Origin of the sequence: Burkholderia sp. BKH01 (genome assembly GCF_025685725.1) — a bacterium.
GTDB lineage: Bacteria > Pseudomonadota > Gammaproteobacteria > Burkholderiales > Burkholderiaceae > Burkholderia > Burkholderia pyrrocinia_C.
Window position 1 is genome coordinate 1 of record NZ_JAOTQT010000004.1, and the last position, 229,005, is coordinate 229,005.

Genomic DNA, 229,005 nt, shown 5'->3' on the forward strand with positions numbered 1-229,005 from the left:
TATGCACCCCGCCCCCTTCGCGCAAGCCCCTTTGTGAAATTATTTTGAAAAAGCCTCCGTGCGCTCGCGCGCCCGGTGGCTTCGGGCTCGACGGGCCGGGCATCGCAACGCGAACCGCCCGCCATAGCTACCGGGCAAGCCTCTCTTTCCTCATATATATACGAGGGCGACGGCATGCCCTTCCCAAGCGCGCTCCGGGTTCGCATCCCCGCTAATCACCGGGCCGCCGAACGCAACACCACATCGCCCGGCTGCAACATTGCGCGTTCGCGCCTTCATGGGTTTCGCAACCCCGTCCCGGGGATCGGACAAGGGGGCTCGCGCTGTCGAGTATCATGCCGCGACCGAACCACGCACTCACACCGACGATGGACAGCACCACTGAACCCGGCGACGCCGATCTTCGCGACGAATATGCAGCGCTGCGCGAGCGCGCCATCCTGCTCGAAGAACAGGCCCCGCCACTTCTGCAACGCATTTCGGATGTATTGCCGCGGATCAGCGGCGAATCGGAACTCGCGGACGAGCATCGCGAACGGCTCATCGGCGCACGCAATGCGGCGCTGGTTTCGATCGAAAACTATCAGCAGGCGATTCCTTTCCTGCAGACGGCCGACTCGATCATCGAGCAGATGGACAAGACGCCCGAGCGCGACGAAGACATTGAGTGGCGTGAATCGCTGCTGCAGCGGCTCGACGAGCTGATCGACGTCGCGGTCGTAATGATCGACGATGCGGAAGACTACTTCGAACAGGCGCTAGCCTGCGATCTATCCAGCGTGCCGAAATCCATCCTCGAGGATTGAGCAGTACCGCTCGGGATCGCGCGGCGCACCGGCTTCATGTCGCGTGCGCCCGCAATCCTCATGTTTGTCGGTCGACAATCACTGCGTGACTCCGTCGGCGTCAGGCAGACCGCACCTCTCCCGCAAAAGCTCACCTCGTCGTAACAGCGTCCTGGAGTCGCCGCGCGCCGCCACTACAGTGAGTCGAGCACGATCGTCTCGCTCACGATCGGCACTCGGATATATCCACCCTCTGTATCGCCATACGCATGCGCGTTCCCGTCGATGACGTATTGCGCCGTCAGTGCGCACAAGGTCGCGTCTCGCGCATCGACGGAACGCAGCGTCGACACATCGATCCCCAGTCGCTCCAGCAATTGCCGGCGCTGGTTGCGCTTGTGCTTCGCCGATGCAACCGCCTTGCCCAGCATCGCGCAGGTAATCGCGTAAGGATAGGTTTCGAAGCTCGCGCGCCCGCCCGCATAGCGCGCGCCGGTCAGCAGCGGATAGGCGTCCGCGAGCGAGCGGTAGACGCGCTCCCCGATGAACATCCAGTCGAAGAAGCCCGACGTGCTCGCGACGGCCTGCTCTCGCGACGGCGTCGGGAAACACGAGATCCGCTCGCGCGCGAGCGCCTGCTCGGCCGCCCGGCGCCCGCTTCCCGCCCACCACAGGCTCGGTGCGTCGACGCCAACGGCCACGACGTCATGGGCGAGACACAGCGCAGGCACCGCCTCGGGCGCGATCCGCTGTTCGCGGCAGACAACCGTCGACCCGCGCAGGATCACGAGATCGCATAGCTTCTTGTCGCCCCCGACGTCGACACCCGCCACGGCGGCCGATTGCCGCGCGGCGGATCCGATGGATCGGGTCGATCGCATGCGGGCGCCTCAGTCCGCCGGTCGTGCTTCGTAGGCGGCATCGAAGATCGCCTCGAGGCCGGGATGCACGCCGCGCATCGGATCGACGACCGACTTCGCCCAGTCGAAGTACGCCTGCTTGCGCTCGAGCGGCCAGTCCGCGGGCGGATGGCGCGCGATGTCGCGCAGGTTGCAGATCTTGTCGGCCAGCTTCACGAGCTTCGCGCGCCGGCTGATGGTCGCCGCATGCTCGACCTGCAGGCGCTTGCGCTCGTCCTTCGGCAACGACTTGTCGTCGGTCACCTCCATCACGATGTCCGCCACGTCCTTGCCGAACAGTCGCAACAGCTCTTGTTCGGTCGTCTCCGTATCCTCGACCGTGTCGTGCAGCACGGCCGCGACGATCACGCGCTCGTCCTCGACGCCGGCTTCGTTGGCCAGCACGTCGGCGAGCGCGATCGGATGATTGATGTACGGCGACGCTTCTTCGTCCTTGCGCCGCTGATTGCGATGCTTGTCCGCCGCGAACGCGATGGCGGCTACCAGCCTTTTCATGTTCCCCCCTCGTGTAGCCAGTCGCGCGACCGGCAGAACCGGCCGCGTGCATTTCGGAACCGCACATACTACCTGTACGCGATGACCCTTCCCGTGCGCCGGCATCAATGCGCGCCCCGCATCACGCACCGGCCGGCGCGCGCTGCAACTCGACCACGTTGACCCGCGCGCCGAATACGTCCTTCACGAGCGGCAACAGGTGGTCGTGGTGCGTCAGGAACAGCACCTGGGTTCGCGTCGACAGATCGCGCAGCGCGTCGAGCCCGGCCTTCGCGCGCGCGTCGTCGAAGTTGATGAACAGGTCGTCGGCAACGAACGGCAGCGCGGTCCTGCTGCCGAGCTGCAGCTCCAGCGCCGCGATCCGCAGCGCGAGGAACAACTGGTCGCGCGTCCCTTCGCTCAACCCGGCGACCTCGACCGACGTTCCCTTCGTCCGCCGTGCATACAGCGCCGGCGGCGTCCGCTCGGTATCGACGGTGAGCTTCGCGAACTCGCCCAGCGTGAGCCCGGCGAAGATCTCGCCCGCCCGCCTGAGCATCGGCCCCTGCTTCTGGTCGCGATAGCGATCCGTCGCCCACTTCAGCAACCGGCTCGCGGTGGCCGCCTCGAGATACTGTTCGGCCGCGTCGCCCATCGCCGCCAGCGCTTCCTGCCGCTTCGATTCGGCGACGGCCGCGTTCGCCTGGCCGTCGATCGCGCCGAACGCCTGGTCGGCCACGACCTGCTGTTGTGCGAGCTCGTTCAACCGCTTGCCGACATCGCCCAGCGACTGTTTCACCGCCTCCAGGCGCGCCGGCACGTCGGCGATGTCCTGTTCCGCAACCTCAGCCTCGACGGCCGGACGTGACAGCCCGTCGCCGTCGCGCACCAGCGCCTCGTGCGCGGCATCGACCGCCTGCCGAAGCTGGCGCTGCCGATCCGAGCGTTCGGCCAGCGGCAGCGCCGCGTCGATCGACGCCACGCCAGCCAGATGAAGCAGCGGCTGGATGCGCGCATCGGCACCGGCCACCGCGGCGGCCGCATCCGCGACCTTGCCGTCGGCCTGCCGCACGGCCTCGTCGGCACGCGCGATCGCGCGCGCGATTTCCTTCGCGGCCGCGAGACGCATCGCCAGCCTGCGTGCAACGTCCAGCCAGTCGCCGCTCGCCAGCCATTCCGGCGCGAGCGCTTCGGCAAGCCGCCGCGCGCCGGCCTCGAGCGCAGCCAGTTCAGCGCGGATCGCGGCGATCCGGTTGCGCGGCGCATCGGCATCGGCCAGTTCAGCCGTCACCGCATTCGCGAGCCCCAGCGCGCCTTCCGCCGCGGCCAGCGTCACCGCACTCGCGGAAAGCTTCGCATCGGCCAGCGCATCGCGCCATTGCGCATGCCACGCATCGTAAGCTGCTTGCGCATGGCTGGCCCGCGACTGCGCCGTCGCGCATCCGCGTTCGGCTTCCCGCGCGCGATCGTCGAGGCTGTCCTTCTGCGCGATCGCTTTCTCGGCCGACTGCACGAACGTCTCGGCGATGGCGACGAGTGCCGTCAGTCCGTCCGTATCGCTGCCTCGCGACACCGTATGCAATGCCGAACGCAACGTGGCCTCGGCACCGGCCCGTGCCGCGCGAATCGTGTCGAATTCGCGGCGCTGACGGTCGAGATCGGCCTGAGCGGCGAACACCGTATCGCGCTTCGCGAGCCAGTCGCCCATCGCCGCGAGCGGCATGCCGGGCACAGCGGCCGTCGTCGCGAGTTCGGCCCATGCGTCGCGGTGCGCGGCCAGCTCGCGTTCGCTCTCGTCCAACGCAGCCTGCCTGCGCGCCACGCCGGCACGCGCGGATTCGACCTGCTGACGCAGCGATTGAAGCGTCGCCGCCGCCTGCGTCGCGCCGAGCTGCGCATCGACGAGTTCGTCGGCCAGGCGAATCGCATCGTCGACCGCCGGTGCGCCCGTTGCCAGATCGACGGTGCCATTGCGGATGTCGCCCCATGCGCCGTCGCGTCGCGCGCGCGCCGCCAGCACGTCGGCGGTCGTGACGACCTTGTGGTTCTCCGCGAAATGCTTCTCCTGCAATTCGAGCCGCTCGAACTCTTCGAGCGCGCCGTCCCGCGCGTCGCGCGCGGCAGCGGCCGCGCTTGCGCGTTCGCTGTCCTCCTTGAGCAGCACGCCGAGCCGCGCCGCCGACGGCACGTCGAGCGCACGCAGCGTATCGACCGGCATGCGCCACCGGCCGAGTGCATCGAGCGCGCCGGACAGCGTGCACTCGGCGGCAGCGATTTCATGTTCGAGCGCCTGTTCGCGCTGGCCGCTGTTGCGAAAGCCTTGCGCATCGGCGAGCGCCGCGCGCAGCGCCTCCGGCACGTCGACGGTCGACAGGCGCGCCCGTTGCTCCTGCACCTGCGCAAGCTCGCGCGTGCGTTCGTCGAGCGATTCGCGCGCGCCGGCGAGCGCCTGGTGCAGTGCGCCGTGTTCGCGCAGCAGGTTCGCGACGGTCTTCAGCGACAGCGCCGTCGGCAGCGACGCGCGTAGCGTCGCTTCGTCCGTCGGCCAGTCGAGCTGCGCGGCGGCCGAAAACGCGGCGGACAGGTGCCGCTCGACGTCCGCGCCGAGCAGCAGCAGATCCTGCGCGTGATTCATGCAGGCGCCGCGCAGCCGATCGAGCGCTTCGATGTCGGCTTCGAGCGCCAGCGTATCGGCATCGGCGTCGATCGCATCGCACGCCTGCCGTTTCGCGAGCAGGTCGGCACGCCGTTCCTCGAGCACCTTCTGTTCGGCCGCGAGATCGCCCTGCGCCTTCAGCAGGTCCGCATACGCGGTCGGCGGCAATTCAACGACCACGCCCAGTTCTGCCAGCGCCGCATCCTTGACCGTCAGCTCCTTCAGGTACGGCGCCAACCGCCGAACGCGTTCGAGCTTCGAACGCAGCGCTTCGAGCCGGCGCTGCTCCGCGCGCGCGTGCTCGATCTGCTGTTCGACCGCTTCGCGCGCATCCTTGCGATCGACCCAGTCGCGCGTGCGCACCTGGACCGTCTTCAGTTCGGTCACGGCTTCGTTGAACGACGTTTCGGCCAGCGCAAACGCGCTGCCGCTACGGCGCGGCGCCCAGAGCTCGACCGACCGCGCGTCGAGTTCCTCGCGCACCGGCCCGAGACTGCCGACACCGGCGGCCGATTCGAACAGCACCTGGCCGAGCTTGTCGGATGCATCGAGAATGCTGCGGCCGCCATCGACCAGCCGCCCGTGATCGAGCCCGAACATCTGCTCGAAGAATTCGCGCGTCGCGCCGTCGAGGATCTCGGCCAGATAATCGTCGGGAAGCTTGTCGTCGGCAGGCGTGCGCAACGGACTGCGCCCGCGCGCACGATGGAACGCGAGCTCGCCCGTGCCGTTCTCGAGCACACCGCCGATCCGCAGTTCGGGCGTGCTGTGCAGGAAATCGAGCGGCGTCTGCAGCTTCATCCCGAACAGCAGCTCGGACACGGCCGTGCGAATCGTCGACTTGCCGGCCTCGTTCGGCCCGACGATCACATGAAAATCCTCGCCGGCCGACGGGAACCGCAGTGTTTCGTCGGTGAACTTGCCGTACTTGATCAGATCGAGCTGACTGATGCGCATCGCTTACTCCCCCCTTGCCAGCCGCGCGAGCAGCGCGGGCCCGACCTGCTCGACCAGCGCCGTGAGCTCGCCCGCGCGCGCCATCGTCAGCAACGGCACTTCCTCCTTCACGTCGCTGCGCACCTTGCCGACGAACGGCTTCAGGTCGCGTTCGAGCAGTGCGAGGAAATCCGGATCGTGCGCGGCTTCGGCCAGGATCTGCTTCAAATCCTCCAGCGCTTCAAGCTGCTCGCTCTCGCCCTGCTGATGATCGGCGGCGGACGTCGCGAGCCGGACCTTCTCCAGCCACAGCCGCTCGTTGCCAATGATGCCGATCTGGTTCAGCACCTCCGCGCGCAACTGCGGCGCGCGGCCGAAAAAGAGCCCGTGCGCGGGTGTGCGCCCCGTCACCGTCACGCGCACCGCGCGCGGCACGTGGCCGTCGACGGTCAGCAGCGCCTCCAGCGACTGGCCGATCTTTCTCGACAAATCGGCGATCGTGAAGCATTCGGATGCATCGACCGACACGGCTTCCCAGCGCAGCACGTCGAGATACAGGCGCTCGACCTGCGTACGGCCTTGCTCGACGGTCACGAGCACAGCGCCGCGGCGGCCCGTCTCGCGGATATGGCGCCCCTGCAGGTTGCCGGGAAACACGACAGTGGACGCCCCCGTCCATTGCTGGAATTCGTGCACGTGGCCGAGCGCCCAGTAGTCGTAGCCCTTTGCGTTCAGTTCGGCCAGCGTGCACGGCGCATAGTTCGCGTGCGCCGCATAGCCTTCGAGCGCCGTGTGCAGCACGCCGATGTTGTAGTACCCGGGCACCGGGTCCGGATAGCCGATCGCGAGATTGTCGACGACGGCCTTGTCCTTGAAGCTCTGCCCGTGCAGCGCGACGTCGAATTCCGGCAGCTTGTGGGTTTCCGGCTTGCGATGGCCGAACACGGTGACGTTGTCGGGCAGCGTCAGCTTCTTCGTCATCTCGCTTTCGGCATCGTGGTTGCCGCCGAGGACGAATGCGCGAATGCCGGCCTTGCGCAGGCGCCCCATCTGCTGGCCGAAGAAGATGCCCGTGTTGTGATCCTTCCAGTCGCCGTCGTACAGGTCGCCGGCGATCACGAGGAACGCGACTTCCTCTTCGATCGCGCGATCCACGAGTTGCCGCAGCGCCTCGCGCGACGCGTTGCGCAACTGTGCGGCCGGCGCGTCGGGATACGCACTCAGGCCGTGCAACGGGCTGTCAAGGTGAATGTCTGCCGCGTGGATGAACTTCACGAAGATTCCTCTGTTTCATGACGAAGGGCGACACCGCTCGCGCAGGCCCGGCCGTCAATGGCAATCCTGGTAGCCGCGCGCATCGCCGCAGCACATGCAGCGCGCGTCCGACCGTATCACGCTGCCGGTTGCCAGCGGGTCGGGATGGTACCTGAAAGCGGGTAACGACATGGGGTTCTCCGTCGGTCCGGATGGTGGAGAAAGCACGCGATACGATTTCGAACGGCCATGGTGCCGTGGCGCGACCGTGTTACTGCGGAACATCGACCTCGGCAAACGTGCCGTTCACGAAACGATAGACGCGATGCGATGCGTTGCGCTGCCGTGCGCGAGATATTCCCACCGGACGTCGCTGCCGGCCGGTGCGTCGCGCCATGCGACCGCCAGATATGGCGATTGCGCTCCGGCGTCGGTTTCGAGCGAAACGAAGTCGAGACAGTTTCGAACCGGCAGCGAGAAGCGGCACCGCTCGGGCGCCGCGCAGTTCCAGCACATACAGCGTACCTTCTTCGCCCGCACCACAATGACAGCGCCGTCACCGCGGCCCTCAACGCAACCGGTATCGTCCGGCGGTTTCGTATTCGCATGGATCGCGCGTGACGCCGTGGAGTTCGTCGTATGCGCAGGCGTGCCACCCGGGTAATACCGTTTCCGGATCGCGCCGCGTGCGTCGTTCGTCGCGACGAACGCGGCCGATCCGATGCATGCCGTCACTCGCCGCGCGGCACGGGCGGCGGCGCAAAGCCGTTGTCGTTGCCGGGGAACGGATTCGCGTTGCGGCGCAGCGCGTCCTCGTCGTTCTCCTTCCGTGCGAACAGCGCGACGCCGATCACGCCGACGTTCGCGGCATCGCCGTACTTCGAGTTCGCGACATAACTGTCCGGCACCGCCGCAAAGCGGAACGCGGCAACTTCGTCGCGGCTCTTGCGGAAGCCCTCGATCGTCAGCGTGCGGCCCGGATACAGCACGTAACCGCCGTTCGTATAGCTGCCCGGCCGCCCCGACAGCACGTCGAGCCCGTCGACGGTCGACACGACTTCGAACGTGCGGCGCCCCTGGTTGCGCAGCACGATCATGTAGCGCGAACCCTCGACGCCCGCCATGTGCCAGCGGCCGTTGCTGCGCGCGAGGCGCAGCGGCACCCCCTTCTCGTCCGTAAACGACAGTGCGATGTCGCCGTTCGCGAGCGCGACGCGGGTCGGCAGCCGGCGCACCTGGGATGCGGGAAGATGTCCGGGCAGCGCGTCGTTGTAGTAGACCGACGCGAGATCCGTCGGCTTCGCCGGATCCGCACGTTCGAATTCGACATTGCGGGTTTCGGATCGCACCGACTCGCCCCAGGCGGTGCCGAGCCCGCGGCGTTCGCTGGCGTCCGGAGCCTGCGGTGCAGCCGCAGACGCGCCGATACTGCCTGACGGCGGGGGCGGCGCTGCGCAGGCGGCCAGCCAGAGCGCGCAGGCGAGCGCGAGAAGACGGAACAGGATGGTCATGACGTGATGCCTCGGAATGTTATCGGACCGCGCCGGGCCGGCCGGAACGGCGTTTTGGTGTCGTCTGTCGTCACGCTGTCGATCGGACATGCTTGCCCGCGTCGGCCGGCGCTGCCATCGCGGCGGCCCGGCAACCGGGAGCCCCGCTATTTAAGCATGGCGGGCGGGCAATGGGCAGGGGCCACGCGCGTCGCCTGCCGCGGGCTCGTGCCCGTGGCGTCCGGTAGCGCGAACGTGCCCATCGCGCCGTCGGATTCGCGGCGAACGCCGATGCATCACTGTATTTCGACGAACGTCGAACGGCGCACTGTGTGCGCCGATAAAAAAAGCCCGGCCCGCTTCGAAGCGGGCCGGGCCGTGATTGGATGCGTGTTGCTTACAGCGCGCCGCCTTGTGCCGAAGCCGAACCCTTCACGCCGACCGATGCGCCGCCCTGCACCGAGTTCGTCGCGCCTTCGAGCGCTTCGCCGGCCTTCGCCTTCGCACTGCCCGCGACGTCACCTGCCGTCGACATCGCACCTTGTGCGTGGCTCTTTGCCGTGCCTGCGACGTGCTTCACGTGCGACTTCGTCGAATGTACGGCCGACGTCGCGGCATCCTTCGCCGAGCCCGCAGCCGAACCCACCGCATTCGTCGCGCCGCCCACCGCATTGCCGGCTGCCGCGCCGACGCCGCCGACCGTCTTGCCGACGCCGTTCAGCGCGCCGCCGACGAGGTTGCCCGCGCCCGAACCCGAGCCTGCAGCATTCGCGCCGGCGCCAGCCTGCACGCCCACGCCGCCGCCGAGCAGCGGCGTCTGGACCTGTGCGCCGACGCCTGCGGAACCCTCAGCGCCGGTCTGGGCCGTCTGTGCGAAAGCAGCCGACGTCGCCATCGCCGTCAGTGCGGCACCCAGCAGAATCGTACGAATCTTGTTCATGGTCATTCTCCCCAAAGACGTTGTTGCTGCGGGCCGCGTCCGTGCGGCTTGTCGCATGCCTCGCCGCGACGTGCGGCAGGTGGAGCTAATGTAGCGGCGCCGACGCGCAAAACGATTGATTTGCGGGGACTGTTACTTCAGTTGCAAATGCTGACGATTGACTCACATAGTTTGACAATCGGGGGCTTGCGACGAAACGGCGGAGGTATTTGCAGTCGAGCGGATGCGGACGCGGTGATGTGCGGCGCGGGCCGCGTCGCGATGGCGATCTACCCGACCATCACGCATCGGGCAACCAGGCAGGTGAAACGGCTAGCAGGGAAACCGGCCGTTTTTATAAGCATCCCAAAGTATATGTATCGGCCAGCCGTCGGTACGGCCCGACAACCGGCTCCTCGCGATCAGTTCGATGTCGTCGGACACGCACGCCGCCACATCGGCGTTGCCCGATGCGCCGAAGGCGAGCTTGTACGCCTTTTCGCGCAACGCATTCACGGCCGGCGTATCGATCGCAGCACCCGGATCGCCGTCGATCGCATCGAATGCCGCCATCCACTGCGCATCGAACGGGTCGGCATCGCGACTGTCCAGCGCGCGGTCGCAATCGACGTCGCCGAGGAAATCGAAAAAGCCCGGCGCCGACAGGACTGCGTCCATTTCAAGCAGATGCGCGTTCGTCATTGCGACTCCTTCTCGACGCGCGGCCCCGACCGCCTGTCGGCAGAAACAGGCAGATCGGAGCCGCGCGTGCTCCGCCGGATTACGGCCGGAACGTATCGCCGAGCACGACGCCTTCGCGACGCGGATCGGTGCCGCCCTGCAACGCGGGCGACTGGCCGACCGTCACGCGCATCACGGTGTTGACGCCGCTCGCCTGCGCGGACGTCGACACCTTGTGCCCGAGCGCGAGTAGCCCCGTGATCAGCGGATCGTTCGCACCGTTGTTCGCCGCGTTGACGTTCGGATGCTCGCCGCCGATCGTGGTCGTCGGGCTATTGCTCGCGCCGAAATCGACGAGCCCCGCTGACTGCTGCGCATCGAGCCCCCAGTCGAGCGCGCCGACCAGCGTCTTGACCACGTATTGCGGAATCGTGCCGCCGCCCGGCGAACCGGTCGCCATCACGAAATCGCCGCGCGAACCGTCAGCGGCCTGCCCGAACACGATCGTCGGCGCCATCGAACTGCGCGGCCGCTTGCCCGGCTGCAGGCGGTTGGCCACCGGATTGCCGGCGCTGTCGACCGGGTTCGCGGAAAAGTCGGTCAACTGGTTGTTCAGCAGGAAGCCGTTGGTCATGTGGAACGAGCCCATGCTCGACTCGACCGTGGTCGTCGCGCTCAGCACGGTGCCGTCGCCGTCGACGATCGTGAACTGGTTCGTGCCGTGCTCGATCAGCGTCGTGTCGACACCGAGCGGCACCGCGCCGAGATTGCCGGGCTGCGCGGTGCCCATGCTCTTGGTCGTGTCGATCAGCGCCGCGCGCGATTTCAGGTACGGCTTGTTCAGCAGCGTGTCCCACGTGCCGCCCGGCAGCGGCACGAAATCCGTATCGGCCACGTACTTGTCGCGGTCGGCATACGCGAGCCGTTCGGCCTCGGTGACGAGATGCACGCCCGCGACGGTCGGCTTGCCGCCTTCGAGATCGATCGCCGTCGGCTTCAGCGACTTCAAGTCGAAGTTCTCGAGAATGCCGAGCGCCGATGCAACCGCGATACCGCCCGACGACGGCGGCGGCATCCCGCATACCCAGTAGCTGCGATAGGTCGTGCACACGGGTTCGCGGCGCTTCGCCTGATACGCGGCCAGATCCGCGACGGTCGTCTTGCCCGGCGTGAGCGTCGAGCCGTCCGCGCCCTTCGTCGTCGCGATCTTTGCGACGATGTCCTGCGCGATCTGCCCCGTGTACAGCGCATTCGCACCCGACTGCGCAATCAGCGCCAGCGTGTGCGCATATGCGGGGTTCTTCAGCACGGTGCCGAGCGTCTTCGGCGAGCCGTCGGCATTCAGGAAATACGCGGCAGCCTCGGGATCGCGCTTCAGGTTCGCGGCGTTCGCCACGATCGCGTCGGCGAGCCGGCCGCCGATCGGGAAGCCGTTGGTCGCAAGCGTGATCGCGTCGCCGAACAGGTTCTGCCACGGCAACCGGCCGTGATCCTGCTGCAGTGCCTCGATGAGCCGCGGCACGCCGATGGTGCCGATCGAGCGGCCGCTGGCGCGCGCGTTCGGCAGCGGCGCCGAATGGTCGGTCGTGTCGTCGACGTAGCGCAGATAGTTCTCCGTCGCGGCGGCCGGCGCGGTTTCCCGGCCGTCGTACGCCTGCAGCGTCTTGCCGCGCGCATCGTAGTAGAGCAGCACGCCGCCCGACCCGAGGCCCGTCGCCTCGGGCACCGTCAGGCCAAGCACGGCCTGCACGGCGACCGCCGCGTCGGCGGCCGTGCCGCCTTTCTTCAGCACCGCGCAGCCGGCCGCGCTCGCGTAAGCGTTCGACGTCGCCACCAGGTAGGTCTTCGCATAGACGGGTTTCATCCCGGTGCGATAACCCGACGACGCTTCCGGCAGCGAAGGATCGCCCGGCTGGTTCGAGCCAACCACGACCGTCGCGCCGCTGTTGTCGACCGCGAGGCAGCTCGTATCGGTTGAAGGTGCCTGCGTGCGCCCCGCTTCGTTCTCGACGTCGCCGCCGCATGCCGTCAGCAGGGCAGCCGCGAGCAACGCGGACACATACGGGAAAATCGCTGTTCTGTTCATTGTCTTTCGATGTTCTTTTAGGTCGTTGCGATGGGCATCGCGCTGCCTGCAACCCCCTCGGTGCACAGGCAACGCGTTCGATAGTCCCACGAACGAATTTTTTTCCGCAACAAGGAAATGACGCGTGCCGCGCACTGATGCGCCGGTTGCGTTGCAAGTGCCGGCCGAATGCGGATGGACATCGGGACGATTGCCGGCGTCACCGCGTCCGGCTATAACTCGTGGATGGATACGAATCGCTGGATTCACGATCCCGTCGGCGCCTTTCGCGCATGGCAGGAAACCACCGCGACCGGCGCTGGCCGCCGGCCGTTCGCGCCGCGCTCGGTCGTGCAGCACGTCGCGATGTTCGAACGGTTCCTGCGCCACCTGATCGCGCACCGCGTGTCGCTGGCCACGTTCGGGCCCGACCACGTCGCAACCTTCCTGACGGAGCTCGAACGCACGTGCGCGCCCGGCACATCGACGCGCGTGCGCTACGCGAAGCTGATCGACCGGCTGGGCCGGCATCTGGTCGACACCGGTGTGCGGACGATCCATCCGGCCGGCCGGCTGACGCGCCATCTCGCGTGGCCGGACGGCGAGCCCGAGCCGTGCTACCTGCCGCCCGACTTCGACGCGGCACTGCAGCGCCATGTGCAGCCGCGACCGGACGACACGCCGGCCGACTGCCGGAATCGCGCGATCGTCGCGCTGCTGCTCGCGAGCGGCATCACGTCCGCCGAGATTCGCGCGACGACGCATGACGCGCCCGATCTCGACGCGCTGCCGCCCGCGCTAGCCGTGCCGCGCGATCGCGCGCGGCCGGCGCGCCGGATCGAACTCGCCGCGTTCGCGCTGGCACCGCTCGCCGCATGGCGCGCACGCTCGGCAGACGCACCGGCATCGGCGCTGCTGTTTCCCGCGCCGCGCGGCGGTGGCGCGATGAACGACATGTTTCTGCTGCTCGTCGTGCGCGCCGCGCTGACCTCGATCGGTTTCCACGCAGCAGACATGAGCCCGCGCGTGCTGCGCAACACGTATGCGCGCCGCCAGTTGCTCGCCGGCCACGCGCACGCCGACGTCAGCGCCATGCTCGGTCTCGTCAGTACGCGAACGATCACGCGCATCCGGCAGACGCTGCCACCCGATGCGGCCGCGGATCGCGCCGCGCATGAGCGTTGAACCGGCTCACGGCACGGGCCCCGTTCCTTTTTGTTCCCTATTCGCCCGGCTTCGACTCGATCAGCCGCAGAATCCGGGTGTCGTACGGCGATTGCATGACTTCCGCGACGCGGATCTCGGACGCGGCCGGATGCAGCGGATTCAGCAGGAAGTTGTACGCGTGCGGCACGACGACACTCGGGACGCGCAGCAGCGCGCTCGGCTGCGTGTGCAGCCACTCGGTGCCGGCGCTGCGGGTCCAGTCGACGTTCGTTCGCCAGTCATCCGGCGCGTCGCCGTCCGCGATTTCGGCGACGTCCACCGATTCCGGCACCTCGATACGAAGCAACTGGTATCCGCTCGGCAATTGCGCAACGGTGGCGATTTCGAAATGCACGAGCGTCTCGAGCAGCGCGAGTGCCGGATGCTCGGCGAGATACACGACGGGCTGCCCGGCAAAATGCCAGCGTCCGCCGGCGCGCAACCCGCCGATGCCTTTCAGATCGGCGTAATTGCTGATCCGCCACAGCGTCGTCAAGCGAAGTACCCCTCGTCGATCTGCGTGAGGGCCTCTTCGACGAGCCGCGCGCCATGCTCGGTGCTCGCCATGTCGAGCGACGTGCGGCCGCCGAAGCGCTGCAGCCCGTTGCGCAGCCACGCCATCGCCTTGTCCTGGTCGCCGAACGTGGCCGTCGCCTGCGCGACGATGCGCGCGAGGCGGATCGCCTTGTCGGATTCCTCCGGCGACAGGCGTTCGTGCGCCTGGCGACGGTGGCTCAACGTGCGGCGCGGGATGATGAAGGCCAGCTCGTCCGATTTCAGCCCGCGCTCCGACAGCCGGTCGATCACCGAGACGTCGACACGTGCGCTCGCCAGCTCGGCAAGATCGGCGCCCGATCGGACGCGGATCGCCAGCAGCTGCTCGAGAATCGTGAATTCGGCCTGACGCGGATGTGCCACGCCCGAAGGATGAAAAGCGATGGTGCTCATGACCTCTCTCCGGCAATTTGCCCATTCATTATAGGCGTTTTGCCGAAGACTTGCGGATTGCGGGGTGCGGGTATCCCAACGGGCTGGAAAGCCGGTTTGAGAACGCGTCCGCGAATCGAAGATTCGCCTGGTGGGGTTGAGACTGAAATTCAGTATATAAAATTACCCGCTGTAACTTGCAGTTGTCACGTAACAACGTTTTGACAGTGGAACGTTGAAGCAACTGCACTGTTCGAGCGCCGGGTCCACGTCACGCGATGGATCGCCGTTGCTTCACGGCCCATTTCGCAACCCTCCCCACCAGAACGAAAGCAACAAGTAAGAATTCGCTGAATGCCTGAAAGGAAGCCGTAACACGCGAAACCAGGCGAATCGCGGCTCCCGCCCCATCGCCGCGCTGTCACCGCATCGTGTCGCGTTCCGGCATGGCCGCTTTCCGTAGCGTTGCCCGGACGAGCCGGCTTCCTGCCGTCATTCGCTACGAATCCTGTCCGTGCCCGCTCCACCCGCTTCCGTACACTCGAACTCGCGCCATGCGGCGCAGGCGGCGTACATCCCGCGTACGGCCGCGCCTGACGGGAGCCTTGCATGCTGTCCATCGACGGAATGGGTCTGGGTTTGAACTGGCAGCGTTTCCTGTCGCAAACGCTGAATCCGGACCTCGCGCCGAAGCCGCCGCAAAATGTGGGCGGCACGTCCAACGACGGCCCGAACAACGGTCCCGCCAACCCGGTCAACCCGACCGCCGCGCCGCCGATCCCCGTGCAGGCGGACCTCGGCACCGATCCGACCAAACCGACCAACGCCGAAATCGGCTCGGCCACCGCGCTGCTGCAGAGCATGGCCGATCAATATCGCGTGGCGCCGCCCGAGATCACCGTCGACAACGACACGACGCGTGCGGTCCAGGGCGTGATCCAGGACGCGCAGACGAAATACGACAACGCGCAGCAGGCACTGCAAGGCGCGCAAGGCGTGCTGCGGATGACGAGCCGCGATCCCGACTCGACGCCCGACGAGCACAAGGCCGCAGTCGACAACTACACGAAAGCGCGCAATGCGGCCGACACCGCGCAACGCGAGCTCGACGTGACGACCGACGCCGGCTACCGCATCCTGTACGGCGAACAGGCGAAGGCCGACCAGTACAGCTCCGACCCGACGAACCAGAACATCGCAGGCCCCGCACAGCAGCAGGCCGACGCGAAACTCGCCGCGCTGCAGAAGCTGTTCCCCGACCAGACGAAGGCGAATCCGAACTTCGTTCCGCAACAGGGCGACTGCAAGACGCCCGACCAGGTCCAGGCGTACGACGACTGGCAGTCGGCGGCGTCGAGCGCGACGGTCGGCCAGGCCAAGTACTGGGCGGACGTCAGCAACGCGAATCTCGCCTATACGCAGTTCCAGTCGTACATGGGCGACCCCGCGTACCAGGACGCGATCGATACCGGCGTCGGCAAGCTGAATGACGCGCTCGCGCCGCTGCAACTGCAGGTCGATCTACCCGACCCGCCCGCGACCGACCAGAACGGCAACGTCGACATGAACGCCGTGCAAGCGAACGTCGCGCAGGCAGCGAAGATCGCGAATTACTCGAACGCGGCCTATGCTGCGTCGCTCGACGCGCAGCAGGTCACGACACTGCAGCAGAAGTACGACGTCGACAGCGCCTGCCTGATCGGTTCGACGCCCGGCGCAGCGAAGGACGACAAGGCCGCGCTCGACCGCGCGACCACGCAGGCGAACACGAGCGGCGGCTACATGCAGATGCTCGGCGCGCAGCTCACGGTCGACGACTTGCAGGCCAAATACGACACGGCGAAAAGCGCGTCCGACGACTGGCATACCGCGAATCCGAAATCGCTGGATCCGCACCCGAAGGTCGACGTCGATCTCGGCAATGCATCCGATGCGCTGGCACAGGCGAAACAGACGGCGAGCCTCGCGCACGACGGATTCGTGGTCGCCTACGGCCAGACGCTCGCGCAGCAGTACGACGACGCCGGCTCGCAGATCGACGCGCAGCTCAAGCCGAAGGTGCCGTTTGTGCTGCAGAACCCGACGCCGACGCTGTCGACGAATCCGCCGCCCTCGACGACGACACCGGCCCCATCGCCGGGACCGTCGCCGTCGTTGAGCACGTCGCTGCCGAGCGCATCGGGTACGCCGAGTACATCGGGTACGCCGGCTCCGTCGACGACGCAGACACCGACGTCGTCATTGAGCACGTCGGCACCGGCCGGCAGCCTGTCGACATCGTTCCCTCCCACGACGCTGTTCACGAATCCGTCGTTCGTGCTGCAACCGCCCGGCTCGAACACGTCCGTGCCGACCACCGCGACCGGCCAGACCGCGCTCGACGCGAAAAAGCTCCACGTCGTCGCGGGCGCGCTGCGCGCAGCCGACGGCCGGCTGTCCAACACGTACAACGACGCAGCCGCGAAATTCCAGCTCGCGAACGCGCAGACGCAGGAAGGCGTGCTGAAGGGCAAGCTCGCGGACATGCAGAAAACCTACGACGACTGGTACGCGCACAACCCGACGCCCGTGCGGCTGCGCATGGTGGACGGCGACGAGATCCCGATGCCGACGCCGCTACGCGCGAATCCGTACCAGGGCGACCTCGACAAGGCGCGCAGCGATCTGCAGCAGGCCGACGCGAACATCAACAAGCTGCAACTGCTGACGGAGATGTCGCATCAGCAGGTGCTGCTCGACCAGTTCGACGCGAGCCTCGCCGAGAACCTGCGCAACCCGCAGAGCCAGGACGACAAGGACGCGTACTCGAAGGCGCTGGACGGCTTCTTCCGCGCGCACCAGGGCGAACTGTCTCAATCGCTGCTCGACCAGGCGGGCGCGAGCACGAACAAGGCCGCGACGATCGATTTCGGCAAGCTGACCGACAACGAGCAGCGCAACCTGATCGGCACCGCGATCGGGCTCGCGCCGGACGTCCAGCCGTCGTCGGACACGGGCTCGCCCACCGCGCCCGTCAACGACGACACGGTGCGCTACACCGACAAGGACAAGCTGGACACGATCAACAAGGTGCGCGGCGAAATCCTGAAGCTCGGCGGCGGCGCCAGCACGCAGGTCAACATCCTGCCGCTGATCTACTCGGACAAGACGGCCGGCATGGTGACGAGCGCGCTCTTCAAGGTCACCGACGGCAAGGGCAACGTCCAGTATGTCGACGACACGTCGGCGAAATACGACAACATCGGCGACTACCTCGACAACAACCAGCTTGCGTCGAGCGGCACGCTCGACCTCGTGACCGGCTACGACGGCAACGGTCACGCGCAGTACCAGCAGAAGGCCGCGCATCACGACGACTGGTTCGACAGCACGCTGAACACGCTGACGGGCGGCAAGGTGAACCTCGGGATGATGGGTCTCGGGCTGCTGATGGAAGGCGCCGGCGTGCTGCTCGACGCAACGGGCGTGGGCGCGTTTGCCGGCGCCGCGCTGAACTTCACGGGCGCGGTCATGATGGACACGGCGATCGGCTCGAGCATGGCGAAATCCGCGATCGATATCGGCTCGCGATGGGACCACAACCAGAGCGTCAATCCGTTCACCGACGCCGGCGCGCGAGGCGACTGGCTCAACCTCGTGCCGATGGGCGCGGCCGGCGCCGCGAAGTTCGCGGGATCGGAAGTGTTCGGCAAGACGATCACGGCACTCACCGGCTCGGCGAAGGCCGCGCGCGTGACCACGGCGATCGTGCGCGGCACGTCGCTCGCCACCGGCGTCGGCGCCGCGAGCGAGAGCTTCGTCGAGGCCGGTTTCGCTTTCGCCGACGGGAACAGCAAGCAGGGCTGGGAAGATCTCAAGTCCGGCTTCACGAACGTCGCGCTGATGGGTGCGGGCGGCGTGAGGGATCGCGTGGTCAATGCGGCGGTGCGCGTCACCGGCAAGCCGGTGATCGCCCGCTCGGCGGGTGGCGACAGGATCTCGATCGACGGCCAGCAACTGCAGAAAATCCTGAGCGCGAAGGAGCCGCCGCAACTCGCGCTTGGCGCGACGCGCGCGTCGCTCGACGGCGTCGACATCAAGGTCGCGAAGGACGGCACGTTGATGGCGGGCGACAAGGTGCTCACCTACGACAACATGCCCGTACGCGTGCTCGACGGGCTCAACAACAAGGACCTGAACAATCTGCCGCGGGGTGCATCGGTGATGCTCGGCGAGAACGGCGAACTGAGCATCGTCAAGCTGACCGGCAAGACCTGGACAGAAGGCACGAAGATCGATTCGATCACGGAGACGGGCGACCGGCTGTCGTTCGGCAGCGACGGCGAAATCGACGCGCCGTCGAAGCTCGTCGCGAAAACACCCACGCAGTGGCAGGACGACCTGCAGCAACAGGCGAACGACAACGCTCCGCCCGCCGACCACGCGCAGAACGCGTCCCCCGCCGACGAAGCCGCGACGCGCGCGTCCGAAGCGAGCAACACAGCCACCGCAACCACTGCGGCAAGCGCACGCAGTGCGCAGCACACGAGCGAAGCACAGGCCACGCGCGACGAGAACCAGCAGGAAACGCGCGCGGCGGATTCGCATGTCGCCGCGCAGAATCGCCGCAGCAGCAACCTGCGCGCGGCGGAAGATCCGGCCGTCGCGCGCTCGCCCGGCGCACCCGGTGCGGGCGCCCTTGAAGAACCGGCCAGCGTTGCACCGCGCATGCCGGTCCGCGTGATCGACCTGACCGACGCCGAACCCGCATCCCGGCCCGCGACGCGCGATCCGGCCGGCGTCTCCGTGCCGCACGGCCCGTCGGCCGAGGCGCTCGACTACGGCGAGCACACGCTCATCATCGTGCGCAACGGCGACGACCACGCGGCGGCACCGCCCGACGCTGCGCAACCTCGCGCGGCGGGCTCGCTGCCCGCCGACGTCGCGGAACCGATCGTCGTCATCGCCGACGCCGCGGACGCGCACGTTGCGCCCGAACTCGCGAACCGCTGGCAGCGCCCGGTGTTCGCGGCCACGCCGGAAGCGCTGCACACGGACGGCACGCTGCGTGCGGATGCGTCGTTGACTCGCTACATGCCTGCGCCCGATGCGCCGGTCACGGGCAGCCGCGTCGTCGGCACGAACGCGCAGGCGCAGCACGCCGACGCGACGGCAGGCGTCGCCGAAGCCGACACGCCCGCGCCGACGCCCGCGAACGACGACACCGTCATCGTGCTCGCGACGACCAAGCGCAGCGCCACCGACCCGGAAAACAATGCCGCCCTGCCGCCGCAACCGCCCGCTCGCGCGGCACGCGCGCTGGACGGCGCATTCAGCGCACCGAACCGCATCCTCGTGCTCGTCAAGCCGGCCGAGCGGCCTGCCTCGCAGGCGGCAAACGAAGAGAGCGACGCGTCCCGCCCAACCCCGACCGGCGACGCGCATGCCGAGGACCACGTGCTCCCGGCCGCCGCGCACCCGGAAATCACCGAAGCGCCGCCGGACCCGTCGCTGGCCGGCCCGGGCCTCTTCACGCGGCTGCAGATGCGCTTCGGCGGCGCACCGCTGCCGGACGCGGTCCATGCGCTCGCGCAGCAATCAGACACGCTCACGCAGCAGTTGCGGATGCTGAGCGACGCCGGCTGGCGCGTGAGTCTCGGCAAGCGCGGCGGCGGCAGCCGGATCGATCCGAAGCGGCGCCGCGTGACGATCGACGGCGGCCTGCGCGATTCGGGCAGCATCACGTACACGCTCGCGCACGAGGCGAAGCACGCCGTCGAGGCGATCGACGGCACGCTGGACTCGCTCGACTACAGCGGCCGCAGCCGCTTCACGCGCAAGGCGCTCGAAGCCGAAGCGCGCGCACAGATCAACGCGTTCGAAGCGCGCTACGAGATCGACCTCGCCGGCGGCGGCGACATCGCGGCGAACACGACGCTGCCCGACGCGCTCCAGCACGAGGCCGACCGCTGGGCGCCGTCGAGCGACTATGCGGGCACGGTCGACCGGCTCGCCGACGCATTCGCCGACGTGCCGGTGTCGGGCCGCCGCGGCGAGACCTACCAGGCCTTCTACGACGGCATCTGGGACAAGCAGAAGCGTCACGGTGGCGCCCCGCGGCGCATGCCCGCGCCGCACACGACGGAATCGGTCAGCGACGGCGGCACGCACCTGCCGCGCACGCTCGAGGAACAGGTGCAGTGGAGCTTCGCGCATGCGGAGCAGATCTCGCCGTTCGCGCAACGCGGGCGCAACGAGCCGCGGCAGATGACGCTCAAGAGCCTGGACGGACGCACGTCGATCGGGCCCGACGAGCCGCTGACGGTCATCCACGGACGAACCGACGCCGCAGGCCATCTGCTCGACGCACACGGCCGCCCCGCGCAGCACGTCGACTATTCGATCGCGAACTTCCTGGCCGGCTCGTCGACCAGCGCCGGCTCCGGACGCGCGCTGGTCTTCGCCGCGGACAACGGGCACGCTGGCGCCGCGTGGCTCGCGAACACCTGGCAGCGTCCGGTCTACGTGCCGGACGGCGGCACGATCCGCAGCCTCAATGCGGTTGCGGGAAATCCGGCCGGCACGAGGGAACAGGTGCAGTTCGGCCATGCGCCAACGTGGACCCGCTATGCGCCATCACCACGCGAGCGGATCGACTATGGCGAACTCGCCGTCGACGAAAACGGCCTCCATGTGGCAGGTGATCCGTCGCGGCGCCTGGACGCGCAAGCGCTGATCGGCCCGTTCCTCGGGGCCGGCATCGAAAAAACCGTGTTCGAGCTCGGCAAGCGCAACGCGATCGGCCTGTACGACATCGATCCCCTGCGGCCGCGCGACAGCCAGATTGACGATCATCACGATGCGCTCAACACGGAACGCAGCGGGCTCGACATGCTGCGCCGCTACGGCATGCGCACGCTGACCATCGACGGCCCGTTCTCGGTCGGCAACCGGATCGCGATCCTGTACCACCCGCTCGCCGAACTCAGCAGCCGGGCCGTCTCGCTCGGCGCGTTGCCGAAGCGCATCACGCACGAATCGATGCGACAACTCGCAGCGATGCACGAGATCGTCGAGCGCGATGGGTTGGTGTTCGATTTCCAGGGTCTGTTCGACGCGCACGGCGAGTTCTATTTCAGCGATCCGTCTACCGTGTTCCGCTCGGACGAGCATGACGATATCGCGTCCACCCTCGAGGAAATCGACAGCGTCATCGATCCGCTCAAACGGGGCATCGCCGAAGGCAGCATCGTCCTCGCCCATCCGGAGACCCGCGAAGTGCTGCCGGACGGCGCGTTCGTCCAGAAGCCTTCCCTCATCACGCGCATCCGGATGTGGTTCGGCGGTGCGCCGCTGCCCGACGCCGCTTATGCGCTCGCCGGTCAGTCGAGCCTGCTCGCCGATCAGATGCGTTTGCTGAAATCGGACGGCTGGCAGATCGTGCTGGGCCGCGCAGGACGCGGCAGCCGCACCGACGTCGACCAGCGCCGGATCGTGATCGACGGCGGGCTGCGCAGCGCAGGCACGCTCGTCTATACGCTCGCGCACGAAGCCGGCCACGCGGCCGACGTGTCGAACGGCCGGCTCGGCCTCGACACCCGCAGCCCCGAAGCGTACGTGCAAAGCACGCTGCTCGCCGAAGCACGCGCGCAGGCGAACGCATTCGCGGTGCGCAAGCAGATTCTCGAAACGACCGGCGTCGACATCGCCGAGCACGCGGTGCTCCCCGACGCGATCGCACGCGAGGCCGACCACGTGATGCCGGGCGACGCAGCAGGACTCGCGCGCCTCGCCGACGCATTCGGCAACGCAGCGGTGTCGGGCCGCAACGGCGAGCGCTACGACACGTTCTACGGCCGCGCCTGGGACCAGCAGCAGTCGGGCAACGCATCGCTGCGCATGCCCGCGCCGCATACGACCGAATCGTCCGGCGGCACGGGCGCGCGGCTGCCGCGCACGCTCGACGAACAGGTGCAGTGGAGCAACGAGCATGCGGATCGCGTGTCGCCGTTTCCCCGGCGCTGGTTCGGCGGCAGCTCGCCGAAGCTGACCTTCTCCCGCAACGGTCCGGTGTCCTATGCGAGCGGCGAACCGCTGACGCTCGTCCACGCGCGAACCGATGCCGGCGGCGGCCTGCTCGACGCACACGGCCGTCCCGCCACGCCGATCGACTACTCGATCGACCATCGCCACGCGTTCGGGCCCGCACAATCGGGCAACCGCCTCGTGCTCGATGGCAGCGACGCACGCGCGGCGCATGGCGCGTGGCTCGCGAACATCTGGCAGCGCACGATCTACGTGCCCGACAGCGGTACGGTTCGCACGATCGGCGAGTCGCACACCGACCGCACGCACCGCATGCAGTTCGGCGGCCCGGGCACATGGACCCGCTACACCCCCTCGCCGCGCGAACGGATCGACCCCGGCGCGCTCGCCGCCGACGCGAACGGCCTGCATGTCGCCGGCGATCCGTCGCGGCGCGTGGATCCCGCCGAACTGCTCGGCCCGTTCCTCGGCGCGGGCACCGCGAAGGCGGTGTTCGAACTCGGCAAGCGCAATGCGATCGGCCTGTTCGAAGCGGGCGGCGACAAGGCACGCACGATGCTCGAGCATGAAACACGCGGGCTCGAACAGTTGAAAGCGCTCGGCATGCGCACGGTCACGGTCGACGGTCCGTTCACGTACCGCGGCCGCATCGCGGTGCTGTACAGCCCGCTCGCCGAGCTCGGCAGCATCGACGTGATGAACGGCGTCCTGCCGAAACGCGTGACGCGCGAATCGATGCGGCAGCTCGCCGCCATGCGCGCGCTGGCCGAACGTCATGGCCTGTCGTTCGACTTCGAAGGCCTGTTCGATGCGCAGGGCAACTTCTATTTCAGCGATCCTTCCGTCCTGATCCGGCACCCGGACCCGGCCGCCAACCGGACGCCCGGGATGATCGATGCCGTCATCGACCCGCTGAAGCGCGGCATCGCCAGCGGCCACGTCGAGCTCGCGCATCCGGCGATCAGCGAAGCGCTGCCGGACGGCGCGTTCGTCCAGAAGCCTTCCCTCATCACGCGCATCCGGATGTGGTTCGGCGGTGCGCCGCTGCCCGACGCCGCTTATGCGCTCGCCGGTCAGTCGAGCCTGCTCGCCGATCAGATGCGGCTGCTGAATCCGGGCCACTGGGAGATCGTGCAAGGCCGCGCGGGCGCCGGCAGCAAGGTCGACGCCGACCAGCGCCGGATCGTGATCGACGGCGGCCTGCGCCATGCCGGCACGATCGTCTACGTGCTCGCGCACGAGATCGGTCACGCGGTCGACGTGGCGACGAACCGGCTCGGCCTCGACACCCGCAACCCCGACGCGTACGTGCAAAGCACGTTGCTTGCCGAAGCCCGCGCGCAGGCCAACGCATTCGCGGTGCGCAAGCAGATCCTCGAAGCGACCGGCATCGACATCGCCGAGCATGCGGTGCTCCCCGACGCGATCGCGCGCGAAGCCGACCATGTGATGCCCGGCGACGAAGCCGGCCTCGCCCGGCTCGCCGACGCATTCGGCAATGTGCCCACGTCGCTGCCCGGCAACCCCGTCTACCGCGCGCTGTACCGTGCGCAGGCCGAGCAGGCCATGCGTGATGGCGAAGCCGGCCGCGCAGGTGCGGCGCCGCGGACGATGCCGTCGATGATGATGGGGCCGGTGCCGGATCCATCTGCCTTCATGCCGGCCGCGCCCGCGCTCACGCCCGAGGCACGCGCGGCCGACTGGCTCGATGCGCACGGCAAGCGCGACCTGAAGCGGATCGACGGGACGCAGTTGGCCGACATCCGCGACCTCGCGCAATACGCGGGGCCCAACGCGCACGTGCTGATCGCGAAGCACCTCGACCGGCCGGCGGACGACGGCACGCATCCGCAACCCGAATTCGTCGCGAGCCTGAAGACCGACGCGTACAGCCAGCCCGGCCAGCCCGAGGCGGCCGATCCCGGCGTCCCCCCCTCGCATGAAGTGCGCGACGCGGTGTATCCGGGCACGCGTCCGCGCAAGCGCAACGACAGCAAGCCGCCGCATGAGGCGCGCGCGGATTTCGACTTCTACCTGTCGCCGGTGTCGCTCGACGAATTGCGGCAATTCGGCGGCGCGGCGAAGGTCGAAGCCATCGACACGAAGCGCGTGTGGGAAGCCGAGCCGTCCGGCGACATGCCCGCGGACGAGGTCGCCAAGCAGATCGACGCCCTCGCCCGCGCGCCCCAGTACAAACGGCCCAAAGCGGCCGCCAAGGCCGCGGAGGCCTTGTCCAACGGCGCGACGATCTTCGCGGTCGACAAGAAGACGGGCAAGGTGCTCGGCTACGCGGAACCCGGACAGGACGGCGGCTGGACTTATCACGAGAAGACCTCGGTCGGCGACGCGTCGATCGGGGCGCAGGATCTCGGCACCGCGTTCCGCCGCCGCGCGCGCGGCCTGCCCGACGGACGGCGCGGCGTCGTGTTCGTCCCGTCCTCGCTGCCGGAATCGGTGGTGTCCCGCTACGGCGGCTTCGAGCCTGCCGAGCGGGCATTGCCGGTCGCCGAGCAGAAACCGCCGCCGCTGAAACTGAGCGACCGCGTGCAACGCCGGCTCGGCAGGATTCAGTCGGCGGGCAAGCCGCCTGCAGGGGCGACGCCACTCGCCCATCGATGGGTCGCGCCGAACCTGCTGCCGAAATCGGCCGACGACGTGCACGACTTCAGCGGCGCGAACACGCTGCATCTGCGGCGCGTGATCGATCTCGGCCAGGTCGGCCCGGAGTACTTCATCTACGTCTACGGCACGGAAGGCGCGCTGATCGACACGCTGCACAAGCCCGACGGCATCCTCGCGACACGCGACCGCACGCTGCAATGGTTCGACGACGCAACGCATTTCAACGATGCGGGCACGCCCGGCATCGATCTCGACAAGACGACGATCGGCGGCGGCCCGGATGGCGCGAACCGGCATTTCCTGGTGACGAAGCTCGACCCGGCCGCGTTCGACGCACGCGCAAAACCAACGCAGCTCGAAGCCTATGTGTTGAAACAGGCGGAACTCGACAAGCAACTGCAGCAAGCCGCCGCGGAATCGTCCGCGCCGTTCGGCGAGCTGGAGAAGCGCATCGCGGCCGAACTGACGGCAGCGACGACCCGGCAGGCCAGAATCGCCAGCGACCCCGCGTCCGGCGCGCCCGCTGCCAGCCCGCCGGCGAAGCCGAAGAAACGCACGCGCAGCAAGACCAAGAACGGCAACCCGAGCGTGCCGGCCGCACCGGCGCCTGCCGGTTCGCCGGCACTCCCCGCCGGCGAACCGTTCAGCATCAAGACCTATCAGCCCGGCCTGTCGAGCGCCACGATCGCCGAATGGATCCTTCGCTTCGGCAAGGCGAAAGTCGACAGCTGGTTCCCCGAGCACGAACGCGTCAAGGCGTTTGCGGGCCGGAGCGGCAAACCGCTCGATCTCGGCACGAAACGGCAGGTCATGATGGCCGACAGCGTGATGATGAAGGCACTCGGCATCCCGTTGCGGCTCGCGCGCGATGTGTCGAGCATGCCATGGCATGGCCCGCTGTCGCGGCCCGATCACGCGGCAAACGTGCTGTCCCGCCATGCGAAGGGCGCGATCACCTATCTGTCGATCGCACGCGCCGCGGACCGGCATGCGCTGCAGGCCTATGCGCGCGCGAAGGCCGAGATCCAGGATCGCATCGCGCTGATGGCGCGCGGCTTCACGCTGCGCGACAACCCCGACGAGATGCTCGCGCTCGTGAAACGCTACGGCGGTGCGATGCCGGTCGTGTCGGTCGCGGTCGATCCGCATTCGCTGGCCGCGGCGCTCGGCAAGAAGCACGACCCGGCGTTCATCCGCCGCGTGCGCGAGCTCGGCAACCTCGACAACGCGCAGTTCGACGAAGCAGGTGCGCGGATCGACATCGACGGCACGGGGCGCCGGCTCGAACTCGACGACCTCGACCACCTGTTCAAATGGCTCGACGCGGCATCCGATGGCGGCTTCGTGCTGCGCCTCGAAACCGCGCCGTCGCGCGCGCTCGTGTCGGCCGAAGACCAGCGCACGCTCGCCGGCACCAACGATGCATACCACGACTACGTGCGCACGTTCGACGCGCTCGAAACGTGGGCTCGCCAGAACACCGGCAAGGACGCGCCGCACGTGATGGTGACGTTCCACGGCTGGGATGCCGTGCTCGAACCGGTGCCGGGCGACGGCCATCTGAAACTCGTCGAGGCCGTGCTGGACCGCGAGGAACTCGACTGGGTTCACCTCGGGCTGTCGTATGCAACGCACGGCTCGGACTTCATCGCGAACCAGGACCTGACCGCCGCACTCGCCCGCAAACTCGTCGAGTACGAACTGCGCGCGCCCGACAAGCTCGCTCGCCTGCACGGCGCCGACGCGCTCACGCGCGTGTTCGAACGTGTCGGCACGCAAACGCTCGCGAATCAGCACCAGGTGCTGTTCGCCGAAGTCGAACGCGTCGGCCTCGCAAACGGGATGACACCCGAGCGGCTCGCGCAGCTGCGCACCAAACTGTACGAAGGCAATACCACTGCGCTCATGGACCGCGCGCGGCAGGCGACGATTACCTATGCGAAGGAGAACTACTGGAATACCAACGCTGCCGCCAACCGGGCCGAATTTCGCGCACGCGACGCCGGCAACCGCTGGTTGAGTGAATACGGCAAGCCGGACACCGAACCCATGCAGCTCGAAATCGCCGCGCACGCGAATGCGTCGAGCACCGCTTTCTGGCGCGCCGTGGCGGCCGACCCGAAGCTCGCCATCGACGACACCAAACCCGTCATCGTGAACCGCGACATCGCCGCGCAACCGAGCCATCAGCGCGGCGACCCGCAGAAAGCCGCGCTCGCGCAGCTCAACGCGCTGCGCGTCCACCGGCCGTCGTTCGGCAAACGCGACTGGATGTGGTCGCTGGGTTTCGGCGGCACGGTGGCCGGTGCAAGCTCGCTGGTTGCGCTGAACGTGTTCAACGGCATGAACATGATGAGCTCGGACGCGCTGAGCCACGCGAACACCGCGCTCTTCGTCGGCGCGCGTGCCGGCCGCGTGTTCGGCGCGATGCACCAGGGCGCGGTGCAGAGCCTGCAGAGCGGCGATCCGCGCGCGGTGCACGACGTGCTCGACCGCCTGCAGCGTTCGCTCGCGCAGCAGCTGAGCGCATCGGTGCACGGCTACAATCCGGCGCGGCTCGAACAGCTCGACCTGCTGACGAACGAGACCCGCGTAAAGGCGAGCCACTTCGTCGAAATGCACCGGCAAGGGCTCATCGGTTTCGACGATGCGGCCGCGCAGATCAAGGAACTGTCGGCCGACCTGCTGGCGAACATGCAGGGGATGGTCGGCGGCACGTCGCTCACGCAGCTGCACCACGGCAATTCCCGCCGACTGCTAGGCCTCGTCGGGCGCGGCAGCGCGATCGTCGGCTATTCGGGGACGATCGCCGTCGGCGTGCACGGGCTGATGACCTCGCCGACGGTCGCGGGCGCGCTGACGACCGCGAGCGCGGCGCTCGCCGCGACATATTCGGGCCTCGTCTATGCAGTGAGCGCGCATCGCGTGAACGCGGACAAGCGCAGCCGCGTCGTGCGCCTGATCGATTCGACGTCGGATTTCGTCGGCGTGGCGAGCGGCATCGCCGGCACGATCGCGCAATACGACAAGGGCCATTACGGACTCGCGGCGACAGCCGCAACGTCGACGGCGATCCTGCTTGGCGCGCGCGTGAACACCCATTTCCCGAACGCGACGCGCTGGGTCAAGAAATACCCGACCGCGCTGATCCTCGTGCCGATCGGAATCTGGGGCTTCACACAGTTGCAGAGCCTGTTCTTCGGATCGCCTTCGAGCGGATCGGGGTCGTCGACGCACAAGCCGAAGCCGACGCCATCGTCGCCGTCGCATCAGCCGCAGACCGGCGGCACGCCGACGACCGGGCTCGCGCCGGGCGCCACTGCGACGCAGCCGCCCGGCACCGGCACGACGGGCAGCACCGCGCCTGCGCAGCCCTCCGCGCCGCCGTCGCCGGCCGCGCAACCATACATCGTCGTCGCGGGGGATTCGCTCTGGGTGATCGCCGACGCGCATCGCCAGTCGCTGCTCGACGCGGCGCATGTGTCGCCGGACGATCAGAAGACGATGACACGCGACCAGCAGGATGCACGCGCACTGAACGAGATCCTGCAACTCAATCCGGGCATGGCGTCGGCGCCGAACGTGCTGCACGTCGGGCAGTCGATCAATATCGGCTGATGCGTCGCCGGTCGCCCGGGCCCGGCGACGGGCATCGACGAACGCTCCGGCGAACGACAGCGGTCAGCCGGCCCATGCGGACGAGCGGATCACGCTGCAGAAGTTGCCCGTGTGGAAATGCGGGTCCTTGTCCGCGATTACGTCGGCCTTCACGTTGCCGAACGTGGTATCCGGCTTGTGCTTGATCCCGTCGTAGAACGCCTGGATGATGTCCTCCTTGAAATGCGGCGTGCGCGGATGCGCACGGACGACGGCCTCGCGATCGACGTCGCTGTATTCCGGATACGTCAGGCCCAGTACGTCCATCTCGACACCCGCGGTGACGAGCGCGATCACCGGATGCATGTGCTGCGGGATGCCCGGCGTGGTATGCAGCGCGATCGAGGTCCACACGACGTCGATATCCTGCTGCGAGATGCCCTTGCTTTTCAGGAAATCGCGGGCGGCGTTGGCACCGTCCACTTCGAAGCGCTCGCACGCGCTGCTGTGCTGGTGCGTGAGCCCCATGTCGTGGAACATGCAGCCGCAGTAGAGCAGCTCGGGATCGTATTCGAGCCCGCGGCGCCGGCCCGCCAGCGCCGCGAAATAGAAGACGCGGCTGGAGTGGTGGAACAGCAACTCCGATTCGGTATCGCGCACCAGCTCGGTGATCTCGCGAGCCAGTTGGCTATCGGGAAGGGTGATGCCGGCAACGTTCACAGTCATGATCGACCTCCATTGAAGACACCCCCGATTCTCCGGGGCCCGATAGCTGTCTTCAATAGACGTACTACGTCAAATCCGGCCATTTCGCGCGACGAACGGACACGGTGCCTGCGCGGCCAAAGGGGCACCCCTATACTGCTACGCATCACGTTCGACACAACACGCAACCGATCATGCCGATGGTCATGGGAATTTTCGCCGTACCGGGCGTTCAGCTACTCGATGTCTCCGCGCCGCTCGACGTCTTCGCGCAAGCGAACGCCGAATACGGGAAGCCGTTCTACACGTTGCGGATCATCGCAAGCGAGTCCGGTCCGATCCGCTGTTCATCCGGCGCGCGGTTGCTGCCCGACTGGATCGTTCCCGACATCCCGGAGCGCATCGACACGCTGCTGGTCGCCGGCGCGCCGAGCGCCGGCCAGATCACGCTGCGCACCGACGTCCTCGCGTGGCTTCGATCGGCGGCCGTGCAAAGCAAGCGTTACGGCTCGATCTGCACCGGTGCGTTCATCCTCGCGGCCACCGGCCTGCTGAAAGGGCGTCACCTGACGACGCACTGGGCCGCCGCCGACGCACTCGCCGAAGCCTATCCGTCGCTCGCCGTCGATGCGGACGCGCTGTACGTGCGCGACGGCAAGCTGCGCACCGGCGCCGGCGTCACGGCCGGGCTCGATCTCGCGCTGGCGCTGGTCGAGGAGGATCTCGGCCGCGAGATCGCGCGGCGCGTCGCCGCGCAACTGGTCATGTTCTTCAAGCGCCCGGGCGGGCAACTCCAGTTCAGCCGCAAGGGCGAGGCGCGCCCCGCCGGACGTTCGGTGCTGCAGGAAGTCCAGCGCTGGATCGCGGCAAATCCGGAACTCGAGCATTCGGTGGCCGACATGGCACAACATGCGGGGATGAGCCCGCGCCACTTCGCGCGGCTGTTCCGCACGGAAGTCGGCATGACGCCGGCTGCGTGGGTCGAAGCGACCCGCATCTCGGCGGCCCGCCACTTGCTCGAGAACGGTCACGACACGCCGAAACAGGTCGCCGCGAAATGCGGCTTCGCGAATGTCGATACGCTCAGGCGGTCGTTCGCGCGGCACGTCGGGATCACGCCGGCCGAATACCGGAAGCGGCAGGCGGTTCTGGCAGAGTGATGCGGAAGTCCATACGCGATGCGGCATGATCGATGCCGGCCATCTCGTTCAAATACTTCGGAATGCGATTCAATTGGTCGTTGCGCGACCACCAGCCGATCGACCACATCGAGACCCGAATGGCTGCGCCTGACGCTTCCATGCAGCGCGAGCCGACTGACCGTCCGGCGCCCCTCAATCATCAGACGAAAAACACCGATCCACGCGGATCGTTTACCCAGTTGCAATAATGATTCACTGGAACGCGTATTTCCGACCGGTAACGCGATCGCTACGATGCAATCAACCGCTGAACGCAACAAGCGAAGCGCGAAATCAACGAAACCGGAGGTCATCATGAAGTCGTTCATCTACGCTGTCGTCGCCGCAACCGCCCTGTCCGCCTCGTACGGCGCATTCGCACAGTCAAACCCGTCGGGCCAGCTGACGCGTGCCCAGGTGCGCGCGGAACTCGTCCAGCTCGAACAGGCCGGCTACAAGCCCGAAGTCTCCGATCAGTACTACCCGCGCGCGCTGCAGACGGCACAGGCCCGCGTAATGAGCACCGATGAAACCGGCTACGGCGCACAATCCGCCGCCGGCGTGCGTGCCGGCCGCGCGATCGCGGTCAAGCAGGACGGCCGCGACTCCGTGTATTTCGGCCAGTAAGCCAAACGCATACGCGCGAATTCCGATCCGCGCGCCACAAACGAGACACCCCACTCCCGTTCATCGGGGGCGGGGTGTTCGCTTTTCGGTGATCCGCTCCATGCCCCGATCGCAACCGTCGATCAATGCACCGCCGCCGATCGCGCATCGCGCGGTGCCGTTCACGCAGGCAGCCGGCGTTTGCGCATAGAATGGCCGCGTGGTCGGTGTCGGCCGAAACGAACGCGAGCGGAACCACGACGTCCGGCATGCCCGATCGTCACCGCGCCCGCCGGTCGGCCGATGCGGCACTCATCGCATTTTTCGAAAAGGAGCGGTTTCATGTCACAAGCATCCGGTTCCATGATCACGTTTCGCCGCCCGGACGGCCAGGAACTGCAGGGCTATCTCGCCAGGCCGGAAAAGACCGAAGGCGCGCCCGCGGTCGTCGTCATCCAGGAATGGTGGGGGCTGAACGACCAGATTCGCGGCGTCGCGGATCGCCTCGCGCGCTGCGGCTATTTCGCGCTCGTGCCCGACCTGTATCGCGGCAAGTCGACCGTCGAGGAAGAAGAGGCACACCACCTGATGACCGGCCTCGATTTCGGCGATGCCGCATCGCAAGACATTCCCGGCGCCGTCACGTACCTGAAGACGCTGGCTCCGCGCGTCGCGGTGACGGGCTTCTGCATGGGCGGTGCGCTGACGCTGCTGTCGCTGCAGTTCGCCGACGCGGACGCGGGCGTCACGTGGTACGGCTTCCCCCCGCTCGACTACCTCGATCCGGCGAAGCTCAAGGTGCCGCTGATGGGCCACTGGGCCACGCAGGATGCATTCTTCGCGATCGACCAGGTCGACGCGCTGGAAAAGAAGCTGACCGATGCGAAAGTCGGTGTCGAATTCCATCGTTATCTCGCGCATCACGGATTCGCGAACGAAACGGCCGTCGGACCCGGCCGCATCTCCGGCACACAGTTCGATCCGGTGTGGTCGCAAATCGCATGGGATCGCACGCTTACGTTCTTCGGCCGCACGCTCTGGGCAAAGCCGCAGTAATACGCGATCGACGCGCTCGCGCCAAGCCGGCGCAAAGAGAAACGCCACGGACTTTCATCCGTGGCGTATTTGTTTGCCGGGTACCGTCGAGCAGCGCGGTGGCCGGTCGTACGTGTGCCCGCTTCCGGACGACGTCGCGCTGCCGTTCCGCCGTTGAACGAATACCGGGCCGGCTGCGCCGTCACGCGAACGCGATGAAGCGGGTCGAACCGAAGCTAGGAGGTTGGCGCCGCGCATCGAATCAACGAGGTTCGATATCGAAAGCAAGCGTTTTCATAAGGACGTGCCGGTTGCCGGGGCGTCGTTTTCCGGGTCGATCGCGAATACGTCGTCAACACCTGCCATAAAGCCAGTAATACTGATTATTTTATTGTCCAGTGCAAACCGTCGTACACATACAGTGGCGGTGCAGACTCAGGATTTGCAGGACGCGTTCAGCGCGGCCTCGTCGGCGGACAGCATTTCGGGCACGCATTCGCGCAGGAAATCGATGAACGTGCGGATCTTCGCATCGAGATACTGACGCGACGCGTACAGCGTGTAGACCGTCAGCTTCTGCAACCGGTATTCAGGCAGCACACGCACCAGCGCACCGCTCGCGAGCGCGGGCAGTGCGGACGACATCGGCAGCGAGCCGATCCCGAGGCCGGCGCGCAGTGCGGCACCCAGCGCATCGGCGATGTTCACCTGGAAATCGGGTAACGGCAGATCGAACGTCTCGTGGCCGTCCGGGCCGTCGAGATGCCAGCGATCGCGCGGAAACACCGGCGTGACGATCTGCAGGCACGCATGCCCTTCGAGTTCGCGCACCGTGCGCGGCGTGCCGCGCTCGTTCAGATACGCGGGCGACGCGCACAACACGCTGTGCACCTCGCCGAGCCGCTGCGACACGAGCCCCGAATCGGGCAGCTCCGTCGTGCTCAACTGCAGCGACACGTCGTAACCTTCGTCGATGATGTCGGGCACGTGCTGCGACAGCGTCAGCTCGACCGCTACCGACGGATAGCGCTGCCGGTAGCGCACGACCGCGGGCACCACATAGGCCTGGCCGAAACTCGTCGTTGCGTGAACGTGCAGCCGTCCGGACGGCTTAGCCTGTGCGTCCGCCGCCTCTGCTTCCGCTTCGTCGATATAACCAAGGATGCGCTGGCAACGATCGAGATAGCGCTGCCCGGCGTCGGTCAACGCGATGCGGCGCGTGCTGCGGTTGAGCAAACGCGTGCGCAGATGCGTTTCGAGCTGCGCGACCGAACGCGATGCGTACGCCGTCGTGATGTCCAGGCGTTGGGCCGCGCTCGTGAAGCTGCCCTCCTCCGCGACCCGGACGAAAATGCGCATCATCTGTAACGTGTCCATCGACCTGTCCCCGGGATTGAGATCACGGCGCACCGCCGCGCGGCCGTGATGCCGGCGGCTCCGGCGCGGGCCGGTCTGGCGCGAAGTGTGCGGAACAGTACAGCAGCGCTGCGGGCGTGTCCAGTTCGCTGTGTGCGGCGTGATCCGGACGCCGAATCGTGTCGCCGAGCCGACCTTCGCGCCGCGTCCGGGCCGCGCGTGTACGCGATTGAACGGGCCGGCACGCGACAGGCATCGGGGCGGCAAAAACTACCCGGCGACCACGATGCCGATCCACGATTTACGCCGTGGGCAGCACGTTACGCGGCGGCGGCCGCATCGAACGGATTACGCAACACGATCGTGTCGTCGCGCTCCGCACCGGTCGTGATCATCGATACCGGCGCCCCCGCGACCGCTTCGATGCGCGCAATGAAATCCTGCGCGGCGCGCGGCAGCGCCGCACGCTCGCGTACGCCCTTCACGGTGCCATGCCAGCCGTCGAACCGTTCGTAGACCGGCTTCGCGCGCGACTGCACATCGAGGCTTGCGGGCAGATGGTCGACCCGCGCGCCGTCGAGTTCGTAGCCGACGCACAGCTCGATCGACTCGAAGCCGTCGAGCACGTCGAGCTTGGTGAGCGCCAGCGAATCGATGCCAGAGATTCTGACCGCCTGGCGCAACTGTGCTGCATCGAGCCATCCGCAGCGTCGCGGCCGGCCGGTGTTGACGCCGAATTCCTGCCCGCGCGCACGCAGCGTTTCGCCGGTTGCGTCGGTCAGCTCGGTGAGGAACGGGCCGCCGCCGACACGCGTCGCATACGCCTTGGTCACGCCCAGCACGTGGCCGAGCTTCGACGCGCCGAGGCCCGTGCCGGCCGCCGCCGCCGATGCGACGGTGCCCGACGACGTCACGAACGGATACGTGCCCCAGTCGATGTCCAGCATCACGGCCTGCGAACCCTCGAACAGGATGCGCTCGCCGCGATCGGTCGCGTCGTTGAGATCGGCCCAGACGGGACGCACGAACGGCAGGATCTTCGGCGCGAGGTCGACGAGCTTCGCCAGCATCGCGTCGCGCGAACATTCGTCGAGCCCCAGGCCACGGAACCACGCGTTGTGATGGTCGACGAGCACGTCGAGCTTGTCGGCAAGCCGGCCGGGTTCCGCGAGATCGCCGACGCGCAGCCCGCGGCGCCCGACCTTGTCCTCGTACGCCGGCCCGATCCCGCGCAGCGTGGTACCGATCGGTTCGCGGCGCAGGCGCTCCTGCGCTTGGTCGATCGCGCGGTGAATCGGCAGCACCAGCGTCGCGTTCTCGGCGATCGACAGGTTGTCCGGCGTCACCGACAACCCGAGCTCGGCCATCCGCGCGATCTCCGCGAGCAGCGCTTCCGGATCGAGCGCCACGCCGTTGCCGATCACGCCGCGCTTGCCGCGCACGATGCCGCTCGGCAGCAGCGCAAGCTTGTACGTCTTGCCGCCGACGACCAGCGTATGACCCGCGTTGTGGCCGCCGTTGTAGCGTGCGACCAGGTCGGCCAGAGCCGCCAACCAGTCCACGACGCGCCCCTTGCCTTCGTCGCCCCATTGGGCACCCACGACCACCACGTTCGGCATGCTCCGCACTCCATGTGAGAAATTCAGACATTCGTTCGGCCGAGCCGGCCGTTTGTGTGCCATATTGGCGGAGCTGGACCGCCCGATCAAACGATTAAACCTGAACCGTCGCGTGAGTAAATGTCACGCGAAACGACACAATGGCTCGACGTCTCCCACCGTTGAATTCGCTGCGCGCGTTCGAAGCAGCCGCTCGACTCGGCAGCTTCACGCTTGCCGCCGACGAGCTGTGCGTGACGCACGGCGCGATCAGCCGGCACGTGCAGCAACTGGAGGGGTGGCTCGGACGGCCGCTATTCGAACGCCACAACCGGCGCGTCGAATTGACCGACGCCGGCCGCGCGTATCTCGCGGAGGTCGGCGCATCGTTCGACCGGATCGCGCTCGCCACCGCGCAACACTTCGGCCACGCGCAGCAGCGCGTGTTGCGCGTCAGCGCGCCCGCGACGTTTTCGTTGCGCTGGCTGGTGCCGAAGCTGTCGTCGTTCCAGGTCGCCCATCCGACGATCGAGGTGCGGCTGTCGACGTCGAACGAGCCGATCGAGAAACTGCGCGACAAGGTCGACCTGATCGTTCGAGGAGGCCCGCAGGCCATCGACGGTTACGTCGCGGAGGAATTCCTGTCCGAAGTCCGATTGCCGGTGTGTGCGCCGAAGCTGCTGGAGGGCCGGCCGTTGCATACGCCCGCCGATCTCGCCGGCTTCACGCTGCTGCATGCGGCGACCTATCCCGGCATGTGGCCAGAATGGCTCGCGGCGGCCGGGCATCCGAATCTCGTGCCGCGACACTCGCTCACGCTCGAGCATTTCTACCTGACGCTGCAAGGCGCACTCGACGGGCTCGGCGTCGCGATGGGGCCGATCGCGCTCGTCGCGGACGACATCGCCGAAGGCCGGCTCGTGCAGCCGTTCAGCGAACCGGCGCTGCCGCCGTGGCGCTACTTCACGTACGTGGCATCCGCGCGCGCGGCCGACGATGCGGTGCGTGCATTCAAGGACTGGCTGAAGGTGACGGGGAGCGCAGCCGCATCGGGCGCGCGGCACTGACCGTATCGACCTGCCGGTCATGTCCGCCATTAAATGCAGGATTCCGAATCAAATGGCACAAATGCGCGGATCGGGTTTGCGCTCGTTCATGAGCGGCATTCTGCTTTTGACGTGCATCGCGTGACCGCGATGCACGCGGCAAGCCGCGGATCGAACCGCGGCTTGCCGCCGAACGACGCTTACTGGCTTGCGCCGGCGGCCTTCTTCTCCGCATTCTGCAGGTTCTGCGGATAGTTCGGGTCGTTGGCCGCAGGCTTGTAACCGGCGTCTTCGAGCTTCTTCAGCTCGGCGGTGTTTTTCGCGCGCGCAGCCTTGCGCTCCGCTTTGTGTTGAGCCCTGGCCGCCTTGCGTGCCTGGCTCTTCGCCGCCTTGGCGTCCTGTGCAGCAGGCGCGCTGGCGGCTTCGGTCTGGGCAAATGCAGGAACTGCAGAGCCGAACAGGAACGCGGCTGCGGTAGCAGCCAGCGTGAGTTTTCTGATCTGGATTCGCATCGCTGAACTCTCTTTTCTGATGATTATCACGGTTTGAAAGACCATCGAGATACCGCCCCTGTCCTGATCGGTCGTCATGTCGCGATCGGGACCTGTGCATCATAACCGCGTCGTGAAAAATGTGGCGCCAACGTGCAAACGGCGTTGGGGATACACGTATGGGAGAACACGCCGGCGTCGCTCTACCGTCGCGCGGAGCAAGCAGGGACGCTACATCGCGTTTCGGTGCGCATGAAGATCGCGTGGTCGACGCAGTGGAAACCTCGGACGTACAGCACGCTTCGGTGAACAGGATCGATCATGCGGGGTGACATTCGTGCCGTCGTGTCTTGCCCGCCTGCCGACGGCTGTTTCATGGGTGGTGTCAGCGACACGCGGATGCTAGACGTGATCTTCATCACACGAAGTGCGATCACCGCAGCCATTGTCGATCTGTGCGCAACGTTGTCGCCCGATCCGGCTCGAGCGACGGTTTCTCCCATAAACGACCACGATTCGGTTCGTCCGATGATCGATGCAATCGTCTTGCATCGCCACACCAGGCGGTGAACCGTTGCGGAACCGGTCGCGGCACCGTGACGTGCATGGTTACCTTGGCCGGTGAAGCGCATCGTCTTCTGGTGTGAAGTGAATGACGAATTGGGCAGACGCTCCGCGTAGGGTGAAGACGTCGGCTGGGACCACCTCACGAATGCACGGAGGGAGCCGCACACACGTTGCGCGTAGCGTTGATGCCGCGGCAACGCTTGTCAGTCCGCCCGACTCTGCTCGGAAGCACTTCAGGCAACACGCGCGCGCCACAGATTTTTCATTCGATGATTTTGGCCGTCGAGTATCTCGTGCCGATGCCACGGCTGCACAGCCTCCATACACCTGTGGCGCGCCTCATCGGTGAGCTTTTACGGGATCCGGGGATTTTGACGGTGAGGATGTTCGGGATCGTTGTCCGAATTCGATTGCGGTGAGCTTCTTTAACGACCGCATCTTCACGTTGGCTTGCAACTTTCACGAGATCGGCCCGGGAACCGGCGACTTGTGCAGATCACAGGAGCGAGGCGACTCTTGCTTCCGCGAGGCTGTACTGGCCTCTCGTTGCCCTCCAGGGGCACAGCATTGCTCTTCGGTCGACCCAAAGGTAGAAAGTCGCGGGGCCTCGGGGTGGCAAAGCAAGCGCCGTTCATTTCCCCTGAGCACAGGCCACGGGTTAAATATGACGAGAAGCGTCGATAGCCGATCGGCAAAAAACTTGTCCACAGACCGGGAAGCATGAGTACAAAAAACCATTCGCGTGCCGTCCAGGATGATTTCGAACTGCCGCGGGTAAAAATGATGACGCCCCTGCGTTCGGTTGCTGATCCGATTTGCCTGTCGATCACAGGAACGGGGGGCGTCACGACCCGGGCTTTTCGGTCCCATAGACGGGAACCTGAACACGGAAATCGGTGATATCTGCCCGATTTCCTCCCATAGGTTTCTACTTTTAGTGTTTGTGAGTAGGCGCTCACCTCTCCGGGAAGCCTTGTCGGGCCTGGATCCTTGACCGTGCGAGGCGCCAAACCGCTGCACAGGAGGTCTGGATCGAAGGATCGCGGTACCCGGTGGACCACGGACGGATCCCATGGGTAGCGGTTTATGGGGCTTGTCTTTCTGTGGCAGCACACGTGTGTTTACATCTTTGGTAAACCACGTTTACTTCTTTAACTACTTTTAGACGGCTCACAGCCTTATTCCACAAGGGTTTGACCGGTGTTCGGTACCCATTTATGGGAGCACAGGTGGAAGGGTCTGGGGTTTCAGGTCTGTGGATTTGGGGTTTTGGGTACCGCGCTGTGGGGAAACGGGGCTGTGGATATGGGGCGTGCGTACCCGGTTATGGGAAATCAGCCCGGAAACAAGTTGGGTAGTCGTCTATGGGAACGCTGACAGGTAGCCGGTTATGGGGCGTTTTTTTTGATCCGTAAATACTTGCGTGCACAGGGTTTTTCTTCGGGTAGTCGTTTATGGTGTCTCTCGATGGTACCCGTTTATGGGTGATCTATCGGGTCGCTCGATCGTGTTTCACCGGGGCCCCGTTGCTGGCTGCTCCCATAGGCAGGATCGATGCCGCGGACAGGTAACCTTTTATGGGGAAACCAAATGGTTGCCGCTTATGGGAGCGATTTCTTCCTTCGGGGCCGTGAGTAAAGCAATCGTCCATGTCGAAGGCTGTCGACAGGTAGCCTTCCATGGGAGTCGATGAAGGTAGCAAGTTATGGGAGCAAAACGGCCGCGTGCTGCGAGGCACCACGAATCCGGGCGTCGATCGAGATTCCGCTTGTTTGCCCCCATGGATGGGTACCTTCCCTGGGGCAAATCTCGTGCCGGGTTTCTGTATCCGAACACGTAAGGTAGCTTCTTCTGGGAGGTTTTTTGGCCAAAAGGTAGATGGATATGGGGCTCCACGCAGATTGCTTCATCATGAATTTCCCTTTTTTATCTGAAGCTTAGCCGTGATATTGCAAGTAATGCAGGAGCAAGGACGTTGCCCCGCGGCGTGAAAAGGTATAAAGTCCGCTCTCAACAAGGTCACCTTATCCGGACATCACGATGCCGCGCAAGCCCGCAAGCAAAGGCTCAGACAAACAGGTTTCACTGTTTCAGACACCGGAGCCTCCCGACTTGCTGCGCAAGGCGGTCCAGGCGATTCATATCGCGCCCAAGTCGGGAAAGATCGGTCTGCAGCAGCGCAAGATGTTCAGTTCGCTGATCAAGAACGCGCTTCGGCAGGAGGCGTTCGAGCCGGGCCGGACGAGCTTCTCGATCTCGATCGCCTCGCTTTCGCACGAGAGCGGGTTGAACAGCAACAACACGAAGTACGTGAAGGACACGGTCAACTCGCTGATCAGTACCGTCGTCAACTGGGACTACCTGGCCGCGGACCGTTCGACGGTCTGGAAAGCGTCGGGCCTGCTCGCGGGCGCGGAGCTCGAGCAATCGGTGCTGAAGTACAGCTTCTCCGACCAGATTCGCAGCGAGTTGCTCAATCCGGAAATCTACGCGCTGATCGACATGCGGATCGCCCGCGAATTCCGGCGCTCGCACTCGCTCGCGCTGTGGGAAAACACCGTGCGCTACGAAGGGATCGGCATCACCGCGAAGATTCCGTTGCCGAAATTCCGTGACCTCATTCTTGGCCAGGACAAGGCGTCGCAGTCGTACAAGGAATACAAGCTGTTCAAGAGCAAGGTCCTGGTGCCGTGTATTCAGGAGGTGAACGAAGTATCGGATCACACGCTCGAGCTGATCGAACACAAGTCCGGCCGCAGCGTGGAAGCCGTTCAGTTCAAGGTGACGCGCAAGCAGAGTGCCGATACGGTCGAAGACGGCGACGTCAAGAACGAAGCGCTGGTCGAGGAGGTCGCGAAGTTCGGCATTCCGCGTTCGGAAGCCCGCCGGCTGATCACGCAATACGGCGTGCAGCGCATCAAGGCGGCGATTGCCTATACGCTCAATCGGACTACGAAGAAGAACGCGGCGCCGGTCGACAACGTGGCCGCGTACTTCCGCAAGGCGCTGACGCACGGCTACACGCTGGCCGACGGGCAGGGAACCGAAGCGGCCGCACCGGCGAAGGAATCCGCGCAGAGCAAGCAGGAGCAGATTCGCGACAAATATCTGGCGGCGAAGGTCGAGGAAGCCGGCGCGTATTTCCGCGAGCTGGAGATCGACGACCAGACCAAGCTGATCGATCGCTACAACGAGACGGTGGCGGGCTCGAAAGATCTCACGCTGTCGCCGAAGAAGAAGGCGAGCAAGCTTGCGCAGACCAGCTTCTTCCGATGGCTGGCGCTGGATACCTGGGGCGAACCGACTTCGGACGACCTGCTGGAATTCCTGCTCAAAAGCAGTCTCGCAAGCAACTGAACAAGGCCTCACAACCGGGGGAGCGTCGTGTACCGGACTTCGTCGTCTGGTTTCGCGGCGCAACGCGGATGCGAGGCCTTTTGCTTGGGCGCGTTATTTTTGCGTGACGGCCGCCAGCTCGGCGACGTAGGCATCGATGACGGTCTTGAGCTTGTCGGCGAGCGCTTCCTGGTGGGACGTGTCGACTCCCTTGAGCTGCAGGTCCAGACGCCCGTCCGGGTAGGTCTTCAACTGGCCGATCGCTCGCGTTTCGAGCGCGAAGTCGTGACGAACGCTGTAGCGCGTGCGCCCCGCTTTCTTGTTGTCGTCGCTCTGCGCACGCAGGAAATTCTCGAGATCGCGGACCGATTTCTTCCGGTCGATCACGGCCGTGAGCAGCCGGTCGGCCGTCGGTTCGCCCAGGCGCTCGAAGATCAGCTTCAGGAAGTACGCTGCCTGCAGGCCGACCACGTCGTTCGCGCTGGCCATCCGCTCCAGCAGCGTGTTGGGCAGTGCGTTGAGCGACAGCGTCTTGCTGATCGATGCCTTGTCCTTGCCGATCTTCTCCGCCAGCGTGTTCTGGTCCGGAAAGACCTTCTCGTCGAGGAGACGCTTCCATGCGACCGCATCGTCGAAGATCGTCTGGCGTTCGTGATCGTGGTTGGCCCGATACGCGATCGTATAGAGCTGCTCGGGCGTGTGGTCCGTGCGGAACGTGGCGTTGATGGTTTCGTCGCCGTTGATGCTCGTCGCGCGCAGCCGGCGTTGCCCGTCGATCACGACGAGCTTGCCGGGAAACTCCGGGAGCCGCGTGACCTTGATCGGCTCGATCTGCCCTTCCCGTTTCAACGTCAGTGCGAGCTCGTGCAGGCTCGACTCCGAATAGAACACGCGCGGGTTGAACGGGTTCGGGATGCAGTCCTTGACCAGCACCTTCTGCGGCGCGCCAAGATCCGAGATGCCTGCGGGTGCGGCCGCGGCCGGGGGCACGGCAGGCGCCGCGTCGACGACGTTCGGCGCAGCCGGCGGCTCGGGCAAGCGGGTTTCCAGTGCGGCGTTTTCCTGCGCGAGCCCGCGCAACAGGCCGGCCGCGAGATGCAGGTTGCCGGTCGGCTTCTTGTCTTTCGATGTGTCCTTAGCCATGGGCGGCTCCGGTAGCGCGCGTCGACGCGATGTATTGGGCCATTTCCGTGACCAGCCTTTCGATTTCCGCACGGGCTTCCTTCAGCCCCTTCAGGTATCGATTGTGATGATGGATCGTGGTGCCGAGTGCGAATGTCTGACGGTAGACCTCGCGTTGCGCGATCTGGCTGTCGAGCAAATGCTCCCCAATTTCTTCAGCCCTTAGAATTTTTAAAATCTCTTCACGCATTTTAGTTTTTCCATTAACACTATTCAGCATTAATGCGGAAGAAAGATTCGGGTTACGAACGGCTCGCATCGACTCGATCATGCGAATCATCGCGACGGTGCTGTACAGGTCCGCCGGCGATGGTGACAGCGGCACGAGGCAGAAGTCTGCGACTTCGAGCACGGACGCGATGCGCGGATCTTCGAGGTTGCCCGGACAGTCGACGACGATCACGTCGAAGTTCGCGTCCTGCTTCTTGATTTCGCCGCCGATGCCGCGACCGGCGGGGGCCAGTGACAGGACCGTCATCGGCAATGTGTTTTCGCCGCTCGTCACCCATCGGACGGAAGTGCCTTGAGGGTCGGCATCGATCAGCGCGACCTTGTTGCCGCCGGCCTCGAACGCAGCCGCGATATTGACGGAGATGGTTGTCTTTCCAGTACCACCTTTTTGATTACTGACGGCGATCTTGAAAGCCATTAAATTCCTCCAAGGAGTTTTGCGTAATATATTCAGTTGTTACCAAAATGTCCAGAAAAGTGTTCGACGTGACGCATGTCTTGGAGATTCTTGTGGTTGTCACGTGACAAGTAGGTCGAACGGCTAGTGAGTCGTTTTTGTTTAGTGATCGAGTAAAAATAAAATTGCCGACAACAAGCATGAGGAATGTACAAATATCTGAAGGAAATTCGACTGGCTTTGGTATCGATGATGAGGCTCAATCGTAGAGATTGGTGGGACGGCAATGCCCCTGGTTCCAACAGAATCCGCTGCGAATCTGATTGGCCTAGTTCGTGGATGTCACCGAAATGCGTAGTTGTCACGTGACAAGTCGCCAGAAAATGGTCATGGTCGGTGTTATTCGCTGACAGGAAGATCTCGATTCGATCGAGATGTGCGTTTCGGTTGTCGCTATCAGCGCGTGACAGGCAAGCTTGTGGCTGGGCCGATTGCTTGCCTGTGGGTGAGTTGTCACGTGACAAGCGACTTAGGATGTAACGCAACGGCGTTGCTAACTTCTCGAAACGGTTTTGATCGGTCAAATCAGGATGCACTAAGCGGATCAAAGCGGAGCGAATTTATAAGTGGTGTCTGTCGATACACCCAGTTGGGATATGTGCTGTCCGAGAAGTTGTCACGTGACAACAAAGGCAGTCCGAACATCACGGAAAACGGCAGGACGGCCGTCGCAGTCGTCAGAGACAAGTGTCTTCGCCGATGATTGAGGCGGCATTCGTCTTGGCTGTCGGGGCCGATGGCGGTGATGCTCCGGCATTCTCGTGGTGGCTGCATGCCTTGATCGTCTGGTGAGCCACGCTCAAGCGCAGACGATTATTGGTGTGTTCGATGTGTCCCTATTTAATGAGGTGATCCTCGCCGTCTTGGTGCGTGCATAGTCCGGCAGGGAAGGGGAGCGAGGTTCGCTGTATCTTCCAGAGCTACAGCCGGCGCGATGCGGTATCCATTAGCAGCCATGACGACGGACGGAACAGGAATGAAGGCAAATCCGTACGCCAAAGGCCGCCTGCCGGTTCAAACAAGTCGAATCGTGAAACATTCGCAAAAAAATGGGGTGTTGCCGGAAATCCTTGTCCAGCAATGGCTTGCGCAATATTCTTCATGTTGTTTCACGCAAAACGCACGCGATCCTCTCTGGAATTGGGGGCGCATGAATTTTCCATGCGCTACTGACACAGCGAGGAGTCAGTAAATGAATTCCGTCTCATTTGATACGTAATTGGTGGTTTTCAATACATATCGTACCGAGTGCTACCGTAGACAACATCCAATGAGTGTCGGTCCGTTGCGTGACGATCACCCGTCAAGTCACTGATCTGATGTCCCGCGCTAACATTCAACGCGAGTTGTCACGTGACAACGCTTTTCACCGATCGCGCGATACAACGGGCTGTGGAATTTGGGGAGCCGACCGACAGCTCATCTGCCGTTGCAAATCGGTTGAACAGCAAGGTCGGATCTATTCTTCTGCGGGCTCATGTCGCTGAGCTGGTGGAAGTAATGATGGAAGACCGAGCCGCTTATCTAAACTTGCGTGCTAACCGATCGACTCGTAACGACCTGTCGAGCAGAACGCGGTTGAAGTGGTCGATATAAGGTCAGCGCCTTCGAATTACCCGATTCTTGCCCTGAACGAGGAGGCCAAAGCCGTGGGCGATCATGCTGCCTATCGGCTGGGTAGGCGCTTTCCTTCGATGGAAACGCAGATTCGAAAGGGCATCAGCTAGGCATTCAACGGTTTCGGACGAATTGGCAGATGCGACCCGCCGGCATTTGCCGAAGCCCGCTGTCGCGGTTGGTCGAGCGGAGCCCCGTATTGTTGAATGAAGATATCAGGCTGGCGTCGCGTGCATCATTTCCGATTCAGGTGATCGGATCTGCAGACAAGCCGCCAACGTACAGATGCCCCGAAACGCCATGGCCGGAAACGCGGTGCCGCCGCGCTTCCAAACGAAAGACGTAACGAGAGGCGAACCTATTTCGTCGCTTGCGACGCGCAAAACTGCCGCCGACGCGGTTTTGTTGTTGCAGGCGCCTTCGCGTGCTCGTCTACCGTGCGCCACCACCGCTCGCCGCGATGCGGCTCGTCGAGATCGAGGCGCTCGCCCATCCTGGGAGTCGACAGCTCGATGCCGCGCACGATCGACAGCGCCGTTACGCGTTCGAACGGCTCGTGCCAGCGATGCATCGCGAGATCGAACGTACCGTTGTGGATCGGGATCAGCCAACGTCCGCGCAAGTCGATGTGCGCCTGAACGGTTTCTTCCGGCTGCATATGCACGTACGGCCATTGCGCATCGTAAGCACCCGTTTCGATCAGCGTCACGTCAAACGGCCCGAGGCGCTCGCCGATCGTCCGGAAACCGTCGAAGTAGCCCGTGTCGCCGCTGAAGAATACACGCAGATCGTCGTCGACGATGACCCACGACGCCCACAGCGTGCTGTTGCCGTCGAACAGGCTGCGTCCTGAGAAGTGCTGTGCGGGTGTTGCGGTCAGCGTCAGGCCGGCCACGTCCACGCTCTGCCACCAGTCGAGCTGACGGATCTTCGTCGCGTCGATGCCCCAATCGATCAGGCGGTCGCCGACGCCCAGCGTTGTCACGAACACGTCGGTGGTGGCAGCGAGCGCGAGCACCGTGTCACGGTCGAGGTGATCGTAGTGATCGTGCGACAGGATCACGCCGCGCAGCGGCGGAAGATCTTCAAGCGCTATCGGCGGCGCATGGAAGCGCTTGGGGCCAACACTCCGAAACGGCGATGCGCGGTCGGCAAACACGGGATCTGTCAGCCAGAATTCGCCGCGCAGCTTGAGCAGCAGCGTCGAATGGCCGAGCCGGTACAGGCTACGATCGGGCGCCGCGTCAAGCTGTGCGCGGGTCAGCCAATCGACGGGCAGCGCGCCAGCCGGCACGGTATTGCGCGGCTTGTTGAACAGCATCGTCCAGGCGATCCCGAACGTCTTGCCGATACCTTCGACGGGACGCGGCGCGACATTGCTGAAGCGCTCGCCATTGTGCTGCGGCGAACCGCCGGACAGCGCGCGGCCGCGCCTGGCGGCTGCAAAACCCAGAATGCGGTGAATCAAAACGAGAGGCGATGCCATGTCGGTTCGTCCGAAGAAAAAGTGCACTGAGTAGTGTAGTTTATTTCTGGGATAAGTAAACTGACCGGTGTAAAATTTCCATATGGACACCAGCACTCTCCCTCAACGCCTGACCGATCGAAAGCGTGCGGCCATCATCGACGCGGCTATCGAGGAGTTTCTCGCAGCAGGCTACGATGCAACCAGCATGGATCGCATCGCTGCGCGCGCGGGCGTGTCGAAGCGCACGGTCTACAACCACTTTCCCGGCAAGGAAACGTTGTTCGCTGCGATCTTGCACAAGCTGTGGGATGCGACCCAAACCGGTAACTCACCGACTTATCGCGCCGACTTGCCGCTGCGCGAGCAGCTGCTCGCCTTGCTGGACCGCAAATTGCGCCTGCTGAACGACGATGCATTTCTCGCACTCGCGCGTGTCGCGATCGGCGCGGCCATCCATTCTCCGGAGCGTGCGCGCGACATGGTCGAACGCCTCGGCGAGCGCGAGGAAGACCTGACGGTCTGGGTGCGTGCGGCAGCGGCGGCCGGCCGCCTGTCGATCACCGATCCGGTGTTCGCCGCGCATCAGTTGCACGGTGTCGTGAAGGCATTCGCATTCTGGCCGCAGGTGACGATGGGCCAGCCGCCGCTCCCGGCGCCAGAGCAACAGAAAGTCGCGGAATCCGCTGCCGACATGTTTCTCGCGTACTACGCGCGCCCGGACGACGGTGACGCATCACGCGTCGCGCCGGACTGACCGCGCGTCAGGAAGATCGTGTGAGAATCGAATTCGATGCCACGAGCATGATCGATGCGCACACAGCGTCGCCGAACCGCCGAACCGCGAAAGCGAACGCAAAACCGCTCCCTCAAACGTGATGACTGTCCATCCAGCGGAAACCGGCCATACCCCGACCCACCTGAAGCCTGACGCGAGCGACTACGAATGAAGACGCTGTTGATCGTCTATCACACGATGACCGGAGGCACGCAACAGATGGCCGAAGCGGCGGCCGACGCGGCGCGCGAGCAACCCGGCGTCGACGTCAGGCTGCAGCGCGCGGACGCGACGAGCGCAGACGATGTGCTGGCTGCCGACGCATACCTGTTTGCGACGCCCGAGAATCTCGCGTCGATGTCCGGGCTGATGAAGGACTTCTTCGATCGCTGCTATTACGCGGCGCTCGATCGCGTGAACGGCCGTCCGTACGCGGCAATGATCTGCGCGGGAAGCGACGGACAGAACGCGCTGCGCCAGATCGACCGGATCGCGACCGGATGGCGATTGAAGAACGTGGCGCCCGGCCTGATCGTCTGTACTCACGCGCAGACGCCTGAGCGCATCCTCGCGCCAAAGACGATCGACGACGACGATCGTGCGCGCTGCGCCGAACTTGGCGCAGGCCTTGCCGCCGGACTCGCACTGGGCGTCTTCTGATTTCGGACCGGCAGCGTTGGCGCTGGTCCGCGCAGACAACGCACGCATCCATGTGCGTTACCGACCTGCAGACGCCGAACCGGCCGAATGCCGGGACCCTAGCTGTCTTTTGCCGTCGGCTCAGGCCGGTGGTATTCGGGCCAAAGACGTTTCACGAGATCACGCGATGCGCCATACGCATGGCAACTGTCGATCTTGAGCGGCTTGCCTTCGCTGTCGCGGGCGTCGAGCGACGACCGCCGCACACCGACCATCGTCTGATAGGCCGTGGTTGCGACCGGGCCGAGCAATTCCTTCAGATGCGTACACGTATCGCAGGACGGCAGACGCTTGCGAATCTCGCTGTTCCAGCCGGCACCGATGCTCAGTCCGACGAGCGCCTGCAGCGAGTCGCCGCCGCCCGGACACTGTGCATACGGATGCGACCGGATGAACGTGGATACGGCGCGGACGACCATGTCGGCGTCGAAGACCAGCGTCACGCCGAGGTCGTGGATCGGCGACAGCGCAGCGACCGTCCGCGTGCCGCCCGGTGGCGTGAAATCGCTGGTCTTGCGGTCCGCAAGGCAGGCCGTCACTTCGAACAAGCCGTCGCTGCGCCGATAGCCGCGCATGTCGATCTGCCGATGGTGAATCTCCTCGCGCGTGATGCCGTCGTGCGTGATGTCGTGTGGGGGAACCATGTATCCGCTCCGCTTCGTACAACCGGTTCTTTCAGCAGGCAAGAGGGTTGTCGCCGGCCGACCGGGGGGCGCCGCGAGACGGGCCGAGGTACGCTGCCGACGACGTTTACCAGGGCATACTACGCATTTTCCGGCATCTTCGTACGCCACGCGATCGATGCGGACGCAACGAGTCGTGTACCGGGCCGGTGCAATCGATGAGCGTACCGGGATGTCACGACAGGCTGTGCCGATCCATCGCCATGTGCGTCGCATCGCTGCGATCGCGGATTCGCATGCAACCGACGGCGCCGTCCGCGATCCGGAGTCGTCGCCGTGTCAGCGGCGCGCTCGCGCGGCACGAGCGTTTTCGGCTCCGCAATGCGCAACACTACGCGTCGGGTGTCGATCAGCCGCCGCCGCCGGGCCGATCGTGTCGCACGAGGCTGGCCCGATTTCCGATGGAGGCCGTGAACGACGTGACTTCCGGAAACGTATCCATATAATGCGCAACACGGCCGCGCGGACGCATTTTCCGCTCCCTGGATCGGGCAAATGCAGACCGGCGAGTCAGCCGGCCGTCGCGCGTACCGGTATACTTCCCTCCTGCCTTGTCCGGCATCGTGGCCGGGTGCCTGAAAACAGAGTGGCGTGCGCGATGCGGCCCCGTAGTGTTCCGCATCGGCGGCAGAGGGGTCGCACGCGTGGCGGCGAAGCTTGTTGCGCCGCGCGGAATGGCCGCACGAACCACACCTTATATTCCTGGTGGATTGAATTTATGGGTTTTGAACAACTTGCCGAACTGCGGGCGCAGCTCGCAGCGAAGGCCAAGCAGGAGCGCAACGCGAAGCGGCCGGCAGCGCCGACGGACGCCGGCGCAAAGTCGAAGTCCGGCGACCAGCCGGCCCGCGGGACCAAACCGGGTGCCGGCGCCAAAGCGCAGCACCGTGCGAAGCCTGCTTCGGCGAAGCCGTCGGCGCCGGTCGATCCGGTCATCGTTGCGATCGGCAAACTGCAGCGGAAGTTTCCGAGCGCGTTCCCGAAGAATCCGGCCCCCAAAGTACCGCTCAAGGTCGGCATCTGGGACGACCTCGCACGCGAGGCTCAGGCCGTCGGCCTCAACGAAGCCGAACTGCGCGAAGCGATGTCGACGTGGTGCCGCGGCAACCGTTACTGGTCGTGCCTTGTCGAAGATGCGGTGCGGGTCGATCTGCAGGGCAACGAAGCAGGGCGCGTGACGCATGATGACGCCGCGCGAGCACGTCGGCTGAAGGCGCGCCGCCCCGGCAAGGGTGCGGCGCAATCGGCCAAGGGCGCGCAGCAGCCGCCGAAGGCCGAGCAGCAGGCCGAGGCCGCCGCAGCAGCCCCGGAAACGGCGAACGCGGAAGCGCAGACCGACGCCGCGCCGCAGGTCGAGCAGCAGGTCGAGCAGCAGGTCGAGCAGCAAACGACCGGGAACGAGTAACACGCACTGCGCCGCCGTCGACTGCACGGTGCACCCGCATGCACGCCGCATGCGGCGAATCACACGACAGACTGACCTGCCTCGAGAGGGGCAGGTCAGGACTGCCTCCACCGGCGGTTGACCCGCCGGCACTCCCCTTCGAGGTCAGACCGATAACGCAACCGGACGAAGAAGTCCCGTCAATCGGCGCTGCATGCACGATGCTTCGGCTCTGAAGTTTGCGCATGGATAGTACGCATGCGTGATTGCAACGACACTTCAATAAAATAATTCGGTTTCCTAATATAGTGATATCGGAATCGTCGATCGGCATGCGAACGACGCCGCTCGGCCACCGTGACATGATGACGCGCGATAATCCCGGCTGGATCGTGAAACCACGCGCGGGTTGTTCAGCGCGCTGCGGCTTGCATTTCGAAAGGTGCGGGAGGCTTGCTCCGAGACGACACGACCCGAAGCCGCGACCACCGTTTTTCAACGTCAATTCAACCCGGATCATGAACCCGAGACATTCCGCGATTCTCGTCGCACTCACCGCAGCCGCGCTGTTCGGCGCCGCGACTCCGCTCGCCAAGGCGCTGATCGGCGCAATGTCGCCGTTCATGGTCGCCGGCCTGTTCTATCTCGGCAGCGGCGTCGGGCTCGGCATCGGGATCCTGCTGCGCGGGCTGCACAATCGTCGCGCACCGGCCGCGGCCGCCGCCGCGCCGCTGCAGCGCGCCGACCTGCCGTGGCTGGCCGGCGCGATCGCGGCGGGCGGCGTGGCCGGTCCGGCGTTGCTGATGCTCGGGTTGTCGAGCACGCCGGCGGCGACGAGCGCGCTGCTGCTCAATCTCGAAGGTGTGTTGACGGCCGTAATCGCGTGGGTCGTGTTTCGCGAAAACGTGGATACGCAGGTGTTTCTCGGGATGGTCGCGATCGTCGCGGGCGGCACGCTGCTGTCGTGGGCGCCGGGCCGGTCCGGCGTCCCGGTCGGCGCGCTGCTGATCGTCGGCGCATGCCTGTGCTGGGCGATCGACAACAACCTGACCCGCAAGGTCGCCGCGAACGACGCGATGGTCATCGCGTGTATGAAAGGATTGATCGCCGGACCCGTGAACATCGGCATCGCGCTGGCGACCGGAGCGACGCTGCCCGCCGTGCCGGTCACGGCTGCCGCGATGCTGACGGGGCTCGGCGGCTACGGGATCAGCCTCGTGCTCTTCGTCGTCGCGCTGCGTCATCTCGGCAGCGCGCGTACGGGCGCGTATTTTTCAATCGCGCCGCTGTTCGGCGTCGTGCTGTCGCTGCTGATCTGGCCCGCGCTGCCGCCCATGACGTTCTGGATCGCCGGCGCGCTGATGGCACTCGGCATCTGGCTGCACGTGCGCGAACGGCACGAACACACGCATGCGCACGAGCGGCTCGAGCACACGCACCGGCATCGACACGACGAACATCACCAGCATACGCACGACTTTCCGTACGACGGCAATGAACCGCACACGCATCCGCATGTGCATCTGCCGATCACGCATAGTCACGCACATTTCCCGGACATTCATCACCGGCATCGGCATTGACTGCGTCGTGAACGTTGGACGGCCAGGCCACACGCGATGCGGATCGCAAGGTGACCGTTTATGGGGTGTGCGTCGCATCGCGCGCCCGTGCATTTCCATTGCCGCTCGATCGCGGCAGCAACAGGAGGCGTGCCTAGCCTTCCGTCTGGATCAACCGGATCAGCGAACCGTCCGGATCGATCAGCGCGCCGACCGTCCCGCCCCACGCTTCGCGTGTCGGCCGGTGCGCACGCGGCCAGCCGGTCGCTTGCTCCGGGATGCCGGCGGCGAGCATGTCGTCAAAGAATGCGCCGACATCCGCGAGTCGGAAGCAGCAACTGAACCAACTCGTGGCCGGATCGAGTTCGGGATGCGGAAAGAATTCCAGCAACAGGTCGCCGCGTTTGAGGATCATCCAGCCGTCGTCGCGCCAGGCTTCGATGAACCCCAGTTTTTCGTAGAAGCGGGACGTGGTTTCGAAATCGCGCGACGGCAGGTTGGGGCTCGCAATGTCGGTCAAGGCGGTTTCTCCGGTTGGCGATGCGACGAAACGCGTGGGCAGCGCCGCCGCCGCGACGGCTATCGCGCGTGAGGGAAGCAGAAGCCGAAATCTTTGCAGCCCGGGCATCCGGGTGCGGGCCCAGGTGGCATGCTGAGCGATGCCGCCACTTCCTGTGCGAGGAATTTTTTCCAGCGCAGGTGAGCGACGTTGCGCGCGGCGAGCGCGGGGAAATAGCGATCGAGCATCGCGGATACCGCGTCGCGTCCGTCGAGCCCGAGGTCGCGCCACAGATGGTCGGGGCGCAGGCACGCATGCGCGATGATCGACGCGAGGCAGTCGGCGTCGTCGCGGGCGACGGCGGGATTCGCGTCGTCCATCAGCCGCGCGTGCAGCGTCGCGACGAATGCCGCGTGGGTGGATGGCAGCAGCGCGATCGCAACCGTCGACATGAGTGCGGCGGCATCGACGGAAGGCAGGTGCGGAAACTGCCGGGCAAGCAGCCGGGCCAGTTGACCATGAGACAGGCCGAGCAGCGCGAGTTCGTTGCGGCACGCGCGTGCCGCAACGAGGGCGCCGAACAGGCGTGCGTCGGGAGTGTTGGCGTTGGCCGCCGCGAGCAGCAGCGACTGCAGCGCCTGTTCATGCGAGGACGGGTCGGCGCGATCGAGTGCGGCGGTCATCGTGCGCACCCGCATGACGGCAGGGCGACACGATCCGCGCGAACGCGTGGCGCAAACCGGATCACGATCGCGGCGCCCGTCACGCGATTACTCGACGCCGACGATCACGCTCGATGCCTTGAAGATCGCGGACGCGGCGTTGCCGCTCGCGAGGCCCAGACGCTCGACGCTGTCGTTGGTGACGATCGCGACGATCTCGGCGCCGCTCGCGGCCTTGATCACGACTTCCGAATTGACCGCGCCCTTCGCGACCGACGATACGGTGCCCGCGACGCAGTTGCGAGCCGACACCTTGCTGCTGTCGACGTCGACCATCACGATGACCGACGATGCCTTGACGAGTGCGAACGCCTTCGAGCCGGCCGCGAGGCCCAGCGACGCCGCGCTGCCGTGGGTGATCACGGCGACGATGTCGAGGCCGTCCTGCGTGCGGAGCGTGATTTCGTCGTTGACGGCACCGGGTTTGACGGCGCTGACCTGGCCGGCGAAATGGTTGCGGGCGCTGGTTCGCATGATGACTCTCCGAATGGATGCCGCTGCCGGATCGGCAGCGGAAGATGAATGGAAGTGCGTCGGCCAGTTTACCGTCAACGCGGGCGTCCGTCGTCCTCCGGATGCTATGGCGCGAATCAGTAAAACCCGCTGGCACAGCGTGTTTCGCCAGGTTCGCGTTACGTATCGAAGGTGATCACGCTGCGGCGCTTATTCGCTGGCTGCGGGCGCCGCGGCTGCACGCGTGGTGGCGGGGCGGGCATCCTGTGCAGTTGCTGCGCTGTCGGGTTCCCACCCGCCACCAAGCGCGAGAAAGAGCCGCACCTGATCGGCCGCGACTTGTCCTTCAGCGGCCGCGACCTGCGCTTGCACGCTCGTCAGCGTGCGCGTCGCGTCGAGGTCGGAGAGGAACGACTCGCGGCCGGCCGCGTAGAGACGATGGGTTTCGTCGGCGGAATTGCGCGCCGATTCGTAAGCCGTGCGCAGTGCATCGGTGCGCTGCACGTCGGCAGCATAGGTCGCGAGGCTCGACTGCGTTTCGCGCAGCGCGTTCAGCACGACACCGTCGAAGTGCGCGAGCGCGCCGCCCGTCGCAGCCTCGGCTTCGCGTACACGCGCACGCTGGCCGTTGACGGGGAATGACCAGCTGATCAGCGGTCCGAACGACCAGCGATTGGTCGTGGACGAAAACAGGTCGGCGGCGAGGCCGACCGAGCCGGCCGACGCGCCGATGCTGATCGACGGGTACAGCGCGGCGGTCGCCACGCCGATTCGCGCGGTTGCGGCGGCGAGCTGCCGCTCGGCTTCGCGAACGTCGGGGCGGCGGCGCAGCAGCGCGGCGCCGTCGCCGATCGGAATCGGCTGGCGCAGCTTAGGCAGGCGTTCGCATTCGGCGACGGCCTTCGGCAGGTCGGCCGGCGAGCGCGCGAGCAGCGCGGCGAGCTGGTATTGCGCGACCTTGCGGCGGCCTTCGAAGCGCGGGATGTCTGCGGCGAGCGTGCGCACCTGCGTCACGCCGCGCGTCACGTCGGTCTGGTTGCCGCGCCCGGCATCGCGCAACCGCTGCGACAGTGCCACGCGCTGTTTCTGCAGTGCGAGCGACTGCTTCGCGATCGCCAGCTCGTCGCCGGCCGAGCACGATTCGACGTACGCGCGCACGACGTCGGCGACGACCGTGATGCGCGCCAGGTCACCGGCCGCCCTGACGGCCTCGCTGTCCGCGCGCGCGGCTTCGACGCCGCGCCGCAGCTTGCCGAACAGGTCGATCTCGTACGACACGTTGATGCCGACCGCACCTTCGTTGACGACCGGCAGCTTGTTTTCGAGCAGGTACTGTTCAGCCGATTCCTGCGCGCGTTGCACGCCCGCCTCCGCGCCGCCGGAGAACCCACCCTGTTCGTTCGCGACTTCCAGGGCCGCACGCGAGCGCGCGAGGTTGGCCGCGGCGACGCGCAGGTCGGTGTTCGATTTCAGCGCGCTGCGCACGAGCTCGTCGAGCACGGGATCGTCGTATAGCTGCCACCAGTTGCCGGGCACGGCGTCACGCGACACGAGCGTGCCGTTCGCGTCGTCGAGCGCATGGTTCGCGAGCGGTGCATTCACATAGGCCTGCTGCGGCAGCTTGTAATCGGGGCCGACGGACTTGCACGCGCCGAGTGCGAGCGCGAGCGGCGCGAGCGCCGCCGCGAGGCGCAGACCGTGCCGTTTCATTGCGATGCCCCCGCCGAGTTTGCTGCCGCACCGGAAGCCGTCGATACCGGCGCGACTGCCGACGTCGCGCCGGCGGTTGCCGCCGACGCGCCGGCAGCCGGCTTCGCGTTGTCGCGTCGACGTGTGTCGGATTCGCGCATCGAAACCGTCGCGGTGCGGCCCGCGATCATCCGGAAGTCGTCGGGCACCTCGTCGAGCACGACGCGCACCGGCACGCGCTGCGCCAGCCGCACCCAGCTGAATGCCGGGTTCACGTTCGGCAGCAGGTTCGCACCCTGCGTGCGGTCGCGATCCTCGATCGCGGCGACGATGCTCTGCACGTGCCCGCGCAGCGCATGCGGCTCGCCCATCACGACGATGTCGACCGGCTGGCCGATATGAATGCCGCGCAGCTTGGTTTCCTCGAAGTAGCCGTCGACGCGGAACGAATTGCGGTCGACGACCGACAGCACCGCGCGGCCGGCCGGTACGTATTCGCCGACGCGCGGCGCGCGGTCGTTCAGGTAGCCGTCGACCGGGCTCGCGATCGTCGTGCGCTGCAGGTTCAGCTTCGCGGTGTCGAGCGACACCTGCGCATCGGCGACGGCGGCCTCGCCCTGTTCGACGCGCGTGCGGCTTTCCTCGACCTGTTCGCTTGCGACGAGGTTGCCGAGCTGCAGGTTGCGCGCGTATTCGCGCTTCGCCTGTGCGAGCGTCGCGCGGCGCTGCGCGAGCGTCGCTTCGGCGAGCCGCTCCGCGAGCGTGTAGCGGGCCTGGTCGATCACGAACAGCACCTGGCCGCGTTTGACCTCCTGGTTGTCGGCGACCTGCACCGACGTGATGAGGCCCGACACGTCCGGCGCGACCTGGATCACGTCGGCGCGCACGTGCCCGTCGCGCGTCCACGGCGAGAACATGTAGTAGTTGATGATTCGCCACAGCACGAGGCCGGCCACGACGACGACGATCAGGGTGAGCAGGATTTGCCCTGCCGAGAGCCAGGATTTTTTCACGTTAGGTAGCCACGAGATGGTGGGAAACGATCACGACGGCGGCAAACACGAACACGTAGATGCCGAGGTCGAAGATCGAACGGTGCCAGACGAGGCGGTAGAAGCCGACGCGCTCGAGCACCGCGCGCACGACGATGTTGATCAGGTAGGCGATCAGCATCAGCACGAGCGGGGCCGGTACGAATACGCCGAAGATGTCGATTTCGCCGATCATGGTCGCGCTCGGAAAGACAGGTTGGAAAGCCGGATCATGCGCGTGCTCCGTCCGGCGCCTGCGGCGCCTGCGCGGCCGCGGCCGGATACAGCGACAGGCGCAGGCCGACGAGCGCGTGCAGCGTGTCGTGCAGCCGGCGGTGAGTGGCGGGCGTGGCCGGCGCCGCGGGCGCCGTGCCGCCGTCGGCCGGCGCGGTGCCCCGCAGGTTGCGGCCGGCCACGCGGTGCAGCGCATCGTCGATCGACGCGAGCAGCGCCGGCGGCGCGGGCTGGCGCGCGTTCGCGGCCGCGCAGCGCGCATAGTGGTCGGTGACGCCGGCGAGCACGCGGTCGATCGCGTCGGGCACGTCGCCCGACAGCCGGCGGCGCGAACGGCGCAGGTCGAGCGCGTTCAGCGCGATGCGCAGGTCGCGGAAGCTTTCGATCGACGGGTGACGGTGGTCGTCGGATGCGCCGAGACGCGGCAGCAGTTGCGTGACGCGATCGAGCATCCGAGATGCGTGGTTGCGCTGGTCGTCGAGCGGCTGTGTCGATGCGGAGCGCACGACGTCTTCCCAGCCCGAGCGCAGCAGGCGCCGCACCGCGAGTTCCGCGCCGAACGGCCGCGTCGCGCGTGTCCACAGGTACGCGAACAACAGCCCGGCAACGCCGGCGAGATTGCTGTTCAGGAACACGAAGAAGTCGGCTTCGTAGGCGCTCTGGATGCTGATGAAGGTTGCCGTATTCACCGCGACGAGCATCGTCACCATGTTGAACTGCGGGCGCGGCAGCAGCGTGCCGATCAGGATGAACGGGCCCGCGAACATCAGCACGAGCATCGCGAAGTCGTGCACGTGCGGCAGCACGACGAACAGGTACAGGCCCGCGAACACGACGCTCGCGGCCGTCGACAGGAAAAACTTGAACACCAGCGGCGCGGGTTCGTCGAGCGCGGCGAAGAAGCTGCACGACACGGCCACGAGCGTGACGGCGGCCGCGCCGTCGTGCCAGCCGGACGAGATCCACAGCCAGCACGCGAACACGATCGCGAGCACGACGGTCAGCGTGGAGAACAGCATCATCCCGCGATCGAAGAAGCGCTCGGTGCCGCCGAGCCGCCAGTGCCGGTAGCGTGGCTGCCAGACGCCCGACTCGTTCGCGATCAGCGCGCGCAGCGAGCGGCAGTCCTGCCAGATGTCGATGACCTGGCGCAGCCGCCACAGCGCATTCGACAGCAGCGCGCCGTCCCAGCTCGTCAGCGCGCCGTCGGCGGGCTGCAGCGCGGCGATGCGCTCGCGCAGATCATCCGCGACCGGATCGTGGGCCATGTCGCCGTCGGTGCCGGATTTCACGGCCGGCAGCGGCGCGTCGAACCACTTCGCGGCGTCGGCCAGCAGCGCGTCGAGCGCGGGCGGGCGTACGTGCAGGTCGCGCATCAGCGCGATCAGCGGATCGGCGAGCGCCGACATCAGCGGCAGGAACAGCTGCATCCGGCCCGCGAGCGCCTGCGCCCGCGCGAGGATGCTCGGATGCGCATGGTCGTAACCCAACTGGCTCAGCAGGAATTCGAGGCCGGTGATCGTCATCGCGAGGCGCTGCCGGCACGCGGACAGCGCCTTGCCGGCGATATGCCCGGACAGCGTCTCGCGACCGTAGAACGCGGCGTCCTTGAACCATGCGTCGGTGCGCTCGATCAGTGTCGGCGCGAGCCGGTTCGGGAACACGGCGCCGCCGACCACGCTCGCGCACACGATGCCGAGCACGATTTCCTCGGTGCGCGCGATCGCGACGTCGAATACCGTGGACGGGTCGGTCACGGTCGGCAGCGCGATCAGCGGCATCGTATAACCGGCGAGCATGAACACATAGCTGCGCGCGGTGCGGTCGGAGATCGCGAGGTAGAGCAGCGTGCCGCACCACGTCGCGACGATGATGCTGAACAGGATCGGCGTTTCGACGAACGGCGGCACGAAGAAGATCGCGGCGGCCGCGCCGAGCGCGGTGCCGAGCGCGCGATACAGCGCCTTCGAGCGGGTTGCGCCGACGAACGGGTTCGACACGATGTAGACGCTCGCCATCGCCCAGTACGGCCGCGGCAGCTGGAAATACAGGCCGAGGTACAGCGCCAGCATCGACGCGGCGAACGTCTTGCCCGAGAACAGCCAGTCGCGAAGGCTCGGATAGGTCATGACGCGGAGTCGGCAGGGAGCGGCGCGGGCTGCGCCGCGTCGGACGCGTTGAATGCGTTCAGCACGCGCAGCGTCGTTTCGAGGTCGGCGCGCGTGATGCCCTTGAGCACCTGTGCGCGCAGCACGCGTAGGTCTTCCTCCATCTTCGCGGTGACCGCGCGGCCGGCGGCCGTCAGCGAGATCGTTTTCGCGCGGCGGTCGTGCGGATCCTCGTCGCGGCGCGCGAGGCCGGCCGCGCACAGCTGATCGAGCAGGCGCACGAGCGACGGCCCCTCGATGCCGACAATCTCGGCGAGCGTGCCCTGCCGTACGCCTTCGCCGAGGCGGCCGGCGATCAACAGCGGCGTCGCGCAGGCTTCGGACACGTTGTACGCGGTCAGCACGCCGTCGCTGGTGCGGCGCCATTTGCGCGCGGACAGCACGAGCAGGCTGCTGACGGCGAGTCGGAGGTCGTGCAGATTGGTCATGGGCGAGATGATAGGGGCAAAAACATTCGATAGCAAACTATCGTATTTTTGTCACCCGCGTGTCATGTCGCGCGTGGTTCGGCCGGCCCGTTTGAAGCAATTTAGGCGGCGTGTCGGCGATGGTCAAGCTGTAAGGTTGGTGTCCGGGAGGCGTGCGCGGTAGGTGCGGCGACTATATTGAATAGTCGGACGAGATTCGTCAGGCAGGGCCGCAGGGCCGCGCGTCAGGAAAATGCGGAGCGAGGGTTCGGGAAAGCCGACTTCGCGAAACGGCGCGCGGCGTGCATATTGGTAGGGTCATTGCAATCACATCGGAGACTTCGCACGTGTCGACCTCATCCTCCCAGCCTGCCGCCGCGCCGTCGATCGACGCGTGGCTCGGCAAGACCGAAACGCTCGGCGACGACATCACCGCGTTCCCGCTGAACGCACTGGCCGCCACGCTCAACCGCGCGTCGCCCGGCGACGTCGTGCCGCCGCTGTGGCACTGGCTCTACTTCCTGCCCGTCGTGCCGATGTCGGAAGTCGGCCCCGACGGCCACCCAAAGCGCGGCGGCTTCCTGCCGCCGGTGCCGTTGCCGAACCGCATGTGGGCCGGCGGCCGCCTGACGTTCCATGCGCCGCTGCGCGCGGGGCGCCGCGCGACGCGCGAATCGACGATCGCGAACCTCGAGGACAAGACGGGCCGCAGCGGCCGGCTCGTATTCGTGACGGTGCAGCATCGGATCGAGTGCGACGGCGAGCTGTGCGTCGAGGAGGAGCACGACATCGTCTATCGCGACGCGTCGCAGCCGGGCGCGAGCGCACCGAAGCCGGTCGCGGCGCCCGCAGGCGAAACGTGGTCGCGCATCGTCACCGCCGACGCCGTGATGCTGTTCCGCTATTCGGCTTTGACCTTCAACGGTCACCGCATCCACTACGACCGCAGCTATGTGACGCAGGAGGAAGGTTATCCGGGGCTCGTCGTGCACGGCCCACTGATCGCGACGCTGCTCGTCGATCTCGTGCACCGCGAACGGCCCGATGCGACGCTCGCGAGCTTCGCGTTCCGCGCGGTGTGCCCGACCTTCGACGGGCAGCCGTTCACGCTGTGCGGCAAGCCGTCGGACGACGGCCGGACGATCGAGCTGTGGGCGAAGGATCGCGACGGCTGGTTGACGATGCAGGCCACCGCGGCGCTTGCCTAGCGCACGCGTCGCGTTTCCTTTCATTCATCGGCGACCGCTACGCGATCAACGGGCAGAAGGTGCGGGGTGCGGCATTCGGACCTGATGATCCTGCTGCTCGCGATGATTGCGGCGCGCGAAGCGGTCGTCGCGCACCTCGATGCCGCGCGGCGCATCCTGCGCGGGTAGGCGGCCCGCGCCATTCGCCGGCGGGCATCTATAATCCGCACAACCGGCCGCACGGCCGGGGCGGCGCATGCAGCCGGCGGAACGGCGACCTGCGTCCGATCTCCCAACCATCGCACAAAGGGGTATGCATCTTGGCAACCTACATCGTGTTTACTCGGGAAAGCACGCAGGACCAGCACGAACTCGACGTCTACGGGAGCAAGGTCGGCGCGACGCTTGCCGGTCATCCGGTCAAGGTGCTCGCCGCCTACGGCCCGCAGGAAACGCTGGAAGGTGAAGGGCCGGAGGGTGTCGTGATCGTCGAGTTTCCGTCGAAGGAAGCCGCGCACGCGTGGTACCACGGCCCCGAATACCAGGCCGTCGTCCAGCACCGCTTCAAGGGCGCGCGCTATCGCGCGGTGCTGGTCGAGGGCGTTTGAACGCAACGCTTCGGGCGCTTCCTTCAACGCGATGCAATGCCTGACGCATCATGAACACGACGACTTCGTCCCCTGACTCCGTCCGCCCGCCGATGGGTCGCGCCGCCACGTCGCTCTTGGCGATCAGCGTGCTGTTCTATCTCGTCGCGATGGTCACCGCACCGTTCCGTACGGGTGCGCCGGATCCGCATCCGTGGGCCGACGGCTGGCAGGTGCTGCTGACGGGCTGGATGGGCGTGTTCTTCGGCATCTACGCGTGGCTCGCGAACCCGCTCGTGTTCGCGGCCTGGTTGCTGACGACGAAGCGCCTGCGCGCGCAGGCGGTCGTGCTGGCCGTGCTTGCGCTGCTGCTCGGATCGAGCTTCCTGTCGCAGCATCGGATCGTCGTCAACGAAGGCGGCGGGGTCGAGCCGGTTCATCTCGATGCGATCGGCTATTGGTGCTGGCTCGCGAGTTTCGGCGCGGCGCTGGTCGGCGCCGCGTTGTTGCCCGGGCGGACGAAGGCGCGCGGGACAGGTTGATGCGCGCGGCGCGGCTGGCCCGCGTCGCGCGAACCACCGCTTATCGCACGTGCGGTTGCAGAGCGCGCACCCAGTACGACACCGCAACCGCGCCCCCATCCGGCGTGCCGATCGCACGCTCGCCGAGATAGCTCGCACGCCCCGCGCGCGGCGTCATGCGTGCCGTTTGCTGCGCGCCGTGTTCGGCGGCCTCGACGGCTGCCGCCCATGCGCTCGCGGGATCGCGATCGCCGTCGAGCGCACGGTCGAACGCATCGGCAGCCGGCACCAGCGCGTCGAGCATCGTCCGGTCGCCGGCGTGCGCGCCGCCGAGTTCGCTGATCGAATCCACTGCGTTTCGGAACGCCGCGGCCCAGTCGCGCGCCGACGGCTCCGCGATATCGGCCAGCCGGCGCGACGCGCGCAGCAGCGCGGTTGCATAGAACGGCCCCGAACTGCCTGCAATTGCACGGCGCAAGGCAGCGCCGAGCGCCGCGAGCGTACCGGCCGGCGTACCGTACGCGGTTTCCGGCAAATCGAGAATCGCGCGCGCGGCGCGCAGCATGCTCGCGCCGAGATCGCCGTCGCCGGCCGCCGCATCGAGGTCGGTCAGCGTCTGCTCGTGATCGATCAGCGTCTGCGCGACCGCGTGCAGCGCCGGCTGCAGGCGCGCGGCCCACGCGCGGCCGGCCGCATCGAGCGGCGGCAGCGGCGCGTCGTGCGAGTCGGCCGCGGCCACGCGGATGTGCGTATTCACGGTGCCGCCGCCCGGCCATGCACGCGCCTGCGTCGGCGCGTCGAGCAGCGCCGCGCGTTCTTCGTTCAGCCGCAGCACCGAGATCGAGCAGCCGGGCATGTTCAGCGCCGACAGGAACGTGCCGGCCCACGCGCGCGCGACGACGATGCCGCGCCGGCTCAGGTTGTCGTACGCGGCGCGCAGCACGATCGCGAGTTCCATGTCCGGCGTCGCGCCGAGACCGTTGACGAACAGCGCGACGCGTTCGCCGCTGTCGAGCACGAGATCGGCGACGATGCTCGACAGCAGCGTGTCGACCAGCGCGTCCGCGGGCAGCGGCGCGCGGCGTTCGACGCCTTTCTCGCCGTGGATGCCGAGGCCGAGCTCGATTTCGTGGTCGGCGAGGCTGAAGCCCGACTTGTCGGCGCCCGGGATCGTGCAGCCGTCGAGCGCGACGCCCATCGTGCCGAGTTCGGCCGCCGCGTCGCGCGCGATCGCCGCGACGCGGGCCAGCGGCAGCCCGCGCGCGGCGGCCGCGCCGGCGAGCTTGTGGATCAGCACGGTGCCGGCAATCCCGCGCCGCTGGCCGCGCTCGACACGGCCGCGCAGCGACACGTCGTCGGCGACGATGACGGTCTCGACCGGAATGCCTTCCGCGCGCGCGAGCTCGGCGGCGAGCCCGAAATTGAGCCGGTCGCCCGTGTAGTTCTTTACGATCAGCAGCGCGCCGTTCGGGCCGGCGCTCGCGCGGATCGCGGCGAGCACGGCGTCGGTGGACGGCGACGTGAACACTTCGCCGCACACGGCCGCGCTCAGCATCCCTTCGCCGACGTAGCCGCCGTGCGCGGGCTCGTGGCCGCTGCCGCCGCCGGAGAGGATCGCGACGGGCCGCTGCGACGGCTCGGGCAGTGGCTGGCGGACGAGCACGAGCTCGTCGCCGAGGATCGCGAGATGCGGCGACTGCCGTGCGATGCCTTCCAGCATTTCTCGCACGACATCGGACGGGCGGTTCACAAGCTTTTTCATGGCGACGGTTCCTGACGGGTGAACGGGGCTCGGTCGGGCCCGCGTGGGCGCCGGACGGCTTTCGTGTTGCGGATGATCGTGCGGGCGCCCTGTCGCGGGCATGGCCGGCATCGCCGGCCGCAGGCGGCGACGGGCGCGCGCTTCGCGCCACGATACATCAGGTCGGGACGTCGCTGCACGGATCGCGGGCGCGATCGTGCCGTGCCGGGGTGAGCGATGGTCCGCCCAGCGGATGTTGCTACTTCGCCGCCGCGATTTCCTTCGCGCGAATCAGCCGCGCGCGCAGCACGTTGCGGCTGATGCCGAGCGGATCGTCGCGCTGAAGGCGATCGGCGTCGATCTCGTGCTTGCCGGGTTCCTGCATTTCATCGAGGAAGTCGAGTACTTCGGCCAGCGCGTGCTGCCGCTCGTGCGCGAACTCGAGGCGTAGCGGCAGGCGGTGGCCGCGTGATGGATGCTGGCCGGCGCGCGGCTCGCGATTGCGTGAGCCCGCGCCGCGCCGGCGAGACGGTCACGCCACGCCAGCCATCTTCGATGCATCGACAACCATCTGCACGCCGAGGCCGCCGAGGATGAGGCCCATCGCCCAGCGCTGCGCGAGCAGCAGCGCCGGGCGCCCGTTCAGGAACTTCGCGATGCCGCTCGAGCAGATCGCCACCAGCCCGTTTGCCGCCGCGAACGCGGCGATCAGCAGCGAACCGAGAAACAGCGACTGGCCGAACACGCTGCCTTGCCGGTAGTCGATGAACTGCGGCAGCAGCGACACGAACAGCATCGCAAGCTTCGGATTCAGCACGCTGGTCGTCGCGCCCATCGCCAGCAGCCGCAGCGGCTGCTCGTTCGGCAAGGCCCGCACCTCGAACGGCGAACGCCCGCCGGGCCTGACCGCCTGCCATGCGAGGTACAGCAGGTAGGCCGCACCGACCGCGCCCAGCACGCTACCCGCATAGGGCACGCTCATGAACAGCGTCGTGATGCCGAACGCCGCGCCGAACATGTAGAACAGGTAACCGATCATCACGCCGGCCAGCGAAATGAGCCCGGCCGCGCGCCCTTGCGCGATCGAGCGCGACATCACGTAGACCATGTTCGGCCCCGGCGTGACCGCGAGCATGCCGCCGATGACGAGAAATCCGTAGAGCGATCCGGACGTATGCATGTTTTCCGCTTCCTGCAACGAGTGCTGACGGGATTCATTGTCCGACCGTGGAAGTGAACAGTAAAACGGGATAAACTGAATCGATTGATCAGATTTTCTGAATGAAATGAAAAAGCTCGACCTCGATGTGCTGGCGATGGTGGTGGCTGTCGCGGAATCCGGATCGTTCGCGCAGGGCGCGCAGGCCGTGCATCGGTCGCCGTCGGCGGTGAGCATGCAGATCAAGGCGCTGGAAGACGCGCTGGGCAAGCCGCTTTTCATCCGCGACACGCGCAACGTGACGGCCACCGACGACGGCAGGACGCTCGCCGAATACGGCCGCCGGATGCTGGCGATGCGCGACGAGGCGTGGGCGTCGGTCGTGCGCCCGGAGATCCGCGGCCGCGTGACGATCGGCGTGCCCGACGACTACATTTCGTCGCTGCTGCCGCAAGTGCTCGGCAAATTCGCGGCGATGCATCCGCGCGTGGAAGTGCGCGTGATCGGCCAGCCGAGCAGCGCGCTCGTGCCGATGCTGAAGGACAACACGGTCGACCTCGCGTGTCTCACGCGGATCAAGGGCGTGACCGGCGAGCTGGTTCGGATGGAGCCGATCGTCTGGACCGGGTCGCCGAAGCGGAACGTATGGGAAGAGCGGCCGCTGCCGGTGGCGTTTTTCACGCACGGCGGCAGCATGGCGCGCGATCACGCGATCAAGGCGCTGAACCGGCAGCGCATCCCGTTCCGCATGTCATATGAAAGCCCGAGCTACCTCGGACTGCTGAGCATGGTCGAGGCCGGGCTCGCTGTCGCGCCGCTGGCGCGCTGCTGCATTCCGGAACACCTCGTCCAGCTTACGGAGAGCCACGGGCTGCCGCCGCTGGGCGAACTCGAGGTCGTACTTGCGCGCAGCGCGCAGTCCGCGCGTGCGCCGTGCGACTACCTCGCCGAGCAGATTCTCGACGAATGGCGCGCGTGACCGGCACGTTGCCGGCGGCGCTTCAGCACGACTTCAGCAACCATTCGCGGAACGCGACGAGCGACGGCAGCGTCTCGTTCCCCGGCGGGTAGACGAGGTAATAGCTGCGCTGGCTGGTAATCGCGTCGCCGATCGATACGAGCTCGTTGCGGCTCAACTCGTCTTCCACCAGCACCTTCGGCACCAGCCCGATTCCCATCCCGGCCCGGACGGCCTGGATCAGGTGCGACGTCAGCTCGAAGCTCGGGCCGATTCGCATCTGACGATGGTCGAGCCGATAGTGCGAGAACCACTCGGCCCACGCCTGCTGGTTGCTCGTCACGCCCACCAGCGTCTGCTGCGCGGCCCAGGCCGGCGTGCGTGCTGCGGCCTTGCGGCGGCTGCCCGCGTCGGGGCTCGCGATCGCGATCAGGAACTCGTTGTACAGCCGATGCGCGTGCAGGCCGGGCCAGTCGTCCGCGCCGACGGTGATGGCCGCGTCGAGGTCGTCGTTGAGGAAATCGATCGCGCCGATCCGCGAATGAAGATGCACGGTCACGCCCGGATGCGCGGCGTAGAAGTCGTGCAGATGCGGCAGCAGCCATTTCGAGCCGAACGTCGGCAACGTCGCGAGCCGCAGCGTGCCGGCGCCTGCCTGGTGGGACATGGCCTGCAGCGTCGCGCCGCGGATGCGCCCCAGTGCGCCGCTCAGCTCGACGAAGTAGCGGCGCCCGACTTCGGTCAGCTTCACGGAGCGGCCCTCGCGACGGAACAGCGGCACGCCGAGCTGATCCTCGAGCGTCTGGACCTGCCGGCTGATCGCGCTCTGGCTCAGCGACAGCTCGTCGGCCGCGCGCGTGTAGCTTTCGTGTCGCGCGGCTGCCTCGAACACGAGCAGCAGCGACATCGACGGAGTGAGGCGACGGTAATTCATGAGTTTTATGCAATATTCACCGGGCGAGAATTCGTTTGTTTCTCGCGGAGATTCCAAAGATACTGGAATTCCCGGTTGCGTGGAAACTTGCTCAAAACTCATGTTTCGGAGCACGCGAGCACACCGGCTCACCCACCTTGCGCCTTTGCCCCATGTCGATCGCCCCGTTGCCCCGCCCCGCCAGCCCGCCCGCGAACGCGTACCGTGACTTTCTCGCCGCGCTGCAGGCCGCCGGGTTCGCCGGGGAAATCCGCGCGGATCATGCGAACCGGACGGTCCAGGCCACCGACAACTCGATCTACCAGCGCCTGCCGCAAGCGGTGATCTGTCCCGCGCATGCGGACGACGTCCGGCTGCTGGCCCGGCTGCTCGCGGAACCCGCGCATCGCGATGTCGCGGTCGCCGCGCGCGGCGGCGGCACGGGCACCAACGGGCAGTCGCTGACCGACGGCGTGGTCGTCGATTTGTCGCGGAACATGAACCGGATCCTGGAAATCGACGTCGAGCAGCGCTGGGTGCGCGTGCAGGCCGGCGTCGTCAAGGATCAGCTCAATGCGGCGCTGAAGCCGCACGGGCTGTTTTTCGCGCCGGAGCTGTCGACGTCGAACCGCGCGACCGTCGGCGGGATGATCAACACCGACGCGAGCGGGCAGGGCAGCTGCACGTATGGCAAGACGCGCGATCACGTGCTCGAACTGGACTTCGTGCTGATGGGCGGCGAGCAACTGCACAGCGGCGCGCTCGCGGACGACGAACTGGAACGGCGCTGTGCGCGGCAGGACCGCGTCGGCAAGGTCTACCGCACCGCGCGGCGCATCAGCGACGACAAGGCGGCGCTGATCGAAGCGAAGTTTCCGAAGCTCAACCGCTGCCTGACCGGCTATGACCTCGCGCACCTGCGCGAACCCGACGGCCGCTTCAACCTGAACAGCGTGCTGTGCGGCGCTGAAGGCTCGCTCGGTTTCGTCGTCGAGGCGAAGCTCAACGTGTTGCCGATTCCGAAGTATTCGGTGCTGGTCAACGTGCGCTACGCGGGCTTCATGGACGCGCTGCGCGATGCGCGCGCGCTGATCGGGCACAAGCCGCTTTCGATCGAGACGGTCGACTCGAAGGTGCTGATGCTCGCGATGAAGGACTTCGTGTGGAGCAGCGTGGCCGAATATTTCCCGCAGGACGACCTGCGCCCGACGCTCGGCATCAACCTGATCGAATTCAGCGGCGACGATGCGGACGAAGTCGATGCGCGCGTGCGCGCGTTCGTCGATCACCTGCGCACCGATACGAGCGTGGAGCGGCTCGGCCACACGCTCGCGGCCGGCGACGATGCGGTGAAGCGCGTATACGCGATGCGCAAGCGCGCGGTCGGCCTGCTCGGCAACGTGCAGGGCGAGGCGCGTCCGCAGCCGTTCGTCGAGGACACCGCGGTGCCGCCCGAGAACCTCGCCGCGTACATCGCCGAATTCCGCGCGCTGCTCGACGGCCACGGGCTGCAGTACGGGATGTTCGGCCATGTCGACGCGGGCGTGCTGCACGTGCGCCCGGCGCTCGACATGAAGGATCCGCGGCAGGCCGCGCTGGTGCGGCCCGTGTCGGATGCGGTGGCCGAGCTCACGCAGCGTCATGGCGGCCTTTTGTGGGGCGAGCACGGCAAGGGCGTGCGCTCCGAATATGCGCCGGCCTTCTTCGGCGAGCTGTATCCGTCTCTGCAGCAACTGAAGGCCGCGTTCGATCCGCACAACCAGTTCAATCCGGGCAAGATCGCGACGCCGCCGGAGAACACGATGCGGCTGCTGAAGATCGATGAAGTGCCGACGCGCGGCGACCACGACCGGCAGATCGACGAGCGCGTGTGGCAGAGCTACGGCACTGCGATGCACTGCAACGGCAACGGCGCGTGCTACAACTTCGATCCGGACGATGCGATGTGCCCGTCATGGAAGGCGACGCGCGAACGCGTGCATTCGCCGAAGGGGCGCGCGTCGCTGATGCGCGAATGGTTGCGCCTGCAAGGACAGGCCGGTGTCGACGTCGTCGCGACGGCGCGCGCGCGGCAGCCGTTCCTGCGCGGCGTTGCCGCCCGCTGGCGCAACAGCCGCGCCGCGCGCAGCGGTGCGGCCGATTTCTCGCACGAGGTGTACGACGCGATGGCCGGATGCCTTGCCTGCAAGTCGTGCGCGGGGCAGTGCCCGGTCAAGGTCAACGTGCCCGAGTTCCGTTCGCGCTTTCTCGAGCTGTATCACCGCCGTTATCAGCGGCCGCTGCGCGACTACCTGATCGGCTCGCTCGAATTCACGATGCCGTGGATGGCGCGGGTGCCCGCGCTGTACAACGGGCTGATGCGTGCGGGGTGGGTACGCACGCTGCTGGAGCGGCAGGTCGGCATGGTCGACAGCCCGCTGCTGAGCCGCTTCGATCTCGCGGCCGTGATCCGGCAATGGCGCGTGAAGCCGGCCGATCCGCACGCGCTCGCGGCGCTGGGCGATGCGCAGCGCGCGCGCAGCGTCGTCATCGTGCAGGACACGTTCACGCGCTATTTCGATACCGAGCAACTGGCGACGCTGATCGAGCTGGCGGCGCGCGCGGGCTTTCAGGTGTGGCTCGCGCCGCTCGCGCCGAACGGCAAGGCGCTGCACGTGCAGGGCTTTCTGCGGGCGTTCGAGAAGGCGGCGATCCGCAATGCCGCGCAGCTTGCGGCGCTGGCGCGGTCCGGCGTCGCGCTGGTCGGCCTCGATCCGGCGATGACGCTCACGTATCGGCAGGAATACCTGAAGGTGACGGGGCTCACCGATGTGCCGAAGGTTGCGCTGCCGCAGGAATGGCTGTTGCAGGCGCTGCCGGAAGCCGGCGCGGGCGGCGCGTCTCGTGCATACCGGCTGCTGCCGCACTGTACCGAGAAGACCAACGCGCCCGACAGCGGCAAGCAATGGGAGCAGGTGTTCGCGCGGCGCGGGCTGCGGTTGCAGGTTCAGGCGACCGGGTGCTGCGGGATGTCCGGCACGTATGGGCACGAGGCGCGCAACCTGCAGACGTCGAAGACGATCTATTCGCAGTCGTGGGCGGCGCACGTCGATGCGCCGGAGGACGAAGGAGAGGCGCTGGCGACCGGGTATTCATGCCGCAGCCAGGTGAAGCGCATGTCGTCGACGCAGTTGCGTCATCCGTTGCAGGTGCTGCTCGATCACGTTCGTGCGGCGGGGTGACGTTCGGGCGGCGCGCGCTGCGCTGCCCGTGTGACGACATCGCGCGCCGAGCGGCAATCTCCGTGCCGCCATCGACGCATGCCAAAGGGTCAATCAGGAATCGGTGTTCGCGGCCTTCCGCGCCCGCGGCTTGTCGGCCGCGGGAAACGCGCCGACGCCGCGCGGCCGTTTCGGTTCGATCCGCATCTGCCGGATCACGCGCCGGAAGTCGATCTCGTGCGCGGCCAGCGCGCCGATCAGCTTCGCGATGACCGCGAGGTGGGAGGGCACCGTGCCCTTGCTCGAATAGTTCGTGATCGAGCTTTCGTTCATCCGGATCAGATGCGCGAACTCGCGCGACGTCAGTTGCGCTTTTCTCAACTCCTGCTGAAATTCCGTATACGCCATTGCACACATGTTGCTTCGTCTCCGTGATTCAGAAATCGGCCCGCGCGGCGCCGGCGCGGACGGGTGGCGTTCCCGTCGTGCCGGCGCGCCGGCGGGTTACATCTTGACCTGGTCGAGGAAGGACTTCTTGCCGCCCTTGTAGCCGTAGATCGAGATGATCCCGTGCGTCAGGTCGCCCTTCGAATCGAACGTCGTCGTGCCGATCACGCCGTCGTACTTCGTCGCCGGCATCGCCGCGAGGATCTTCGCCGGGTCCGTCGAGTTTGCGCGCTTCATCGCGTCGACCGCGATATAGACCGCGTCGTACGCGAACGGCGCATCGAACTTGATGCCCTGGTTGAAGCGCTTTTCGTACTTCGCGACGAACGCCGCGCCGCCCGGCATCTTCTCGAGCGCCGCACCGGCCTGCGAGCACAACACGTTGTCGGCCGCCGGGCCGGCCAGTTCGGCCAGCGAGTCGGTGCACACGCCATCGCCGGACAGGATCTTCGCGCGCAGGCCGAGCTGCTTCGCCTGCTTCGCGAGCGGGCCGCCGGTGGCGTCCATGCCGCCGTACATGATCGCGTCCGGGTTCTCGCCCTTGATCTTCGTGAGAATCGCGCGGAAGTCGACCGCCTTGTCGTTGGTCGCGTCGTGCGACAGCACCTTCAGGCCGAGCGCCTTCGCCTTCTTCTCGAACTCGTTCGCGAGACCCTGGCCGTATGCGGTCGAATCGTCGACCACCGCCACGCTCTTCACGCCCTTCGACTGCGCGTAGCTCGCGAGCGCCGGGCCTTGCTGCGCGTCGGTCGCGACGACGCGGTAGGTCGTCTTGAAGCCTTGCTGCGTGTAGGTCGGGTTCGTGGCCGACGGCGAGATCTGCACGATGCCGGCGTCGCTGTAGATCTTCGACGCCGGGATCGACGTGCCCGAGTTCAGGTGGCCGATGACGGCGACGACCTTGTCGTCGACGAGCTTCTGCGCGACCTGCGTGGCTTGGCGCGGGTCGGCCGCGTCATCCTGCGCGTCGAGCTGCAGCGTGACCTTCTTGCCGCCGATCGTCAGCCCTTTCGCGTTGATTTCCTCGACCGCGAGGCGCGCGCCGTTCTCGTTGTCCTTGCCGAGGTGCGAGATGCCGCCCGTCGTCGGTTCGACGCTGCCGATCTTCACGACCTGGTCGGCCATCGCGGTCGACGCTGCCGCGAACGCGGCGGCGGCCAGTGCCACGGTGATCAGGGGTTTGCAGCGCATGCCGACAATGCTTCGTTCCATCTGCCATCTCCGAATTGAATGTCTTTCTTTGACGTCTCGACCGGCCGGCAGCGGGCCGGGGCGATCGGACGAGTCTCCATACCCATCATGGGCTTCAGTTGCATCGCACCCGGCCGTGCGACGGGCCGCCCGAGCGAGCGGGCGGACTATCGGCCGGCGCGATGCAATTCGTATGAATATATCTGAAGCCGATTTTGCGCGCTGCAGCGAATCCCGTGACGGGGCGGGCACGGCGCGGTTCGGCGCCCGGATTTCGCGGATTGCGAATGCCGGAAATCGTGCGCCGTGGCGGGCCAGGCTGCGATTCGCTGTCGATGGCCTTACGGCCGCATCCATTATTCGGCCGGTCGTGGTGGCGAAGCCATGGACACTGATGGGCGGTCAGTCGGGAACTGTTCGGTCGATTTGTCTGCACAGTTTGGGCACTCGCAAGCGCGCAGCCGGGTTCTTGGAAATGCTTCATCGAGCGCGATATCTCTCACATGCAACTAACGGTCAAGTCCGGCGGCATCGACGAATTGGCGCAAGTCGACAACCCGTACAATGCATTCGGCTTTGCACATGCCGGGGCTTGCCTGGACCGGCCGCTGCCGGATCGTCCGGCAGGTAATGCCATGCATGCGACCGCGATCCTACGAGCGCCCGCGCAAAGCGACGAAGATCACGCCTGCAATCGCCAGCAGGCCGCCGCATAGCGTCTCGATGCCGGGCCGCTCGCCCGTCAGCATCATCGACAGGGCTGTCGCCGCCGCTGGCGTAAGATAGAGAAAGTTGGCGGCGCGCGCCGCACCGAAGTAGCCGAGTGCGAAGGTCCAGGTCGCGTAACCGAGTGCCGCGGGAAATATGCCGAGGTTCAATACCGCCAGCGTCGTGTCGTGCGACGCACCGCCGAGCGAGTCGAGCGCGCCGGGCAACCAGGGCGTGAGCAGCAGCGCGCCGGCCAGCAGTGTGTACGCGGCGCAGGGCAGCGCGCCGTACACGGGAATCAGCCGCTGCTGCAATACGAAATAGCTGGCCGAACACAGCGCTGCAGCGAGAATCAGCGTGCTCCCCGAGCCGAGGACGAGCCCACCCGGCTGACCATGCGCAATCACGCCGATGCCGGCCAGGCTGACCAGCGAACCGAGCCATCCCCGGAGATTGAATCGTTCGCCGAGAAACACGGCGGCAAGCAGTGCCGTGAAGATCGGCAGCGTGTTCACGATGAAACTTGCAGCGCCGGCCGACACGGTTTGCTCGCCGGTATTGAGCAGCGCGTTATAGAGCGCGATGCCGAGAAAGCCGCAGGCCAGGAAGCGCAACGCGTCGCGCTTCGAGGGCCTCGGAGGCCGCCGCCACGCAAGCCACGCGATCACGAGCAACGCGGCGGTGGCAAAGCGCGCCGCCGCGAGTTGCAGGGGCGCCAGGCCGTGCAGGCCGATCCGGATGAACGGGAATGCGGAGGCCCACGACACGATCGTGAACGCCACCGCGCCTGCCGCGACAAGCGGCTGTCGCGCGCCGCGCGACGACGGTGAGGAAAGGGTATTCATGCGGCAATGATGCGTTGACGCGAGATGCTAAGCTAGCGCACAGATCAACATCCGGATGTGACTATGGCTCACAGCTCGGTTCGGCGGCGAGCCGACGGTCCGGCTGCGGCTGCGCTGCCGGGCGCAGCGTCGGCGCCTGGTCCGCGGCCGCCGCTTGCCAGCCTGGAGACCGTCTGCACGGTGGCGCGTCAGGGTTCGTTCCTGGCGGCCGCGGATGTCTCCGGCGTGACGCACGGCGCGATCAGCCGGCGGGTGGCCGCCGTGGAAAACTGGCTGGGCATGGCGCTGTTCGAACGCCATGCACGCGGCGTGCGCCTGACGCCGGACGGGCAGCGCTTCGTCGGCCGGATCGAACAGGCGTTCGCGATCATTGACGGCGCGGCCGATCAGTGGCGCTCGCCGCGTACGCCGCGACTGGTCAGGATGAGCGTGGTGCCTGCATTCGCGCAGCTGTGGCTGCTCGAGCGGCAGCAGGCGCTCGAGAGCGAGGCACCCGCGTTGCGCATCGAGCTCGGCATCGCGCTTCGCAACGTGGATATCGCCGGCGGCGAAGCGGATCTGTCGATCCGGTATGGGCGCGGCAACTGGCGTCAGCTCGAAACCCGCGCGTTCATGCCGGAACGGCTTTATCCGGTCGCGCATCCGCGGCTCGCCGCGCAACTGGCAAAGGCGCGCCGCCGGCGCGGCGACGCCGCGCTGCTCGAGATGCCGCTGCTGCACGATTCCGACGTGACCGGATGGCGCACCTGGTTCGACGCGCTGGGCATTCCGTTCAATCCGCGTGCGCAGGATCGCCGCTTCGAGGATTACAACCTGGTGCTGGCGGCGGCCGAAGCAGGGCTCGGCGTGGCGCTGGCGCGGACGCCGCTCGCGGACGGGTATCTGAAGCGCAGCGCCCTCGTCCGGGTGAGCCGCCACGAGGTCGATTCGCTGCTCCGGTATCACTTCGTGCATGCGAAGGGGGAGAGTCGGCCGGAGGTGCTCGCGTTGATGGAGCGGATGCGGGCGGCGTTGGGGGAACAGGGTTAGGTGGTGGGGGCGTGAGGGCCCGCTTCGGCGGCGCGCTCGGGGCCCGTGCCTGGATACATGGAGATGGGCCGCGGGATCGTCGACAATGCGACCGCGGAAAACGATGAGGTTGGAGAGATGAACGTAAATCGAGAAATTTTGCAGCCGTTCGGATGCACGGGAGGTACACGATGAACAGACCAGACAAGTCGTCGAAAGCGCGTGCTGCGCTCGATCAGTTGTTCTCGGGTATTGCGCCGGCGGACGCGAAGAGCGCGTCACGTCCGGGCAATCCGTTCGAAGCGGCGGGAGACGATGTGTCCACCGACGCCAACGGTCGGGTTGAAGTGACGCTGTCGACCAGAATCCAGTTGCGCGGCTATCCGGGCGCGGACGCGTTCATGAAGCGCATGGCCGAAGCGTGGGGCCTCGAGTGGGGGACGTACGACAGCGTTCAGGCCATCGCGAAGCTGCCTGCCGGATGGCGCTCGCGCCGGCTTCCGGAAGTCACGCAGATCGTCGACGGACACGATGTGCTGCGCGCGGAAAGCAGCCTGCAGGGCGGCGAGATGTCGTATCTGAAAGTGAACCCGCGGTACTACATCGACGCGCGCAAGGGGTTTGGCTGGGGAAAGTCGTCGAAGGCGTCCGACGATCCGGATCTCGATGGCCCCGACTGGAACTGCTTCGTGATCGATCGGGAAAAGTCCATCGAAGTGCACGAATTGACGACCTCGTCGTTGAAAGCCGATATGGACAACGCGCGCGCGACGTTGCTGAAATGGCTTGACGAACACTATCCCAAACATCGCGATCCGTTTGCGTACTGGACGGACTGCGAAGGGGCATCCTGACTTTGCGTGGCCGCCCGGTTCGGTATCGCGGGCACAGGTTGCCCGATCGGAATCGGAGCGGATGGGTCGCACGCCGCTTCGACGCATCGGCCGGTCGCGATGGGGGCGCCAATTGAAACAAACCAGTCCGGTCGCGATTCTCTTGGCAGCGTTTGGCGCGGCCGTCGGGTCGACCGTCATCGAGCTGCCGCTCTGGTCGATCGCCGGCGATGACGCCATCCGGAACCTGCTCCGCGACGCGCGCCTGACGGCAGCCATCGTGATGGGGCGCGGCGTGCTCGGCTCGTCCGCCGGCTTCGATCCGCTGGTCATGGGTGTCGCGACACTCGTGCATGCCGCTCTGTCGCTTGCCTATGCGGCCGTGCTGGCGAAGGTGGTCCGGAACATGTCGCTCGGGGCCGCGCTGCTCGCAGGCGGCGCGTTCGGGCTCATCCTGTACGGCGTCAACCTGTACGCCTTCACGGCAATCTTCCCGTGGTTCATCCCGGTTCGCGGTGCGATCACGCTGGTGGCCCATCTGGTATTCGGGGTCACGGCAGCAGTTGTCTACCGCCTCGCCAGACGCTAGGCCGGACGACAACCGAGGCAACGATTGCCGAGGGTTCCCGCTTCGTTCATTCGCATCCAGACCCTTGGAATAACGTGGCGTGCTGCATCGTTTAGCCGTCAGGAGACCCGATACGAAGCGGCAGGCCGTTACCGCCGCGCGATGAATCTTGCGCAAGCAAATCGATGTGCCGGGCGCCGGCAATGGCGCCGGCGGTCGAATGGTCGGGGGCAACAATGCAGGAGCCGATCATGTGCAACTTGATTCGATCCGGGATTGGTATCGTCTGTCTCGGTTTTTCCGCGTCTGTCTTTGCGCAAATGTATGACGATCTACCGGACTACGGCACGAACTGCCGCGCGGTCGTCGCGCAAGCGAACATCGACGGTACGGAGCAGCAAATCGTGGGGCGGGCGTGTCTGCAAAGCGATGGCACTTGGCGGATCGTGCAAAGTGACGACGGCAGCGTGCTGTGGTACCCGGCGGCGGCCTATCCGTATGCGGACCCGTGGTACTGGGGGCCGCCGCTTTTCATCGGCGCGGGCGTGAGCTTCATCTTCGTCGATCGTTTCCATCGTTTCCACCACTTCAATCACTTCGATCACTTCAACCGGATGGATCATCGCCGCTTCGGCATGCCGGTGGGGTCGGGCTTCCACCGTGGCCCGTTCATCGGCGGCGGGGGCCACGGGTTCGGCGGCATGCATCAATTCGGTGGCATGAGCGGGGGCGGCGGAATGCGGCGGCATTAGGCCGGCGCTTCGGCGAACGGCAACCGCGTTGCCCGGTTCGCACGCCAAGTCGATCTGAACGCCTCGAGCGGGAACGCGACAGCGTAAACGGCGCAGGCGCGCACCACGGTGCGCGCCTGCCTGGCTGTCGCGATGCGACGTCGCGATCAGAACTTGTGGCGAATCCCGACGATCGCGAGTTCCTGCGTATCGGTGCCGGAGTTCACGCCGTACGAGCCGACCGACGCGGCGGCCTTCACGGTTGCGCCGCTCGCGTTGAGCGTGTTGCCGCTTGCCTTCTGATAGCCGAACAGCGCGTACAGGTCGGTGCGTTTCGACAGCGCGTAATCCGCGCCGAGGTTCACCTGGTTGTAGTGCGCGGAAGCCGGGCCCGTCAGCGACGTGTAGTTGTAGCCGACGCCTGCGCGCAGCGCCGGCGAGAACTGCCAGTTGAAGAACGCCGAGCCGTTGTTGAACTTCGCGTTCTGGCTGAACGCCGACAGCGTGTCCGCGCCGTACTGCGTGTTCGAATACGCGAGGCCGAAGGTCGCCGGCCCGGCTACGTACTGGCCGGCCACGCGCACGATCTGGATCGACTTCGCGCTCGAGAAGCCCTGATTGATCACGGTATTGAACAGCGTGTCCGAGCTGCTCGCCCACGTGCGCACGCCATTGGCGACCGTCGAGCCGCCGTTCGCATAGAAGAAGCCGGCGCCGAGCGACAGCGGGCCGTTCGCGTAACTCGCGCCGAAGCTGTACGTGCGGCCGTTGCCGGTGGCGCCCGCGACGCCGCCGAAACCGTACAGCGCCGCGAACTGGAAGCCCGAGATCAGCGGGCTCGTGTATTTCACCGAGTTGCTGACGCGCAGGCTGTTGTCGTAGTTGTCGAGGTCGCCCGGCGTCGAGAATACGCCGCCGAAGTAGTTGTCCTGCGTGAGGCCCTGCACGAGATCGACGACCGGATCGTACTGGCGGCCGAGCGTCACGGTGCCGTACGTGCTGCTCGCGAGGCCGACGACGGCCTTGCGGCCGAATTCGCGCTGGCCCTGGCCGAGCGCGCCGGTGCCGATGTTGAAGCCGTTCTCGAGCTGGAACAGCGCGGACAGCCCGCCGCCGAGATCCTCGATGCCGCGCAGCCCCCAGCGGCTGCCGGACAGGTTGCCGCTGCTGAACTTGACGAGGCTCGACGCGTTGCCGCCGCTCGCGTTCTGCGCGTTGTGCACGTAGGCGATGCCCGCGTCGGCGATGCCGTACAGCGTGACGCTGCTTTGCGCGTGCGCGCCGGCGGCGCAGAGCGCGGCCGGCAGCGCGAGCAGGGCGAATGAGCGGATTCGTTTCATGGTTGGATTCCCCCGTTGGTCGATGTGTCTGACGAGTCGGTGAACGATACGGACAGCGCATCGTCAAGGGAACCAACAAATTTTCGAATCGTTATGAGGCGGCACGGAGATGGATGCGCACGCAACGGGCCGGCGGTCGGTGCCCGGCGCGCGGCGCCCGGGATAATCTACGCGTCGTGCCGCCGTGACGCGTTTCTCAGCACGAGCGTCATCAGCTGCCTGCGCGACTCGACGCCGAGCTTCGCGAAAGCGCGTTTCGCGTACGTGTCGACGGTGGACGTCTTGAGCCCCATCGCCTGCGCGATCGCGGCCGACGTCATGCCCTGGATGAACGACGCGCACACATGCATTTCGCGCGCGGTCAGCCGTTCCTGCCATTCCGGCAGCCATTGCGCGACGAGGTCGGGATCGAGCTCGTCGCGTTGCCCTTCGTCGGCCGGGATCGCGCCGAGCAGGCGCTTGTGCGCGGACGCCATCGGCAGCACGGCCTGCGACAGATGTTTCAGCAGGCTCAGTTCCTTCAGCAAGAACGGCGGCAGCCGCCGCGAACGCGCGATCGAGATCGAGTAGCGCGTGCCGCCCGTCACGCCCGCGATCACGCATTCGTCGTGAATGTCGCCGGCATCGAAGAACAGATGCCGGAGCTCGCTCGCGACGCGCTGCGCGGACACCTGCAGCAACTGCACGTCGCTTTCGGTTTCGATCGCCGCGTACGTTGCGTCGTCGCTCGCGTAGCTGCGGTAGTAGTGGCGCATCACCTGCGCGACCAGCTCGGGCTCGCGGCCGAAGCTGCCGATCCAGCCGACGCTGCGGCGACCCGACGACGCGCTGCGCTCGTAGTCGAGATGCACGGCGTCGAAGTCGACGTAGCGCACGAGGGTGTCGTAGACGGCGCGCATGAACTGCGGCGTCCCGACGGCTTGCGCGATGTCGCCGAGCGTTTCCGTCACGAACGCGACGTGGCTCAGCGGGAGATCGGGGGCGGGAAGCGCAGCGCTCATGGCCTCGTGTTTCGAAGAATTCAGGTGGCGCTACAGGTATCACGAATATTTTCGACTGCCTACGCGGGAATCTACCCAAACGGCCCCGACCGGCGTCGCCGTTTGTCCCGGTTTTCACGACTGACGCTGCGGGCCGCGATCTCTACATTGTCCCTTGTGCTGAACACCGCTCGACGGCGTTGACGCGAGTCCGGACCGGACCGGGCGCAACGGCCGATCCCCATCACAAGGAGAATCTCCATGCGTATCCGTATCCGCCGTCGTCCGGCTTTCCGCGCGGCGCTCGCCACCTCGGCGGGGTTCGCCCTCGTGGCCAGCCTGTCCGCCTACGCGGGCGATGCCAACCTGAACGTGTACAACTGGTCGGAGTACGTCGCGAAGGACACGGTGCCCAGCTTCGAGAAGCAGACGGGCATCAAGGTCCGCTACGACAGCTACGACAGCGACGACACGCTGCAGACCAAGCTGCTCGCGGGCAGCTCGGGCTACGACATCGTCGTGCCCACGTCGAACTATCTCGCGCAGCAGATCCAGGCGGGCGTATACCAGAAGCTCGACAAGTCGAAGCTGCCGAATCTCGCGAATCTCGACCCGGCGCTGATGAAGATGATCGCGAAGGCCGACCCGGGCAACCAGTACGGCGTGCCGTGGGCGTGGGGCACGACGGGCATCGGCTACAACGTCGAGGCGGTCCGCAAGCGGCTCGGCGACAACGCGCCGACCGACAGTTGGGCGTTGCTGTTCGACCCGGCGAACGCGGCGAAGCTGAAAGGCTGCGGCATCTCGCTGCTCGATGCGCCGGACGCCGCGTTCGCGGCGGCGCTGCAATACATGGGCAAGGATCCGGAGAGCAAGAACCCGGCCGACTACCAGGCGGCCTACGACGTGCTGAAGAAGATCCGCCCGTACGTGACGCAGTTCAGTTCGGCCGGCTACGCGGACGATCTCGCGAACAACGACGTGTGCGTCGTGCTCGGCTGGTCGGGCGACGTGAGCATCGCGCGGCGGCGCACGCAGGACGCGAAGCGTTCGTACGAAATCCGCTACGTGAATCCGAAGGAAGGCGGCCTGCTGTGGTTCGACGTGATGGCGATTCCGAAGGATGCGCCGCACCCGGAAGCCGCGCTGAAGTGGATCAACTACATCGAGGATCCGAAAACCAACGCGGCGATCACGAACGAGATCTTCTATCCGAGCGCGAACAAGGCCGCGCGCGCGTTCGTGACGCCGGCGATCGCACAGGATTCGAGCATCTACCTGCCTGACGGCACGCTCGCGAAGACGTCGCTCGCGATGCCGCGAAGCGCCGACGTCGCACGGATGCAGAACCGTCTGTGGCTGCAGCTGAAGTCGGGCGGTTGAGGGCGACGACGATGATCCCATTCCTCCCGGATGTGCCGGCCGCGGCCTGCGCGCGCCACGACGCCTTCGTGCGCATCGAAAACGTCGTGAAGAAATTCGGCGACAGCACGGCCGTCGACAACGTGAACCTGACGATCGCGAAGAACGAATTGTTCGCGCTGCTCGGCAGCTCCGGCTGCGGCAAGTCGACGCTGCTGCGCATGCTCGCCGGACTGGAAACCGCGACCTCCGGCAAGATCTTCGTCGACGGCGAGGATCTCGCGTCGCTGCCGCCGTACCGCCGCCCGGTGAACATGATGTTCCAGTCGTACGCGCTGTTTCCGCACATGACGGTCGAATCGAACGTCGCGTTCGGCCTGAAGCAGGAAGGCACGCCGAAGAACGAGATCAAGGAGCGCGTGGCCGATGCGCTCGCACTCGTGCAGATGAGCAAGTATGCGAAGCGCAAGCCGCACCAGCTTTCCGGCGGCCAGCAGCAACGCGTCGCGCTCGCACGCTCGCTGGTCAAGCGCCCGAAGCTGCTGCTGCTCGACGAGCCGATGTCCGCGCTCGACAAGAAGATCCGCCAGAAAACCCAGCTCGAACTCGTGAACATCATCGAGAAGGTCGACGTGACCTGCGTGATGGTCACGCACGACCAGGAAGAGGCGATGACGATGGCGAGCCGCCTCGCGGTGATGAGCGAAGGCAAGATCGTGCAGATCGGCTCGCCCGGCGAAGTCTACGAATTCCCGAACAGCCGCTTCTCGGCCGAATTCATCGGCTCGACGAACCTGTTCGAAGGGCGCGTCGTCGAGGACGAACCCGATCACATCTTCGTCGAAAGCGACGATCTCGAGGCACGCATGTACGTGAGCCACGGCGTGACGGGCCCGCTCGGGATGCCGGTCGGCATCTCGGTGCGGCCGGAGCGCGTGCACGTGTCGCGCGACAAGCCGGGTTCGAAGCACAACTGGGCGCGCGGCGTCGTGACCGACATCGCGTACATGGGCGCGTACTCGCTGTATCACGTGCGTTTGCCGAGCGGCAAGACGGTCGTATCGAACCTGTCGAGCTCGCACCTGATGACCGACAGTGCGCCCGCATGGAACGACGACGTGTTCGTGTCGTGGTCGCCGGCCAGCGGCGTCGTGCTGACGCAATGAGGACGACACGATGAGAACCTCCGCTTCCACTCCGTCCGCGCCGATGTCGACCGGCGCCGCGAGCAGCGGCGCCGGCCGGTCGCGTCCGGGCCGCTTCGCCGCGCTGTCGCGGTTCCTGCCGTCGGGCCGCAGCGTCGCGATCGGCGTGCCGTTCCTGTGGCTCGCGATCTTCTTCGCGCTGCCGTTCGTGCTGGTGCTGAAGATCAGCTTCGCCGACCAGATGCTCGGCATTCCGCCGTACACCGCGCTCGCACGGCTGGAGGCCGGCACGGTGCAGTTCGTGCTGTCGCTGAAGCATTACACGCTGCTGCTGCAGGACGACCTGTACCTGAAAACCTACGTCAGCTCGCTGAAGATGGCTGCCGCGTCGACGCTGATGTGCCTGCTGGCCGGCTATCCGATCGCGTATTGCATCGCGCGCTCGGCGCCGGCCCGCCGCAACCTGCTGATGATGGCCGTGATGCTGCCGTTCTGGACGTCGTTCCTGATCCGCGTGTATGCGTGGGTCGGGATCATGAAGGACGACGGGCTGCTGAATCACGTGCTGGCGGCGCTCGGCGTGATCGCGACGCCGCTGCGCCTGTATCACACCGATGCGGGCGTCTATATCGGCATGGTCTATTCGTACCTGCCGTTCATGGTGATGCCGCTGTACGCGCACCTCGTGAAGATGGACCTCACGCTGCTCGAGGCCGCGCACGATCTCGGCGCGACGCCGTGGTCGGCGTTCTGGCGCATCACGTTGCCGCTGTCGCGCAACGGCATCGTCGCGGGCAGCCTGCTGGTGTTCATCCCGGCGGTCGGCGAGTACGTGATTCCCGAGCTGCTCGGCGGCGCGAACACGCTGATGCTCGGCCGCGTGATGTGGGATGAGTTCTTCAACAACATGGACTGGCCGATGGCGTCCGCGGTGACGGTGACGATGGTGCTGCTGCTGCTCGTGCCGATGGCGCTGCTCCATTACAGCCAGACCGAAGCGGAGGGGCGAAATTGACCCGCGCGAATCGCATCCTGTCCGCGTGCGTGCTGGGCGCGGGCTTCCTGTTCCTGTATGTGCCGATCGTCAGTCTCGTCGTCTATTCGTTCAACGAGTCGAAACTGGTGACGGTGTGGTCGGGATTCTCGCTGAAATGGTACGGCGCGCTGCTGCACGACGGCGAACTGCTCGCGGCCGCATGGCTGTCGCTGAAGATCGCGCTGCTGACGGCCACCGCATCGGTCGCGATCGGCACGTGGGCCGGCTTCGTGCTGGCCCGCATGGGGCGCTTTCGCGGCTTCACGCTCTATGCGGCGATGATCAACGCGCCACTGGTGATTCCGGAAGTGATCCAGGGCATCTCGCTGCTGCTGCTGTTCGTCGCGATGCAGCAGACCTTCGGCTGGCCGGCCGGGCGCGGCTGGCTGACGATCTGGATCGGCCACGTGATGCTGTGCCTGTCGTTCGTCGCGGTGATCGTGCAGTCGCGCGTGAAGGAGCTCGACCGCTCGATCGAGGAAGCCGCGCTCGACCTCGGCGCGAGGCCGTGGAAAGTGTTCTTCGTGATCACGCTGCCGCTGATCGCGCAGGCGCTGGTGTCAGGATGGCTGCTCGCATTCACCGTGTCGATCGACGACGTGATTCTGTCCGCGTTCCTGTCGGGCCCCGGCTCGACGACGCTGCCGCTCGTCGTGTTCTCGCGCGTGCGGCTCGGGCTGAATCCGGAAATGAATGCGCTCGCAACGGTGTTCATCACGGTCGTGACGATCGGCGTCGTCGTCGTGAACCGCGCGATGCTGGCCCGCGAGCGGCGACTGCAGCGCGATGCGCGTGCGTGGCATGCGGCGTCCGTGCCGAATGAACCAGCTTCGTCGTCCGCTTCGCCGCCAGCGCGCCCGTCGGCCGCGCGCCCGTCGGCCGCGCGCGCTCGGCACACCCCCGCACCGCATCCCGTGAAGTGAAGAACGACAAGGAGACTTTCCATGAAAAAGAAGTATCTCTGCGCGCTGATCGCCGGTGCGCTGCCGGGGCTCGCCGCCGCGAATTCAAGCGCCGACCAGATCAGGGCGCTGCAGCAGCAGCTCGCCGTGCTGCAGCGGCAGATGAGCGCGATGCAATCGCAACTCGCTGCGAAGCCGGCGGCCGCACCGGCTGCGTCTAACGCGGCGTCCGCGGCGACCGGCACGGTCGCGCCCGGTTACGGACAGGCGCGGGCCGCGCTGACCAACGACGACGTGACGGAAATCCGCCAGCAGGTCGCGAACCAGCAACTGAAGGTCGATTCGCTGACCGATGCCGCGCGCACGGGCCCGATCGCGGGGCTGTCGGTGACCGGCTACCTCGACCCGACCTACCTGTACAACCGCGGTGCCGGCACGTCGTCGTTCCAGTTCGCGAACCATGAGAACGCGTACACCTATTACAACAGCACGTTCGGCGACGTATTCCTCGACATCAAGAAGACGTTCGGCGTCGGCCCGACCGCACCGTCCGCGGAAATCACGCTGATGCCGAACCGCGGCGCGGGCCTGTCGATGATGACGGGCAGCGGCGCGAGCGGGCTCGACATCGTGAACACGGCGGTCGTCACGGTGCCGCTGTCGGGCACGACGGCATTCGTCGGCGGGCTCGTGCTCGGCTTCGGCGGCTACGAGTACCAGCAGTCGAGCCAGATGCTCACGCTCACGCACAACCTGCTGTACGACTTCTCCGATCCGGGCTCGTCGATCGGCGCGGGCATCAACTACCAGAGCGCGGACGGCCACTGGGCGTGGAAGTTCTTCGTCGGCAACGAGCAGTTCCGCAGCGCGGGCGCGGTCACGCAGACCGGCGTCAACGCGCTCGGCGATCCGATCACGACGAGCAACAAGGTGCCGACCTTCACCGCGCGCGTCGACTACCTGCGCGGCAGCGCGCTCGATATCGGCGGTTCGATCAACATCGGCCGCCAGACGCTGCCGAGCGCGATCGATCCGGCGACCGGCAACGTGCGCTACGGCGTCGGCGGCAATGCGCCGAGCGCGTACGGCGCATTCTTCTTCGGCGAAGTCGACGCAACCTACACGCTTGCCGACGCGCAGTACAACGCCGAGATCGACTACGGCCAGCAGCAGCACGGCGCGTTCAACGGCGGGCTCGCGCAATGGTTCGGGCTGTCGCTGCTCGCGCACCGCAAGTTCAACGTGCCGGTGGTCGGCCGGATGGGTGCGACGCTGCGCTACGACCTGCTGGTGAACCGGAAGAACGGCGGCGGCGGTTCGTCGATCGGCCTGAACGGCAACGGGATGGATCCGAACAACGGCTTCGGCATCGACGCGGACTGCCTCGCGATGTCGAAGGCGAACGGCGGCGTCGGCTTCGAGTGCAAGGGCGCGACGCGGCAGGCCGCCGCCTTCGACCTGCTGTTCTACCCGACCCAGCAGGTGACGGTGAAGGTCGAATACCGGCACGACTGGGCGAGCAACAAGGTCTTCCTGCGTCACGACGGGTCGTATGCGAAATCGAACGACCTGCTCGCGACCCAACTCATCTACGCATTCTGACGCGACACAGTTCGCGAGTCTCACTCATGATCAAGTTCAAAAACCAGCAATATGTTCAGTCCTACTATGCAGCGACGGTCAACAACCGGGTGCGCCATCCGTCGCTCGACGGGGCCGTCACCGCCGACGTCTGCGTGATCGGCGGGGGGCTCACCGGCCTGTCCGCGGCGCTCGATCTCGCCGAGCGCGGCCATTCGGTCGTGCTCGTCGAGGCGTCGAAGATCGGCTGGGGCGCGAGCGGCCGCAACGGCGGCCAGTTGATCGCGGGGTACGCGTGCGACATCGATACGTTCTCGGCCCACCTGCCGGACGACGACGTGCGGCGCGTGTGGGCGATGGGGCTGGAGTCGGTCGATATCGTCAGGCAGCGGGTCGAGCGGTACGACATCGATTGCGACCTGACGTTCGGCTTCCTGATCGCCGCGAACAAGCCGCGCCATCTCGATGCGCTGCGCAAGTGGCGCGATACCGCGGCGAGCCGCTTCGGCTATCGCGGCTACGAGATCGTCGAACGTGCCGACCTGCATCACTTCGTCGCGTCCGATCGCTACGTCGGCGGCCTGCGTCATGACGGCAGCGGCCATCTGCATCCGCTGAACTACACGCTCGGCCTCGCGCGGGCGGCGCGCGAGGCCGGCGTGACGATCCACGAGGACACGCCCGCGCTCGCGCTCGATCGCGCCGCGCCGCACCACCGCGTCAGGTGCGCGCGCGGGCATGTCGATGCCCGCTACGTCGTGCTGGCGGGCAATGCGTACCTCGGGCAGCTTGCGCCGGCGCTCGCGCGCAAGATCATCCCGGTGGCGACCTACGTGATCGCGACGGAGCCGCTCGGTAACGTGCGCGCGGCCGAGACGATGCCGGCTGACGCGGCGATCTGCGACAGCAATGCGGCGCTCGACTATTTCCGGCTGACGCGCGACCGCCGGCTGCTGTGGGGCGGCAAGGCCAGCAGCTCGACAAACACGCCGCGCGACCTCGCGGCCGCGATGCGGCGCGACATGCTGAAGACGTTTCCGCAGCTTGCCGACCTGCGGATCGACTACGCGTGGGGCGGCCTGATCGACGCGACGATGAATCGCGCGCCGCATTTCGGCCGGCTCGAGCCGACCGTGTATTTCGCGCAGGGCTTTTCCGGGCACGGCGTCAACGTGACCGGCCTCGCGGGGCGGCTGATCGCGGAAGCGATCGACGCGCAGGCCGCGCGCTTCGACCTGTTCGGCCGGATTCGCCATCGCGACTTCCCGGGCGGGCGCCTGCTGCGCACGCCGATGCTGGCGCTCGCGATGGCGTGGCACCGGACGATGGACCTGCTCTGACCCGCGTGGGCCGGCTCGCCCGGCCGCGCGGCACCGAAACGTTTCGAACCATTCATGCCCTGGAGGCAAACATGACCGACATCACGAATCTCGTCGACCTGATGCGGGCGCCGGCGAAGCTCACGCAGAGCCGCGTGCCGAGCGGGCTGCTGCTCGACGGCAACCCGATGCAGACGCTGTCGCATCACTACATCAGCCCGTGCGGGCAGTTCAGTTGCGGGATCTGGGAATGCACGCCCGGCCGCTGGACGATCGAGTACGACGAGTCGGAGTATTGCGAGATGCTGAGCGGCGTCGCGATCGTGCGAGATGCGGACGACCGCGAACGCGTGCTGCGCGCCGGCGACCGGTTCGTGATCCCGCCGGGTTTTCGCGGCACGTGGGAAGTCGTCGAAACGTGCCGCAAGATCTATGCGTCGCATGCACCGCAGGCCGGACAGTCGCGCGCGTAGTGCGCGGCCGATTCAACCCAACCATCGAGATCAACGAGGAGCAACCCATGACCCGGGAATTGTGGCGTCTCAGCGCGGCCGAGATGGCCGCGCATGTCGCGCGGCGCGACGTGTCGGCGACGGAACTCACGCGCAGCTGCCTGCAGCGGCTGGAACAGGTGAACCCCGTTATCAATGCGATCGTCGACGTGCTGGCCGACAGCGCATTGCAGGCGGCGTCGGAAGCCGATGCAGCGATCGCACGCGGCGCGCCGCTCGGGCCGCTGCACGGCGTGCCGGTGACCGTGAAGATCAACGTCGACACGGCCGGACGTGCGACGACCAACGGCGTGCGCGCGTTTTCGGACCTGATCGCGCACGAGGACAGCCCGGTGACCGCGAACCTGCGCAAGGCCGGCGCGATCGTGATCGGGCGCAGCAACGCGCCGGCGTTTTCGTATCGCTGGTTCACCGACAACGAACTGCACGGCCGCACGTCGAATCCGTGGGATCCGGCGCTGACGCCGGGCGGTTCCAGCGGCGGCGCGGCCGCGGCGGTGGCGGCCGGCATCGGCGCGATCGCGCACGGCAACGACCTGGGCGGCTCGATTCGCTACCCGGCTTATGCGTGCGGTGTAGCCGGGCTGCGGCCAAGCACCGGGCGCGTCCCCGCGTACAACCCGACGCAGGCGAAGGATCGCACGCTCGCGGTGCAGCTCGCATCCGTGCAGGGGCCGCTCGCGCGCACGGTCGGCGACCTGCGCCTTGCACTCGACGCGATGGCGGCCGTCGACGCGCGCGACGCATGGTGGATGCCGGTCGCGCCGGCCGCGCGCGAGGCCGCGTTCCCCGCGCGCGTGGCCGTTTGCCCGGCGCTGCCGGGCGTGCCGTCCGATCCGGTGGTCGTCGATGCGATCCGGCAGGCCGCGCGCTGGCTCGAAGATGCCGGCTGCATCGTCGAGGAAGCGGAACCGCCGCGGATCGCCGAAGCGTGCGAACTGTGGCTCGACCTCGTGACCAACGAAGCGCGCAGCGGGCTCGGCGACGTGATCATGCAGCACGGCGACGCGGCGATCCGCACCGCGTTCGCGAGCCAGCGCAATCTCGCGGCGCCGCTGGACCTCGCCGGCTACATGAACGGCCTCGCGCGGCGCACCGCGCTGCTGCGCGACTGGCAGCAGTTCTTTACGCGCTATCCGCTGCTGCTGATGCCCGTGTCATGCGCACGGCCGTTCTCGATCGACGCCGACCAGCACGGCGACGACGCGATGCGCGAGATCGTCGGCCAGCAGGGGCCGCTGCTCGCGACCGCGCTGCTCGGGCTGCCGGGGCTGTCGGTGCCGACCGGCATTCGCAACGGCGTGCCGACCGGCGTGCAGCTCGTCGCCGGACGTTTCCAGGAGGCGCTGTGTCTCGCCGCGGGCGACGCGATCGAGGCGCGCGCGGGCATCTTCACGCCGATCGATCCGGTGACCGGATCATGATGCGCAATTTTTTACAGGAATCCAAATGAATCGACGGACATTCGAAGACTGGCAGGCCGGCGCGGCCGGGCTGCGGATCGACGGGCGCGCGTTCATCGACGGCGCAGCGCTCCACGCGCACACCGGCGCGACCTTCGCGTGCGTGAGCCCGATCGACGGTTGCGTGCTCGCGCACGTGGCCGATTGCGGCAGCGACGATGTCGACGTGGCGGTCGCGGCCGCGCGCCGTGCGTTCGACGCGCGGGTCTGGGCCGGCATGAACCCGCGCGCCCGCAAGGCCGTTTTGCAGCGCTGGGCCGCGCTGATGCGCGAGCATCTCGACGAGCTCGCGCTGCTCGAGACGCTCGACACCGGCAAGCCGATCGCCGACACCACGGCGATCGACGTGCCGGCCGCCGCGCATTGCGTCGAATGGTATGCGGAAGCGATCGACAAGGTCGGCGGCGAGGTCGTGCCAGCGGACCATCATCTCGTCGGGCTCGTCACGCGCGAGCCGATCGGCGTGGTCGCGGCGGTCGTGCCGTGGAATTTCCCGCTGCTGATGGCCGCGTGGAAGTTTGCGCCGGCGCTCGCGGCTGGCAACAGCGTCGTGCTGAAGCCGTCGGAGAAATCGCCGCTGACCGCGATCCGCGTCGCGCAGCTCGCGTGCGACGCCGGCGTGCCACCCGGTGTGTTCAGCGTCGTGCCGGGCGGCGCGGAGCCGGGCAGGGCGCTGGCGCTGCATCGCGATGTCGACTGCATCGCATTTACCGGATCGACGCGCACCGGGCAGCAGATCATGGCGTTCGCCGCCCAGTCGAACGTGAAGCGCGTGTGGCTCGAACTGGGCGGCAAGTCGCCGAACATCGTGCTGCCCGATTGCCCCGATCTCGACCGCGCCGCGCAAGCGGCGGCCGATGCGATCTTCTTCAACATGGGCGAAGTGTGCACGGCCGGCTCGCGCCTGCTCGTGCATCGCGACATCAAGGATGTATTCGTCGCGAAGCTGGTCGACGCGTCGCGGCGCTTCGCGCCCGGCCATCCGCTCGATCCTTCGGTGACGATGGGCGCGATCGTCGATCGCGTGCAGCTCGATCGCGTGATGGGTTACATCGGCATCGGGCGTGACGAGGGGCGCCTCGTGACGGGCGGCGCGCGCGTGAAGGAGGAGACGGGCGGCTTCTATGTCGAGCCGACGGTGTTCGAGGTGGAGCCCGATGCGAAGATCGCGCGCGAGGAAATCTTCGGGCCCGTGCTGTCGGTGATCGTGTTCGACGACGTCGACGAGGCCGTTCGCATTGCCAACGACACCGAGTACGGGCTGGCCGCGGCCGTCTGGTCGGCCGATCTCGCGACGGCGCACCAGGTCGCGCGGCGGCTGCGTGCGGGCACCGTGTGGGTCAACTGCTACGGCGACGGCAGCGACGACATGAACTTCCCGTTCGGCGGCTACAAGCAGTCGGGCAACGGGCGCGACAAGTCGCTGCATGCGCTCGACAAATACACCGAGCTGAAATCGACGATCGTCAGGTTGTAACGTCCGGATCGGCGCAAGCGGCCTCCGCCGGGAGGCCGCGCGCCGCATGCATCCTGCACGGCTTATTGCTCCGCGCCTTCCGCCTCCGCCGTTTCGCCGAGAAACCCGCCGCTCTGGTGCGCCCACAGCGCCGCGTAGATGCCGCCCGCCTGCAGCAGTTGCTGGTGCGTACCTTCCTCGACGATGCGTCCTTCGTCGAGCACGATCAGCCGGTCCATCGCCGCGATCGTCGACAGCCGGTGCGCGATCGCGATCACCGTCTTGCCGCTCATCAGACTGTCGAGGCTGCGCTGGATCGCGACTTCGACTTCGGAATCGAGCGCGCTGGTCGCTTCGTCAAGCACGAGGATCGGCGCGTCCTTGAGCATCACGCGCGCGATCGCGACGCGCTGCCGCTGGCCGCCCGACAGCTTCACGCCGCGCTCGCCGACCTCGACGTCGTAGCCGCTGCGCCCGTGGCGATCGCGCAGCCGGTCGATGAACTCGGACGCCTCCGCGCGCACGGCCGCGTCCTGCATCTCGCACTCGGTTGCATCGGGGCGACCGTACAGCAGGTTCTCGCGCATCGTCCGGTGCAGCAGCGACGTATCCTGCGTGACCATCCCGATCGCGCTGCGCAGGCTGTCCTGCGTCACGTGCGCGATATCTTGCCCGTCGATCCGGATCGTGCCGCCGCCCACGTCGTAGAAACGCAGCAGCAGGTTCACGAGCGTCGACTTGCCGGCACCCGAGCGGCCGATCAGGCCGATCCGCTCGCCCGGCCGGATCGTCAGGTTCAGCCCGTCGAACACCGCGCGATCGTTGTCCTCGTGCGCGAACTGCACGTTGTCGAACACGATCCCGCCGCGCTGCACCGCGAGCGGTTTCGCATCGTGCGCGTCGACCACGCTGCGCACCTTCGTCAGCGTGTTGATGCCGTCCTGGATCGTGCCGACGTTCTCGAACAACTCGGTCATCTCCCACATGATCCAGTGCGAATAGCTCGACAGGCGCAGCGCCATCGCGATCACGGCCGCGACGACGCCCGCGCTCGCTTCGCCGTGCATCCACAGATACAGCGCGAGGCCGGTCGAGCCGACCAGCAGCAGCGTCGACAGCAGGTGGTTGACGATCTCGAACGCGCTGACGAGCCGCATCTGCGCGTCGCCGGTCGCCTTGAACGCCTCCATCGCGCGGCGTGCGTGGTCGGCTTCCCGGCGCGTGTGCGAGAACAGCTTCACGGTCGTGATGTTCGAATACGCGTCGGTGATGCGGCCCGTCATCAGCGCGCGCGCGTCGGCCTGCCTGCTGCCGACGGCGCCCAGGCGCGGCACGAAAAACGCGCACGCTACGCCGTAGCCGAGCGCCCACAGCGCGAGCGGGATCATCAGCCGCCAGTCGAAGCTCGCCGCAAGCGCGAGGATGCCGATCAGGTACGCGGCGACGCCGATCACGACGTCGACCGACATGAACAGCGCGTCGCGCACAGCGAGCGCGGTCTGCATGATCTTGGTCGTCACGCGGCCGGCGAATTCGTTCGCATAGAACGACAGGCTCTGGTCGAGCATCAGCCGGTGAAACAGCCAGCGCAGCCGCATCGGGAAGTTGATCGCGAGCACCTGGTGCTTGACCATCGTATGCAGCGCGATCAGCAGCGCGCTGCCGACGAGGATCGCCGCGAAACCGGCGAGCGTGCCGAAGTGGCGGCCACCGAATTCCGCCGGCGTCGCGGACGATAGCCAGTCGACCACGCGCCCCATCATCGCGAACAACGCGGCTTCGTACGCGGCCAGCGCGGCGGACGTCAGCGCGATCAGCAGGATCCAGCTGCGCGCGCCTTTCGTGCACGCCCAGACGAACGAGAAGAATCCCTTCGGCGGCGTGACGGGATCTTCGAGCGGGAAAGTCGGCAGGCGCCGTTCAAACCACGAGTACATTGGAACCTCTCCTTGATGCGGCCACGCGACGCGGCGTGGCCGGTATTGCCTGTTTCATGCGCGGCGCGATCGGTGGCGCCGCCGTGCGCTCGGCGGCCAGTGTCGCATCGATTCGATCCGGCTGCAGGCCGGTTGCCTGGCGTTCCCGACGAAGGCGGCGATCGCGCAGGACGACCCGCGTGAGATGGCCGAACTGTTCGCGCGGCAGCGCGCTGCGCCGCGCGAGGCCGTTCGAGCAGCCGGCGCGGGCGTGCGGCGCGGGCGTGCGGCGAAATGGCCGTGCGTCGTGCATCAGGCGGTGTCTCCCCGCCGCATCCGAACGCCGCGATGTCCGGTTGCACGCGAAGTTGATACGATCGCGCATATCGTCCACGCCGGCGCCGCAAGCCGCCGGCATATCGGTCGCGCGGCTGCACGGTATCGCGGCCACCTTCTGGAGAAGCGGTTCATGCTGCAGGCGTTCGCGATCTTGCTGACCTTCCAGTGTCTGGGGGAAGGCGTGTCCTATCTGTTCGCGCTGCCGGTGCCGGGCCCCGTGATCGGCATGCTGCTGCTGTTCGGCTTCGTGATGCTGCGCCCGCAGGTGGCCGACGCGATCGAGCCGACCGCACTCGAGCTGCTGCGCCACCTGTCGCTGCTGTTCGTGCCGGCCGGCGTCGGCATCATGGTGTCGGCCGACCGGGTGCGCGGCGACGCGGTGGCGGTCGTCGTCGCGCTGGCCGCGAGCACCACGCTCGCGATCGCGGTGACGGCACTCGTCACGCGTGCGCTGCTGCGGCGGCAGCGCCGCGCGGACGGTACCGCGGAGCACACGCAATGACGGCCTTCCCGAAACTCGGCGCGATCTGGGTGTATCTCGCCGCGACCCCGCTGCTGGGCCTGACCATCACGCTGATCGCATATCTGTTCGCGCAGGCCGTTTATGCGCGGGCGCGCTTCAACCCGCTCGCGAACCCGGTGCTGATCGCGGTCGCGCTGATCGTCGTGCTGCTGACGATCACGCATACGCCGTATCCGACCTATTTCGAAGGCGCGCAGTTCGTCCATTTCCTGCTCGGCCCCGCGACCGTCGCGCTTGCGCTGCCGTTGTATCGCCAATGGTCGAAGCTGCGGCGCAGCGCGCTGCCGCTGCTCGTCGGCCTGCTCGCGGGCTCGCTGACCGCGATCGTGTCGGCGGTCGGCATCGCCGCGCTGTTCGGCGCATCGCACCAGACGATCGCGTCGCTCGCGCCGAAATCGGCGACGACGCCGATCGCGATGGCCGTCGCCGCGGAGATCGGCGGCATTCCGTCGCTGACCGCCGTGCTCGTGATCTCGACCGGGATCTTCGGCGCCGTGTGCGCGCGCGGGATCCTCAACGCGCTGCGGATCGACGAGCCGGCCGTGCGCGGCTTCGCGCTCGGCGTCGCGTCGCACGGGATCGGCACCGCGCGCGCGTTCCAGGTCAGCGAGGAGGCCGGCGCGTTCACCGGGCTCGGGATGGGACTCAACGGCGTATTGACGGCGTTCGTCGTGCCGATCCTGCTGCCGGTGCTGTCGCGCTGGGTCTGAGCGCAGGCTGCCCCGGGGTTATCGGTTTCCCTGATGGGCGCGGACGGCATGCCGACACGACGGCGTGTCCGGCGCCCATGTATCGCTGTCGTTATCGGGAGAATTCAGGAACGCACAGGGACATTTGCGCAGCGATCGGCTAACGTTGCATCGGCGCCGTCGTCGCAAGCCGTCGCGTGCGCGCTGGTATTCGACCCACAACCAACAATCGACAAGGAGATCCGGCCATGAAGACGTCTCGCGTGGTATCGGTGGCAGTAGCAGTAACGGCGTCGTTCGGTCTGCTGTTGACCGCCGTGCCGGCGGCATACGCGCAGGATCCGGCGTCCGCGCCGACGCAGAAGCAGCTCGACAAGGCGCAGAAGAAGGCGGCGCGCAAGGCGGCCCGGGCGCGCCACGCGTCGGACCTGAAGGCGATCGGCACCGGCAGCGGCTACCGGCTGACCAACGACCAGAGCAACTATCCGCAGAACGCCGTGCAGAAGGCGCCCGCGACGAAGGCGGCGCCCGCCGCGCCGGCTTCGGGGCAGTAACGGCCGGCAAACACGCACGAACGGACGGCGCCGGGTTGCTCCGGCGCCGTCCGTTCGCGTGCGGTTTTCCGGGAATGCCGGACCGTGTGCGGCCGGCGGATCCCCGGAGGGTGCGACGCGTTACGACGCGAGCTTGCTCGCGAGTTCCGCGACGTGCCTGCCCTGGTAACGCGCGATTTCGAGTTCGTTCGCGCTCGGCTGACGGCTGCCGTCCGCGCCTGCGAGCGTCGTCGCGCCGTACGGCGTGCCGCCGGTGATTTCGTTCATGTTGACGAGCCCGCTGCATGCATACGGTACGCCCACGATCACCATCCCCTGGTGCAGCAGCGTCGTGTGGAACGACGTGATCGTCGTTTCCTGGCCGCCATGCTGCGTGCCGGTCGACGCGAACACGCTGCCGATCTTGCCGACGAGCGCGCCCTTCATCCACAGGCCGCCGGTCTGGTCGAGGAACGTGCGCATCTGGCCGGCCATGTTGCCGAAGCGGGTCGGCGTGCCGAAGATGATCGCGTCGTAATCGGGGAGTTCGTCCACCGTGGCGACCGGTGCGGCCTGGTCGACCTTCACGCCGATCGCCCTGGCCTGGTCGACGGGGATCGTTTCCGGCACGCGCTTGAGCGCGACCTCGACGCCGGGCACCGATTTCGCGCCTTCCGCGACGTGTTGCGCCATCGTTTCGACGTGCCCGTAGGACGAGTAGTAAAGAACGAGTACCTTGGCCATGTTGCGAATCTCCGATTAAGAGGGCCTCGCTTTCAGCGAGGCCCGGTTTCCCGAACGGGCGTCATGCCCACTCGGCCGTCACTTCGACCGGACGCAGGTCGAACACCAGCACTTCGGCATCGTTGCCGTCGGCGAGCGTCAGCGCCTGTTCGCCGCGGATGCGTGCGCCGTCGCCTTCGCCGAGCGTCTTGCCGTTGACCGTCACGCTGCCGCGTGCAACGTGCACGTAAGCGAAGCGGTCCGGTGCCAGTTCCAGCGTAGCGCGTTCATCGCCGTCGAACAGGCCCGCGTAGATCCGCGTGTCCTGCCGGATCTTCAGCGAACCGGCGTCGCCGTTCGGCGACACGACCAGCGTGAGCTTGCCGCGCTTGTCCTCGGCCGCGACATTCGTCTGCTGATAACGCGGCTCGGCACCCTTTTCGGCCGGCCCGACCCAGATCTGCAGGAAGTGGACTCCCGCGTCCGGCGAGTGGTTGAACTCGCTGTGGCGTACGCCCGTGCCCGCGCTCATCAGTTGCACGTCGCCCGGCACGATCACCGACCCGGTGCCCATCGAGTCCTTGTGTTCCAGCGCGCCGTCGAGCACGTACGACAGGATTTCCATGTCGCGGTGCGGGTGCGTGCCGAAGCCGCGGCCCGGCGCGACGCGGTCGTCGTTGATCACGAGCAGGTCGGAGAAGCCGACCTGCTTCGGATCGTAGTAGTTCGCGAACGAAAACGTATGACGGGAGCTGAGCCAGCCATGCTCCGCACGGCCACGTTGGTTTGCTGCACGGATTTCGATCATGATTCTTGTCCTTGAAGTCGCCGGACCTCGGAAGTGGGTCCGGCCGTTCGTTGAGATGAATCTTAGGTCAATCGATTTGACAAATAAATGGCTGTAGCGATAATGACTGTCGCTATGGAGTGGACAATATGGAACTCAACGATCTGAGGATCTTCGTCGCGACGGTCGACGCGGGCAGCTTCACGGCGGCGGCCGACCAGTTGATGCTGTCCAAGCAGTTCGTCAGCCGGCGCACGATGGCGCTGGAGGCGTCTCTCGGCGTGCGGCTTCTGCACCGCAACACGCGCAATCTCGCGGTGACCGAATCGGGGCAGGAGTTTTATGCGCGCGCGCAGCGGATCCTCGCGGAGATCGCCGACGCCGAGCAGGCGATGTCGGTGCGCAGCACCGAGCTGCACGGGTCGCTTAAGATCAGCGCGCCGCTGTCGTTCGGGATCACGCACGTGTCGCCTCTGATCGCCGAATTCCTGTCCGCGCACCCGGCCGTGCGGCTGAACCTCGACCTGACCGATCGGCGCGTCGACCTGATCGGCGAGGGCTTCGATCTCGTGCTGCGGATCGGCTCGCTCGAGGATTCGACGCTGATCGCGCGCCCGCTCGGCGCGTGGCGGATGATCGCGTGCGCGAGCCCTGCTTATCTGAAGCGGCAGGGCACGCCGGCGACGCCGGCCGATCTCGCCGGCCACACGTGCCTGCTGTACGGGCGCGAGCGGCGCGTCGGCTGGGAATTCCGCGTCGACGGCGCGGCGCACACGTTCGACGTGCAGGGGCCGCTCGTCGCGAACAACGGCGAAGTCGTGCGCGACGCGGCGATCGCGGGGCTCGGCATCGCGCTGCTGCCGCACTTCATCGTCGGCGCGGCGCTCGACAGCGGCGCGCTCGTGCCGGTGCTCGACGCATATGCGCCGTCGCCGATCACGCTCAATGCGGTGTTTCCGCAGCATCGCGAAGGGTTCGTCACGCTGCGCACGTTCATCGGGTTTCTCGCGGAGCGGCTCGGGGAGGCGGTGCCGGCGGCGAAGGGCGGGGCGGGCAGACGGCGGTAGCGGGCGGCGTGTGGTGAATGGGGGCGTTATTCTCCGCAGAATTTGCGGAGAATGGCGTTCCGTTCGTGGCGAAGCGTTTTCCGGTCGTCTTCCGGGCCGCGCCCGTTCGTCGCGTTGGCATGCCGGATGTGCTCGGCAGGGTGTGGCCGCGTACGTGGTTGCCGCGCGATCCTGCGCACGAAGGGGTAGCGTCATGGTGCTGACCGGGATCGTCGAGGTTGCCGAGGAAGCCGCGTTGCGCGACGGCATCGTGCAATGCGGCGCGGCCGCCGGGACGGTTGCGCCGACATCGAACGTCGATTGATCGGCGTCGTGCAATCGGGTTACGCTTCAGCGGGCGACGGCATGCGTCGCATGCCGGGCCGGGCGTTTTTACCTCGAATGTCGCGTGCAGGTAGCTTCTACAGGCGCGCGACCCAGCGACGATCCAAGCCGATGACCATCCAGAACCGATCGAACGTGCGCGGGCAAGCCGCGATTCCCGCAGGTGATGCGCGGTACATGCGCCTGCGATCCGTCGCGGCGGCCGTGCTGCTGACGCTGTTGCCGATCGCAGCACAGGCGGCCGGATTCGACTGTGCGAAGGCCGCTTCGCCGACCGAGAAGACGATCTGCGCGGACGCCGCGCTGTCGAAGCTCGACGGCGACCTGGCGGCCGCATGGAAGAAGGCGCTCGTGAAAGGCGGCGATACCGCAGCGCTGAAGGCCGCGCAGTTGAAGTGGCTCAAGCAGCGCGACCAGTGCGGCACCGACGCGCCGTGCCTCGGCGACCGCTATCGCGAACGGCTCGCGAGCCTGAACGGCACGCCGCTTGCCGCCGACCGCTGGCAGCAGGCCTGGTACCTGACGAGCGACAACCCGTCGTTCGGCGGCGTACTGACGTTCACCGGCACCGCGCCTCGGCTGCATTTCGAACTGGGTGCCAACAACGGCGCGAATACCGGCGGGCTCGACGGCGACATCGTGCTGCACGGCGACAGCGGCACCTATCGCAAGGACAAATGCCGGCTCGATTTCGACCGGAAGGGCGGGCGCATCCGCGTCACGCAGCAGGGTGGTGATTTCGATTGCGGCGCCGGTGCGGGTGTCGTCTACGCGGGCGACTACGTGACCGCGTCGCAGTTCCAGGCCAAGCCGCAGGCCGACCTGCTGAGCCTCAATGTCGTGACCGACGCGACGCAGAACGCGACCGCGCACAAGCTGCTTGGCGCCGACTACCCGACGCTCGTCGACATGGTCAATTACAGCGCGGACGAAAAGGATCTCGACGGGCTCAACGCGCGCGTGAAGTCGTACTGGGTACGCGGCATCGCGACGACGAACGCGGCGATCGTGATGAGCCGCGGCACCGATCTGTGGATCGGGCTGCTCGTGTTCGATGCGCAGAACAAGGTCCGGATGCGCTATTACTCGAACGCGCAGGCGTGGAAGAAAACCGTGCCGAAGACCATCCAGGCGTGGCACGACACTCTCGACAAGACGCTGCCGATCGACGTGATGCAGTGAGCGCGCGGGGCGGCCGGCGCGTGTTCATTTCTTGCGCGATGCGCTCGCCTGCGCCTGCTTCGGCGGCGCGGCCGATTCCCGTATGCGCAACTCGGGCACGACGGCACAACCGGGCCCCGTTGCGCCGTTCTCGAGCGCGTCGAGCAACGCGTGCGCGGCCTGCCGCCCGATCGCATCGGTGTCGACCCACATCGTCGTCAGCGGCGGCTGAATTTCGCGCGCGAGCGCGATGTCGTCGAACCCGGTGATCGACAATTGCGCGGGCACGTCGATGCCGAGCGCCTGCGCCTCGAGCAACGCGCCGAGCGCGAGCGCGTCGTTGCCGCAAATCACGGCCGTCGGCCGCGTCGCCGCGTCGCTGCCGGCGATCGCGCGCAGGCTCGCCCGCCCGAACGCGATCGTGGCCGCGCCTTCGTGCTGATGCACGGGGCGCACCGCGAGCCCGTGCGCGGCAAGCGTGTCGTGAATGCCGCGCAGGCGGGCCTGCACGCGGTCGTTGTCGGTCGACGGCTGCATGATGATCGCAAAATCGCGGTGGCCGAGGTCGAGCAGGTGCGTGGTGAGCCGCGCGAACGCCGCGCGGTTGTCGAAGCCGATGCAGCAGTGCGGGCTGTCGTCGCGATACGCGTATGTGACGACGTATGGCACGCCGTGCATCGCAAGGAGTTCGAACAGTTCAGGCGGATACGCTTCGCCGACCAGCGACACGGCTTCCACGCCGCGCGACAGCATCGCGCGCACCTGCGCCAGCGCCTGCGCGGGATCGTAGTTCGAGCAGCCGAGGAACAGCGTGATGCCGTGCTCGGCCATGACCGTCTGCATGCCGGCGACCTGCGACGCGAACACCTGGTCGTCGAGCGTCGGAATGATCGCGCCGGTGATGTGGGTGCGCGTGGACGCGAGCGCGCGGCCGGCCGCATTCGGAATCCAGTTCAGTGCGCGCGCCGCGTCGCGCACGCGCTGCTGCACGTCGGCCGACACCTTGCCGGGATCGTTGTACACGCGCGAGACGGTCGCGGTCGACACGCCGGCCAGCTTCGCGACGTCGCCGAGCACCGAGCGGCCGCTGCCGCGGCGCGCACGCGACGCGCCGCCGCGGGATGGAGGCGTGCTCATCGGCCGTCTCCCTGCGTGGCGGTGTCGCCGATGCCGCGCGTTGTCAAAGGCGTCATTGTTTACCCTCGATTCATGGTGGTCCCGCTTGCATCCCGATTCGATCCTGTGAGAATGTAAGCGCTATCTTGATGCTGTTCCGTATTATGTCAGACACATACTTCATTCGCATTGCTGGATTTTCATCGACGACGGCCTTCCCGGCCGTTTTGTCCACTTCAAATGTAAGCGGTTACATTGAGAAATGAACAGCGCCCATTCACCGTATATCGCTGTCGTCGGCAGCGTGAACATCGACCTCGTCACGCGCGCGGCGCGCCTGCCGGTGCCGGGCGAGACGCTGCTCGGCACTGAATTCCAGACCGTTCACGGCGGCAAGGGGGCGAACCAGGCGGTCGCGGCCGCGCGCCTGGGTGCGTCGGTTGCGATGATCGGCTGCGTCGGCGACGACGCGTTCGGCGCGCGCCTGCACGGCGCGCTGGCGGCGGAACGGATCGACGTGACGCACCTGCACCGCATCGGCGGCACGGCGACCGGCGTTGCCGCGATCACGGTCGACGACGGCGGCGCGAACAGCATCGTCGTCGTGCCCGGCGCGAATGCGTGCCTCGACGCCGGCCGGATCGACGCGGCGCGCGAAACGATCGCCGGGGCGGCGCTGCTCGTATGCCAGCTCGAAGTGCCGATCGCGACCGTGGCGCACGCGATTGCCCGTGCAGCCGCGCACCGCACACCCGTGCTGCTCAATCCCGCGCCTGCGCAACCGCTGTTCGACGCGTTGCTGGCGCGGATCGACTACCTCGTCGTCAACGAAACCGAAGCCGAGTCGCTGACCGGCATCGCCGTCGGCGACGATGCGTCGGCCGTGCGCGCCGCCGATGCGCTGTGCGCGAAGGGCGTCGGCAACGTGCTGGTCACGCTTGGCGCGCGCGGCGTCTGCTGGCGCGGCCGCGCAGGGAACGGCCGCCATCGTGCGATGGCGGTGGTCGCGGTCGATACGACCGCGGCAGGCGACACGTTCGTCGGCGGGTTCGCGGCGGCGCGGGCGAGCGGCGCGTCGATGGACGACGCAATCGACTTCGGTCAGCGTGCGGCCGCGATCAGCGTCACGCGCTACGGCGCGCAGACCTCGATCCCGACGCGCGAGGAAGTGACACGTATGGATACCTGAATTCCGCATGAGACGGAAAGGCCGGACCCGGCCGCCACCAGTGACATGGAGACAAATGTAATGAGCGAAAACCAATCTGTTCCGCACGCGCCGCCGCGTATCCGGCGCGGGCAACGCATCGCGCTCGCGCTGTTGATGGCGAGCGGGATCGTCAACTATCTCGATCGCGGCACGCTGGCCGTCGCGAGCTCGGCGATCCGGGGCGATCTCGGCTTGTCGCTCTCGCAGATGGGGCTGCTGCTGTCGGCGTTCTCGTGGAGCTATGCGCTGTGCCAGTTCCCGGTCGGCGGGCTCGTCGACCGCATCGGTCCGCGTCGGCTGCTCGGCATCGGGCTGATCGTCTGGTCGTTCGCGCAGGCGGCGGGCGGCATCGTGTCCACCTTCGGCTGGTTCATCGTCGCGCGCATCGCGCTCGGCATCGGCGAGGCGCCGCAGTTCCCGTCGGCCGCGCGGGTGGTGAGCAACTGGTTTCCGCTGCGTGCGCGCGGCACGCCGACCGGTATTTTCAACGCCGCGTCGCCGCTCGGCACCGCGCTCGCACCGTTGCTGCTGTCGATCCTCGTCGCGTCGTTCGACTGGCGCTGGGCATTCATTGCGACGGGCGCACTCGGTCTCGTCGTTGCCGTCGTCTGGTTTGCGTTGTACCGCGATCCGTTGCGTGCGCAACTGACTGCGGAGGAGCGCGGTTATCTCGATGCCGATGCGCAAAGCGTCGTCGCGGCGCCGAAGCTGACCTTCGCCGAATGGCGCAGCCTGTTCTCGCATGGCACGACCTGGGGAATGCTGATCGGCTTTTTCGGGTCCGTGTACCTGAACTGGGTTTACCTGACCTGGCTGCCCGGCTATCTGACGATGGAGCGGCACATGAGCCTGATCCGCACCGGCTTTGCCGCGTCGGTGCCGTTCCTGTGCGGGTTCGTCGGCTCGCTGGTCGCCGGCTGGCTGTCGGACGTGGTCACGCGTCGCAGCCGTTCGCCGGTCGTGAGCCGGCGCAATGCGGTGGTGGTCGCGATGCTCGGGATGGTCGCGTTCACGATCCCGGCCGCGCTCGTGCAGAGCAATGCGGTTGCGCTCGCATGCATTTCGGTCGTGATCTTTCTCGCCAACGCGGCGTCGGCCAGTTCGTGGGCGCTCGCGACCGCGGCCGCGCCGCCGAACCGCGTCGCATCGCTCGGCGCGATCCAGAATTTCGGCGGCTTCATCGGCGGCGCGCTCGCGCCGATCCTGACGGGCATCATTGCGCAGAAGTGGTCGTTCGTGCCCGCGCTGCTGACTGCCGCGGCGATCGCGTTCGCCGGCGCGATGGCCTACCTGCTGCTGGTGCGCAAGCCGATTCCCGAGCAGGCGGCGAACGCCGCGTCCGGGCCGTTGCCGGCCTGAGCACGCAGTTCGCACCACGTATTCACTGAAGGAAGGAGAAACAGATGCAACACCAGCAGCAATCGAGCGTGACCATTGAGGGGATCGTACCGGTGATGCTGACGCCGTTCGACGACGCCGGCGCGATCGACTACGCGGGGCTCGAGCGGCTCATCGAGTGGTATCTGGCGCATGGCTCGGATGCGTTGTTCGCGGTCGCGCAATCGAGCGAGATGCAGTTCCTGAGTCTTGCCGAACGCGCGGAGCTGGCGCGTTTCGTGGTCGAGCGGGTGGCAGGGCGCGTGCCCGTCGTCGCATCGGGGCACATCAGCGACGATCTCGACGCGCAGGTTGCCGAGCTGTGCGCGGCGGCCGAATCGGGTGCGCAGGGCGTCGTGCTCGTGACCAACCGGCTCGACCCGCAGCGCCAGGGCAGCGCCGCGTTGCTCGACCATCTTCACAAGCTGCTCGCGCGATTGCCGTCGGATCTGCCGCTCGGCCTGTATGAGTGTCCGGCGCCTTACCGGCGGCTCCTGTCGGATGACGAACTGCGCGCGTGCATCGATACGGGCCGGTTCGTGATGCTCAAGGACGTGAGCTGCGACCTCGAGACGGTGAAGCGGCGGGTCGCGCTCGCCGCGGGATCGCCGCTGAAGATCCTGAATGCGAACGCGGCGATTGCGTGGGACGCGATGAAGGCGGGGTCCGCGGGCTTCAACGGCGTGTTCACCAATTTCCATCCGGATCTCTACCGGTGGTTGCGCACGCAAGGAGACACGAACCCGGCGCTGGCCGACGAGCTGTCGACGTTCCTGGTCGTGTCGGCGGTGTCGGAAGTGCTGGGCTACCCGGCGCTCGCGAAGCTCTACCATCAGCGGATCGGCACGTTCGGGTCGATCAAATGCCGCGCGATCGACTACGACGTGCGCGAACGATTCTGGGCGCTCGACGCGGTGCTCGACAAGATCGTGGCCGGCACCGAGCATTTCCGCCGGCGAATCGCCGCGCAATAGCGGATGCAGCGCGCCGTGTGGTGCTCGCGGCGCGCGACGGGATGGTGTGCCGCGTAGTCGGCCGCTGTTGCGCTCGTTCATCGAGAGGCACTCGGCGGCGGCGCGTGTTTGCCGCACGAAAGATCGGCGTGGCGCGATGCATGGCGAATGCGTCGCGCCATGCAGTGTCAACGGCATACCTGCGACGTCCCGGATGATATGAACCCGGTGCCACGTTCGTGCCGTGTGCGCGACGAGACGAAACGATCGGGATTCCGGATTGCATCGGTGGCGGCAATGCCGCCTGCCGCGACCACTCCACCACGGTAGCCGGCCGGGCCGGGCGCAATGCCCGTTGTCACGAACGGCGGCGCACCGTAGACACGAGGCTGACGTACCGTTCGGCTTTCGTCCACCGCATCACAAAATCGAGCCGCCCGCGATCCGCGAGCGCGGCGCCGACGCGCGTCCGACTACCGCGCTGCGAACTTCTTCCGTGGCGCCCGCCGGCCTGTCCGGCACGCTCCCGCACCGCACGACAAAAGCATACAAATCTGCTCAATCCGTCTATCGGTTCTTGTAACGATTCGTAATATTATGCCTCGGAGAATTTTTTACCGATGACCCGTTGAATCCGTATTCGCCTCCGATGCAACCAGTGACGACGACTAGCCAGCCACCGATCCTGGCGGCGCCGATAGATGCCATGCTGCACGCCGTGATCGACGAGGTCGTGCACCGGAGCGTATCGGAAGCGACGACGCGTGGCGGCTACATGCGGTGCGCCGACTACGCGATAGTCGGCGCGCAGGTGCTGACGCTGCTGACCGGCAAGACTTACCGGCCGTTCGCGGGCGGCGAAGTGATGGATTTCGGCGGCGGCAACCTGTATGCGCTGTGCACGACGCGCGAGCGGCGCCGCACCGCGCGGCATCTGTCGCACCTCGCGCGGTATCACTGCTGGATCGAAGCGCGCCACGACGATGTCGGCGGCCGCGTGCGCAAGGAGATCGTCGACTTCACGCTGCGCCACGATGAAACCGTCGCGAACAATCTGGGGATGCCGTTCACCCGCGCATACCAGGCGTATTTCTGGGGCTGGGACGACGAGCACGCGGTGCCGGCCGAGTTGCACGATCATCCGGTATTCGCGAAGCAGGGCGCGGTCTGGCGCTGGGCCGAGCGCGAATGCACGACGTTGCTGCGCGCGTACGAACGCGAGCGGCCGGGTTATTTCGGGCGTCAGGTGTCGCGCGCGATCGATTTGTTCGCCGATCGCGTCGAGGGGCTCGGCTGATCGCACGCACATTTCAGGCGAGCCGCGTGCAGGCTGCCTGTCGCGATTGCGCGAATTGGGGAAGCGTGCCTGGCAAGCGCTTGCGTGCCGCCGGGCATGAACAATGCATCCAGGCGGTGTGCCGCGCGCCGCCGCGGCACGAACTGCACGAACCACTCGAACCACTCGAACCACTCGAACCACTCGAACCACTCGAACCACTCGAACCACTGCGGGGGAACCGCCGAAGCGGTCACCGCGATGCGCGGCCACTCACCTTTTCGCTAGCGTGCCGCTGCTGTTTGCGCCGCCGAACAGCCGCGTCAGGTACTGCGTGTTCGAGTTCATCTTGGCCATCAGCGTATTGAGCGCCGTGAACTGCGCCTGGTATTGCTTGGTCAATTGCTCGGCGTAGTTGGACAGATCCGACTGCTGCTGCGTGATGCGCTTCAGATCGGCGTTCAACGCGTTCGTGCGCACGTCGATCATTCCATCCTTCTTCGTGAAGTGCGTGATCTGCTCGGCCAGGCGCGCGCCGATCCCGGTCGTCGGATTGAACAGGCGCGCGACCGCCGTCGGGTTGGCGGAAAGCGTGTCGCCGAGCTTTGCGCTGTCGACGCTCAGCGTGCCGTCCTTCTCGAGCTTGATGCCGATCGACAGCAGGTTCGCGTGCCCGTTACCCTTCTCGGTGCCGCCGCTGTCGACGCCGCGCGCGACGATCGACGCGAGCGAGTTGCGGATCGCGTTCAGCGTCGAATCGCCGATCAGCGCGCCCTGCGAGTTCGCGCCTTGCGTGTAGCTCGTCAGCGCGCCCATCGTCTTGACGACCGTGTTGTACAGGTTCACGAAATTCGTGATCGTCGCCGCTTGCGATTTCGTGTCGGTGCTGACCGTCAGCGTCTGCGTATCGGTCGTGCTGACCGCAGCCGCCGACAGGTTCAGCGTGATGCCCGTCAGCACGCCCGACACCGCGTTGCTCGCGCTGGTCGACGCGATCCCGTTGATCGTGAACTTCGCATCCTGCGCGACGGCGCTTTGCCGCCACGCGGCCGCGCTGTTCGCCGATTCGATCTTCGACGCACCGCCGGCCGTGTCGGCCGTCGACGTGACGCCGAGGCTCGACAGCCCGTTGTCGTTGGCCACGTTGCCGACCGCGACGCTGATCGCGTTCGCCGCGCCCGTCTTCGACGATGCGAGCACGAGGTGCGCGCCGTCGGTGCCGTTGATGACCGTCGCGCTGATCCCCGGGTTGTTCGACGCCGCGTTGATCGCGGCCGCGACGCCCGACAGCGTGTTGTTCGTGCTGCCGACCTCGACCTTGAACGACTGGCTGCCGAGCGACAGCGTCAGCGTGCCGGTGCCGAGTGCCTTGGTTCCGTTGAAACCCGACGACGACAGCGCCTGCGCGGTCGCGATCTGCGTGACGCCGACCGTGTAGGTGCCGGCGACCGCGCCCGCACCCGCCGTCGCGGTCAGGCCCTTGCCGCTCGCGACGGCATTGAACGTCGACTGCAGCCCGCCGTTCGTCAGCGATGTGAGGCCCGCCTGGAGCGCGCCCAGCGCCGACGACAGTGCGCCGAATGCGGAAATCCGCGTGCTGCCGGTCGCTTGCGACGCGGCAAGCGTCGCGGCACGGCCGGCCGTCTTCGCGTTCACCAGCGTCTTGACCAGCGTGCCGACATCCATCGTCGGATTGCCGGTCGAGCCGTTGATGATCGATTGCGCCGCCTGCTGCATCAGGCTGTTCGCGTTCGCGCCGCTGCTGACGGGCGTGTTCGTTGGCATGGGTGGGCTCCGGTTGAAAGGCGATCCTGCGACGAACGGCTGCCGAGGCCGCTTGCGGTGATCCGGGCGGCCTCGTCGCGATTCGCCTGCATGCTGCCTCCCGCGCAACGCATGCCGGGGTTCACGGCAGGCGTCGGGGAAACGTAAGAACGAATCGGTGCGCCATCGTATATTTAAACCGGTATTAATTGGTAATTTTTTGTAATGTTTATTGAGAAAATTGTAGACAGGGGCAGGGCGGGAGAGTGTGTGACGGGAGTCCGCAATCTTTCGGCGTAAACACATGATTTTAATTATATTTATTCAGTGATTTTTGCGGCTATTTAAAACTTGCTGGAAGCATGAATGTTTGATGGGGAATTTTTCGCTCATGTCGCTAAACATCCGGCGAAGCAGCTGAGTGGGGGCGGGTGTTCTTCGTGGTCGGTGTCGAGCCGTGAGCCTTGTCCGGCAGACGATACCCCGTCATACACGACATCAGGCTGCATGCACGTGAAACGTTTTCGTTTGCCAATCGGCATTTCCGGGCCATGTGTCACTGCTCGAAAGAAGATGGTTCGCAGATTGCAAAGGCGGTCGAATTTCCGGACTGAAGCGACAGCGTTTGAGTCGCACGTCGAACGTGCCGCTATATAACTGTCGAGACACGTTGTTGTGACCGGTACGTGTCAATTGGCGAAAACAATATCGATTGGATAAGGTGGCCCGGAAGAAGCCCGGTAGTTTTTCTGATCCGGAAACACGAGAACGAATTGATTTGCGCGGGGCCGGGAATCGCTTGCGCTGCCCCCGTCAGCCGCTGTGTAACGGCCTTGTTGCGTCCAATTGTCAACTAAATAGAGACGGCGAATCGCTTTGTGAAGGATTGATGATTCACGAGGAGACAGTAGACTTCATCCCGTGCTTCGCCAGAACCGATCCGGAGCGCGCCAGGAATGGCGCAACCGGACGGATTCTTCGGCGACGGGCCGACCGGCCCGCTGTCCGATCGTGCGAGGAGTGGTCCGTTGCCGGACTGGTGCGCCGATTCGGCGCGCATCGGCAGCGGATGCATCAAACCGTCAATTCAAGGGTGATTGCTATGCGTTACATTTCGCTGGAGTCGAAGAAGGACGAGCTGCTGCTGGCGGCTCGCGTGCTGATGATGATCCTGTTCGTGCTGTTCGGCTGGCAGAAGCTGAACGGCTTCTCGGGCACGGTCGCGTACATGGCGTCGACGGGGAACCCGGCGCCCGAGCTGGCGGCCGCGATCGCGGTGGGGGTCGAGCTGGCCGGCGGCGCGCTGATCGCGATCGGCTTCTATACGCGTCCGCTCGCGCTGGTGTTCGCCGCCTATACGCTCGCGACCGCGCTGATCGGCCATCGCTACTGGGCGCTGCAGGGCATGGACCAGTACATGGCGATGATCAACTTCTACAAGAACGTGAGCATCATCGGCGGGCTGCTGTTGCTCGCGCTGACCGGGCCGGGGCGGTATTCGTTCGACCGGAAGTAAGGTATCGCGAAGTTTCGGTGCGGTGTGACGGGCCCGGTGCGCGGAAGTGTGCCGGGCTTTGTCTTTTCGGCGATGGATGGGGTGAGACGGTTTAGGAGATTGCGCACGCGGGGCGGCGGCCACACGGTGTGTCGACTTCGCCTGCGGAGCCGGCGTCGTGCCGAAGCGCGGTGGGCAGCGCACCCGCGTCGTACGGCTCGATCGTCGCTTGCGGGTGATCAGTCGCGCACCTTTTCCGCTATCCTCCGAACGACCACCGCTCGAACGCCGAACGCGACCCCGCGCCTCTCCACGTCACCCGAATCGCCGCCCATGCCAAGCCCAAGCTCGTCGACCGAACTCCCGACCGTCTTCCTTATCGGCGCCTCCGGCCTGCTCGGCCGCGCGGTTGCCGCGTCGCTGGCCCGCGAATCGTCGCTGACGCTGCTCGCGACCATCCGGAACCCGCAAAGCGCAGGCGCAAAACTTCTCGCGCTGCCGCCGGAAAACGTCACCCGACTCGACGTGCTCGACCAGCCGTCCCTCGAACACCTGTTCGACACCCGCAAACCGGCCGCCGTCATCCTCTGCGCGGCCGAACGCCGCCCCGACGTGTGCGAACGCGACCCGGCCGCCGCGCGCGCCATCAACGTCACCGCCCCGGCCCGCATCGGCGCGCTCGCCGCGCGATATGGCGCATGGACGCTGGGCATCTCCACCGACTACGTATTCGACGGGAGGGCGGCCCCCTACCGTGAAGACGCCACGCCGAACCCGCTGAACATCTACGGCCGCACGAAGCTGGAAGGCGAAGCTGCGCTCCTCGCCGCATCGCCGTTGTCGTGCGTGCTGCGCCTGCCGTTGCTTTACGGCCCGATCGCCGACTGGAGCGAATCGGCCGTCACGAGCCTCGTCCCCGCGATCGTCGCTTCCGCGCGCCCGGGTGCCGACGCGGTCGGCATGGACGCATGGGCGATCCGCTATCCGACCTACACGCCGGACGTCGCGCAAGTCATCCGCGACCTGACGCTGCGTCATCTCGCGGGCGCGTCCATCGCCGGCATCCGGCATTGGTCGGGCGAGGAGCCGATGACGAAGTACGACATCGCGCGGCGGATCGCGACCGCGCTCGGCATCGACGCATCGCTCGCACCGATCGACAAGCCGACCGACGCGACGCCGCGCCCGTACGATTGCCATCTGGACGCGTCGCGCGTGCGCGAACTCGGGATCGATTACGCAACGCCGTTCGATACCGCATTGCGCACCGTGCTGCGCGATGCGCCGCACGCGCTGTAGGAGCGGGCGCCACTCGCGGCCTGCGGCGCACGCCCGACGCTGGCCTGCCGATTCGCCGCAAGTGCGAATCGCAACCACTGCGCAGCGTCTCGCCGCGCGCCCAGGAGCCGAGCCATGCAACTGAAATGGCTTGAAGATTTCGTCGAACTCGCGCGCGCCGCGGCGGCGCCGACGGCCGGCGGGTTTGACATCCTGCATTCCCGGCCTTTAAAGTCCCGACGCGGGCCGGTGGGTCAAGCACACGCCCGGAACAGGCAGCCGATGTTCCAGGACTACGGGGCTACCCCGTGGATGAGCTCGATACCCCGATGCGTCGCAAGAGCGGACGTTGCGCGTTGCGCAACGGCGGCTCTCGCAGCACCAGTCACGTTGGCTCATCGTCCCGCCCATCGATTTCCATGTACGCATCCCTGTTCGATACCGTTCGCACGATTGCCGAGGCGATGCTGGCCGGATCGCCCGAACGCGCTGGCGTCATCGCCCGCATGACGGCCGTGCTCGGCGCTGCGCCGCCGTGGACGCACGAAGCCGCGGATGCCGCGCTCGCGCGCTTCGGCGCGAATTGGGCCGATGCCGACCTCGATGCGCTGGCGGCGGACCTGGCCGATGCGCCCGGATTCGTGCGCGCGTGGTACGGCGACGATCGGCCGGCCGTGATCCGCGTCGTGCGGCGGCCGCCGGTCCAGCGCCCGTTGCCGGCGCCGCTCGCCGGCTGCGACGTGCCGCAATGGGCGACGCCCGGCGATCTCGCCGGCTGGCTCGGCGTGAGCGTGCCGGAGCTCGACTGGTTGTCCGACCACTGGCGCGTCGACGCACGCGGCGGCACGACGCCGCTGCATCACTACACGTACGTTGCGGTCGACAAGCGCAGCGGCGGGTGCCGCGTGGTCGAGATCCCGAAGGGGCGGCTGCGCGAAGCGCAGCGCCGCATCCTGCACGGGCTGCTCGATCGCATTGCGCCGCACGGCGCCGTACACGGTTTTCGCAAGGGGCGCGGGATCGTGTCGTTTGCGGCGCCGCACGCGAATCGCGACGTCGTCGTCCGCTTCGATCTCGCGGATTTCTTCGTGTCGGTGCGCGCCGCACGGGTCCATGCGCTGTTCGTCACGCTCGGGTATCCGGCCGAAGTCGCGCGCACGCTCACCGGGCTGTGCACCAACCGCGTGCCGTCGGCGCGGCTGCTCGCGCCGGACTTGCGCGAGCGGCTTGACTGGATTGCCCGGCAGCGCTACCGCAACCGGCACCTGCCGCAGGGCGCGCCGACGTCGCCGGCGCTGGCGAACCTGGGCGCATTCCGGTTCGACATGCGGCTCGCCGCGCTCGCGCGTTCGCTCGATGCGACCTATACGCGCTATGCCGACGATCTCGCGTTTTCGGGCGGCGGCGCGCTCGCACGCGAAGTCGAGCGGCTGCAGGTCAGGGTCGCCGCGATCGCGCTCGAGGAGGGCTTCGCGCTGCACCTGCGCAAGACCCGCGTGATGCGGCGCGGCACGCGGCAGCAGCTGGCCGGCGTGGTCGTCAATCGACATCCGAATCTGGCGCGCGATGAGTTCGATCTCCTGAAGGCCATCCTGACCAACTGCATCCGGAGCGGACCGGCGTCGCAGAACCGCGACGCGCATCCGGACTTCCGCGCGCATCTCGCCGGACGCGTCGCGCATGCGGCCGCGCTGAACGCGGCGCGCGGCGCGAAGCTGCGCGCGCTGTTCGACCGGATCGGATGGGATGCGGGCGGCGTCTGCCGGTAAGGCGCTCGGGCAGGGATCGGCTTCGGCCGGCAAACGGCACGTCGTTCCGTCGAGCCTGAAGCAGGCACCCGGACAGGTTATGTCTTGTTGCTCGATGGGCCGCATCACGCGTTGTCGGCCATCTTGTCGAAGGTGTCTGGGCTCGTCGATTGACGACAGTTCGACCGCTATCGCTTAGTGATCCAAAGTCTTGAGTTTGCTGATTCAGCATGACGTCATGCGAAAGCGGCATGGAGCCATGCTCTTCACGCGTCTAAGATGAGCGGCCCTGTCCATGCAACGTGACTTGCCGCGTAGTTGCCGCGGAAAACGTCGTTTGCAAGACCAACAATGTCTTCACGCAGGTTTCAAACTTGACGTTCCGGTTTTCCAATTCTCTTTTTCGATGCCTTCTCGTCACGGCGGTAATCGCTTCATGCGTGACAGCCGGAGGTGCGGCCGCGCAGCCACCGTCTGACGTCCAGGCCGTGTCATGGATGGTAGTTGACGGCGAATCCGCTCAGATGCTGGTGGAGCATAACGCGGACGCCGAGCGTCAGCCGGCATCGCTCACCAAACTCATGACAGCGTACATCGTACTCGGCGCGTTGAAGCGTGGAACCGTGCGCTGGGACGAGAAAGTGCAGGTGGGCGCCGCGGACATCGGTGAAGTCGGAAACGACGAGGCCAGAATGTATCTGGTACCGGGGCAACGGGTGCCGGTCAAAGCGCTCGTCCGCGGTCTGATTGCCGCCTCTGCCAACGATGCCGCACTTGTCCTGACCGAGCGCGTTGGAGGCTCGCTAGCTGGATTCAAGCAGCTCATGAACGAAACCGCACGGCAGCTAGGAATGAAACATACCCATTACTCGACGCCGTCGGGCGTTACGACGCCGGGAAATTACTCGACCGCTCGTGACCTTTCCACGTTGGCCTTGCGCCTTACCAAGGACTTCCCGGAGTACTACGCATTCTCGTCGGAGCAGCATTTCGCATTCGGCAAGTTCGAGAAGCGAAACAAAAACTGGCTGCTTGGAAAGGACCCGTCGGTCGACGGCATGAAGACGGGTCATACCGAGGCGGCCGGCTACTGCATCGTCGCAACCGCGAAAAGAAAGCAGACGTCACCCCCTATGACCAGGCGAGTCTTTGCCGTGCTCCTGGGTGCGCCAACGGCTGGTGCGCGGATAACGGGCGCCGCCAGCCTGTTGAACTACGCGTTTTCAGACTACCGGGACTATCCAGTCCAAGACGGCAGCGGCCCGCACGTCGTCACCCGCACCTTTCAGCCGGGCGTCGCAAAGTTGAACGGAGCCTGAACGCATCGATAGCCGGAGCGCACCGGTCTTGCACGGCCTGATGACATCCGCTTCCCGCGACGGTATCGGGAAAGGGGCCGGGCGTAGAATCGATCGATCTCGCAGAAGATGCCGCCTTGTTACAGGACCAGAAATGGAAATCAAGTGGATTGAGGACTTCATTGCGCTCTCGCAGTATCAGAGCTTCTCGCGGGCGGCGCAATTTCGGAACGTCACCCAGTCGGGGTTCAGCAGGCGCATTCAGTCGCTCGAGCAGTGGGTTGGCGCGGATCTCATCGACCGCAGCAGCTTCCCTCCAACCCTGACGCCTGCCGGACAACTGTTTCGGGAGGCAGCGGTAGACATACTGGGAAAGCTGTTCGATACGCGAGCCATCATTCGCAATGACCAGCGCATGGCGGGCAAAGGCTTGCGGATTGCGGCGGGTCATACGATCGCGCTAGGTTTCTTGCCCGGCTGGTTGAAAGCGCTCACTGCGCGTTTCGGGGAGGTACGTGCCCGGGTGATACCCACCAATGTCCACGACTCGATCCTGATGCTCGTGAACGGCAACTGTGAACTGATGTTTGCCTATCATCACCCGGAGCTTCCCCTCCATCTCGACCCGACCAGGTACGAGCATCTCGCCGTGGGTGTCGATTTACTGATGCCTGTCTGCCGGCCAAACCCGCGTGGTGGGCCTGCGTTCCGGTTGCCTGGAACGGTGGCCCATGCATTGCCGTTGATTTCGTATACGGAAACCAGCTATTTCGGCCGTTGCCTCGCACTCCTTTTGAGTCGAGTCGACACGAGCCCGGCCTTGCGGCTGCATTACGAGTCCGACATGGCGGAGGTCGTCAAGAAACTGGTCCTGGAAGGCGAAGGAGTCGCGTGGCTTCCGAAAAGCTCGATTGTCGACGAGCTCGGCGCGAGCGAACTGGTTCCAGCGGGCCGGGACGCATGGAACCTCGAAATCGAACTTCGCGTCTACCGCGATGCATCGAATCGCAATGAGTTTCTAGACACGCTCTGGCGCCATCTTCGTGCCGCGTCGCCTGCCTCCGATTAGGGGTTATCCCGCGTTATGTGAGGTTCGCATATCCCCATGCAGGACCCGCATCGAGGCTTTTTCGATCATCTCTATCATCCGTCCCATACACAGAAACGTCGCCCCGCTAGCGACATTTTTGCCTCCTGCCAGCGTACCGTGGTCGCGTCAGACCTTGGTGCGCATTCCTCGGACTGATGGAAATGAAAAATCGCTTAACTTTCTATATTCTGGCTGGCATGGTGCTCGGCGTCGCCGTCGGTTACGTGTGCCATCGGAGCGTCGCCGGTGCTGCGGAAGCCAAGGCAATCGCAGGGTACTTCTCGATCATCACGGACATCTTCCTGCGCCTTGTGAAGATGATCATCGCGCCGCTCGTCTTCGCCACGCTGGTATCCGGGCTCGCCGGCATGGAAGGGACGAGCGACGTGCGCAGAATCGGGTTCAGGTCGGTGGGATGGTTCGTGTGCGCGTCGCTTTTCTCGCTCGCGCTTGGCCTCGTCCTTGCGAATGCGCTGCAGCCCGGCGCGGGGCTGCATATGACGCAGACCAGTGCCGATGTGGCGACCGGTCTCAACACCGCGGGTCTGAACTTCAAGGACTTCGTCACGCATGCGTTTCCTTCCAGCATCATCGATGCGATGGCGCGAAATGACATCCTGCAAATCCTCGTCTTTTCCGTGCTGTTTGGCGTCGTTCTGAGTGCGATCAAAAAGGACCCACGGGTCACACCGTTGATCGCTGGCATCGATGCGCTCGTCCCTGCAATGCTGAAGCTGACCGACTATGTGATGCGGCTCGCACCCGTGGGTGTATTCGGCGCCCTGGCATCCGCGATCACGGTGAACGGCCTGGATGTGCTGACCACGTACGGCAAGCTCGTCGGCAGTTTCTACCTCGGTCTGGTCCTGCTTTGGATTGCCCTCATCGTCGTCGGTCATGTCTTCCTGGGAAAATCGATCTGGAAGTTGCTGAGAGCTGTCCGTGAACCCGCGATGCTCGCCTTTTCGACCGCGAGCAGCGAGGCCGCTTATCCGCGTCTGACCGAGAAGCTGGAAGCGTTCGGTATCGACAAGAAGGTCGTTGGCTTTACGTTGCCGCTCGGCTACGCGTTCAATCTCGACGGATCGATGATGTACCAGGCGTTTGCCGCGATTTTCATTGCGCAGGCATTCGGCATCGACATGCCGGTCGGAACGCAAATCATGATGTTGCTGGTCCTGATGTTGAGCAGCAAGGGAATGGCCGGTGTCGCAAGAGGTTCCGTGGTGGTGGTCGCCGCAGTTGCGCCGATGTTTCATCTGCCGCCGTCCGGTGTGGTGCTGATTCTCGCCATCGATCAGATTCTCGATATGGGGCGAACCGCTACGAACGTGATCGGTAACAGTATCTCGACCGCCGTCATTGCCAAGTGGGAGTTGAAGCGGCTCGCCAAGCAGGAAGATGGAGCGAACAGCGTTGCCTTGGCCCAATTGCAGGGCGAAACGAAATGATCGGCGCAAACGTGCTGAGCGGGAGAAAATTCGGCGTGGTGGGCGGCCTGGGTCCACTGGCTAGCGCGGATGTCTTTTTCAAGCTCGTCAAATCGACGCCTGCATCGAGCGATGCGGAGCACGTCGACGTCATTTTCGAGCAGCATCCCTTTCGAGGGTCGGCCAGTGGTGGTGAAGCGACGACCCAACGGAAGCTATACATTTTCGACATGATCCGCGGCTTCGAGAGGCGGGGCGTGACGACCGTGGTACTCCCGTGCTTCATCAGTCATACGTTCATCGACGAGCTGAAGGCCAACTCGCCCTTGCAGATCGTCGATATGGTGGAAGCCGTTCGCAGCCATGTTCGAAGGAAGTTTCCGGCCGCCCGGCGAATCGGCGTGTTGACCTCGGACTACTCCCGTCGAAAAGGGCTCTTTGAAAAGTATTTCGCGGCGCCGGAATTCGAGGTTATTTACCCCCGCCCACGCGACGGTATCGATCTCATCACCGAAGCTGTCTACGGCGCCGACGGCATCAAGAGCGGCAACCTGTGTGGCCGGCCTGTCGCGCTGCTGCGCGAGGCGTGCGAGGACCTCGTCGAGCAAGGCGCAAATATCATCGTGCCAGGCCTGACGGAAATTGCGCTCGTGGCAGAGGAAATGGGCCCGTTTCGCGTACCGCTGATCGACTCGAATCTTGCGTATGCGCAGTACGTGATAGCAGGCAATTACGGTTTGCCCGAATCCGTTTTCAAAGTCGGCGTAGTGGGTGGCGTCGGCCCCGCGGCGACGGTGGACTTCATGCAGAAGATCGTACGCAACACGCCGGCCAATCGCGACCAGGACCATATCAGGCTTCTGATCGAACAGAATCCGCAGATTCCCGACCGCACGGAAAACTTGATCGGCGACGGTCCCGACCCGACCATTTCGCTTTACGCGACCTGCAAGAAGCTCGAGTCGGGCGACGCGGACATCATCGCCATTCCGTGTAATACCGCCCATGCATTTGTCGAACGCATTCAACCGTATCTGGGCATCCCGATCGTCAATATGCTGACTGTTACGGTTCGCCATCTCCGGGCGATGTTTCCGCTGATTTCCTGCGTCGGCGTGCTGGCTACCTCGGGGACGATCGCAAGCGGAGTCTACGAGAAAGCCCTGGAATCGGAAGGGTTGCGGCAAATCGTGCCTGGAGCGGAATTGCAGGCCCGGGTGATGGAAGCGATCTACGGCACGGCAGGGGTGAAAGCGGGGTTTACCACCGGACGTTGCCTCGACGATATCTCCGCTGCCATTGACGGGCTCATTGCGGAAGGTGTCGAAGTCATCGTACTGGGATGTACCGAACTGCCGCTTTTATTGCCGCAGGGTAGTTTCGTGGGAAGGACAGGCACACGCGTCAGTCTTGTCGATCCGACCGATGTTCTTGCACGGCAATGCGTCGCCCTGGCGACCGCGGCAGCGGAGCGGCCGGTTACCCGATCAGCAGGCTGACCCGGTCGGTTTCGCTGACCAAAGCGACATACACGACAAACGTATGGATGTTCGGCGGTCATATCGGGCGGCCACGTGGGTCAATCGACCTTCGCCGAACATATCGAATGGAACGTGGGCCCTTTATAAAAGTAGTACTCCATAATGACATTGATAGGCGACGTCATTCTTTTCGCTGTTGAATTCCTTCAGGAGACTGGATATGAACATCAAGACTACCCACCGGCAAGCCACCTGTCTGCGCAGGTCGCGCACAACGATTGCCGCCGCGCTTTTCGCATGCGCCTGTTCATTGAATGGCGCCGGCGTGTGGGCTGCGGACACAGCATCGGATAACGCAACGGCCGCTGCGGCGGCAAATCCGGCAGCCGGACCGTCGCGGATCCTTGTCCTCGCAACCGGTGGCACGATTGCCGGCACAGCCGACCCGCGTTCGGCTATTGGCTACAACTCGGGAAACGTCAAGGGCCAGGAACTGGTTCAGGCGGTTCCGGGCATTGAAAAACTCGCAGGCATCAAGTCCGAGCAGATATCCAATGTCGGGTCGCAGGACATGAGCGACGAGATCTGGTTTCGGCTTGCGCACCGGATCCGGGAAGCCTTCGATCGAAACGAAGCAGATGGCATCGTGATCACCCACGGCACGGACACGATGGAAGAAACGGCATTCTTTCTCCAGAACGTCGTGCGCTCGGACAAGCCGGTGGTACTCGTAGGGTCGATGCGGCCGGGCGGATCGACGAGCGCGGATGGCCCCAACAATCTTTACGAAGCGGTGGAAGTGGCGGCAAGTCCGAAATCCCGAGGTAGAGGTGTAATGGTGGTCATGAATGATCAGATTCACGCGCCGCGCTGGATTACGAAGACCAATACGACTGCCGTGCAGACGTTTGCTTCGCCGAACGCGGGTGTGATTGGCTATGTCGATCCGGCGAGCATTCGTTTTGTTGCGCCGGCGCTTGCATCGACACGCGATGCTTTTGGCCTGCCGGCGAATGGTCGCCTGCCGCGCGTAGAGATCGTGTATGCGCATAGCAACATGGACGGATTGCAGATTGACCATGCCATTGCCGATGGCGCGAAGGGCATCGTGCTGGCGGGCGAGGGCGACGGAGATGCGTCCAAGGAAGCGCTGGATGCCCTCGACCGGGCAGCGAAAAAGGGGATCGTCGTGGTCCGCTCGACGCGTGTGATGTCCGGGTTCGTCAACAGAAACGTGGAGGTCGAAGATGACAAGCGTGGTTTCGTCGTCTCGCTTGATTTGAATCCGCAGAAGGCGCGGTTGCTCACTCAGCTGCTCATCGCGAACGGCGTAACGAACCCCGGCAAGGTCCAGCAGGCCTTCTCCGGCACCTTTTGATTGCGGCTCGAGTGCGCTGTTCAACGGCGTCCGGCGCTGAACGGGCAGCGCAGACCATGAAGGAGGGGATCGGCGTGGCGATTTCACGGAAGCCGCCACGCCCGGTGCCTGAATCGACGCGAATCACGAAAAATCGGCATTGCGATCGCGTCATATTTTGTCCTCCTCGAGATTCAAGGGGGTCTTCAAACCCGATCAACGCCGTTTCCGTTTGAGGCGCATATCCATGGCTACCGAAAATTCGTTTAGAACCGAACATGATCTGCTGGGAGATCGTGAAGTTCCCGCTGGCGCCTACTACGGCGTTCACACGCTACGTGCGCTGGAGAATTTTCCAATTACCGGTTCGCCGATCTCTGTCTATCCGGAGTTGATCAAGGCACTCGCTTGCATCAAGCAGGCTGCCGCACTGGCGAATCATGAGCTGGGTCTGCTCGACACGGCGCGGTGTGACGCGATCGTCGGTGCCTGCGCCGAATTGCTGGGAGGCAAGCTGCACGATCAGTTCGTGGTCGACGTGATCCAGGGGGGCGCCGGGACCTCGACCAACATGAACGCCAACGAGGTCATCGCGAATCGCGCACTCGAACTGTTAGGGAGGAAGAAGGGCGAATACCAGTATTTGCATCCGAACGAGCAGGTCAATATTGGCCAGAGCACCAACGACGTGTACCCGTCGGCGTTGAAAGTCGCGACCTGGTTCGGCATCCTGAGTCTCATCGAGGCGATGGAGATTTTGCGGCACGCTTTTGAAGCCAAGGCACTGGAGTTCAAGGGCATTCTGAAAATGGGGCGTACGCAATTGCAGGATGCGGTGCCGATGACGCTCGGTCAGGAGTTCGGCACCTATGCCGTGATGCTCGGAGAGGATGAAGAGCGACTTCGAGAGGCGGCACTGCTGATCTGCGAAATCAACATGGGCGCGACGGCGATCGGAACGGGCATTACCGCGCACCCCGATTACGCACCGCTCGTCCTGAAGCATCTCCGGGAAATTACGGGTATTCCGCTTGTCACGGCACCTGACCTCGTCGAAGCGACGCAGGACTGTGGCGCTTTCGTCCAGTTGTCCGGCGTACTCAAGCGCGTGGCAGTGAAGCTCTCGAAAACCTGCAACGACTTGCGTCTGCTCTCCAGCGGCCCACGCGCGGGTCTTGGAGAGATCAACCTCCCGCCCATGCAGGCCGGCTCGAGCATCATGCCGGGAAAGGTCAACCCGGTTATCCCTGAGGTAATGAACCAGATTGCGTTCGAGGTCATCGGCAACGATGTCACCGTGAGTTTCGCGGCCGAGGCCGGTCAGCTCCAGTTGAATGCTTTCGAGCCGATCATTGCGCACAGCCTGTTCAAGAGTGTGACCCACTTGCGCAATGGCTGCCTGACACTCGCCGAGCGATGTGTCAAAGGAATCACGGCCAACGCGGAGCACTTGCGCGCGTCGGTCGAGAACTCGATCGGCATCGTAACGGCGCTCAATCCGTACATCGGCTATGCCAACGCGACATCCGTCGCGATGGAGGCACATGCTTCGGGCGGCCGAGTCTATGACATCGTGCTCGAGCGGGGGCTGCTGTCCAGGCAGCAACTCGACGAGATCCTCAAGCCAGAGGTACTCACGCAGCCCACGCTGCTTCATATCCCGCCGACACGGTAAGCGATCTGGCCGTATGAAGCGCCTGGTGTCGAGCCGGGAAGCGATGACGGGATCGGACGGCAGTGACCGCTGCCTTGCGAAACGCGCCCGTCATATGAGCCAGGCGCGGCCCCCGTCAGGGGGCGCTACAGTCCGTAGACCCTATGCGACCCGACTCGCAATGGCTGGGTGCTCACCCTCCGTATTACCGGCTTCGAGGCACGGGAATCTCGCAAACTTTGCCCAACTCGTATGCGAGCCAGCAGATTTTCTGGAGGATAATCACATAGACGGTTGATTTTAAAGAAAATATTATATTGGTCGTCTTGTGCTTTGTTTCGTGTCGTTTGGCCAGATCATGTTTTTCGTATCAAGGACGTACCGTCGACAGACCTGGACTGACGGACACGTTATGCCTTGTTTTCAGGACACTTTTTGCCTATCGGCACAACGTCGCAGAACCGCGACGCGCATCCGGATTTCCGCGCGCATATTGCCGGACGCGTCGGACATGCGGCCGCGCTGTTCGACCGGATCGCGTGGGACGCCCACGACGTCGACCGGTAAGCGGCCCGGGCAGGCATCGGCTTCGGCCGGCAAAACGGCACGTCGTTCAGGCGCCGGCCTGTAACACCTGCAACGCGATGCCGCGCACTGCTATCATTCGCGCAATGCCGCGCCAGTACACGGCGCGGCGCATGACTTGCCGCAGCCGTTCGCCGTGCATTCGCAGGCGGCGTGCCGCACGTTGCCGGCCTGGCCCGGTCTGTTTTTGACGCGCGGCGTCGTTTGGTGCGCGTTGCGCAAACCATGCCGGCTCCGGCAAACCGATTCGCATATTTGACAGCACCGATCGGCGGAACTTCGTGGTAGGTTCGCCCATCGTAGTTTTTTGCAAAAACATGCCCAAAGAGGATGAATACATGACCCAGGCTCTGCAGGAACTCGAAGCACAACTTCGGGACCTGAACATCAAGCTGTCGGACGCGAAGCAGAAGGAGAAGCAGGCCGCGCTCGCGGCGTTCAAGGAACAAGTCGAGCTTCTGGGAATTACGCAGCAGGAAGTGCTGAGCGCGCTCGGCTATATCGTCCAGCGAAAACGCAAGGCGCCCGCCAAGTACTACGATCCGACGACCGGCCGCTCGTGGTCGGGCCGCGGCCCGCGGCCGAAATGGCTCGAAGGCAAGGATCTCGACATGCTCGTCGTCGACCGCGAGGCCAAGACCTGGTGGCCCGGGGACGATCAGGGCTGAAGCCCGCCGCGCCACAAGGCCGTCCGGCGCCGTCCGGTTCGCGCACGCGGGCCGGCCGGCATCATCCGGCCAGCACCATGTCTTTCGTTCGGTGTCCGGCCTGATCGCGACATCGCCGGCCTCGCCGCCGACACCGGATCGCCGCTTTCCCGTTCATTGCCCGCCGATTCCCGCTCGCCGTCCCGGAAGCGGGCGCGCGGCGCATCGTGAACCATCGTCGGCAATGCGTGGATGACGGACGAGAGCAGGCGGTGACGCGCACCCGCACCGCCGCGCACCGGCACGTTCGCCAGCCCGTCGCGCGCGGGCACAGGCCTTAGAATGTCGCCGGACTTTCGTGGCAGGACACCATGGCAGCAAACATCAAATCCTCGGCGCTCGGCGGCCCGTCGGCCCCGCGCGCGGAGCAGGTCGGCCCGTACGCGTGGAAAGCGCTGGCCGGGTCGGCGATCGGCTATGCGATGGACGGCTTCGACCTGCTGATCCTCGGCTTCATGCTGCCCGCGATCACGGCGGCGCTGCAACTGACGCCCGGGCAGGGCGGCGCGCTGGTCACGTGGACGCTGATCGGCGCGGTCGCGGGCGGCATCGTGTTCGGCGCACTGAGCGACCGCTACGGGCGCGTGCGCGTGCTGACCTGGACGATCCTGCTGTTCGCGGTCTTTACCGGCCTGTGCGCGTTCGCGCGCGGCTTCTGGGATCTGCTCGTCTACCGCACCATCGCGGGCATCGGGCTGGGCGGCGAGTTCGGGATCGGCATGGCGCTCGCGGCCGAAGCGTGGCCTGCGAGCAAGCGCGCACGCGTGTCGTGCTACGTCGCGCTCGGCTGGCAGGCCGGCGTGCTGCTGGCCGCGCTGCTGACGCCGTTCCTGCTGCTCCACATCGGCTGGCGCGGCATGTTCGTGGTCGGCGTGCTGCCCGCGCTGCTCGCGTGGGTCATGCGCAACAAGCTGCACGAGCCGGAAGCGTTCGTGCAGCGCGCGGCGCAGCCGAAATCCAACGCGTTCCGCATGCTCGTCGCCAACGGCCGTACCGCGCGCACGAGCCTCGGCATCGTGATTCTGTGTTCGGTGCAGAACTTCGGCTACTACGGGATCATGATCTGGCTGCCGACCTTCCTGTCGAAGCAGATGGGCTTCTCGCTGACGAAGTCGGGGCTGTGGACGGCGGCGACCGTCGTCGGGATGATGATCGGCGTCTGGGTATTCGGGCAACTGGCCGACCGGATCGGGCGCAAGCCGACGTTCCTGCTGTACCAGCTCGGCTCGGTCGCGACGGTCATCGCGTATGCGCGGCTGTCGGACCCGACGGCGATGCTGTGGGCCGGCGCGCTGATGGGGATGTTCGTCAACGGGATGGTCGGCGGCTACGGGGCGCTGATGTCCGAAGGCTACCCGACGGCCGCACGCGCGACCGCGCAGAACGTGCTGTGGAATATCGGCCGCGCGGTCGGCGGCTTCGGGCCGGTCGCGGTCGGCGCACTGGCCGCGCACTACTCGTTCCAGACGGCCATCGCGTTGCTCGCCGGCCTCTATGTGCTCGACATGGTCGCGACGCTGTTCCTGATTCCCGAACTCAAGGGCGTCGAGCTCGAATGAGCGCGGCGGGCGCGGGCCCGCTCGCGGTCGGAACCCGATGCGATCGTACACACCGCAACGATTTCACCGGAAACCACGATGCAAGCAAAGAACAGGACGATCGGCGTGATGGGCTCGGGCAAGGAACCGTGGCTCGCGTTTTCGGAACCGCTCGGCGCGTGGCTCGCTGAGGCCGGCTTCAACCTGCTGACGGGCGGCGGGCAGGGCGTGATGCTGGCGGTCGCGCGTGCGTTCGCCTGCGTGCCGGCACGGGCCGGGCGATCGATCGGCATCCTGCCGACGCAGGCCGATCCGCTCGCGGGTTTCGTGCCGCTCGACGGTTATCCGCATCCGTTCGTCGACATCCCGATCCTCACGCCGCTGCCGCGCCGCGAGCCGGGCGCCGATCCGCAGACGATCAACCGCAACTACGTGAACGTGCTGAGCAGCGACCTGATCGTCGCGCTGCCGGGCGGCCACGGCACGGCCGAGGAGATTTCGCTCGCGCGGCGCTGGGGCAAGCCGCTCGTCTGCTTCGGGCCGGACGGCGCGTTTCGGGAACTCGCGGCCGGCGCCGCATGCACGTCGTCGCTCGACGACGTGATCCGGTTCGTGGAAGACGTGTTTGCGCCGGAGCGGGTGCAGGTGGCGCAGGCGCTGCGATAGTTCGCGCGATTGGCTTCGACGGCTTGCGACCTGCGCCGCCACGCGGCGATGAACCGGGCGCGAACGTGTTTGCGTGACCTTTACGCGACCCGAATCCCGAGATTCTCGATCAGCATGGCCGCCTGATCATAGGAGACGGTCGCGCCGCGGAGGACGCCGGACGCGAGCAGTTTGGGCGTGCCGCTCAGATCCACGTCGCGCAGGTCGGCACCCTCGAACTTCACGTCGTTCAGATGCGCATTGCGAAGGCTGCCGCCTTCGAAAACGGCGTCGCGAAAGTCCGCCCCGGCGAGATCGGCGTCCGAGAAATCGAGTGCCGCGAGCCGGGTCTTCCGGAATGAAAAGCGCCGCAGGCTTGCGCCGACCAGCAACGTGTTCTCGAATTCGAGGCCGAGCGACTTGCATTCCTCGAAATCGGCTCCGGTCAGCCTGCATTCGTTGAAGCGGGCCGAGCCGAGCTTGCTGCGTCGCCAGCTCGTATTGTTGAGATCGCACGACTGGAACACGGCGTCCTCGAGGTCCGACGATGCAAAGCTGGCCTGGCGGCCCCGGCACCGGATCCACGATGTCTGCGCCAGCGTCGAGCCGACGAACGATGCTTCCGCGAGCGCGCATCGTTCGAATCGCGCGCCTCGCAAATCCAGGCGCGACAGGTCCGCACCCTCGAGGTCGCAGTCCTCCAGATGGAGAGGCGTCGGCGAGCCTTCGACGAGCAGCAGCAATTCGGCGCGATCCAGCGTGCGGCCGGTGATGGAGACTCCGCGGGTCATGAGGCGATCCATTGTCATGTGAAATGTTCGGGGCCAACATTATCCGGAATTTGCGGCAACGGCGGCAGGTGCGGTGACGGCCGCGCGGCGCGCGATGGCCGCGAGACGTTCGAGCATGCCGGGCGTCCTGGTTTGCGGGGCGGGAATTTTGCGTCGACAGCCTATAGCGGCATGGATGGGAGTGGAAGCGTGTGCAGCGCTTTCCACCGGCCGCTCGCGTTCTCAAGCAGGGTGACCGAACGACACGTTGCACGCAGCGGCGGCGATGCGCGCATCCGTTTTTCGAGTTCATCCGCGGCCGTTTGCGCATGCTGGGCATCGCCATGCGCGACCGTGAGATGGGGTATCACGCTTCGATGCTCGCCTCCGTACGGCGGGAGCGACGGAAAGCATTCGGCAAGAGCGGCGGTCAACGAGATGAACGGGTCGGCTGGTGTCGGCGACAGATAGGTACTTTGCGGAAAGCGTCCGATATCTGCCAGCGTGAACGAGAACGCAGCGACCGTGCTTAACGACGCTTGCGCATCGGCGAGCACGGACGGTGTGATGTCGTCGGGGGCATGAACGGGAACAGTACGGTGATGTGGGCAGGCACGCCAAGCGCGGTGCTCGCGTCGAAACGTTCGCGCAGCGGCGCGACAAGCGATTCCGCTTCGGGAACCGTGACCAGGACGGCGGCATTCATCGCACCTGCACTGGTGGCGCCGACGCCTTCAATTGAAAGGCGGCCGTCCTCCAGCAGACGGTCGAGCACGCCCCAGGCGAACGCACCGTGCATCCCCCCGCCTTGCAGGGCAAGGGCAATCGTCTTCAGCGCGATCGGCCCGCTTGTCGGACTGGACCATTTATGACCTCCTGAACGACGTGTCGAGTATGCCAGTAGCGTGCACGGGCGCCGCGGGTTGCCGAACGAATTCCGCCTGAATCCGCACGTCGATTTCGTCGCCTACGGCCGGGAACCACGTCGATAGTCCAAACCTCGCGCGGCTGAAGCGACCATCCGCCGAGAAGCCGAGTGTGTCCTGTTTCGTCAGTGGATTGGGTGCGAAGCCATTGAACGTCACGTCAAGCGTCACTGGTTGAGTAATGCCGTGGATCGTCAGATCGCCAGTCAACGTACCGCGCGCTTCTCCAGTGCGTTCGAAACGCGTGCTGACAAACCGGATCTGCGGATAACGCGCCACGTCGAACATATCAGCACTTTGGACGAGCTTGTCGAGTAGCGGCACGTGGGTGTCCACGCTTGCGGCATCGATGGTCGCTGCGACAGAACTTCTGTCGAGCCCACCTTCGTTCCAATCGAGCTTCGCGGTTGCACGATCGAGGCGCATCGTGAAGCGCGAATACTTGAAGTGATCTACATCGAATGTAATGCTCCAGTGGTATGGATCAAGTTCGTACTGGCCTGGCGGCACCCGCTTCTCCGACTGACTGACGGTATGCGTGACCACCCGGAGTGGCGTGCATGAAGCGACCATTGCTAGCACCGAGATCCACAACGCACGCATGACAATCGCATAAACGGAATGCTTCTTCATCGTTTCCATCCCAGTGCCCAATCAACCCGGCTCTGCCGGACCCTCAATTGATCGGAGGTGGCACGACATAGGTCGTCACGCCGGCTAGTGGCGATCCACATCTGCTGGACTGCGCGTTGTTCAGTGAACCCTTGGCGACTTGCTCCCGCGGATTCGCTGGATTCAGATCCAGTTCTCCCGCTTGCCGATCACCGTGGGCGGAGTACTCGTTCCCGCGTGCGGCTCGCTGCATCAGCCGAGTGCTGTTTTTAGGCGTGTTGATATCGTCACGAACTGGGACCTTGCGCAGTGACGCTGCCCGCGGTACCGCTGGCACGATTCCTCTCACGCCGTCAGCACTCGCGACGCGCTTGCTCTCGTGAAAACGTCTTGCATGTCAGGTTCCTTCGCTGCCGGCCTCGTACAGTCTTTCGATATGCAATGAGTAGACTCTGTTCCGTCGCCGGATATTTCCGCGGGCTGTGTAAGAGAGTAGGGGAATAAGGATGCCGGTTCAATGGTTTACCGTGTAGAGCGTCGTGCGCTGGAGTCAAGTCGACTGTGGACATCACGCGCTCGAAAACCAAGGGGTAGCGACATGAAATCGAATTCGCTGAATTGGCTTGTTGGCCAATCCGCGCGTGGTTCATTCATAGTGAGCGCGGCGTTGATGGCAACGTCAGCCTGTGTGTACGCGCAAACATCGACGGAGCCCGGTATCCATCAGATCACCCGCGCAGAAGTGCGTCAGGAACTCAAGGAGCTGGAGGCAGTGGGATATCGCCCCGTTCCCAATGACTTCTACTACCCGGATGACATTCAGGCGGCGGAACAAAGACTGGCGGTCAAACATCAAGCGGAACGAGATGCGCTGACCGGAAGAAACCCGAAAGTGCAGACGAAGCCCGCGCCATGAATGCAACGGGTAGCGTGTACAGGTCACCCGCGGTTTCTCGAAGCCAGGCGTGGTCGGTTTGAGGGGCGCCCCGTGGCGGGTTCGGTTTGGCTACTGGTTGGTAAGACATCGTTCACCAAGACGTCTCTACCATCGGACCACTCGCGAATCCCGGCTCTCGCCGAGGGGACTGTGACCTTCAGCGCGGATGCAGAAGTCTATGCAATCACTCATCTGTCTGCCCGCGCTCTAGGGTACCGCCAGCCGGTATGGGGGAGCTGAGCGAGGGGTGTTGGATAGTGCACCTGATCGAGCAGAGGGAGAACTTGGCTGGCGGCTCAAGCCGGAGATATTTCGGGGCGGCAAGCTTGGTTAGCTCGATGAATCTGCGTCAGCTGAGGCTTTTCCCCAAGATTTGTCCGCGCATGTTTATCGATCACATGACCTCCGCGCGCTACGCCAGAGTAATACGAGGTGATTTTGGCCGTCGGGGAATAAAAACGACGTACTGACGGTTAGATTTCTGTCGGTCACGGAATGTGGTTACTGCAGGAATTTCACAATGGCTGATCCGGTCAGCGCGCAGCGCTTTGAGAAGCTTCTGTTACCTCACATGAATTCGGCCTTCAATGTTGCGCGATGGCTGACGCATAACGACCAGGATGCCCAGGACGTGGTGCAGGAGGCGTATCTGCGCGCGTTCCGGTTTTTTGGTGGATTCCACGGCGACGATGCCCGCGCCTGGTTGTTGCGCATTGTGCGCAATACGTTCTACACCTGGTATCAGCAGAACCGGAGCCACGCACCGGACACGTTGGAGTTTGAGGAAGATATGCATAGCCTTGAGACGAGTACCGCTGATCACGACAACGGTCCTGAAGCAATGCTCATACGCAGCCAGAGCCGGAAGCGGGTGCACAGGGCGTTGCAGAGTCTGCGTCTGGAATACCGGGAGGTAATCGTGCTGCGGGAGCTGGAGGAATTGTCGTACAAAGAAATTGCCGCGATTGTGGACATCCCGATGGGGACGGTGATGTCGCGCCTCGGACGCGGGCGCCAGCAACTTGCGGCGCTTCTCGCCCCGACGGATCAGGAGGCGTGATGGATCACGACCAGGCCTTCGAACTGCTGCCCGGCTATATCGACCAGGAATTGAGCCTGTCCGAGGCGCTTGAATTCGAGCGCCATATGGCAGGCTGCGAGCAGTGTCAGCGGGACTACTCGCAACAGCGCCAGGTGAGTGTGCAGCTAAGGCAGGCGGATTTGCGTTTTGAGGCGCCCGCGGAACTGGTTAAGCGTATCAAGGCCGAGTTGCCGGGACGGCCATCGCTCTCGCAACGACTGGTTGAGCGATTCGGTTCACGCAGTGGCGGCGGGGCATTCGGCTGGGCGCCGATCGGCGCGATGGTGATGAGTGTGGTCGCGTTGACGTGGAGCGCAGGGTTGTTCCTTTCGGTGCCGTCGAGCGAGACGCGTCTGAGTCAGGAACTCGTGGACAACCATATCCGCTCGTTGCAGTTCAATCATCTGTCTGATGTGATTTCAACCGACCGGCACACGGTCAAGCCGTGGTTTGACGGCAAGCTGGACTTTGCGCCGCCAGTGGTCGATCTGGCGCAGCAGGGATATCCGCTGGTCGGTGGGCGGCTGGATTACTTGAATGGGCGGCCGGTGGCCGTGATGGTGTACCGGTACAAGCTGCATCCGATCAATCTCTATGTATGGCCGGGCGACGACGCGGGCGCCATACCTCATATCTACCAGCGGCAGGGCTATCACCTCGCGCACTGGAGTACTGGAGGAATGAATTACTGGGCAATTACCGATGCCGGGGACATGGAACTGAACGGCTTCATCTCGGACCTGCGAGCGCATCCCGTTTCCTAGCCGGCGCAACGCGGCACGCGCACTGTGGACTATCCGTGTGGCGCTCATGCATCGTCATTCGCCAGCGTGCCGCGCAATGTCGAGAAGGGTTGTCAGGCCTGGGGCATCTGGGACGCCTTGGACAGCACGCGGACAGTCACCGGGTCGTCGCGGCCCTTCAGTTGTGCATCAAGTCGCGGCAGGTCTGCCGCCGAAACGCCGGCATGCTGGAATACCTGTTCGGAGACGATAGCATCGCAACCGAGTTCTTTTGTCAGTTCCTCGAGTCTTGATGCCACGTTCAGTGGGTCACCAATTGCCGTGAATGTCGCGTGCTCGCGAAAGCCGATCTCACCCATTACCGCTTTACCACAATGCAATCCAATGCCAAACCGTATGGGTGTTTGCAATTGCTGGTCGAGCACGGCGTTGAGCTGATCAATGTTGGCTGCCACCAACGGCACCGCACGGAGCGCCTGGCGACAAGCAATGGCTGGCTCGCAGTGTAAGCCGAAGATCGCGAGCACGGCGTCCCCCATGAACTGATTTGGCATCCCACCCGCCTGGACCACCGCGGCACAGACAGCGCTCAGGAAGCGGCTGACTACGAATATGCTGTCGAACGGCAGTTGTGCCGCAGCAAGCTGTGTGGAGCCGCGCATGTCCACGAACATGAACGCCGCGAATCGCTCTTGCGGCGTGACGTCCTGCTGACGCCGCGGCAGGAAGGCCGTGGACGCGGCCGGCGGGACGAGGGGCCACACTGAGAGATCGTGGATTGGCCGTAGCTGGCAAGCGAGCCGCACTGTCTGCGAGTCAGCTCCCAGTCGCTCCAGGACGCGCCGCTCCGCCTCGGATGGCGTGGGCAGCGGCAGATCGCTGAGCACACGTACTCTGCACAATGTGCATCGGGCACGGCCACCGCATGTGCTGGCATGGGGAATGCCGGCCATCCGACTGGCTTCCAGCACCGAAAATCCGAGCGGCGTGAATACCTTGCGCCCGTCCGGATACAGGATGCAGAGTCGTCCGCGCCGGCGCTCCCGGACTGTGCGCAGCAGCCGCGCTCCAAATACCAATAGCAGCGCGCCACCATCGAAAAGCAAAAAGTCGCTGCGCAGATCGGCGAGCCAGAGATTTTGCAATCCTGTCCCGACAATCGTCGATCGGGTCGCTGCTGCGCGCCAGACGGGATTCTGAGCGAGTGCGATTACTTCGCGTCCGCCTTGCAGGAAGCCTAGCAGGGCGAGTACCGGGAGCAGTACGGCGACGCTCAGTAGCACGCTCCGCCACGCCCCAAACCACGGCTTCAACCGCAACCAATACCAGACACCACAACACCCATGCGACCAGGCAACCACCAGCAGCATCAGTTGCACCTGGCCGAAGAACGGCGAAGTGATCCAGAACGAGTACAACAATTGCGCGTATCCCTTGTTCAGGCCGAACGCGGCAAATGCGACCCGCGTATTGGCGAGATGGTTTGCCAGCAACGGCGGAATGCACAATCCGAGGACGAGTTGCGCTGCCTCACCCCGATTCCAGTACACAGAGCGCCGCTCATACAGAGCCCACAGACCCAGGAAGAAATGTGTCGCCAGTGCGCTGTACAGCACACCCGTTCCAAGCCATCCCTGCCAGATGAACTTCTGCACGAGCAGACCACGCTCCAGCCACGCAAGTGAGATGTTGCCCAGCGAGTGATTCAGGAGATGCGTCCCGACATAGGTAAACAGTACCAATCCGCTGGCGAGCCGAACTGATCGCACCCCCGTCGGCCGCAATCTATGAAAACTGGGAAAGCGCGACATATTCCGCTTTTAACCCTCTCGATCAGGTGCAATTCGTTGAGTGTCAATTCGGGGACAGCCCGAGGTTGCGGCGGCGCGTGTCTAGTCATGCATCCAACGTCTTGCCCCCAACGTCCTGCTTGTCGCATACGTAGTACGGCAGCTTCCGAGTGGCGAGAACCGCCCTACCATACTGTGAGCATTGCACAGCTTTTCTCATGCGGGGCAGATGGACTATCGTACACACTCCGGATTACCTTTCGAGCTCGCCTTGGAGTGACATACTGCCTCGGCAAATCGCTGCAACACCGATAATGAACCGCAAACGCTCTGGTATTCCTCTTGGCCGATCCTGCCATCGAGGATAACTGACATTCCCGATGCTCGGGCTATGCCGCTGATGTCCTATTCGCCCCTTTCTTTCGTGCGTTCCTGTTTGCAGGACTGTCGGTTGGGTTCAGATATTCCTGGATTCGACCGGCTGCCAGGCATGCATCTATGATGCTCGAATGAAAGGCAGTCGAGCAGCGATACGGACCTAAGAATTCCTGTAGAAGATACGAGAAGACACTCGCCATGTTGCCCAGTTTCGTATGGCTCCAGAGTAGGCCAACGGTAGCGTCGGCAACGGCAACTTCGTATGGGTACGGCAGAAAACGTGTGCACGGCAAGTGAAAGATCATGGTCATCTGCAATGACCACGAGTTTGCACTTCGGCGAATTTGCCTCGTCGTGCCATGCCCGGCAAGCTGACACGGCACACGAGAGGTTGGCACCGGGTGCGTATGAAACTACTTCTGACGAGGCTCGGTGGCGTGTGGTTCACGAGCCGAAATAAACATGGCAGAAGCTAGCAGGTCCGACACAGGTCGACGGATCTGGGGGAGTCATCTTTTGTTTGATGTGGCCGGAATCGCTTGCGCCGTTCATTTCGGCGCCCATGCCACTGTCGCTTTTTTGCTGCTGGGGGGGGGCGGCTTGCTGCTCAGCGTCCTGAGCGGCCACTTTCGCCTCCGCAGCTTGAATATCTGCAGGATAGGTTGTGTCGTCGTTAGCCGACGGATTGTATCCAGCCTGTTCGATCCTGATGAGGTCGGCACGTACCTGCGCTCGGGTGAGTGGAGCGGACGCGGACTGCGCAAAAGTCACTGAAGAGCTGACGAGCGCGCTGAGCGTCAACGCCAGCAAGGCGAGCTTTTTCATGATCTTGACTCCTTCCAACAAGGGACCCGGTTTGCCGGGGAACTGGTGAAGAACGTTGCCGCGTGGCTCAGGATCCGGAATAAATAGTGCAGAAGCTGACAGGTCCAACGCAGGCTGACAGATACGACGGGGGTGTCTCCCGTTTGATGCGGCCGGCATTGCTTGTGCCTGTTGTTGCGGCACCCATTCCACTGTCGCTGTTTTGCTGCTTGAGCCGCGCGACTTGCTGTTCAAAGATCGGCGCAACGTCGGGGTACGACGTGTCGCTCACGAAATTCAGACCATTGCGTTCGGCTTCAATCAGCTCCTGCCGTACCTGCGCTCGGGTCTTTTCCTGAGCCTGGGCATTGATCGAAATACCCGCTGCTGCGGCGAGAATCATAGTTCGCTTGTTCATTTTGGACTCCGATTTAAATGTGTGGGAGTTGTGGGTTCGTATCATGAAGCGCCCGGAAAAATTACCCGGCTTCTCTTTTCACTGTTCACTTCAATGTGAGGGGCCAGAAACGCCGTAGTCGTGATTGGCGTGCTCACACCACGGTATACCGGGAGCGGGTGCCTCTTATTCCCAAAGTTGCCAAGGACGCAGGTAAACATGAAGCGGTTAGCGATCGGGGCGTCTGGCAAGTTGCTGGAGCAGATCAACGGAATTGGTAGCTCCATCCTCGGCCACACATTCATCCCGGCCGCATGGCATGGAGGCGACGTCAAACGTCAGCGAAGTGACGTCCTCTGATCAGTTCGATTCACAGTGTCGGCACGTACGTATAAAAAGAAGAGCGCTTGTGGCACCAATTTCGTGCGCAGAATGCAGCTGAACTGCTGCGGACGCGGTGGTGCGCTCCGTGCCGGAGTCTACGCCGGCGATCACGAGAACTTCGGGTTATGAAGATGATGCTCGAACGACGCATGTACACCGGTAGGTTGTTGGTCTCCAGATGCTTGGTCGTCACGACTGCGCGTAAGTACCTGCCACGGAGTCAGAGCGCGTAAGGCGCGTCACCGCGGCGAACCGGTCGTGAGTGCACACGCTCGGAGGCAGGCGGCAGTAGGGAGGATGCAGTGTCGCCGCAGAGCACGTGGCATAGCTGTATAACTCGGCGGCGATTCAGGAATCGTACCTTCTTCGAAATTGCCGGGGTGTACAGGAGATACCACTGCCCGCTGTCGCGAACGGTCTATATCGGCCGGCCTCCGCAGAAATTCCTGGACGCAGAAAAGGCGGTGCTCGAAGGCATTGAGGCTGGGCTTGACGCAGCCAAGCCGGGGAATACGTGCGAGGACATCGCAAAAGCCTTCTTTGCCGTGATGAACCGGCATGGCATTCAGAAGGGCGGGCGCGTTGGATATCCGATCGGGATGAGCTATCCCCCGGACTGGGGCGAGCGCACGACGAGCCTGCGCGTCGGGGATAAAACAGTGCTGGAACCCGGCATGACCTTCCACTTCATGCCGGGCCTGTGGTTCGAGGACTGGGGGCTGGAAATTACCGAGAGCATCGTAATTGCGCCGACAGGCTCGTCCTGTCTGTGCGAGGTTCCGCGAAAGCTCTTCGTCAAGGACTGATTTATTCCGGGTTGACGCGTGCTTGGGGGAAGTGGATGGGGCTATTCACGCCCCATCGACTTCCCCCGGCATCGTGAGTCGACTGCTGTGCGAACGGGGGCCGCCCGGGCGCCGTTGATGCAACGGTATCAAGGCACCTTGTGTTCGTTGATGAACGCTGCAAGCCGGAAGCGGGCCATTTCGCAGAGCATTCAACTTACCGTCTACGGAGTCTCGATCTCCCGTAAGACGCCGTACAAACGTTTGATCAAGGAGCAACCCGATGCGGGCTTCGCCAATTACCCCCACTGTGGATTTCAACGCCGATGGCGAGCAACATGGGTTCTTGAAGCTGCCGTACTCACGAGACGATTCCGCGTGGGGTGCAGTCATGATCCCGGTCACGGTCGTGAAGCGGGGCACAGGACCAACGGTCCTTCTCACGGGCGGTAACCATGGTGACGAATACGAAGGTCCGGTTGCGTTGGCAAAGCTGGCAAGCGAGCTTCAGGCGCGAGACGTTTGCGGGCGAGTCATTATCGTACCGTTCATGAACTATCCGGCATTTCGGGCTGGTACGCGTACGTCGCCGATCGACGCGGGGAACCTGAACCGCAGTTTTCCCGGCAAGCCTGACGGCACGGTAACGGAGAAAATCGCCGACTACTTTCAGCGCTATTTGCTCCCGCTTGCCGATTACGTGCTCGATATTCATGCTGGCGGGCGCACGCTCGATTTCGTGCCTTTTGCAGCGATTCACGTGCTCGAAGACAAGGCGCAGCAGGCACGTTGCGAAGCCGCGATGCACGCATTCGGGGCCCCATATTCGATGCGGCTTCTTGAACTTGACAGTGTCGGGATGTTTGACACCGCGGTCGAAGAGGCCGGCAAGGTGTTCGTGTCGACAGAACTCGGCGGCGGCGGTGCATCGACTGCGAAAAGCGTGGCTATCGCCGACCGGGGCGTGCGTGGTTTTTTGCGCTGTGCGGGCGTTCTCGAGGGTGATGGGGAATCGGGTAAGGACATGCGCACGACGACACTCCTCGATATGCCGGACGGATCCTGCTACACGACCAGCGAGCACGACGGCCTGCTGGAGATGTGCCGCGACCTCGGCGATACGGTTGCGTGCGGTGAGATCGTGGCTCGCATTTATCACATGGGTCGGACCGGCGTTCCGCCGGTGGAGTACCGGGCCGGGCGGGATGGGGTCGTGGCAGCACGGCATTTTCCCGGACTCGTAAAGATCGGCGACACGATCGCGGTCGTTGCAGCCGTAGTCGAGCGCGACATGCTGGTGGGAGGTGTCCGATCAGGTGCTCAAGCGTAGCCTGAGCGCAAACCGCCGTTGAAAATCAGCACCCTGGCTCTGGCCGGCTGAAACGCTGCTCGACCACCTCGGTTCCCCAATGCATGCCTGCGGACTCGCTGGTCAGCGTAAAGCCGAACGACTCGTACAGATGGCGCGCCGAATCGAGGCCCTTGAAGGTCCACAGGTAGGTTTCGCGAAACCGCCGCTCATCGACGAAGCGCATGGCTTGCGTCATGAGCTGGCGCCCGATGCCCGACCCGCGCAATGCGTCGTTCACGATGAACCAGCGCAGATGCGCGACGCCGGTCGCCGTGTCTCCGTCGATCGCGAGCGACGCGAGCGTGCGTCCGTCTTCCTGGCAGAGCCAAAGCGCCTTGCCGTCGGCCGGCAGCGCGCCCGAGAACTCGGCAAGCTCGGTTGCCACGCGCTGTTCGAAAAAGGCGCCGAATCCCCAGTGTTCCGAATAGAAGCGGGCGTGAAGGCCCGCGATGTCGCCGATGCAGCCCGGTTGGTAGCCTTCGCGAATCTGCGGCGCGTCGGGTATCGCGGCGGGCGCCTTGGCGGCGTTGTCTTGCGCGAGAGCATCGGCATACAGCGCGAGCGAACGCAGCAGCGCCTGCTGGTCGGCCGGAATCATGCGACGCAGCGCATTCGACACCTGGTCCGTCGCGAACTGGTCGATTCTTTTCCTGAGTTTTTTCCCTTCAGCGGTGAGCGTCAGCTCGGTCGCGCGCGCATCCTCGCTCGACACGCGGCGCTCCACGATACCGGCGGCTTCGAGCCGCGCGAGTTGCCGGCTCGTGTTCGATTTGTCCAGGCGCAGGATATTGCCGAGATCCCTGGCGTTGATACCGGGCGCCATCCCGATCTCGAGGATTGCGTGAACGGCCGAAGGCGCCCAGTCGCTGTCGGCCAGTGTCGCACGCATGAAGCCGAGCTCGCGAACCAGTTTGCGGGAGAAGTCGCGAAGCTCGAGGATGGTCGCTTCGCGAGGCTTGGCGGGAGCGTCGATGAGATCCATGGTCTGCCCGAAAAGGTTGCGTATCGCAATCGATAATAGTTGCGGGTCGCAACTTCATCAAGGTGGATTTTCGGCGAAGCGGTGGTCCCAGGCGGTGGCCCCTTTAGTCGCCTTCGGGTGGGCCGGCGCTGAAGTCGATCAAGGGGCCAGAACGAGTCGGCAGTTTGGGGCCGTGAGCGATATTGGCGCGGATGGCGGAGTGTCGTGACGCGGATGCATACTCGACGCAGTCGGCCGACCTGCGGGCAGGGGTGTCGACCGGTCATCGATCCGATTGCTCGATCGCGGGCCATCGGCCGGACGTGATGCATCGTTGTCGATCCAGGTCCACGGACCACGGAGATCACCATGAACAAGCTGTTGCCGATGACGCTTGCGTTGCTTGCCGGATGCGCCATCAGCGCGGGAACGCTCCGCGCTGCAGGTAGCATGGATGCGCCGCCCTGCAGCGCGGCGCATGCGGCGGACCAGGGCGGGAACGCCGCGATGCCGGGCACGTCGGTCCGCAGCTTTTCGACCGCCGGTTGCTCGGGCGCGGTGCTGCAGGGGGAACGGGCCACCGCGACGGTCGACGGCGACCGGATCGAACTGCGGGACGGCACCGTCTATGTGAACGGCCGGTCGTACGGCGCCGTCACGCCCGCGCAGACGGTCGAATACGAGGCCGCGCACGACAGGCGCATATTGAAGGTCGACGGGAAAGTCCGCACGCCGCCGCGCTGAGCGCCGATCCAGGCTTCCGTAAGCCGCGACGCGTCGCGCGTCACGTCGTCTTCGGATCGCTGACTTCCATTCCCGCGCGCACGTGCTGCTGGATGCCGCACTGCGCGAACGGGTAGCGCTACCCGTTGCGCGACAGCGCTTCCATGCCCGCGATGGCCTGTTCCAGTGCATCCGGCGCCGGCCCCTTCAACACGCCGGCATGCGGCGCGTCGCACTTATTCGACCAGCGTCAGCCGGCCGTCGCTGAGCCGCACTTCGCGCCCGACCCACGCCGCGTCGACGCGCGGCAGCACGGCCGACGGCTTGCGCAGCTCGCGCAGCAGCGTTGCGCCGTGCGACAGCCGGCCGCCCATGCGCGCGATCACGGCGCGCGCGGTCTGGTACTGCGCGTGCCGGCCCGGGTCGAGCGTGTCTTCCAGCAGGATGTCGTGGCCGAGCACGCCCTGCGTGTGGCCGGGATAGATCATGAAGCCGGTCGCCTCGTCGGTGCCTTCGCTGCCGTCCTGCCAGAAGCTGCCGTTGCGTTCGCGGCGCTCGGGATGAGGCGCGAACCACGCGTCGCGATCGGCGGCCGGCATCGCATGATGCAGGCGGAAGAACACGCGCATCAGGTTGTCGCGATACCACTCGCGCACCTGCAGATACCAGCCGCGCATGCCCGGCGCGCCGAGCGTGTGGAGCACGCGAACCGGCAGCGGCCAGTCGGGAAACGCCTGCAGCGGCAGGTCGGTGGGCGCTGGCCGCGCGGTGCCCGGATCGGTTTCCCACGGCAAGCGGTGCGGGCTGTCGTCGAGCCGGCCGTACACGGTCGGCGGGCGTCCCCATAGCGCGCCGCCGCTGCTGGCGAGCGATGCCGCGATGCACAGGTTGCCCTGCACGACGAACACGTAGAAGCGCGTGAACCAGTCGGCCAGTTGCCGGCCGTCGGCGCGCTGCTCGACGAGCGTCGCGAGTTCCCGGTCGAAGCGACGCAAGCCGTGCTCGAGCGTCGGCAGGTGCGTGCGCGCGACGTGCAGCATGCGCCAGAACACCGGCAGCGATCGCAGCAGGCGCAGCGGTCGCCAGCGCAGCGGCGGCGTCGCGCCGCCGATCTCGCCGCTGTAGTTGCCGGCCGATACGCCCCAGTCGGCCAGCCGTGCCAGGAACAGGTCGTTGTTGATGTACGACGCGCCGCCATAGAGCGCGGTGAACGGTTCGTTGTCCCGCAGCACGCGTGCATCCCAGCGCGCCATGATGGCAGGGATGCTGCCGGCCGCGCGGCGTTGCGCATACTCGACCAGCCGGCTCGGCTGCGGTGGCAGGATCTCGGCGATGTTGGCGGAGGTCAGGTGCCGGTGCCAGCCGTAGCTGCTGATCGGCCGGTACTGCAGCAGCCACAGCCGCGTGCCGTCCCATGCCCATTCGACATCGCCCGGCACGTAGTGGAACGCGCGCAGCACGCGTTGCAGGAAGGTCCACAGTTGCGTCGCGCTCAAGCCGTGCGCGGTCGGGAACGTGCCGCTCTGCCAGGGTTCGCCGAGCCGCGACAGGATCGCGCGCTGCGGGCTCGCCTGCCCGTCGGCGAGCGTTTCGAGGTGGCCCTGCACCCATTCGACTTCGACCGCGAGATGACGCACGAACGCGATGCCGGACAGCACGGGCGTGACGAAGCGCTGCACGACCGCTTCCTCGAGGCCGCCGTCGAGCAGCTCGGCCACGCGCGCCACCGCCTGCGACGCCGGCACGCGCAGGAACGTCGCGTGCAGGCCGGCATTGGCCGCATCGGCCTGGTCTTCGCCATGACTCGACGAGCGGATCGCCCACTCGGCATCGGGCTGGCTCGCGAGAAAACCGGGCAGGCGCGGGTCGTCGGCGCGGGTGAGCGACAGCGCGGGCGGCACCGGTAGCCCGGCCATCGCGGCCAGCGCCAGGCGCCCGCCTTTCGTATGTGCGACGAAGCCCGTGTCGCCCGCTTCGAGCCACTGCGCGAAGGCCGCCGGCGCATCGATCCACGGATAGTGTCCCCAGCCGGCCTGTAGCGTGACGGTGAGGTCGGCGCGCGCGAGGATCGCCGACCACGCGGCGGCCTGGCGCACGCCGAGCACGTTGTCCTGGTCGCCCCACACGAGTTCGATGCGATCGGTGACCCACTCGAGGAGCGGCAGCGCGGTATCGGCGCGCACGAGATCCCAATGCGGCAGGAACGCGCGGCAGCGCGCATAACCGGCGCCCATGCGGCGGTACTGCGCGGGTGTCCAGGCCTGGTTCGAGAACTTGCGTGCGAACAGCGTCGGGTAGTGCGAGAGCAGCCAGTGGATGGTCTTGCGCAGCGGCTTCGGCGCCATCAGTTTCGGCAGGCGCCGTTCCCAAAGGAACGCGCCGACGGGCGCGAGCAGCACGCTGCGGCTGAAGTGGCCGGGGCGCCGCTGCAACGCGTGCAGTACCAGTAGCGCATTCACGCCGACCGCCATGATCGCGTGGCCCGGTTCGGTCGCGTCCAGCAGCGCTTGCGCGTAGGCGGCGAGATCTTCGCACGGCGGCGCGGGATTTTCGCCGAAGCCCGGCAGTTCCAGCGGCACGGATTGGTAGCGGTGGAAGTGGGGCAGCGCATCGTCCCACCAGTCGGCCGCACTGCCGTTGCCGGCGAGGAGGTACAGGATCGGTTTGCTCATGGTGGCTTCGTCGGTCGACGATCGTCGCGGTTGCACTCGCCCGATTACGCGGCGACGTCAGCGGATGCCTCGGGTCTCTTTTGCATTGCGTCGATGCGGGCGGAATTGCAGCGTGGCCCCGTTAGGGTTGATTGTTGCGGGCATTCTACGCGAGTCGATTCATAGCGATATTCATTCCAGGGTTCGGATTCTTCGACAAGCGATCGATACGCGTTTCCGGGATGTCGATTGACCGAAAGGTTTCGAGATCGGTTGAAACGCCGGATCGAAGCGTACGAATGTCGCGTAACCGGAAAACGTAGAATCAGGTCTCCGGAATTGCCGTCGCAAATTTCAAGGAATGGAAATGATAAAAGGCTGGATCGCGGGTGCCTTGATTGCATTCATCGCAAGCGGCGCATGTGCCGAGAGCTGGATCACGCTGGGCCCGGGTCCGGCTATCGAGCTCTATGTGGACCCTGCTTCCGTCGAGCGTCACGAAAAAAATTCGTGGATTACGGTCAAAATCGTCTATGCCAATCCTCACCGGTACTCGGCGCCGTTTTTAGTGAAGCGCATGGTTTCCAATTGGACGTTCGACTGCAAGAACAAGACGTGGGCGATGGGCAAAACAAGCATGGTTGGAACACAACCGGGCGAGGTCTACGTTTCTCGTGAAGATTCGGATGACTACGACTATGTCCAGCCCGACTCCATACAGACGCTGGTCATGAATTACCTGTGCAAAGAGTCCTGATGCCGGCAATGAAGCCTTGACCGGTCCGATTCACGCGTTGGCGTCCGACTCGGCACGCGGAGTCTTGCCGGTCCAGCGCCGGTACGCATGACGGAAGCTGCGCGGCTCGCTGTAGCCGAGACGTTCCGCAATCGCCGCGACCGTCAGCGTGTGGTCGTCGAGCATCCGCACCGCTTCGTCGTGACGCACCTCGTCGAGCAGCGACTGAAACGTGATGCCGTCCTTGCCGAGCCGCCTGCGCAGCGTGCGCTCCGTCAGGTGCAGCGCATCCGCGAGCGACGTCATCGACTTGAAGCGCGACAGGTCGCGCGCCATCAGCTCCTTCGCGCGATCGGCGAAGCGCGTGCCGATCGACGCGGCCCATTGCCGTTCGAGCGCCTCGCACTGGCCGTGCAGCGCGTTGAAGCTGACTTCGTTTGCAAGAAGCGGCGTTTCCGTGTCGTTCACGGACGTGCTCGGGCAACGGGCGCGAGTATGCGGAGTTCGGTCTCGTCGAGTATCTGGAGACGAAGGGCACGACGGGGTACGCTTGAGCGACGCGCGATGAAGACCCCGATCGCCCGGATACATCACGAGACGAATACGTTCCAGCCGGTGCCTGCGCCGCTCGCGGCTTTCGGCCGCCGCGGCCCGGACCGGAGCGTCGTCGGCATTCATCGCGCGGTAGCGGTATTCGGGTCGCCGCGAAGCGGCCGGTTCCGGGTCGACGCCGCGTTTGCCGACGATCAGGCCTCTTCGGGATCCGTTGCGGCCGCATCGGATCCCGCAACGTGAGCGGCGGCCCGCCTGCGGATCTCCGAGTCGAGGATCAGACGCCCGCGCAGCTTGCCTTTCATCCGCTTCACATGCTTGGGCGCCTCGGTCATGTGCTCGACCATCAGCGCACGGACGCGCTCGGCATCGCGCTCGCGTGCCGCCTGCAGGATCGCCTTGTGGATCGACACGTTCGCTTCGCCGAAGCGCTTGTGCTCGACGAGCGGCGTATCGTTCCGGAACTCGATCAACTGCCGGATCATCTCGTTGATCAGCTCGCAGCTGAATCGCAGGAAGGGGTTCGGGTTCGCGGCCGCGAGGATGTCGTGGAACGTCGTGTCCTCCTGCCGCTGGCGCAGCATGTGGCCGCGGTCGTGCACGCCCGACGCGCCGTCGCAACACGCGATGTTCGCCTCCAGCGCCGCGAAGTCGCGCTCGGTCAGGTGCGGCACGGCGCCCGCCGCCAGTTCGGGTTCGAGCAGCTTTCGCACCGTATAGATGTCGTCGATCGTCACGTCCTTGAAGAACAGGTAGTTCTGCAGGAGCTGCAGCGTCCGGTCGAGCGGCACCTCGACGACCATCCCGCCACCCGACGGCCCCGTCGTGACCTTGATGAGCCCCTGCACCTCGAGCGACTTCAGCGCCTCGCGGATCGTGCTCTTGCTGACTGCATAGAGCTGCTGCAGCTCGGCTTCGCGCGGCAGGCGGTCGCCCGGCTTCAGGTCCTTCTCGGTGATCAGCCGCTTGATCTCCTCGGCGACGAGGTCGGCCCGCTTCGGCTGCTTGATTTCGACCGCGAGGCCCGCCCTGGCTCGGTCCATGACCATCTTCACGACTCCTTTGTCTGACTGCGCGCTGCGTCATCGTCGACGATCCGTACCGGCGCAGGGTACGGAATTTTGCCTGATTGACACCAATTTTGATCAACTTTAGCATCAGGTTCATTCTATTTATCATGATAAATAGGATCAACCGGCGGCGCGCATCCTGCAGGGCGTGGGCACGGTTTGGCAGTCGGTCGCATCGCGTGTGTCCCCCTTTATCAGGAGCGTCAACTTGAATCGCCGAGAACTGTTGAAACTGGCCGCACTGTCGGCCGTGCCGGGTGCGCTCGGCAGCATGTCGTCCCGTGCCGCGTTCGCGCAGGGTTCGCCCATCCAGCTTGCGTGCCCGGTGCCGATGTCGGGGCCGTTCGCCGCCAACGGCAAGTACGCCGATCTCGGCATGCAGCTCGCCGTCAAGCAATACGGCAAGGTGCTCGGCGCGCCGCTTGCCTATACGGCGCTCGACACCGAGGGCAAGCCCGCGACCGCCGTGCGGCGCGTGCAGGAGATCGCGCAGCAGAAGGGCGTGCGCTTCTTCGCGGGCGGCATCCTGTCTTCCGAATCGCTGGCGATGGGCAAGGAAATCCAGAAGGCGGACGGCGTGTTCATCACGACGGCCGGCGCGGACGAGATCACCGGCAAGGATTGCAACGCCGCGACGTTCCGCTGGTCGGTGCCGACCTTCGGCGCGATCGAGCAGACAGTGCGCCCGTTGATCCAGATGCTGCCGAAGGCGAAGCGCTGGTACACGATCACGCCGCAATACGTGTTCGGCGACGGCCTGCTGTCGGCCGCGAAGGCGATCTTCAAGGAGAAGGGCATCGAGCATGTCGGCAACAGCTACCACTCGCTCGCCGAGAAGGAGTTCAGCGGCTACCTGACGAACGCGGCGGCCGCGCAGCCGGACGTGCTGCTGATCCTGAACTTCGGCTCGCAATCGTCGGACACGCTGCGCCAAGCCGTCAGCTTCGGGATGAAACGCAACTGCACGATCCTGCTCGCGTGGGCATCGGGCCTCGAACAGTTCGAGGCGCTCGGACCCGACATCTGCGACGGCGTGTATTTCGGCGCGCAGTACTGGCACGGCATCGATTCACCGCTGAACCGCGACCTGGTGAAGCGCACGAACGCCGCGTTCAAGGCGAACCCGAACTACAGCCTCGCGGGTTCGTACATCTGCTCGAAGATCCTGCTCGACGCGATGGTGAAGGCCGGCAGCGCCGATCCGAAGAAGGTCGTCGCGGCGATGGAGGGCATGAAGTACGACGGCCTCACGGGCCCGGAGGAAATCCGCAAGGCCGACCACCAGGTGCTGAAGAACTACTACCTGCTGAAGGGCAAGCCGAAGGGCCGGATGAAGAACGCGGACGACTATGCCGACATCGTCAGCTCGGGCCAGTCGTTCCTGCCGGTCGACAAGACGGGCTGCAAGCTCGCGTGACGTAGTGCATGCGTCCGCGGCCGTCGTGCGCCGCGGATGTCCGTTACCTTCCTTTCCGACACGGAAGCCATGAACGTCTATCTGCTGCAGATCGTCAACGGCATCGGCGTGGGCATGCTGTATTTCCTGCTCGCCGTTGGCCTGTCGATCGTGTTCGGCCTGCTGCGCTTCGTGAATTTCGCTCACGGCGCGTTCTACCTGCTCGGCGCGTATCTCTGCTACCAGGCGCTGCAATGGTCGGCGAATTTCTGGGTCGCGCTCGCGGTCGTGCCGCTCGTCGTCGGCGCGTTCGCTTGGGGCGTCGAAAAACTCGTGCTGCGTCATGTGTACGCGCAGCAGCATGAATTCCACATCCTGGCGACGGTCGGGCTCGCACTCGTGCTGCAGGAGTGCGCGATCCTCGCATGGGGCCCGCTCGGCGACAACGTGCCGCCGCCCGACGCGCTGAACGGCGTCGTGATCTGGGGCGGCTTCGTCTACCCGAAATACCGGCTGTTCGTGATCGGCTTCACTGCCGTGCTCGCTGCATTGCTGTGGTGGGTGCTCGAAGGCACGCGGCTCGGCAGTACAGTGCGTGCGGGCAGCGAATCGACGGAGATGGTGTCGCTGCTCGGCATCAACGTGACGCGCGTGTTCAGCCTCGTGTTCGCGCTCGGCGCGGCGACGGCGGCGCTCGCGGGCGTGCTCGCCGCGCCGATCCGCGGCGTCGATCCGTTCATGGGCATCGAGGCGCTCGGCGTCGCGTTCGTCGTGGTCGTCGTCGGCGGGATGGGGAATTTTATCGGGGCGCTCGTCGGCGGGCTGTTGGTCGGCATCGTGCAGAGCCTGATGAGCACGCTGTGGCCGGAAGGCGCGCGATTGATGATCTACGTCGCGATGGCAGCCGTGTTGCTGCTGCGTCCGAACGGGTTGCTGGGGAGGGCCGCATGATCGAATCGTCGAAACCGCTGCCGCCGGGGGCGGCAGCCTCGCAGCGCGGGCCGGCATGGCGCGAGGCGTTGCAACGTCCGGAGGGCTGGCTCGCGGTGGCCGTCGTGTGCGTGCTGCCGATCGCGCTGAGCTCGGGCTCGCTCGCGACCGAGGTGCTGGTGTTCGCGCTCGCCGCGCTCGGCTGCAACCTGCTGCTCGGCTATACGGGGCTGTTGTCGTTCGGGCAGGGCATCTTCTTCGGGCTCGGCAGCTATGCGGCGGGGCTCGTGCTGACGCGTGGCGTCGCGTCGGTGAGCGTCGCGCTGCTTTCGGCCGCCGCGCTCGGCGCCGTCGCGGCGGCGCTCGTCGGCTGGTTCTCGATCCGACAGCGCGGTACCTATTTCGTGATGCTGACGCTCGCGTTCGGGCAGCTGTTCTACTTTCTCGCCTATACGACGCCGGACGTCACGGGCGGCGACAACGGGCTGCTCGACATTCCGCGTCCCGCGCTCGCCGCGTTCGGGCATCCGCTCGTCTCGCTCGATTCGCCGTGGCGCTACTACGGCTTCGTCGCGGTGCTGTTCGTCACGGTGTTCTGGCTGCTGTTGCGCGTGTCGCGCTCGGTGTTCGGCCGTACACTGCTCGCGATCCGCGACAACGAGGCGCGCGCGGCGGCGGCCGGCTACGACGTGAAGCGCTTCAAGCTCGCGGCGTTCGTGATCTCGGGCGCCGTCACGAGCCTGGCGGGTGCGCTGCATGCGTTGATGACGGGCATCGCGCCGCTGTCGAACATCGACTACCACACGAGCGAGATGATCCTGGTGATGACGGTGATCGGCGGCACCGGCAACCTGTTCGCTTCGGTGCTCGGCGCGGCGTTCTACGTGCTGTTCGCGGACTGGCTGTCGACGCTGTGGCCGCGCTGGCTGCTTCTGCTCGGCCTCGTGCTGATCGCGGTCAGCCTGTTCATGCAGCGCGGGTTGTGGGGGCTGGGCGAACGCGTCGTGGCGAAGCTGCGACGCACCGATGGCACGACGACTGATGCCGGGGAGCAGCAATGAGCGAAGCGATTCTCGAGGCGCGCGGCGTCGTCAAGCGCTACGGCAAGTTCACGGCGCTGGGCGGTGTCGATCTGCGGATCATGCCGCGCACCGTGCATTCGGTGATCGGCCCGAACGGTGCGGGCAAGACGACGCTGTTCCATACGCTGACGGGCACGCTGCCGATCACGTCGGGCTCGATCCTGTTCGACGGTCACGAAGTGTCGCGCGAACCCGATCACAAGCGCGTGCGGCGCGGCATCGCACGCTCGTTCCAGGTGACGAGCCTGTTTCCGAATCTGAGCGTGCGCGAGAACCTGCGTGTTGCCGCGCAGGGCGTCGAATCGCGGCGTGCGTTGAATCCGTGGACGCCGCCGCGCGGCGCGCTCGCGCACGACGGCATCGTCGACGACGTGCTCGAGCGGCTCGGCCTGCAGCGCTTCGCCGACACGGCGGCCGGCGCGCTGTCGCATGGCCAGCAGCGCCGGCTCGAGGTCGGGATGGCGCTGGCGGCGCGGCCGCGCGCGATCTTTCTCGACGAGCCGACGTCGGGCATGGGGATCGACGATCTCGACGACATGAAGGCGCTGATCCGCGGCCTGCGCGACGACTACACGGTCGTGCTGATCGAACACAACATGGGAATCGTGATGGACATCTCGGACACGATCACGGTGATGCAGCAGGGCCGTGTGCTGGTCGAGGGCAAACCCGACGCGATTCGCGGCGACGAGCGCGTGCGCAGTGCGTATCTCGGCAACATGATCACGGGAGGCCGCGCATGATGCTCGACGTGAAGGAAGTCCATGCCTGCTACGGCAAGAGCCACGTCCTGCAGGGCATTTCGCTGAACGTGAACGACGGCGAGACGGTGACGCTGCTCGGCCGCAACGGCGCGGGCAAGTCGACGACGCTCAAGACGATCGCGGGCGTCGTCGCACCGACCGGCGGCACTGTGACGTTCGCGGGCCGGCTGGTGTCCGGGCAGCCCGCGCACCGGATCGCCGCGCGCGGCCTGTGTTTCGTGCCAGAGCATCGCGGGATTTTCCGGCTGCTGTCGGTCGAGGAAAACCTGCGGCTCGGCGCACGCCGCGATTCGCCGTGGCAGCTCGACGACATCTACCGGATCTTTCCGCGCCTGAAGGAGCGCCGCCGCAACGGCGGCGCGCAGCTGTCGGGCGGCGAGCAGCAGATGCTCGCGATCGGCCGCGCGTTGATGAACCACCCGCGGCTGCTGATGCTCGACGAGCCGGTCGAGGGGCTTGCACCGGTGATCGTCGAGGAGATCGTCGAGCAGTTGAAGCGGATCAAGGCGGCCGGAGTGGCAATCCTGCTCGTCGAACAGAACCTCGAAGTGTGTACGCAGCTCGCGGACCGCCACTTCGTGATCGAACAGGGCGTGATCGTCTACGAAGGCAGCAACGCGGCGTTCGTTGCCGATCACGAGGTGAAGGACCGTTACCTGGGCGTTGGCGTCGCGTAAGCGTCGTGCCCTTTCATTGCGAGGAATTCCATCGATGCAAGTTCAGGATTCGACACCGGCCGTCGCGGCGTCCGGCTTGCGCGTCGACGGCGCGCGGCTGTGGGACAGCCTGATGCGTCTCGCGCGGATCGGCGCGACCGACAAAGGGGGCGTGTGCCGCCTCGCGCTCACCGACCTCGATCGCGAGGCGCGTGACCTGTTCGTCGCATGGGCGAAGGAAACCGGCTGCACGGTGCGCGTCGATGCGATCGGCAACATCTTCGCGCGGCGTGCGGGCGAACGCGACGACCTGCCGCCGGTGACGACAGGCAGCCATATCGACACGCAGCCGACCGGCGGCAAGTTCGACGGCAACTACGGCGTGCTCGCGGGCCTCGAAGTGCTGCGCACACTCGATGACGCGGGCGTGCGCACGTGCGCGCCGCTCGAGGTCGCTGTCTGGACCAACGAGGAAGGCTCGCGCTTCGTGCCCGTGATGATGGGCTCCGGCGTGTTCGCGGGCGCGTTCACGCTTGACCATGCGCTCGCGCAGTGCGACCGCGACGGCGTGTCGGTCCGCGATGCGCTTGTCGAGATCGGCTATGCGGGCGCTGCGGACGACGGGCGCGACGCACATCCGGTCGGCGCGTATTTCGAAGCGCATATCGAGCAGGGGCCGGTGCTGGAGGCGCACGATACGACGATCGGCGTGGTCGAGGGCGCGCTCGGGCAGCGCTGGTATGACGTGACCGTACACGGGATGGAGGCGCACGCGGGCCCGACGCCGATGGCGTTGCGACGCGACGCGCTGCTGGTCGCGGCCGATCTCGTGCGCGCGGTGAACGGCATCGCGCGCGCGCATCCGCCGCACGGACGCGGCACGGTCGGCTGGGTCGACGTGCACCCGAATTCGCGCAACGTGATTCCGGGCCGCGTGACGCTGACCGTCGACCTGCGCGCGGCCGACGACGCGACGCTGGCGGCGATGGATGCGCAACTGCGCGCGACGTGCGCCGATCTGGGCACATCGGCCGACATGCGGATCGACGTCGAGCAGGTCGTGTACTTCCCGCCGCAGCCGTTCGACACGACGCTGGTCGAGCAGGTTCGTGCCGGCGCGAGCGCGCTCGGGCTGTCGTCGATGAACGTGATCAGCGGCGCGGGCCACGACGCCGTGTATCTCGCGCGCGTCGCGCCGACTGCGATGATCTTCGTACCGTGCAAGGACGGGATCAGCCACAACGAGATCGAGGACGCCGATCCTGTGCATCTGGAAGCCGGCTGCAACGTGCTGCTGCAGGCGATGCTGGGCGCTGCCGGGATCGCAGAAGGTGACGCGCGATGAAGATCCTGATCGCCCGGATGAACCACGAGACCAACACGTTCTCGCCGGTGCCGACTCCGCTCGCCGCGTTCGGCCGCAATGGCCCCGACTGGGGTGACGACGCGTATCGCGCGAACCACGGGATGCGCACCGCGATGGCCGCGTTCCTCGATGCGGCCGCGCGCGAAGGCGCTGAAATCGTGACGCCCGTGTCGGCGGCCGCGAACCCGAGCGGGCCGGTTGCGGCCGATGCGTATGTGGCGATCTGCGAGGCGATCGTCGCGGCCGCGCCCGGCTGCGATGCGGTGATGCTCGACCTGCACGGCGCGATGGTCGCCGAGCAGAGCGCGGACGGCGAGGGCGACCTGCTCGCGCGCGTGCGCGCGGCGCTGCCCGACGCGCCGATCGCGGTCGCGCTCGACCTGCACGCGAACGTCACGCAGAAGATGATCGACCACGCGGACGTGATCGTCAGCTTCAAGACCTATCCGCATGTCGACATGTATGAGACCGGCGAGCATGCTGCGCGCGTGCTGCTCGACCGGCTTCATGGTCGCGCACGGCCGGTGCTCGCGTGGCGGCAACCGCCGCTGATGACGTCGACGCTGCGCAGCGCGAGCGCCGAAGGCGCGATGCGGCGCGCGGTGGAGGCCGCGCGCGCGGCCGAGGCAGAGGTCGGCGGCGTGCTCGCCGTGTCGGTGCTTTCGGGTTTCTCGCTCGCGGACATTCCCGCGCCGTGCATCAGCGTCGTCGTGGTCGGCGACGGTGACCGCGCGGCGGCCGATGCCGTCGCCGAACGTATCGCGCGGCAGATCTGGGAGGCACGCGACGAGTTCGTGTACCGCAGCGCGCCGCTCGCGGAATCGGTCGCGCAGGCCGCGGCGCTCGCGCGCGGCGCGGACCGCCCGGTGCTGATGCTCGATCACGGCGACAACTGCATGTCGGGCGGCCCGTGCGACACGATGGACCTGCTCGAAGAAGCGCTCGCGCAGGGGCTCGACGGGATCGTCAGCGGGCCGCTATGCGATCCGGAGGCCGTCGCGGCGCTGATCGATGCGGGTGTCGGCGCGACCGTCACGGTGCCGGTCGGCAACCGGCTGCCGTCGCACGGCGGCGTGCGGCGCGCGCCGTTTCGCGCGACGGGCGTCGTGCGCGCGATTACCGACGGCGAATACGTGATCACGGGGCCGACATACACGGGCCAGCGCGCGTATATGGGCCGCACGGGCGTGCTCGACATCGGCGCGGCGACGCTGGTCGTCACCGAGCGCACGCAGGAGCCGTGGGATCTCGGCGTGTTCGAGAGCGTCGGCGTCGATCCGCGCCGCGCGCGCTTCCTGCTGCTGAAATCGCGGATGTATTGCCGGCCGGTGTTCGTGCCGATCGCGGCCGCGCTGGTCGAATGCGACAGCCGCGGCGTGACGGGCTCGGACTACAGGCTGTTTCGCTACGAGCGGCTTGCGCGGCCCGTGTATCCGCTCGACGACGTCGCTCGGTGGGAGCCGGGCGCGTCACCGGCGGCCTGACGGAGCGGGGCGCGAGACGCCGGATTTGCACGCTTTCGGGCATCATGCGATGGCAGCGGCCCGTCGAGCAGCAGGGTCGTGCAATCCATTGCGTCCGCAACCGATCCGGAGAATCGACCGCCATGCATTCGAATCCTTTCCGCCTGCGCAGCGCGCGCCTGCTCGCCGCGCTGACCCTCGCCACGACGGCCGTCGCCGTGCACGCCGCCGACTGGATCGTGTCCGGCAACGACGGCAAGTACCAGCGCGTCGAGGGCCGCGACACCTTCCTCGCCTCGCCGCCCGCCGACACGCTGACGCTGCTCGACGCCAGCACGTTCCCGCCGAAAGTCGCATTGCAGGTCGACGTCGAGAACGGCATCCAGGGGCCGCCGCAGGCCGTCGCGATCACGCCCGACGCGAAGCTCGCGCTCGTCGGCGCGCCGACGCGCTACGACGCGGCCGCGAAGCAGCTCGGGTTCGACACGTTCCTGCAGGTCGTGAATCTCGACGCCGCACCGCCGGCGATCGCGCGCATCGAGCTCGGCACGCATCCGCAAGGGATCGCGATCGACCGTTCGGGCCGGCTCGCGCTCGTCGCGAACGTCGACGGCAGCGTATCGATCCTGCGCATCGACGGCACGCACGTGACGCTCGACGGCAACCTGAAGATCGGCAAGAAGCGGCTCGCGGGGATCAGCTTCACGCACGACGGCAAGCATGCGCTCGTGTCGCTGCGCGACGAGCAGGGTGTCGCGGTGCTGAACGTCGACGACGGCAAGGTAAGCGACAGCGGCACGCGCCTGAGCACGGGCGTCGCGCCTTACACGATCGACGTGTCGAGCGACAACCGCTGGGCGGTCGTCAGCAACGTTGGGCTCGCGGGGCTGCCGGGCTATACGGGCACGCTCGCGGGCGACGCCGATACGGTCGCGCTGATCGACGTGTCGCGCGTGCCGTTCCGCACGGTCCAGTACCTGACGGTGCCGTCGCTGCCGGAAGGCGTCGCGATTTCGCCGAACGGGAAATGGATCGCCGTGCAGGCGATGGACGGCTCGAACCTGACGCCCGACAATCCGGGTCGCCACAAGCTCGGCAAGGTACTGCTGTTCGAGATCCGCGACGGGCAGGCCGTGAAGACCAGCGAGTTGCCCGGCGGCGAAGCCGCGCAGGGCATCGTGTTTACCGCCGACAGCCGGCACGTGATCGTGCAGTTCAACGTCGAACGGCAGCTTGCGCTTTATGCGGTGGAGGGCGGCAAGCTGCGCGATACGGGAAAGCGTATTGCGCTGACCGGCGGGCCGTCTTCGTTGAGGACGTTGCCGCGCTGACGCGCGGGGTGCCGGTTCGTTCATCTCCCTGCGTTCATGTGGCGCCTGGATTTTCCGGGCGCCTGTCGTTGCGCGCCCCGCTTCGACGCCGCTGCAACGCAGCAAGCGGCGGGTCGCACGATCGAAGACGACGTGCAGCTCCGGGCTGAACGAGCCGAATTCAAGCTCGTGATGTTGCGCGAGCAGCGTGCGCGCCGACGTCGCGATGCGCGTTACGGCCGCAGCAGGTCGAACCCGCCGAATACGACGACTCCGCTGAGCGCGATCATCGCGACGGAATGCTGGCCGAAGTAGAGAATCGCGGCGGCAAGCCACGTCGTGATGCAGAAGGCGCCGATGCGGGCCATCGTGTGTTCCTCGAATGCGTAATGAAGTGAGTACCGCAGGCGTTCGCCGCTCGACCCGGCGAGCGGTGCGCGCAGGCGGACGGAGAGGGCCGACCCGCGAAGCCGCTACTGAGGCGCGGCACGCGCCACGTGCCGCGCCCGGAAGGGCGGGAGTCGAAACCGGTGGCCTGCGCGATCGTGCCGTGAGGTGCTGTCGACGCGCGAATCCGGCCGGTGAACCCGCAATTTTACCAGCGCCGCTTCGCTGCCAATCTGGCCCCGTCGCAGCATCCGTCCGACCCCGATACTCAAGTTTCGTGTGACGAATGTCGTAAACGAGTTGGAAGGCATTTCATGCCACCCCGTCACGATTTGATTACCGACACACGGACCGACACGATGCAGATCGATTTCTCCACGACCGCCCGATCCCCGCTGGCGGACGGCAACGTTACCGCAAACACGCCGGGCGCATCGGCCACGACGGCCGCACCTGCTGCGACGTCATCCGCTGACGGCGCAACGGACACCACGGGCACCACCGGCACGAAGGGTTCGACCGGTGGCACCGGCGAAACGCTCGGCGCATCGGGCGCGTCGTCGGAGAGCCCGGCGGTCGGCCAATTGAAGGCGCTGATCGAGCGGCTGCAGAAGCAGCTCGCAACGCTCGAGCGGCAGATGGCGAGTGCGGCGCAGCGCGCGAAGGACGACCCGGCAGCAGCGATCGAACAGCAGTCGTTGAGCGCGGAAGCCAGCGCGATTTCGGCGGCGCTCGCGACGGCGATCTCGCAACTTGCGGCGGCGATCGAGAAGTCGGGCGGCTCGTCAACGGGCGGGCTGGTGTCGACGCAGGCCTGACGGTTTACGGCTGCACGAAGCGGTCATGGCCGCTTCGCCCGCACGCATTACAATCGCAAGCTCGTCTCCCTCGAAAGGACGGCAGAACGATGAATGCGGAACTCGACGACGACGAACTCGTCCGCTTCGACGCGCACGGCGGTACGCCGCTGCCGGCGGCCGATGCCGAAGGATGGCTCGAACACGACGGCGCGCGCATCTGGCACGCGTCGTTTGGCCACGGCCCGCCAGTCGTGCTGCTGCACGGCGGCCTCGGCCACGGCGGCAACTGGGGCAACCAGGTGCCGGCGCTGCTCGCGGCCGGCTACCGCGCGATCCTGATCGACAGCCGCGGCCACGGCCGCAGCACGCGCGACGACCAACCGTATTCCTATGAACGCATGGCATCGGACGTGCTCGCGGTCCTGGACACGCTGCACGTCGACCGCGCGCGCTTCGTCGGCTGGAGCGACGGCGCGTGCATCGCGCTCGTGCTGGCGGCCCGCGCGCCGGAGCGCGTCGCCGGCGTGTTCTTCTTCGCGTGCAACATGGACCCGGGCGGCACGAAGGAGATGGAGCCGAGCCCGCTGATCGACCGCTGCTTCGCGCGGCACCGCAGGGACTACGCGCAACTGTCCGCGACGCCGGACCAGTTCGATGCATTCGTTTCGGCCGTCAGCGAAATGATGCGCACGCAACCGAATTACAGCGAACAGGATCTCGCGGCGATCGCGGTGCCGGTGACGATCGTGCAGGGCGAGCACGACGAATTCATCCGGCCCGAGCATGCGGCGTATCTGGCGCGCACGATTCCGGGCGCGACATTGACGATCCTGCCCGGCGTGAGCCACTTCGCACCGCTGCAGCGGCCCGCGCGATTCAACGCGGCGATGCTGGCCTTCCTTGACCGGCTGCCGGGCTGACCGCTCGCACGGCGTGCCGGCGTTTGCCGATCTGCCAGGACTTATCTCGTTTTCATCGATTTTCGATGCGGCGCCATTCGGCCGCCGGATTGAATGCTGTTGAAACCGCTAGGTATTTCCCGCAAACCGTTGAACGACTCGCGATTGCCGCGTTGCAATCCGGCGCTTCGCGTATCTCATAAGTTTTTCTTTCGGCTCGCGCAACATATCGTCGATTGTTGGCCGCCGGCCGGTAGTGGATAGTCCTGTTTCGACAGGCCGGCTGCCACGATCTTCGCGCGGCGCGGCCGGATCTGTTGTTCACGCAACCATCCGATATCAAAGGAACCGCAACCATGCGATTCAACGCGACACGCTTCGCCGCGACCCTGTTCGTCGCCGCGTGCGCCACCGCCACGGCCGGCCGCGCGGCCGCCGTCACGCAGGACGACATCCACGACACCGTGACCCGCCACGTCGCGCCGCTGATGAAGCAGTTCGCCATTCCCGGCATGGCGATCGGCATCGTCGCCGACGGCAAGCCCTACGTGTTCGACTATGGCGTGATGTCGACGCAAACCGGCAAGCCCGTCACCGGCGACACGCTGTTCGAAATCGGCTCCGTCAGCAAGACGCTGACCGCGACGCTCGCGTCCGATGCGCAGGAGGGCGGCGAGCTGTCGCTTGCGGATCCGGCGGCCAAGTACCTGCCCGCGCTGCAGGGCAAGCCGTTCGGCGGCGTGACGCTGCTCGAGCTCGGTACGCACACGCCCGGCGGGATGCCGCTGCAGGTGCCGGACAGCATCCGCGACGACGCGGACCTGGTCCGCTATCTCGACGCGTGGCGGCCCGCGTATGCGCCCGGCACGCGCCGCACGTATTCGAACGTCGCGATCGGGATGCTCGGGTGGCTCACCGCGAAGGCGGCGAACCGCGATTTCTCGGTGCTGATGGAGCAGCGGCTCTTTCCCGCGCTCGGGATGACGCACACGTATATCAACGTGCCCGACGCGCGCACGGCCGACTATGCGCAGGGCTATACGCAGGACGGCAAGCCGATCCGGATGACGGGCGGCATGCTGTGGCAGCCGGCGTACGGCGTCCGTACGACGGCGGCCGACCTGCTGCGTTTCGTGCAGGCGAACATGGGGCTGGTCGACATGGCGCCGCGGCTGAAGCGCGCGATCGAGCGCACGCACACCGGCTATTTCCGCGCGGGGCCGCTGACGCAGGACCTGATCTGGGAACAGTATCCGTATCCGGTCGCGCTGCCGACGCTGCTCGAAGGCAACGCGCCGAAGATGCTGTTCAATGCGACGCCGACCAGCGCGATCAAGCCGCCGCTCGCGCCGAACCCGGACACATGGATCAACAAGACGGGCTCGACCAACGGCTTCAGCACATATGTCGCGTTCGTCCCCGCGAAGCGGATCGCGATCGTGATGCTCGCGAACCGCAGCGTCCCGATCGAGGACCGCGTGAAGACGGCATACCGGATTCTCGAGTCGCTCGGCGGCGGCCGGTAACGCTTCCGGCGGAGGAAGAAGCGCCGCCGCTTACTCGGGCGGTTGCTCGTCGTACGCGACGAAGATCTTCCGCGTGCGTTCGACGACTTCCCACGTGCCGCGAAAACCCGGCGGAATCACGAAACGATGGCCGGCACGAAGGGTCTTCCTGTTGCCCTCCAGGTCGGTGATCACGGACGTGCCTTCCAGGATCTCGCAGTATTCGGCTTCCGTGTAGGCGACATGCCAGCACCCCGGCGTGCTTTCCCAGATGCCGGTCGAGAAACGGCCGCACGGGCTTGCGAAGCCGGGTGTGAGCGTTTGCAGCGGATCGCCCGAAATCAGCTGCTCGGGCGACACGCGGTATTGCGTCGGCTCGCCGCTCGGGGTGAGCGCATCGGTAATGGATGAAACGTCGATCATGATCGGCATGCTTCGTCGAGTTGAGTGAAGTGGAGCGCGCCGGTGGCGCGTCGGTGCGATTCCATGGCGACAAATGGCCCCGCGTCCGACATCTTCGCAGATCGATGGGCCGGCCCGGTCGGTTGCCGGATTTCAGTGGTTGCCGGAGCCGGTTCACGAGTTGCGCGATCTCGTACGAGCGCTGCATTCTGTCGAGCGCGTCGTCGCTCAGGCGACTGCCGTGTCGGTTGCCTCCACTGCCATCGCACCGCGCGCGGCCGAGCCCGGCGACGCCGCGGCGCCCGCAAGCCGCCGATAACGCGCGAGCGCCCACAGCGGGAAGTACGCGGTATAGCCGTGATACTTCAGATAGAAGATGCGCGGAAAGCCCGGCGCATTGTGCGAGCGGTGCCACCAGAAGCCGTCGTCCTGCTGCACCGACTGCAGATATGCGATGCCGCGCTTCACCGAATCGGATTCGCCATCGCCGAACGCCATCTGCGCGAGCAGCGCCCACGCGGTGCAGTTCGACGTGCTCTCGCCGGAATTCGTGCCGGCGAGCTTCGGGTCGATGTAGCTGTCGTTCGTTTCGCCCCAGCCGCCGTCCGCATGCTGCCGTGCGCGCAGCCAGTCGAGCGCGCGGGCGATGTACGGCTGCGACTTGTCCTCGCCGGCGAGTGCGAGGCCGGCCAGTACGCTCCAAGTGCCGTACAGGTAGTTCGTGCCCCAGCGGCCCCACCAGCTGCCGTCGGGCTGCTGCGTGCGCTTCACGTAGTCGATGCAGCGCGCGAGCGACGCGTGGTCGTCCGCGCGTTTCGTGACGCCGAAGCACAGCAGCACGCGACCCGACACATCTTCGGTCGGCGGATCGAGCAACGCGCCGTGATCGGCGAACGGGATCGCGTTCAGGTACATGCGATCGCAGTCGGCGTCGAAGGCCGCGAAGCCGCCGTTGCGCGACTGCAGCCCGCGCATCCAGTCGAGCGCGCGCGCGACGCGCGGCGCATACGGGTTCGTGCCGTCCGCGTTGCGATGCGCGCGGCCGCGGCGATCGAGCATCGCGGTGACGAGTGCGCTGTCGTCGATGTCGGGGTAGTACGGGTTCGCGTACTGGAATGCCCATCCGCCCGGCTCCGTATCGGCCGGCGCGTTCTCGATCCAGTCGCCGCGCAGGTCGTTCACCTGGCGCTCGGCCAGCCAGTCGTACGCGCGCGCGATACGTTCGTCGAGTTCGCGCAGCGCGCCGGCCGGCTCGACGGCTTCCGGCGCCGCCACGCCGCGCGCCTGTTCGAGCGCCATCGTGCTCCATGCGGTGTCCCACACCGGCGACAGGCACGGCTGGCAGTACACGCTGCCGTCCGGCCGCGCGACCAGCAGCTTTTCCAGCGCGTTTTCGCAATCGCGTCGCAACGGATGATCGTCCGGATACCCGAGCACTTCCATCATCTGGTAGCTGTACACGATCGGCGGGAAGATGCCGCCGAGCCCGTCCTCGCCGTTCATGCGTTCCGCGCACCATGCCTCTGCATGGCGGATCGCGCGCTGGCGCAGGCGCTTCGGCATCAGCGGCTCGATATGGCGGACCGTGCGGTCGAGCGCGAGGAACAGCTTGCGCATGCCGCGCGCGGGCGGGAAGTAGTGACGTTCTTCGTCCGGCGGCGTGACGAACAGCTCGCGGATCGACACGTTGCGCGGATTGCGGGCACGCGCCTTCAGCGAGCACAGCACGAGCAGCGGCACCATCGTCGTGCGCGCCCAGTACGCGACCTTGTACATCGAGATCGGCACCCACTTCGGGAACAGCACGAATTCGATCGGCATGAACGGCGCCGCGCGCCACGGCACCTGGCCGAACGTCGCGAGCAGGATGCGCGTGAACACGTTCGAACGCGCCGCGCCGCCGAGCTTCAGGATCGCGTCGCGCGCACGGACCATGTGCGGCGCGTGTTCGCTGTCGCCGGCCGCCTTCAGCGCGAAATACGCCTTCACGCTGCACGACACGTCCGGCGCGCCGTCGACGTACAGCGCCCATCCGCCATGCGTGTCGAGCCGCTGGTTCGCGCGCAGGTAGCGCGCCATCTTCTCCTGGCGGACGTCGTCGATCTTGTCCATGAAATGCATCATCAGGATGTATTCCGCGGTGATCGTCGCGTCGGATTCGAGTTCGAAACACCAGCTGCCGTCGGGCTGCTGAAGGCGCACGAGCGCGTCGCGTCCACGGGCGATGGCGGTGTCGAGCGCGGACCAGGGGGATGGGGTGGGTGTGTTCATGCGGCGGATCATACCATCCAGCCGGAATGTTTATATCGAGACCCTCGGGTGCTAACATCCGCACCATGAGAAAACGCCTTGAACCCGCGCCGCACGACGTGTCCGTGCCTGTCGAACCGGCTGGAACGGCCGCCGCACGAGCGTCCGAAGGATCATCGACGCCGGTGGCTGTTGCTGCTGCCGGCGTGCGGCGGAAAAAAGCGCCCGACCAGGTGCGCGCGCAATTGCTGGCGGCTGCATCCGAGATTGCGACGCATCACGGCGTGGCCGCGTTGACGCTCGACGCGGTGGCCGAGCGTGCCGGCGTGACGAAAGGCGCGCTGCAGTATCACTTTGCGAACAAGCAGGGGCTGCTGGATGCGCTGTTCGGGCAGGCGACGGAGCGATTCGCCGCGCAGATGGCCGCGCGGGTGGCTGCCGATGGCAGCGGCGACGGCGCGGCGGCGCGGGCCTATCTGCATGCGGTGCTCGATGCGGCCAATCCGGCGGCGAGTATCGATGTGCTGCGCGTGCTGGTCGCGTCGATGATTACCGAGCAGGAAACGCGCGCGCGATGGTCGGTGCCGATGCGGGAATGGACGCGGCCCGATCCCGTGCCGCTGGAGCGGGCGGCGACGCTGATGATCTGTCGGCTCGCGGCCGACGGACTGTGGATTTCGGAACTGCTCGACAGTGTCGAGGTGTCGGCCGAATTGCGTTCGGAGATCGTCCGGCAACTTGATGCGATGAGCAAGGGGGTGTTTCCGAAGCAGGGCGATGACGCGGCGTGACGCGGACGCATTGGAGGAAGGGCGTGGTCGCGTTGTCGCGCGGCCGTGGCCTCGAACCCGCTTGCCCGCGGTCGGGCAGTTGGCTATGCTGGTGCGCATGAACCGATCGCATACCCGTTCGATTATTTGCGCCGCACTTTTGCCGGCGGGGTAGCCATCGACTGAAAGCATGCGATCACAACCCGCCCGGAAGGCGGGTTTTTGCTTTCTGGGCAATCGATGGAGTGCCTGGAAATGCAGACTGAAACGACGCGTCACGCGACCGCATCGAACGACGCGGTATTGCTCCACATGGTATGCGGCAAGATCGCATCCGGAAAATCGACGCTGACCGCGAAGCTCGCAAGTGCCGAGCAGACCATATCGATCAGCGAAGACGATTGGCTGGCTCGCCTTTATCCGGGCGAGATTCTGTCGATCGACGACTATGTCCGATATGCGAAGCGCATCAAGGATCTAATTGGCGATCACGTCCGCGCTTTGCTGCAGGCCGGCGTCTTGGTGGTCCTCGATCTTCCGTTCAATACCGTCGCCGCGCGCGCATGGGGGCGCGCCGTTTCGCAGGCCGCCGGCTGCGACCATCGACTGCATTACCTCGATGTCGGCGATGCGGTTTGCAAGGCGCGTCTGCGTGTGCGCAATGCGCGAGGGGAGCATCCGTTCCAGGCGTCGGAGGCCGAGTTCGAGCAGATCACACGGTACTTCGCCGCGCCGGATGCGACGGAAGGGTTGAGTATCGTGTCTTATGACGAGACGGGGGCCGTCAGCGCGTAGCCTCGCGTCGTGACCGCACGACCGGTTTGCCGCCGGCGCTTCGTTCTGGCCGGTGGCCGCGCAACGTCATGCGTGTGCCGGAGAGCGGGCAAAATATGCGCCAAGTTGCGGGCGGCCTTCGTTAGAATCGGCTTTCATCGAGAAAAAAACGAACTTGCATCGGTGCAGCGGTACCCGGTCACGGATACTGCTTGCCCCGACGCCATTGTTCATCTTTTACCGGAGACGACCATGCCAGGCTTACTTCCCGATGTCGACCGCGACGGGCTCCTCGAATATTCCGTGGTCTACACCGACCGATCGATCAATCATATGTCGCAGCTCTTTCAGGGCGTTCTGCGCGACATTTCCGCTTCCCTCAAAAAGGTCTACAACGCGAAGTCGGTCGTCGTCGTCCCGGGCAGCGGGACGTTCGGCATGGAGGCCGTCGCCCGGCAGTTCGCGACGAACAAGAAGTGTCTGGTCATCCGCAATGGCTGGTTCAGTTTCCGCTGGTCGCAGATTTTCGACATGGGCAGCATTCCGTCCGAAACGACGGTGCTGAAGGCGCGCCCGGTCGAACAGGGCAGGCAGGCCGCTTATGCACCGGCCCCGATCGACGAAGTGGTCGCCGCGATCAGGGAGCACAAGCCGGATCTGGTCTTTGCGCCGCATGTCGAAACCGCGTCCGGGATGATGTTGCCCGATGCGTATTTGCGCGCGGTGTCCGACGCCGTGCATGCCGTCGGCGGCATGTTCGTACTGGATTGCATCGCGTCCGGTACGGTCTGGGTCGACATGCAGGCCAGCGGCGTCGATGTGCTGATCAGCGCGCCGCAAAAGGGCTGGAGCGCGTCACCCTGCTGCGCACTGGTCATGCTCAGCCCGCTCGCCCGCGAAAGAATCGATGCGACGACCAGCACCAGCTTCGCGTGCGATCTTCGCAAATGGCTGCAGATCATGGAAGCGTACGAGAGCGGCGGGTTCGCGTATCACGCGACGATGCCCACGGACAGTCTCGCGACGCTGCGCGACGTGATAAAGGAAACCGACGCGTACGGCTTCGACAAGGTGAGGGCGGAACAGCTCGAACTCGGCAAGCGCATTCGTGCGCTGCTGGCCGACAAGGGTTTCAGGAGCGTGGCGGCTGAAGGTTTTGAGGCGCCGGGCGTCGTGGTCTGCTACACGGACGACGACGGCATTCGATCCGGCAAGAAATTCGCCGATGTCGGCTTGCAGATCGCGGCCGGCGTTCCGCTGCAATGCGACGAGCCTGAAGACTTCAAGACCTTCCGCATCGGATTGTTCGGCCTGGAAAAACTGCATGATGTCGACGGTGCGGTTGCCAGGTTCGCCGACGCGCTTGAGCGCGTTCTTTAGGTCGGTTTTCCGGGGCAGGTGCGCAGCAGCATCGTTGCCGGCGACGTCGAAAAGGAAGGTCCGGAAAGTTCGAGCCGAGCGCGCGGATCGAATCGGAAGGTAACGAATCGAGCGCGCGTGATGTTCGGGCGCGCTGTGTTGCGCGCGCCCAGATGGCTCATCTGCGTCGGGCGTCCGATACCGGGGCGTTGCCTTTAACCGCGCGTGTCGACCCAGTTGCGGGCCCAGCGTGCCGAGTGCTGCAGCGCCTGCGCTTCACTCGTGAAGTAGTCGAGCGAATAGAACTGGTAGCGGCCTTCGGTGCGCGAGTTATCGGTGCGTTCGAGCAGCAGGTTGGATGAAAAACTACCGTCGGGCAAACGATGCGCCGAGGGTTGGACGGCATAGCCGTTGTATTGCTGAATTCGTTTGTCGTGCATTTTAATTTTAATGATGTGCGAATGCGCGCGTGCCGTGCGAAATGTGCACGGATGCGCCGATTCAAAGCCATTGCGAGCCGAATCAGAAGCAGTCGGAAAGCGAAAAAAGGGCCTTGCAGCCAGAGGGGAGAATGAAGTGCAACGAGGCGTGTGGCGCTTGGCAAGCTGCTGAACAAACAGATGCAGCTAAAAGCGATCGCGCCAACTTTGGGAGACAACGCTCCGCGAGGGTGTCGCTGCAACCCGGCGCCCGTTTCGGGAGGCCGGGTTCTTCAAACTTTACAGCGGCTTGATGTTGGCCGCTTGCAGACCCTTCGGGCCTTGCTTCGTTTCGAAGCTCACCTTCTGATTTTCAGCCAGCGTCTTGAAGCCGTCGGCACGAATTTCGGAGAAGTGAGCGAACAGGTCGTCGCCGCCCTTGTCCGGAGTGATGAAGCCAAAGCCTTTGCTGTCGTTGAACCACTTGACGATACCGGTATCCATGAAGAATCCTTGAGTAAAAAAATAGAAAATTTGCTCTGTTGAAGAGCGCGTGAAGCATCAAGGAGGGAGAGGACAACGAATACCGCTGAGGAGCGAGCAATTGATGAACAGCAATCGAACTTCTTGAACTTCTGGCCACACACTAACCGCGGGTAGTGCCGGCGTCAACAGTTATCTTGTAACTATTTCGCCAGGAGGTCCGTCCTGCGGGCAAAACGATGTGGCCCTGCGTGGCTGCGCGCCATGCCTGGCATGGCGCGCAGGTTGGGCAGGGGCCAAGCCGGGCGACGCTTCCGAACGACCCGAAGTGGACGATCATCGATCTTGGAAACGGGCGCTCGGCGGCAAATCGGCAGGTCCATTTACGGTCAACCGCATTGGCAGGGGTGACTAAGGCGGCTACCGTGGCAATCGATGCGGCTTGAATAAACGCCAGCCCCGGAAAAACAGAAAGATGAGCACGATTGCGGTGGGTATGACGTACGGGTAGGCGGGGAAGTGGTAATGACCGTCAGGGTCAACGTCCGGCAGCACCCCGTGTATTGGAGCGTATGAACCAATCCATATTGCTATCCGAACGGCGTCTAGTAGAGAAGCCCGCGGGAAATCGTGAAAAAACGTCCAGGCGCCTGCGGTTATTCCGCTCAACGGATATGCGAGGGCTATCGCGGCGCCGGTTTTGGCCATGCGCCACAATGTGCGTCTGAAAATGCCGTGGCTCGTGTCAGCCGTTTGCGCTCCGGCCGTGCAATGGCCAAGCGAAAGTAGTGTGCCGCCATAGATGGCAAGAGGCACCGCGAATAGCGGCCAGAAAGATAACCACCCCAGCCAGCCGTAACCCGAGGGCGGCGCTTCGGCGACGAAAGTAACGTTTTCGCTCAAGATTGCGGGGCCCACATCGACAACTGAAATGGTCAGATGGGTGATTCCTCGCGGCAATGACTGAGCATGAGTGCGAGGGGGCCACGGAAGGCGGTCAGGGTTGCTGTTGGCTCCGCTGGCAACCAACGCGCGCCACATGTCGGTTTCGCTATATCTCGACTTCGGCATTGCGTGGAACAGCGTGTCCATGCCGGAGTCGGACGTGATGCGAATCGTGACGGGTTCTCCGGGGTCCTTGAATTCCAAGTACCCGCTCGCCCTGGAGTTCGAGTTATACGAGTAGTTGCCCAACTCCGGGCGTTTGTCTGCCCAGCCATTGCGCTTGAAGTCGATTCCGACCGCAAGCGGGGCTCGCATCAGGCGAAATACGGAGAAGCTGGTGGTGGCGCCGGGCTTCAGAGGCAGTTCGACACTATGCGAAGCACGGGACAGTTCGAATGCCGTCACGGCGACGCCGAACAATATGGTGAGCGTAGCCCAGCACACCCAGTGGACCTTTAGCCGAGCAGACATTGATGACTCTCCTGCCAAGGATGAGTACGTGTTGCCGGAACTGCGAGGTAGTCTGAGCCGTATACTTTCTGTCCACAACCAAACGTTGTGGCATGTACAGCGGCGAGCGCTTGAAGGTCTTTCACGATCTCTCGTTTGCGCCGAAAACGTCCAGCCAATTGTCGACGATCCAGGCATCTATGTCGACAAACGCAATCGACCCCACCAGCCCTTTGCAGACCGCCGGCACCCGGAGGAGAATACCTCCCGGAAATCTCATCGGAGGCAGCGCGACATGACCCAATTTCAGCCCGATGGATGGCATACCGTCACGCCCCGAATCGTCGTCCGGGATCCGGAAAACCTGATCGAATTCATCAGGACGGTGTTTCGCGCACAGGGCGAATTCCGCGCCGGACTGCCTGCCGAAATCCGGATCGGCGATTCCGTCGTGATGATCAGCGGCGCAGACGGCCTGCGAGACCCGATGCCGGCGTTCCTGTACGTCTATGTCGAGGATGCCGATTCGACCTATCGGCGAGCGATCGCTGCGAATGCGATCTCGCTCGAAGTTCCGGCCGACATGCCCTACGGCGACAGGCGCGCGATGGTGACGGATCCGTGGGGAAACACATGGCAGATTGCCACGCACCAGCGCAACCTCCCGGTTGACGAGATGCGTTCAAGGATGGCCAACGACGGATAGTCGATGGTTGCGACGCGGCGCGAGACCCGAGGGTTTCGTGTTCCATCCGCAGTTGCCCGAAATCCGCCCACGGGTGCCCCGCCAGCACCGCGTCGCTCGACGGCTAACGCCCCGCCGCACGCATCTTCCGCCCCCATCTGTCGCAATCGTCAAGATTCGCGTCGCGTGCAGATAAAACCTTCCCGCCGACCCCGCCGTTAACTCGTTCGCAGCCCACGCGCCGCGTGTTGCGACGCAGCACTCGTCTTTCGTGATCCGGAATCCACATCCGCCGCTGGCCGTGCGTGGTCGGCGCAAGGGAACGTCATGCGAAAACAATTCACCATCCGTGGCGGACTCGTCGCGACCATCGCCGGCTATACCGTGCTGCTCGTGCTGGTGGTCGGCGCATGCATCGCCGGCCTCTACGTGAGCAATGGTTCGCTCGAGGCGATGTACCGCGACGACACCGCGTCGCTGCTGCACCTGAAGACCAGCTCCGAGCGGATGCTCGTGCTGCGCGAACGCATGAGCGACGTCGCGCAGATCATCAGCGCGGGCCAGCCGGCCAAGGCGGAAATCGCGCAACTGCACACGCTCCTCAAGCAGAGCAACGACGAACTGGACGCCTACACGCGCCTGCACGCGCGCGACGCCGACGAGCAGGCGCTGTTCGACACGCTGCAGAACCGTCGTCGCGCGTTGCTCGAGCGTGTGTTCCTGAAGGCGCTGTCGCAGCTCGACGGCGACGACGCGTTCAACTTCCTCGACACGCAGCGCACCGCGCCACCGGCGCTGTTCGCCGCGTACCAGGATGCGATCGACGCGCTCGAATCGTTCCAGGTCGCACGCGAAAAGGCCCGCTACGATGCGGCCGGCATCCATTTCCACCGGATCGTGTGGGGGATGGCGGCGGTCGCCGTGCTTGCGCTCGTCGTCGGCTTCTTTGCGCAGCGCGTGCTCGCGAAGGCGATCATCGAGCCGATCAATCTCGCGGTCGATCAATTCGAAAAGATCTCGAAAGGCGATCTGACCGGCACGGTGGTCATTCCCGGCGCGAACGAAATGGCGTATCTGCTGAATGCGCTGAAGCGGATGCAGGACGGCCTCGTCGACACGGTAAGCCAGGTGCGTGCGAGTACGGAGACGATCGTCGGCGACGTCCGCACGATCGCGAGCGGCAACGTCGACCTGTCCGCGCGCACCGAGCAGCAGGCCGTGTCGCTGCAGCAGGCGGCGGCGAGCGTCGAGCAATTGACGGCGGCCGTGCGCCAGAATGCGGACAACGCGCGCGATGCACGCACTTACGTCGAGGGCGCGGCCGGCATCGCGTCGCGCGGCGGCGACGCGATGCAGCGCGTGGTCGAGACGATGACCGAGATCGCGCGCAGTTCCACGCGGATTTCCGGCATCGTCGGCGTGATCGAGAGCATCGCATTCCAGACGAACATCCTCGCGTTGAACGCTGCCGTCGAAGCCGCGCGTGCCGGCGAGCAGGGGCGCGGTTTCGCGGTCGTCGCGACGGAAGTTCGCGGGCTCGCGCAGCGTTGCGCGTCGGCGGCGAAGGAAATCAAGGATCTGATCGGCAATTCCGCGCGCCGGGTCGAAGACGGCAGCGGCCTCGTCACGCTGGCCGGCTCGGCGATGACCGAACTCGTCGCCGCGGTCGAGCGCGTGAACGCGATCATGAGCGAAACGAGCAACGCCTTCGAGGAACAGTCGTCGGGCATCGAGCAGGTGAACGCCGCGGTCATCCAGATGGAGCAGACGATGCAACGTAATGCCGCGCTGGTCGAGGAAGCGGCGGCCGTGGCGCTGTCGCTCGACGAGCAGGGTTCACGGCTGAGCGCGGCGGTCGCGCAGTTCCGTCTGCGTGACGACGCAGTCGCATGACGTGCTGATGTCCGCGACCGTAACCGGCTTGTCGATGCCGAATGCGTTCGTAACGCGCTGACGAATGAAGCCGACGCTTTCCTTATGGTGTGCGAGAGCGCTGAAGCGCGTTACCGTCCAGCCGCGCCTTTGTGTATCGATTCACTGCGGCGATTCGGGCAACTCGTAGTCGAAGGTATACGAATGCCGGCCGTTGTCGATGTTGATGATCATCGAGCCGGAGAGCCCCAGCAATTCCGCCGTCCCGGAATCGGGCACGACGGTGATCGATTGCTTCGGCTGCCCGCGGGTCATGGTGGAGCTGTGCTGCAGGACAAAGCTGCCTGGGCGGCCACCCAGCGTGCCCTGCACGGTTTCCATCGCAACGTAGCCCGCGGAGCCTTGAACGCTGCTTCGAAACGCGAGCATCTCGCCGTGGCTGACGGCTTCCAGGTCGCCGTGAAATTGCTTGTCGAGTGACATGCGGCCGAGCCCGGTATTTTCTGCGACGCTACTCAGGGATTCCGGATTCAGCTTCACTTCAAACGGACCGTTGGCCTGCAGTTTCATGGCGGATCTCCTCGTCGAATGGGCACTCGGCACTATAAGCCAATCGGGTTCCGCTGGAGGTAGCGGTTTGCTTCATACGCCTGCATGGAAGGCGAATCGTGTGCCTTGTCGCGCTTGAGGCGATAATCGGCATCCCGTCTTTAACCACCCGTGCCCGTGACGACACCCGCGTTTACCCCCTTTCAGGACTTGGCCTAGGCACTGCTGGCTCACTGGAACACCGCCAATGGCGACGGCTCCCATGACACGTCGCATCTGCAACGCGTGTGGAAGAACGCGGCGGCGATCCATGCCGAGGAGGGCGGAGACGCCGAAGTGCTGTTTGCGGCGACACTGCTGCACGACTGCGTGTCGGTAGAGAAAACTGGAGTACGCGGTAGCGTGACATCGCGACCTTGATATCCGGCAGTCGTGCTTCGGGGCAATTGCAAGAGCGGCTACGTTCTTGCATCTATCGCTTGCGGTGCTAGCGTGAACTCCACTTGGCAGCGGTGCGGGCAAGCCACTCCGGAAAACTCTTCGCAATGCGTTCGCGCCGGTCATCGTCATGCCAGACCCGGATCACTTGTCCGACAGCACCACCTTCTGCCGGATCGAGATCGAGGCACAGGTGATTGCCGCTGCCGTCGTGCGTGAATGGAATCCATTTGAGGTTATACCAGTCGTCGCGGATGCCGGGATCCGGTTCCGACATCACGCCGTCGAAATCGCCGCCATCAACGAGACCTTTCCAGATAGTCCATTGCGCGATGATCTCGTGCGAACTCAGCAATGCGTCGTTTTCGGAGAACCCGTCCCCCGGATCCGCTTGGCCGTTATGAATGCGCAAGCTGTCGACGAATGTGTCAGGCAGTGCTGTTCCCAACGCGGCCCGCAACGCTGCGATCTCGTCGTTGGATGCCGGTCCGTTGAGGCCACCCGGCAAGCGCGAGAAATCGATGGCGAGTGCGTCGTCGAACCGTTTCCATATTTCGCAAAGGTCGTCGTGCGCGACGTCGGGATCGTGGGTGACAGTCCGGGCGTCGTCCTCCGGCAACGGCTGCGACACCGGGTCGACGGCTATCGTTGCGGCGTGGCTCGATAGTGCATCGGGGTGTACGCGGTCAAGACGCAGGAACAGCACGGACGAGCCGGCAGGCAATGGGTGTTCCGCTGCGGGAATTGCGACGAGCACGTCGGCGTGAGCGACGCCGCGGAGCGGTCCATCACCCTGGAAAGGCAACAGGCGAACTTGCGGTTCACCCCGGGTGTCGTGAGACAGATTGCCCCAATGCATTCCGTTGACATTGGCGGCGCATTCGACATCATGCGTGATCGCACCGGCTTCCCAGGCGGGTCCCGGCATTGCGGCGTGCTCGAGCAAATCGAGCACATGCGACACCACCATATGCATCAACATGGCCACTGCGCTCGTATGGCCGGGTAGATTGACGAGTGTCGCCTGATCGTAGAAGGTCAGTGTCCGTGTTCCGCGCTGCGTGCCGTCGGGTCCCGTCAGGGCGACCGTCGTTCGCTTCGGCGGTGAACGATCGTCGCTGCGACCGAAATTGAAGCGGCCGGCCGGCGACTGTCGGATCTCGACGGTCGTTTCGTCATTCGAGTACATCGGGCGCGCATTGAGCCCCCGTGAATGAAACGGCGGTACTGCCGGTAAGCCGGCTCCCACGATCAGATCGTAACGCTGCGCAAGTTCGACGAGCTTTACCTTGAACGCGTATTCGCTCTGCTGCAAGTCGACCGAGGGCTGCACCATGTCGGGCGGATCGAGATATTCGACGGGTGGCACGTCATATCCCCAGCGTTGCAGCGTGGCACGGATATACGGTCCGCTCGTGTCCGGTCGTTGCCAAGGCGCGTTTGCGGCGCCCGGCGGCGCGCAATCGTATCCGACGATGACCACGCCGATACGCAGCCGCTTCGTGACGGAAATTTCCCGTACACCCGCTGCGATCAACGCGACTTGGCGCTCGACGGTAATCCGTTCGCCTTTCGGCAGCAGCACGTCCCCTTTCCTGTACTCGCTGCCCGGCGCAATCACATGGTTGCCGCGCACTATCGGCGCCTCCAGTCGCAGGTAGGATCGGGCGCCCTGGTACGTGATCTGATGACCGGATTTCGGCGCGATCGCATCGGTATTTTCCGGCAACGGGAAATACGCGGGGATATCGACGGTGCCCCGCGCGCCTACCGTACGATCCGCCGGGCTACTCGTGTGCGAGGTGAGCATGCGCCAGCCGGGCGTGGAGTCGAGTTCGACAGGCGTATGACGCGTTGCCGACGCCGTATCGGACGCGCGTAACGCATAACCTTCGAATGCGGCGAGCGGAACGGCGGGGACGTTGTCGGGAGCAATCACATCTACCGCCGCGACGCGCGATATGGCGCACTCGATCGAGACGGTTTCGCTTTGCATCGCACCCGGGACGGCGCGTCGACATCGTTCGTAGGTTTGCTGCAGCCAGGCGGGGAAGTTCGCGTGTTCGTCCATGATTCTTTACGTTCGTATGCCGCGGTTCGAAGATGCTTCGAACCGCGGCGTCTTGAGCCATTTTCGTTCGTCGCGACTCAGCGCTTCGAAGCGGGTTGACCGCCTACATCGACATAGAATTTTTCACCGTCGAGCACGCGCTGGTTTAGATAAAAGTTGCCGAGCAACGCACCCGCGCGTCGATTATCGCTCGCATCGATACGTTTGACCGATACTTCGTTCCCGTCCGCTCCTTGCCCCGTCGAGGCGAACGGATATTCATCACAATCGCAGTCGGTCGGCGTTTCATCGGGGTCGCCGGTGAACGTACATTGGCCGGTTACCGAACCGTATTTTGCAACGCATTGTTTCTTCGACTCGGCACGATTTTTCTGTCTCATGGAGGCGTCACGCAGACGAGTCAAAGGTTTGGACTCCCATTCGTCCGGCAGGATCGTACCGTCGCCCCTGGGCACGAATTTCCCGCGAAGACCAGCGGCTTGCGCATCACGAATGTGGATCGCGGATTCGTCGACATCGGGGTTGGTAGCGGTGATTGTGCGGAGTATCGCTGGCGCGTCCGGGTACACGCATCCCTGCGTGCCGCTCTTCGCGAGACCGACGTCGCAACGAATATCGGGGATGTAGCCGTCTCCCGCATACGAACTTACACTTGCGCCGTTGTCGAACGAGTCTCCCGACTTGGCGACGCGATACTCGATAGTCGGACTGATGACCAACGGATTGTCGGAACCCATGTTGGGTGTGATCGCCACCGATACTTCGTTGGACAGACCGCCGATGGCGAGCGGTACGCCGGCATTCGGTGCAACCGTGCATGTTGACCCGCACTCGACAACCGGTTTGATCATCACGCCACCCGGACTTCCGGATAGCGTGCGCGTGCGGAACCGGAACTTCTGTGTCCAGGCGAGCTGGTTTGACGGATTGTCAGAGTAGGCATATGCGTCGATGGCGACGCGGCCGATTTCGCTGTTCTGGTCATCTTTGACCACGTATTCGAGTGGACTGGACTTCTGGCAGTAAGCACCTCGGCTCAGAAGAGCGTCCTTCGTTCGCTCGGTGCTGACAGTCGTGCAGATCGGTGAAACATCCGTGGCATTTTCTGCATGTACATGTATCGAGGCTGCAAGCAGGATCGCGCCGGCAAACAGCCGGCCAAATCGCATTCGATGAATCACATTCCATCCTGACTGTTCAGTAATCGAAATGGCATTTTTTTGCTGCGCCTCGATTTGAATTTCGTTTTTGACGAAATGTAACTGTCGATTTTGTCAGGAATGTAATTTTCGAAAAAATCGACTCGATTGTAGGCGGACGTGTCAGTGCCGATCGGTGAAGGAAGCTCCGTGGTCATGTTGTCGCTGGCCCCGGGGCCTGAGGGTTTTTCCCCCGAATGCCTCGACCGATTTGGCGTTCCCGAAGTCAATCCGTTCCTTGACGCACTTCTGTCGCAGAAGTCGGCCGCCTGGTTGCTATTCAGCCAATCGGTGTGGCCGTTCGCGTCCGCTGTACCCCGGATCGTTTGGCTGTCTCGCGACGCCGGCAACCGTCAGCATCATGCATCGCTTGGCGACCCCATCGATGCAAAATGCACCGCTTCATTCGTTGCCTGATCGATAAAGCGCTTTCAACTGCGACAACTCTTCGATGAATTGATCCTTGAGCGCCTGCGGCCCGAGGATCTTCAGATGCGCGCCGTACCCCAGCAGCTTCCGCGCGCCGTGCTCGATGGATTCGATCGGCATCAGGAATTCCTTCCATCCTGACGGCACCTCCGCGCTGCCTGCAGCCTGCGAGACCGGAGCGGTCTTGATCCGCGCATTGGCCAGCCAGTTCTCGCCGCGCGGCGACACGGCGATATGGGCGGTCAGCCGATAGAGATCGGTCTCGTACCGGCTCATCGCGTCACGCCAGTGCTCCGCCAGATCGAATCGCGCCGGGCGCTTGAAACGGCGGCGCGTCGCGTTGAATTCGCAGATATTTGCCAGTCGGAAGGTCAGTGCGCCCGGCTTGCCGACCACCTTGGCAATCAGATACCAGGCACCTCCCTTGAGCACCAGGCCAAGCGGTTCGAGTTCGCGGCGGGACACACCATGCCAGCTCCGATATTTCACGTCGATACGATACGAACCCCACACCGCATCGGCGACTTCACGCAGAAACTCGGGCGTTTCCTGCGCCCGGTACCAGTCGACGGTATCGATATGCAGCCGGCTGGCGACACGATCGGCCTGCTCACGCGAGCCCGGAGGCAGGCTGGCCATCATCTTCAGCCGTGCGGAGCTGGCCATGCCGTCGAGGCCCAGTTCTCTTGCCGGCCCGGGCAAGCCCGCCAGGATCAGCGCATGCGCTTCGTGCTCGGTGAGCCCGGTGAGATCGGTACTCCAGCCGTCGCGCAACTGAAAGCCGCCGTTGCGGCCGCGATCGCCCCAGATGGGTACGCCGGCCGTGGACAGCTGGTCGATATCGCGCAGGATCGTGCGTTCGGACACTTCCAATGCTTCGGCCAGCGCCGGTGCGGTCATCCGGCCGCGCGCTTGCAGCATCATCATGATCGACAACAGGCGACTGGCTTTCATGAACGATACGGTACCTCAAATACCTGACATGAGGTGTCATGTTATCGGGCTTATGCTTGGCGGCATGCCTGATCCGTTCAATCGAGAACAAGCTCGAACATGCGCGAGTGAATTCGAGCAAGCAAAGGAAGATCGAACCATGAAGATAATTTCGGGACCACTGAGCATGTTCGGCGCCAAGGTCGAGATTGCGGCGCACGAGAAGGGTATCGACTTCGAACTGGTGATGGCGCCGTTCAGCCAGCTTCGCGGCTATGACCCCAAGCATCCCGATGTACTGCGCATCAATCCGAAGCGGCAGGTGCCGGTGCTGATGGACGGCACGCTGGAGATCTTCGATTCCACGCAGATATTCGAGTATCTCGAGGACCTGAAGCCCGATCCCGCGTTATGGCCGGCGCATCCGGCGGCGCGCGCCATCGCGCGTCAGCTCGAACATTGCAGCGACGAAATCTATTTCCCGCACGTTATCCGGCTGATGGGGCTTGAAGCGACGCCGGACGATCCGGCGGCGCAGGCTGCGCGCGCCGAAGCATCGGAATACTATCGGCGCATGGAACGCGTGCTGGTGGATCGGGAATTTCTGGCCGGCGCGTATTCTTACGCCGACATCGCGTTCTACATGGCGCAGTTGTTCGGCGCACGCAAAGGGGCGCCGATGACGGCAGAGACACCCAGCCTGCTGGCCTGGCGAGCACGGATGACCGCACGTCCGGCCGTGCGGAAAGTCGCTGGCGCGATGGCCGGCTACCTCGCGTCGATCGGAGAAGCGGTTCCCGATTTTCTTCGCGGGCTCGACCAGGTGCCCCTTCGGTAGCGCGAGAAGGCGGCCTTCAGCCTGAGAGTTCGGCTTTCGTTATGGCATATCCGATGCCTGCTCCTGTTTGATGGGCCGGCTGCGCGATCACGGCGTGGTGTCAAGACGCGGCAAAGGCCGTCGCACGACCGCCAAATGATTCGATTGCAAGGCGATTGCCGGCAAGCCGGTAATCGAAGACCGACTTGCTCCTCTATTCGGATCCTTGACCTTAAAGTCGACTTCAATCCTAGAGTGCTTGCTGACGGCAGTGAATCAGCAGGCTTCGGGTGTTGCCTGCGACGGTCGATCGGCACCTTCACCGTCATGCGTGTCGACGTGGTAAAAGACGCACAATCGGTCCTGAACCTGCCGACGCCTTTGAAGGCCTTCGATGAACCCGGAAAACAACGCTAACGGCACGGACGTCCGCGACACGCCTGCGCCGAAGGAGCCGTCCATGACCGAGCCGACGCACGATCTCGTCGTATTTGGCGCCACCAGTTTTGTCGGGCAGATCCTGACCCGCCACCTGTCCGAATACCTGTCGGGCGCCGGCGAGACGCTGCGCTGGGCCATCGCCGGGCGGTCCGAAGCGAAGCTCAGGCAGGTCAGGGATTCGCTCGGCGCGGCGGGGCAGTCGGTGCCGATCATCGTCGCCGACGCGGCCGACGAAGCGCAGTTGCGGGTGCTTTGCGCACAAACGCGGGTGGTCGTGTCGACCGTCGGGCCCTACGCGCTTTACGGGGAGCCGCTGGTCAGGGTCTGCGCGGAAACCGGCACCGACTACTGCGACCTCACCGGCGAGACGCAGTGGATCAAGCGGATGATCGAAAAATACGAACCCGCGGCCCGGCAATCGGGTGCGCGCATCGTTCATTGCTGCGGGTTCGATTCGGTTCCGTCGGACCTGGGCGTGTTCTTCCTGCAGCAACAGGCACGGCAGCAGTGGGGCATGCCGGCCGGGCAGGTGAAGATGCGCGTCCGAACGCTGAAGGGCGGTGCGTCGGGCGGTACCGTGGCGAGCGTGATCAACGTCGTTCGGGAAGCCGCGGCCGATCCCGCGTTGCGCAGGGAACTGCGCGATCCTTATTCGCTGTGCCCGAAAGGGCACGGCTTCACGGTGCGGCAGCACGCGGTGCGATCGGCCGAGTTCGATCGTGACTTCGACGCGTGGATCGCGCCCTTCGTGATGGCCGCGATCAACGAGCGTGTCGTGCATCGCTCCAATGCGCTTGCGGGCAATGCATACGGCAGCCGGTTCACCTATGACGAAGCCGTCATGACCGGCACGGGCCTCAAGGGCCGCCTGGCCGCGCTGACGATGGTAGCCGGCCTGGGCGCGTTCATGGTGGGCGTCGTCATCAAGCCGGTGCGCAGCCTGATGGAACGCTTCCTGCTGCCGAAGCCCGGTGAGGGGCCAAGCGCGACGGCGCAACTCGCCGGCCGCTACGACTTGCGTTTCTTGGGCCGTGCCGACGACGGCCGAACCTTGCGCGTGAAAGTCACCGGCGACCGCGATCCGGGTTACGGCTCCACCGGCAAGATGCTGGGCCAGGCCGCGATCTGTCTTGCGCTGGATTGCGGCGGAGACGGTATCAAGACCGGGCGCGGCGGCGGTTTCTGGACACCCGCGACGATGTTCGACGAGCGCTTCGTCGAACGTCTGGTTCGCCACGCGGGGTTGCGTTTCGAGGTGATTTGAGCGCGAATCCCGTCCGCTATTCGAAAGGCAAATATAAAAATCGGATTGCGAATCAATGTGCGGACGCAGCTTGCTGTCACGGCGGGTCAAGGGGGCGGCCGCGGTGCGGCCGGGGAGTCCCGGAATCGTGAAGATCGCGAAACTGGCGGAACGCACCGGCCTGTAGCGCAGCCCCGCTGTGCCATCTGCCGCGCGGCGTTATAGGGCAGCTTGTTCGCGCAACCGGCCAGCGCATCAGGCGCGAAGGAAGCTCGCTACGGCCGGTTGCGCTTGCCTGCTCCCGTGCGAACCGCGGCTTCATCTGAAATCGTCGCGGCGAATTCGACGGCGGCCGGCATCCGGGCGTCATGCATCATCACGAATTCCGTGTCCGGCAATTCCGGCAACCCTTCGGGCCCAGCCAGTTCGCGAAGCGTGTCGTCGATCGCACTGCGTGGCACCGGAGCGATCGCGATGCCGGCGCGCGCGAACGTCAGGATGCCGGTGACGCTCGGGCTTTCGCATGCGATCCGATAGCGCATGCCGGCCAGCGCGAGCGCCTTGATGGCGGCCCCTCGGTACGGACACGGATCGGGAAAGCATGCGAGCGGGACATCGCCTTCCGGAAGCGGCTCGTGGCGCGCGAATGCCCAGACGAGCGGTTCCTGCCACAACGTCGTGCCCTGGCCCGCGTGCGAACACCGGCTGCCGATCACGAGATCGAATTCGCCGCTTGCATGCCGTCGAAACAAACTGTCGCCGATGTCGACCGTCAGATCGAGCCGCAAGCCGCGCCGCGCGGCGCTGTAGCGGCGCATCGCGTCGGGTAGCCAGCCTCCCGCGAAATCCTCCGACGCGCCGATACGCAGCTTGATATCGACTGCGTCGCCGGGCCCCAGCCTGGACCGCGCTTCCTCGCTCAGGTTGAGCATCGCGCGAGCGTATCCGAGCAGCGTCTCGCCATGCCCGGTGAGCGTGACGCTGCGCGTATTGCGCACGAGCAGCGCACGGCCGACCTGTTCTTCAAGACGAACGACCTGGGCGCTGACCGCGGATTGGCTGAGATTCAGCCTGCGACCGGCGCCGGTAAAGCTCCGCATGTCGGCGACCGCCACAAACGTATGAAGCAGCGCCGTGTCGAGGGGATGGCTCATTGATCAGTAGATCGGGTTAATTCAATCAATTAATAGCGTTTCCAAATTATAGGCCGACTCGATAGGCTGCGAATCGTAGTGGGCGACCGCGCATCCCGCGCGTCGCCGTCACTCTTGGCGAGGACAGGCTCCATGACACGCGTGCTTTATATCGAAGGCTCACCCAACAAGGCTTATTCGGCGTCCATCGAAGTGTGCAATGCATTTCTCGATGCATACCGGCACGCACATCCCGATCATGAGATCCGGAAGCTCGACATTTGGGATCTGGCGATGCCTGAGTTCGACGGAGCCGCGCTGGCCGCGAAATACGCCGGACTGAACGGAACGGCGTTGACGCCGGAACAGGCGGCGACGTGGCAGCAGATCGAACAGCTCGCGGCGCCGTTCCACGAAGCGGACAAGTTCCTGTTCGGCGTGCCGCTGTGGAATTTCAGTATTCCGTACAAACTCAAGCACCTGATCGACGCGATCTCGCAGAAGGACGTGCTGTTCACGTTCGACGGTTCGGGTTTCGCCGGCAAGCTGGCCGGGAAAAAAGCGGCGGTCGTCTACGCGCGCGGGCTCAGCTACGAGTCGCCGGGTTCGTTTACGCCGGCCGCCGAGTTCGACCTTCAGCGCCCGTACATGGAAACCTGGCTGAAGTTCGTGGGCGTGAAAGACATCGCCGGCATTGTTGTCGAGCGCACGTTGTTCGGTCCGGACGGAAACGTCGATCGCAGTCGTGCGATCGACGAAGCTCGCGCGATTGCGCGCGCATTCTAGATCAGGAAGGTTGCCGCGCTTCGCATCCGACGCATCGGCGGAACATGTCCGACGCTCGCCTGGAAGCGCGGACCGGACACGCGAATCAGCGGCCGCCACGCGCGATGGCGAGCGCGACGCCGAAGCCCACGAGCAAGCCGCCGAAGGTACGGTCGATCCAGTGACGCAGCGACAGCAAGCGGTCGCGGACGGCCGTGGCGGAGAAACAGACGGCCACCAGGCCGAACCAACCGGCATGCGCCAGTGCGATAAAGGCGCCGTAGCCGATTTGCACGATCAGCGGCGTGTCGGGCCGGACCGCCTGCATGAACAGGCTGACGATGAACACGGTGGTTTTGGGATTCAGCACATTGGTCAAAAAGCCGGTGCGCAGCGCCGCCAGATCGGACAGCGGCGCCACATTTGCGTCGGGTTGCCCGGTGCCGGTCTTCGTCATGAGCATCTTCGCGCCGAGGTAGATCAGGTAGATCGCGCCGACGAGCTTGACCGCATTGAAGAGCCACAGCGATTGGCGGATCAGCAGGCCCACGCCCAGCAGCGTATAGCTCACGTGGACCGTCACGCCGAGCCCGATGCCCAGCGCGGTGAGCAAGCCCGATCGGCGCGACAGCATCAGGCTGTTGCGCGTGACCATCGCGAAGTCCGGCCCGGGGCTGATGACGGCCAGCAGCGTAATGGTGACTACAACTATCAGTTCCGTCATCGTGTTCTCCTTTCGATTGATGTCGTCATGGCACAATCTTAAGGACCGTATTCCATCCGGAAAAGCGATGATTTCTGACCAGAATGGTGAGATTGACTCACAACAAATCCGCGCAAGCCTGCCGTCGCTGATGGCGCTGCGCTGTTTCGAGGCGGCGGCGCGTCACGAGAATTTCAGCCGTGCCGCCGACGAACTGTGCGTGACTCACGGCGCGGTCAGCCGTGCGGTGCGTCTGCTCGAAGATGACCTGGGCGTGGCGCTGTTCCAGCGGCGCAGCCGTCGTGTGTTCCTGACCGACGCGGGCCGCAAGCTGGCCCAGGCGGTGCATGACGGCCTGGGGCTGATGCGTCACGCCGCGCACGAATTGCGCACCGAGGCCGCCCGCGCGCGGCGTTGGGTTCTGTCGTGCGAGCCCACGCTCTTGATGCGTTGGCTGATCCCGCGCTGGCCGGACTTCCAGGCCCGATACGCGGGCGTCGATATCCACCTGGCCGCTGCGGGCGGGCCGTTTTCGTTCGACAGCGGCATCGACATGGCTATCCGCCGCAACGACTTTGCGTGGCCAGCGGGTTATCACGCCGAGCGTCTGTTCACCGAGAGGGTGGGGCCGGTTTGTCGGCCGGACAAAGTCGATGCGTGGTTTTCCAGCGGCCGCAAGGGTTACTTGTTGAAGCCGGATGCTCCGCAATTGCATACGCGGACCAGGCCGGACGCGTGGAAGGAATGGGCGGTGGCCGCGAATCGGCCGGCGGGGAGCGGGCGGCGGCAGATGTTCGACCATTTTTATTTCAGTCTGCAGGCGGCCGTCGCGGGGCTGGGGGTTGCCATCGGCCCCTGGCATCTCGTTCGCGACGATCTGGAAAGCGGTGTGCTGGTCGCGCCGATGGGTTTCGTGGAAGATGGCTCGCACTACTGCTTGTTGACGCCGGAACCTGTGACGGCCGGAAGCGCGCAGTCGGATCTGCTTGCGTGGTTGAAGACGATGGCTTGACGGGTGCGGAAGGGGCCGCGTGACGCTGACCGGGTATCCAAATGTCCGGCCAAGGCGTGGGCTGGGGCACGGAGATGGCCCGCTAACGCCGAACGCGGTCGGCTGCTTCCGGCGGCAGATTCAACCGGTCAACGCAACAGCTTGATGGAATCGTTCAGCCGGCGTATCGAAGTTTAGTGTCTTGCGTAAATTGTTCATAATTGCCTGAATCCATCGGGGTCATATGTTTTTCCGGGAAAATCCGCCGCACGTTGTTCAGCGCAGATCATTCCGACAGGATGAATGCTCAAATATCTATCCCCGATCAAGACGCATGGAATGCATGGCAACCGGCCGTACCCGCTCAACGATTGAGCGAGATCCGAATGCGCTGGTGCATCGTCGGAGGATGGGCCCTCGATCTTTGGCACGGCGCCCGGACGCGCGAACATGGCGATCTGGAGTTCACGATTTTGCGAGAAGACTTCGGCGGATTCCGGCAGGCATTCAGCGATCCGGAGTTCCACACTGCCCGCGCCGGCGTTGTCGAGAAACGGCCGGACAATCAGGAAGTGCCGTTCGACGTCATGCAATTTCGGGGATTCGATCGTGCAGCTGAATGTTGGCGGGTCGATAGGATGATCGAACCTGGAACGCGCGAATGGTGAGCCTGCAAGCGGGATCCGTCGTTCAAGCGATCGCGTGCCGAAATGGTGATGCGAACTGCCGACGATATCCCGTATCTGAATCCGGCCGCGGCACTTTTGTTCAAGGCCAGGGATCGACGCCCCAAAGACCATCGGGATTTCGACAGGGCATTACCGAAACTGCCGGTTAGCGAACGAGCGTGACTGAACGACTACCTGGGCGCTCTCCACCCCGGCAATGAATGGGCGCGGGTGCTTTAACGGCCATTCATCATCTTTTTGAGTGCATTCATCGACGTGCTTGCAAACAATGGTTGCCGTTGGACTAAAGTGAACATTCCCTGCACCATTGAACCCGCTCTCTTCAAACGAAGGCCAACGACGAGGTCAAACCATGCAACTTCAAACCGGCAACCTGTTCAGCGTCGAAGGGCAGCGCGGCGGCGACGAGCGGATCGATATCCTCGTCACGGGGCAGCGCCTGAACGTCGAGCGGATCGTGTCGATGGGGCACGCGAGTCCCGACGGGTTCTGGTATGACGACTCGCGCGCCGAATGGGTCGTGCTGCTGTCGGGGGCGGCCGTGCTCGAGTTCGAAGAGGGGTTGACGCGGCACGACATGCGCGCGGGCGATTACGTGCTGATCGAGCCGCATTGCCGCCATCGCGTTGCGTGGACGCATGAAGACGAGCAAACCGTCTGGCTTGCGGTCTATTACGAACGCTGAAGAAAGTATTGGCGCGCTACGTGATCTGCCGATCAGTCGGCGCGCCACGCGCTGAATGAGCAAATCGCCATCAACCCGGAGCGGTCTTTGAATACCGCCGGTATCGATGCCCAATATCGCCGGACAGCGCGCTGAACCCGCGCGCCGGTGCGCGTCGAGAACCTTATTCCTGGATCAGGAATCGATTGCGATTCTTCGCATCCTTGATCCATGCGGGCGCGCGACCGCGGCCAGACCAGGTCGCACCGGTCTTCGGGTCGCGATACTTTGCCTGCACGGGGGCGGCCGCTTGCTTGGCCGACCGGCCTCGACGTGCGCCGAAAATGTCTTTCTCGGTAATGCCGAATTCCGCGACCTTGGCGCGGATATCATCGACGATCGACTGGAATTCCGCGGCGCGCGCTGCTTCGGCTTTCTCGGCCAAAGCTTCCATTTGGGCTTTCAGTTCCTTGTAAGTTGCCATGTATCGCTCTTCGGGTTGTGTGTTCACACATGATAGCGGTTTCAATAGGAAATGATGAGGAAATTCTCTCCGACTACGAATTCCGCCGGCGATATGGCGCGCAAGACTGCTTCGAACACCTGAAAAGTGTGTCGCATTTGGCGAACGCGTACATGATTGTCGAGAAGCATAAAACGGCCTGGCCACGTCTCTTTGGCCGTTCGAGGCGGAGCTTATCCTTCGGGACACGCCCCGAAGACTCAATTATTCTTTATCTTTTTTCGGAAGAATCGGGGAATTCACGGATGAACAGAGACGACAAGCTGCGGCAGGTGGCGGCCGCATTCGGATTCGATCCGGACGAGGAAATCAGGATCGGCGGAAAGTACACGCCCGTTCTGGTCGACGGGAGTACGGCCTACATCGCCGGCCAGATTCCCCGGGTGGGAGAAGTGGTGCACTTCGTCGGCGTGGTGGGTGCAACCGTTTCGCTGGACGACGGTCGCCGCGCGGCGGGAATATCGGCGCTGCGTGCGCTGTCGCTGATTCGCAAGCATTGCGGCACGCTCGATGCGATAGCGACGGTTCCCCGCATCACCGTGTACGTGCGGAGCGCACCCGGCTTCACGATGCAAAGCGAAGTTGCCGACGGCGCGTCCGACGTCTTGTATGCGGTGCTCGGCGATGCGGGCGTCCATACGCGTTCGTCGGTCGGCGTGCTGCAATTGCCCAAAGGCGCTTCGGTGGAAGCGGATTTCATTTTCGGGTTGAACCGCAGCCAGGCCGGTAGCTGATATCGCTGCGGCCGAGGTCGACGATCACGACCTGCCGGCCCGATGAAATCGCGAAACGGTTCATCGCCGCAATTGCCCGGTCTCGACGAGCTGCTGAAAGAACGCGTTCATCGATTCGGCGAGCGGGCGGTAATGAATGTCGAGTTCGTTGCGGCTGCGGCTGTTGTCGGCACGCCAGGGAAATCCGACGTTGCGTGCGATCATGCGGCGCGTCACGTCCTTGTTCGCCAGCGGGCCGAACAGCCACACGAGCCATTTCGGCAGGATGCGCCGCGGAATCGGGTAGTCGGCGCCGTACCGGTCGAGCAGCGTGGCCGCCATCGCCGGCAAGCTCGTGTCGTGGCCCGAGACGATGTAGCGGCCGTTTGCGTCCGGCAGGAATGCCGCCCGCAGATGGGCGTCGGCCACATCGCGCACGTCGACCGCACCGATGCCGAGATCCGGTACGCCCATTTTCATCGTGCCGTTGCCCATCTGCCGCACGATCTCGAAGCTTTCCGACGTGGCGTACGGATTGATGCCCGGCCCGATGACGAGCGACGGATTGACGGTCACTAGATCCCAGCGATCTTGCCCGCCGGCGATTTTCCACGCTTCGCGCTCGGCAACTGTCTTCGAATACGAATAGGGTTGGTGAGTCAGCGACGAGCTGGTGTTCCAGACGGCCTCGGTGAACACGCCGTTCGGTGTCGCGGCGAGATCGGCATTGTCGCCGTAGATGGCGGCGCAACTGCTGGTCAGCACGACACGCCGGACCGACGGCGTGCGGTTTGCCGTTTCGAGCACGTTGCGCGTGCCGAGCAGCGCCGGATCGACCAGTTCCTTCTGCGGATCACGTACATGGACAGTGAACGGCGACGCGGTATGGAACACGATCCGGCAACCGGCCATCGCGTCCGCGTACGATCCGGGTTCGAGCAGATCGGCGCGGAAATAGCGGATCGTGCCGCGCGCGCCGGCCGCGATGCGCTGCAGATGCTTCAGCTTGTCCGGGTCGTCCGGATCGCGGACGGCCGCATGGACCGTCAGGCCTGCGTCGAGCAGCCGTTGCACGAGCCAGCCCGCGACATATCCGGTTGCGCCGGTCACCATGACGGGGAGGTCGGTATCGATTTGCATCTTCGTGGCTTCCGTGACGGATGATGTTCGACATGATGCCGATTTTTCGCGAGGCGATGGCTCGCGAAGTGCGACAGGTGCGGCCGCATCGGCATCGCGTGCCGGTGCGGCGGATCAGGGGCCAGCAGGACGACCTGGCCGGTTACCGATCCATGCTTGTGCGCGAGTCATTGACGCACCGCCCCGCGCCCGATTACGCTCCGCGGATCGCCCACGGAGGAAGATCGATGAACGACGACGCGACGGAACGGGTGATCGAACTCGCCAGACATGTCATCGGCTACATGCAATCCGCGTTTCCCGGCTGGAACGAAGTTTACGTCCGTTTCGACGCGCCGAGCGATGTTCAGCGCGGCGTACGCGCTTCATACGCGACGGCGGCCGGCATCGAGTTGATCTCCACGATGCAGCATCGCGGTTTAGTCGACGGCGTCATGCGCATCGGCGCGCAACTGCGCGACGCGCTGGCGAATGACGGAAAGAAATTCCGCGTCGCGCTTTTTCGTGCCAATTCCCGGCTTTCCTATCGAATGGACTACGAATGGAGCGACCACGCGCGCTGGAACATCACGAAGCTCGGTGGCGCATCCGGCCGTCCGGACGGTCTGGAGGCGCTTGAACCGCTTGAACCGCTGGACTGATGGTAGCTCCGGACGTGGCCGCTTCGGCAATCGCAGCAACGGATGCATCATCAGTTCGTCACATTGACGGAATAACAACGATACGTATCGCCGCAACGACGGAGGCCTGCAATGCCGAAAGCAAAAAAGAAACTGCTACCGAAGGACTTCGAAGCGTTGCTCGACGAGGGCGACCTCGCGAAGCTGCAGGCCGTGTTCGACACTTGCGACGTAAATGCACGCGGCGGGGTCAGCAAACGGACGGCGCTGTCGTTCGACCGTTGCCCCGACGATCTCGCGCGCTGGCTCGTTGCGCAGGGTGCGGACGTCGGCGCGGCCGATGCATACGGCAACACCGCGCTGCACGTGCGCGCCCGCAGCCGCCGCGGCCGCTTCGACGTGCTGCTGGAACTCGGCGCGGACGTTCACGACGATGGCGCATCGGTCGGCACCGCGCTGCACGCGGCGGCCGATTCGCGCAATGCGCAGTCGGCCCGCGTGCTGCTCGACCACGGCGCCCGCGGCGACGCGTTGAACCGCGACGGGCAGACGCCGCTCGAGCGCGCGCTGCGCACCTGCGGCAATGCGGATCTGGAACACATGGTGGCGCTCGCCGAGGTGCTGCTCGGCGCCGGCGCGGCGAGGACGCCATCCATGCAAACCAGCGTCACGGAGATCGGCGAGCGTTTCGAGTTCATGCGCGAGCGCTTCAACCCGGAATCCGTCGATGCGGCAAGCGCCGCGCTGGAGCGGCTCTACACGCTGTTCGACGTGCCGCCGGTGCCGCGCCGTCAACTGCACGACGCGCGCTCGCCGATCGTCGTTGCGGCCGGTACGTGGCAGGAGCAGCATCAGGCTTTGTGGACGCAACTGGTGCCGGGAGCCGGGCATGCAGCGACGGTGCAGGGCGAACTCATCCGGATCTCGGGCCGCATCGCGTACGAGCTCGACCACAACGGCGGCTGCAACTGGGACGCGGACTTCCGGAAGATGGCCGATGCGTTCGCGGCATTCGTGCGCACCGGTACGCCGCTGCCGTCGGCCGATTTGTCGGACGTGGAAGCGGTCGTGCGCGACATCAAGCGCCAGTCCGGCGATCCGGCGCAACTGTGCCGCTTCGCCGTCGCATGGGTGCGCCTGAATCCCGATCCGGTCAAACTCGAACCGCCGCCTTATCGGCGGTAACAAGGCGCCGGCGCGAACCGAGCAATACCGGTGCGTGCACAACATTCGTGCACGCTGCAAACCCCCGTTTCCGACTCGGCCGACAGCAGCGCACCGGCTACAGACCGTTCAAGTCGCGCGCGATCGCGCCGTAGCGCCGGCGGCACAACCATGTGCTCGCCGGCCATTCCACTCCCGGTAATTTCCGGAAACCCTCACCTTCCCGATATCGGCCGGCATCCCCACTTTTGGGGATGCCGGCGCCGGTCAGTCCGCCTACGATTGGCAACAGTGCATCGGGGACGGATGTCACCGGAGCGCGCGGACAGGGTCGCCATTCCGTGTCGAGCGCCGGGGACGTCCACGCAGTTGACCGACACGGTCTTTGCGTACGCCGACGAGCAACGTGTGCGGTGCGTCGTTTGCATCGTCGCACGATGGCGCGTCGATGACGGAAGGCCTGATGTCGCATTTCGGGGAATTTCAATCAATATGCTGGCACGAGACTATGTGGAACGAGAGCTTTCTCACATCCAGAGAATGGTGGCTCTGCTGGACAGCGAGACGATCGCTGAAGACGTGTCGATGTCGGGCGCCGGACGCGTGAGGCACCCGAGTTACTGGCGAGGGCGGATCGAGGAACTGCTGTCGACGCCCGATGTGCCGCGTCACCTCAGGCAGCTCAGCGAAGCGGTGCTCGCGAAGATCGACGCGATGGAGTTGCGATACGTAGCGATGAGGTAGGTGCGCCGCCGGTGCCGGCGGTGGTTGCGCCGACATGCACCTGCCGTCGCGATGGACGGCGTGGCCGGCACGACGCTTCCGCACCGCCGTGATCGCGCAACGTGGCCCTCCATCGCGCGATCGATCGCATTACCCGTTGCTTATCTGGCTGCCATCACCGCAAGCAACGCCGCGCGAAACGCGGCCATCTCCGCCGCGGTGCCGATGGATACGCGCAGGTATTCCGGCGGGCCGGACTCGCGAATCAGGACGCCGTGGCGCAGGAGTCCGCTCCAGATCCGGTGGCGATCGGCAAACCTGCCGAACATCACGAAGTTGGCGTCCGAATCGGCCACCGCGAAACCCTGGCTGCGCAGCCAGCAAACGGTTGCGTCGCGCTCGGCCTTGATCGCGTCGACCTGCGACAGCATCTCGTCACGCGCGACCAGCGCCGCGCAGGCGGCCGCCTGCGTAAAGGCGGACAGGTGATAGGGCAGTCGAACCAGCTTCAGCGCGTCGACGAACGCAGGCGCACATGCGCAATACCCGACGCGGCCGCCCGCGAACTTGAACGCCTTGCTCAGCGTGCGGGTAACGACGAGCCGAGGATGGTCGGGCAGCAGCGTCACCGCGCTGCGGACGCCGTGGCGCCGGAATTCCGCATACGCTTCGTCCACGACGACCACGCCCGGCGCGATGTCGAGAATCGCGCGGATATCGTCGACGGGAAGCGCGGTCCCGGTCGGATTGTTCGGCGACGTCAGCAGCACCACGCTCGGCTGATGCTCGCGGATGCTGTCGATCGCCTGCTGCGGATCCAGCGCGAAATCCTCGGTGCGCGGCAACGTATGCAGGCGCGTGAAGGTCGTGCGGCAGTATTCGTCATACATCGGATACGCGGGCGTAAAGGCCAGCGCCGAGCGCCCCGGGCCGCCGAACGCCTGGAGAATCTGCTGGATCACTTCATTCGAGCCGTTGGCTGCCCAGACGCTCGATGCGTCGACCGTCACGCCGGTGTCGTGCGTCAGATAGGCGGCCAGGTGCGCTCGCAGCTCGGCAAAGTCGCGCTCGGGATAGCGGTTCGCCTGTCGCGCCGCGTCGGCCACCGCAGTCGCGATGCGCTCGACGAGCGACGGCGACGGCGGATACGGATTCTCGTTGACGTTCAGGCAGACCGGCACATCGAGTTGCGGCGCCCCGTACGCGCGCTGCAACTTGAGGTCCTCCCTGAGCGGCAAGTCCGACAAGGACACATCCTGCCAAGGTCGTTGCATTGGAGACACTCCGTACGTTATCGATCGATCGGCGCAGCAGGTTTCAGGGCGGCCAAAAACAAAAAAGGCGCCTGAGGCGCCTTGGTTGTCGTCCTGATCGGGAAAGCTCCCGATTCAAGTGCTAGATGCGAAACGAACCACGGCGCAACAGAGGGCGTGCGTGGTGATGGTGCAGGTGGGTCGTCGCGTTTCGGATCTTCATGCGCTGCATCATGACATACGCCGATCCTGATGAAAAGCCGGTGTCATGATGAATTCCGCGAAGGTGCACTGCAGTCCCGAGCGGTGCCGCCGAGTGCGAAAGCCGGGCTCTTTTGCGCTGAAAGGAATCGAAAGCTTGCCAAGAATGGTCGATACGTCTGACGAAAAACGGTATCAAACGCGGTATTCCGAATCAAATGCGCACAGGTAATTTGGACAATGTCGCTGGTTGAGTAAGATGCGCGCAAGACGTTCGACAAAAACGCACGGCGCGGGGTAGCCAGATGCAACGGAACGGATTGATTCCATCGGCATGGTTCGATGACATCTACGCTGCGGCACTGGGCGATCAACGATGGGAAGCGGTGCTGGACGGGCTGCGAACGACGCTCGGCGTGCGCATGGCCACGCTGCTGTGGTTCGACGAGGCGGCAGGGGTGCCGGCGATCGAGCTGGCGGCCGGCGACGACGCGTCATGGGTCGCCGCGTGTCACCACATCTACAACACCGAGTTCTACCGGTACGACCCGGTCGTGCCGGTAGCCGGCAACTGGCCGGCGGGCCGCTGGTTCGAGGACGTCAAGCACCTGTCCCCGCAACAGCGCACACACGGCGTGTTCTATCAGGAATTCCTGCGTCCTTACGGGCTCGGCAGCATCTCGGGCCTGTATATCCATCGCGAAGAGGGCGGCGGCGCGTTTCTCAGCGTACAGGGCGGGCTCGAATCGCAAGGTCTTTCCGACGATCAGCGCCGCACGATCGAAATCATGGGCGCGCATATCGGCCGCGCGCTGCGGATCCAGGCGCGCATCGGGGAGCTCGAAGCGCGCGTGGCCGCCGCGGAATCGGCGCTCGATGCGATTCCGGTGCCGGTGTTCCTGCTCGGCGAACAACGCGAACTGCGATATACGAATCGCGCGGCCGATCAACTGATCGCGGCGGAACCGGCGATGCGGATCGTGAACGGGCGCTTCGCGCCGGAAGGCTGCGTCGACGATGTGCAATGGCGGCACGCGTTCGCGCGCGGCGGGTTGCTGCTGCGCCGTGCGACGGGCGAACCGTTGTCGCTCGCGCTGATGCCGATTCCCGAACAGTCGCGCCTCCTGCATGAACGGCCCGGCGTCGCGGCACTGATGACCGCCGCCGACCTGCGTTCGCCGGCGGCCCGCGCGCAGCGGCTGCGCGTGTTCTACGGGCTGTCGTCGGCCGAGGCCGATCTCGCCGTGCTGCTGTGCTGCGACGGGCTGTCGCCGCAGGAATGCGCGGCGCTGCGCGGCGTGTCGATCGGCACGGTCCGCGCGCAGATCAAATCGATCTACGCGAAGACGGATGTGGCGCGCGCGGCGCAACTGACGTCGCTGGTCATGCAGACGTAAAGGTGTGGCGAGGGTGTTTCGAGCGCCCGCGCTTGCACGGATTCCTTCCCGAACCTTCGCAGTTCCGCCGCGCGCGATGCGTGTGCCGGCGCGTGCTCTTGGCCGCGCGCGAGCGTGCTTGCGTTGTGGTCAGTCGTCCTATAACAAAGGCAACCGAAACGAAAGATTGCTTTCCGGCGTCAGCAAACCAGCCACGCGGGCACCCGATTCAAACGCGGACCCATTCCCGGAAAACGTTTCGCTGAAAATCGCCGAAACGGAGAATACGATTCCCCGGATTATGACGAAAGCCACTGGCAGCAGCGGTTCTAGGGGTATGCACCAAGTGAGTTAAACGATTAACCGACGTACATTCGCGTCAACACATCATACGACGTATGACTTTGCGGTTCAGGGGAGCGCATCGCCGACGAACGCGCATGCCGACGGATCGCCGCACAACAACGAACGACCATCAAGGAGACTCACCATGAAGCACCGATTCACCGGTTCCCGTACCGCACTGGCCGTCGCGCTGCTGGCCGGCTTCGCGATGTCCGCGCAGGCGCGCGTGTTCCGCTCGGCGGACGTGCACGGCGACAACTTCCCGACCAACATGGCGGTCAAGTTCATGGGCGACGAGCTGTCGAAGCAGACGGGCGGCAAGGATTCGATCAAGGTATTCGGCAACAGCGCGCTGGGCTCCGAGAAGGACACCGTCGACCAGGTCCGGATCGGCGCGATCGACATGGCGCGCGTGAACGGCGCGTCGTTCAACGAGATCGTGCCGGAATCGCTGATCCCGTCGTTCCCGTTCCTGTTCCGCGACGTCGATCATTTCCGCAAGGCGATGTACGGCCCGGCCGGCCAGAAGATCCTCGATGCGTTCACGGCGAAGGGGATGATTGCGCTGACCTTCTACGAGAGCGGCGCGCGTTCGATCTATGCGAAGCGCCCGGTGCGCACGCCGGCCGACATGAAGGGGCTGAAGGTGCGCGTGCAACCGTCCGACCTGATGGTCGACGAGATCAGGGCGATGGGCGGCACGCCGACGCCGATGCCGTTCGCCGAGGTGTACACGGGCCTGAAGACGGGCCTCGTCGACGCGGCGGAAAACAACCTGCCGTCGTACGAGGAAACGAAGCACTACGAAGTGGCGCCCGATTATTCGGAGACGCAGCACGCGATGACGCCGGAAGTGCTGGTGTTCTCGAAGAAGATCTGGGACACGCTGTCGCCGCAGGAGCAGGCGGCGATCAGGAAGGCGGCGGCCGATTCGGTGCCGTACTACCAGAAGCTGTGGACCGCGCGCGAGGCGTCGGCGCAGCAGGCGGTGACGAAGGGCGGCGCGAAGATCATGCCGGCCGCGCAGATCGACCGCGCGGCGTTCGTGAAGGCGATGCAGCCGCTGTGGACGAAGTATGAAAAGACGCCGCAGATGAAGCAGATCGTCGACGAGATCGAGGCGACCAAGTGACGCGTCGCACTTCCCTGAACGGCGCGGTTGCCGCGGATTCGCCGGGCGCCGCCCCGGACGGCGCGGCGTCGGCGCGGCCGCACGCCGCGCCGTTCCTGCGCTGCGTGAACGACGTGCTGTTCCGCGTGCTGGCCGTGATCGCGTCGGCCTGTCTCGCGGTGCTCACGGTGCTGGTGTTCTACGCGGTCGTGATGCGCTACGTGTTCGAGAACGCACCGGATTTCGTCGAGCCGATCGCGCTGCTGCTGGTGATCGTGATCGCGATGTTCGGCGCGGCGATGAAGGTGCGCGACGGCGGCCATATCGGCCTCGATTCGCTCGTGCGCCGGCTGCCGCCGAACGCGCGCACCGTGGTCGTCGCGATCCAGCACCTGAGCCTGATCGCGTTCGCGATCGCGATCATGGTCGGCTGCGGCAGCATGGCCGCGGAGACGATGGGCGACCGCATTCCGATCATCGGGATTCCCGAAGGCGTGCGCTACCTGATCACGATGCCCGCGGCGGTCGCGATCATCCTCTTCTCGCTCGAGCACCTGCTCGCGCTTCGTCGTTCTTCGTCGGGACAATAACGCCATGGAACTCGCGATCCTGTCCGTCAGTTTTCTGATTTTCCTCGTGCTCGGCGTGCCCGTGTCGTTCGCGCTCGGGATAGCCTGCGTGCTGACCTATATGGTCGAAGGCCTGCCGATCGCGACCGCGATGCAGGCAATGATCTCGGGGATGAATGCGTTCTCGTTCCTCGCGGTGCCGTTCTTCATTTTCTCCGGCGAACTGATGCTGCACGGCGGCATCGCGGACCGGATCCTGCGCTTCGCGCAGGCGACCGTCGGCCATTTCCGCGGCGGCCTCGGGATGGCGAACGTCGTCGCGTGCACGCTGTTCGGCGGCGTGTCGGGCTCGCCGACCGCCGATACGTCGGCGATGGGCGGCGTGGTGATCCCGCTGATGAAGCGCGAAGGCTACAGCGCCGCGTACGCGGTCAACGTGACGACGCATGCGTCGCTCGCCGGCGCGCTGATGCCGACGTCGACCAACATGATCATCTATGCGTTCGCCGCGCAGGGGATCACGGGGATGCTGCACGGCCAGCCGGTGAGCGGCGTGTCGATCGGCGACCTGCTGTTCTCGGGGCTGTTGCCCGTGCTGTGGGTGATGGGGTTCGTGCTCGCGGCCGCGTACTGGCAGGCCGTGCGTCACGGTTATCCGCGCCGTGCGGACGGCTCGTCCGCGCTGCCCGCATTTCCCGGCTGGTATGCGGTGCTGCGCAGCTTCGTCGGTGCGGTGCCCGGGCTGATGGTGATCGCGATCATCCTCGTGTGCGTCGCGAAGGGGATTGCGACCGCGACCGAGGCAGCCGCGATCGCCGTCGTGTACTCGCTCGTGCTGACCGCGATCGTCTACCGCACGCTGACGGTCGCGAAGCTGCGCCGCGCGCTGTCGCATGCGGCTCGCACGACGGGTGTCGTGCTGCTGCTGATCGCGGTGTCCAACATGCTGCGCTTCCAGATGTCGTACCTGGAGATCCCGGATGCGATCGAAGGGCTGCTGAAGCAGTCGACCGCAGCGCCTTGGCTGATGCTGCTGTACATCAACATCATCCAGGTGTTCCTCGGCACGTTCGTCGACATGGCCGCGCACATCCTGATCACGACGCCGCTGTTCCTGCCGATCGCGATGGCGTGCGGTGTCGGGCCGGTGCAGTTCGGGATCATGCTGCTGCTGAACTGCTCGCTCGGCCTCGTGCACCCGCCGATCGGCTCGGTGCAGTTCGTCGGCTGCGCGATCGGCAACGTGTCGATCGGCGAGACCACGAGGATGGCGTGGCCGTATTACCTCGCGATCTTCAGTGCGATCAACATCGTCACGTACATGCCGTTCTTTTCGACCTGGCTGCCGAGCGTGATCAGCGGGCACGCAGTGTTCTGATCGAGCGCTTCGCTTGTCTTCACCCATCGCGGCGCCGGAAGACCGAGGTTGTCCGGCGCCGCAGTTGCATGTGCCGCTCCTTTCACCGACACGAAGACTCATGAACACGAACACACTCCGGCGCGTCGTCGTGGCGGCCGTATTCGGGATGGTCACGTCGCTCGCGCACGCTGCGACCTATGCATACGTATCGAACAGCGATAGCCGCGACATCTCGGTGTTCGGCATCGACACGTCGAACGGCGCGCTGACCGCGATCGAAACCGTGCCGGTCGGCGGCACCGTGATGCCGATGGCGCTGTCGCCCGATCATCATCGCCTCTATGCGGCGCTGCGCTCGACGCCGTATCGCGTCATCAGCTTCGCGATCAACCCGCTCGACGGAAGGCTGATCGAGCTCGGCCGCGCGCCGCTCGCGGACAGCATGGCTTATGTCTCGACCGATGCGTCGGGCCGCTATCTGTTCTCTGCGTCGTATGGCGGCAACCTGCTTGCGGTGAACCGGATCGGCGAGAACGGCGTCGCGGGCGAAGTGCAGCAGACGGTCAAGACCGGCCCGATGGCACACGCGATCCGCCAGTCGCCGGACGGCCGCCACGCGTTCGCGTCGGTGCTCGGCGCCGATGCGTGGCTGCGTTTGCCGTTCGATGCGTCGACGGGCACGCTGACCGACGTCGCGACGCCGGCCTACCGGCTGCCGGAGAAATCCGGCCCGCGCCATTTCGTGTTTTCGTCGAGCGGGCGCTTTGCATACCTGATCGACGAACTCGACGGCAAGCTGCACGTGCTCGCGCTGTCGCATGGCAGCGCCGACGCGCGGCCGATCCAGACCGTGTCGATCCTGCCGCCGGATTTCCACGGCGACAAGCCGTGGGGCGCGGATCTGCACCTGACGCCGGACGGGCGATTCCTGTATGCGTCGGAGCGCACGTCGAGCACGCTGGCCGCGTATCGGGTCGACGCCGCGTCGGGCAAGCTCGCGCGGATCGGCACGTTCGCCACCGAGAAGCAGCCGCGCGGCTTCGGCATCGACCCGTCGGGCAACTATCTGCTCGCGGCCGGGCAACTGTCGCCGACGCTTGCCGTCTACCGGATCGACCGCGGCACGGGCCGCCTCGACGAGATCGGCAAATACCCGGTCGGCAAGGGTGCGAACTGGGTGGAGATCGTCACGTACGACGGGACGAACTGACTGGCGGCGTACGGCGCGGCGTTTTCGTCGCTGCGCGATATGCGGGTCGTCACACGCACGTCCGCTACCTGTGCGATGATGCGCCGCTTTGCGTTCGTCGCAGCCCGCCGCAGACCGCGGCGCCCGCTTCCGGGCCGCTGCCGATCGTGTTGACATCCGGAGACGACATGCCCGCACACACCATTCATGGCAGTACCCTGCATTACCAGGATCGCGGCGCCGGATTTCCGGTGCTGCTCGGGCACAGCTATCTGTGGGATGCGGCGATGTGGGCGCCGCAGATCGACGCGCTGTCGCGCAAGTATCGCGTGATCGTGCCGGACCTGTGGGGGCATGGCGCATCCGGCGCATTGCCTGAAGGCACGCAGACGCTCGACGATCTCGCCGCGCACGCGAGCGCGCTGCTCGACGCGCTGGAGATCGAACAATGTGCGGTCGTCGGCCTCAGCGTCGGCGGCATGTGGGGCGCGCGGCTCGCGTTGCGCGAACCGCAGCGCGTCCGCTCGCTCGTGCTGATGGATGCGTCGCTGGAGGCCGAGCCCGATGCGACGCGCATGCGCTACTTCGGCATGCTCGATGCGATCGCCGCTGCGGGCCGCATCGCGCCGCCGCTGCTCGACGCGATCGTGCCGCTGTTCTTCCGGCCGGACGTGAATCTGGCGGACCCGGTGCCGACCGCGTTTCGCGACGCGCTGGCGAACCTGCTCGCCGACCGGCTGCGGCAATCGATCGTCCCGCTCGGCCGGTTGATCTTCGGGCGGCCCGACACGCTGTCGGCGCTGGCTGGCCTGGACGCCGAACGCACGCTGCTGATGTGCGGCGCGGGCGACATGGCGCGCCCGCCGTCGGAAACCGTGAAGATGGCGGGCGTGATCGGTTGCGCGCATGCGCTGGTGCCGGACGCCGGCCACATCTCGAACCTGGAAAGTCCCGCGTTCGTCACGCGCGCGCTGCTCGACTGGTTCGACGGGCAACGGTTGCCGTCGAACTGAAGCACGCGTGTGCGACGCCGGCGGCACATGCCGCGCGGCGTCGCACAAACGCGTCGTCGCAACGGCTCGTGCATCGACATCGAACAGCCGAACGGGCGTGCACGAACCCGCAACGCGTGCCTAGCGCGATCGCTTGACCGGCGCGCGCCACTCGGCCGTGGCCAGCTTCGCGATGAAGAAATCGGCGAGCGCGCTGACCTTGGCCGGTCGCGCACGAGCAGAAGGCGTGACGAAGTACAGGCCGCCTTCGGGCAGGCGCCAGTCGGTCAGGATCGGTTCGAGCCGCTTGTCCGCGAAATACTGCGTCGCGACGAACTCGGGCAGCTCGGTGATCGCCAGCCCCGCGAGCACCGTCGGCAGCAACGCTTCCACGCTGGTGCCGCGCAGCATCCCGCCGGGCGTGACCGCGCAGGTTTCACCGTCATGGCGGGTAAAGCGCCAGACGTCGCGCTGGCTTCGGTTTGCGTACGTCAGGCATGGATGGGCGCCGAGCGCCTGCGGATGCCGTGGGCGGCCATGGCGTGACAGATAGGCCGGCGACGCGACGACAAAGCGGCGAACCGGTGCAATGAGCCGCGCGACGAGCGACGAGTCTTCGAGAATGGCGATGCGCAGTGCCGCATCGAAGCCGTCGCCGATCAGGTCGGACTGCGTATCGGTCAGATGCAGATCGACGGCGATGTCCGGATAGAGCCCGAAGAATTCCGGCAGCAGCGGCGCAACCCAGCGCGCGCCGAACGACAGCGGCGCCGCCAGCTTCACGAGGCCGCGCGGACGGCTCGACGCCTCGCGCGCGAAATCCTCGGTTTCTTCCGCATCGGTGTAGAGCTTCGCCGCGCGTTCGATCAGCGTATGGCCGTAATCGGTGAGCGCGAGTCGTCGCGACGTGCGGTTGAACAGGCGCCCGCCGAGCCGCTCTTCGAGGCGCGTCACGGCACGCGAAACCGTCGCGACCGACACGCCCATCGCCGTCGCCGCGGCGGCAAACGAGCCTTCTTCGGCGACCTTCGCGAACATCGCGAAGCCTTCAAAATCCGGCAGTCTGGACATCGACATTTTTGCAATGATGGTTTTCAATCGTTTCTGTTTCGAAAAATAGCACGGCGCCATACATTTGTCTCACCGCAATGCAGAGATGAATCATGGAACCCAAACTCGAAGGAAAGATTGACGTCGCCACCGGCGGGCCCGATTCGGCCGCGCTTGAAGTTTTCGCATTTGCGACGCCCAACAGCGTCAAGGTGCCCATCGCGCTGGAAGAGATGGGCGTCGACTATCGGCTCGTGCCCGTCGATCTGCGCCGGGGCGAGCAGAAGACCGACGCATTCAGGGCAATGAATCCCGATGCCAAGGTGCCGGTGCTCGTCGACCGGTCGGCGCGAGCGGATGGCGGCATCGTGCTGAGCGAGTCGGCCGCGATCCTGGTCTACCTGGGCGAGAAGACCGGGCAGTTGCTCCCCAAGGACGGCCCGCAGCGCGGCAAGGTGTTCGAACAGCTGTTCTTCCACGCGTCAGGACTGAGCCCGGCATTCCTGCAGGCGTTCCGGGTGGCGATCCAGGCGTCGCCGGAACCCGATGCCAAAGCGCGTGCGCTGGCGGACGTGGACCGGACGCTGGGTGTGCTCGATCGCGTGCTCGAGCGCAACCGATACGTGGCCGGCGACGCTTACAGCATCGCGGACATCGCGCACTTCGGCTGGATGTGGCGCCACCAGGCGATCGGCGCGACCCTCGATGGCTTTCCGTCCGTGGCGCGCTGGTACGACGAAATTGCCGCGCGCCCGGCGGTCGTCACAGCCGTCGAAAAGACCCTGGCGCTCGCGCGGTGACACGACCGCGCTATCCGGCGACCCACTTCATTTCATTTAGTCAGGAGAACGATGATGAACGACCGTATCCATGAACTGCTCGAACGCAATCTGCAGGAAGTCTTCGGCGAGGGCGACGCGGCGCGCCGGCGCGCTGCGATCGAAGCGCTGTATACCGACGACTGCGTGCTCTACGTGCCGCCCGGCACGTTCGTCGGACACGACGCGCTCGACAAGTTCGCCGGGGATTTGCGCGCGACGCATCCTCATTTCGTCTATACCGCGCACGGCAAGCCGCAGGCACTCCACAACGCCGGTCGCGTGGCGTGGGGCTCGGGCCCGCGCGGCGAAGCGCCCGAATACACGGGCGTGGACGTGATCATCGTGCGCGACGGGAAGATTGCCGCGCTTTATGTGTTCCTGGATTCGGAGCCGTCGTAGGTGTGCGGCGGGCGGGTTTTTCGCCAAGTCGCGTGAATTGCGTTACGGATAATCCAAGAACCGCGACGTCGGCGCCGGCAGCGTCGGCGTCGCTCGAGAAGTCCGACGCCGCCGACGCGTCGAACACGCGGTTGTAGTTCGCATACGCGGCGAAGCCGTTGCGGAGGTTCTCGCGATGCTGGAACGTGATCGAGTAGCGGTTGGTGTGCGTCGTTGCGTCGTCCTGCAGCACGCTGACGGACAGCGAGCCGGAACAGGCCGACATGTACCGGGCCGGCACGACATCCGGCCGTTGGCCGGATGCCGGTTACATGCCGAGATCAATTTCCGGCCGAGGCCGTCGCGATCGGCGTCGCGTCGTGATGCTGGATCGCGTAAATCTGGCGATTGCGTGCGATCTCCGCATGCGACGGCGGATAGTCGTTCCGGTTCGACGGCAGCAGACCGTCGGCTTCGGCATCGATCAGTTGCTGGCGGACTTCGGTGCGCGTGAGCGGCGCCTGCGTGGACTGGGCGAAGGCCTGCGTGCCGAACGGCAGGCTCAGCGTGGCAACGACGAAAGCAGCGACGAGTTTCATGATGGCTCCTGGGCAGATGAATGAACGGGCGAGTGGGGATGGGCCCACGACTCGAATTCTGGTCGCCGCGGCAGTCACCACCCTGACCCGCCGATTACAGTTTCGTAATCAGACCGTGGCGCGCCTGCGCGCTGCGGTTCGCCCGCCCCGTTTCCCGGTAACATCGGCGCATGTCACCACCGAATGCGATGGAACCGATCATGCACATCCTGATAGTCGAAGACGAGCCGAAGACCGGCGCGTACCTGAAGAAGGGACTCGAGGAATCCGGCTTCAGCGTCGATCTCGCGAAGGACGGCGGCGAGGGGCTGACGCTCGCGCAGGAAGAAAGCTACGACGTGATCGTGCTCGACGTGATGCTGCCCGTGCTCGACGGCTGGAGCGTGCTGAAGCGGCTGCGCGACACGCACGCGACGCCCGTGCTGTTCCTGACCGCGCGCGACGACGTGCAGGACCGCGTGCACGGGCTCGAACTCGGCGCGGACGACTACCTCGTGAAGCCGTTCGCGTTCGTCGAGCTGCTCGCGCGCATTCGCACGCTCGCGCGCCGCGGGCCGCCGCGCGAGACGGAGCGCATTTCGGTGGGCGATCTGGAGATCGACGTCGTGCGCCGCCGCGTGAAGCGCGGCACGGTGCGGATCGACCTGACCCCGCGCGAATTCTCGCTGCTGCAGCTGCTCGCGCGCAGGCAGGGCGAGGTGCTGAGCCGCACGCAGATCGCGTCGTACGTGTGGGACATGAATTTCGACAGCGACACCAACGTCGTCGAGGTCGCGATTCGCCGGCTGCGCGCGAAGGTCGACGACGATTTCGCGGTCAAGCTGATCCATACGGTGCGCGGCGTCGGTTACGTGCTCGAACCGAAGGACGCCGCATGACGCTCGGCCGCTCGCTCGGCGCGACGCTCGCGCTCGCGTTCGGCGCAACCACGCTCGCCGTCTTCGCGCTCGTCGGCGCGTACGTGTACTCCGGCCTCGAGCGGCAGGTGAGCACGCAGGACGACCTCGACATCGTGCTCGCCGCGCGGCATACGCGCCGGCTGGCGGGCGAACTCGATTCGGTCGATGCCGTGCGCACGCATGCGGACCGGCTGACGAGCCAGGTGCTCGGCAACGAGGCGCTGTCGATGGCCGTCGTCGACGGGCAGGGCAAGCTGCTCGCGCGCCACAACGTCGAGCGGACCGAATTCGAGGATCTGCCCGGGGCGGCCGCCGGTGCATCGTCGCCCGCGCTGCCTGCATTACCCGACGCCGAACTGTTTCCGCCGCACGCGACGCCGGTGCCCGCGAACGTACGGATTACCGCCGACCGGATCGCGACGTGGGCCGCCGACGGCGGCACGCCCGTGCGCGGCGTGGTCGCCGATGCCGAGTTGCGCGACCACACGAAGATCCGGATCGCGATCGCGCGCAACATGAGCGATCGTGCCGAACTGCTCGACGGCTACCGCGACAAGCTGAAGATCGCCGGCGGCCTGGGCGCGCTGTTCGTGATGCTGCTCAGCTACTGGCTGATCCGCCGGGCGCTCGCGCCGCTGCGCGAGATCGTCGCGAACACGGGCCGCATCACCGTCGACAAGCTCGATACGCGGCTCGATGCGTCGCGCGCGCCGCGCGAGCTGACGGCGCTGGTCGATGCGCAGAACGCGATGCTCGGCCGCTTGCAGCAGGCGTTCGGGCACCTGTCGCAATTCAGCGCGGATCTCGCGCACGACCTGCGCACGCCGCTGAACAACATGCGCGGCGCGACCGAGGTGGCGTTGGCGCGGCCGCGCTCCGCCGACGAATACCAGGCGCTGCTCGAATCGAATCTCGAGGAATACGACCGTCTCGCGCGGATGATCGAGAACGTGCTGTTTCTCGCGCGCGCCGAGCATCCGGGCTTCGTCACGCGGCAGCGCGCATTCGACGTGCACGACGAACTGGAGCGCATCGCCGGTTATTTCGAAGGGCTCGCGGACGAAGCCGGCTCGACGCTGCTGGTCGACGGGCACGGCCGGCTGACTGCCGATCTCGAACTATTTCGCCGCGCGGTCAGCAACCTGCTCGCGAACGCGCTGCGCTACACGCCGGCGGGCGGCGTCATCACGCTGCGCGTCGACGAAACGGCGGATGCGGTGCACGTCGTCGTCACGAACCCGGGCGAGCCGATCGATCCCGCGCTGCTGCCGCGCATCTTCGACCGCTTCGTGCGCGGCGACCCCGCGCGCAGCGGCGGCGTGCCGGGCGGCACGGCCGGGCTCGGCCTCGCGATCGTGCGCTCGGTGATGGAACTGCACGGCGGCACCGCACGCGTCGAAAGCGACGCGGCCGGGACGCGGTTCATTCTCAGCTTCGTCAAGACGCCAACGGCGTAGCGGCCGCGTGCGCGGCGGCGGTTGCGTCCGCACCCGCACCCGCACCCGCACCCGCACCCGCACCCGCACCCGCACCCGCATCTGCGCCGGTATGCCAGCCGCCGCCCAGCGCCGTCAGCAGCCCGACCGCCGCCTCCATCCGGCGCGCGGCGATCTGGTCGGCCACGCGGCGGTTCGTCAGCGCGATCGTCTGCGCGGTCACGACGTCGAGGTAGCTGACGGCACCCGCGTTGAAGCGGTTGGTCGTCAGCCGCAGCGACAGGTCGGCCGCATCGGTCGCGCGCTGCTGGCTGCCGGCTTCCGACGCGAGCGCATCCAGCGTGGAAAGCTGATCCTCGACCTGCTGGAACGCGACCAGCACCGTCTGCCGATAGTCGGCGACCACGCCGTCGTATTGCGCATGCGCGCCGCGCAGCGACGCGCTGTGGCGTCCGCCGTCGAACAGCGTGCCGGCGAGCTGCGAGCCGAGCGACCAGAACAGGCTCGGCGCGGTGAGCCACGGCGCGAAGAACGAGCTTTCGAGCCCCGCGCTCGCCGACAGCACGAGATCGGGAAAGAACGCTGCGCGCGCCTCGCCGATCTGCGCGTTCGCGGCCGCGACGCGGCGCTCGGCCGCCGCGATGTCGGGCCGCCGTTCGAGCAGTTGCGACGGCACGCCGGCCGGGATCGCTGGCACGTCGAACGATTGCACGCGCGGCGGCAGCGCGAACGTCGACGCGCTTTCGCCGACAAGTGTCGCGATCGCATGCTGGCGCTGCGCACGCGACGCATCGATGTCGGTGTCCTGTGTGCGCGTCGCTTCCAGTTGCGTCTCGGCCTGCGCGACCGCCGACGCGTCGATCGCACCGGCCGCGAGCTGCTGTTTCAAGAGCTTCAGTGCGTCCGCATACGCGCGCACCGTATCGTCGAGCAACTGCTTCTGCGTATCGAGCGAACGCAGCGCGAAATAGTCGGTTGCGAGCGTGGCCGTGACCGACAGCTTCACGGCCTGCAGGTCGGCCGCGCTCGCGTCGGCGTTCGCCTGCGCGCCCGTCACCGCGTCGCGCACGCGGCCGAACAGGTCGGGTTCCCAGCTCGCGGCCACGCCGGCCTGATAGTCGGGCGTCGTCTTGCCGGCGAGCGACGAGCCGAGCTTGTTCTGCGACAGGCGCGAGCGGCTCTGCGCGGCGCCGGCCGTGACGGTCGGCAGGAACCCCGCATGCTGGTAGTCGACCATCGCGCGCGCCTGCTGGAGATCGGCGATGGCCTTCTTCACGGTCTGGTTCGAGATGTCGACACGCGCTTCGAGCGCGTTCAGGTCGGCATCGTCGAAGACGGTCCACCATGGGCCGCGCGGCGCGACATCGGCCGGCGCCGCGACGTTCCAGCCGGGCTGGGCGGCGGGGGCGTTCGCAGCCGGTATGCCCGTAGCCGGTACGCCCGTAGCCGGTATGCCCGCATAGTGCGCGGGCACCGCGATGGTGGGCGGCGAATAGGGCGGCAATGTCGAGCACGCGGACAACGCGGCCAACGCGGCAGCGACGCCGAGTGCGACGACGCGGCGGGCGAACGGAAGCGGACGAACGAAGCGCATGACGGATCTCTCGCGGGTTTTCATGGGCGGATCAACCTCGGGCGTGCGTGGAAGCTGATGCCGGCATCGAAGCCGGCGCCGCGACGGCGGTGGGCGTCGACGCAGCCGCGCTGGGCGCAGCCGTCGCACCGGCTGCGGGGCCCGTCTGCGCCGCCGGCGCGACCGACACGATCTTCACGGTTTCGCCGGCGGCAATCGAATCGCCCGGGTTGTCGATCACGCGATCGCTCGCGGCGAGCCCCGACACGATCTCGACGCGCGTGCCGAAATCGCGCCCGATCTGCACGGTCTTCAGCGCGGTGGTGCCGTTCGCGGCGACGGTCGCGACCGTCACGCCGTTCGGCCGGAACAGCAGCGCGCTGACCGGCAACTCGAACGCGGGGGCCGCGCTCGGCACGAGCAGGTGCGCCTGCGCATACGCGCCGGGCAGCAGCGCGCCGTCGCCGTTGTCGACGTCGATCTCGACGCGCAGCGTGCGCGTGACCGGATCGATCGCGCCGGCGCTGCGCGCGATGTGCGCGGCGAAGCGCCGCCCCGGATACTGCTGCGTGGTCAGGTAGACGGCGGTCCCGGTCGTCACGCCCGCTGCGCTGTCCTGCGGCACGTCGACGAACACGCGCAGCGTGCCGGTTTGTTCGAGATGGAACAGCTCGCCGGACAGGCCGGGGCTGCCCGGCGTGCCGCCCGCGGTGACGAGCGTGCCGACGTCGACGTTGCGCGCGGTGATCACGCCGTCGAACGGCGCCGCGACCGCTTCGTACGACACCAGCTCGGTCAGGTGCGCGACGTTCGCCTGCGCGGAGGCCAGCATCGCGCGCTTCGCGTTCATGTCGGCGACCTTCGAGTCGGTGTCCTGTTGCGACACCGATTGCGTCTTCAGCATGTCCTGCCAGCGCTGCGCGGTCGATTTCGCATAGTCGTAGTTCGCCTGCGCGGTTGCCGCGTCGGCGCGCGCCTGCCGCAACTGCGCGTCGAGGTCGGGCGCGGTGATCTGCGCGAGCGTCTGCCCGGCCTTCACGTGCGCGCCGATGTCGGCGCTCCAGTGCGCGATATAACCGCTCGTGCGTGCATAGATCGACGCCTCCGCGTACGGCATCACCGCGCCCGGCAGCGTCAGCGTCTGGTCGGCGGGCGCTGTGCCCGGCAGGATCACCGACACCGGCAGCGCCTGCTGCGCGGCGACCTGCACGCGTTGCGCGGCGCGCGCGTCGACGCGCGGCACGATGCCGGCGGCCAGCAGCGCGGCGGCCACCGCGATCGCGACGAGCGGGACGGCCAGCTTGCGGCCGCGACGGGGTGGCGAAGTGTCGGGCGTCGTGTCGCGCGCGGTTGACGGTGCCGTGTCCGCATCGGCGGCCGGCGGCGGGGCGAGAGGTTCGGTCGTGTCGTTCATGATGGTTCGAGGTCGGGCGAGTCGAAGGGAGTCGTTGTGAGGCTGCGATCAGGGCAACGCCGGCGTGTCCTGCGCGCGGCGCGCGGCGGCCGCGTCGCGGCGCCGGTCGAGCCATGCATGGACGAAGCCGAACACGACGGGCACGAACAGCAGCGTCGACAGCGTGCCGAACGCCAGCCCGCCGATCACCGCGCGGCCGAGCGGCGCGTTCTGTTCGCCGCCGTCGCCGAGGCCCAGCGCCATCGGCAGCATGCCGATCAGCATCGCGAGCGCGGTCATCACGACCGGGCGGAAGCGGCTGAAACCCGCGTCGAGCGCGGCCTGCCACGGCGGCGCGTCGCCCGCGATCAGCTCGCGCGCCGCGTTGACGACGAGGATGCTGTTCGCGGTCGCGATACCGATGCACAGGATCGTGCCGGTCAGCGCGGGCACCGACAGCGTCGTGCGCGTGACGAACAGCATCCATGCGATGCCGGCGAGCGACGCGGGCAGGCCGCCGACGATCACGAGCGGGTCGAGCCACGACTGGAAGTTGACGACCATCAGCAGGTAGACGAGCGCGATCGCGAGCGCGAGGCCGCCGAGCAGCCCGGCAAACGATTCGTGCATCGCCTGCACCTGGCCGCGCAGCACGATCGACGAACCGGGCGGCAACTGCGCGCGCGCAGCGTCGACGAGCTGGGTCACGTCGGCCGTGACGCCGCCGAGATCGCGCCCCTGCACCGACGCGAAGATGTCGAGCACCGGCTGCACGTTGTAGTGCGACACGACCGCCTGCTGCGTCGCGCGCGAGAAGCTGCCGAGCGAGCCGAGCAGGTTCTGCGCGGGCGCGCCGGCCGGCGTCTGCGGCGAACGCGCGGTGCCCGCCGGCAGCGGCACGTTCGCGAGCGCCTGCAGCGAATCGACCGAATACTGAGGCGACTGCACCATCAGCGGATAGCTGACGCCGTTGCGCGGGTCGAGCCAGAAGTTCGGCGTCGTCTGCGAGCTGCCGGACAGCGCGATCAGCAGATTCTGCGCGACGTCGCGCTGCTCGAGGCCGGCCTGGATCGCCTTCGTGCGGTCCACGTTCACGTTGATGGCCGGCTCGTCGCCGGGCTGCTGGATGCGCGCGTCGACGAGGCCGCGCACGCCGCGCAGTTTCGCAAGCAGCGCGTTCGCGACCGCGCGGTTCTGGTCGAGCTTGTTGCCGACGATCTGGATGTCGATCGGCGCGGGCAGCCCGAAGTTGAGGATCTGGCTGACGATGTCGGCCGGCAGGAACGCGAACGTCACGCCGGGGAACGACTGCGCGAGCAGGTTGCGCAGCTTCGCGACGTACGCGGCAGTCGGCGCATGGTTCGGCTTCAGCGTGATCATCACGTCGGCGTCCTCGGTGCCGATCGGGTCGGACGAGTCGTACGTGAGGTTGATCCCGCTCACCGGCACGCCGATGTTGTCGAGCACGCTCGCGATGTCGTTCGCGGGAATCACGTCGTGGATGCGCGCTTCCACTTCGTCGGTCAGGCGCGCGGTTTCCTCGATCCGCGTGCCGGTCGGCGCGCGCAGGTGCAGGCGGATCTCGCCCGTGTCGACCGACGGGAAGAAATCCTGTCCGGCGAACGCGAACAGCCCGGTCGACGCGGCGCACGCGAGCAGGAAGGCCGCCGCGAAACGGCGGCGGCGCGCGATCGCCGCCGACAGCAGCGCGCGATAGCGCAGCCGGACCGCCTCGAAGCGATGTTCGAACGCGGCCTGGAAGCGTGCGATCCGAGCGAACACGCCACGCGGCGGCCGGCCGTGCCCCTTTGCGCGCATCAGCGCCATCGCGAGCGTCGGCACCAGCGTGCGCGAGAAGAAATACGACGCGACCATCGCGAAGATCACCGCCTCGGCCATCGGCACGAACAGGTAGCGCGCGACGCCGGTGAGCAGGAACATCGGCACGAACACGATGCAGATCGACAGCGTCGACACGAAGGTCGGCACCGCGATCTCGCCCGCGCCGGTCAGGATCGCGTCTTCGAGCGGCGCGCCGCGTTCGAGGTGATGCGTGATGTTCTCGATCGCGACGGTGGCATCGTCGACGAGAATCCCGACCGCGAGCGCGAGCCCGCCGAGCGTCATGATGTTGATCGTCTGGCCGAGCGCGGCGAGCGCGAGCAGCGACGTGAGCACCGCGAGCGGGATCGACACCGCGATGATCAGCGTCGCGCGCCAGCTGCCGAGGAACAGCAGGATCATCAGCGCGGTGAGGCACGCGGCGATCAGCGCCTCGCGCACGACGCCCTGGATCGCCGCCTTCACGAACACCGACTGATCGCCGAGCGCCGAGATGTGCAGCGCCTTCGGCAGGCCGGCCGCGATCTTCGGCAGCATCGCCTTGACCTGGTCGATGATCGTCAGCGTCGATGCGCTGCCGGTTTTCTCGACGGTCAGCAGTGCCGCGCGCTTGCCGTCGGCGCGCACGATGTTGGTCTGCGGCGCGTAGCCGTCGCGAACGTGCGCGACGTCGCGCACATACACGACGCTGCCGCCGATCGTCTTCACCGGCAGGTTGTTCAGCGCGGCGACCGTCTGCGTGCTGCCGTTCATCTGCACGTTGTACTCGCGCGTGCCGATCTTCGCGGTGCCGCCGGGCAGGATCAGGTTCTGCGCGTTGATCGCGTTCACGACGTCGATCGGCGCGAGCCCCTTCGCCTGCAGCGCGCGCGTGTCGAGATCGACGACGATCTGGCGGATCTTGCCGCCGAACGGCAGCGGCACGGCCGCGCCCTGCACGGTCGCGAGCTGCGTGCGGATGAAGCTGTTGCCGAGGTCGTACAGCTGCTGCTCGGCGAGCGTGTCGCTCGACAGCCCGAGCTGCAGGATCGGCACCGTCGATGCGTTGTACGTAATGATGTTCGGCGGCAGCGTGCCGGGCGGCAGGATCCGCAGGATCGACGCGGAATTGCTCGCGGCTTCCGCGATCGCGCGGTTGATGTCCGCGCCGGGGTGGAAGAAGATCTTCACGACCGACACGCCGTTCAGCGACTGCGATTCGATGTGCTCGATGTCGTCGACGTCGGACGTGAGCGCGCGCTCGTAGTTCGACGTGATGCGCTTGGCCATGTCCTCGGCGGAGAAGCCGTTGTACGACCAGACGATGCTGACGACCGGGATGTCGATGTTCGGGAAGATGTCGGTCGGCGTGCGCAGGAGCGCGAGCGGTCCCGCGATGAAGATCAGCAGCGCAAGCACGACGAACGTATAGGGTCTGCGCAACGCCAGCCGGACGATCCACATGATGTTTTCCTCGAAGCAGGGCAGGGGTGCCGCATTCGATGCGACGAGCGTGCAGTCTGACGATGCCGCGTTGACCCGGCCCTGACTCGAAGATTACGAAGCTGTTATCTGCGTGCGGCGCCGCAGATTTCAGAATTGTCATCCGGCGGTCAGCGTCGCGCCGGCCGCGATCACCAGAATGAACGTGTCAGGCGGCGAATCGCATCCGCGGTTCCGCCGGCGGCGCATCGACGATGCGTCTTCATCGAACCGTTCTGGGGAGTTTCATCATGAATCGCAGACTGATCGCAGCCGCCGCGCTGCTCGCACTCGCAATCGGCACGCCGGTGGCCGCTTTCGCACAAACGTCGTCGTCGGGCCCGACCCGCGCCGACGTGATCGCCGACCTGGTCCAGGCGCAGCGCGACGGCACCGTGCCCACGTCGAACTGGGACTATCCGCCGAGCACGCAGACGATCGCGCGCAATCGTGAGCTGTATGCGATCGCGCACGGCGAGCAGGGCACCGCGACCGCGTCGGCGTCCGTGCCGACCGTCAGCGCGCAGTAAGCCGGGAGTCGGGCGATGAAGTTCCTTTCCCGACTGGCGATCGCCGCGCTGCTCGCGGCGGCGGTCGCGCCGGCGTTTGCGCGCGGGATGCCGCAACTGCCCGATGACGACGGCGGGCGCGCCAGTGTGCTGCGCGAGTTGAATCCGACGCGGATGAATGGCGATGCGCGGGCGCATGCTGGCGGCGTCGTTTCGAATCAGGATGGCGAGACCGACAGGAAGGCGGCGACCCGCCGGAACCGAGTCTCGTCGAGTCCTGCCGCGATGGCCGTCATGCTGCCCGGCTTACGGGCGATTGGCGGGCGCGCGCCTGGCGTTCGTGCAAGCGCCCGATCGTGAAGGCAGCCGGTTCACCGGCAATACTCGGGAAGCGCGCGCCGTTTCGCTGGCTGCCCGGGTTCAGGCAGTCGTCAAGTATTCGGCGAAACTTCGGTTGCCGAAGGCGCAGCCACCGCCGCCGATTCGTCGGCAAGCGCCCACCGCTTCACGAGCCCGGCGATGACGAGCACGGCCACCGCACCCGTCAGCGGCGCAACCGCCATGATCGGGAGAATTTGGCCGAGCCCCAGTCCCGCGCTCAGGATCGCCGCGCCGGCAAACGCGCTGCCGATGGCGCCAAGCCGCCCGAACGCATGCATCCAGCTCAGGCCGGTGGAGCGCGCCACGGTCGGGTAGAAGCGCGCGGTCAACGCGTTCATCCCGGTGTTCGTGCCGGGAACGAACCACCCCCAAGCGAATGCGAGGACCTGCAACGCCCCAAACGTCGACTGCATGCCATGCACGGCCCAGAGCGACACGGCCGCCAGGCAAAAGCTCGCGGCGATCGTCCGGTAGCGATCGAAGCGATCCATCAGCCAGCCGATCGCGATCGAGCCCAGCGTGCCGCCCCAGTTCAGGAAGCCGACCATGATGGCGCCCTGGGCACTCGTATAGCCGGCCTCTTTCGCCATTGTCGGCAGCCAGTTGTAAAGCAGGTAGGTGACGAACAGCCCGACGAAATAGCACAGCCAGATGAGGACCGTGCCGGCGATGTAGCGCTTCGACAGGATGGTGCCGATCGCGCCGCCTTTCACCTTGGGCTGGGCCGGCAGGAAGAATCGCGTATCGGCGGGCACGCGCGTGCGGCCGATCGCGGAAAGAATCTTCGCAATCAGTTCGGGGCGCTTGTTCTGGACTGTCAGGAAAGCTGCCGATTCGGGCAGCCAGAGCATGAGAAGCGGCACGCACGCCACGGCCAGCGCGCCACCCACCGTGAGCAGCGTGCGCCATCCGTAGCCCGGAATGATCCAGGCCGCGATGAAGCCGCACAGTGCGGCGCCCACCGTGAACCCGCTGTACACGATGGTTACGAGGAACGAGCGCCGACGTTCCGGCACGTACTCGGACCACAGGGTCACGACGTTCGGCATCACTGCACCCAGGCCGAGCCCGGTGACGAACCGGATGGGCAACATCGTCCCGAGCGAGGTTGCGTGCGCGGTGGCCAGGGTCCCGACGCCGATGATCAGCACGCTGGCGACCAGCACGCGCTTGCGCCCGAACCGGTCGGCGATCGGTCCGCCGAGCAGCGCGCCCGCCGCAAGGCCGAACAACGCGGCGCTGAGCACCGGCGCCAGCGCGTTCTTGGTGACGCCCCATTCCTTGATGAGTTCCGGCACGACGAAGCCGATGATGACGGTATCCCAGCCGTCCAGCGAGATCACGATGAACGTCAGGACGCCGACCAGCCACTGAAACGGGCTGACCGCGCGCTCGTCGATGAATTCCCGGACATTGATGGATCTTCCTGATGCCAGCATGGCTGTCTCCTGCGATGGGGCACCGGGCCCTTGTATTGCGTCGGTCGATACCCGACGCGGTGCACCGCAGTGTTCGATCGCCGAAATTCCGCGTCCAACAAGAAATTCCGTTCACCGCGACAAGGAAACGTTATCGATCGGCATCGCCCTTCGGCTGCCCGGGCATTCCGTTACCCAGTTTTTCCAGCAGAAACTCGGCGAACACCGACACCGCGGGCGGCAACGGCGGGCGGCTCGTATAGACGAGCTGCAGCCCGAGGCCGGTGCTCGAACGTCGATAGGAAGGCAGCACGCGCACCAGTTTTCCCTGCTCGATCGCCGGTTCGGCGAGCAACTGCGGCAGCAGTGCGATCCCGAGCCCGGCGATGCAGGCCTGTACCACCACGCGCATGTCGTTGACCGAGAAGCGGCTGTCGATCGAGATTTCCTGGGTGCCGCGCGGCCCCTGCAGGCGCCACATGCTGCGCCCCTGACGGCTGGACACCGTCAGGCAATCGTGGTCGGCCAGATCGCGCGGCGTGCGCGGCGCGGCGCGCCGTTCGAGGTAGGCGGGGCTTGCCGCGAGGATCATGGTGCCCGGCGCAATCCGGCGCACGCGGAAGCTGCCGCCGGTCTCGATCCCCATCCGCAGGGCCAGGTCGATGCGCTCGCCGATCAGGTCGGACGGCGTGTCGTCGAGCAGGAAGTCGATGCTGATCTGCGGATAGCGCGCATAGAACTCGGCCAGCCATTCCAGCCGGAAAAATTCGAACAGGCCGGCCATCGCGGTCACGCGGACCGTGCCGGACGGCGCCTGCCCGTCCGCATGCAGCCGCTCGATCTCGAAGAGCCGGTCGAGCGCCGGCGCATAGCGCTCGAACAGCGCCTGGCCTTCGGTGCTCGGCGCGAGCTTGCGGGTCGAGCGATGCAGCAGGCGCGTGCCGAGTTGCGCTTCGAACTGATCGATGCGCCGGCTCAGCGTATTGGCCGGCATGCGCAGGCGCCGCGCGGCCTCCGAGAAGCTGCCGGCGCGGACGACCTGGACGAACAGCGCGAGATCATTCAGATCGAGCATCGGATTCCTCCAAAAATGGATTAATCAAATCCTATTTATCCGTCTAGTGTAAAGCGGCTTCAGTCTCCATACTCGTCTCACGCTACAGACGAACACCTGACGTCTCAAGGAGATTGAATTGAACCAGCATCTGACGATCGCAGCAGGCGCACTCGCCGCATCGTTGTCGTTTTCCGCGTTCGCGGCCGCATCGACGTACCAGCTCGATCCGGACCATACGTACCCGAGTTTCGAGGCCGACCACATCGGCGGCCTGTCGGTCTGGCGCGGCAAGTTCGACAAATCGGGCGGCACCGTGACGCTCGACCGCGCGGCAAAAACCGGCACCGTCGAAGTGACGACCGCCATTGCGTCGGTTCATACGGGCAGCACGAAGCTCGACCAGGACTTGCAATCGAACCAGTTCTTCGACGCGTCGAAGTTCCCGGAAGCGACCTACAAGGGTGCGATCACGTTCAACGGCGACAGGCCGGCGACGGTCGTCGGCAATCTCACGATGCATGGCGTGACCCGGCCGCTGACGCTGAAGATCGATTCGTTCAAGTGCATGCCGCATCCGATGCTCAAGCGCGAAGTGTGCGGCGTAGACGCGGTGGGCGAGTTCGATCGCAGCGAGTTCGGCGTCGATTTCGGCAAGGCGTATGGCTTCAGCATGAAGACCCGCCTGCTGATTACGGCCGAAGCCCTCAAGCAGTAACCCCATTCGGAGAACCCTCATGAAACTGCTGCATATCGATTCCAGCATCCTCGGCCAAGGCTCGGTCAGCCGTGAACTGTCGGCGGAGGCCGTCGCGACCTTCCGCGGCCGCGACCCCGGCCTCACGGTGACGCGCCTCGATCTCGCCGCGACGCCGATCGGCCATCTGACGGCCGAACACCTGGCCGCCGCGCAAGGCGCGCCGATCGACGACGCGCTGAAGGCGGACGTCGAGATCGGCCAGCGCGCGCTCGACGAATTTCTCGCGGCCGACATCGTGGTCGTCGGCGCACCGATGTACAACTTCGGCATCGCGTCGCAGCTGAAGGCGTGGATCGACCGCATCTCCGTCGCCGGCAAGACGTTTCGCTACGGCGAGAACGGGCCGGTCGGATTGTGCGTCGGCAAGAAGCTGGTCGTCGCGTCGTCGCGCGGCGGCGTGTACAGCGAAGGGTCGCCCGTGGCCGCGTTCGATCATCAGGAAACCTATCTGAAAGCGGCGTTCGGCTTCCTCGGCGTCACGGACATCACGTTCATTCGCGCGGAAGGCGTGGCGATGGGGCAGGACATGCGCAGCGGCGCCATCGCATCGGCGAAGGAAGCGGCGGCTGCGCTCGCGGCCTGAAGGTGTTTGCCGGCTTGCTTTCTCAATTGCGCACAAACCGACGCGGACTGCTGACCCGGCCACGCCGCCTGTCGCACCTCGATACGCTGGAGCACACCCGATGAATGCCGTCGATCCCGTTTTGCAGACCGCCGTCGCCGGTCGTCAAGTCATCTTCCGTACGCGCGGCCACGCGCACGGGCCGGTCGTCCGGATGGCAAGCCCGTCCGACGTCGGCGAGATGATCAAGCCGTTCGTCTTCCTCGACCTGATCGATACGCAAGCGCCGTTGGGGCAGCCGGCCTTCGGCTGGCATCCGCATTCGGGTATCGCCACGCTGACGCTCGCGATCGATGGACGCGGCACCTACGCCGAATCCACCGGTCACGAAGGCACGATGGAGGCGGGCGACATCGAATGGATGAGCGCGGGGCGCGGCGTCTGGCATACGGGTTCCGTCGCGCCGCCGGTCAAGGCGTTCCAGTTGTGGGTCGCGTTGCCGCCCGGGCGCGAGCTGGCGCCCGCGTTCAGCCAGCACCTGTCGATCGACGACATTCCGTCGGACGGCCCGGCGCGCGTGCTGCTCGGCCGCAGCGGCGACGCGGTCAGCCCGATCGATGCGCCGCCGGGCATCAACTACGTCGTCGTGCAACTGAAGGCCGGCGAGCGCTGGACCTGCCGGCCGCCGCAGGGCTACCGGGTCGGCTGGACCGCCGTGATGGACGGCCGCCTGCGTACGCCGGACCCGGTCGGCCAGGGCGAACTGGTCGTCTTCGACCCGTCCGACGCTGCGATCGAATTCGACGCGGTGACCAATGTGCGCTTCGTGGTCGGTACGGCCATCCCGCATCCGCACGATCTCCATCTGGGCCACTACTCGGTGCACACGAGCGCCGCGGCGCTGGTGGAAGGCGAGCGCGAAATCGTGCGCATCGGCCGCGAACTGCGCGCCAAGGGCGTGTTGCGCTGATCGGAAAGCGCGCAAGCGGATATCCGCCGCGTGGCCCCGAACCGCGTGGCAAGCGACAGGAGACGATTCATGACGGACATGCTGCCCGTCATGGTGCCGATCGGCCTGGGGGCGGGCGCGATCGACACGTCGGCGGCTACCACCTCGCGTTCCTGTTGGGCGCCGGGGCCGCAGTAGCGGCGTCGGTGCTGGCTGGTGTGTTCATGCGGGCCCGCATGCCTGCGCCGGTACCCGGCGTTGCGTCGTCCGCCGCTTCGATCTGAAGCAAACCGGCGTTTTCCTTTCCGCTGCTGCCTTCCGGCATTCCGCCCACGGAATCCTGGCGCGACCGGCGCATTGCCGGAATGCGCCGGCTTTCACGCATTCGAATTGACCCGGCTCGCCCTCCGCTGCCGCTCCAGGCGCCCCCGCGCGCTTAGGTGTTTATACGTATGCCGATTCCGATATCGCTTCAATCCAAGATTTCATTGGAAGGTTATCGGACTTGTTCCTAGACTAATCCGGGGCATACATACCGGGCCGGCAGGCACAGCCCTGAACCGCGCGCGCCAAGCAGAAACAGAACAGCGCCGCGGCATACAACGACATCATCGGAGACGGACCATGACATTCATCAGGAAGCTGGCGGCCGGTGCGATCGTCGCCGCGGCGACGGTACTCGCGCCCGGCGCATTCGCGCAGCAAAAGCCGATCACGCTCGGGTTCTCGCAGGTCGGCGCGGAAAGCGCGTGGCGCACCGCGAACACCGTGTCGGTGAAGGGCGCGGCGAAAGACGCCGGCATCAACCTGAAATTCTCGGACGCGCAGCAGAAGCAGGAGAACCAGATCCGCGCGATCCGCTCGTTCATCGCGCAGAAGGTCGACGTGATCGCGTTCTCGCCGGTCGTCGAATCAGGCTGGGAGCCGGTGCTGACCGAAGCGAAGGCCGCGCACATCCCGGTGATCCTGACCGATCGCGGGATCGACGTGAAGGATCCGTCGCTGTACGTGACGATGATCGGCTCGGACTTCCTCGAGGAAGGGCGGCGCGCGGGCCACTGGATGGAAGAGCGTTACAAGAACGACGCGGGCCCGATCAACATCGTCGAGCTGCAGGGCACGGTCGGTTCTGCACCGGCCAACGATCGCCGCGCGGGCCTGCTCGAAGTGATCAAAAGCAATCCGAAATTCAAGGTGATCGCGTCGCAGAGCGGCGACTTCACGCTCGCCGGCGGCAAGCAGGTGATGGAAGCGTTCGCGAAGACCTACGGCAAGCAGATCAACGTCGTCTACGCGCACAACGACGACATGGCGCTCGGCGCGATCCAGGCGATGGAAGAGGCCGGGATCAAGCCCGGCAAGGACGTGGCCGTCGTGTCGTTCGATGCGACGAAGGGCGGCTTCCAGGCGATGGTCGCCGGCAAGATCAACGTCGACGTCGAATGCAGCCCGCTGCTCGGCCCGCAGCTGATGAGCGCGGTGAAGGACGTCGTCGCCGGCAAGCCGCTGCCCAAGCGCATCGTGACGAACGAGACGGTGTTCCCGATGAGCGTCGCGGCGCAGGTGCTGCCGACTCGCAAATACTGACATGGTCCGCACGGGCGGCGGCGCGGCGGCCGCCGCCGGCGACCGCTTCGAGGGAGGGTTCATGACGAGTCCGCCGGTGGTCGAGATGATCGGCATCGACAAGTCGTTTCCGGGCGTCAGCGCGCTGCAGCGCGTGAACTTCCGGCTGTTTCCGGGCGAGATCCACGCGCTGATGGGCCAGAACGGCGCGGGCAAGTCGACGCTGATCAACGTGCTCACCGGCGTGCATGCGCACGACGCGGGCGAGATTCGCGTCGGCGGCGAGCCGGTGCGCTTCGCCGCACCGCGCGAGGCCGAGGCGGCCGGGATCCAGACGCTCTATCAGGAAGTGAACCTGTGCGCGAACCTGTCGGTCGCCGAGAACATCTTCGCGGGCCGGCAGCCGATGCGGCGCGGCGCGATCGACTGGAACTCGATCCATGCGCGGGCGCGCGCCGCGCTGGCCGAACTCGACCTGTCGCTCGACGTCACGCGCTCGCTCGACGCGTATCCGATCGCGGTGCAGCAGATGGTCGCGATCGCGCGCGCCGTTTCCGTCGATGCGCGCGTGCTGATTCTCGACGAGCCGACGTCGAGCCTCGACGACGGCGAGGTCGCGCGGCTGTTCGACGTGCTGCGCCGGCTGAAGGCGTCGGGCATCGCGATCCTGTTCGTCACGCATTTCCTTGAGCAGACCTATGCGGTGTCCGACCGGATCACCGTGATGCGCAACGGCGAGCGCGAAGGCGAGTACCTGGCGCGCGACCTGCCGGTCGACGTGCTGGTCGCGAAGATGACCGGCCGCGAACGGATGTCCGACATGCTGCAGGCGGGCGCCGCCGCGGTCGAGCGCGCGGCCGGCGCGGCCGCGCCGTTCCTGTCGATGCGGCAGGTCGGCCGGCGCGGGATGATGAGCCCGCTCGATCTCGACGTGCGGCCCGGCGAAATCGTCGGTCTGGCCGGGCTGCTCGGCTCGGGGCGCACCGAAACCGCGCAGCTCGCATTCGCCGCGGAACGCACCGACACCGGTGCGATCGAGATCGACGGCGCGCGCAAGCGGCTGGCTTCGCCGCACGATGCGGTCCGGCACGGGATCGCGTATTGCCCGGAAGACCGCAAGAAGGAGGGCATCGTCGCCGCGCTGTCGATCCGCGAGAACATCGTCCTCGCGCTGCAGGCGCGGCGCGGCTGGTGGCGGCTGATCGGGCGCGCGCGTCAGCGCGAGATCGCCGATACGTATATCGCGCGGCTCGGCATCAAGGCGCGCGACGCGGAGCAGCCGATCGGGCTGCTGTCGGGCGGCAACCAGCAGAAGGTGCTGCTCGCGCGCTGGCTCGCGACGGACCCGAAGCTGCTGATCCTCGACGAGCCGACGCGCGGCATCGACGTCGCCGCGAAGTTCGACATCATGGAGCGCGTGCTCGCGCTGTGCGCGACCGGGCTCGCGATCCTGTTCATCTCGTCGGAGATCGGCGAAGTGGTGCGCGTGAGCCACCGGATCGCGGTGCTGCGCGACCGGCGCAAGGTCGCCGAACTGACCGGCGCCGACGCGTCCGAGGAGCAGGTTTACCGGCTGATCGCGGGAGGCCAGTCATGATGCGTGTGCGCACGCTGTTTCGTCATCCGCTTGCGTGGCCGGTGCTGACGCTTGCGCTGTTGTTCGCGCTCGACGTCGCGCATCGTCCGGGCTTCCTGTCGATCGCGCTGCTCGACGGCCACCTGTTCGGCGCGCCGATCGACATCCTGAACCGCGCGGCGCCGCTCGTGATCGTGTCGCTCGGGATGACGCTCGTGATCGCGACGCGCGGGATCGACATTTCCGTCGGCGCGATCGTCGCGATCGCCGGCGCGGCCGCGGCGATCGTGCTCGAAGCCGAGCCGTCGCGGGTCGGCACGGCGCTGGCCGCCGCGCTCGGCGTCGGGTTGCTCGCGGGCGCGTGGAACGGCCTGCTCGTCGCGTTCGTCGGGATGCAGCCGATCATCGCGACGCTGATCCTGATGGTGGCCGGCCGCGGCGTCGCTCAACTGCTGACGGGCGGCCAGATCATTCCGATCGGCGCGCCCGGCTACCTCGCGCTCGGCGGCGGTTATCTGGCGACGGTGCCGTGCTCGGTGTGGATCGCGGTCGCGACGATCGCCGCGACCGCGCTGCTGGTGAACCGCACGGCGCTCGGGCTGTTCATTCGCGCGATCGGCGTGAACCCGGTCGCCACGCGGCTCGTCGGGCTGCGCTCGGGCGCGGTCGTGTTCGGCGTGTACCTGTGTTCCGGCGTGATGTCGGCGGTCGCGGGTATCCTCGCGAGTTCCAACGTGCGCAGCGCCGACGGCAACAACGCGGGGCTGCTGCTCGAGCTCGACGCGATCCTCGCGGTGACGCTCGGCGGCACGTCGCTGCTCGGCGGCCGCTTCAGCCTCGCCGGCTCCGTGCTCGGCGCGCTGATCATCCAGACGCTGACCTACACGACCTATTCGATCGGCGTGCCGCCGGAGGCGACGCTGGTCGTCAAGGCGGTCGTCGTGATCGTCGTGACGCTGATCCAGTCGGACGCGGCGCGCGCGCTCGTGGTCCGGCACGCGTCGCGGCTGCTGCCTTCCGCGCGTTCGCGCACCACCTCTGGAGCCACGCCCCGATGACCCGATTCCTTGGCCGGCTCGCCGACCCGCGCACGCTGCCGATCGTCGTGACGATCGTGCTGTTCGCCGCGCTGTTCGGCTTCGGATCCGTGATGTACACGGGATTTTTCTCGATGCAGGTGCTCACCGGCTTGCTCGTCGACAACGCGTTCCTGCTGATCGTCGCGATCGGCATGACGTTCGTGATCGTGTCGGGCGGCATCGACCTGTCGGTCGGCTCTGTCGTTGCGCTGACGACGATCTTCTGCGCGGTCGGCGCCGAGCGGCTGCACTGGCCCGTGTGGGTGATCGTGCCGCTGGTGCTCGCGTTCGGCGCGCTGTACGGCGCGGCGATGGGTGCGCTGATCCATTATTTCCGGCTGCAGCCGTTCATCGTCACGCTGGCCGGGATGTTTCTCGCGCGCGGCGCGTGCTTCCTGATCACGACGCAGTCGATCACGATCAACGAACCGACGTTCCATGCGATCGCGGGCATCAGCGTGCCGGTCGGCGGCGGCACGCTGAGCGCGGGTGCGCTGATCGCGCTCGTGACGCTGGCCGTCGCGATCTACGTCGCGCATTTCACGCGTTTCGGCCGCAACGTGTACGCGATCGGCGGCAACGAACGCTCGGCGCTGCTGATGGGGCTGCCGGTCGCGCGCACGAAAATCGGCGTCTATGCGCTGAGCGGGCTGTGTTCGTCACTCGGCGGCGTGGTGTTCACGTTGTACGTGCTGTCGGGCTACGGGCTGCAGGCGCAGGGGATGGAACTCGACGCGATCGCCGCGACCGTGATCGGCGGCACGCTGCTCACGGGCGGCGTGGGCTACGTGATCGGCTCGGTATTCGGCGTCGGTATCCTCGGTACGATCCAGGTGCTGATCACGTTCGACGGCACGTTGAGCTCGTGGTGGACGCGGATCGTGATCGGCGCGCTGCTGTGCGTGTTCTGCGTGCTGCAGCGGGTCATCGAGCGGCACGCAACGCGGCGGCGCACGGGCGGTACGGGGCTGGGCGCGCAGCAGCCGAAGCGCGACACCGCGCACGCGCGGCCGGCCGAGCCCGGCGAGGACGCGGCGCTGGTGTCGACGATGCGGCGCGTGTAGTGCGCGTAGTGGATCGCGCGCCGCGCCGTGACGGGCAACGGGGCAGCGGCACGCACGACGTGGTTGATGCCTGGCCGCCGGTGCCTGTCGAAGGCGGCCGGCGCGCACGTTACGCGCGAACGGCCACCCGGTACAGGGTCGTTTGACGATAGACGGCACCCGGATGAAGGATGACGTCGTCGCGCAGGTCGGCCATGTTGACCTGATCCGGAAAGCCGCCGGCTTCGACGCACAGCGCGGCGTGTTGCGCGCACCGCGTGCCGCCCCTCACGCGCAAGCCGTCCAGATAGTTGCCGGTATAGAGCTGGAGGCCGCGCTGATCGGTCGACACGATCAATTCGCGGCCGCTTTCCGGATCGTAGATGCCGGCGACGGGCCTGACCGCGCGCGCGCCGTCGCGCAGCGCGAAGCAGTGATCGAAGCCGCGCGCCCTTGCAAGTTGCGCATGCGGCCAATCGAGGCGCGCGCCGAGCGGCGCGCTCTGCCGGAAATCGAAAGCGGTGCCGGTCACGTCAGCGGTGCCGGTCGGGATCAGCGCGTCGTCGACCTCGAGGAACGCGTCGGCGTCGATGGTCAGCACATGGCCGCGCACGTCGCTGCCCGCGCGGCCGCTGAGGTTGAAATAGCTGTGATTCGTGAGGTTGAGCGGCGTGGGTGCGTCGGTGACGCCGGTGTAGTCGATCGTCAGCGTGCCGTCGTCGTCGAGCGCATAACGAACCTGCACGCTCACGTTGCCCGGAAAACCCGCGTCGCCTTCCGGCGAATCGAGCCGCAGCGTCAGCCCGCCGCAGTCGTCGACGACTTCCCAGCGCTGGCGGTGAAAGCCGCTCGCGCCGCCGTGCAGCAGATTGCCGTTCTCGTTGCGATCGAGCAGGTAGTCGACGCCGTCGAGCGTGAAGCGCGCGCCGGCGATCCGGTTCGCCCAGCGGCCGACCGTCGCGCCGAGGTAGGCGCCCGATTCGACGTACTCGGCAGGCGTGTCGTGCGCAAGCACGATATCGGCGAAGCGTCCGGTGCGGTCGGGCGCGAGCCACGACACGACGGTCGCGCCAAGGTCGCTGACGACGACGCGCATGCCGTGCGTGTTGCGGAGCGTATAGCGCCGCACCGTGTCGCCGTCGGGCAGCGTGTCCCACGGCTCGGCGTGAACGCGTGCGACGCCGGGCGTCGGGCGGGGGGATTCGGTTTCGATATGCATAGGATGATTCGATGTGAACGGCGGGCTTCAGTGCGCGGCGATCGCGCGTTCCTGGTATTCGCGCGGCGTGCAGCCCAGCTCGCGCCGGAACACCGCGTACATGTACTGGAGCGACGTGAACCCGCAGCGGATCGCGACCTCGGCGCTCGACGCCTGCCGGCCGGCGAGCAGCGCCTGCGCCGCTTCGAGCTTGTGGCGCAGGATTTCCTGGTGCACGGTGCGCTGCAGTTCGCGCCGGAAGTGCTCTTCGAGCAGCGAGCGCGACACGCCGACGTAGTCGGCGACCTGCTCGGTCTTGATGCCCTGGCACGCGTACTGGCGAATGAAGTGGCGGGCGCGCATCACGTGCGGGCTCGCGAGCGGCTGGTGGCGGGTCGATTCGAGCACGTTGATCCCGACGGGCGGCACGAGAATCCGCCGGTCCGGAAAACGCGCGCCGCCCAGCATCTGGTGCAGCAGGTGCGCGGCCGTGCGGCCCATTTCCTCGGTGCCCTGGATGACCGACGACAGCGGAATGCGCGTGAGCGTGCGTGTGAGCGGGTCGTTGTCGATGCCGATGATCGCGACCTGTTCCGGTACCGCGAGGCCCGCGATCAGGCACGCCTGCAGCAGGTGCCGCGCGCGCGCGTCGGTCACCGCGATCACGCCGACGGGCTTCGGCAGTGCGTGCAGCCACCCGATCAACTGCTCGATCGCGTGGTTCCAGCCCGACGCGCTGGTCGACAGCCCGCGGTAGATCGGCGCGTCGACGCCGTCCGCGCGCGCGAGGCCGTCGAACGCGAGCTCGCGCTGCTGCGCCCAGCGGTTCTGCTGCGCGACGGGCAGGCTGTACATCGCGAAGTGCGGCAGCCCGGCGCCGATCAGGTGCGTGTACGCGAGCGACACGAGCTTTGCGTTGTCGGTCGCGATATACGGCACGCCGTCCGGATACTGCGCCGGATCTTCGTACGACGAACCGAGCGCGACGATCGGCAGCGGCGAGCCGGCGAGCGCGGCGGCGACGGCCGGATCGTCGAAGTCCGCGATGATGCCGTCGCCGTCGAAGCGCTCGATGCCGGCGAGCCGGCAGCGGAAATCGTCTTCGAGGAACAGGTCCCATACCACGCGCGTCGAGCGCAGGTACTGGCCGATGCCGCTGATGATCTCGCGGTCGTAGACCTTGTTGGCGTTGAACAGCAGCGCGATGCGGTGCGGCGTCTGAGTGGAAGGGGCGCGGTTCATCTCGGTCTCGAGGCGCGCGCCGTCCGGGGCGTCGCGCCGTTGTCTCCGGGCGCGCGGGCAAAGCCGCGCGGCTGTCTGGTGTCCGGCGATTGTAGGACGGAACGCGTGCCGTGCGCAGCGCGCTGGCAAGAAACGTTAAGCGTGCTGCGCAATTTCGCAATTGCGGGCGACGGGGCGCGCGGGCACGATCCAGCCAGATCGAATTCGGCCCGCACGCCAACGCGATGCACGCCGCACTGCAACAAGAAACCGGACGGAGACGCCATGTCGTATTTCGAACATATTCCCGCGATTCGCTACGAAGGCCCGCAGTCGGACAATCCGCTTGCATACCGCTATTACGACCGCACGAAGCTGGTGCTCGGCAAGACGCTCGAGGAGCACCTGCGGATCGCGGTGTGCTACTGGCACACGTTCGTGTGGCCGGGCCACGACATCTTCGGCCAGGGCGCGTTCCAGCGGCCATGGCAGCAGCCGGGCGACCCGCTCGAGCGCGCGCGCCAGAAGGCGGATGCGGCATTCGAGTTCTTCACGAAGCTCGGCACGCCGTTCTACACGTTCCACGACACCGACGTGTCGCCGGAAGGTGACAGCCTGCACGCGTACGTCGAGAACTTCGCGCGGATGACCGACTACCTGGGCGAGCGTCAGCAGGCGACGGGCGTCCGGCTGCTGTGGGGCACCGCGAACCTGTTCTCGCATCCGCGCTTCGCGGCGGGCGCGGCGACCAACCCGAACCCCGACGTGTTCGCGTGGGCGGCCACCCAGGTGCGCCATGCGCTCGACGCGACGCATCGGCTCGGCGGCGAGAACTACGTGCTGTGGGGCGGGCGCGAAGGGTACGAGACGCTGCTCAATACCGATCTCGTGCGCGAGCGTGAGCAGTTCGCCCGCTTCCTGTCGATGGTCGTCGAGCACAAGCACCGGATCGGCTTCAAAGGGGCGCTGCTGATCGAGCCCAAGCCGCAGGAGCCGACGAAGCACCAGTACGACTACGACGTCGCGACGGTGCACGGTTTCCTCACGCAATACGGATTGCAGAACGAGATCCGCGTAAATATCGAGGCGAACCATGCGACGCTCGCCGGTCACTCGTTCCATCACGAGATCGCGAACGCGTTCGCGCTCGGCGTGTTCGGCAGCGTCGACGCGAATCGCGGCGATGCGCAGAACGGTTGGGACACCGACCAGTTCCCGAACAGCGTGGAGGAACTGACGCTCGCGTTCTACGAGATCCTGCGCCACGGCGGCTTTACCACCGGCGGCATGAACTTCGACGCGAAGGTGCGGCGCCAGAGCGTCGATCCGGAAGACCTGTTCTATGGCCATGTCGGCGCGATCGACGTGCTTGCGCTGGCCGTCGAGCGCGCGGCCGTGCTGGTCGGCAACGACCGGCTCGACGCGCTGCGCCGGCAGCGCTACGCGCAGTGGGACAGCGCGTTCGGCCGCGAGATCCTGTCGGGCGGCTACACGCTGGAGTCGCTCGCCGCCGATGCGCTCGCGCGCGGCGTGAACCCGCGGCATGCGAGCGGCGCGCAGGAACGGCTCGAGAACATCGTGAACCAGGCGATCTACGGGCTGCGCTGACGCCATGTACATCGGACTCGATCTTGGCACGTCGGGCGTGAAGGCCGTGCTGCTCGACCGCGACGGTGCGGTGCGGGCCAGCGCGAGCCGGCCGCTGTCGGTGAGCCGGCCGCGGCCGCGCTGGTCCGAACAGGCGCCGCTCGACTGGTGGGACGCGGCATGCGGCGCGCTGGCGGCGCTCGTCGCCGACGCGCGTGCGGCCGGCATCGATCCGCATGACATCGACGCGCTCGGCCTGACCGGGCAGATGCACGGTGCGACGCTGCTCGATGCGCACGGCGACGTGCTGCGCCCCGCGATCCTGTGGAACGACGGCCGCGCGGATGCCGAGTGCGCGGAACTCGAGCGGCTGGCGCCAACGCTGCGCACCGTCGCCGGCAACCTCGCGATGCCGGGCTTCACCGCGCCGAAGCTGCTGTGGGTGCGCCGTCACGAGCCGGACGTGTTCGCGCGAATCGCGCACGTGCTGTTGCCGAAGGATTATCTGCGCTACCGGCTGACCGGTGCGTTCGCGACCGATCCCTCGGATGCCGCCGGCACGCTGTGGCTCGATGTCGCGAAGCGCGACTACGACGACACGCTGCTCGCCGCGTGCGGGCTGTCGCGCGACCAGATGCCCGCCGTGTTCGAGGGCAACCGCATCACCGGCACGCTGCTGCCGGCAATCGCACGCACGCTGGGGCTGCGCGAGATTCCGGTGGTCGCGGGCGGCGGGGACAACGCGGCCGGCGCGGTGGGCGTCGGCATCGTGCGGCCCGGCGACGCGCTGCTGTCGCTCGGCACGTCGGGTGTTTATTTCGCGGTGTCGGACGGTTTTCGCGCGAATCCGGAATCGGCGGTCCACAGCTTCTGTCATGCATTGCCGCATACCTGGCACCTGATGTCGGTGATGCTGAATGCGGCCGGCTGCATCGATTTCACCGCGCAGCTGGCCGGCTACGACGGCGTGGCCGCTCTGCTCGCCGACGCCGAGGCGAACGCGCGCGCGGAGCGCCCGTGGTTCCTGCCTTATCTGAGCGGCGAGCGCACGCCGCACAACGACGTGAATGCGAAGGGCGTGTTCTACGGGCTGACGCCCGACACGCAGCGCGCGGATCTCGCGAACGCGACGCTCGAGGGTGTCGGCTTCGCGCTGCTCGACGGGATCGACGCGCTGCATGCGGCCGGGCTCGCGCCCGACGGCATCACGGTGATCGGCGGCGGCTCGCGCAGTGCGTACTGGACGCAGATGCTCGCCGACCTGAGCGGCCGCGCGCTGACATTGCGCGCGGGCGGCGAGGTCGGCCCGGCGCTCGGCGCCGCGCGGCTCGCGCATCTCGCGCTCGAACCGGATGCGCCGCTCGACGCGGTGTGCCCGCAGCCGCCGGTGGTGGCCGTGCGCGAGCCCGACATGGCGCGCCACGCGTGGTATCGCGACGCGCGGCGGCCGACGTTTCGCGCGCTGTATCGCGCGCTCGAACCGGTGTTTTCGGCAGGCGCGGGTCATACCGCATAACGCCGCGCCGTGTAGTGGCCAGACAAAGGGCGGCGCGTTTCGGCGGCCACCCGGCGTTCGTGGGGTTGTCCAATAAAGAGAGGAGTTGGAGACATGAAATCCGTAACGCGTCGTACCGTATTGAGTGCGCTGGCAGGCGCCGCCACGTTGGCGGCTCTCACGCTTGGCGCGCCGCTCGCGCATGCGAGCAAGGACAAGCCGGAGATCGGCTTCTGCATCGACGACCTGCGCGTCGAGCGCTGGTCGCGCGACCGCGACTATTTCGTGGCCGCCGCCACGCAGCTCGGCGCGAAGGTGTCCGTGCAGTCCGCGGACGCGAGCGAGGCGCGGCAGATCTCGCAGATCGAGAACCTGATCTCGCGCGGCGTGGACGTGATCGTGATCGTGCCGTTCAATTCGAAGACGCTCGGCAACGTCGTCGCCGAAGCGCGCAAGGCGGGCATCAAGGTGGTGTCGTACGACCGGCTGATTCTCGACGCCGACGTCGATGCGTACATCTCGTTCGACAACCAGAAGGTGGGCGAGCTGCAGGCGCAGGGTGTCTACGACGCGAAGCCGAAGGGCAACTATTTCCTGCTCGGCGGCGCGCCGACCGACAACAACGCGAAGATGCTGCGCGAAGGACAACTGAAGGTGCTGAAGCCGGCGATCGATCGCGGCGACATCAAGGTCGTCGGCCAACAGTGGGTGCCTGAGTGGAGCGCGTCGACCGCGCTGCGGATCGTCGAGGATGCACTGACCGCGAACAACAACAAGATCGACGCGATCGTCGCGTCGAACGACGGTACCGCGGGCGGCGCGATCCAGGCGCTCGCCGCGCAGCATCTGGCCGGCAAGGTGCCGGTGTCCGGGCAGGATGCGGACCTCGCGGCGGTCAAGCGCGTGATCGCCGGCACGCAGACGATGACCGTCTACAAGCCGCTCAAGCTGATCGCGAGCGAAGCGGCGAAGCTCGCGGTGGATCTCGCGAAGGGCACGAAGCCCGCGTTCAACGCGCAATACGACAACGGCAAGAAGAAGGTCGACACGGTGCTGCTGCAGCCGACGCTGCTGACCAAGCGCAACGTCGACGTCGTCGTGAAGGACGGCTTCTATACCCAGGCGCAGCTGGCGAGCCAGTAACGGCGCGGCGCGCGGACGGCCCACCGGTGCGTCCGCGCGCATACTGCGAGGCATGAGCGAATGACCGAACCCTTGCTGACGATGCGCGGCATCGTCAAGGATTTCGACGGAGTAAAGGCGCTCGACGGCATCGACCTGATGGTGCGGCCGGGCGAGTGCGTGGGGTTGTGCGGCGAGAACGGCGCGGGCAAATCGACGCTGATGAAGGTGCTGTCGGGCGTCTATCCGCACGGCACGTGGGACGGCGAGATCCGCTGGGAAGGCGCGCCGCTCGTCGCGTCCGGCGTGCGCGACACCGAGCGCGCGGGCATCGTGATCATCCACCAGGAACTGATGCTCGTGCCCGAACTGTCGGTGGCCGAGAACATCTTCCTCGGCAACGAGATCACGTTGCCGGGCGGGCGCATGCACTACGCGGCGATGGTCCAGCGTGCCGAGGAGCTGCTGCACGAATTGCGGATCGACTCGATCAACGTCGCGCAGCCGGTGATGAACTACGGCGGCGGCCACCAGCAGCTGATCGAGATCGCGAAGGCGCTGAACAAGCGCGCGAAGCTGCTGATCCTCGACGAGCCTTCGTCGTCGCTGAGTGCTTCCGAAACGCGTATCCTGCTCGACATCGTGCGCGACCTGAAGCGCCGCGGCGTCGCGTGCGTGTATATCTCGCACAAGCTCGACGAGGTCGAGGCCGTGTGCGACACGGTGACCGTGATCCGCGACGGCCGTCACGTCGCGACCGAGCCGATGCGCGCGCTGACGACTGACCGGATCATCGCGATGATGGTCGGTCGCGAGATCCGCGACCTGTATCCGCGCGAGCCGCACGAGATTGGCGACGTCGTGCTGGAAGCGCGCAACGTGACCTGCCGCGACGTGACGAACGCGCGCCGCAAGCGGGTGGACGACGTGTCGTTCAGCGTGCGGCGCGGCGAGATCCTCGGCGTCGCCGGGCTCGTCGGCGCGGGCCGCACCGAGCTGATGCAGGCGATCTTCGGCGCGTATCCGGGGGCGTGCACGGCGACCGTGCTGATGGACGGCCGGCCGCTCACGATCCGCTCGCCCGCCGACGCGATCCGCGCCGGCATCGCGATGGTGCCCGAGGATCGCAAGCGCCACGGCATCGTGCCGCAGCTCGGCGTCGGCCACAACATCACGCTGGCGGTGCTGCGACGCTTCGCGGCGCGCGGGCGGATCGACGCGGCCGCCGAGCTGGACGCGATCCGCACCGAGATGCAGCGGCTGTCGGTGCGCGCCGCGCACCCGTTCCTGCCGATCTCCAGCCTGTCCGGCGGCAACCAGCAGAAGGCCGTGCTCGCCAAGATGCTGCTGGCCGAGCCGCAGGTGCTGATTCTCGACGAGCCGACGCGCGGCGTCGACGTGGGCGCGAAGGCCGAGATCTACCGGCTCGTGTTCGCGCTCGCGAAGCGCGGCGTCGCGCTGATCGTCGTGTCGTCGGAAATGCCCGAGGTGCTCGGGCTCGCCGACCGCGTGCTGGTGATCGGCGAAGGCGAATTGCGCGGCGATTTCGTCAACGACGGCCTCACGCAGGAACAGATCCTCGGCGCCGCGCTGAAGCCCGCGCGGCGTCCGACCGAACCCACCGCAACGAGTGCGACATGAATTCCGAACTTTCCTCCTCTACGCCGGCGGCGCCGGATGCCGAAGCGCGCGGCCGCTCGACTGGCCGTCCGCTTCGCCAGGTCTTCGTGCGCTACAAGATCCTGGCGCTGCTGTTCGCGGTCGTCGCGATCTGGGCGTTCTTCTCGGTGTTGACCGACGGCGCGTTCGTCACGCCGCGCAACGTGTCGAACCTGCTGCGGCAGATGTCGATCACCGGCATGCTCGCGTGCGGGATGGTCTTCGTGATCATCGCGGGCGAGATCGACCTGTCGGTCGGTTCGCTGCTCGGGTTGCTCGGCGGCGTTGCGGCGATCCTCGACGTGAACCGCCACTGGCCGGTCGCCGCGACGGTGCCGGCCGTGCTCGCGCTCGGCGTGCTGATCGGGCTCTTCAACGGCTGGTGGTCGACCTACCGGCGCGTACCGTCGTTCATCGTCGGGCTGGGCGGGATGCTCGCGTTTCGCGGGATCCTGCTCGGCGTGACGGGCGGCTCGACGATCGCGCCGGTGTCGGACGGTTTCGTGTTCCTCGGGCAGGGCTATCTGCCGCGCGTGGCGGGGGACGGCCTCGCGCTACTGCTGTTCGCGCTCGTCGTGCTGCTGGTCGTGCGGCAGCGCGGCACGCGGCGCCGCTACCGGCTCGCGGTCGCGCCGCTGTGGCAGGACGTCGTGAAGATCGCGGGCGCGGGCGCAGTGCTGTTCGCGTTCGTCGCGACGCTCGACCGCTACGGCGGCATTCCGGTGCCGGTGCTGCTGCTGCTCGCGCTGCTCGGCATCTTCTCGTGGATCGCGACGCAGACCGTGTTCGGCCGGCGCATCTACGCGGTCGGCTCGAATCTCGAGGCGACGCGGCTGTCGGGCGTCGATACCGATCGCGTGAAGCTCGCGATCTTCGCACTGATGGGGCTGATGTGCGCGTTCGCCGGCATTGTGAACACCGCGCGGCTCGCGGCCGGCTCGCCGTCCGCGGGCTCGATGGGCGAACTCGACGCGATCGCCGCGTGCTTCATCGGCGGCACGTCGATGCGCGGCGGGTCGGGCACCGTCTACGGTGCGCTGATCGGCGCGCTCGTGATGGCGAGCCTCGACAACGGCATGTCGATGCTGGACGTCGACGCGTACTGGCAGATGATCGTCAAGGGCGCGGTGCTGGTGCTGGCGGTGTGGATCGACGTGGTGTCGCGCTCGAACCGGCGGTGAGGCGGCGCTCGGCCGCCGGTCAACGAGAGGACGACATGAAACGGAACCCGGTTCCCATGCCCGGTATCTCGGCGCCGGCGGCCGCGCCGCTCGCGAAGCCGGACGTCGAACACGGCCACGCACCGGTGCTCGGCCTGGGCGATCCGCGCGACCGCCGCGTCATCGCGGATGCGCTGCGCTTGCTGCTGCGCGAGCGCTCCGAAGCGCTCGCATTCGCGATGCGCATCGCGGACGAGCGCAACCAGCCGAGGCCCGACGCGAACGATTTCGCGCTGACCGACATCATTCGGCTGGCGCGTGTCGTCGAGCGCGCGGAGCGATGCGGCAACGCGATGCGCGAGGCGGCCCCCGTCGGTGCAGGCTGACGCGCGGGGGGGCGTGGCGGGCGCCGTTGTCGGGCCAATCGCGCGCGAACGTTACCGTTTTTCCCCTCTCGCGTGATTACCTCCGGCCTGACCGGTTTGCACGTCGGCGTGGACGTGGATCGATGCCTGCGCCGGTTATGACGCCGACAGCGTGATCGACACACCCGTCGCCGTATAGACCGGCGTCGCCTTGAAGCCGTCGACCGTCACCGTCGAGAACTTCGCGGCGCCTGCTGCCGCGTCGATCAGCGCGATGGTGTCGCCGGCTTTCGGTGCATAACCGTTCACGAACTTCACGTGCAGCGTGCCGCCCGCGACGGTGAACGCGCCGCCCACACGCAGGCGTCCGCCGCCGTTGCCGTCGATGTCGAGTTCGAGCGCCGTGTTGTCGAGTTGCGTGTAGCGGGTCGCGATCGTGACGGGCGCGCCGGCCGCGATCCGGATGCCACCGCCGGAACCGACATACACGTCGCCGTTGCCGAACGCCGTCGTGGAAGCGGCGGCGAGCGTGCCGCCGCTGACCTGCGTGCCGCCCGTATAGCTGTTGTTGCCCGCCAGCGTCAGCGTGCCGGTGCCTTGCAGCGTCAGCTTGCCGGCGCCCGCGATGTCGTTGCGCCACAGGTCGGCGGCGTTGAGGCCGCCCTTCGACGCGTCCATCGCGACGGTCACGTTGCCGTTGAACGCGCCGTAGCCGTCGGCGGCGGCGAACAGGTTCAGCCGGCCCCAGCCTTCCGCATCGTCCATCACCGGGTAGCCGGACGGCAGTTCGGTGGTCTTCAGCACGACGCGCCGCTGGTCGGCGCCCAGGTACGGGAAGCGCGTCTGCAGCAGGATCTCCGCGCCCTTCGGCACGACCGGCGGCGCGCCGGTCGCGTCGATCGCGCCGAAGCCGTACGTCATGCGGCGCGTGAACGCCGCCTGGTTCGTCGCGTAGTCGGCGAACCGGTCGGCCGCCGTCGTGCCCGAGCGCGCGAATGCCGCGAAGGTCGCATCGGTGGTGCCGGTGAGCTGCTGCAGCGTCTGATGCGCCTGGCCGTACGCGGCCTGCGCGTCGCTCGCGTAGGCGGCGAGATTGGCCGCGCTGACGGCCAGCGCGAGCATGCGGCCGCCGATCACGTCGAGCGGCGAGTGCATGCCGGCGAGGATCCGGTTCTCGCCGAGCTCGAGGCCGCGGCCGACCATTTCCTGGAAGCGCTCGGGCACGAGCCACGCCATCGTCACCGCGTCGCGCATCGCTTCGGCCTGGTGGCCGCTGATGAAGCCGCCGTCGGTCGCCGGCGTCGTGCTTTCCGCGGGTACGAGCGTGGGCGCGACGACGACGCTCGAGCTCCAGCGATACGGCCGCGCATACTTGTAGAAGCGCTTGGCGGGTTCGGTCGACGCGTTGTTGCCCATTTCGTTGAGCAGGTCGACGACTTTCCCGAAATTCGCGTTGCCGCTGCTGCCCACGCCGACGTTGTTGCCGGTGTCGTTGTACAGCACGGTCGTGGCGTCGGCCGGCACGCTGGTGATGCTGGTCGTCTGCTGGGCCGCGGTGCGCCATGCCGCGGTGAGCGGCCCCATGCCGTCGGTCACGCTGTAGCCCTTGCCGCGCCGGTCGTCGTAGTAGGCGGCGTCGGCTTGCTGCGGCGTGCGCGCGGTGGTCGCATTGACCACGTATTGCACGTTCGCCGACAGCACCGCGTCGTTCAGGCTCGTGCCGCACGGCGTGCCGTTGCCGGGCAGCCCCGTGCAGGTGGAAGGCGAGATGGCCGGAAACGCGCCGTTGGCCGGCGCGGTCACGCCCGCATCGACGAGCATCGTCGACGGCTGCCACAGGTCGAGGAAGCGGCTCACCACGCGCACGGCGGCGTTGGTCGACAGCGTTGCATAACGAGCGTCGCCGCGCTGGTTGGTCGCGACGTTGTCGACGAACGCGGGCACGCTCGGAACGGGCGCGCTGTCGACGAAGCCGGGGCCGGCCGGCGGTGCCGGGACCGCGGCGTTCGTCGAGCTCGTCGCGACGACATCGTCGCCGCCGCCGCAGGCAGCCAGTAGGATCGCGGTCGACAGCGCTGCGACGTGCAGCGGGAGACGGCTCGGTGACGCAAGCATGCAAACTCCATCCTGAGGGTAGAAGACGGAGCATTGTGGTGGCCGAGCGTGACGCGACGGTTACGAAGCCGTTTCACGTCATTCGGCGCGATCGAGAGTGTCCCGCTTTCGGGTGATGATGTTTAGTCTGTTTTCCTAAACGGGACGGATATCGAAAGCAATATGGATGTCGGTAGTGGTGCGACGTGGCTACGCGTGCGATGTGCTCGCCTCCAGCCGGAACAGGGATACCGACTCGGAAAGCTGATTTCCCTGTTCCTCGAGCGACTTCGATGCGGCGGCGGCCTCTTCGACGAGCGCCGCATTCTGTTGCGTGACTTCATCCATTTGCGTGATGGCCAGGTTGACCTGCTCGATGCCGCGGCTCTGCTCGCTCGATGCCGCCGCGATCTCGCCCATGATGTCCGTCACGCGCGCCACCGCCTGCGTCACCTGGTCCATCGTGTCGCCCGCATTGTGCGCGAGACGCGAGCCGTCCTGGATCTTCTGGACCGATTGCGTGATCAGTTGCCGGATTTCCTTCGCGGCGGTCGACGAACGTTGCGCGAGACTTCTCACTTCGCTGGCGACGACCGCGAAGCCGCGGCCTTGTTCGCCCGCACGTGCCGCTTCCACGGCCGCGTTGAGCGCGAGGATGTTCGTCTGGAACGCGATCCCTTCGATCATCCCGGTGATCTCGGCGATTTTCGTCGAGCTGTCGCTGATGTCCGTCATCGTTTCGACCACCAGGCCGACCGCGGTGCTGCCGCGCTGCGCGATTTCCGACGCGTTATTGGCCAGCGAGCTTGCCTGCTGCGCATTGTCGGCGTTCAGTCGCACGGTGGACGTCAATTCTTCCATGCTGGATGCGGTCTCCTGCAGCGACGCGGCCTGCTGTTCCGTGCGCGACGACAGATCCTGGTTGCCGGACGCGATTTCGCTCGCGCCTGTCGCGACGTTGCCGGACGCAATGCGGACCTGCGAAATCACGCGCACCAGATTGGCCTGCATTTCGCGCATGGAAGCGAGCACGCTGCCGCGCGGCGCGTCGACGGTGGCGGACCCGGCGGCGAGGTCGCCGCTGGCGATGCGCTGCGCGATGTCGCTGAGCGTGGCAGGCTCCGTGCCGAGCGAACGGGTCAGCCCTCGCACGATGAAGATGCCCGCCGCCACCGCGCCCGCGACGGAGGCGATGCAGATGAAGATGAGCAGCGCCCGCCGGGACGCGTAGCTGTCTTCCGAGTCTTTCACCATCTGCACGGCGCGTTCGCGCGTGTAGACGATATAGGCCTGCGATGCGTCGACCAGTTGCGCCAGAAGCGGGCGGCATTGTTCGTTCATCATCGTGATGGCCTGATCGCGCCGGTTGTTCAGCGCGGCGTCGACGATGGCCCGTGCCACCGGGCCGTACCTGGTCTCGATCTGGTCGATTTGCCGCACCAGCTCGCGCGCCTTGTCGGTTGCGTCGGTGCCTTCACCCACGGCGCTCTTGAGTGCGGCGAGCCGTGCGCTGACATCGCGGTCGGCCTGCAGCGCTGCTTCCTTCTCGATCTCCAGGTCGCGTGGCGTTGTCACGAGCACCAGGTTGCGAGCCGCGATGGCTCGCCGATCGACGGCGACGCGTACCTTGGCGGCCAGTTCCGCGCGAGCGTTGATGCCATTCACGTAATTCGCGAACACCGCGTTCGCGTTGCTGAGCGATACGACGCCGAGGAACGAAACGAGCAGCACCACACATGCCAGAAGGCCGAATGTAAGAGTGAGTTTGGTGCGAACCGTAAGCTGTTTGCTATGCATCTTCTGGATCCCTTGCGTAGATGGTGGGTAGCGTTCCTTATTATCGGATTGGTTAAAAAAGTATTTAGAGTGCTTGAAGAACGCAATCGTTTGCGGGGCGAGAAACTTCGAAATGGTCAAGAACGCGCTGTTCGGGGCGTTATTCGGAGAGGTTTTTACCTCAGATGTTATGGAGTGCGTTATTTCGGAATCGGCGCTGTCACGAAATTTTCACTATCCGTTCGGATGGCCATGAGGTTGCCGATCGATGCGGGCTCGACAGCCTGCAACGGCAGGCGTGTCACTTTCCAGGCAGCGAAGCTGCCGGGTCGCCGGAGCCGGCGAACGATGCGGTGGCACGATCGCGCGGCCGGCGATCGGTGTGCTGCGTTGCAGGGCGAGACGAATGCCGGAAGGAAAAGGGCGGCCGCAGTCGACCGCAACGCCCCCTAAACCGGATGCACAAGCGATCCCGTGTCGCCGCGGCACACGCGGTTTCTACCGTGGCGCTTCGCCGTATACAACGCGAGGTCCGCTTGATGCGTAAGCGCGTCGACGGACGTCGGGCGTGCGCGATGCCCGGTTGCGTATCCGATGCTGACGGTGAAAGCGGGAACCGACTCGGCGAATCCGGCGAGCTGGTTGCGTTCCACGTCCGCGCGAATGGCCTCGGCGACCTTCGCGGCGCCGCTTTCATCCGTGTCCGGCAGCACCGCGACGAACTCTTCGCCGCCGTAGCGCGCGGCGATGTCGGCGCGCCGCCGCGTGTGAGTCCGGATGCATTCGGCCAGGAATCTCAGTGCCGTGTCACCCTGCGCATGCCCGTATCTGTCGTTGTACTGCTTGAAGTGGTCGGCATCGATGAACAGCACGGACAGGCTGCCGTCGTTGCTGCGCTGGAGCCGCTTCCATTCGTCGGCCAGCGCGACGTCGAGCGCACGGCGGTTGTGCAGGCCCGTCAGCGGATCGGTGCGGGTGAGATCGGTCAGCAACGTCTGCTTGCGAAGATTGTCCCGCAGCGCGAATGCGAGCAGCCAGACGACCGCGCAGAAGAGCGCGCAGATGAACGATGCCGACACGCCGACCGACCATGACATGCGCGTGAAGCTGGCCAGCACGTCGCGCTCGGCGGGCGCGACGACGGCAATCAGCGGTGTACCGGGCACCCGCTGGAACGTATAGAGCCGCAAGGTTCCGTCGATGCGCGAGTAGGCTGCATAGAATCCCGATTCCTGGGTCAGCATGCGATTGAAGGCCTTCGAACTGCGCAGGCGGAGCATCTGGTGCTCGCTCAGCGGCGGATTTCTGGCCAGGATGGTGCCGTCCGAGCGCAGGATCGCGCTGATGCCGTTCGGCCCGACGTTCAGTCGGGCAAGCAACTGATCGAAGTAGGCGATGTCGATGGCGACGATCGCGATCCCGTTGAACGCGTGGTCCGGACCTTCGATGCGCCGGGACAGCGCGATGGACTCCTTGCCGTTGCGCGAGCGCGCGCGATACGCCTCCGATACGTAAAGGCCGACGTCCGCCGAATCGCGATGGACCTTGAAGTAGTCGCGATCGCTGAAATCCCAACGGTGAGTCGGGCCGCAACACCCGTCGATCACGCGGCCGTTTCGGTCCGTCACGCCCATGCCGGTCACGTATTGCGCGGCCGCGCGCTGGAACAGCAGATCGTGGCGCAGCCCGGCGTCCATGTGCCCGACCTCCGGCTTGCCGAGATTGGAGGCGAGCGCGATCAGCGCGTTGTTGGACGTTTCGACGGTCCGCGCGATCTCGCTGACCAGCACGGCGGCGACGTTGCGCGAGGTCTCGTGCGCGTGCTCGACGACTCCGCTTCTCGTGGCCCACAGCGTCATCGCGCTGATGCTCAACGCGGCGAGCGACATCAGTGTGCCGAGTGCGCCGACGACAAGATGGTTTCGTCCCGCCCAGTCGGCGATTTTCTCGATGGAAGTGGATGCGGACATGCTAGCGCTCGTAGGCAATGCCCGGTGCGATGACCGTGGCGCGCTGAAATCCGGGTTAACGGCAGGTCAGCGAGGAAATCGAGGTCTGCATGCGAAGCGAATCGGCGCGGCGTTGCCGCAAACGTGTGCGGCCGCCGCGCCGGTTGCGTCGAAACCGATCCGTCAGGCAGGCGCGCCGGATTCGTCGACGAGCCGCCCGAGCCGCACGACGGTGACACCGGGCCGCAATTGCCGCAGCGACGGCATCACGAGCACGCAGTCGGGATAGGGCGTCACGACGGGGACCTCGTTCGACCAGCCGATCACGGTGCCGGCGTCCGGGAAATGTTCGAGCCCGGTATAGTCGCCCGCGAAACGAAACACGCCGTTGGTCGCGACCACGGGCTCCGTCACTTGAACGACGCGCATCGTGTCGGGCAGCGGCAGGAACCAGCCGGCGGGCAGGTCGTCACGCTCGACCACGCCGGACGCGACCAGGAAGCGGGCCGTGGTGTCGCGGGCGACGTCCACCGCGCGTGCTTCCCAGTGCTGCCCGCATTCCACCAGCATCGCGCACTTCGGGCTGCCCGGCTCGCCGAAGGCCGCGTAATCGCGCATCCGCGTGCCTTCCGGGTGGCCTTCGTCGCGGATCACGGTGGCCGGCGCGCCGACGCGGCGCGCGAGCGCGACACCCTTTTCGAGCGGCCCCACGACGATCAGCGGCGCACTGCGCTCGTGCATCGAATGCAGGTCGAGCAGCCAGTCGGCGGCGTCGACGAACGGGCGCAGCGCGCGGGCGCGATCGAGTTCGACCGAGCGGGCCGACAGATCGTCGAGCACGGCGGGCGTCCACACGCGGTTGAAATCCTGGTCGACGAAGCGCGCCGCGTCCGGCTGCGCGGGATCGAAGCGCGCGTAGGCCGCGACGTTCGCGAACGACAGCGTCAGCGTGCCGCGACGCGGCCGCACGCCGAGCGCCAGCAGCGCGTCGACGACGATCGCGCCGCAGACTTCGTTGCCGTGCGTGAGCGCGTTGACCATCACGTTCGGGCCGGTTTCGCCGGCCGCGAAGCGGTACACGTGGTCGACGCCGGTATTGCCCGCGCGGTGCGGTGCAAGGTCGGGAAACGAAACTTCGATCGGGTAGCGCGTGAAAGCGGTCATGGCGGCATGCCGGGTAACGAAAACATCAGGAAGGGGCGTGCGATCAGTCGAGCCCGCCCTGGCACAGGTACTTGATCGACAGGTAGTCGTCGAGGCCGTAGCGCGAACCTTCGCGGCCGTAGCCCGATTCCTTCACGCCGCCGAACGGCGCGGCCTCGCTCGCGAGCGCGCCCTCGTTGATGCCGACGATGCCCGTTTCGAGCCGCGCCGACACGCGCGCGATCCGCCGGACGTCCTGCGTGTAGAAATACGCGGCGAGCCCGAACGGCGTGTCGTTCGCGGCGCCGACGGCTTCGTCCTCGGTATCGAACGGAAACAGCGCGGCGACCGGCCCGAACGTCTCCTCGCAATCGAGCTGCATGCCGGCGGCTGCATCGGCCAGCACGGTCGGCGCGTAATAGTTCGGCCCCAGTTCTGGCAGGCGCCTGCCGCCCGTCAGCACGCGGGCGCCGCGCTCGAGCGCATCGTCGACATGGCGCGCGATCTTGTCGACCGCGCGTGCGTTGATCATCGGGCCGATCTGCGCGGCGGGGTCGGTTGCCGGGGCAACTTTCAACGCGCCGACCCGCGCGGCGAGCTTCGCGGCGAAGGCGTCGTAGATGCGGGCCTGCACGTACACGCGATTCGGCGACACGCAGGTCTGGCCGCCGTTGCGGAACTTGGCGGCCATCAGCCCGTCGACGGCGGCGTCGAGCTCGGCATCGTCGAACACGATGAACGGCGCATTGCCGCCGAGCTCGAGCGACAGCTTCTTGAGCGTCGCGGCCGATTCGCGTGCGAGCAGCTTGCCGACGGGCGTCGATCCCGTAAACGTGATCTTGCGCACGCGGGCGTCGGCGAGCCAGTCGGCCACCGCGTCGATGCCGTGCGCGCGCGATGCGGCGATCATGTTCAGCACGCCGGGCGGCACGCCGGCCTCCTGCGCGAGGAACGCCAGCGCGAGCGCCGTGAGCGGCGTGTCCTCGGCCGGCTTCGCGACGACCGTGCAGCCGGCCGCGAGCGCGGGCGCGATCTTGCGCGCGATCATCGCGAGCGGGAAATTCCACGGCGTGATCGCGGCGACGACGCCGATCGGCTCCTTGACCGCACTCAGCCGCTTGCCGCGCTGCTGTTGCGGAATCAGGTCGCCGTAGGTGCGGGTCGCTTCCTCGGCAAACCACAGCACGTACGACGCGCCATACGCGACTTCGCCGCGCGCTTCGGCGAGCGGCTTGCCCTGTTCGCGCGACATCAGTTTCGCGAGATCGTCGGTATGCGCGACGATCGCCGCATGCCATGCGCGCAGGATCGCCGCGCGTTCGCGGGCCGGCGTCGCACGCCACGCGGGCAGCGCGCGCACGGCCGCGTCGGTCGCGGCACGCGCGTCGGCCGGGCCGCTGTCGGGCACGTCGGCCACGTGTTCGAGCGTCGCCGGATCGGTGACCGTGAAGCGGCCGCCGTCGAGCGCATCGCGCCACGCGCCGTCGATCAGGTTTGCACTGCGAACGAGTTCGGTGCGGGAGAGGGTAAGTGACATGGCTGGTCCTGGGATGAAGGCGGCTCGACGGCGAAAGGCGGGCGCATCGCGGCGACGCGCGTACGGCGCGCCGCCGCACTCGCGGTGGCCGCGGCCGTGCGTCAGTGCCGTTCGCCGAACAGCGATTCGAGCGGATAGTGCCGCTTGACGAACGGCGACTTGATGATCACGTAGCTGAAATATTTCTCGATGCCGATGTTCTGCTCGAGCAGCCCTTCGACGATCGTCTGGTAGTGGCTCACGCTGCGCGTGACGAACTTGAGCAGATAGTCGTAGCCGCCGCTCGCGAGATGGCACTCGACGATCTCGTCGACATCGCGGATCGCCGCGACGAACCGGTCGAAGTCCTCGCGCCGGTGGTCGGCGAGCGTGACCTCGGTAAACACCACCTGCACGTCGCCGAGCTTCTCGAGCTGGATATGCGCGCCGTACCCGGCGATGTAGCCGGCTTTCTCGAGCCGCTTCACGCGGATCAGGCACGGGCTCGGCGACAGTCCGACTGCATCGGCCAGTTCGACGTTGGTCATGCGCCCGCGCTTTTGCAACTGGGAAAGAATGCGCAGGTCGATCCGGTCTAGCTTGCTGTCCGTCATGTTCGCGTGAGAAGGCAGAAATGGAATGTCCGGTTACTTTAGAGTCGAACGGTAGCCGCCACAAGTCCGGCTTTCCCTCGCCCGCTTCATGGCCGACTCACGCCCGACTCGCGCCGGCTGCGCGTGGGCGGCGTCGAGCGCGCGCTGCACGCACGCGTCGGCCAGCACGTCGTCGAGCGTCTTGCGCACGCGTTCGAACATCAGGTCGAACTCGCCGGCCGTGAAGCTCAGCGCCGGCGCGAAACCGAGCACGCCGTCGCCGAACGCGCGGAACACGATGCCGTTCGCGTACGCGGCCGCCGTGATCCGGTCGGGCAGGTTCAGCGTCGGGTCGAAGCGCGTCTTGCGCGCCTTGTCGGCCACCAGCTCGAGCGCGCCGAGCAGGCCCGCCGAACGCGCCTCGCCGACCAGCGGGTGGTCGCGCAGCGCGGCAAGGCCCGCCGCGAAGCGCGGCGCCACTGCCTGGCCGTTCGCGAGCAGCCCGCCTTCGTGATAGAGCCTCAGCACCTCGAGGCCGATCGCGGCGCTGACCGGATGCGCGGAATACGTGTGGCCGTGCCCGACCACCGCGGAATCGGTGCGGCTGCCCGCGATCCCTTCATAGATTTCGTCGGACATCAGGACCGCGCCCATCGGCGCATAACCGGCCGTCAGGCCCTTCGCGACGGTCATCAGGTCCGGCTCGACGCGTTCGGTCTCGCACGCGAACAGCGGGCCCGTGCGGCCGAAGCCGGTGATCACCTCGTCGGCCACGAACAGGATGCCGAGACGCCGGCATGCGTCGCGCATCGCCTTCAGCCAGCCTGCCGGCGGCACGATCACGCCGCCGGAGCCTTGCACCGGCTCGCAGAAGAACGCGGCGACGTTGTCCGCGCCGAGTTCCGCGACCTTCGCTTCGAGCGCGGCGACGGACGCCGCGATCAGCGCCTGCGGATCGTCGCCGAGTGGGTGGCGATACGGGTAGGGCGACGGAATGTGGTGCTGGTCGGCGCGCGGCAGGTCGAAATGGCGGTGGAACGCGGGCAACGCGGTGAGCCCGGCGCCGATCGACGACGAGCCGTGATAACCGCGCTCGAGCGCGATCATGTGCTTCTTCGTCGGGCGGCCGGTCGCGTTGAAATAGTGCGTGATGAAACGCACCGCGGAATCGACGGCGTCCGAGCCGCCGAGCGTGAAGTACACGCGGTTCAGCGACGCGGGCGCGAGCGCGGCGAGCCGCTCGGCGAGCTCGATCGCGGGCTGCGACCCGAAATGGAAATAGCCGGTTGCATACGGCAGCTTCGCCATCTGCTCGGCCGC

Annotated in this window: 194 protein-coding genes and 6 pseudogenes (1 of these 200 only partly in view); 116 read left to right on the top strand and 84 right to left on the bottom strand. The window is 65.9% G+C overall.

Translation table 11 applies throughout. The annotated features are described in order from the left end of the window. Positions 1-368 precede the first annotated feature (368 nt). Positions 369-806, top strand: coding sequence for an ATPase (locus OEJ37_RS07880; protein ID WP_244130807.1), 438 nt, complete (start codon positions 369-371; stop codon positions 804-806). A gap of 173 nt (positions 807-979) precedes the next feature. Here OEJ37_RS07880 and OEJ37_RS07885 read toward each other — a convergent pair whose 3' ends face one another. From OEJ37_RS07885 to OEJ37_RS07925, 9 genes are all read right to left on the bottom strand, one after another. Next, a complete protein-coding gene (locus OEJ37_RS07885; RefSeq protein ID WP_174419478.1) occupies positions 980-1,666 on the bottom strand; it encodes a DUF429 domain-containing protein in 687 nt (228 codons plus the stop codon). Between the two features lie 9 nt (positions 1,667-1,675). Beyond that, positions 1,676-2,200: an HD domain-containing protein gene (locus OEJ37_RS07890; RefSeq protein WP_152863355.1), complete on the bottom strand. Its 525-nt coding sequence runs from the start codon at positions 2,198-2,200 to the stop codon at positions 1,676-1,678. 121 nt (positions 2,201-2,321) lie between these two features. After that, positions 2,322-5,792 (bottom strand): ATP-binding protein, encoded by a 3,471-nt coding sequence (locus OEJ37_RS07895; RefSeq protein ID WP_263343875.1) that lies wholly within the window; start codon positions 5,790-5,792, stop codon positions 2,322-2,324. 3 nt (positions 5,793-5,795) lie between these two features. After that, positions 5,796-7,046: an exonuclease SbcCD subunit D gene (locus OEJ37_RS07900; RefSeq protein WP_263343877.1), complete on the bottom strand. Its 1,251-nt coding sequence runs from the start codon at positions 7,044-7,046 to the stop codon at positions 5,796-5,798. A 54-nt stretch (positions 7,047-7,100) separates the two neighbouring features. Further along, positions 7,101-7,310, bottom strand: coding sequence for a CbrC family protein (locus OEJ37_RS34900; protein WP_317891525.1), 210 nt, complete (start codon positions 7,308-7,310; stop codon positions 7,101-7,103). A gap of 446 nt (positions 7,311-7,756) precedes the next feature. Beyond that, complete coding sequence (locus OEJ37_RS07910; RefSeq protein WP_175919866.1) at positions 7,757-8,536, bottom strand: hypothetical protein; 780 nt, start codon at positions 8,534-8,536, stop codon at positions 7,757-7,759. 376 nt (positions 8,537-8,912) lie between these two features. Next, on the bottom strand, positions 8,913-9,455 hold the full coding sequence (locus tag OEJ37_RS07915; protein ID WP_175919867.1) for a hypothetical protein: 543 nt from the start codon (positions 9,453-9,455) through the stop codon (positions 8,913-8,915). 312 nt (positions 9,456-9,767) lie between these two features. Beyond that, positions 9,768-10,136, bottom strand: a complete 369-nt coding sequence (locus OEJ37_RS07920; protein WP_175919868.1) for a hypothetical protein — start codon at positions 10,134-10,136, stop codon at positions 9,768-9,770. A gap of 79 nt (positions 10,137-10,215) precedes the next feature. Then, the gene (locus OEJ37_RS07925) at positions 10,216-12,201 is read right to left on the bottom strand and encodes a gamma-glutamyltransferase family protein (protein WP_175919869.1); all 1,986 of its coding nucleotides are present in this window, start codon (positions 12,199-12,201) and stop codon (positions 10,216-10,218) included. A 225-nt stretch (positions 12,202-12,426) separates the two neighbouring features. Here OEJ37_RS07925 and OEJ37_RS07930 point away from each other — a divergent pair, with 225 nt between their 5' ends. Continuing rightward, positions 12,427-13,365, top strand: coding sequence for a site-specific integrase (locus OEJ37_RS07930; protein ID WP_175920117.1), 939 nt, complete (start codon positions 12,427-12,429; stop codon positions 13,363-13,365). A 37-nt stretch (positions 13,366-13,402) separates the two neighbouring features. On the opposite strand, the gene OEJ37_RS07935 is transcribed toward OEJ37_RS07930, so the two are convergent. Next, positions 13,403-13,882, bottom strand: coding sequence for an RES family NAD+ phosphorylase (locus OEJ37_RS07935; protein ID WP_175919870.1), 480 nt, complete (start codon positions 13,880-13,882; stop codon positions 13,403-13,405). Next, positions 13,879-14,334, bottom strand: coding sequence for an antitoxin Xre/MbcA/ParS toxin-binding domain-containing protein (locus OEJ37_RS07940; protein ID WP_006480981.1), 456 nt, complete (start codon positions 14,332-14,334; stop codon positions 13,879-13,881). The genes OEJ37_RS07935 and OEJ37_RS07940 overlap by 4 nt, the downstream gene beginning before the upstream one ends. A gap of 588 nt (positions 14,335-14,922) precedes the next feature. On the opposite strand from OEJ37_RS07940, the gene OEJ37_RS07945 reads away from it, so the two are divergent. Continuing rightward, the gene (locus OEJ37_RS07945) at positions 14,923-28,578 is read left to right on the top strand and encodes an LWXIA domain-containing protein (RefSeq protein WP_263343889.1); all 13,656 of its coding nucleotides are present in this window, start codon (positions 14,923-14,925) and stop codon (positions 28,576-28,578) included. 63 nt (positions 28,579-28,641) lie between these two features. On the opposite strand, the gene OEJ37_RS07950 is transcribed toward OEJ37_RS07945, so the two are convergent. Beyond that, positions 28,642-29,283: an HD domain-containing protein gene (locus OEJ37_RS07950; RefSeq protein WP_174419488.1), complete on the bottom strand. Its 642-nt coding sequence runs from the start codon at positions 29,281-29,283 to the stop codon at positions 28,642-28,644. A 173-nt stretch (positions 29,284-29,456) separates the two neighbouring features. On the opposite strand from OEJ37_RS07950, the gene OEJ37_RS07955 reads away from it, so the two are divergent. The 4 genes from OEJ37_RS07955 (at position 29,457) to OEJ37_RS07970 (ending at position 32,105) form a co-directional block, all read left to right on the top strand. Continuing rightward, entirely contained in the window at positions 29,457-30,422 is a 966-nt protein-coding gene (locus OEJ37_RS07955) for a GlxA family transcriptional regulator (RefSeq protein WP_263343891.1), read from the top strand. 32 nt (positions 30,423-30,454) lie between these two features. Then, positions 30,455-30,652 carry a hypothetical protein gene (locus OEJ37_RS07960; RefSeq protein WP_263343892.1) on the top strand — a complete coding sequence of 66 codons (198 nt, stop codon included), beginning with the start codon at positions 30,455-30,457 and terminating at the stop codon, positions 30,650-30,652. 106 nt (positions 30,653-30,758) lie between these two features. Then, on the top strand, positions 30,759-31,070 hold the full coding sequence (locus tag OEJ37_RS07965) for a DUF4148 domain-containing protein (protein WP_174419491.1): 312 nt from the start codon (positions 30,759-30,761) through the stop codon (positions 31,068-31,070). 321 nt (positions 31,071-31,391) lie between these two features. After that, the gene (locus tag OEJ37_RS07970) at positions 31,392-32,105 is read left to right on the top strand and encodes a dienelactone hydrolase family protein (protein WP_152863335.1); all 714 of its coding nucleotides are present in this window, start codon (positions 31,392-31,394) and stop codon (positions 32,103-32,105) included. Positions 32,106-32,519: 414 nt separating this feature from the next. On the opposite strand, the gene OEJ37_RS07975 is transcribed toward OEJ37_RS07970, so the two are convergent. Together OEJ37_RS07975 and OEJ37_RS07980 are read right to left on the bottom strand one after the other, a co-directional pair. Next, on the bottom strand, positions 32,520-33,461 hold the full coding sequence (locus tag OEJ37_RS07975; protein ID WP_174419493.1) for a LysR family transcriptional regulator: 942 nt from the start codon (positions 33,459-33,461) through the stop codon (positions 32,520-32,522). A gap of 299 nt (positions 33,462-33,760) precedes the next feature. Next, complete coding sequence (locus OEJ37_RS07980; RefSeq protein ID WP_263343893.1) at positions 33,761-35,059, bottom strand: adenylosuccinate synthase; 1,299 nt, start codon at positions 35,057-35,059, stop codon at positions 33,761-33,763. Between the two features lie 140 nt (positions 35,060-35,199). Between OEJ37_RS07980 and gcvA the strand changes: the two genes are divergently transcribed. Further along, positions 35,200-36,105 (top strand): transcriptional regulator GcvA, encoded by a 906-nt coding sequence (gcvA, locus tag OEJ37_RS07985; RefSeq protein WP_174419495.1) that lies wholly within the window; start codon positions 35,200-35,202, stop codon positions 36,103-36,105. Between the two features lie 179 nt (positions 36,106-36,284). Here gcvA and OEJ37_RS07990 read toward each other — a convergent pair whose 3' ends face one another. Then, positions 36,285-36,596, bottom strand: a complete 312-nt coding sequence (locus OEJ37_RS07990) for a DUF4148 domain-containing protein (RefSeq protein ID WP_152863364.1) — start codon at positions 36,594-36,596, stop codon at positions 36,285-36,287. A 300-nt stretch (positions 36,597-36,896) separates the two neighbouring features. On the opposite strand from OEJ37_RS07990, the gene OEJ37_RS07995 reads away from it, so the two are divergent. Further along, a complete protein-coding gene (locus OEJ37_RS07995; protein WP_263343894.1) occupies positions 36,897-37,145 on the top strand; it encodes a hypothetical protein in 249 nt (82 codons plus the stop codon). Positions 37,146-39,182: 2,037 nt separating this feature from the next. Further along, on the top strand, positions 39,183-40,499 hold the full coding sequence (locus OEJ37_RS08000) for a replication initiation protein (protein ID WP_072440344.1): 1,317 nt from the start codon (positions 39,183-39,185) through the stop codon (positions 40,497-40,499). 93 nt (positions 40,500-40,592) lie between these two features. Here OEJ37_RS08000 and OEJ37_RS08005 read toward each other — a convergent pair whose 3' ends face one another. The 3 genes from OEJ37_RS08005 to OEJ37_RS08015 form a co-directional block, all read right to left on the bottom strand. Continuing rightward, positions 40,593-41,621, bottom strand: a complete 1,029-nt coding sequence (locus tag OEJ37_RS08005; protein WP_263343896.1) for a ParB/RepB/Spo0J family partition protein — start codon at positions 41,619-41,621, stop codon at positions 40,593-40,595. Beyond that, positions 41,614-42,309 carry a ParA family protein gene (locus tag OEJ37_RS08010; RefSeq protein WP_006759638.1) on the bottom strand — a complete coding sequence of 232 codons (696 nt, stop codon included), beginning with the start codon at positions 42,307-42,309 and terminating at the stop codon, positions 41,614-41,616. Before OEJ37_RS08010 ends, OEJ37_RS08005 begins: the two co-directional genes overlap by 8 nt. Positions 42,310-44,323: 2,014 nt before the next feature. After that, on the bottom strand, positions 44,324-45,451 hold the full coding sequence (locus OEJ37_RS08015) for an MBL fold metallo-hydrolase (RefSeq protein WP_263344151.1): 1,128 nt from the start codon (positions 45,449-45,451) through the stop codon (positions 44,324-44,326). Between the two features lie 82 nt (positions 45,452-45,533). Here OEJ37_RS08015 and OEJ37_RS08020 point away from each other — a divergent pair, with 82 nt between their 5' ends. Together OEJ37_RS08020 and OEJ37_RS08025 are read left to right on the top strand one after the other, a co-directional pair. Further along, positions 45,534-46,187, top strand: coding sequence for a TetR/AcrR family transcriptional regulator (locus OEJ37_RS08020; protein WP_174419499.1), 654 nt, complete (start codon positions 45,534-45,536; stop codon positions 46,185-46,187). A 189-nt stretch (positions 46,188-46,376) separates the two neighbouring features. Next, a complete protein-coding gene (locus OEJ37_RS08025; protein WP_034182550.1) occupies positions 46,377-46,868 on the top strand; it encodes a flavodoxin family protein in 492 nt (163 codons plus the stop codon). A 98-nt stretch (positions 46,869-46,966) separates the two neighbouring features. Here OEJ37_RS08025 and OEJ37_RS08030 read toward each other — a convergent pair whose 3' ends face one another. Then, the gene (locus OEJ37_RS08030; protein WP_175919880.1) at positions 46,967-47,551 is read right to left on the bottom strand and encodes a DUF2889 domain-containing protein; all 585 of its coding nucleotides are present in this window, start codon (positions 47,549-47,551) and stop codon (positions 46,967-46,969) included. A 757-nt stretch (positions 47,552-48,308) separates the two neighbouring features. Between OEJ37_RS08030 and OEJ37_RS08035 the strand changes: the two genes are divergently transcribed. Next, positions 48,309-48,995: a ProQ/FinO family protein gene (locus OEJ37_RS08035; protein WP_263344152.1), complete on the top strand. Its 687-nt coding sequence runs from the start codon at positions 48,309-48,311 to the stop codon at positions 48,993-48,995. Positions 48,996-49,492: 497 nt separating this feature from the next. Beyond that, positions 49,493-50,557 carry a DMT family transporter gene (locus tag OEJ37_RS08040; protein ID WP_175919881.1) on the top strand — a complete coding sequence of 355 codons (1,065 nt, stop codon included), beginning with the start codon at positions 49,493-49,495 and terminating at the stop codon, positions 50,555-50,557. Positions 50,558-50,690: 133 nt separating this feature from the next. Here OEJ37_RS08040 and OEJ37_RS08045 read toward each other — a convergent pair whose 3' ends face one another. From OEJ37_RS08045 to OEJ37_RS08080, 8 genes are all read right to left on the bottom strand, one after another. Then, positions 50,691-51,056 (bottom strand): bleomycin resistance protein, encoded by a 366-nt coding sequence (locus OEJ37_RS08045; protein WP_174419503.1) that lies wholly within the window; start codon positions 51,054-51,056, stop codon positions 50,691-50,693. Between the two features lie 59 nt (positions 51,057-51,115). Further along, a complete protein-coding gene (locus OEJ37_RS08050; protein WP_263343902.1) occupies positions 51,116-51,718 on the bottom strand; it encodes a nitrogen fixation protein NifQ in 603 nt (200 codons plus the stop codon). 87 nt (positions 51,719-51,805) lie between these two features. Beyond that, entirely contained in the window at positions 51,806-52,231 is a 426-nt protein-coding gene (locus OEJ37_RS08055; RefSeq protein ID WP_174419505.1) for a molybdopterin-binding protein, read from the bottom strand. A gap of 189 nt (positions 52,232-52,420) precedes the next feature. Beyond that, positions 52,421-53,920 (bottom strand): efflux transporter outer membrane subunit, encoded by a 1,500-nt coding sequence (locus OEJ37_RS08060; protein WP_174419506.1) that lies wholly within the window; start codon positions 53,918-53,920, stop codon positions 52,421-52,423. Next, the gene (locus OEJ37_RS08065; RefSeq protein ID WP_175919885.1) at positions 53,917-54,912 is read right to left on the bottom strand and encodes an HlyD family secretion protein; all 996 of its coding nucleotides are present in this window, start codon (positions 54,910-54,912) and stop codon (positions 53,917-53,919) included. The genes OEJ37_RS08060 and OEJ37_RS08065 overlap by 4 nt, the downstream gene beginning before the upstream one ends. A gap of 1 nt (position 54,913) precedes the next feature. Beyond that, entirely contained in the window at positions 54,914-55,126 is a 213-nt protein-coding gene (locus OEJ37_RS08070; RefSeq protein WP_011350409.1) for a DUF1656 domain-containing protein, read from the bottom strand. A 34-nt stretch (positions 55,127-55,160) separates the two neighbouring features. After that, entirely contained in the window at positions 55,161-57,293 is a 2,133-nt protein-coding gene (locus OEJ37_RS08075) for an FUSC family protein (RefSeq protein ID WP_263343905.1), read from the bottom strand. Beyond that, a complete protein-coding gene (locus tag OEJ37_RS08080; RefSeq protein WP_174419509.1) occupies positions 57,290-57,760 on the bottom strand; it encodes a MarR family winged helix-turn-helix transcriptional regulator in 471 nt (156 codons plus the stop codon). Before OEJ37_RS08080 ends, OEJ37_RS08075 begins: the two co-directional genes overlap by 4 nt. Positions 57,761-58,086: 326 nt before the next feature. Here OEJ37_RS08080 and OEJ37_RS08085 point away from each other — a divergent pair, with 326 nt between their 5' ends. The 3 genes from OEJ37_RS08085 to OEJ37_RS08095 all read left to right on the top strand — a co-directional run bounded on the left by OEJ37_RS08085 (position 58,087) and on the right by OEJ37_RS08095 (position 60,055). Next, the gene (locus tag OEJ37_RS08085; RefSeq protein WP_263343907.1) at positions 58,087-58,947 is read left to right on the top strand and encodes a MaoC family dehydratase N-terminal domain-containing protein; all 861 of its coding nucleotides are present in this window, start codon (positions 58,087-58,089) and stop codon (positions 58,945-58,947) included. Positions 58,948-59,246: 299 nt separating this feature from the next. After that, positions 59,247-59,534 carry a DUF1330 domain-containing protein gene (locus OEJ37_RS08090; RefSeq protein ID WP_047904567.1) on the top strand — a complete coding sequence of 96 codons (288 nt, stop codon included), beginning with the start codon at positions 59,247-59,249 and terminating at the stop codon, positions 59,532-59,534. Positions 59,535-59,584: 50 nt separating this feature from the next. Further along, the gene (locus OEJ37_RS08095; RefSeq protein WP_263343909.1) at positions 59,585-60,055 is read left to right on the top strand and encodes a hypothetical protein; all 471 of its coding nucleotides are present in this window, start codon (positions 59,585-59,587) and stop codon (positions 60,053-60,055) included. 40 nt (positions 60,056-60,095) lie between these two features. Here OEJ37_RS08095 and OEJ37_RS08100 read toward each other — a convergent pair whose 3' ends face one another. Next, positions 60,096-61,796, bottom strand: a complete 1,701-nt coding sequence (locus tag OEJ37_RS08100) for a dihydroxyacetone kinase family protein (protein WP_263343910.1) — start codon at positions 61,794-61,796, stop codon at positions 60,096-60,098. A 301-nt stretch (positions 61,797-62,097) separates the two neighbouring features. Between OEJ37_RS08100 and OEJ37_RS08105 the strand changes: the two are divergent. Continuing rightward, positions 62,098-62,226, top strand: a pseudogene (locus OEJ37_RS08105) (dimethyl sulfone monooxygenase SfnG); the annotation flags it as partial. Between the two features lie 81 nt (positions 62,227-62,307). On the opposite strand, the gene OEJ37_RS08110 reads toward OEJ37_RS08105, so the two are convergent. Continuing rightward, positions 62,308-62,955, bottom strand: a complete 648-nt coding sequence (locus tag OEJ37_RS08110) for a LysE family translocator (RefSeq protein ID WP_175919891.1) — start codon at positions 62,953-62,955, stop codon at positions 62,308-62,310. 106 nt (positions 62,956-63,061) lie between these two features. Here OEJ37_RS08110 and OEJ37_RS08115 point away from each other — a divergent pair, with 106 nt between their 5' ends. Continuing rightward, on the top strand, positions 63,062-63,913 hold the full coding sequence (locus tag OEJ37_RS08115; protein WP_263343912.1) for a LysR substrate-binding domain-containing protein: 852 nt from the start codon (positions 63,062-63,064) through the stop codon (positions 63,911-63,913). A 22-nt stretch (positions 63,914-63,935) separates the two neighbouring features. Here the strand turns inward: OEJ37_RS08115 and OEJ37_RS08120 are convergent, their stop codons facing one another. Continuing rightward, positions 63,936-64,826, bottom strand: a complete 891-nt coding sequence (locus tag OEJ37_RS08120; RefSeq protein ID WP_263343913.1) for a LysR substrate-binding domain-containing protein — start codon at positions 64,824-64,826, stop codon at positions 63,936-63,938. 152 nt (positions 64,827-64,978) lie between these two features. Between OEJ37_RS08120 and OEJ37_RS08125 the strand changes: the two genes are divergently transcribed. Then, positions 64,979-68,026 (top strand): FAD-binding and (Fe-S)-binding domain-containing protein, encoded by a 3,048-nt coding sequence (locus OEJ37_RS08125; RefSeq protein ID WP_263343917.1) that lies wholly within the window; start codon positions 64,979-64,981, stop codon positions 68,024-68,026. Between the two features lie 93 nt (positions 68,027-68,119). Here the strand turns inward: OEJ37_RS08125 and OEJ37_RS08130 are convergent, their stop codons facing one another. The 3 genes from OEJ37_RS08130 to OEJ37_RS08140 all read right to left on the bottom strand — a co-directional run bounded on the left by OEJ37_RS08130 (position 68,120) and on the right by OEJ37_RS08140 (position 71,196). Continuing rightward, on the bottom strand, positions 68,120-68,422 hold the full coding sequence (locus tag OEJ37_RS08130; RefSeq protein ID WP_175919893.1) for an XRE family transcriptional regulator: 303 nt from the start codon (positions 68,420-68,422) through the stop codon (positions 68,120-68,122). Between the two features lie 87 nt (positions 68,423-68,509). Then, positions 68,510-69,664 (bottom strand): branched-chain amino acid ABC transporter substrate-binding protein, encoded by a 1,155-nt coding sequence (locus OEJ37_RS08135; protein ID WP_174419518.1) that lies wholly within the window; start codon positions 69,662-69,664, stop codon positions 68,510-68,512. A gap of 632 nt (positions 69,665-70,296) precedes the next feature. Then, on the bottom strand, positions 70,297-71,196 hold the full coding sequence (locus OEJ37_RS08140; protein ID WP_263343920.1) for a DMT family transporter: 900 nt from the start codon (positions 71,194-71,196) through the stop codon (positions 70,297-70,299). Positions 71,197-71,253: 57 nt separating this feature from the next. Here OEJ37_RS08140 and OEJ37_RS08145 point away from each other — a divergent pair, with 57 nt between their 5' ends. From OEJ37_RS08145 to OEJ37_RS08160, 4 genes are all read left to right on the top strand, one after another. Continuing rightward, on the top strand, positions 71,254-72,225 hold the full coding sequence (locus tag OEJ37_RS08145; protein WP_263343922.1) for a LysR substrate-binding domain-containing protein: 972 nt from the start codon (positions 71,254-71,256) through the stop codon (positions 72,223-72,225). Between the two features lie 170 nt (positions 72,226-72,395). Then, positions 72,396-73,058: a nitroreductase gene (locus OEJ37_RS08150; protein ID WP_174419521.1), complete on the top strand. Its 663-nt coding sequence runs from the start codon at positions 72,396-72,398 to the stop codon at positions 73,056-73,058. A gap of 112 nt (positions 73,059-73,170) precedes the next feature. Beyond that, entirely contained in the window at positions 73,171-73,626 is a 456-nt protein-coding gene (locus tag OEJ37_RS08155; protein ID WP_175920119.1) for a sodium:proline symporter, read from the top strand. A 230-nt stretch (positions 73,627-73,856) separates the two neighbouring features. Beyond that, the gene (locus OEJ37_RS08160; protein ID WP_174419522.1) at positions 73,857-74,357 is read left to right on the top strand and encodes a hypothetical protein; all 501 of its coding nucleotides are present in this window, start codon (positions 73,857-73,859) and stop codon (positions 74,355-74,357) included. A 146-nt stretch (positions 74,358-74,503) separates the two neighbouring features. On the opposite strand, the gene OEJ37_RS08165 is transcribed toward OEJ37_RS08160, so the two are convergent. Further along, on the bottom strand, positions 74,504-75,676 hold the full coding sequence (locus OEJ37_RS08165) for a porin (RefSeq protein ID WP_263343923.1): 1,173 nt from the start codon (positions 75,674-75,676) through the stop codon (positions 74,504-74,506). A 167-nt stretch (positions 75,677-75,843) separates the two neighbouring features. Continuing rightward, positions 75,844-76,677, bottom strand: a complete 834-nt coding sequence (locus OEJ37_RS08170; protein WP_174419524.1) for a helix-turn-helix transcriptional regulator — start codon at positions 76,675-76,677, stop codon at positions 75,844-75,846. Positions 76,678-76,917: 240 nt separating this feature from the next. Here OEJ37_RS08170 and OEJ37_RS08175 point away from each other — a divergent pair, with 240 nt between their 5' ends. The 9 genes from OEJ37_RS08175 to OEJ37_RS08215 all read left to right on the top strand — a co-directional run bounded on the left by OEJ37_RS08175 (position 76,918) and on the right by OEJ37_RS08215 (position 87,453). After that, the gene (locus tag OEJ37_RS08175) at positions 76,918-78,039 is read left to right on the top strand and encodes a polyamine ABC transporter substrate-binding protein (RefSeq protein WP_174419525.1); all 1,122 of its coding nucleotides are present in this window, start codon (positions 76,918-76,920) and stop codon (positions 78,037-78,039) included. A gap of 11 nt (positions 78,040-78,050) precedes the next feature. Beyond that, the gene (locus tag OEJ37_RS08180) at positions 78,051-79,184 is read left to right on the top strand and encodes a polyamine ABC transporter ATP-binding protein (RefSeq protein ID WP_263343924.1); all 1,134 of its coding nucleotides are present in this window, start codon (positions 78,051-78,053) and stop codon (positions 79,182-79,184) included. Positions 79,185-79,194: 10 nt separating this feature from the next. Beyond that, complete coding sequence (locus OEJ37_RS08185) at positions 79,195-80,178, top strand: ABC transporter permease subunit (RefSeq protein ID WP_263343925.1); 984 nt, start codon at positions 79,195-79,197, stop codon at positions 80,176-80,178. After that, positions 80,175-81,122 carry an ABC transporter permease subunit gene (locus OEJ37_RS08190; protein WP_263343926.1) on the top strand — a complete coding sequence of 316 codons (948 nt, stop codon included), beginning with the start codon at positions 80,175-80,177 and terminating at the stop codon, positions 81,120-81,122. Before OEJ37_RS08185 ends, OEJ37_RS08190 begins: the two co-directional genes overlap by 4 nt. A 21-nt stretch (positions 81,123-81,143) precedes the next feature. Further along, positions 81,144-82,703, top strand: a complete 1,560-nt coding sequence (locus OEJ37_RS08195; protein ID WP_263343928.1) for a DUF3138 family protein — start codon at positions 81,144-81,146, stop codon at positions 82,701-82,703. Between the two features lie 26 nt (positions 82,704-82,729). Then, positions 82,730-84,022 (top strand): NAD(P)/FAD-dependent oxidoreductase, encoded by a 1,293-nt coding sequence (locus tag OEJ37_RS08200; RefSeq protein WP_263343929.1) that lies wholly within the window; start codon positions 82,730-82,732, stop codon positions 84,020-84,022. Positions 84,023-84,093: 71 nt separating this feature from the next. Further along, positions 84,094-84,474, top strand: a complete 381-nt coding sequence (locus tag OEJ37_RS08205; RefSeq protein WP_174419531.1) for a cupin domain-containing protein — start codon at positions 84,094-84,096, stop codon at positions 84,472-84,474. 47 nt (positions 84,475-84,521) lie between these two features. Further along, on the top strand, positions 84,522-85,937 hold the full coding sequence (locus OEJ37_RS08210) for an amidase family protein (RefSeq protein ID WP_263343931.1): 1,416 nt from the start codon (positions 84,522-84,524) through the stop codon (positions 85,935-85,937). A gap of 25 nt (positions 85,938-85,962) precedes the next feature. Then, positions 85,963-87,453, top strand: a complete 1,491-nt coding sequence (locus tag OEJ37_RS08215) for an aldehyde dehydrogenase (protein WP_263343932.1) — start codon at positions 85,963-85,965, stop codon at positions 87,451-87,453. 62 nt (positions 87,454-87,515) lie between these two features. On the opposite strand, the gene OEJ37_RS08220 is transcribed toward OEJ37_RS08215, so the two are convergent. Together OEJ37_RS08220 and OEJ37_RS08225 are read right to left on the bottom strand one after the other, a co-directional pair. Then, positions 87,516-89,369 carry an ABC transporter ATP-binding protein gene (locus OEJ37_RS08220; RefSeq protein ID WP_263343933.1) on the bottom strand — a complete coding sequence of 618 codons (1,854 nt, stop codon included), beginning with the start codon at positions 89,367-89,369 and terminating at the stop codon, positions 87,516-87,518. Beyond that, positions 89,353-89,799 (bottom strand): hypothetical protein, encoded by a 447-nt coding sequence (locus OEJ37_RS08225; RefSeq protein WP_263343934.1) that lies wholly within the window; start codon positions 89,797-89,799, stop codon positions 89,353-89,355. Before OEJ37_RS08225 ends, OEJ37_RS08220 begins: the two co-directional genes overlap by 17 nt. 18 nt (positions 89,800-89,817) lie before the next feature. Between OEJ37_RS08225 and OEJ37_RS08230 the strand changes: the two genes are divergently transcribed. From OEJ37_RS08230 to OEJ37_RS08240, 3 genes are all read left to right on the top strand, one after another. Further along, complete coding sequence (locus OEJ37_RS08230; RefSeq protein ID WP_174419536.1) at positions 89,818-90,189, top strand: CidA/LrgA family protein; 372 nt, start codon at positions 89,818-89,820, stop codon at positions 90,187-90,189. Continuing rightward, positions 90,186-90,920, top strand: a complete 735-nt coding sequence (locus OEJ37_RS08235) for an LrgB family protein (RefSeq protein ID WP_263343935.1) — start codon at positions 90,186-90,188, stop codon at positions 90,918-90,920. The genes OEJ37_RS08230 and OEJ37_RS08235 overlap by 4 nt, the downstream gene beginning before the upstream one ends. Before the next feature lie 227 nt (positions 90,921-91,147). Then, positions 91,148-91,453, top strand: a complete 306-nt coding sequence (locus tag OEJ37_RS08240; RefSeq protein ID WP_174419537.1) for a hypothetical protein — start codon at positions 91,148-91,150, stop codon at positions 91,451-91,453. A gap of 120 nt (positions 91,454-91,573) precedes the next feature. Here OEJ37_RS08240 and wrbA read toward each other — a convergent pair whose 3' ends face one another. Both wrbA and OEJ37_RS08250 read right to left on the bottom strand, forming a co-directional pair. Further along, entirely contained in the window at positions 91,574-92,176 is a 603-nt protein-coding gene (gene wrbA, locus OEJ37_RS08245; RefSeq protein WP_174419538.1) for an NAD(P)H:quinone oxidoreductase, read from the bottom strand. 61 nt (positions 92,177-92,237) lie between these two features. Next, positions 92,238-92,963, bottom strand: a complete 726-nt coding sequence (locus OEJ37_RS08250) for a pirin family protein (RefSeq protein ID WP_174419539.1) — start codon at positions 92,961-92,963, stop codon at positions 92,238-92,240. Positions 92,964-93,091: 128 nt separating this feature from the next. Here OEJ37_RS08250 and OEJ37_RS08255 point away from each other — a divergent pair, with 128 nt between their 5' ends. Together OEJ37_RS08255 and OEJ37_RS08260 are read left to right on the top strand one after the other, a co-directional pair. Further along, positions 93,092-94,009, top strand: a complete 918-nt coding sequence (locus tag OEJ37_RS08255) for a LysR family transcriptional regulator (protein WP_263343937.1) — start codon at positions 93,092-93,094, stop codon at positions 94,007-94,009. Between the two features lie 435 nt (positions 94,010-94,444). Beyond that, positions 94,445-95,515 (top strand): lysozyme inhibitor LprI family protein, encoded by a 1,071-nt coding sequence (locus tag OEJ37_RS08260; RefSeq protein WP_411859247.1) that lies wholly within the window; start codon positions 94,445-94,447, stop codon positions 95,513-95,515. A gap of 24 nt (positions 95,516-95,539) precedes the next feature. On the opposite strand, the gene OEJ37_RS08265 is transcribed toward OEJ37_RS08260, so the two are convergent. Next, positions 95,540-96,631: a LacI family DNA-binding transcriptional regulator gene (locus OEJ37_RS08265; protein ID WP_175919921.1), complete on the bottom strand. Its 1,092-nt coding sequence runs from the start codon at positions 96,629-96,631 to the stop codon at positions 95,540-95,542. 241 nt (positions 96,632-96,872) lie between these two features. On the opposite strand from OEJ37_RS08265, the gene rbsK reads away from it, so the two are divergent. From rbsK to OEJ37_RS08285, 4 genes are all read left to right on the top strand, one after another. Further along, positions 96,873-97,799 (top strand): ribokinase, encoded by a 927-nt coding sequence (rbsK, locus tag OEJ37_RS08270; protein WP_263343939.1) that lies wholly within the window; start codon positions 96,873-96,875, stop codon positions 97,797-97,799. Between the two features lie 60 nt (positions 97,800-97,859). Continuing rightward, positions 97,860-99,179 (top strand): MFS transporter, encoded by a 1,320-nt coding sequence (locus OEJ37_RS08275; RefSeq protein ID WP_174419544.1) that lies wholly within the window; start codon positions 97,860-97,862, stop codon positions 99,177-99,179. A 44-nt stretch (positions 99,180-99,223) separates the two neighbouring features. Then, the gene (locus OEJ37_RS08280; RefSeq protein WP_175945200.1) at positions 99,224-100,171 is read left to right on the top strand and encodes a dihydrodipicolinate synthase family protein; all 948 of its coding nucleotides are present in this window, start codon (positions 99,224-99,226) and stop codon (positions 100,169-100,171) included. 628 nt (positions 100,172-100,799) lie between these two features. Beyond that, positions 100,800-101,447: a hypothetical protein gene (locus tag OEJ37_RS08285; RefSeq protein WP_263343942.1), complete on the top strand. Its 648-nt coding sequence runs from the start codon at positions 100,800-100,802 to the stop codon at positions 101,445-101,447. Between the two features lie 252 nt (positions 101,448-101,699). Here the strand turns inward: OEJ37_RS08285 and fliD are convergent, their stop codons facing one another. Next, positions 101,700-103,211, bottom strand: coding sequence for a flagellar filament capping protein FliD (gene fliD, locus OEJ37_RS08290; RefSeq protein WP_263343944.1), 1,512 nt, complete (start codon positions 103,209-103,211; stop codon positions 101,700-101,702). 1,081 nt (positions 103,212-104,292) lie between these two features. Between fliD and OEJ37_RS08295 the strand changes: the two genes are divergently transcribed. From OEJ37_RS08295 to OEJ37_RS08340, 10 genes are all read left to right on the top strand, one after another. Continuing rightward, on the top strand, positions 104,293-104,706 hold the full coding sequence (locus OEJ37_RS08295) for a DoxX family protein (protein ID WP_152856031.1): 414 nt from the start codon (positions 104,293-104,295) through the stop codon (positions 104,704-104,706). A 312-nt stretch (positions 104,707-105,018) separates the two neighbouring features. Then, positions 105,019-105,984 (top strand): dTDP-4-dehydrorhamnose reductase family protein, encoded by a 966-nt coding sequence (locus OEJ37_RS08300; RefSeq protein ID WP_263343947.1) that lies wholly within the window; start codon positions 105,019-105,021, stop codon positions 105,982-105,984. A gap of 398 nt (positions 105,985-106,382) precedes the next feature. After that, positions 106,383-107,732, top strand: coding sequence for a reverse transcriptase family protein (locus OEJ37_RS08305; protein ID WP_263343948.1), 1,350 nt, complete (start codon positions 106,383-106,385; stop codon positions 107,730-107,732). A 353-nt stretch (positions 107,733-108,085) separates the two neighbouring features. Beyond that, on the top strand, positions 108,086-109,030 hold the full coding sequence (locus OEJ37_RS08310; RefSeq protein ID WP_411859248.1) for a D-alanyl-D-alanine carboxypeptidase family protein: 945 nt from the start codon (positions 108,086-108,088) through the stop codon (positions 109,028-109,030). Positions 109,031-109,163: 133 nt separating this feature from the next. After that, positions 109,164-110,078 (top strand): LysR substrate-binding domain-containing protein, encoded by a 915-nt coding sequence (locus OEJ37_RS08315; RefSeq protein WP_175919929.1) that lies wholly within the window; start codon positions 109,164-109,166, stop codon positions 110,076-110,078. Positions 110,079-110,260: 182 nt separating this feature from the next. Further along, entirely contained in the window at positions 110,261-111,550 is a 1,290-nt protein-coding gene (locus OEJ37_RS08320) for a dicarboxylate/amino acid:cation symporter (protein WP_263343950.1), read from the top strand. Next, complete coding sequence (locus OEJ37_RS08325; protein WP_263343951.1) at positions 111,547-113,028, top strand: aspartate/glutamate racemase family protein; 1,482 nt, start codon at positions 111,547-111,549, stop codon at positions 113,026-113,028. Before OEJ37_RS08320 ends, OEJ37_RS08325 begins: the two co-directional genes overlap by 4 nt. Positions 113,029-113,230: 202 nt before the next feature. After that, positions 113,231-114,388: an asparaginase gene (locus tag OEJ37_RS08330; RefSeq protein WP_263343952.1), complete on the top strand. Its 1,158-nt coding sequence runs from the start codon at positions 113,231-113,233 to the stop codon at positions 114,386-114,388. A 226-nt stretch (positions 114,389-114,614) separates the two neighbouring features. Then, a complete protein-coding gene (aspA, locus tag OEJ37_RS08335) occupies positions 114,615-116,042 on the top strand; it encodes an aspartate ammonia-lyase (RefSeq protein ID WP_263343953.1) in 1,428 nt (475 codons plus the stop codon). 414 nt (positions 116,043-116,456) lie between these two features. Then, on the top strand, positions 116,457-116,588 hold the full coding sequence (locus tag OEJ37_RS08340; protein WP_263343954.1) for a hypothetical protein: 132 nt from the start codon (positions 116,457-116,459) through the stop codon (positions 116,586-116,588). A gap of 46 nt (positions 116,589-116,634) precedes the next feature. On the opposite strand, the gene OEJ37_RS08345 is transcribed toward OEJ37_RS08340, so the two are convergent. Next, positions 116,635-116,946, bottom strand: coding sequence for a hypothetical protein (locus OEJ37_RS08345; RefSeq protein WP_263343955.1), 312 nt, complete (start codon positions 116,944-116,946; stop codon positions 116,635-116,637). Between OEJ37_RS08345 and OEJ37_RS08350 the strand changes: the two genes are divergently transcribed. From OEJ37_RS08350 to OEJ37_RS08360, 3 genes are all read left to right on the top strand, one after another. Then, a complete protein-coding gene (locus tag OEJ37_RS08350) occupies positions 116,945-117,274 on the top strand; it encodes an H-NS family nucleoid-associated regulatory protein (protein WP_072440422.1) in 330 nt (109 codons plus the stop codon). The two genes, OEJ37_RS08345 and OEJ37_RS08350, sit on opposite strands and share 2 nt — an antisense overlap. A gap of 350 nt (positions 117,275-117,624) precedes the next feature. After that, complete coding sequence (locus OEJ37_RS08355) at positions 117,625-118,872, top strand: MFS transporter (protein WP_174422040.1); 1,248 nt, start codon at positions 117,625-117,627, stop codon at positions 118,870-118,872. A gap of 78 nt (positions 118,873-118,950) precedes the next feature. Further along, on the top strand, positions 118,951-119,517 hold the full coding sequence (locus tag OEJ37_RS08360; protein ID WP_263343956.1) for a DNA-binding protein: 567 nt from the start codon (positions 118,951-118,953) through the stop codon (positions 119,515-119,517). An 80-nt stretch (positions 119,518-119,597) separates the two neighbouring features. Here the strand turns inward: OEJ37_RS08360 and OEJ37_RS08365 are convergent, their stop codons facing one another. The 4 genes and pseudogenes from OEJ37_RS08365 to OEJ37_RS08380 form a co-directional block, all read right to left on the bottom strand. After that, positions 119,598-120,299, bottom strand: a complete 702-nt coding sequence (locus OEJ37_RS08365) for a pentapeptide repeat-containing protein (protein WP_175920122.1) — start codon at positions 120,297-120,299, stop codon at positions 119,598-119,600. A gap of 149 nt (positions 120,300-120,448) precedes the next feature. After that, on the bottom strand, positions 120,449-120,934 hold the full coding sequence (locus OEJ37_RS08370) for a 2'-5' RNA ligase family protein (protein ID WP_317891527.1): 486 nt from the start codon (positions 120,932-120,934) through the stop codon (positions 120,449-120,451). Between the two features lie 20 nt (positions 120,935-120,954). After that, positions 120,955-121,065 (bottom strand): annotated as a pseudogene (locus tag OEJ37_RS08375) (patatin-like phospholipase family protein); the annotation flags it as partial. 67 nt (positions 121,066-121,132) lie between these two features. Then, complete coding sequence (locus tag OEJ37_RS08380; RefSeq protein WP_174422043.1) at positions 121,133-121,825, bottom strand: YceI family protein; 693 nt, start codon at positions 121,823-121,825, stop codon at positions 121,133-121,135. A gap of 577 nt (positions 121,826-122,402) precedes the next feature. On the opposite strand from OEJ37_RS08380, the gene OEJ37_RS08385 reads away from it, so the two are divergent. The 3 genes from OEJ37_RS08385 to OEJ37_RS08395 all read left to right on the top strand — a co-directional run bounded on the left by OEJ37_RS08385 (position 122,403) and on the right by OEJ37_RS08395 (position 124,586). Continuing rightward, positions 122,403-122,720 carry a DUF4148 domain-containing protein gene (locus OEJ37_RS08385; protein WP_175919935.1) on the top strand — a complete coding sequence of 106 codons (318 nt, stop codon included), beginning with the start codon at positions 122,403-122,405 and terminating at the stop codon, positions 122,718-122,720. Positions 122,721-123,261: 541 nt separating this feature from the next. Then, complete coding sequence (locus OEJ37_RS08390) at positions 123,262-123,801, top strand: sigma-70 family RNA polymerase sigma factor (RefSeq protein ID WP_174422045.1); 540 nt, start codon at positions 123,262-123,264, stop codon at positions 123,799-123,801. Next, complete coding sequence (locus tag OEJ37_RS08395) at positions 123,801-124,586, top strand: anti-sigma factor family protein (protein ID WP_263343957.1); 786 nt, start codon at positions 123,801-123,803, stop codon at positions 124,584-124,586. The genes OEJ37_RS08390 and OEJ37_RS08395 overlap by 1 nt, the downstream gene beginning before the upstream one ends. A 92-nt stretch (positions 124,587-124,678) precedes the next feature. On the opposite strand, the gene OEJ37_RS08400 is transcribed toward OEJ37_RS08395, so the two are convergent. The 3 genes from OEJ37_RS08400 to OEJ37_RS08410 form a co-directional block, all read right to left on the bottom strand. Then, positions 124,679-126,307, bottom strand: coding sequence for an adenylate/guanylate cyclase domain-containing protein (locus tag OEJ37_RS08400; RefSeq protein WP_244130812.1), 1,629 nt, complete (start codon positions 126,305-126,307; stop codon positions 124,679-124,681). Positions 126,308-127,177: 870 nt separating this feature from the next. Beyond that, complete coding sequence (locus tag OEJ37_RS08405) at positions 127,178-127,558, bottom strand: DUF4148 domain-containing protein (protein ID WP_263343958.1); 381 nt, start codon at positions 127,556-127,558, stop codon at positions 127,178-127,180. A gap of 67 nt (positions 127,559-127,625) precedes the next feature. Then, on the bottom strand, positions 127,626-127,955 hold the full coding sequence (locus tag OEJ37_RS08410; protein WP_263343960.1) for a DUF4148 domain-containing protein: 330 nt from the start codon (positions 127,953-127,955) through the stop codon (positions 127,626-127,628). Positions 127,956-128,614: 659 nt separating this feature from the next. Here OEJ37_RS08410 and OEJ37_RS08415 point away from each other — a divergent pair. Further along, positions 128,615-129,124 (top strand): annotated as a pseudogene (locus tag OEJ37_RS08415) (M24 family metallopeptidase); the annotation flags it as partial. 262 nt (positions 129,125-129,386) lie between these two features. Continuing rightward, positions 129,387-130,433, top strand: a complete 1,047-nt coding sequence (doeB, locus tag OEJ37_RS08420; protein WP_174417212.1) for a N(2)-acetyl-L-2,4-diaminobutanoate deacetylase DoeB — start codon at positions 129,387-129,389, stop codon at positions 130,431-130,433. A gap of 25 nt (positions 130,434-130,458) precedes the next feature. Here the strand turns inward: doeB and OEJ37_RS08425 are convergent, their stop codons facing one another. After that, the gene (locus OEJ37_RS08425; protein ID WP_263343961.1) at positions 130,459-131,436 is read right to left on the bottom strand and encodes a helix-turn-helix domain-containing GNAT family N-acetyltransferase; all 978 of its coding nucleotides are present in this window, start codon (positions 131,434-131,436) and stop codon (positions 130,459-130,461) included. 348 nt (positions 131,437-131,784) lie between these two features. Here OEJ37_RS08425 and OEJ37_RS08430 point away from each other — a divergent pair, with 348 nt between their 5' ends. Further along, complete coding sequence (locus OEJ37_RS08430; RefSeq protein WP_174417210.1) at positions 131,785-132,159, top strand: sugar ABC transporter ATPase; 375 nt, start codon at positions 131,785-131,787, stop codon at positions 132,157-132,159. Between the two features lie 215 nt (positions 132,160-132,374). Here the strand turns inward: OEJ37_RS08430 and OEJ37_RS08435 are convergent, their stop codons facing one another. Then, positions 132,375-134,810 (bottom strand): PEP-utilizing enzyme, encoded by a 2,436-nt coding sequence (locus OEJ37_RS08435; RefSeq protein WP_263343962.1) that lies wholly within the window; start codon positions 134,808-134,810, stop codon positions 132,375-132,377. Between the two features lie 346 nt (positions 134,811-135,156). On the opposite strand from OEJ37_RS08435, the gene OEJ37_RS08440 reads away from it, so the two are divergent. Continuing rightward, a complete protein-coding gene (locus OEJ37_RS08440; protein WP_175945255.1) occupies positions 135,157-135,546 on the top strand; it encodes a surface-adhesin E family protein in 390 nt (129 codons plus the stop codon). Positions 135,547-135,576: 30 nt separating this feature from the next. Here the strand turns inward: OEJ37_RS08440 and OEJ37_RS08445 are convergent. Continuing rightward, a pseudogene (locus tag OEJ37_RS08445) lies at positions 135,577-135,999 on the bottom strand (helix-turn-helix transcriptional regulator); the annotation flags it as partial. Between the two features lie 90 nt (positions 136,000-136,089). Between OEJ37_RS08445 and OEJ37_RS35060 the strand changes: the two are divergent. Beyond that, a complete protein-coding gene (locus OEJ37_RS35060; RefSeq protein ID WP_411859250.1) occupies positions 136,090-136,320 on the top strand; it encodes a M81 family metallopeptidase in 231 nt (76 codons plus the stop codon). On the opposite strand, the gene OEJ37_RS08455 is transcribed toward OEJ37_RS35060, so the two are convergent. After that, positions 136,272-137,126: a FadR/GntR family transcriptional regulator gene (locus OEJ37_RS08455; protein WP_174417208.1), complete on the bottom strand. Its 855-nt coding sequence runs from the start codon at positions 137,124-137,126 to the stop codon at positions 136,272-136,274. The genes OEJ37_RS35060 and OEJ37_RS08455 overlap by 49 nt on opposite strands. 229 nt (positions 137,127-137,355) lie before the next feature. On the opposite strand from OEJ37_RS08455, the gene OEJ37_RS08460 reads away from it, so the two are divergent. From OEJ37_RS08460 to OEJ37_RS08495, 8 genes are all read left to right on the top strand, one after another. Continuing rightward, entirely contained in the window at positions 137,356-138,564 is a 1,209-nt protein-coding gene (locus tag OEJ37_RS08460; RefSeq protein ID WP_263343964.1) for an ABC transporter substrate-binding protein, read from the top strand. Between the two features lie 69 nt (positions 138,565-138,633). Beyond that, positions 138,634-139,494: a branched-chain amino acid ABC transporter permease gene (locus OEJ37_RS08465; RefSeq protein WP_174417206.1), complete on the top strand. Its 861-nt coding sequence runs from the start codon at positions 138,634-138,636 to the stop codon at positions 139,492-139,494. Next, a complete protein-coding gene (locus OEJ37_RS08470) occupies positions 139,491-140,534 on the top strand; it encodes a branched-chain amino acid ABC transporter permease (protein WP_263343966.1) in 1,044 nt (347 codons plus the stop codon). Before OEJ37_RS08465 ends, OEJ37_RS08470 begins: the two co-directional genes overlap by 4 nt. Further along, a complete protein-coding gene (locus OEJ37_RS08475; RefSeq protein WP_174417204.1) occupies positions 140,531-141,298 on the top strand; it encodes an ABC transporter ATP-binding protein in 768 nt (255 codons plus the stop codon). The genes OEJ37_RS08470 and OEJ37_RS08475 overlap by 4 nt, the downstream gene beginning before the upstream one ends. Then, the gene (locus OEJ37_RS08480) at positions 141,295-141,996 is read left to right on the top strand and encodes an ABC transporter ATP-binding protein (protein WP_175945265.1); all 702 of its coding nucleotides are present in this window, start codon (positions 141,295-141,297) and stop codon (positions 141,994-141,996) included. Before OEJ37_RS08475 ends, OEJ37_RS08480 begins: the two co-directional genes overlap by 4 nt. Positions 141,997-142,030: 34 nt before the next feature. Then, positions 142,031-143,320: a Zn-dependent hydrolase gene (locus OEJ37_RS08485; protein ID WP_263343967.1), complete on the top strand. Its 1,290-nt coding sequence runs from the start codon at positions 142,031-142,033 to the stop codon at positions 143,318-143,320. After that, entirely contained in the window at positions 143,317-144,825 is a 1,509-nt protein-coding gene (locus OEJ37_RS08490; RefSeq protein ID WP_263343968.1) for a M81 family metallopeptidase, read from the top strand. The genes OEJ37_RS08485 and OEJ37_RS08490 overlap by 4 nt, the downstream gene beginning before the upstream one ends. A gap of 122 nt (positions 144,826-144,947) precedes the next feature. Continuing rightward, positions 144,948-146,135, top strand: coding sequence for a YncE family protein (locus tag OEJ37_RS08495; protein ID WP_263343969.1), 1,188 nt, complete (start codon positions 144,948-144,950; stop codon positions 146,133-146,135). Between the two features lie 212 nt (positions 146,136-146,347). Here the strand turns inward: OEJ37_RS08495 and OEJ37_RS08500 are convergent, their stop codons facing one another. Further along, complete coding sequence (locus tag OEJ37_RS08500) at positions 146,348-146,482, bottom strand: hypothetical protein (protein WP_006405345.1); 135 nt, start codon at positions 146,480-146,482, stop codon at positions 146,348-146,350. A gap of 378 nt (positions 146,483-146,860) precedes the next feature. Here OEJ37_RS08500 and OEJ37_RS08505 point away from each other — a divergent pair, with 378 nt between their 5' ends. The 3 genes from OEJ37_RS08505 (at position 146,861) to ampC (ending at position 149,726) form a co-directional block, all read left to right on the top strand. Further along, a complete protein-coding gene (locus OEJ37_RS08505; protein WP_175920125.1) occupies positions 146,861-147,319 on the top strand; it encodes a hypothetical protein in 459 nt (152 codons plus the stop codon). Between the two features lie 89 nt (positions 147,320-147,408). Then, positions 147,409-148,221 (top strand): alpha/beta fold hydrolase, encoded by an 813-nt coding sequence (locus OEJ37_RS08510; RefSeq protein WP_174417199.1) that lies wholly within the window; start codon positions 147,409-147,411, stop codon positions 148,219-148,221. 335 nt (positions 148,222-148,556) lie between these two features. Next, positions 148,557-149,726: a class C beta-lactamase gene (gene ampC / locus OEJ37_RS08515; RefSeq protein ID WP_263343971.1), complete on the top strand. Its 1,170-nt coding sequence runs from the start codon at positions 148,557-148,559 to the stop codon at positions 149,724-149,726. Between the two features lie 30 nt (positions 149,727-149,756). On the opposite strand, the gene OEJ37_RS08520 is transcribed toward ampC, so the two are convergent. Both OEJ37_RS08520 and shc read right to left on the bottom strand, forming a co-directional pair. Further along, positions 149,757-150,128, bottom strand: a complete 372-nt coding sequence (locus OEJ37_RS08520; protein ID WP_175919951.1) for a cupin domain-containing protein — start codon at positions 150,126-150,128, stop codon at positions 149,757-149,759. Positions 150,129-150,335: 207 nt separating this feature from the next. Continuing rightward, complete coding sequence (shc, locus tag OEJ37_RS08525; RefSeq protein WP_263343973.1) at positions 150,336-152,390, bottom strand: squalene--hopene cyclase; 2,055 nt, start codon at positions 152,388-152,390, stop codon at positions 150,336-150,338. Between the two features lie 53 nt (positions 152,391-152,443). On the opposite strand from shc, the gene OEJ37_RS08530 reads away from it, so the two are divergent. The 3 genes from OEJ37_RS08530 to OEJ37_RS08540 all read left to right on the top strand — a co-directional run bounded on the left by OEJ37_RS08530 (position 152,444) and on the right by OEJ37_RS08540 (position 155,281). Continuing rightward, positions 152,444-153,148, top strand: a complete 705-nt coding sequence (locus OEJ37_RS08530) for a TetR/AcrR family transcriptional regulator (protein WP_263344156.1) — start codon at positions 152,444-152,446, stop codon at positions 153,146-153,148. A gap of 234 nt (positions 153,149-153,382) precedes the next feature. Continuing rightward, the gene (locus tag OEJ37_RS08535; protein WP_263343975.1) at positions 153,383-153,922 is read left to right on the top strand and encodes an AAA family ATPase; all 540 of its coding nucleotides are present in this window, start codon (positions 153,383-153,385) and stop codon (positions 153,920-153,922) included. Between the two features lie 231 nt (positions 153,923-154,153). After that, positions 154,154-155,281 carry an aminotransferase class V-fold PLP-dependent enzyme gene (locus OEJ37_RS08540; protein ID WP_263344157.1) on the top strand — a complete coding sequence of 376 codons (1,128 nt, stop codon included), beginning with the start codon at positions 154,154-154,156 and terminating at the stop codon, positions 155,279-155,281. Positions 155,282-155,475: 194 nt separating this feature from the next. Here the strand turns inward: OEJ37_RS08540 and OEJ37_RS08545 are convergent, their stop codons facing one another. The 3 genes from OEJ37_RS08545 to OEJ37_RS08555 all read right to left on the bottom strand — a co-directional run bounded on the left by OEJ37_RS08545 (position 155,476) and on the right by OEJ37_RS08555 (position 157,578). After that, positions 155,476-155,700, bottom strand: coding sequence for a hypothetical protein (locus OEJ37_RS08545; RefSeq protein ID WP_263343977.1), 225 nt, complete (start codon positions 155,698-155,700; stop codon positions 155,476-155,478). 279 nt (positions 155,701-155,979) lie between these two features. Beyond that, complete coding sequence (locus OEJ37_RS08550) at positions 155,980-156,183, bottom strand: cold-shock protein (protein ID WP_011549079.1); 204 nt, start codon at positions 156,181-156,183, stop codon at positions 155,980-155,982. 399 nt (positions 156,184-156,582) lie between these two features. Further along, positions 156,583-157,578: a hypothetical protein gene (locus OEJ37_RS08555; RefSeq protein ID WP_263343981.1), complete on the bottom strand. Its 996-nt coding sequence runs from the start codon at positions 157,576-157,578 to the stop codon at positions 156,583-156,585. A gap of 28 nt (positions 157,579-157,606) precedes the next feature. Here OEJ37_RS08555 and OEJ37_RS08560 point away from each other — a divergent pair, with 28 nt between their 5' ends. Beyond that, positions 157,607-158,263: a VOC family protein gene (locus OEJ37_RS08560; protein WP_263343983.1), complete on the top strand. Its 657-nt coding sequence runs from the start codon at positions 157,607-157,609 to the stop codon at positions 158,261-158,263. Positions 158,264-158,569: 306 nt separating this feature from the next. Then, on the top strand, positions 158,570-160,135 hold the full coding sequence (locus tag OEJ37_RS08565) for a methyl-accepting chemotaxis protein (RefSeq protein WP_152856060.1): 1,566 nt from the start codon (positions 158,570-158,572) through the stop codon (positions 160,133-160,135). Positions 160,136-160,276: 141 nt separating this feature from the next. Here OEJ37_RS08565 and OEJ37_RS08570 read toward each other — a convergent pair whose 3' ends face one another. The 3 genes from OEJ37_RS08570 to OEJ37_RS08585 form a co-directional block, all read right to left on the bottom strand. After that, positions 160,277-160,684, bottom strand: coding sequence for a DUF3224 domain-containing protein (locus OEJ37_RS08570; RefSeq protein ID WP_263343984.1), 408 nt, complete (start codon positions 160,682-160,684; stop codon positions 160,277-160,279). A 466-nt stretch (positions 160,685-161,150) separates the two neighbouring features. Beyond that, positions 161,151-163,172: an SMI1/KNR4 family protein gene (locus OEJ37_RS08580; RefSeq protein WP_263343986.1), complete on the bottom strand. Its 2,022-nt coding sequence runs from the start codon at positions 163,170-163,172 to the stop codon at positions 161,151-161,153. Between the two features lie 77 nt (positions 163,173-163,249). Next, positions 163,250-164,353, bottom strand: a complete 1,104-nt coding sequence (locus OEJ37_RS08585) for a NucA/NucB deoxyribonuclease domain-containing protein (RefSeq protein ID WP_263343988.1) — start codon at positions 164,351-164,353, stop codon at positions 163,250-163,252. A gap of 174 nt (positions 164,354-164,527) precedes the next feature. Between OEJ37_RS08585 and OEJ37_RS08590 the strand changes: the two genes are divergently transcribed. Further along, a complete protein-coding gene (locus OEJ37_RS08590; protein ID WP_174417191.1) occupies positions 164,528-164,788 on the top strand; it encodes a hypothetical protein in 261 nt (86 codons plus the stop codon). Here the strand turns inward: OEJ37_RS08590 and OEJ37_RS08595 are convergent. After that, positions 164,774-165,754: a helix-turn-helix transcriptional regulator gene (locus OEJ37_RS08595; RefSeq protein WP_174417190.1), complete on the bottom strand. Its 981-nt coding sequence runs from the start codon at positions 165,752-165,754 to the stop codon at positions 164,774-164,776. The two genes, OEJ37_RS08590 and OEJ37_RS08595, sit on opposite strands and share 15 nt — an antisense overlap. 139 nt (positions 165,755-165,893) lie before the next feature. On the opposite strand from OEJ37_RS08595, the gene OEJ37_RS08600 reads away from it, so the two are divergent. The 3 genes and pseudogenes from OEJ37_RS08600 to OEJ37_RS08605 all read left to right on the top strand — a co-directional run bounded on the left by OEJ37_RS08600 (position 165,894) and on the right by OEJ37_RS08605 (position 168,255). Further along, positions 165,894-166,571 (top strand): glutathione S-transferase family protein, encoded by a 678-nt coding sequence (locus tag OEJ37_RS08600; protein WP_263344158.1) that lies wholly within the window; start codon positions 165,894-165,896, stop codon positions 166,569-166,571. 288 nt (positions 166,572-166,859) lie between these two features. Further along, positions 166,860-166,967, top strand: a pseudogene (locus OEJ37_RS35065) (acetoacetate decarboxylase); the annotation flags it as partial. 43 nt (positions 166,968-167,010) lie between these two features. After that, positions 167,011-168,255 (top strand): saccharopine dehydrogenase family protein, encoded by a 1,245-nt coding sequence (locus OEJ37_RS08605; RefSeq protein ID WP_263343992.1) that lies wholly within the window; start codon positions 167,011-167,013, stop codon positions 168,253-168,255. A gap of 254 nt (positions 168,256-168,509) precedes the next feature. Here OEJ37_RS08605 and OEJ37_RS08610 read toward each other — a convergent pair whose 3' ends face one another. After that, the gene (locus OEJ37_RS08610) at positions 168,510-169,388 is read right to left on the bottom strand and encodes a LysR substrate-binding domain-containing protein (protein ID WP_175945294.1); all 879 of its coding nucleotides are present in this window, start codon (positions 169,386-169,388) and stop codon (positions 168,510-168,512) included. A 132-nt stretch (positions 169,389-169,520) separates the two neighbouring features. On the opposite strand from OEJ37_RS08610, the gene OEJ37_RS08615 reads away from it, so the two are divergent. Further along, entirely contained in the window at positions 169,521-170,153 is a 633-nt protein-coding gene (locus OEJ37_RS08615; RefSeq protein WP_263344159.1) for an FMN-dependent NADH-azoreductase, read from the top strand. 85 nt (positions 170,154-170,238) lie between these two features. Here OEJ37_RS08615 and OEJ37_RS08620 read toward each other — a convergent pair whose 3' ends face one another. Then, positions 170,239-170,856, bottom strand: a complete 618-nt coding sequence (locus OEJ37_RS08620; RefSeq protein WP_263343995.1) for a LysE family translocator — start codon at positions 170,854-170,856, stop codon at positions 170,239-170,241. Positions 170,857-170,923: 67 nt separating this feature from the next. Between OEJ37_RS08620 and OEJ37_RS08625 the strand changes: the two genes are divergently transcribed. The 3 genes from OEJ37_RS08625 (at position 170,924) to OEJ37_RS08635 (ending at position 173,200) form a co-directional block, all read left to right on the top strand. Beyond that, a complete protein-coding gene (locus tag OEJ37_RS08625) occupies positions 170,924-171,847 on the top strand; it encodes a LysR family transcriptional regulator (RefSeq protein ID WP_263343997.1) in 924 nt (307 codons plus the stop codon). A 365-nt stretch (positions 171,848-172,212) separates the two neighbouring features. After that, the gene (locus tag OEJ37_RS35070; protein ID WP_411859249.1) at positions 172,213-172,494 is read left to right on the top strand and encodes a nucleotidyltransferase domain-containing protein; all 282 of its coding nucleotides are present in this window, start codon (positions 172,213-172,215) and stop codon (positions 172,492-172,494) included. 373 nt (positions 172,495-172,867) lie between these two features. After that, entirely contained in the window at positions 172,868-173,200 is a 333-nt protein-coding gene (locus OEJ37_RS08635) for a cupin domain-containing protein (protein ID WP_175919962.1), read from the top strand. A 163-nt stretch (positions 173,201-173,363) separates the two neighbouring features. Here the strand turns inward: OEJ37_RS08635 and OEJ37_RS08640 are convergent, their stop codons facing one another. Beyond that, entirely contained in the window at positions 173,364-173,663 is a 300-nt protein-coding gene (locus tag OEJ37_RS08640) for an H-NS family nucleoid-associated regulatory protein (RefSeq protein WP_175919963.1), read from the bottom strand. 284 nt (positions 173,664-173,947) lie between these two features. Here OEJ37_RS08640 and OEJ37_RS08645 point away from each other — a divergent pair, with 284 nt between their 5' ends. Continuing rightward, complete coding sequence (locus OEJ37_RS08645; protein WP_174417250.1) at positions 173,948-174,436, top strand: RidA family protein; 489 nt, start codon at positions 173,948-173,950, stop codon at positions 174,434-174,436. Positions 174,437-174,496: 60 nt separating this feature from the next. On the opposite strand, the gene OEJ37_RS08650 is transcribed toward OEJ37_RS08645, so the two are convergent. Continuing rightward, the gene (locus OEJ37_RS08650) at positions 174,497-175,555 is read right to left on the bottom strand and encodes an NAD-dependent epimerase/dehydratase family protein (protein ID WP_263343999.1); all 1,059 of its coding nucleotides are present in this window, start codon (positions 175,553-175,555) and stop codon (positions 174,497-174,499) included. Positions 175,556-175,578: 23 nt separating this feature from the next. Here OEJ37_RS08650 and OEJ37_RS08655 point away from each other — a divergent pair, with 23 nt between their 5' ends. From OEJ37_RS08655 to OEJ37_RS08665, 3 genes are all read left to right on the top strand, one after another. Beyond that, positions 175,579-176,196: a hypothetical protein gene (locus OEJ37_RS08655; protein ID WP_263344000.1), complete on the top strand. Its 618-nt coding sequence runs from the start codon at positions 175,579-175,581 to the stop codon at positions 176,194-176,196. A gap of 111 nt (positions 176,197-176,307) precedes the next feature. Then, positions 176,308-177,360: an ankyrin repeat domain-containing protein gene (locus OEJ37_RS08660; protein ID WP_263344001.1), complete on the top strand. Its 1,053-nt coding sequence runs from the start codon at positions 176,308-176,310 to the stop codon at positions 177,358-177,360. Positions 177,361-177,831: 471 nt separating this feature from the next. Continuing rightward, on the top strand, positions 177,832-178,083 hold the full coding sequence (locus OEJ37_RS08665) for a hypothetical protein (protein ID WP_174417249.1): 252 nt from the start codon (positions 177,832-177,834) through the stop codon (positions 178,081-178,083). A gap of 140 nt (positions 178,084-178,223) precedes the next feature. Here the strand turns inward: OEJ37_RS08665 and OEJ37_RS08670 are convergent, their stop codons facing one another. Then, positions 178,224-179,336 carry a histidinol-phosphate transaminase gene (locus OEJ37_RS08670; RefSeq protein ID WP_175919967.1) on the bottom strand — a complete coding sequence of 371 codons (1,113 nt, stop codon included), beginning with the start codon at positions 179,334-179,336 and terminating at the stop codon, positions 178,224-178,226. A gap of 485 nt (positions 179,337-179,821) precedes the next feature. Here OEJ37_RS08670 and OEJ37_RS08675 point away from each other — a divergent pair, with 485 nt between their 5' ends. The 6 genes from OEJ37_RS08675 (at position 179,822) to OEJ37_RS08700 (ending at position 186,479) form a co-directional block, all read left to right on the top strand. Further along, on the top strand, positions 179,822-180,913 hold the full coding sequence (locus tag OEJ37_RS08675) for a helix-turn-helix transcriptional regulator (protein WP_175919968.1): 1,092 nt from the start codon (positions 179,822-179,824) through the stop codon (positions 180,911-180,913). A gap of 469 nt (positions 180,914-181,382) precedes the next feature. Continuing rightward, entirely contained in the window at positions 181,383-182,369 is a 987-nt protein-coding gene (locus tag OEJ37_RS08680) for a TRAP transporter substrate-binding protein (protein ID WP_174417174.1), read from the top strand. Then, positions 182,366-182,938 carry a TRAP transporter small permease gene (locus OEJ37_RS08685; protein ID WP_174417173.1) on the top strand — a complete coding sequence of 191 codons (573 nt, stop codon included), beginning with the start codon at positions 182,366-182,368 and terminating at the stop codon, positions 182,936-182,938. The genes OEJ37_RS08680 and OEJ37_RS08685 overlap by 4 nt, the downstream gene beginning before the upstream one ends. 4 nt (positions 182,939-182,942) lie before the next feature. Continuing rightward, a complete protein-coding gene (locus tag OEJ37_RS08690) occupies positions 182,943-184,295 on the top strand; it encodes a TRAP transporter large permease (protein WP_263344005.1) in 1,353 nt (450 codons plus the stop codon). A gap of 100 nt (positions 184,296-184,395) precedes the next feature. Beyond that, on the top strand, positions 184,396-185,487 hold the full coding sequence (locus OEJ37_RS08695; protein ID WP_263344007.1) for a lactonase family protein: 1,092 nt from the start codon (positions 184,396-184,398) through the stop codon (positions 185,485-185,487). A 167-nt stretch (positions 185,488-185,654) separates the two neighbouring features. Then, positions 185,655-186,479 (top strand): alpha/beta fold hydrolase, encoded by an 825-nt coding sequence (locus OEJ37_RS08700; RefSeq protein WP_263344009.1) that lies wholly within the window; start codon positions 185,655-185,657, stop codon positions 186,477-186,479. Between the two features lie 120 nt (positions 186,480-186,599). Here the strand turns inward: OEJ37_RS08700 and OEJ37_RS08705 are convergent, their stop codons facing one another. Continuing rightward, on the bottom strand, positions 186,600-187,529 hold the full coding sequence (locus OEJ37_RS08705; protein ID WP_174417170.1) for a LysR family transcriptional regulator: 930 nt from the start codon (positions 187,527-187,529) through the stop codon (positions 186,600-186,602). A 92-nt stretch (positions 187,530-187,621) separates the two neighbouring features. Between OEJ37_RS08705 and OEJ37_RS08710 the strand changes: the two genes are divergently transcribed. After that, positions 187,622-188,308, top strand: a complete 687-nt coding sequence (locus OEJ37_RS08710) for a glutathione S-transferase family protein (RefSeq protein ID WP_263344010.1) — start codon at positions 187,622-187,624, stop codon at positions 188,306-188,308. A 54-nt stretch (positions 188,309-188,362) separates the two neighbouring features. Further along, on the top strand, positions 188,363-188,728 hold the full coding sequence (locus OEJ37_RS08715) for a nuclear transport factor 2 family protein (RefSeq protein ID WP_174417168.1): 366 nt from the start codon (positions 188,363-188,365) through the stop codon (positions 188,726-188,728). Between the two features lie 320 nt (positions 188,729-189,048). Here the strand turns inward: OEJ37_RS08715 and OEJ37_RS08720 are convergent, their stop codons facing one another. Continuing rightward, positions 189,049-189,306, bottom strand: coding sequence for a DUF4148 domain-containing protein (locus tag OEJ37_RS08720; protein ID WP_175919975.1), 258 nt, complete (start codon positions 189,304-189,306; stop codon positions 189,049-189,051). Positions 189,307-189,506: 200 nt separating this feature from the next. Here OEJ37_RS08720 and OEJ37_RS08725 point away from each other — a divergent pair, with 200 nt between their 5' ends. Both OEJ37_RS08725 and OEJ37_RS08730 read left to right on the top strand, forming a co-directional pair. Continuing rightward, a complete protein-coding gene (locus OEJ37_RS08725; RefSeq protein WP_174417165.1) occupies positions 189,507-190,184 on the top strand; it encodes a heavy metal response regulator transcription factor in 678 nt (225 codons plus the stop codon). Next, a complete protein-coding gene (locus tag OEJ37_RS08730; RefSeq protein WP_263344014.1) occupies positions 190,181-191,662 on the top strand; it encodes a heavy metal sensor histidine kinase in 1,482 nt (493 codons plus the stop codon). The genes OEJ37_RS08725 and OEJ37_RS08730 overlap by 4 nt, the downstream gene beginning before the upstream one ends. Here OEJ37_RS08730 and OEJ37_RS08735 read toward each other — a convergent pair. From OEJ37_RS08735 to OEJ37_RS08745, 3 genes are read right to left on the bottom strand one after another with little or no spacing between them, the layout of a single operon-like run. Next, positions 191,643-193,235, bottom strand: coding sequence for an efflux transporter outer membrane subunit (locus OEJ37_RS08735; protein WP_263344015.1), 1,593 nt, complete (start codon positions 193,233-193,235; stop codon positions 191,643-191,645). The genes OEJ37_RS08730 and OEJ37_RS08735 overlap by 20 nt on opposite strands. A 31-nt stretch (positions 193,236-193,266) precedes the next feature. Then, a complete protein-coding gene (locus OEJ37_RS08740; protein WP_263344017.1) occupies positions 193,267-194,628 on the bottom strand; it encodes an efflux RND transporter periplasmic adaptor subunit in 1,362 nt (453 codons plus the stop codon). Positions 194,629-194,676: 48 nt separating this feature from the next. Continuing rightward, a complete protein-coding gene (locus OEJ37_RS08745; protein WP_263344018.1) occupies positions 194,677-197,892 on the bottom strand; it encodes an efflux RND transporter permease subunit in 3,216 nt (1,071 codons plus the stop codon). 269 nt (positions 197,893-198,161) lie between these two features. On the opposite strand from OEJ37_RS08745, the gene OEJ37_RS08750 reads away from it, so the two are divergent. Further along, the gene (locus tag OEJ37_RS08750) at positions 198,162-198,440 is read left to right on the top strand and encodes a DUF4148 domain-containing protein (RefSeq protein ID WP_174417160.1); all 279 of its coding nucleotides are present in this window, start codon (positions 198,162-198,164) and stop codon (positions 198,438-198,440) included. A gap of 15 nt (positions 198,441-198,455) precedes the next feature. After that, positions 198,456-198,779 (top strand): hypothetical protein, encoded by a 324-nt coding sequence (locus tag OEJ37_RS08755; protein WP_263344020.1) that lies wholly within the window; start codon positions 198,456-198,458, stop codon positions 198,777-198,779. A 71-nt stretch (positions 198,780-198,850) separates the two neighbouring features. Here the strand turns inward: OEJ37_RS08755 and OEJ37_RS08760 are convergent, their stop codons facing one another. Beyond that, a complete protein-coding gene (locus OEJ37_RS08760; protein WP_263344022.1) occupies positions 198,851-200,239 on the bottom strand; it encodes an MFS transporter in 1,389 nt (462 codons plus the stop codon). 130 nt (positions 200,240-200,369) lie between these two features. Continuing rightward, complete coding sequence (locus OEJ37_RS08765; protein ID WP_174417158.1) at positions 200,370-201,293, bottom strand: LysR family transcriptional regulator; 924 nt, start codon at positions 201,291-201,293, stop codon at positions 200,370-200,372. 118 nt (positions 201,294-201,411) lie between these two features. On the opposite strand from OEJ37_RS08765, the gene OEJ37_RS08770 reads away from it, so the two are divergent. The 7 genes from OEJ37_RS08770 to yjfF all read left to right on the top strand — a co-directional run bounded on the left by OEJ37_RS08770 (position 201,412) and on the right by yjfF (position 208,828). Further along, complete coding sequence (locus tag OEJ37_RS08770) at positions 201,412-201,990, top strand: YceI family protein (RefSeq protein WP_175919982.1); 579 nt, start codon at positions 201,412-201,414, stop codon at positions 201,988-201,990. A 19-nt stretch (positions 201,991-202,009) separates the two neighbouring features. Beyond that, complete coding sequence (locus OEJ37_RS08775; protein WP_174417156.1) at positions 202,010-202,615, top strand: FMN-dependent NADH-azoreductase; 606 nt, start codon at positions 202,010-202,012, stop codon at positions 202,613-202,615. Between the two features lie 100 nt (positions 202,616-202,715). Continuing rightward, the gene (locus OEJ37_RS08780) at positions 202,716-203,564 is read left to right on the top strand and encodes a pirin family protein (protein WP_263344025.1); all 849 of its coding nucleotides are present in this window, start codon (positions 202,716-202,718) and stop codon (positions 203,562-203,564) included. Positions 203,565-204,167: 603 nt separating this feature from the next. Further along, the gene (locus OEJ37_RS08785) at positions 204,168-205,130 is read left to right on the top strand and encodes an ABC transporter substrate-binding protein (RefSeq protein WP_174417154.1); all 963 of its coding nucleotides are present in this window, start codon (positions 204,168-204,170) and stop codon (positions 205,128-205,130) included. A gap of 61 nt (positions 205,131-205,191) precedes the next feature. After that, entirely contained in the window at positions 205,192-206,706 is a 1,515-nt protein-coding gene (locus tag OEJ37_RS08790) for a sugar ABC transporter ATP-binding protein (RefSeq protein ID WP_263344027.1), read from the top strand. Beyond that, positions 206,703-207,743: an ABC transporter permease gene (locus OEJ37_RS08795; RefSeq protein WP_263344028.1), complete on the top strand. Its 1,041-nt coding sequence runs from the start codon at positions 206,703-206,705 to the stop codon at positions 207,741-207,743. The genes OEJ37_RS08790 and OEJ37_RS08795 overlap by 4 nt, the downstream gene beginning before the upstream one ends. After that, complete coding sequence (yjfF, locus tag OEJ37_RS08800; RefSeq protein WP_175919987.1) at positions 207,740-208,828, top strand: galactofuranose ABC transporter, permease protein YjfF; 1,089 nt, start codon at positions 207,740-207,742, stop codon at positions 208,826-208,828. The genes OEJ37_RS08795 and yjfF overlap by 4 nt, the downstream gene beginning before the upstream one ends. A gap of 109 nt (positions 208,829-208,937) precedes the next feature. On the opposite strand, the gene OEJ37_RS08805 is transcribed toward yjfF, so the two are convergent. Continuing rightward, positions 208,938-210,026 carry an aldose epimerase family protein gene (locus OEJ37_RS08805; protein WP_263344029.1) on the bottom strand — a complete coding sequence of 363 codons (1,089 nt, stop codon included), beginning with the start codon at positions 210,024-210,026 and terminating at the stop codon, positions 208,938-208,940. A gap of 27 nt (positions 210,027-210,053) precedes the next feature. Next, positions 210,054-211,247, bottom strand: coding sequence for a XylR family transcriptional regulator (locus OEJ37_RS08810; RefSeq protein WP_263344030.1), 1,194 nt, complete (start codon positions 211,245-211,247; stop codon positions 210,054-210,056). A gap of 264 nt (positions 211,248-211,511) precedes the next feature. Here OEJ37_RS08810 and xylA point away from each other — a divergent pair, with 264 nt between their 5' ends. The 6 genes from xylA (at position 211,512) to OEJ37_RS08840 (ending at position 218,635) form a co-directional block, all read left to right on the top strand. Then, the gene (gene xylA, locus OEJ37_RS08815; protein ID WP_263344031.1) at positions 211,512-212,834 is read left to right on the top strand and encodes a xylose isomerase; all 1,323 of its coding nucleotides are present in this window, start codon (positions 211,512-211,514) and stop codon (positions 212,832-212,834) included. A gap of 4 nt (positions 212,835-212,838) precedes the next feature. Then, complete coding sequence (xylB, locus tag OEJ37_RS08820) at positions 212,839-214,329, top strand: xylulokinase (protein ID WP_263344032.1); 1,491 nt, start codon at positions 212,839-212,841, stop codon at positions 214,327-214,329. 93 nt (positions 214,330-214,422) lie between these two features. Further along, a complete protein-coding gene (gene xylF / locus OEJ37_RS08825) occupies positions 214,423-215,451 on the top strand; it encodes a D-xylose ABC transporter substrate-binding protein (protein ID WP_263344033.1) in 1,029 nt (342 codons plus the stop codon). A gap of 60 nt (positions 215,452-215,511) precedes the next feature. Next, positions 215,512-217,071, top strand: a complete 1,560-nt coding sequence (gene xylG / locus OEJ37_RS08830) for a D-xylose ABC transporter ATP-binding protein (protein WP_263344034.1) — start codon at positions 215,512-215,514, stop codon at positions 217,069-217,071. Further along, positions 217,068-218,270 carry a sugar ABC transporter permease gene (locus OEJ37_RS08835; protein ID WP_174417144.1) on the top strand — a complete coding sequence of 401 codons (1,203 nt, stop codon included), beginning with the start codon at positions 217,068-217,070 and terminating at the stop codon, positions 218,268-218,270. The genes xylG and OEJ37_RS08835 overlap by 4 nt, the downstream gene beginning before the upstream one ends. A gap of 35 nt (positions 218,271-218,305) precedes the next feature. Further along, positions 218,306-218,635, top strand: a complete 330-nt coding sequence (locus tag OEJ37_RS08840) for a hypothetical protein (RefSeq protein WP_263344035.1) — start codon at positions 218,306-218,308, stop codon at positions 218,633-218,635. 135 nt (positions 218,636-218,770) lie between these two features. Here OEJ37_RS08840 and OEJ37_RS08845 read toward each other — a convergent pair whose 3' ends face one another. The 7 genes and pseudogenes from OEJ37_RS08845 to OEJ37_RS08875 form a co-directional block, all read right to left on the bottom strand. Then, positions 218,771-220,729: a phosphatase PAP2 family protein gene (locus tag OEJ37_RS08845; RefSeq protein WP_263344036.1), complete on the bottom strand. Its 1,959-nt coding sequence runs from the start codon at positions 220,727-220,729 to the stop codon at positions 218,771-218,773. A gap of 189 nt (positions 220,730-220,918) precedes the next feature. Next, complete coding sequence (locus OEJ37_RS08850) at positions 220,919-222,505, bottom strand: methyl-accepting chemotaxis protein (RefSeq protein ID WP_263344160.1); 1,587 nt, start codon at positions 222,503-222,505, stop codon at positions 220,919-220,921. A gap of 428 nt (positions 222,506-222,933) precedes the next feature. Next, entirely contained in the window at positions 222,934-224,454 is a 1,521-nt protein-coding gene (locus OEJ37_RS08855; protein WP_263344038.1) for a sensor domain-containing diguanylate cyclase, read from the bottom strand. 162 nt (positions 224,455-224,616) lie between these two features. After that, positions 224,617-225,597 carry a M14 family metallopeptidase gene (locus OEJ37_RS08860; protein WP_175919996.1) on the bottom strand — a complete coding sequence of 327 codons (981 nt, stop codon included), beginning with the start codon at positions 225,595-225,597 and terminating at the stop codon, positions 224,617-224,619. A 43-nt stretch (positions 225,598-225,640) separates the two neighbouring features. Then, positions 225,641-227,113, bottom strand: a complete 1,473-nt coding sequence (locus OEJ37_RS08865) for an NAD-dependent succinate-semialdehyde dehydrogenase (RefSeq protein ID WP_263344039.1) — start codon at positions 227,111-227,113, stop codon at positions 225,641-225,643. A 101-nt stretch (positions 227,114-227,214) separates the two neighbouring features. Continuing rightward, positions 227,215-227,706, bottom strand: coding sequence for an Lrp/AsnC family transcriptional regulator (locus OEJ37_RS08870; RefSeq protein ID WP_034182400.1), 492 nt, complete (start codon positions 227,704-227,706; stop codon positions 227,215-227,217). A gap of 111 nt (positions 227,707-227,817) precedes the next feature. Then, a pseudogene (locus OEJ37_RS08875) lies at positions 227,818-229,005 on the bottom strand (aspartate aminotransferase family protein) (its annotated part continues 210 nt past the right edge of the window); the annotation flags it as partial.

Excerpts from the sequence above, each read along its gene's own strand:
- OEJ37_RS08500 (WP_006405345.1), bottom strand. The coding sequence starts at position 146,482 with ATGGCCCGCATCGGCGCCTTCTGCATCACGACGTGGCTTGCCGCCGCG.
- OEJ37_RS08030 (WP_175919880.1), bottom strand. The coding sequence starts at position 47,551 with ATGGTTCCCCCACACGACATCACGCACGACGGCATCACGCGCGAGGAG.
- OEJ37_RS08390 (WP_174422045.1), top strand. The coding sequence starts at position 123,262 with ATGGCTGATCCGGTCAGCGCGCAGCGCTTTGAGAAGCTTCTGTTACCT.
- OEJ37_RS07970 (WP_152863335.1), top strand. The coding sequence starts at position 31,392 with ATGTCACAAGCATCCGGTTCCATGATCACGTTTCGCCGCCCGGACGGC.
- OEJ37_RS08660 (WP_263344001.1), top strand. The coding sequence starts at position 176,308 with ATGCCGAAAGCAAAAAAGAAACTGCTACCGAAGGACTTCGAAGCGTTG.
- OEJ37_RS08760 (WP_263344022.1), bottom strand. The coding sequence starts at position 200,239 with ATGCTGGCATCAGGAAGATCCATCAATGTCCGGGAATTCATCGACGAG.
- OEJ37_RS08380 (WP_174422043.1), bottom strand. The coding sequence starts at position 121,825 with ATGAAGAAGCATTCCGTTTATGCGATTGTCATGCGTGCGTTGTGGATC.
- OEJ37_RS08705 (WP_174417170.1), bottom strand. The coding sequence starts at position 187,529 with ATGTCCAGACTGCCGGATTTTGAAGGCTTCGCGATGTTCGCGAAGGTC.
- OEJ37_RS08750 (WP_174417160.1), top strand. The coding sequence starts at position 198,162 with ATGAATCGCAGACTGATCGCAGCCGCCGCGCTGCTCGCACTCGCAATC.
- OEJ37_RS08480 (WP_175945265.1), top strand. The coding sequence starts at position 141,295 with ATGATGCTCGACGTGAAGGAAGTCCATGCCTGCTACGGCAAGAGCCAC.
- OEJ37_RS07915 (WP_175919867.1), bottom strand. The coding sequence starts at position 9,455 with ATGAACAAGATTCGTACGATTCTGCTGGGTGCCGCACTGACGGCGATG.
- OEJ37_RS08755 (WP_263344020.1), top strand. The coding sequence starts at position 198,456 with ATGAAGTTCCTTTCCCGACTGGCGATCGCCGCGCTGCTCGCGGCGGCG.
- OEJ37_RS08470 (WP_263343966.1), top strand. The coding sequence starts at position 139,491 with ATGATCGAATCGTCGAAACCGCTGCCGCCGGGGGCGGCAGCCTCGCAG.
- doeB (WP_174417212.1), top strand. The coding sequence starts at position 129,387 with ATGCGGGCTTCGCCAATTACCCCCACTGTGGATTTCAACGCCGATGGC.
- OEJ37_RS08635 (WP_175919962.1), top strand. The coding sequence starts at position 172,868 with ATGCAACTTCAAACCGGCAACCTGTTCAGCGTCGAAGGGCAGCGCGGC.
- OEJ37_RS08695 (WP_263344007.1), top strand. The coding sequence starts at position 184,396 with ATGAACACGAACACACTCCGGCGCGTCGTCGTGGCGGCCGTATTCGGG.
- OEJ37_RS08485 (WP_263343967.1), top strand. The coding sequence starts at position 142,031 with ATGCAAGTTCAGGATTCGACACCGGCCGTCGCGGCGTCCGGCTTGCGC.
- OEJ37_RS07980 (WP_263343893.1), bottom strand. The coding sequence starts at position 35,059 with ATGCCGAACGTGGTGGTCGTGGGTGCCCAATGGGGCGACGAAGGCAAG.
- xylA (WP_263344031.1), top strand. The coding sequence starts at position 211,512 with ATGTCGTATTTCGAACATATTCCCGCGATTCGCTACGAAGGCCCGCAG.
- OEJ37_RS08255 (WP_263343937.1), top strand. The coding sequence starts at position 93,092 with ATGGAACTCAACGATCTGAGGATCTTCGTCGCGACGGTCGACGCGGGC.
- OEJ37_RS08785 (WP_174417154.1), top strand. The coding sequence starts at position 204,168 with ATGACATTCATCAGGAAGCTGGCGGCCGGTGCGATCGTCGCCGCGGCG.
- OEJ37_RS08350 (WP_072440422.1), top strand. The coding sequence starts at position 116,945 with ATGACCCAGGCTCTGCAGGAACTCGAAGCACAACTTCGGGACCTGAAC.
- OEJ37_RS08240 (WP_174419537.1), top strand. The coding sequence starts at position 91,148 with ATGAAGACGTCTCGCGTGGTATCGGTGGCAGTAGCAGTAACGGCGTCG.
- OEJ37_RS07930 (WP_175920117.1), top strand. The coding sequence starts at position 12,427 with ATGGATACGAATCGCTGGATTCACGATCCCGTCGGCGCCTTTCGCGCA.
- OEJ37_RS34900 (WP_317891525.1), bottom strand. The coding sequence starts at position 7,310 with ATGTTCCGCAGTAACACGGTCGCGCCACGGCACCATGGCCGTTCGAAA.
- OEJ37_RS08550 (WP_011549079.1), bottom strand. The coding sequence starts at position 156,183 with ATGGATACCGGTATCGTCAAGTGGTTCAACGACAGCAAAGGCTTTGGC.
- OEJ37_RS07955 (WP_263343891.1), top strand. The coding sequence starts at position 29,457 with ATGCCGATGGTCATGGGAATTTTCGCCGTACCGGGCGTTCAGCTACTC.
- OEJ37_RS08215 (WP_263343932.1), top strand. The coding sequence starts at position 85,963 with ATGAATCGACGGACATTCGAAGACTGGCAGGCCGGCGCGGCCGGGCTG.
- fliD (WP_263343944.1), bottom strand. The coding sequence starts at position 103,211 with ATGCCAACGAACACGCCCGTCAGCAGCGGCGCGAACGCGAACAGCCTG.
- OEJ37_RS08615 (WP_263344159.1), top strand. The coding sequence starts at position 169,521 with ATGACACGCGTGCTTTATATCGAAGGCTCACCCAACAAGGCTTATTCG.
- OEJ37_RS08135 (WP_174419518.1), bottom strand. The coding sequence starts at position 69,664 with ATGGAACGAAGCATTGTCGGCATGCGCTGCAAACCCCTGATCACCGTG.
- OEJ37_RS08315 (WP_175919929.1), top strand. The coding sequence starts at position 109,164 with ATGGAAATCAAGTGGATTGAGGACTTCATTGCGCTCTCGCAGTATCAG.
- OEJ37_RS08680 (WP_174417174.1), top strand. The coding sequence starts at position 181,383 with ATGAAGCACCGATTCACCGGTTCCCGTACCGCACTGGCCGTCGCGCTG.
- OEJ37_RS07990 (WP_152863364.1), bottom strand. The coding sequence starts at position 36,596 with ATGCGAATCCAGATCAGAAAACTCACGCTGGCTGCTACCGCAGCCGCG.
- OEJ37_RS08835 (WP_174417144.1), top strand. The coding sequence starts at position 217,068 with ATGAATTCCGAACTTTCCTCCTCTACGCCGGCGGCGCCGGATGCCGAA.
- yjfF (WP_175919987.1), top strand. The coding sequence starts at position 207,740 with ATGACCCGATTCCTTGGCCGGCTCGCCGACCCGCGCACGCTGCCGATC.
- OEJ37_RS08055 (WP_174419505.1), bottom strand. The coding sequence starts at position 52,231 with ATGCGAACCAGCGCCCGCAACCATTTCGCCGGCCAGGTCAGCGCCGTC.
- OEJ37_RS08530 (WP_263344156.1), top strand. The coding sequence starts at position 152,444 with ATGAGAAAACGCCTTGAACCCGCGCCGCACGACGTGTCCGTGCCTGTC.
- OEJ37_RS07885 (WP_174419478.1), bottom strand. The coding sequence starts at position 1,666 with ATGCGATCGACCCGATCCATCGGATCCGCCGCGCGGCAATCGGCCGCC.
- OEJ37_RS08725 (WP_174417165.1), top strand. The coding sequence starts at position 189,507 with ATGCACATCCTGATAGTCGAAGACGAGCCGAAGACCGGCGCGTACCTG.
- OEJ37_RS08545 (WP_263343977.1), bottom strand. The coding sequence starts at position 155,700 with ATGCACGACAAACGAATTCAGCAATACAACGGCTATGCCGTCCAACCC.
- OEJ37_RS07940 (WP_006480981.1), bottom strand. The coding sequence starts at position 14,334 with ATGAGCACCATCGCTTTTCATCCTTCGGGCGTGGCACATCCGCGTCAG.
- OEJ37_RS08790 (WP_263344027.1), top strand. The coding sequence starts at position 205,192 with ATGACGAGTCCGCCGGTGGTCGAGATGATCGGCATCGACAAGTCGTTT.
- OEJ37_RS08650 (WP_263343999.1), bottom strand. The coding sequence starts at position 175,555 with ATGCAAATCGATACCGACCTCCCCGTCATGGTGACCGGCGCAACCGGA.
- OEJ37_RS07880 (WP_244130807.1), top strand. The coding sequence starts at position 369 with ATGGACAGCACCACTGAACCCGGCGACGCCGATCTTCGCGACGAATAT.
- OEJ37_RS07910 (WP_175919866.1), bottom strand. The coding sequence starts at position 8,536 with ATGACCATCCTGTTCCGTCTTCTCGCGCTCGCCTGCGCGCTCTGGCTG.
- OEJ37_RS08730 (WP_263344014.1), top strand. The coding sequence starts at position 190,181 with ATGACGCTCGGCCGCTCGCTCGGCGCGACGCTCGCGCTCGCGTTCGGC.
- xylB (WP_263344032.1), top strand. The coding sequence starts at position 212,839 with ATGTACATCGGACTCGATCTTGGCACGTCGGGCGTGAAGGCCGTGCTG.
- OEJ37_RS08405 (WP_263343958.1), bottom strand. The coding sequence starts at position 127,558 with ATGAAAAAGCTCGCCTTGCTGGCGTTGACGCTCAGCGCGCTCGTCAGC.
- OEJ37_RS08300 (WP_263343947.1), top strand. The coding sequence starts at position 105,019 with ATGCCAAGCCCAAGCTCGTCGACCGAACTCCCGACCGTCTTCCTTATC.
- OEJ37_RS08205 (WP_174419531.1), top strand. The coding sequence starts at position 84,094 with ATGACCGACATCACGAATCTCGTCGACCTGATGCGGGCGCCGGCGAAG.
- OEJ37_RS08010 (WP_006759638.1), bottom strand. The coding sequence starts at position 42,309 with ATGGCTTTCAAGATCGCCGTCAGTAATCAAAAAGGTGGTACTGGAAAG.
- OEJ37_RS08140 (WP_263343920.1), bottom strand. The coding sequence starts at position 71,196 with ATGAATACCCTTTCCTCACCGTCGTCGCGCGGCGCGCGACAGCCGCTT.
- OEJ37_RS08625 (WP_263343997.1), top strand. The coding sequence starts at position 170,924 with ATGATTTCTGACCAGAATGGTGAGATTGACTCACAACAAATCCGCGCA.
- OEJ37_RS08305 (WP_263343948.1), top strand. The coding sequence starts at position 106,383 with ATGTACGCATCCCTGTTCGATACCGTTCGCACGATTGCCGAGGCGATG.
- OEJ37_RS08665 (WP_174417249.1), top strand. The coding sequence starts at position 177,832 with ATGCTGGCACGAGACTATGTGGAACGAGAGCTTTCTCACATCCAGAGA.
- OEJ37_RS08210 (WP_263343931.1), top strand. The coding sequence starts at position 84,522 with ATGACCCGGGAATTGTGGCGTCTCAGCGCGGCCGAGATGGCCGCGCAT.
- OEJ37_RS08710 (WP_263344010.1), top strand. The coding sequence starts at position 187,622 with ATGGAACCCAAACTCGAAGGAAAGATTGACGTCGCCACCGGCGGGCCC.
- OEJ37_RS08720 (WP_175919975.1), bottom strand. The coding sequence starts at position 189,306 with ATGAAACTCGTCGCTGCTTTCGTCGTTGCCACGCTGAGCCTGCCGTTC.
- OEJ37_RS08235 (WP_263343935.1), top strand. The coding sequence starts at position 90,186 with ATGACGGCCTTCCCGAAACTCGGCGCGATCTGGGTGTATCTCGCCGCG.
- OEJ37_RS08780 (WP_263344025.1), top strand. The coding sequence starts at position 202,716 with ATGAATGCCGTCGATCCCGTTTTGCAGACCGCCGTCGCCGGTCGTCAA.
- OEJ37_RS08200 (WP_263343929.1), top strand. The coding sequence starts at position 82,730 with ATGATCAAGTTCAAAAACCAGCAATATGTTCAGTCCTACTATGCAGCG.
- OEJ37_RS08025 (WP_034182550.1), top strand. The coding sequence starts at position 46,377 with ATGAAGACGCTGTTGATCGTCTATCACACGATGACCGGAGGCACGCAA.
- OEJ37_RS08005 (WP_263343896.1), bottom strand. The coding sequence starts at position 41,621 with ATGGCTAAGGACACATCGAAAGACAAGAAGCCGACCGGCAACCTGCAT.
- OEJ37_RS08325 (WP_263343951.1), top strand. The coding sequence starts at position 111,547 with ATGATCGGCGCAAACGTGCTGAGCGGGAGAAAATTCGGCGTGGTGGGC.
- OEJ37_RS08620 (WP_263343995.1), bottom strand. The coding sequence starts at position 170,856 with ATGACGGAACTGATAGTTGTAGTCACCATTACGCTGCTGGCCGTCATC.
- OEJ37_RS08595 (WP_174417190.1), bottom strand. The coding sequence starts at position 165,754 with ATGAAAGCCAGTCGCCTGTTGTCGATCATGATGATGCTGCAAGCGCGC.
- OEJ37_RS08035 (WP_263344152.1), top strand. The coding sequence starts at position 48,309 with ATGGGTTTTGAACAACTTGCCGAACTGCGGGCGCAGCTCGCAGCGAAG.
- OEJ37_RS08795 (WP_263344028.1), top strand. The coding sequence starts at position 206,703 with ATGATGCGTGTGCGCACGCTGTTTCGTCATCCGCTTGCGTGGCCGGTG.
- OEJ37_RS08475 (WP_174417204.1), top strand. The coding sequence starts at position 140,531 with ATGAGCGAAGCGATTCTCGAGGCGCGCGGCGTCGTCAAGCGCTACGGC.
- OEJ37_RS08600 (WP_263344158.1), top strand. The coding sequence starts at position 165,894 with ATGAAGATAATTTCGGGACCACTGAGCATGTTCGGCGCCAAGGTCGAG.
- OEJ37_RS08075 (WP_263343905.1), bottom strand. The coding sequence starts at position 57,293 with ATGACCTATCCGAGCCTTCGCGACTGGCTGTTCTCGGGCAAGACGTTC.
- OEJ37_RS08080 (WP_174419509.1), bottom strand. The coding sequence starts at position 57,760 with ATGACCAATCTGCACGACCTCCGACTCGCCGTCAGCAGCCTGCTCGTG.
- OEJ37_RS08125 (WP_263343917.1), top strand. The coding sequence starts at position 64,979 with ATGTCGATCGCCCCGTTGCCCCGCCCCGCCAGCCCGCCCGCGAACGCG.
- OEJ37_RS08605 (WP_263343992.1), top strand. The coding sequence starts at position 167,011 with ATGACCGAGCCGACGCACGATCTCGTCGTATTTGGCGCCACCAGTTTT.
- OEJ37_RS08610 (WP_175945294.1), bottom strand. The coding sequence starts at position 169,388 with ATGAGCCATCCCCTCGACACGGCGCTGCTTCATACGTTTGTGGCGGTC.
- OEJ37_RS08465 (WP_174417206.1), top strand. The coding sequence starts at position 138,634 with ATGAACGTCTATCTGCTGCAGATCGTCAACGGCATCGGCGTGGGCATG.
- OEJ37_RS08745 (WP_263344018.1), bottom strand. The coding sequence starts at position 197,892 with ATGTGGATCGTCCGGCTGGCGTTGCGCAGACCCTATACGTTCGTCGTG.
- OEJ37_RS08130 (WP_175919893.1), bottom strand. The coding sequence starts at position 68,422 with ATGTGTGCAATGGCGTATACGGAATTTCAGCAGGAGTTGAGAAAAGCG.
- OEJ37_RS08165 (WP_263343923.1), bottom strand. The coding sequence starts at position 75,676 with ATGAAACGAATCCGCTCATTCGCCCTGCTCGCGCTGCCGGCCGCGCTC.
- OEJ37_RS08700 (WP_263344009.1), top strand. The coding sequence starts at position 185,655 with ATGCCCGCACACACCATTCATGGCAGTACCCTGCATTACCAGGATCGC.
- OEJ37_RS08740 (WP_263344017.1), bottom strand. The coding sequence starts at position 194,628 with ATGAACGACACGACCGAACCTCTCGCCCCGCCGCCGGCCGCCGATGCG.
- OEJ37_RS08250 (WP_174419539.1), bottom strand. The coding sequence starts at position 92,963 with ATGATCGAAATCCGTGCAGCAAACCAACGTGGCCGTGCGGAGCATGGC.
- ampC (WP_263343971.1), top strand. The coding sequence starts at position 148,557 with ATGCGATTCAACGCGACACGCTTCGCCGCGACCCTGTTCGTCGCCGCG.
- OEJ37_RS08580 (WP_263343986.1), bottom strand. The coding sequence starts at position 163,172 with ATGGACGAACACGCGAACTTCCCCGCCTGGCTGCAGCAAACCTACGAA.
- OEJ37_RS08015 (WP_263344151.1), bottom strand. The coding sequence starts at position 45,451 with ATGGCATCGCCTCTCGTTTTGATTCACCGCATTCTGGGTTTTGCAGCC.
- OEJ37_RS07920 (WP_175919868.1), bottom strand. The coding sequence starts at position 10,136 with ATGACGAACGCGCATCTGCTTGAAATGGACGCAGTCCTGTCGGCGCCG.
- OEJ37_RS08095 (WP_263343909.1), top strand. The coding sequence starts at position 59,585 with ATGAACACGACGACTTCGTCCCCTGACTCCGTCCGCCCGCCGATGGGT.
- OEJ37_RS08735 (WP_263344015.1), bottom strand. The coding sequence starts at position 193,235 with ATGCGCTTCGTTCGTCCGCTTCCGTTCGCCCGCCGCGTCGTCGCACTC.
- OEJ37_RS08675 (WP_175919968.1), top strand. The coding sequence starts at position 179,822 with ATGCAACGGAACGGATTGATTCCATCGGCATGGTTCGATGACATCTAC.
- OEJ37_RS35070 (WP_411859249.1), top strand. The coding sequence starts at position 172,213 with ATGCGCTGGTGCATCGTCGGAGGATGGGCCCTCGATCTTTGGCACGGC.
- OEJ37_RS08110 (WP_175919891.1), bottom strand. The coding sequence starts at position 62,955 with ATGCATACGTCCGGATCGCTCTACGGATTTCTCGTCATCGGCGGCATG.
- gcvA (WP_174419495.1), top strand. The coding sequence starts at position 35,200 with ATGGCTCGACGTCTCCCACCGTTGAATTCGCTGCGCGCGTTCGAAGCA.
- OEJ37_RS07890 (WP_152863355.1), bottom strand. The coding sequence starts at position 2,200 with ATGAAAAGGCTGGTAGCCGCCATCGCGTTCGCGGCGGACAAGCATCGC.
- OEJ37_RS08590 (WP_174417191.1), top strand. The coding sequence starts at position 164,528 with ATGTTGTCGCTGGCCCCGGGGCCTGAGGGTTTTTCCCCCGAATGCCTC.
- OEJ37_RS07995 (WP_263343894.1), top strand. The coding sequence starts at position 36,897 with ATGCGGGGTGACATTCGTGCCGTCGTGTCTTGCCCGCCTGCCGACGGC.
- OEJ37_RS08670 (WP_175919967.1), bottom strand. The coding sequence starts at position 179,336 with ATGCAACGACCTTGGCAGGATGTGTCCTTGTCGGACTTGCCGCTCAGG.
- OEJ37_RS07950 (WP_174419488.1), bottom strand. The coding sequence starts at position 29,283 with ATGACTGTGAACGTTGCCGGCATCACCCTTCCCGATAGCCAACTGGCT.
- OEJ37_RS08040 (WP_175919881.1), top strand. The coding sequence starts at position 49,493 with ATGAACCCGAGACATTCCGCGATTCTCGTCGCACTCACCGCAGCCGCG.
- OEJ37_RS08395 (WP_263343957.1), top strand. The coding sequence starts at position 123,801 with ATGGATCACGACCAGGCCTTCGAACTGCTGCCCGGCTATATCGACCAG.
- OEJ37_RS08715 (WP_174417168.1), top strand. The coding sequence starts at position 188,363 with ATGAACGACCGTATCCATGAACTGCTCGAACGCAATCTGCAGGAAGTC.
- OEJ37_RS08535 (WP_263343975.1), top strand. The coding sequence starts at position 153,383 with ATGCAGACTGAAACGACGCGTCACGCGACCGCATCGAACGACGCGGTA.
- OEJ37_RS08275 (WP_174419544.1), top strand. The coding sequence starts at position 97,860 with ATGAGCGAAAACCAATCTGTTCCGCACGCGCCGCCGCGTATCCGGCGC.
- xylF (WP_263344033.1), top strand. The coding sequence starts at position 214,423 with ATGAAATCCGTAACGCGTCGTACCGTATTGAGTGCGCTGGCAGGCGCC.
- OEJ37_RS08160 (WP_174419522.1), top strand. The coding sequence starts at position 73,857 with ATGTGCAACTTGATTCGATCCGGGATTGGTATCGTCTGTCTCGGTTTT.
- OEJ37_RS08855 (WP_263344038.1), bottom strand. The coding sequence starts at position 224,454 with ATGTCCGCATCCACTTCCATCGAGAAAATCGCCGACTGGGCGGGACGA.
- OEJ37_RS08355 (WP_174422040.1), top strand. The coding sequence starts at position 117,625 with ATGGCAGCAAACATCAAATCCTCGGCGCTCGGCGGCCCGTCGGCCCCG.
- OEJ37_RS08180 (WP_263343924.1), top strand. The coding sequence starts at position 78,051 with ATGATCCCATTCCTCCCGGATGTGCCGGCCGCGGCCTGCGCGCGCCAC.
- OEJ37_RS08645 (WP_174417250.1), top strand. The coding sequence starts at position 173,948 with ATGAACAGAGACGACAAGCTGCGGCAGGTGGCGGCCGCATTCGGATTC.
- OEJ37_RS08320 (WP_263343950.1), top strand. The coding sequence starts at position 110,261 with ATGAAAAATCGCTTAACTTTCTATATTCTGGCTGGCATGGTGCTCGGC.
- OEJ37_RS08150 (WP_174419521.1), top strand. The coding sequence starts at position 72,396 with ATGAACAGACCAGACAAGTCGTCGAAAGCGCGTGCTGCGCTCGATCAG.
- OEJ37_RS08185 (WP_263343925.1), top strand. The coding sequence starts at position 79,195 with ATGAGAACCTCCGCTTCCACTCCGTCCGCGCCGATGTCGACCGGCGCC.
- OEJ37_RS08510 (WP_174417199.1), top strand. The coding sequence starts at position 147,409 with ATGAATGCGGAACTCGACGACGACGAACTCGTCCGCTTCGACGCGCAC.
- OEJ37_RS08260 (WP_411859247.1), top strand. The coding sequence starts at position 94,445 with ATGACCATCCAGAACCGATCGAACGTGCGCGGGCAAGCCGCGATTCCC.
- OEJ37_RS08365 (WP_175920122.1), bottom strand. The coding sequence starts at position 120,299 with ATGGATCGCCTCATGACCCGCGGAGTCTCCATCACCGGCCGCACGCTG.
- OEJ37_RS08865 (WP_263344039.1), bottom strand. The coding sequence starts at position 227,113 with ATGTCACTTACCCTCTCCCGCACCGAACTCGTTCGCAGTGCAAACCTG.
- OEJ37_RS08850 (WP_263344160.1), bottom strand. The coding sequence starts at position 222,505 with ATGCATAGCAAACAGCTTACGGTTCGCACCAAACTCACTCTTACATTC.
- OEJ37_RS08345 (WP_263343955.1), bottom strand. The coding sequence starts at position 116,946 with ATGTATTCATCCTCTTTGGGCATGTTTTTGCAAAAAACTACGATGGGC.
- OEJ37_RS08810 (WP_263344030.1), bottom strand. The coding sequence starts at position 211,247 with ATGAACCGCGCCCCTTCCACTCAGACGCCGCACCGCATCGCGCTGCTG.
- OEJ37_RS08330 (WP_263343952.1), top strand. The coding sequence starts at position 113,231 with ATGAACATCAAGACTACCCACCGGCAAGCCACCTGTCTGCGCAGGTCG.
- OEJ37_RS08230 (WP_174419536.1), top strand. The coding sequence starts at position 89,818 with ATGCTGCAGGCGTTCGCGATCTTGCTGACCTTCCAGTGTCTGGGGGAA.
- wrbA (WP_174419538.1), bottom strand. The coding sequence starts at position 92,176 with ATGGCCAAGGTACTCGTTCTTTACTACTCGTCCTACGGGCACGTCGAA.
- OEJ37_RS08520 (WP_175919951.1), bottom strand. The coding sequence starts at position 150,128 with ATGATCGACGTTTCATCCATTACCGATGCGCTCACCCCGAGCGGCGAG.
- OEJ37_RS08285 (WP_263343942.1), top strand. The coding sequence starts at position 100,800 with ATGCAACCAGTGACGACGACTAGCCAGCCACCGATCCTGGCGGCGCCG.
- rbsK (WP_263343939.1), top strand. The coding sequence starts at position 96,873 with ATGAACAGCGCCCATTCACCGTATATCGCTGTCGTCGGCAGCGTGAAC.
- OEJ37_RS08295 (WP_152856031.1), top strand. The coding sequence starts at position 104,293 with ATGCGTTACATTTCGCTGGAGTCGAAGAAGGACGAGCTGCTGCTGGCG.
- OEJ37_RS08175 (WP_174419525.1), top strand. The coding sequence starts at position 76,918 with ATGCGTATCCGTATCCGCCGTCGTCCGGCTTTCCGCGCGGCGCTCGCC.
- OEJ37_RS08565 (WP_152856060.1), top strand. The coding sequence starts at position 158,570 with ATGCGAAAACAATTCACCATCCGTGGCGGACTCGTCGCGACCATCGCC.
- aspA (WP_263343953.1), top strand. The coding sequence starts at position 114,615 with ATGGCTACCGAAAATTCGTTTAGAACCGAACATGATCTGCTGGGAGAT.
- OEJ37_RS08570 (WP_263343984.1), bottom strand. The coding sequence starts at position 160,684 with ATGAAACTGCAGGCCAACGGTCCGTTTGAAGTGAAGCTGAATCCGGAA.
- OEJ37_RS07945 (WP_263343889.1), top strand. The coding sequence starts at position 14,923 with ATGCTGTCCATCGACGGAATGGGTCTGGGTTTGAACTGGCAGCGTTTC.
- OEJ37_RS08870 (WP_034182400.1), bottom strand. The coding sequence starts at position 227,706 with ATGACGGACAGCAAGCTAGACCGGATCGACCTGCGCATTCTTTCCCAG.
- OEJ37_RS08060 (WP_174419506.1), bottom strand. The coding sequence starts at position 53,920 with ATGAAACGGCACGGTCTGCGCCTCGCGGCGGCGCTCGCGCCGCTCGCG.
- OEJ37_RS08020 (WP_174419499.1), top strand. The coding sequence starts at position 45,534 with ATGGACACCAGCACTCTCCCTCAACGCCTGACCGATCGAAAGCGTGCG.
- OEJ37_RS08690 (WP_263344005.1), top strand. The coding sequence starts at position 182,943 with ATGGAACTCGCGATCCTGTCCGTCAGTTTTCTGATTTTCCTCGTGCTC.
- xylG (WP_263344034.1), top strand. The coding sequence starts at position 215,512 with ATGACCGAACCCTTGCTGACGATGCGCGGCATCGTCAAGGATTTCGAC.
- shc (WP_263343973.1), bottom strand. The coding sequence starts at position 152,390 with ATGATCCGCCGCATGAACACACCCACCCCATCCCCCTGGTCCGCGCTC.
- OEJ37_RS08440 (WP_175945255.1), top strand. The coding sequence starts at position 135,157 with ATGATAAAAGGCTGGATCGCGGGTGCCTTGATTGCATTCATCGCAAGC.
- OEJ37_RS07925 (WP_175919869.1), bottom strand. The coding sequence starts at position 12,201 with ATGAACAGAACAGCGATTTTCCCGTATGTGTCCGCGTTGCTCGCGGCT.
- OEJ37_RS08050 (WP_263343902.1), bottom strand. The coding sequence starts at position 51,718 with ATGACCGCCGCACTCGATCGCGCCGACCCGTCCTCGCATGAACAGGCG.
- OEJ37_RS08115 (WP_263343912.1), top strand. The coding sequence starts at position 63,062 with ATGAAAAAGCTCGACCTCGATGTGCTGGCGATGGTGGTGGCTGTCGCG.
- OEJ37_RS08775 (WP_174417156.1), top strand. The coding sequence starts at position 202,010 with ATGAAACTGCTGCATATCGATTCCAGCATCCTCGGCCAAGGCTCGGTC.
- OEJ37_RS07960 (WP_263343892.1), top strand. The coding sequence starts at position 30,455 with ATGCCGGCCATCTCGTTCAAATACTTCGGAATGCGATTCAATTGGTCG.
- OEJ37_RS08860 (WP_175919996.1), bottom strand. The coding sequence starts at position 225,597 with ATGACCGCTTTCACGCGCTACCCGATCGAAGTTTCGTTTCCCGACCTT.
- OEJ37_RS08410 (WP_263343960.1), bottom strand. The coding sequence starts at position 127,955 with ATGAACAAGCGAACTATGATTCTCGCCGCAGCAGCGGGTATTTCGATC.
- OEJ37_RS08100 (WP_263343910.1), bottom strand. The coding sequence starts at position 61,796 with ATGAAAAAGCTTGTGAACCGCCCGTCCGATGTCGTGCGAGAAATGCTG.
- OEJ37_RS08360 (WP_263343956.1), top strand. The coding sequence starts at position 118,951 with ATGCAAGCAAAGAACAGGACGATCGGCGTGATGGGCTCGGGCAAGGAA.
- OEJ37_RS08070 (WP_011350409.1), bottom strand. The coding sequence starts at position 55,126 with ATGATCGGCGAAATCGACATCTTCGGCGTATTCGTACCGGCCCCGCTC.
- OEJ37_RS08280 (WP_175945200.1), top strand. The coding sequence starts at position 99,224 with ATGCAACACCAGCAGCAATCGAGCGTGACCATTGAGGGGATCGTACCG.
- OEJ37_RS08555 (WP_263343981.1), bottom strand. The coding sequence starts at position 157,578 with ATGTCTGCTCGGCTAAAGGTCCACTGGGTGTGCTGGGCTACGCTCACC.
- OEJ37_RS08845 (WP_263344036.1), bottom strand. The coding sequence starts at position 220,729 with ATGCTTGCGTCACCGAGCCGTCTCCCGCTGCACGTCGCAGCGCTGTCG.
- OEJ37_RS08000 (WP_072440344.1), top strand. The coding sequence starts at position 39,183 with ATGCCGCGCAAGCCCGCAAGCAAAGGCTCAGACAAACAGGTTTCACTG.
- OEJ37_RS07975 (WP_174419493.1), bottom strand. The coding sequence starts at position 33,461 with ATGGACACGTTACAGATGATGCGCATTTTCGTCCGGGTCGCGGAGGAG.
- OEJ37_RS07895 (WP_263343875.1), bottom strand. The coding sequence starts at position 5,792 with ATGCGCATCAGTCAGCTCGATCTGATCAAGTACGGCAAGTTCACCGAC.
- OEJ37_RS08655 (WP_263344000.1), top strand. The coding sequence starts at position 175,579 with ATGTTCGACATGATGCCGATTTTTCGCGAGGCGATGGCTCGCGAAGTG.
- OEJ37_RS08195 (WP_263343928.1), top strand. The coding sequence starts at position 81,144 with ATGAAAAAGAAGTATCTCTGCGCGCTGATCGCCGGTGCGCTGCCGGGG.
- OEJ37_RS08220 (WP_263343933.1), bottom strand. The coding sequence starts at position 89,369 with ATGTACTCGTGGTTTGAACGGCGCCTGCCGACTTTCCCGCTCGAAGAT.
- OEJ37_RS08265 (WP_175919921.1), bottom strand. The coding sequence starts at position 96,631 with ATGAGCACGCCTCCATCCCGCGGCGGCGCGTCGCGTGCGCGCCGCGGC.
- OEJ37_RS08805 (WP_263344029.1), bottom strand. The coding sequence starts at position 210,026 with ATGCATATCGAAACCGAATCCCCCCGCCCGACGCCCGGCGTCGCACGC.
- OEJ37_RS08505 (WP_175920125.1), top strand. The coding sequence starts at position 146,861 with ATGCAGATCGATTTCTCCACGACCGCCCGATCCCCGCTGGCGGACGGC.
- OEJ37_RS08170 (WP_174419524.1), bottom strand. The coding sequence starts at position 76,677 with ATGAGCGCTGCGCTTCCCGCCCCCGATCTCCCGCTGAGCCACGTCGCG.
- OEJ37_RS08120 (WP_263343913.1), bottom strand. The coding sequence starts at position 64,826 with ATGAATTACCGTCGCCTCACTCCGTCGATGTCGCTGCTGCTCGTGTTC.
- OEJ37_RS08495 (WP_263343969.1), top strand. The coding sequence starts at position 144,948 with ATGCATTCGAATCCTTTCCGCCTGCGCAGCGCGCGCCTGCTCGCCGCG.
- OEJ37_RS08385 (WP_175919935.1), top strand. The coding sequence starts at position 122,403 with ATGAAATCGAATTCGCTGAATTGGCTTGTTGGCCAATCCGCGCGTGGT.
- OEJ37_RS08430 (WP_174417210.1), top strand. The coding sequence starts at position 131,785 with ATGAACAAGCTGTTGCCGATGACGCTTGCGTTGCTTGCCGGATGCGCC.
- OEJ37_RS07965 (WP_174419491.1), top strand. The coding sequence starts at position 30,759 with ATGAAGTCGTTCATCTACGCTGTCGTCGCCGCAACCGCCCTGTCCGCC.
- OEJ37_RS08640 (WP_175919963.1), bottom strand. The coding sequence starts at position 173,663 with ATGGCAACTTACAAGGAACTGAAAGCCCAAATGGAAGCTTTGGCCGAG.
- OEJ37_RS08490 (WP_263343968.1), top strand. The coding sequence starts at position 143,317 with ATGAAGATCCTGATCGCCCGGATGAACCACGAGACCAACACGTTCTCG.
- OEJ37_RS08765 (WP_174417158.1), bottom strand. The coding sequence starts at position 201,293 with ATGCTCGATCTGAATGATCTCGCGCTGTTCGTCCAGGTCGTCCGCGCC.
- OEJ37_RS08840 (WP_263344035.1), top strand. The coding sequence starts at position 218,306 with ATGAAACGGAACCCGGTTCCCATGCCCGGTATCTCGGCGCCGGCGGCC.
- OEJ37_RS08455 (WP_174417208.1), bottom strand. The coding sequence starts at position 137,126 with ATGGTCATGGACCGAGCCAGGGCGGGCCTCGCGGTCGAAATCAAGCAG.
- OEJ37_RS35060 (WP_411859250.1), top strand. The coding sequence starts at position 136,090 with ATGAAGACCCCGATCGCCCGGATACATCACGAGACGAATACGTTCCAG.
- OEJ37_RS08425 (WP_263343961.1), bottom strand. The coding sequence starts at position 131,436 with ATGGATCTCATCGACGCTCCCGCCAAGCCTCGCGAAGCGACCATCCTC.
- OEJ37_RS08435 (WP_263343962.1), bottom strand. The coding sequence starts at position 134,810 with ATGAGCAAACCGATCCTGTACCTCCTCGCCGGCAACGGCAGTGCGGCC.
- OEJ37_RS08540 (WP_263344157.1), top strand. The coding sequence starts at position 154,154 with ATGCCAGGCTTACTTCCCGATGTCGACCGCGACGGGCTCCTCGAATAT.